This window comes from Acidovorax sp. JHL-3 (assembly GCF_000526295.1).
GTDB classification, from domain to species: Bacteria; Pseudomonadota; Gammaproteobacteria; order Burkholderiales; family Burkholderiaceae_C; genus Acidovorax; species Acidovorax defluvii.
Window position 1 is genome coordinate 1 of the sequence record NZ_JAFU01000004.1, and the last position, 230,686, is coordinate 230,686.

Sequence of the window (230,686 nt, forward strand, 5' to 3'; positions counted from 1 at the left end):
GGGCTTGACTTCGCCATGCACCTCATCGATTCCCAGTTTGGCACCCACGGCCTTGGCGGTGGTCAGACCATCGCCAGTCGCCATCACGATGCGCAAGCCGCTGGCGTGCAATGTTTTGATAGCTTCAAGCGTGGTGGCCTTGATGGGATCGGTCACGGCCAAGATTCCAGCCAGTTGTCTGTCCACGGCCAGATGCATCACGCTGGCGCCTTCACTGCGCAGACGCTCGCCATCGATCTTGAGCGCATCAGTGGCCACGCCCTCCTGCTGCATCAATGCGGTGTTGCCCAACACCAGATGCTTGCCATCGATCATGCCGCGCACGCCTATGCCGCTGCCGGACTCGAAATCAAGCGGCTTGATCAGTTCCAGGCCCTTGGCACGTGCTGCACTAACGATGGCCTCGGCCAGGGGATGTTCGCTGCCTTGGTCCAGGCTGGCGGCCAGGCGCAACACTTCGTCCGCGGTATAGCCGGGGGCGGCAACTGCGGTGTCGAAGGCGGGTTTACCTTCGGTCAGCGTTCCTGTCTTGTCCACAATCAGCGTGTTCACCTCGCGCATTTTTTCGATGGCGCCAGCATCGCGGAACAGTACTCCCTGTGTCGCGGCACGCCCTGTGGCCACCATCACCGACATCGGCGTGGCCAGTCCCAGCGCACAGGGGCACGCGATGATCAGCACGGCCACTGCGTTGATCAAGCCAAACACCCAGCTGGGTTCCGGACCGAACAGCCCCCAGACAAAGAAGGTGGCAATGGCGATGAGCACCACCACGACCACAAATTTGCCGGCGACCACATCCGCCATGCGCTGCATGGGAGCCTTCGAGCGCTGGGCATTGGCCACCATCTGAACAATCTGCGACAGCATGGTGGCCGCACCGACTTTCTCGGAGCGCATCACCAAGGCACCACTGGTGTTCATCGTGGCCCCAATCACCTTGTCACCAAGGCGCTTGGTCACCGGTACAGGCTCACCGGTCAGCATGGATTCATCGACCGCACTGCTGCCTTCGGTCACAACGCCATCGACCGGCACTTTCTCGCCGGGGCGGATGCGCAACAGGTCACCGACGTGAACATTGCTCAGCGGTACGTCTTCTTCGCTGCCGTCCGCATTGACGCGACGTGCCGTCTTGGGTGCCAAACCGAGCAGCGCCTTGATCGCTGCAGAAGTTTGCGAACGGGCCTTCAACTCGATGATCTGACCCAACATGGTCAGCGAGATGATGACCACTGTCGCCTCGTAGTAGACCGCCACACGCCCCAGGGAGATGAACGAATCCGGGAAAACGCCCGGCGCCACGGTGGCCACGAGGCTGTAGAGAAAGGCCGCGCCCGTTCCCAGAGCGATCAAGGTCCACATGTTGGGGCTGCGATGGACAACGGACTGCCAACCGCGTACGAAGAAGGGCCAACCCGTCCACAACACGACAGGTAAGGACAGCACCAGCTCAACCCAGGTTTGCACCTTCATGTCAAACCACCCGAGGCGGTGGCCGAACATGGCAAGAACGGTGACGATGACCGTAAAGGGCAGCGTCCACCAGAAGCGGCGCTGAAAATCCTTCAACTCATGGTTGTCTTCCTCGTCCAGCGGAATGATGGGCTCCAATGTCATACCGCACTTGGGACAGGTGCCAGGATGATCCTGCCGCACCTCGGGGTGCATGGGGCACGTATAGATGGTGCCGGCAGGCTCTGGCGCGGTGTCCGCGGGTGCTGTAGGTACAAGGTACTGCAGTGGGTTTGCCGCGAACTTTCCTTGGCACTTGGCGCTACAGAAATAATAGGGCCGACCTTCGTGCGTCAATTTGTGTTCAGACTGCTCCGTGACGGTCATGCCGCACACCGGATCCTTCAGCTCCGATGGCGGGGCTGGCTCGGCTGGAGGGTGACTGCCGTGATGATGGTGTGCATGCATGTCCATTGCTTATTCCTTGTCGTTATTGGTGCGCCGGGGTGTCTGCGCATGGTTGCCATGCCCACCATGGCCGCCGTGGCCGTGCATCAGGTGCATCAGCGGACAGGCGAGGAGCAACAGGTAGGGCCAATAGCCCAAAACATGACCCCAGTGCTCTCGCAGCAGGTAAAAACCGGCGATCAAGGCAGCCGCAGCCAGCGCCATGCCGGCTGGACGGCGCCAGAACGAAGGCGAATGAGAGTCGTTGTCAGGCTGATCCATGGCGTTGCTCCTTCAGAGTGGCCAACAAAAGTGCGGGGCTCGGAGTCGCCCGGCCAGACAATCCGAAATCAAATGCCGTGGCCGTTATCGGCAACCACAGCCTCCCGTGCCGCCGCCGTGGCAGCCCGAGGCTTTAGGCTGCGAGGTTCCAGTAGAAATGGCCGCATCTGTGGCCAGCTTTGCGGGGTAGCCCGCATCGGTTAAGGCCCTCAGCAAAGGAGCGCTGCCCTGCGCCAGCTCCCCACTCACCCGGACACGGCCAGACGGGAGATCGACCTCTACCCCGCGAACCCCCGGCAGCGGCTGCAATGCCTGCGTGACGTGCTTGACGCATGAGCCACAGCTCATGCCCTCAACTTGCAGATCAATCGTTTTCATATTTCAAACTCCCAAAAATGAAACGTGTACCGCCGGCGGGAAAATCCAGATCATTTTTTTGACACCGAGTCAGTCGTCGACTGGGCCTTGCCAATGCGAGGGATAAACCGGGGTGTTCGCTGGGCGTAGGTGTCGTACGCAGCACCGAATTGCCTGCGCATTTCGTTCTCTTCGGTGATGGCCAGACGCCCGTACATCAAGAGCAAGACAGGGAACATGACCAAGGTCAGCAACGTGGGCCACTGCAGCAGGAAGCCCAGCAGAATCATCACGAAAGCCACGTACTGCGGATGGCGAATGCGTGCATAGGGGCCTGCCGTAGCGAGCGACTGGTGACGCTGAGCGTGGTACAGCACATTCCACGCGGTGGACAGCAGGTAGAAACCAAAGCCCAGAAAAACGTAGCTGGCGATGTGCAGCACGCCAAAATGCGGGTCGCCCTTTTCGCCCAAGAGGGTAGACCACAGGTGACCCGATGTGTGAGAGAGCAGATCCAGATTAGGGAACTTGGTTTGCAGCCAGCCCGACAGCAGATAAATCGTCAACGGGAAGCCATACATCTCCACGAACAAAGCAACGATGAAGGCTGCAAATGCGCCAAACGTCCTCCAGTCACGTGCCGTCGCAGGCTTGAAAAAGCTGAACGCAAACATGATGAAGATCGCTGAATTGATGATGACCAGCGACCACAGGCCATAAGCGGATTCGGTATGGTTCATCGTGAATCCCCTTCATTGCGTGATTCGGTAGTTTTCTTGGCATCAGGCTTGCTCTGGCCATGTCCGCCATGTCCGCCATGTCCGCCGTGTCCGCCGTGTCCGCCGTGCATGAAGATATGCATCAGCGGGCAGGCTAGGAGCAAGAGAAAAGGCAGTGCCCCGACGACATGCGCGAGGTGTTCGGTCAACAGGAAATATGCCGCCACGCCGCCTATCACCACGAGGCCGATGGCATAGCGAGAACTCCAGAAGCTGGGGGGCGACTCGTGCCCGTCGTGTTGATGGTTCATGGTGACTTCCAATTCGGTGGATGCGTTACTTGGTCATCGAGGCAGGCAGACGGTCCAGCATCATCTGCATCATGGACTCCATCATTTCCATGCGCTTTTCCATCATCTGTTGACGCTCGGCCATGTTGGCGGGCATGTCCACACTACCTTGCATGCCACCCATGCCCCGCATGCCAGCGCCCATCTGCTGCATCATTCCCATACCGTCCTGCATCAGCTTCATGTGCTCGTCCATGAGCGCCTGCCGCTCTTCCAGCGTTTTGGCCGCCATCATCTTTTCGTGCATCGCTTGCATGGCTTTCATGTGCTCGTCCATCTTGGCCATTCCAGCCATCTGCCCCGCACCCGTTGGCTTCGCGGCCGCCTTCATTTGGGTGGACGCAGGCGATGTGCTTCCTGCAGGGTGATGGGCCTTGTGCTCATCGGCGGTTTGCGCCATCACGCTCAGTGAGAGCGACGCGACACAGAGACCAACCAGGGTATGGCGAATTTTTGACATAGTGTTCTCCTTCTTCCGGTGAAAAACCGTCGCAGTCAGCATTCAACCCATACGTCCGCGACGACACAGCACGCCCGAGCAGCGTGTTCTTACTGAGCGGGCTGAATGTCAGTGACAACCATCTTCCCGCCCTCGTTGACGACCATGAACTTGACCTTGTCGCCGGGCTTCACCTTGCCCAGCAGACTCTTGTCTTTTGCGGTGAACACCATAGTCATGCCGGGCATGTCCATGTGCTTGATTTCTGCGTGCTTGATGGTGACCTTGCCAGTGGCCTGATCGACCTTCTTGATCTCGCCGTCGGTCATGGATGCCGATGCTTGGGACATATCCATCTTGCCGTGGTCCATCATGGTCTGGGCGAAACTGCCCATGGGCATGAATGTGCCCATGGCAAGAGCGGAGATGGCAAGAATGTTCTTGATGGTGTTCATGATTTCCTCACGACTGAGAGCAAAAAGAGTGGGTTGTTTCTCGGCCACTTTGACGACGCCTTTGGGCCAGTGTTACCTTGCTGGACTCGCCGCGACGAATGACCGATCTCATGAAAGAGATTCTGAAGAGCAAACCTGTCAGGAAACTGTGCGCCGGATTACAAATTTGTTATCTTCATGTCGGGATCGCTGAAACTCGTCAAACTCACGTCTACGCCAGATAGCGGAGAGTGACCATGAAGATATTGATCGTCGAAGATGAGCCTAAAACCGGTGAATACCTTCGCCAGGGATTGAGCGAGGCCGGATTTGTGGCCGACCTGGCGCAAAACGGTAGTGATGGCCTGCACCTGGCACTCCAAGGTGAATACGACCTCGTGATCCTGGATGTCATGCTGCCCGGACTGGATGGCTGGCAGGTGCTGCAGTCCCTGCGCAATCGCGGATTGCAGATGCCCGTGCTGTTCCTCACGGCGCGGGACCAGGTGGAAGATCGGGTCAAAGGGTTGGAATTGGGCGCCGACGACTATCTGGTCAAGCCCTTTTCATTCGCTGAGTTGTTGGCCCGTGTACGGACAATCTTGCGCCGGGGCCGAGGAGGCACCGAAACCAACACATTGCGCGTGGCTGACCTGGAACTTGATCTGCTGCGCCGGCGGGTCTCGCGGGGTGGCCGCCGCATTGACCTGACAGCCAAAGAATTTGGTTTGCTGGAGTTGCTGTTGCGCAGACATGGAGAAGTGCTGCCTCGCTCGCTGATTGCCTCCCAGGTGTGGGACATGAACTTTGACAGCGACACCAACGTGATCGAAGTGGCGATGCGCCGCTTGCGCCTAAAGATCGACGAAGGCCAGGACGTCAAGTTGATCCAGACCGTGCGGGGTATGGGCTACGTGCTGGAAGCGCCGGAGAGCGTTTAGATGTTCCGGTTCCTATCGCTCACCCATCGTTTGGCCATCTTTTTCACGATGGTGGCTGCAGGCGTCGTGTTGGGGCTTGGAATGTTGTTTCTGGTTGCGACCGAACGCCACTTCCTGGAACTGGATCGAATCACTCTGAAAGATAAGCAGCACCTAATTGAAAGCATAGTAATTAATGCCAACTCCACCGATGACATTCAATCGCGCATGCGCGAGGCCTTAAACAATCACCACGGCTTGTTTGTCAGTGTTAGAGATTCAAATGGGAATGTCCTTTTCAAGACTGAAGGGTTTCAACCTCCAGCCACTTTGGACGCGCCAACACCAGAGCATCGGATTTCCGAGATTCAGAGTTGGAAAAACCAAGGCCGTGAATTTCGCGCGTTGAATTTGCGATTCAACCCTGCCAATAGTGCGGCGCCACCCCTGGATGCCCTGATTGCTATTGACATGGAAGATCACATGCAATTCATGGCGCAATTGCAGCGTACGCTTGCGCTCTATGCCATTTGTGCCATCTTCGTCAGCGGGATGCTGGGGTGGTTCGCAGCCTACAAAGGGATGGCACCGTTGCGCGCCATGAAGACCCAAGCCACAACGGTCAGCTCCCATCGTCTCGATGAGCGAATGCCCATCGAAGCAGTTCCTGTGGAAATGGCTGACTTGGCGCAGGAACTCAACAAAATGCTGGACAGGCTGCAAACTGACTTTCAACGACTGTCCGAGTTCTCCTCGGACTTGGCGCATGAAATTCGCACGCCCATCAGCAACCTGCTGACGCAAACCCAGGTCGCACTCGCCAGCAAGAGAGACGCAGACACTTACCGCGACATTCTGGCGTCGAACGCGGAGGAGTTTCAACGCTTGGCGCGCATGGTGTCGGATATGTTGTTCCTGGCCAAGACAGATCGTGGGGTTGACTTGCCGAACAAGGAGCAGTTTTCCGCGGCGAAAGAAGTCCAGGCGTTACTGGAGTTCTACGAAGCCGTTGCTGAAGAAAAGAGCGTCACACTGCGCCAGTTCGGTGATGGAGACATCATGGGCGACCGACTGATGTTTCGCCGAGCATTGAGCAATCTGCTGTCGAACGCATTGCGCCATTCCAAAGACCATAGCGATGTAACGATTGACATCAGCGAGACAGCGCAAGCCATTGTCGTAACGGTCGAGAACACGGGGGAGGACATTGATCCTCAAAGCATTCCTCGTCTGTTTGACCGCTTCTACCGTGCCGACCCGTCTCGGTCGCACCCACAATCCGATGGTGCTGGTCTGGGACTATCAATAACCCGTGCTATCGCACAAGCGCACGGAGGACGTGTGACGGTTGAATCCGGTGCGGGGAGAACAAAGTTCAGTCTGGAATTTCCTAGCAAGTTGGCGTAATAGGAACAACTAACGCCAACAGAACTTCCACCAGCGTAACAGCACCTTATCTACTTACTGATCGGGATCAGTTTTTCTGTAGAGACTTCCTTACGAAGGGTTTCCAACAAAATGTAACCGACTACTCATCACTTCGTCACGAATGAACGGAATAATGAATACGCAATTCATGCAACCCACTTTCACAGAGGCATCGCCCCATGGAATTGCGTCATCTCCGCTGCTTTTTGGCGGTCGCGGAAGAACTTCATTTTGCACGCGCGGCCGAGAAACTTCATATAGAACAGTCGCCTCTTTCGCGTACCGTCAAGGAACTGGAGGAAGAGTTGGGGGCGCAGTTGTTCATCCGCACCAGTCGCAGCACGCGGCTGACCCTTGCAGGTAGGCTATTCCTGACGCATGTCCCTCGTGTCTTTACCGCGTTAGAGCAAGCCCGCGAAAGCGTGAAATCGGCCGCCAATGGCTTCCATGGGCAATTGCGTATTGCCTTATCCGATGGCATCACGCCGTCGCGCTTGCCTGCTCTGCTGGCGCGCTGCCGCGAGGAAGACCCGGAAATAGAAATACGACTCTTCGAGGTTCCGTTGGCCCAACAACTCAAGGGCTTGAATGATGACCTGTATGACGCGGGTTTCTCGATGGCAGACGAAGTGGGCGACGACACCATCGTCGAGCGGGCCTGGGAAGACGAATTGATGGTGGCCGTGCCCGCACGCCATCCGGCTCTAGCCTATAAGCGAATCCCGCTGGAGGAAGTGCTACGTTACCCTCTTGTGCTGGGCGATCCAGCCGTCTGGGAAGGCCATGCCCGCCAAATCGACCGAATCCTGCGCAAGCAGGAAAAGGAGCCCTTGGTGGTTCAGCACGTCGCTACATTTGATGTGATGATGGCGCTTGTGTCGGCCGGTCTGGCGTTAGGTCTTGCGGGCGCTGCGCATATTACTGCCAGCCGCGAACCGGGGGTCGTGGGCCGCCCGCTCGCAGGGCGTTCCCCCATGCTGACCACCTATCTGCTGCGCCGGGATACCGAACCGTCGCAGGCACTGGCTCGCTTTATTGAGCGACTGGCATCCCAGTGGTCCGATGACACCTAACGCCCAAACCCGCTTCTCAAGTGCCACACCTTCGAGGAATCAGGTCATGAGCCCGTTCAACATCTTAGCCTCATTGTCGTTAGCCACGCTACTAGCCTCCTGCGGTCAATCTTCTGCTCCAGGCGAGACGGTGGAATCCTTGGCAGCCGATCCCGAGCGGCTGAAAGAATTGCGCCAGCAGTGCAAGCTGGACCGTGCCAAGTTGGGCGACGAACTGTGCAACCGCGTGGCCGAAGCAACGAACCGCCGCTTCTTCGGCAATGGTAAGGTGCCGCATACACCGCCCAAGGAACCGCCGAAGTTCTAACCGAGGCCGGTAGGCCACGCATCGGTCGCTTTTTTGCTCGCCACGCCGCAACGCGCCTTTGCTTGCGGCGTTTTTACTGTCTTCGCTCTTGCCTGAATCGATGCTTTTTGCATCATCTTCGTTCTGATAACGGTCTTTGACCGGCACTGACCAGGCACCGATCCTGACGTCAGCCGCACGTTGTTGTGCCGCTTTTGAGCGGAATGCGCGCAGGAAAAATCGGAGGCCGGGAAATGCAAGGGACGAATGTGCTGTTCGGTCAGATTGCCGTGGTATTCGGCATCGTGATCGCCGGAGTGTGGAGCGCCACACAGTGGACGGCAGCGGCCCTGGGCTATCAGCTACGCCTTGGCTCGCCCTGGTTCGATCTGCTGGGCGCGCCGATCTACCACCCGTGGAAGCTGTTCGAGTGGTGGTTCTTCTTCGACGCCTATGCGTCGCACGTCTTTGACACCGGCGGCGCCATTGCCGCCGGCAGTGGCCTAGTGGCCGTGCTGGTCGCCATTGGCATGTCCATCTGGCGCTCGCGCCAATCGCGCTTGGTCACCACCTATGGCTCGGCCCGCTGGGCCGATACCGCGGAAATCCGCAAGGCCGGCCTGACCCAGCTATCCGGCGTTTTCCTCGGCCTGCATGACGGTCAGTACCTGCGCCACGAGGGGCCGGAACACATCCTGACCTTCGCGCCAACGCGCTCCGGTAAAGGTGTCGGTTTGGTAGTGCCCACGCTGCTGTCGTGGCCCGCATCCGCCGTGATCCACGACATCAAGGGCGAGAACTGGGCCATTACCGCCGGTTGGCGCTCGCGCTTTTCGCACTGCCTGCTGTTCAACCCCACCGATGCGAAGTCGGCAGCCTACAACCCGCTGCTGGAGGTGCGACACGGCGCGCATGAAGTGCGCGACGTGCAGAACATTGCGGACATCCTGGTCGATCCCGAAGGCGCGCTGGAGAAGCGCAACCATTGGGAGAAGACCAGTCACGCGCTGCTCGTCGGCGCCATCCTGCATGTGCTCTATGCGGTCGAGGACAAGACGCTGCGCGGCGTCGCCAATTTTCTTTCCGATCCCGCGTGCCCGTTCGAGTTGACGCTGCACCTGATGATGACTACGCGCCATCTGGGCAATGATGAAGGAGGAGTGCCGCACCCGGTTGTCGCCTCCGCCGCCCGTGAAGTCCTGAACAAGAGCGACAACGAACGGTCTGGAGTTCTCTCCACGGCCATGTCGTTCCTTGGCCTGTACCGTGACCCCACGGTGGCCGAAGTCACGTCGCGCTGCGACTGGCGCATAGCCGACCTGATCGCCGCCGAGCATCCGGTATCGCTGTATCTGGTGGTGCCGCCGTCCGACATCAGCCGCACCAAGCCACTGATCCGTTTGATCCTTAACCAGATCGGGCGACGCTTGACGGAATCGTTGGATGGGTCGGACGGCATCCCCCGTCGCCACAAGCTGCTGCTGATGCTCGATGAGTTTCCGGCGCTGGGCCGCTTGGATTTCTTCGAGACGGCGCTGGCCTTTATGGCGGGCTACGGCATCCGCAGCTTTCTCATCGCGCAGTCGCTGAACCAAATCGACAAAGCCTACGGCCAGAACCATTCGATTCTGGACAACTGCCATGTGCGGGTGACGTTCGCCACCAACGACGAACGTACCGCCAAGAGGATTTCCGAAACACTGGGCACCGCCACCGAGCTGCGCGCGCAGCGCAACTACGCGGGTCACCGGCTCGCCCCGTGGCTGGGCCACATTATGGTGTCGCGCCAGGAAACGGCTCGCCCGTTGCTGACGCCGGGCGAAGTCATGCAACTGCCCACCGATGAATCGGTGGTGATGGTGTCCGGCCATGCGCCGATCAAGGCCAAGAAGCTGCGCTACTACGCGGACGCCAACTTCAAGCGGCGCGTCCTGTCGCCGCCCGCGCTCTTGGCGGACCGCTACGCCGACGTTCCGCACGCGCGTCCTGACGACTGGAGCAGGCTGGCGATTCCTCTTGTCCCCACGGAGCCCGCTTCCTCAACCGCTGATGGCTTGGAGAACCGGGGAACGGCCGATGACGGCGGCCCACGCCAGCAACCCGAACTGTCCGAAGCCGTCACCTACAGCCCCGAACCGGAACACCCGGCCAGCGACCTGTCGCTGCTCGATGACGACGATGTACCGCTTCCCCTTCCGCGCCAGCTCGATCCGGCCATGCAGCGCACGGCCCGGCTGGCATCCCTCGACCCAACGACGGAATCGAGCTATGAGCCCTAACCATTCCACCTACCGCCTGAATCTTTTCATACAAACCGAACACGCCAAGCGGCTCGATGAGCTAGCCGCCAAGAAAGGCGTTTCCAAGTCCAGCATCGTGGCCGCCGCATTGACGTCCTGGCTGTCACCGGACGCGGCAGACCAGCGCGAGGCAGCCATTGCCAAGCGGCTGGATCGTCTGTCACGCCAGGCCGAACGGCTGGAGCGTGATCAGAACATCCAGATCGAAGCGCTGGCGCTGTTCATCCGCTACTTCCTGACCGTCAGCACGCCGGTTCCCGAAGCGCATCAGGACGCGGCACGCGCCCAGGGCAAGGCCCGCTTCGAGCAATTCGTCGAACAGTTGAGCCGCCACCTGCTGCGCGGGCGCAGCCTGGTGCGCGACGTGGTGGAAGAACTGCATCCCCAGGGTCACGAGTTCGGCATGCACATGGATGAAGCAGCGACGTTGGCCGAAGCGCAGGAGCGTGCCTCATGAGCGCCGTACCCCAACTCCCGGCAGAACCTCGTTCGTCCGCTGCCACGTCTCTGGATCGCCGCATCCAGATGCTGCGCACCGCAATGGGTCCGCTGATTTCTACCGTGCTCGAAGACCCGGACGTGGTGGAGATCATGCTCAATCCTGACCGGACGCTCTGGCTCGACCGGCTTTCTACCGGCCGCGCACCGATGGGAGCGGAGTTGTCCGAAGCCGATGGTGAACGCATCATCCGCCTCGTCGCGGCTCACGTCGGCGCGGAAGTGCATCGCGGTCAGCCGCTGCTGACGGCCGAACTGCCCGAGACGGGCGAACGCTTCGAGGGCATCCTGCCGCCGGCCGCGCCAGGGCCAGCCTTCGCGCTGCGCAAGCGCGCCGTGGGCGTCATCCCGCTAGCGCGCTACGTCGAAGACGGAATGATGACCAGCGCCCAGGCTGGCTTTGTGGTGCGGGCTGTGCGCGAACGCCAGAACATCCTGATTGCCGGCGGCACCAGCACGGGCAAGACGACCTTGGCGAATGCCTTGCTCGCAGAGATCGCCGCCACTGGCGACCGCGTGCTGGTGCTGGAAGACACGGTGGAGCTGCAGTGCGCAGCCCGTGACCACGTTCCGTTGCGTACCCGCCAGGGGGTGGTGTCCATGACCGAGCTGGTGCGCTCGTCCATGCGCCTGCGCCCGGATCGCGTGGTCGTCGGCGAGGTGCGCGGCGCCGAGGCGCTGGATCTCATCAAGGTGTGGGGCACGGGCCATCCGGGCGGCATCGCCACCATCCATGCCGGCTCTGCCTTGGGCGCGCTGCTGCGCCTGGAGCAACTGATCCTCGAAGTGGCGGTGAAACCGCCCCGCGCGTTAATCGCCGAGGCGGTCAACGTGGTGATCTACATCGCTGGGCGCGGACGCAAGCGCCGCATTGAAAGCATCGCCCGCGTCATCGGCTTTGACGGCGTGGGCTATCGCCTGGTGGACGCGCTGGAAGCGCCGTTTCCCGAGCCACCGCCGGTTCCCTCTGAGCTTTCCTCATCCCTCAACCCCTCTGGAGAACTTCCATGACGTACACCCATGCTTTCCGCATTCCCGTAAATCCACTTTCCTGCCTATCCCGCCTCGTACGACTGCGCGGTCTTGCCCGTCCTGCGGGACAAGGGCTGCTGCTGGCCGCGCTGATGCTGCTGATCGCCGGCACGGCCCAAGCCGCCGGTTCCTCGATGCCGTGGGAAGGCCCGCTGCAATCCATTCTCGAATCCATCCAGGGGCCGGTAGCTCGGATTGTGGCGGTCATCATCATCATCGCCACAGGCCTGGCGCTGGCCTTTGGCGATACCAGCGGTGGTTTCCGCAAGCTGATCCAGATCGTCTTCGGTCTGTCCATCGCCTTCGCGGCTTCGAGCTTCTTCCTGTCGTTCTTCAGCTTCTCGGGCGGAGCCGTCGTATGAGCGCGCCCGAGGAATTCGCCACTGGCTTTGAAGTGCCGCTGCATCGTTCGCTGACCGAGCCGATCCTGCTGGGCGGTGCGCCGCGCACCGTGGCGATTGCCAACGGCACGCTAGCCGCTGCCGTCGGGTTGGGCCTGCAGCTGTGGATTCCTGGGCTGATGCTCTGGATTGCCGGCCATGCTCTGGCGGTCTGGGGTGCGCGCGTCGACCCGCAGTTTATGCAGGTCTTTGTGTGGCACATCAAACACAAGCCGCTGCTGGACGTGTGAGGGGAATGCCGTGCTGAACCTTGCCGAATACCGCCAGCGGCCCGCGTTGCTTGCCGATTGGCTTCCATGGGCGGGCCTTGTCGCGTCCGGCGTACTGCTGAACAAGGACGGTGCATTCCAGCGCACGGCGCACTTTCGTGGCCCCGACCTCGACAGCGCCACACAGGGCGAGCTGATCGCCACGTCGGCGCGGCTGAACAACGCGCTGCGCCGACTAGGGTCCGGCTGGGCGCTGTTCATCGAGGCTGAGCGTCGATCGGCGGCGGATTACCCGCACTCGGATTTCCCGGAACCGCTGTCCTGGCTGGTGGATGAGGAGCGCCGCGCAGCCTTCGAGGATTCGGGAAACCACTTCGAGAGTGCCTATCACCTGACACTGGTGTATCTACCGCCTGAGGAATCCCGTGCCCGAGCGGCGGGCCTGCTGTATGAGAACCGTCCCACCGAAGGCGTGGACTGGCGCGAGCGGCTGCGAGCCTTCATCTCGGAAACGGATCGCATCTTCGATCTGCTCGATGGCGTGATGCCGGAGATTGCCTGGCTCGATGACGGGCAGACGCTGACCTATCTGCACGCCACGGTTTCGACGCGTCGTTACCGCATCGGCGTGCCAGAAGTGCCGTTCCACCTTGACGCGCTGCTGGCCGATTCCGCCCTGATCGGTGGATTGACACCGATGCTGGGCGACCAGCACCTGCGCGTGGCGACGGTGCGCGGCTTTCCGACCTCGACCTGGCCGGGGATTCTGGACGATCTCAACCGACTCGGCTTTGCCTATCGCTGGTCAACCCGGTTCTTGTGCCTCGACAAAGCCGACGCCGAAAAAGAACTCGCCCGTCTGCGCCGCCAGTGGTTCGCCAAGCGCAAAAACGTGGTGGCGCTGTTGCGTGAAACCATCTTCCAGCAGGAATCGCCGCTGGTCGATACCGACGCCAGTAACAAGGCGGCCGACGCGGATGCCGCCTTGCAGGAGCTGGGCGACGACCAAGTGGCCTTTGGCTACGTCACCGCCACGTTGACGGTGCTGGATGCTGCCCCCGCTGTGGCCGACGAGAAGCTGCGCATGGTGGAACGCGTCATTCAAGGACGCGGGTTCGTGACGATCCCCGAGACATTGAACGCGGTCGATGCCTGGCTGTCTTCAATCCCTGGTAATGCCTACGCCAATGTCCGCCAGCCCATCGTCTCGACGCTGAACTTGGCGCACATGATGCCGGTGTCCGCCGTATGGGCCGGGCTGGAGAAGAATGCGCATCTCGATGGCCCGCCGCTGATCGTGACCCGCACCGAGGGCGCGACACCGTTCCGGCTGGTCACGCACATCGGCGACGTGGGACACACGCTGGTGGCTGGCCCGACTGGCATGGGCAAATCGGTGCTACTCGCCACGCTGGCGATGCAGTTCCGACGCTATTCCGGCTCGCGGATCTTTGCCTTCGACATGGGGCGCTCGATGCGCGCCACCATCCTGGGCCTGGGCGGCGAGCACTACGACCTGGGGGCCGATGGAGAAATCGCCTTCCAGCCGCTCGCCCGCATCGACCGCGAAGGCTACCGCACCTGGGCAGCCGAATGGGTCGAAGGCCGCTTGCGACATGAAGGCGTGGCCATCGGCCCGGACGAGAAAGCCGCGATCTGGTCGGCACTGGGGAGTCTCGCCGGCGCGCCGCTGGAGCAGCGCACGATGACTGGTCTTTCGGTATTACTGCAATCGAACGCGCTGCGCCAGGCGCTCGCACCCTACGTGCTGAGCGGAGCGCACGGGAAGCTGCTAGACGCGGATTCGGATCGCCTGGGCTCCGGTACTGTGCAGTGCTTCGAGATGGAGGAACTGATGCACAGCAAGGCCGCTGTCATGGCCGTTCTGCATTACCTCTTTGCCCGCTTTGATGAACGCTTCGACGGTGCGCCAACGCTGCTGATCCTCGACGAAGCGTGGCTGTTCCTCGATGACCCGGTGTTTGCCGCGCGCATCCGTCAATGGCTCAAGACGCTGCGCAAAAAGAACGTCAGCGTCATCTTCGCCACGCAGTCGCTGGCCGACATCAAGGATTCGACCATCGCGCCCGCGATCATCGAAAGCTGCGCCAGCCGCATCTTTCTGCCCAACCCGCAGGCGACCGAGCCGCAGATTCGCGCCATCTACGAAGGCTTCGGGCTGAACTCGCGCCAGATCGAGATCGTGGCGACGGCAGTGCCGAAGCGCGACTATTACTACCAATCCCGCCTAGGCAATCGGCTGTTCGACCTCGACCTGGGGGCGGCCACGCTGGCCTTCGCGGGTGCATCGAAGCCGCAGGACCAGCGCGACATGGACGCGGTGCTCGCTGCGACCTCTTCGACGTCCTCCGCATTCGCAGCCGCCTGGCTGCGCCATCGCGGCCTGCATTGGGCCGCTGACTTGTTGCCTTCGTTTCCGTCCCCCCACCCACAGGAGAACCGATCATGAAAAAGCGTCTTCTCGCCGCCGCCGTCTCGGCCATGCTTTGCGCGGCGACGACTGCCTATGCACAAAGGGTCGTGATTGATCCTACGAACCTCGTGCAGAACACACTCACGGCCATCCGTACGCTGGAGCAGATCAACAACCAGATCCAGCAGCTCCAGAACGAAGCGCAGATGCTGACGAACCAGGCGCGCAACCTGGCCCGTCTACCGTCCAGCGTGGTCGGCCAGTTGCGCGCCAACCTAGCGACGACCGATCGGTTGATCGCCCAGGCCCGGGGCTTGGCCTATGACGTGACGAACCTGGATCGGGAATTCGCGCGCCTGTACCCCGAGCAGTACACCGCCACGGTGAGCGGCGACCAGATGTACCGCCATACACAGGAACGCTGGAAGAACGCGCTCAACGGCCTACAGACCACCATGCAGATGCAGGCGCAGGCATCGCAGAACTTGAGCGACGACGAAGGCGTGCTGGCTGACCTCGTGGGCAAGAGCCAATCGGCCCAGGGCGCGCTGCAAGCGATGCAGGCCATGAACCAGCTTCTGGCCTTGCAGGCCAAGCAGTCCATCCAGATGCAGCGGCTGCAGATCACCCAGGATCGGGCGGCCTCGCTGGAGCTGGCACGGCAGGCCGCCGCTGTCGAACGGGGCCGCGAGGTGACACGGCGCTTTCTTGGTGAGGGCACGCCGTACATGCCGCAGTCCGTCAATTTCTACAACCGCTGACAGGGGCTACCATGCAACGCGTGCCTGTCCTGTTCGCTTTCGCTCCCCTGCTGGCCGGTTGCGATCGACCGGCGCTCTCCGTACGTTCGCTGGCCACAGATCCGTCACGGTTGTACGCACTGCGTACGCAGTGCCGCGCAGGTCAGCATGACGCCCCGTTCTGCGCGCAAGTGATCCAAGCCGACCTGCGGCGCTTTCTCTCCGGGCAGTCCGGGCCCAGCGAGAACCAGACGCCGGCCGATCTACCGCTGATTCCACCGAGCTTCGATGAGCCCGCCGACTGCTCCGAGGCGGTAGCCTTCTCTGAACAGGACGACTCGCCATGAACGACGTTTCCGTCATCGACCGCTTTCTCGACGTCTTCTCGCGCTACATCGACTCGGGCTTTGGGCTGCTGCAAAGCGAAGTGGCGTTTCTGACCGCCACGCTGATCGTCATCGACATGACAATTGCCGGACTGTTCTGGGCGATGGGCCATGCCACCGGGCAGGGCGAGGACGTGATCGCAAAGCTGATCCGTAAAGTGCTCTACGTCGGAGCCTTCGCCTACATCATCGGCAATTTCAACACTCTGGCGGGCATCCTGTTTCGCTCCCTCGCCGGCCTGGGCCTGACGGCCAGCGGCTCGACCTTGAGCATGGGCAACTTCCTGCAACCGGGGCGGTTGGCCAAGGTCGGCATCGACGCCGGGGCGCCGATCCTCGACCAGATTAGGGAGCTTGCGGGATTCCCGGAGGTGTTCATCCACATCGCGCCCATCGTTGTGCTGTTCCTCGCCTGGATCGTGGTCATTGTCAGTTTCTTCTTGTTGGCGGTGCAGCTCTTCGTCTCGCTAATCGAGTTCAAGCTGACGACGCTAGCCGGCTTCGTGCTGGTGCCGTTCGCGCTCTGGAACAAGACGGCGTTCCTTGCCGAGAAAGTGCTGGGCAATGTGGTGTCCTCGGGCATCAAAGTGCTAGTGCTCGCCGTCATCGTGGGCATCGGCTCGGGACTGTTCGCCGAGTTCAATATACCGGCCGGAGCCGAGCCCTCCATCGACCAGGCGCTGGTCATCATGCTGGCCTCGCTGTCCATGCTGGCCCTGGGCATCTTCGGGCCGGGCATCGCGACCGGGTTGGTATCCGGTGGACCGCAACTCGGCGCGGGCGCGATGGCCGGTGCTGCCATCGGCGCGGCCGGAACCGCTGTCGCAGTCGGTGCCGCGGCTTCTGGCATTGGTAGTGCTGTGGCCGCCGGGGCACGCATGGCCCCGGCAGCTGCGAGAGCAGCAGCCAGCGGTGCGCGTTCGATGGCATCGAACGCCAGCAGTGCCAGGTCCGCATACCAAGCTGGTTCCGCTTCGGCCGGTGGCGGCCTCAAGGGCACTTCCGCTGGCGTGGGCAATGTCGCCAAGACCGGCGCGCAGGCAGCAGCGCAAAAGATTGCCGATGTAGCGCGCTCGCTCAAGGAGCGTGCGGCCTCTGCCTTGCGGCCCGATGACGCCATGACGGCATCCGGGGCCAGTGCTGCTGCCCAGGGCACAAGCGATGCCGCAGCGTCGCCCACATCCACCGGACAACCCGCTTGGGCCAAACGCCTGCATCGCAGGCAACAGATCACCCATGCCGCCACGACCGCCGCCCACACGCTACGTGGCGGCGACGCCGGTAGCTCTAGTCAAGGCCCGAGTCTGCGTAGTCCTGACGATTGAAAGGAGAACCTGCCATGCGATTCAAACGACCTCAGGTGCGCTATGCCGATACGCCGCAGCCTGCCACTCCCTACCAATCCGCTGCTCAGGTCTGGGATGAGCGCATTGGCTCGGCCCGCGTACAGGCCAAGAACTGGCGGTTGATGGCCTTTGGCTGTCTTGCGCTCGCGTTGCTGATGACGGGCGGCCTGGTCTGGCGCTCGGCGCAGTCCATCGTGACGCCTTACGTCATCGAGGTGGACAACGCGGGCCAGGTTCGGGCCGTCGGCGAAGCCGCCACTCCGTATCGACCCAACGATGCGCAGATCGCCTACCACCTGGGCCGCTTCATCGGGCTGGTGCGCTCGCTGTCCATCGACCCCATCGTCGTGCGCCAGAACTGGCTGGATGCCTACGACTACACCACCGACAAGGGGGCGGCTGTGCTCAACGAGTACGCCCGCAACAATGACCCGTTCGCGCGCATTGGCAAGGAGTCGGTGACGGTGCAGATCAGCAGCGTAACTCGCGCCAGCGACACGTCTTTCAACGTGCGTTGGACGGAGCAGCGCTTTGCCAACGGTGCACTGGATCGCACCGAGCGCTGGAACGCGGTGATTTCCACTGTGCTGCAAGCCCCGCGCAGCGAGCAGCGCCTGCGCAAGAACCCCCTGGGCATCTACGTCAAAGGTCTGTCGTGGAGCCGAGAACTGGAAGCGAACGAAGGAGCCAAGCCATGAATGATCTTTTCAGTAAATCCGCTTTGCCGGTGATTTTGTTAGCTTTCTCGGGCTGCGCCACGCAGGGCAAGCCGCCGCCGAGCATCTTGCTCGATGAGCCGGTGCAGGCACAGCCGCTGCCGGAAGCACCAAAGCCCGTGGAGGTGATCAGCGTGCCCGAGCCGTTGGCCTTGCCGGGGCAACTGATGCCTTTGCCTGGCACGGCAGATACCAAGGCATTGCCAGAACCCACCGACGAGAAAATGCGCGTCTCGCGTGCCAATGCCGAGGCGCGCATTGCGCCTACGCGCGAGGGTTACGTGAACGCGATCCAAGTGTGGCCCTTCACCGACGGTGCGCTGTACCAAGTCTATGCGGCCGTGGGCCGCGTGACAGTCGTTGCGTTGCAACCGGGCGAAGAACTGGTGACGGTTGCGGCAGGCGATACGGTGCGCTGGATCGTGGGCGACACGTCCAGCGGTTCTGGCGCGGACTTGCGCATGAATGTGATGGTCAAGCCGATCCGCTCGGGCCTCAAGACGAATCTTGTCATCACCACCAACCGGCGCACCTACCTGCTGGAGCTGGCCTCGACCGACAAGACGTGGATGGCTTCGGTGTCCTGGGAGTATCCGAAGGACAGGATGCTGGCATTGCAGCGCCAGGCACAAGCAGCCAGTGCCGCCGCGCCGGTGGAGTCGGGACTGTCGTTGGAAAAGATCCGTTTTCGTTATGCGGTCAGCGGCAGCAATCCGCCGTGGAAACCGCTGCGGGCTTTCGATGATGGCGAGAAGGTCTATATCCAATTCCCGCCCGGCATCGCCCAGGGCGAGCTGCCGCCGCTGTTCGTCATCGGCGCGCAGGGCGATGGGCAATTGGTGAACTACCGCTTTCGCACGCCGTACTACATCGTGGATCGCCTGTTTGGCGCGGCAGAACTGCGCTTGGGCGGCGGAAAAGGAAGTGGTAATGGCGACGTGGTGCGGATCGAGCGCACGGATGGCACGCGGAGGAATTGACCATGAACCAGGACGATTTTCCTGATATTGCACCGCAAGCGGGCAAGGTGGCGCCCGAGCCGGTGGCGCTGCGCGCCCAGCCGCGCCCGGTCACGCGCCTGAACCGGCGCACGCTGGCCATCCTCACCGGCGGCATTTCGGTCGCCGTACTCGGGGCCACGATCTGGTCATTGCAGCCGCACCGGCGCGGCGCGGGCGAGCAGATGGAGTTGTACAACGTGGATCGCGTCTCGAAGTCTGAAGGGCTGGATGGGTTGCCGGCCGACTACTCGAAGCTGTCGGCTAAGGTGCCCGAGTTGGGGCCGCCGCTGCCGGGTGATCTTGGCCCTGCTATCGTAAAGTCGCAGCAGCCGGTGACGCCTACCTATGCGCCGCCGGGCCATGATCCCGAAGATGCCTTGCGCAAGGAAGCCGATGCGGCGGCAACTTCGTCGGTGTTCTTCCGCTCGGGCAAGCCAGGGCAGACCGCTGGTGCGGCCGTGCAAGCAACGCCCGGGGTCAACGCTTTGGCGGCCTTCGATCCGCTTGCGGCTGGCCCGGCCTCGATGGCAGTCCAGCCTGCCGATCCGACCGCCGTACAGAACCGGCAAGACCAGAAGGAGGCGTTCCTGAAAGCCGGTTCTACGGAAACGCGCAATTCAGGGAATTTCCAGATGTCGGCCTCGCCATACCAGGTCATGGCCGGGACGGTGATTCCTGCGGCGTTGGTGACGGGCATCAAGTCCGATCTACCGGGCGATGTGATCGCCACCGTGACGGCGCCGGTCTATGACACGGCCACCGGCAAATTCCTGCTAATCCCGCAGGGCTCGCGCATCCTGGGCCGATACAACAGCCAGGTCAGCTACGGCCAGAGTCGTGTGCAGATGGTGTGGAACCGAATCATCCTGCCGGATACGTCCTCGCTGACGCTGGACAACCTTGTCGGCACTGATCCGGCGGGCTATGCCGGCATGGAGGACGAGGTTGACCGGCACTGGGGCCGCATCCTGGCCGGCACGGCATTGACCACGCTGCTCGGTGTAGGTGCTGAGCTGGCCGCGCCGGAGAACCGGCAGGATGGCAACCGCATCATTATTGCCGGGCGCGATGGCCTCCAGGACAGCGTGAACCAGGTGGGCCAGGATATGACCCGGCGCAACATGAACATCCAGCCGACGCTGACGGCGCGGCCGGGCTGGCCAATGCGGATCATTGTTAATCGCGACTTGGTGCTTCGTCCCTACCAGCCCTTGTTCTATCAGCGAGGAGGTGCCCGATGAGCACGAACAGAAAATTGCGGCTTGGGCCGCTCCCGAAACTGGAGTCCACGAAGGTGACCTTCACATGCCCGGCCAGCTTGAAAGCAGACCTCGACCGCTACGCCGCGATGCACGCGCAAACCTATGGCAAAGCGGTCGATGTGGCGACGTTGATCCCGCACATGCTCGAAGCATTCATGGCTGGGGATCGGGAGTTCAGGAAAGCCAATGCAATCGAGTTAATCGGACGCAAGCCTTCTGGAGTGAATCAAAGAGGATCGAATACGGGTCAACCATCCAGCTAAAAACCCGTTCCCGCTTTCGCAGGAACGGTTTTTGAGTTGGTGCCCGGGGCCGGAATCGAACCGGCATGACCGTGAGGTCGAGGGATTTTCTTACCACTTCGACTTTCGCCGCCAGCGTGAGCGCTGTTCGTGGTCTGGAGCACGCCTTCACCATAGCCTTGCGGCCGTAGGTGCCCGCCGTCTGCTCTCTACACCTTCCCACGAACCTTTCGATTCAGGGCTTGGCTCGGCGTTGGCTCGGACGTTTGCACATCCAGGGCGTTCACCGAATTTGACGGGCTTCACCTTCGGAGTTTCCTCCGGAGGGCTCAAATTTTTCAAGTCCCTTGTGTCTACCAATTTCACCACTCGGGCTGGCTTGCCTCGTTACCGAGTCCATTTTCGCACGGCTACTGCCGAGCTTGCTCTAACTGTACCGCTCGCTTGGCCCCTAGCTGGCTCCTAGCCGTCCAAGGGACCAACTCGGAAGCAATGCCTGAAGGCTTGAAACCCGCGCCATTGCTAGCTTTTCGGCCTATTCTCTCGTGATGGAAAAAACTTGACAAAGGAGGTTTTAAGTCCGCAGTGTCTACCAATTTCACCATCGGGGCGCCGGCTGCCCAACGCACACCTGCGTCACAGCGTAACCCGGGCCGCGCGGACACGCAATGCCCCTGTCTTATCCGGTGAACGCAACGCCCGATCAACCGGACTATCGCCATCACCAAGAAAAAAGGGAAGCCGAAGCTTCCCTTGCATATCTGGAGCGGGAAAAGAGTCTCGAACTCTCGACCTCAACCTTGGCAAGGTTGCGCTCTACCAACTGAGCTATTCCCGCATTTACTTTTACACCCTGTAGTCACCTTCAGCGTGCATCAGCAAGTCTCAAATTATAGCGTTATTTTTTAGCTCTCCAGAAGCTGAGAACATTTTTTTGAAAAATTTTCTCAGACCGTCCACTGAAGCGACCCAACAAATAGGCCCCGAAGGACCTTGTTGCATCGGATTGAACCAATGGTGTTCTGGAGGCGCGGTCCGGAGTCGAACCGGACTAACCGGATTTGCAATCCGGGGCATAACCGCTTTGCTACCGCGCCAAAAAATCACTTTCCTCCGACAAAAAAGGGAAGCTAACGCTTCCCTTTTTTTGGAAATTGGAGCGGGAAAAGAGTCTCGAACTCTCGACCTCAACCTTGGCAAGGTTGCGCTCTACCAACTGAGCTATTCCCGCATTTACCGAAGCTTCACATTATACAACGTTTGCTGCGATGGAGTGTATTGTAGCGCAATTTTCAAGGGCTGCCAGCATTTTTTCATCAATGCTTCAACGGATCGGCGTTGGCCGCACCCACAACCGATTTTTCTGCCGCCGATGCCACCACGACAGCCGCCTCTTCATCACTCAAAGGAACCGGTTTGCGCTCCAAAGCAACTTCCAGCACCTTGTCGATCCATTTGACCGGCACGATCTCCAGACCGCTCTTCACGTTGTCGGGAATCTCCTGCAGGTCTTTCATGTTCTCTTCAGGGATCAGCACCGTCTTGATTCCGCCGCGCAACGCCGCCAGCAGTTTTTCCTTGAGGCCACCAATCGCAGTGACCTCGCCGCGCAGGGTGATTTCCCCTGTCATCGCCACATCACCCCGCACTGGAATCCCCGTGAGGGCGGACACAAATGCAGTAGTCATGGCGGCACCCGCGCTGGGGCCATCCTTGGGGGTGGCGCCGTCGGGTACGTGAATATGAATATCGCGCTTTTCAAAAGCCTCGTCCTTGATGCCCAACATGCGTGCCCGGCTGCGCACCACCGTACGGGCGGCTTCAACCGACTCTTTCATCACGTCGCCCAGCGAACCCGTGCGGGTGATGACACCCTTGCCCGGCATGGCAGCCGCCTCAATGGTGAGCAAATCGCCGCCAACTTCCGTCCACGCAAGCCCAACCACCTGGCCGACCTGGTTCTGAGACTCCGCGCGGCCGTAGGTGTATTTGCGCACCCCCAAAAAGTCGGGCAGGTTATCTTCATTCACGACGACCTGCGGCTGCAGCTTTTTGAGCTGCAACCCCTTCACCACCTTGCGGCAGATCTTGGAGAGCTCGCGCTCCAGCGAGCGCACACCGGCCTCGCGGGTGTAGTAGCGCACCATATCGCGCACAGCACCTTCGGTGATGAGAAGTTCCTCGTCCTTCACGCCATTGTTCTTGAGCTGCTTGGGTAGCAGGTATTTCATGGCGATGCTGGTCTTCTCGTCTTCGGTGTAACCCGACAGGCGAATCACCTCCATGCGATCAAGCAAGGCTGGTGGAATGTTCATCGAGTTCGATGTCGCCACGAACATGACGTCGCTCAGATCGAAGTCCACCTCGACATAGTGGTCGCCAAAGGTGTGGTTTTGCTCCGGGTCCAGCACCTCCAGCAGCGCACTCGACGGGTCGCCCCGAAAATCGGTGCCCAGCTTGTCGATTTCGTCCAGCAGGAACAGGGGGTTGCGCACTCCTACCTTGCCCAGGCTCTGCAGCACCTTGCCTGGCATGGCGCCGATGTACGTGCGGCGATGCCCACGGATTTCCGCTTCGTCGCGCATCCCGCCAAGCGCCATGCGCACATACTTGCGCCCGGTCGCTTTGGCAATCGACTGCCCCAGCGAGGTCTTGCCCACGCCGGGTGGCCCCACCAGGCACAGGATGGGCGCCTTGACCTTGTCCACGCGCTGCTGCACTGCAAGATATTCAAGGATGCGGTCCTTGACCTTGTCGAGGCCGAAATGGTCTTCATTGAGCACCGTTTCGGCATTGCCCAAATCGTGCTTGATCTTGCTCTTCTTGCTCCAGGGCAAGCCCGTGAGCACATCGATATAGCTGCGCACCACGGTGGCTTCTGCCGACATGGGCGACATCAGCTTGAGCTTTTTGAACTCGGCCTCGGCCTTCTTGCGGGCCTCTGCCGGCATCTTGGCGAGTTTGATCTTCTTGTCGATCTCTTCAATATCGGCGCCGTCTTCCCCCTCGCCGAGTTCTTTCTGGATGGCCTTGACCTGCTCGTTGAGATAGAAGTCGCGCTGATTCTTTTCCATCTGCCGCTTCACGCGGCCGCGAATCTTCTTGTCGACATTCAAGATGTCGACTTCCCGGTCAAGCTGCTCGAACAGATTCTCGAGGCGCGCCTTGACGTCAGAGAGATCCAGAACCACCTGCTTGTTCTCCAGCTTGAGAGGCAGGTGGGCCGCAATGGTGTCAGCCAACCTGCCGGGGTCGTCGATGCTGGAGATGGACGTGAGGATCTCGGGCGGGATCTTCTTGTTGAGCTTGACGTACTGGTCAAACTGCTGCATCACCGCACGGCGAAGCGCCTCGATTTCACTCGATTTGTGCTTTTCCTGGTCTTGCTCGACAGGGGTCACGGTCGCCGTGAAATGCGTTTCCGCATCGGCAATGGATGTCACCAGAGCGCGCTGCTGACCTTCAACAAGCACCTTGACAGTGCCGTCGGGCAACTTGAGCATCTGCAGGATGGTGGAGACACAGCCCACGTCGAACATATCCTCGACGGAAGGCTCATCCTTCGCGGCCGCCTTTTGCGCCACGAGCATGATGCGCCGGTCGGACTCCATCGCCAACTCAAGCGCCTTGATGCTCTTGGGTCGTCCCACAAAAAGCGGAATGACCATGTGGGGGAACACCACCACATCGCGCAGAGGCAACAGCGGCAGATCAATGGGGGTGGCTGGCAGGGGGGTATGTCCGGACATGGAAATCCTCAAAGTACTCTGTGGAATATGGTCCACATGTGGGGATTTTCAACCCTTGCGCACAGCCGCACTGCAGCAAGGGTTGATGGGTTTCAGGGGGCCGCGAAAGTGCGCCCGCTCCGGTCGCTTCAGGCTTTCTTGGCCGCCTCGCGGTAAACGAGCAGAGGTGGCTTGTTTTCCTCAATCGTGGACTCGTCCACCACCACCTTTTCGACATTGCTGGTATTGGGCAGGTCGAACATGGTTCCGATCAGGGATTGCTCCAGAATCGAGCGCAGACCGCGGGCACCCGTCTTGCGCGCCAACGCCTTGCGGGCAATAGCCTTCAGCGCAGCGGGGCGGATCTCCAGATCCACGCCTTCCATGGCCAACAGCTTGCTGTACTGCTTGACCAGCGCATTCTTGGGCTCGGTCAGAATCTGCACCAGCGCGTCTTCGCTCAGCTCGGCCAGTGCCGTCACCACGGGCATGCGGCCCACCAGCTCGGGAATCAAGCCAAACTTGATCAGATCTTCTGGTTCGATCTCGGTAAACACCTCGGACAGCGAGCGCTGCTTCTTGCTCTTGACCGATGCGCCGAACCCGATACCCGAAGCCTCGGTGCGGTTTTCGATGACCTTTTCAAGACCTGCGAACGCGCCACCGCAAATGAACAGGATGTTGGTCGTGTCGATCTGCAGGAAATCCTGGTTGGGGTGTTTGCGCCCGCCCTGGGGCGGCACGCTGGCCATGGTGCCTTCGATGAGCTTGAGCAACGCCTGCTGCACGCCCTCGCCCGACACGTCGCGCGTGATGCTGGGGTTGTCCGACTTGCGGGAAATCTTGTCGATCTCGTCGATGTAGACAATGCCGCGCTGGGCGCGCTCCACCTCATAGTTGCAGCTTTGCAGCAGCTTCTGAACGATGTTCTCAACGTCCTCGCCCACATAGCCCGCCTCGGTCAGCGTGGTGGCATCGGCCATGACGAAGGGCACATCCAGCATTCGCGCCAAAGTTTGCGCCAGCAGCGTCTTTCCCGAACCCGTGGGGCCGATGAGCAGAATATTGCTCTTGGACAGCTCCACGTCGTCCTTGTGGGCCTTGTCCTTGTGACGCAGGCGCTTGTAGTGGTTATAGACGGCCACCGCCAGCGTGCGCTTGGCCTGCTCCTGACCAATGACATAGTTGTCCAGGTTGGTCTTGATTTCTACCGGGGTGGGCAGGTCGCTGCGCCCTTCACGCGCCAGGTCACCGACTGGAAGCTCATCGCGAATGATCTCGTTGCACAGGTCAATGCACTCGTCGCAGATAAAGACCGACGGACCGGCGATCAGCTTCTTCACTTCATGCTGGCTTTTGCCGCAAAAAGAGCAGTAAAGGGTTTTTTCGCTGGAAGAGCCTTTTTTCTCGGCCATGGGGGCAATGCCTTGTTACGGAAAGTTGTCGGGATGATACCCAAATAAAAAGCGGCGTCTTCCCAGCGGGAAAACGCCGCGTGGCCACCACGGGCCGACTCAGGAACGCTTGTGAATCACCTGATCGATGATGCCGTAGTCCTTGGCTTCGTCGGCTGTGAGGAAGTAGTCGCGCTCGGTGTCTGATTTGACCTTTTCCAGAGGCTGTCCTGTGCGCTCGGCCAGGATGCGGTTCATCTGGTCCTTGGTGCGCAGGATGTCGCGCGCATGGATCTCGATATCGGTAGCCTGGCCGCGCGCGCCGCCCAGCACCTGGTGAATCATGACCTTGGAGTTGGGCAACGAAAACCGCTTGCCCTTGGCGCCAGCCGCCAGCAAGAAAGCGCCCATGCTGGCCGCGAAACCCACGCAAAGGGTGGATACATCCGGCTTGATGAACTGCATGGTGTCGTAAATCGACATGCCCGCCGTGACGCTTCCGCCCGGAGAGTTGATGTAGAACGAAATATCCTTGTCTGGGTTTTCACTTTCCAGAAACAGCAACTGGGCCACCACCAGATTGGCCGTCTGGTCGTTGACCTCGCCCACCAGGAAAATCACGCGCTCCTTCAGAAGGCGCGAATAGATGTCATAGGACCGCTCGCCGCGGCCCGACTGCTCGATGACCATGGGGACCATGCCCAGGCCTTGTGTTTCCAATGCGCTCATTATTTCTCCAGTCAGGCAGCTACTGTACCCAGAAATGAATTGGGGCTTGTGCACCAAAGCACAAGCCCCTGATGGCTGGCTGGCGCGAGATCATCCGCAAGGGATGGACTCGGCCGCCCGGTCTCAGCCTTGGGCCATCAGTTCGTCAAACGAGACGGCCTTGTCGATCACCTTGGCCTGGCCCAGCACGAAATCGGTCACGTTGTTTTCGATGACAACGGCTTCGACTTCGGCCAGACGCTGGCGGTCACCGAAGTACCAGCGCACCACGTCTTCAGGCTTCTCATAGCTGGCAGCCAGCTCGTCGATGTGGGCCTTGAGTTGCTCGGGCTTGGCGAACAGCTCATTGGCGCGAACCAGTTCCGCCACCACCAGGCCCAGGCGCACGCGGCGCTCAGCCTGGGGACGGAACACGTCTTCCGGAATCTCGGCCTTGTCGGCGTCCTTGATGCCGCGCTGCTTGAGTTCGGCACGGGCACCTTCGAGCAGGCGGGCGATTTCAGCCTGCACGCTGGCGTTGGGCAGGTCGAGCTCAGCCTTGGCAACCAGGGCGTCCATCACAGCTGCCTTGTTGCGGGCCAGCAGGCGGAACTTGACTTCACGCTCCAAGTTCTTCTTGATGTCGGCGCGCAGGCCTTCCACCGAGCCGTCAGCAATGCCCAGTGACTTGGCCAGGGCATCGTTCACTTCGGGCAGATGGGCGGCTTCGATCTTCTTGACGGTGACCAAGAAGTCGGCCGTTTTGCCGGCAACATCCTTGCCGTGGTAGTCGGCTGGGAAAGCCAGGGGGAACGTCTTGCTTTCGCCCGACTTCATGCCGCGCACTGCGTCTTCGAATTCCTTGAGCATCTGGCCTTCGCCAACCAGGAACTGGAAGTCTTCAGCCTTGCCGCCTTCAAAAGGCTCGCCGTCGATCTTGCCTTCGAAATCCACCGTCACACGATCACCGTCCTGTGCGGCTGCGTCCAGGGCGCGCTGGGCAAAGCTGCGACGCTGCTTGCGCAGAATATCAATGGTTTTGTCGATGGCAGCATCGGTCACTTCGGCCGAGAGCTTTTCCACTTCCACGCCCGCCAGATCAGCGATCTTGACTTCAGGGAACACTTCAAAGATGGCGTCAAAGGTGACCTGGCCTTCTGGGGCGCCTTCCTTCTCGGTGATGCGTGGCTGACCCGCCACGCGCAGCTTGGCTTCGTTGGCGGCCACGGCAAAGGCCTCACCCACCTTGTCGTTCAGCACTTCGTACTGCACAGAGTAGCCATAACGCTGGGTGACAACATTCATGGGCACCTTGCCAGGACGGAAACCGTCCATCTTCACGGTGCGGGCCATGCGCTTCAGACGCGAGTCAACTTCGGTCTGGATGGTGGTCAGGGGCAGGCTCAGCGTGATCTTGCGCTCGAGCTTTTCAAGGGTTTCAACAGTAACGGACATCGCTATTCCTCGTATGGATGTGGATCGTGCTGGCTGCAGCGCAGCGGCGCCGTGTTCCGCAAAGTCTCACAGGGGTGGTGCGCGGGGGGGGACTCGAACCCCCACACCATTGCTGGCGTCAGGACCTAAACCTGGTGCGTCTACCAATTTCGCCACCCGCGCGGTTCTACAAACAAACAGGCGGCAAACTGAGCTGCCGCCTGTGTGAAATCGGTCAACCTTCTATTTTACCCTGATGTGGGAAGCAGTTTGAATACATGCGTTCATGCCACCTCGGGAACCGGGCGGCGCACACGAAACCAGGCGGCATACATGGCCGGCAGGGCCAGCAATGTCAGCACCGTGGCCACCACGAGTCCGCCCATGATGGCAACGGCCATGGGCCCCCAGAACACGCTGCGCGACAGCGGAATCATGGCCAGCACCGCCGCCGCTGCCGTGAGCACGATGGGCCGCAGCCGCCGCACCGCCGACTCCACAATGGCATCCCACGCGGGCACGCCCCGGGCGCGGTCCTGCTCGATCTGATCAATCAGGATGACTGAATTGCGCTGGATCATCCCCATGAGCGCGATCACGCCCAGCAACGCGACAAAGCCAAACGGCCGGCCCAGCAACAGCAAGGCCCCCGCTACACCCGCCAGGCCCAGCGGCCCGGTCAGAAACACCAGCATCGCGCGACTGAAGCTGTGCAGTTGCAGCATGAGCAGCGTGAAGGTGATGAACAGCATGATCGGAATGCCCGCTGCAATCGACGCCGAGCCCTTGGAGCTTTCTTCCACGGCCCCCGCCACTTCAATGCGATACCCCCCCTGCCCCGCAGAGCGCCATTGGGCCTCGATCGCCTTGAGTGCCGGAAGCAGCGCCGCCGTCACCGTGGCGCCTTGCAGACCTTCGGTCACGTCGCCCTGCACGGTGATGGCGTAGTCGCGGTTTTCGCGCCACATCACACCGGGCTCCCAGGTGAACACCGGCTTGGCGATCTGCGTGAGCGGGATCGACTTGCCCGAGGCCGTGGGCAGATAGGCGTTGGCAATGTCGGTGATGGCATTGCGCTCATCGAGCGGCTGGCGCAACACGATGTCGATGAGCTTGTCGCCCTCGCGGAACTGGCCGACCTGCGTGCCCGACAAAATGGTCTTGGACGCCTGCGCAATCGACTGGCTGGTAACCCCCAGCGCGCGTGCCTTGGCCTGGTCCACTTCCAGGCGCAGCACCTTCACCGATTCGTTCCAGTTGTCGTTCACGCCACGCATGTCGGGGCTCTGGCGCAGAACGGCCTTGACCTCGTCGGCGCGCTCGCGCAGCACCAGCGGGTCCGGCCCCACCACGCGAAACTGCACGGGATACGGCACCGGTGGCCCGTTGGGCAGCAGCTTGATACGGCCACGCACTTCCGGAAACTCCTGCGCCAGCAGTGCCGGCAACTTGTTGCGCAGCGATTCGCGGATTTTCAGGTCTTGCGGCACCACGATGAACTGCGACACATTGGTCTGCGGAAACACCTGGTCGAGCGGGAGATAAAACCGCGGAACCCCCGAGCCCACCCAGGTGCTGACCGTACTCACGCCAGGCTCGGAAAGCAGACGCTGCTCCACCCGCTTGGTGACCTCTTCGTTGCCAACGAACGAGGTGCCCTCGGGAAACCAGATGTCCACCATGATTTCGGGGCGGCTTGAATCCGGAAAGAACTGCTGCTGCACCTTGCCCATGCCCACAATGCCCAGCGCAAAAGTGAGCACCGTGGCGCCGATGGTCAGCCAGCGGTGCTCCACACACCAGTGCACCAGCCGGCGAAAGGCCGTGTAAAAAGGGCTGTCAAACACTTCGTGCGGATCGTCCGTGATGCCTTGGCTGGCTTGCGCCGCCAGTACATGCGGCGGCACCTTCAGCAGCAGCGTGCCCAGATACGGCACAAAGTACACCGACACGATCCAGCTCAGCACCAGCGCAATCACCGTCACGGCAAAGATGGCAAAGGTGTATTCGCCGGTCACCGACTTGGCGATCCCGATGGGCAGAAAACCGGCGGCGGTGATGAGCGTGCCGGTCAGCATGGGCATGGCCGTGAGCTCATAGGCAAAGGTGGCAGCACGCACCTTGTCATAGCCCTCTTCGAGCTTGAGCACCATCATCTCGACCGCGATGATGGCGTCGTCCACCAGCAACCCCAGCGCAATGATCAGCGAACCCAGCGAGATCTTGTGCAGGCCGATATTCCAGTACCACATGGCCAAAAAGGTCACGGCCAGCACCATCGGAATGGTGATGCCCACCACCAGCCCCGGGCGCGGGTCGATGTACCAGCGCTTCCACAGCGGGTGATTGCCCGGGCGCTTGTGCAGCCCCAGGCTGATGAAACTCACCGCCAGCACAATCACCACCGCCTCGATCAGCACCTTCACAAACTCGTTCACCGAGGTTGCCACGGACTTGGGCTGGTCCTGCACATTCACCAGTTTCACCCCTGCCGGCAGCGTGCCATTGATGCGTTCCGCCCCTACATGCAAGGCCTTGCCCAGCGCAATGATGTCGCCCCCCTTGGCCATGGAGACGCCCAGCGCAATCACCTCGCGCCCCTGGTGGCGCACCTTCACCGTGGCGGGGTCCACATAACCGCGCTTCACATCGGCAATGTCCGACAAACGCAGCTGCGCACCTGATGGCCCCCGAATCGGCATGGCGCGCAGGTCTTCAATGGCGGTGAACTGCCCGCCCACACGCACCAGCACCTGGTCGTGCGGCGTCTCAAAGGCGCCAGCGCCCTCGACCGCATTTTGTTGCCCCAGTTGCGCCAGCACCTGGTTCATGTCCAAACCCAGCTGCGCCAGGCGTTTTTGCGAGACTTCAATGAACAGCTTTTCGTCCTGCGCGCCAAACAGCTCGACCTTGGCCACATCGGGCACGCGCAGCAATTGCTGGCGCGCATCGTCAGCAAACTGTTTGAGTTCAGCGTAGCTGAAGCCCTCAGACTCCAGCGCATAGATCACGCCATACACGTCGCCAAAGTCGTCATTGAAGAACGGCCCCTGGATGCCCCCGGGCAGCGTGTAGCGCATGTCGCCCACCTTCTTGCGCACGCTGTACCAGACGTTGGCTACCTCGCTGGCCTTGGACGAATCCTTGATCTGAAAAATGATCTGCGACTCGCCGGGCTTGGAATAGCTGCGGATCTTGTCGGTGTAAGGCACCTCTTGCAGCGTGCGCTCGATCTTGTCGGTCACCTGCTCGGCCACCTGCTGCGCCGTGGCGCCCGGCCAGTAGGTGCGCACCACCATGGCCCGAAAGGTAAAGGGCGGGTCTTCGTCCTGCCCCAGCTGAAAATAGGCCGCAAAGCCCAGCAGCATCAACACCACCATGAGGTAGCGGGTGAGCGCGGGGTGGTCGAGTGCCCACTTGGAGAGGTTGAACCCCTCTTTGGGTTGTCGTTGGGTCATGTCCGGCCTTACTTTGCGGAAGAGGCCGCAGCCGCTGCAGATGCGGCAGGTGCTGCCGAAATAGCTACTGAATTGGTAGCTGTCTGCGCTTTAGGCACGGGCGCTACAGCCGTTTTCGGCTGATAAACCATGACTTTTTGCCCCGGCGACAGCACATGCACGCCAGTGGCCACCACCTGCATGCCGGGCGTCAGGCCGGACGCCACCACGGCATCGTTGCCATCGGCCGTGGCGATCTGCACGACCTGCGAATTCACCGTGCTGGTGGCCGGGTCATACACCCACACCGCCGTAGCCTGTCCCTCCTGGCGCAGCGCGCTGGTGGGCAGCTTGATGGCCGCAACGCCCGCGTGACTCAATGCCTTGGGCGTGACATACACCGTGGAGCCCAACGCGGGCATCTCGGCACCTTCCAGCGCCACCTTGACCTGGTAGGTACGCGTGGCGGCATCGGCACTGGCCGCCACCTCGCGCACGCGGCCCGCCAGTGGCGCACCGCCCGACCAGCCGCGCACCGTCACGTCCTGGCCGGGCTGGATTTGCCCGACCTTGTCTTCAGGCACGGCAAACACCACATCCCGCGCGCCATCCTGCGCAATGCGCACCACGGGCGTGCCCGCTGCCACCACCTGGCCCGGCTCGGCTTCAATGCCCGTGACCACGCCCGCCACATCGGCCACCAGCGTGGTGTAGGTCGTCTGGTTGCCCTGCGAGGAGAGCTGTGCACGCGCTTGGTCCAGCGTGGCCTGCGCAGCCTTGAGGGTGGCCGAGCGCCGCTCCAGCTCGGCGCCACTGATGAAATTCTCGTCTTTCAGTGCCTGAAAGCGCTTGAAGTCGGCAGCGGCCAGATCACGCTGCGTGGTAGCCGAGGCCAGCTGCGCACGCGCTGCATCTGCCGCCAGCTGGTAGTCCCGGGGGTCCAACTGCGCCAGCACCTGCCCGGCCTTCACCCGCTGGCCCAGCTCGGCCTGGCGCTGCACGATCTTGCCAGCCACCCGAAAACCCAGGCGCGATTCGACGCGCGCGCGCACCTCGCCAGAATATTCGAGGCTGGACCGCATTGACCCGACCCCCACCGTCAGCAGCTTGACCGAACGCACGGGCTCTTCGGGGGGCGCTGAGCGGGAACACGCCGCCAGCAAGGCCGCAGAAGCGACAAGAAACAGATACCGCAGCGAAGGCCGCCGGGCGAAGGGTGTGCGCATGGAATATCCGGGGTAGAGGCGGTGGGCTGCCCCGCGCACGAGAGCCGACGAATACCGCCGACACAGCGCGCCCCCCTTTGCGACGGGACGAGGCAACCCAACCGTGAAATTTTTTACTGACTGGCCGGTTAGTAATCTAGAGGGTCACCCTGACAATGTCAAGCGACAATGCCCGCCGTGAACCCTCGCCAGCCCCCCTCTCCTTCGACTGCCCCCCCCGCTTCTGAGCCTGGTGCTGCAACGGCGCCACAACCGCCGGTGCCCGTGCAAGCCGCACCCGTAACGCATTACGAGAACTTCCCCGTCGCCTCGCTGCTGTGCCCGCCACACCTGCGCCAGCCCATTGCAGCCATCTACGCCTTTGCCCGCACGGCCGACGACATTGCCGACGAAGGGGATGCCCCCCCCGCACAGCGCCTGTCAGAGCTCGCCGCCTACCGCGCCGAACTGGCCCGCGTGGCCGCAGGCCAGACGCCTGCAGCGCCCTGGGCCGCCGTGTTCGGCCCGCTGCAAGCCGTGCTGAACAAGCACGCGCTGCCAGTGCCTCTGCTCGACGACCTGCTCAGCGCCTTCATCCAGGACGTGAAAAAAACCCGCGACGCCCAGGGCTACGCCGACCGCGCCGAGCTGCTCGACTATTGCCGCCGCTCCGCCAACCCGGTGGGGCGGCTGCTGCTGCACCTGTATGGCGTGACCGGCACCCAGGCGCTGGAAGAAAGCGACGCCATCTGCACCGCCCTGCAACTGATCAACTTCTGGCAAGACCTGTCCGTGGACATCCCCCGCGGCCGCCACTACCTGCCCCACGCCGACTGCGCCCGCCATGGCGCGGGCGCGGCAGACCTGCAGGCGCTGCACAGCACGCCTGACAACGCGCACCTGATTGCCGACTGCGCCCGATGGGCCCGCGACAGCATGGAGCACGGCGCCCCCCTGGTGCACCGACTGCCCGGCCGCGCCGGGTGGGAGCTGCGCCTGGTGGTGCAAGGAGGCCTGCGCATTCTGGACAAGGTCGATGCCCTGCAGGGCGGCAGCCTTCACACCCGCCCGCGCCTGCATGCGTGGGACTGGGGCGTGATGCTGGCGCGCGCGCTGGTGATGTAGCGCCAACGCCCCTTCCCGCACGAGCAAAAAAAGGCCCGGCGCCGGCAGTGCCGGCGCACGGCAACCGCGGCCGGCCAGGTGCCCGGTGGATAAAGACACGAGATAAGAAAGATTCATGGGAAGCAAGGTCGTCTGACCTTGCCTGCACCAGGCGGCATATTGATGCCAAAACAGCCTCTAGCCCTTATGCAACAAGCGAAGGCAGCTATCAATATATAAGCGATTGATGGGCAGCGCGCCCTGACTTCCCCCAGGCCTCGTACCCAGGGCAGGGATAGCGAGCATGCTGCGGCATGGCCGCCCGGGTAGCCTCGCAACCATGTCCTCGTCCACCCTGTCCGTCAGCGTTTTCGACCTCTTCAAAATTGGCATCGGGCCGTCCAGCTCGCACACCGTGGGGCCCATGATTGCAGCGCGGCAGTTTGCCGTGTACCTGCGGGCCAGCGGGGTGCTGGCGGCGGTGCACTGCGTCACCGTGGAGCTGTTTGGCTCGCTCTCGGCCACCGGCGTGGGCCACGGCACCGACCGGGCCGTGCTGCTGGGCCTGGCCGGGCACGAGCCCGACCGCATCGACCCCGAACAGATCGCGCCCACCATTGCGCAGATCCGCAGCAGCGGTGCGCTGGCCCTGCTGGGCGAGCATAGCGTGCCGTTCATCGAAAAAGACCACCTGCTGTTTCGCCGCAAAAGCCTGCCGCTGCACCCCAACGGCATGTGCTTTACCGCGCTGAACGCACAGGGCCACGCCATCGCCACGCGCGAGTACTACTCGGTGGGTGGCGGCTTTGTGATTGACACGGCGGGCGAGCGCGTGCTCAACACCGCCGCCACCGCGCAGCCCGACGCCGCAGGCCACGGCCAGGGCCTGCCCCATCCATTTCGCACCGGGGCCGAACTGCTGGCGCAATGCAAAGCCACGGGCCTGACCATGGCCCAACTCATGGCCGCCAACGAGCAGCATTGGCGCAGCGCCGCCGAAGTGCGCCGCCAGCTCATGGCCATCTGGCACACCATGGCCGGCGCCGTGCAGCGCGGCTGCGCCGCCACCGGCACATTGCCCGGCCCCCTGCATGTACGCCGCCGCGCTGCCGAGCTGCACAAAAACCTCAGCAGCCACCCCGAGGCCGCGCTGCGCGACCCGCTCGCCATGCTCGACTGGGTGAATCTTTATGCCATGGCCGTCAACGAAGAAAACGCCGCCGGTGGCCGCGTGGTCACCGCGCCCACCAACGGCGCAGCGGGCGTCATTCCGGCCGTGCTGCACTATTACGTCAACTTTTTGCAGGGCGCTGGCCAGCCCAGCGAAGACGGCATTGCCAACTTTCTTCTGACCGCTGGCGCCATCGGCATCATTTACAAAGAAAACGCATCCCTGTCGGGCGCCGAGGTAGGCTGCCAGGGCGAAGTGGGCGTGGCGTGCTCCATGGCTGCGGGCGCTCTGGCCGCTGTGATGGGCGGCAGCCCTGAGCAGATCGAGAACGCCGCCGAGATCGGCATGGAGCACAACCTGGGCATGACCTGCGACCCCGTGGGTGGGCTGGTGCAAATTCCCTGCATCGAGCGCAACGCCATGGGCGCCATCAAGGCCATCAACGCCGCCCGCATGGCCCTGCGCGGCGACGGCCAGCATGTGGTCTCGCTCGACAAGGTCATCAAAACCATGATGCAGACCGGCGCCGACATGAAAGCCAAATACAAGGAAACCTCGCGCGGCGGGCTGGCGGTGAATGTGGTGGAGTGCTGAGGCAGCGATTGAGCCTGCCTTCCTGACCACTGTCCCGCCCCTACCAGCAGGGCGCGGTTGATGCAGCCCCGGCCCGATGGCAGCCCCATGCGGATGCTGGTCTCAGAAGGTTCATGGACGCCTTCGCTTTGACCCTGGCGGGGATGCGGCGTGTCGGCTGTTTCACGATGCCCGGCCTCGTCTATGCCTGACACCAGCGGGGGATATTGGGGCTTCGTAGAATCGCTCTGAAATAGAAATTTACTATGAAAATTAACACATCGATTCGTCGCAGACTCCTCTCGACCGTCATCACTACTGTGCTGGCATTTCCCAGCGCTCACGCCGCAGACGGCGTCTCTGCCCAGCAACTCCTGATTGGCCAAACCATCACGCTGCAGGGCGGCAAAAACGACTACGGCGTCGCCGTGCTCGATGGTGTCCAGGCCTACCTCGCGCAGGTCAACCGCCAGGGCGGCATCGCCGACCGCAAAATCGTCGTCAAGGTGCTGGATGACGACAACAAGCCGGCACAGGCAGAGGCCAACGCGCGCGAGCTGATTACAAAAGACAAGGTCTTCATCGTGTTCGGCTCCATTGAAGGCGGGCCGTCCAACGCGGTGATGACGGTCACCAACGAGCTCAAGGTGCCTTTTTTTGGCCCCATGGCAGGTTCCCCCACATTCCGCGCGCCGCACCAGCCGCTGGTCTTTCCCGTGCGCGCCGAGCACAAGGAGGAATTCCGCGCACTGCTTGAACACGCAAAAAACCTGGGCATGACACGCGTGGCCTTCCTTCGCTCGGATTCGGCGGTGGGGCAGGAGCACCTGGCCAACGTGCGCAAGATCATCCAGCCTCTCGGACTAGAACTGGCAGCCGACCTGCCCTTCAAATCCGACATCAACGACGCGGGCATCGACGCCGTGGTGAAACAGATCGCCAGCAGTGGCGCGCAGATGGTGTTCAACCATGGCAGCACCGGCATCTATGAAAAGATCATCCGCAAAGCGCGCGAACAGCAGCTGACCACCCAGTTCTATGGCGTCAACTCGGGTTCCACCCAGCTGGCCAGGCACCTGGGGCCGCTGGCGCAGAACATGATCTTTGCCCAGGTGATGCCCAGCCCCTGGGAGCGCAAGACCGCGATCACCCGCGCCTACCAGGAAGCCTTCAAGGCCTACAAGCCCAAGGAAGACTTTTCATACGGCAGTCTGGAAGGCTACATGACAGCCCGCGCACTGGTGGAGGCGCTGCGCCGCGCCGGCCCCAACCCGACCCGTGACAGCTTTGTCGCAGGGCTCAAGGACGCCGACCTCCAGATCGACGGCCTGAAGGTGAACTACCGCAATGGCACTCACACCGGCCTGTCGCTGGTCGACCTGGCCATCGTGACCCGCGAAGGAAAATTCCGCCACTAAGAAACGCCCAGCGGCACTCTGCCCCAAGGCCCCAAGCCTGCAGCCCGGCATGCCGCACCGAGACGAAGCCCTCACCTGGCCCGCGCAGACACCAGCACCCTGACGGCCACGACGCGGCAGCCCCGGAAGACGGCGACGACCACGACGCCAGGTTGTGCGCGAAGAGGTCACAAAAGAAGGAGCGGCGTTGACACCACGACGTCCGCTTCGATCAAACTATCAAAACAATAGCTACTCGCGCTTACCCATCAAGCGCTAGAGGCCAAAAACACCTTAAACTCCGTCACCCCGGCAAGCCCTGTGCGCCATGGGACAATCTCGCCCCATGACACCGCAGCAGTACGTTCAGCAAAAGGCCGTGGCCTCGGGCAGCAGCTTTTATTACGCCTTTCTCTTCCTTCCCGCGCCGCGCCGCGCGGCCATCACGGCGTTTTATGCGTTTTGCCGCGAGGTAGACGATGTGGTGGATGAAGTGACCGACCCCGGCGTGGCGCGCACCAAGCTGGCCTGGTGGCAGGCCGAAGTGGCCAAGGCCTTTGCGGGGCAGCCCACCCACCCGGTGATGCTGGCGCTGATGCCGCACACCGCCGACTACGGCATTGAGCAGCGCCACCTGCAGGCGGTGATAGACGGCTGCCAGATGGACCTGGAGCAAACCCGCTACCTCGACTTTGCGGGTCTGAAGGGCTATTGCCATCTGGTGGCGGGCATTGTGGGCGAGGTGGCGGCGCGCATCTTTGGCCAGACCGACCCGCGCACCACCGAATACGCCCACCGGCTGGGCCTGGCGTTTCAGCTCACCAACATCATCCGCGACGTGGGCGAGGACGCCATGCTGGGCCGCATCTATCTGCCCGTGAGCGAGCTGCAACAGTTTGACGTGAAGGCGCACGAGATCTTGAAGCGCCAGTATTCCGAGCGCTTTACCGCGTTGATGCGCTTTCAGGCCGAGCGCGCGCACCGCCTGTATGACGAGGCCTTTGCCCTGCTGCCCGATGCCGACCGCCGCGCGCAAAAGCCCGGCCTGATGATGGCCAGCATCTACCGCACGCTGCTGCGCGAGATCGAGCATGAGAACTTTCAGGTGCTCCACCAACGCATCCGACTCACGCCGCTGCGCAAGTTCTGGCTGGCGTGGAAGGTGCAGGCGCTGGGCAGAATGTGAGGACACCCACCTGTGCGGCTGCGCCGCTTCCGCCTTCTCCGTCGCTGTGCACGGGAAGCGGGACGCCACCAGTGGCCCGGCAAAGCCGGGTCCACAGTGGCCCTGGCCTGGGGCCGCGCTCCTGGTGCGCGCCCAGCTCTTTCGTTGATTTCGTGGATATCCAGGTATGAAAGTGGCCGTCATCGGGGCGGGCTGGGCGGGCATGGCTGCCGCCATTGCGCACACGCAGGCGGGCCATCAGATCACGGTGTTCGAGGCGGCGCGCACCGTGGGCGGCCGTGCGCGAGCTGTGCCGGGCACGCTGCCAGACGGCTCGCCTGTGACCCTCGACAACGGTCAGCACATCCTGATTGGTGCCTACGCGACCAGCCTGCGCCTGATGCGGCTGGTGGGGGTCGATACGGATTCTGCCCTGCTGCGCCTGCCGCTCACACTGCAGTTTCCCGACGGGCAGGGGCTGCAATTGCCCGATCTGCCGCCGCCGCTGGATGCCCTGCTGGGCATTGCCCGCGCCAAAGGCTGGCATTGGCGTGACAAGCTGGCGCTGCTGCGCACGGCCACTGGCTGGCAGCTGCGCGGCTTTCGCTGCGCACCGCAGACTTCGGTGGCCGAGCTGTGCGCCGCGCTCACACCACGCCTGATGGCCGAGTTCATTGACCCGCTGTGCGTGTCGGCCCTCAACACCCCGGCGTGCGAGGCCAGCGGCCAGGTGTTTTTGCGCGTGCTGCAAGACAGCCTGTTCAGCGGCCGGGGCGGCTCCAACCTGCTGCTGCCGCGCACTGACCTGGGCGCGCTGTTTGCCGAGGCCGCCGGCCAATGGCTGCAAGCCCAAGGCGGCACGTTGCACAGCGGCTACCGGGTGCAGCGCATAGCGCGCGGCCCCGCAGGCAGCACCGGCTGGCGGGTGGACGACGCGCCGTTTGACGCCGTGGTGCTGGCCACCACCAGCACCGAGGCGGCCCGCCTGGTTTTGACGGCACATACGGCACACTCCACGCTGCAAGGCCCCGAGGCGGTGGCCCTGCAGGCCTGGGCACGCAAGGCACAAGCATTGCGTTTCACCGCCATCGCCACCGTTTATGCCCAGACGTCTGCGCTCCCGCAGGGCACCGTGCTCAGCCAGCCCATGCTGGCGCTGCGCCCCGGCGCGGGCCAGCCCGCACAGTTTGTGTTTGACCGCATGCAGCTGGGCGGCCCGGCGGGCCTGCTGGCCTTTGTGGTCAGCGCCAGCGAGGGGGATCGCGCCACCCTGGAGCGGGAAGTGCTGCAGCAGGCGCAGGACCAGTTGGGGCTGCAAGGCCTGCGCATCGTCCAGACGGTTGTCGAAAAACGTGCCACCTTTGCCTGCACGCCCGCCTTGCAGCGCCCACCTCAGACCGTGGCCAACGGCCTGTGCGCCTGCGGCGACTACGTTGAAGGCCCTTACCCGGCCACGCTGGAAGGCGCAGTGTTGAGCGGCACCGCAGCAGCCGGTACTCCAGTGGCAGCAACAATGGCCTGACCGCAGGCACTGCCCTTCTTGCATTCACCGAGGCTTTCGTGCGCCAGGAGGCGTGACAGGCTACTGGCAGCCACTGGCCGCTTCTTGCAGCCTCTGGCAGCTCGCCATGCCATGGTTCTTGCGCTGGACGCGGCGTAGCCCGAACCAGGGTTTGGCGCAAGGGGAATCAACCGTGTGTAACCATTTGCAATCACAACGATAACATAGCGACAGATGAAGATTTTTGACCACCTGTTCCCACCAAAGCACTTGGGTTTGCGCCCCTACCGGGCGCCATCGCCCGTAGGGTTCTGGCGCATCGCGGGGGCGCTGGTGCTGGTGGCTTTGTGTGGCGGCATCTATTGGTGGCAACTGCTGGCACAACAGCGCAACCAACTCGCCTTTGCCGAAAACCAGGCCCATTTGCGCACCGTGCAGATGTCCACCACCATGGCCTCGCACGTCGGGACACTGGTGGCCGGTCTGGAATATCTGGCACGCAGCCTGGCCATGAATCGCGAGGCGGAGCCCGACCACTACTTTCCCGTCGCCGTGCGCACGGCCCTGGCCACATTTCCCAACGGCAGCCTGCGGCATATTTATGTGGCCAACGCTTCGGGTCAGGTGGTTTTTTCAAGCCTGGACCAGGACCCCAAGACCCAGGACGCCCCGATTTTCATTGCAGATCGAGAGCACTTCCAGGGGCACGCCGAGCGCACCCAGCCAGCCCTGTCTATCAGTCGGCCTTCGCTGGGGCGTTTGTCGGGCAAATGGTCGGTGCAGTTTTCGTACCCGGTGATGCGGGGCGGGCAGTTTGATGGCGTGGTGGTGCTGTCGGTTGCGCCCGAGTACCTTTCTGGCCATTTCAGCGACGTTTCCACAAGTGGCAACGACGTGACGCTGCTGTGCGCGACGATGGCGCCTATCTGGCGCGCTCTGACCGGCAGGAAGAGGTGCTGAGCCTGTCCGTGCCGCCCGATCGTGATTTTCTGCGCCACCCAGACCGCATGCAGGGCGAGTACCAGATCAAGTCACCGATAGACGGTGTCGAGCGGCTGTATGCCTGGCAACGGCTGCGCGAGTATCCCCTTGTGGTGAGCGTGGGACTGGACCACGACAAGGCGCTGGCGACCACAAAAAGCAGTATTGCGCAAAGCCGCCTCTGGAACGCAGCAGGCACGCTGCTGGCAGTGTTGGCTGCCCTGTGGATTGCATTGCTTTTTATGCACCAGCGGCGAATTCAGGCGCGCCTGGAGCAGCACCAGCAGCGCTATCAGCTGGCGCTGGAGGGCGGCAACCTGGGCACCTGGGAATGGACCACCAACACCACCCACCTCCATGTCGATGAACGCTGGCACACCCTGATGGGCTCCAGCCCGTCCGATGGGCCTCCCAGCCTGGACAGCCTGCGCGCACGCGCGCACCCGCAAGACTGGCCGGCCTGGAAAGCAGCACTTGACGCCCATGTGCGCGGAGATTCCGACGTTTTTGAGGCCGAGTCCCGCAAAAGCCACCCCGATGGAACCTGGCGCTGGATCCATGTGCGGGGGCGCATCATTGAGCGGGCACCTGCAGATCAGCCCCAGCAGATCAGCGGCACCTGCACCGATGTGACGCAGCGGTATGCCGCAGAGGCGGCACGCGAAGAACTGCAACTGAGACTGTCCAAGCTTGTGCAGCAGGTGCCTGGCACCGTCTTTCAATACCGGCTTAAACCCGATGGCAGCAGCCATTTTCCTTATTCCAGCTCCGGGATTTTGGGTATTTATGGTCTTTCACCCGAAGAGGCCGCCATGGATGCAGCGCATGTGTTTGCACGCATGCATCCCGAGGACCGGGATCGCGTCAAGGCCAGCATTGGCGATTCGGCTCGCACACTGACCACATGGCACGCCGAATGGCGGCAGATCCGGCAGGACGGGGAGGCGCGCTGGCTGGAGGGCTCCGGCAACCCTCAGCGTGAGGCCGACGGCAGCACCCTGTGGCATGGCTACATCCACGATGTGACCGACCAACATGCGGCCACTCTAGCGCTGAGCCGCAGCGAAGAACGGTTGCGCCTGACGGTAGCAGCCGTGCAGGACGGCCTATGGGAGTGGGACACCACCAGCCAGATGGTCACGCCCGATGCCCGCTGTCAAGAGATGCTGGGTTACCACAGGCAGCCCCTGCCCCTGGTGTTTTGCGCATGGCGCCGGTTGGTGCACCCCGACGACCGTGGCGCCTTGCTGGCGGTGTTGCAGCAACAAGTTGCCCTGTGCCAGCCGTTCAACCAGGAAGTGCGTTTGCGCACGGCAGATGGCCAATGGCGCTGGGTCGAAATCCGGGGCCAGGCGGCCCCTTCACCCGATGGCACCGTCTCGCTGGTCATCGGCACACAGACCGACATCAGCCAGCGCCGCGCGGACACCCTTTTGCACCACGCCGTGCTCGACAACGCGGCGGCGGCGCTGCTGGTCACCTCTGCCGACAACACGATTGAACTGGGCAACCGGCGTGCGGAAGAATATTTTTCCGTGGATGGGCTGCCGCTCAAGGGCCGCAGCATACGCATGATCTGCCGTGAAGACGCAGCCTTCAGTGACTTTTGCCAGTCGGTGGAAGAAGTCCGTCCCACCGGGACTGTGCACGTGGAACACCAGTTGCCCACCACCTCCAAGGGACTGCGCTGGTTCTCGATTCGCGGCGCCCTGCTGGACCCGGAGCAACCCGCTGGCAACCTGATCTGGACCCTGGTGGACACCACCGAGCGGCGAGAGGGCGAAGAGGCCCTCTCCACCGCACGCACGCACCTGCTGGAAATCATTCGGCATTTTCCGGCGGGCGTGCTGGTGCAGGACTCGCAAGGTGCGCCCGTGGTGGTGAACCAGGCCCTTTGCGATCTGCTCGAGGTGCCTTTGCGCGCCGCCGATGTCATGGGTTACAGCCGTGCAGAGCTGGTAATGCTGGTGCCGCCGCAAGCGCGGTCGGTTCTGCCACCCGACAGCCCTTTGCACGATGATGCGGTGGCATCCACCCACGAGGTTGCGCTGGGGGATGGGCGCACGGTGCAAATCCAGTTCATTCCCATCCTCACCCCCCACGGCGATCAACTGGGGCGGCTGTGGCTTGCCAAAGATGTGACCGAACGCCGGCGCCATGAGCAGACCCTTGAGCGCCTAGCCAGCACCGACACCCTGACAGGGCTTGCCAACCGCCGCGCCTTCATGGAGCGGCTGGAGCCAGAGTGCGCGCGCCAGGCCAGTGGCGGGCCTGGTGGCATGGTCCTCATGCTCGACCTGGACCATTTCAAGCGCGTCAACGACACCTGGGGTCACGCCACGGGCGATGTGGTGCTGGTGCACCTGGCCCGCATGCTCAAAGGCAATCTTTTGCGTTCGCACGATCTGGCGGGTCGCCTGGGCGGCGAGGAATTTGCCGTGCTGCTGCCCGGCACCACCGCCCAGGAGGCCACCGCAATTGGCGAGCGCCTGCGCCATGCCCTGGAGCAAAGCCGGATCCATGCCGGCGATGGCACCATCTTCCAGGTCACCATGAGCATTGGCGCTGCCCCTCTGCACGCCGACGCACATGCCACCCTGGCCCAGGCCGATGCCGCGCTGTACGAAGCCAAGAACACAGGGCGCAACAAGGTCGTATTGGCGCAGCCAGCAGATGCGGCCCCCGAGAAAACGCCCTGAACATGGCGTTGCGGGGTAACGGCCCTGGCAGCGTGGCATGGTTGCCGCCGACGGCATTGCGATACAACAGGGTGCGCCAGCGTCCGGCCCGATGAATACGGGCCCGTGCAGCCAGCACCACTGCAAAGGCTCCACCCCGCTTGGCCTGAACGGCCTCAATGGCATGGAAGCCTTATCGGGCCAGCCCCATGTTCATCGCCCTTGCAGCAAGCCCGCCGGGTGGCGGCGTTACTTCTCCAGCCACCACTGGATGACCACCTTGGCCAAAAACCCGAGAAACCCCACGCCCAGGCCCAAAAACAGCACGAAAGTGCCAAACCGGCCGGCCTTGGAGGCCCAGGCCAGCTGCCCGATGATGAATACCATGTACAGGATGAAGGCCCCCACCCCGTAGGTGAGGAAGAAGCTCGAAATCTGCGCTTCGGTGTATCCAAAAATCACGGGCGCCCCCCTTGGGTCGGCGTGGCGTGGACCGATTCGCGCAGCGGCAGGCTGGAGGCGTCCACCAGATCGCGGTAAGCATGCCAACTGGCATGGCCCAGCATGGGCATGACGGCAATCATGCCCAGCAACAGCGAACCCAGACCCAGCAAGGTGAACCCCAGGATCAGTGCAGCCCACAGCGCCATGGGCAAGGGATTGGCCAGCACGGCCAGCCAGCTCGTCAGGATGGCCTGGCGCAGACTGGCGCGCCGGTCCAGCAGCAAAGGCATGGCCACCACACTGGACAGGAAGATGGGCGCGGCCATCAGGCTGCCCAGTGCCAGCCACAACTCAAACAACCAGCCCTCGTCGGCCAGCACCACATGCAGCAAAAAATCTCGCGGTGTTTCGATGGGCACAGGAGCCAGCAGGGTGATCAAGGCCGCCGAGGTCACCACCCAGCCCGTGGCGGCCAGCGCCAGCAAGGCACCAAACTGCACCATGCACCAGTAGTCGTTGCCCCATTTGTGGACATGGCTGTGTTGCCAGTTGAGCCAGGTTTTGAGCACCACGGCGGTATCGGCGGGCTCGCGCTGCTCCAGTGCACGACTGAGGGCATACAGGCTGGTGGCCAGCACGGGCGCCACCACCAGAAAGCCCGAAAGCGCGCCGGCCAGCAGCCAGAACCGGTTGTAGGCCACGGCCACGATGGCGGCGCCCACCAGCGTGATAGCCAGGCCATGCGCAAAGCTGATAGAGCCTGCACGCGCCATGTCGCGCCAGCCCAGGGCCAGCCAGGCCAGTGGTTGCATCAGCCCGACAGATCGGACGACGGGCAATGGGGGCGGGGGAAAGCGCATCGTTTTATTGGGAGGAAGCGGGTGGAAAGGGTGCGGCCGGGTCATCCAGCAGACGGCACAGCTCGGTAAGGCTGGCCACGGTGGCATGGGGCGGCGTGTCGTGGGGCCAGGCTTGTTGCGCAGGGTTCAACCACACCGCCTGCATGCCGGCGGTGATGGCCGCCAGCGCATCGAGGGTGGCATCGTCGCCTACATGCAGCACCTCATGGGGCTCAACGCCCATGGCGCTGGCGGCAGCATGAAAGATGCGCGGATCGGGCTTGGCCACGCCAAACTCCTGCGCACTGATGCTGGCCTTGAAATAGTGGCCGATGCCCACGCGGTGCACATCGGCATTGCCGTTGGACACCGCTACCACGGGGTAGCGCTGCGACAGGAAGGCGAGCGCCGGGTGGGCATCCTCAAATAGCTCCACACGCTGGCGCTCCGAAAAAAACACGTCAAATGCGGGCTCGGCCAGCGCAGCATCGTCCCCGGCCTGGGTGAGGGCCAGACGGATGGACTCGCGGCGCAGGGCACTCAGGTCGTGCCGCAAGTCGGGGCGCAGGCTCACCATCTGGTTGCGGATGGCACGCAGCGCGGCGGTGTCGGAGTACATGGTCGCAGTGGCGGGAGCATGCTCGCCCAGCCACTGCAGCAAGACCCCCTCGGCACGGGTGATGGTAGGCCAAATGGGCCACAGGGTATCGTCCAGATCCAGGGTGACGGCGCGGACGCGGGTGATGTCGATGACGGAAGCAGACACAGTGGATGGATGCAGGGCGGGTGGCGGGCAGTGCCCGGAAAAGACCCGTCAGAGAATACCCCACACCGCCAACAGGAGCGGCCTGCAGGGATTTGCGACACACGCCCGCAGCGCTGCTCTGTGGCTCTTGATTCTTGATACATAACAAGTGACAGACCTGCCATCGGTGCCAGAATCCGCCGCGTGACATCACGCCCATCCCGCCCACGCAACCACCACCTGGCCATGGCGCTGGCCATGCTGGCGCTTTTTGCCCAGTTGTGGATGGTGCAGTTGAGCACGGTGCATTGGGGGCAGATGCTGTCGGAGCAGGCCCTTTTTAGCGATGTCTGCTCGGCACAGATCGCAACCCATTCGGGGCAAACGCCGGACACATCACCGGCCAACCACACCGGGGGCGGCTGGCTGAACTGCCCGGTCTGCAGCGCTGCTGCAGCCAGCTTTACGCCGCCCAGCCTGCCCACCGCAGTGGCGGCTATTCAGGAAGATGCGTTCTACCGCATCAAAATTGCGCCCAGCGTTGCCCTGACACCACGGCACGCCAACTTGCGCCCCCCTGCGCAGGCCCCTCCGGCTTACGCCTGAGCTGAACACCCCCCGTTTTTCCCCCGGCAGTGCCCGCCGCCTTTGGCTGCGGCCCTGCTGCATGGGCTCGGCGCCCATCCTTTTCCGTATTGCAGACATGAACACCCACACCCGTTCGCACGCCCTTCGCGGCCGCCCGTTTCCTGCACTGCGCCCCCTGTGCGCCCTGCTGGCTGCCCTGCCCTTTGCGGCCCTCGCACAACAAGAGACTGCACTCCAGACCATCACCATCAAGGCATCCAAGGCCGCTGTGGAACCCGTGGGCGCCAGCAACCTGGACGCCAGCACCCTTCAGTCTGGCCGCACGGCCAGCAGCGACACCGCCAACCTGCTGCGCAGCGTGCCCGGAGTGAGCCTGTTTGGCGCGGGCGGTGTCTCCAGCCTGCCCAGCGTGCATGGCTTGGCCGACGATCGGCTGCGCATCCAGGTGGACGGCATGGATCTGGTTTCGGCCTGCGGCAACCACATGAATCCGCCCCTGTCGTACATCGACCCCACGCGCGTGGGCAGCGTGCGTGTGTTCGCTGGCATTACCCCGGTCAGCGTGGGCGGTGACAGCATTGGCGCCACCATCCAGGTCGACTCGCCCGCGCCCGAATTCGCCCTCGCCGGCGAGGGCCGGCGCGTCCAGGGCCAGGCTGGCGCTTTTTATCGCAGCAATGGCGACGGCATGGGCCTCAACCTCTCGGCCACCTACGCCACCGAGCAGATGAGCCTGCGCTACGACGGCTCCACCGCCGAGGCCGACAACTACAAGCCGGCCCGCGACTTCAAGGCCGCCGGCCCTGCCGCCACCGACAAGCCAGCGCAGTGGCTGGGGGGCGACGAGGTGGGATCGTCGAGCTACAAGACCCGCAACCATTCGCTCGCGTATGCCTTTCGCAGTGATGAGCACCTTGTCGAAATGCGCCTGGGCCTGCAGGACATTCCCTACCAGAACTACCCCAACCAGCGCATGGACATGACGGGCAACGACAGCCACCAGTTCAACCTGCGCTACCAGGGCCAGTACAGCTGGGGCCAGCTCCAGGCGCGGGCCTACCACGAGAAAACCCGCCACGCCATGAACTTTGGCGAAGACAAGCAGTTCTTGTACGGCCCCGCCAACAACGTGCCCGGCATGCCCATGGACACCGAGGGCAAGACCACCGGCGTGCGGGTCAAGGGCGACATCACCCTGTCGGAACGCGACACCCTGCGCGCAGGTGCCGAGGCGCAGCAATACAGCCTGAACGACTGGTGGCTGCCCTCGGGCGGCGGCATGGCGCCCAACACCTTCTGGAACATCCGCGATGGCCAGCGCGACCGCTTTGACGTGTTTGGCGAATGGGAGTCACGCTGGAACCCGCAGTGGCTCTCGCAAGTGGGCCTGCGCAGCAGCCATGTGGGCATGAACAGCGGCGCCGTGCAGGGCTACAACGCCAACTACAACATGGAGGCCAATGCCTTCAACGCCCGTGACCGCAAGCGCAGCGACAACAACATCGACTTCACCGCCCTGGCACGCTATACGCCCAACGCCAACGTCACCTACGAGTTCGGCTTTGCGCACAAGACGCGCTCGCCCAACCTCTATGAGCGCTACACCTGGTCCACCGGCGGCATGGCCATGCGCATGATCAACATGGTGGGTGATGGCAATGGTTACGTGGGCAACCCCGACCTCAAGCCCGAAACCGCCAACACCCTGAGCGCCACCGCCGACTGGCACGACGCCACGGGTGAGCGCTGGGGCGTGAAGTTCACGCCTTACCTCACCTATGTGAACGACTACATCGACGCCCGCCGCTGCAGCGGCAGCGGCGCCATGTCGGCCTGCACCAGCGCCAACCAGACGGCCAACACGGGCTTTGTCTACCTGCAGTTTGCCAACAAGGATGCGCGCCTGCACGGCTTTGACCTTTCGGGCTTTGCCGACCTGGGCAAGAGTGCGCAGTGGGGCCAGTTCACCCTGAGCGGCATGCTCAACTTCGTCAACGGCAAGAACCGCACCACGGGCGACCACCTCTACAACATCATGCCGCTGAACGCGCGCGTGGCCCTGACCCAGCGCCTGGGCGCCTGGACAGGCACGGCCGAGGTGCTGATGGTGAACGGAAAATCGCGCCTTTCTGCCGTGCGCAACGAGCTGCCCACTGCAGGCTACGGCCTGCTGAACCTGCGCGCCAGCTACGAGTGGAAGCAGGTGCGGCTGGACTTTGGCATCGACAACCTGTTCGACCGCTTCTACAACCACCCACAGGGCGGCGCCTACCTGGGCCAGGGCCGCACCATGGCCGCCACGGCCGTGCCGTGGGGTGTGAGCGTGCCCGGCATGGGCCGCTCGGTCAGCGCAGTCGTGACCGTGAAGTTCTGATCCATTGAAGGGCCGGGGCGGCAGGGCCCGACATCTGCCGCCGCATTACTCCATCGTTCATAGCCTCCAGCACCCCGAACACGGGTGCCGGAGGCTTTTTTTGCCCTGGATCCCTGCCCATAATGAACGGCTTCCTGCACTGGCAGGCCCCGTCACCCTCCACAAAAGACCCGGACCCCCATGGAATTTCGCTTGATCTACGAAGGTCCCCTGCACGGACAGGGCGCCAAGTCCTCGCACAAATGGGAAATCCGCCGCGCCCTGCATCCCCAGCTGCAACGCCTGTGGCAAGAGCGTCCGCTCAAGGACGCCGCCGCTCGACTTTTGGCCCACCCGGCCGCGCCGGGCCAGGTCTCTGTGATCGTGGAAAAAGGCGGGCTGCTGTTTGCGCCCCTGGTCACCCAGCGGCTGGACCTGTATGCCGAGTTGTCGGTGCTGCTGTTTCGCCAGCAACCGCGCGGCACTCTGATCACTGACGGTGGCGATATCGACAACCGCCTGAAAACCCTGCTCGACGGCCTGCGCGTGCCGCGCGGCGCCATGGAGGGCCGTGCAGAACTGCCCCACGAGCCAGATCCCCTTCCCTTTTTCTGTCTGCTCGAAGACGACTCGCTGGTCACCAAGGTGTCGGTCGAATCCGAACAGCTGCTGCGCCCGGCCAAGCCGGACGAGGTCGTGGCCATCATCTCGGTGCATGTGAAAAAGACCGTTTTGTCGCACGAAAATATGACGCTCTAGGAACCCGCCGGGACGAACACCGGAGCAAACGCCCGTACCATGCCAACCATTTCGCGCGACCGGTGCCCCGGCAACCGGCCTGCCAAAAATCAACCCATTAGGAGAACCCCATGAACGAAACACTGACCACCGCCCAACGCCAGGAACTCAAGACCCGGCTGCTGGCAGTGCGCAAGGACCTTCAGGACCAGATGCAGCAAAACCGCGAGAACCTTGCGCCACCCGCCGCCGACCAGGACGGCATCGTGCAGGGCAATGTGGGCCGCGAGGTGGACCAGGCGCTCACCAACATTGACGCAGCCGACCTGGCGCGCATCGACCACGCCCTGGAGGCCCTGGAAGACGGCAGCTATGGCCTGTGCGGCGAATGCGGCTGCAGCATTCCGTTCGAGCGCCTCCAGATCGAGCCGCAGACGCAGCACTGCGTGGCCTGCAAATCACGCTGGGAACAGACCAAAGGCCACGCCGGGGCACGCTAACGCCCCCTCCGCGAAACACACCGGCGTGATGCGCAGCGCACCGGCGCAAAGGCCCGTGACGGCACGCGCGGCCCTGCCATGCGGGAGAATGCGACATGCCTTTTCAAACCGAACCGCCCTATACCCACGGCCAAGCCGAGCGCACTGCCGTGCTGTTGTGCAACCTGGGAACCCCCGACGAGCCCACGGCTTCTGCCGTGCGGCGGTATCTTTCTGACTTTCTGGGCGACCACCGGGTGGTCGAGATCCCGCGGCTGGTCTGGTGGCCCATCCTGCACGGCATCATCCTGCGCACCCGGCCTGCCAAATCCGCCGAAAAATACGCCAGCGTGTGGACCCCCGAGGGCTCTCCCCTGGCGGTGTGGACTGCCAAACAGGCCACGCTGCTGCGAGGCTGGCTGGGCCAGGCCGGGCACAACGTGCTGGTGCGCCATGCCATGCGCTACGGCAATCCGTCGATCGCCAGCCAGCTTGACGCCCTCAAGGCCGAGGGCGCCACCCGCATCCTGATTTTGCCGCTGTACCCGCAATACTCCGCCACCACCACGGCGAGCGTGCTGGACGCCGTATACAGCTGGGCCGCCCGCACGCGCAACGTGCCCGAGCTGCGCTTTGTCAACCGCTACCACGACCATCCCGGCTACATCGACGCCCTGGCCCTCAGCATCGAAACCCACTGGAAACACCATGGCCAACCCGACAAGCTGGTGATGAGCTTTCACGGCGTGCCCGAGCGCACGCTGCACCTGGGCGACCCCTACCATTGCGAAAGCCTCAAGACCGGCCGCCTGCTGGCCGAACGCCTGGGCCTGCGCAAGGACCACTACCAGATCACCTTCCAGTCGCGCTTTGGCAAGGCCAAGTGGCTGGAGCCCTACACCCAGCCCACCATCGAAGCGCTGGGCAAGGCGGGCACCCGGCGCGTGGACGTGGTGTGCCCCGGCTTCACCAGCGACTGCCTGGAGACGCTGGAAGAAATCAACATGGAAGTGCGCGAGGCGTTTCTGCACGCAGGCGGCCAGGAGTTTCACTACATCCCCTGCCTGAACGACAGCAACGCCTGGATCACCGCGCTCAGCCAAGTGGCCCAACAGCACCTGGCCGGCTGGCCCACCACGGTGCCCGATGCCGCTGCACTGGCCGATGCGCACGCCCGGGCGCTGGCAGGTGGCGCGCCGGCTGGGGCGTGCCCCATGTCGAAATAACTATTATTTTGATAGCTGTTAGCGCTTACTGATAAAGCGCTAGAGGCCATTTTTACTCATATTTTTATGCACCAACCCGTCAACCGCTTTGCGCTGTGCGCAGGCCGTTGCGGCTTGCAGCAACGCCATTGCCCATGCCCGCCATTGCCCTTGAACCCCATCAGCTGCGGCTGACCATCGCACCCGAATCCCTGGGCTTTGCCAGCACCGCCGAGTTACAGGACCTGCCCCTGCCCTGGATCGGCCAAGAGCGCGCCCAGGCCGCCACCCAGTTTGGCCTGGCCATGGACCAGCCCGACTACCACCTGTTCGTTCTGGGCGAAGTGGGCAGCGGGCGCACCTCGCTGCTGCGCCAGGCCACACAGGCCGCTGCGGCCCAGCGTGCCGTGCCGCCTGACCTGTGCTATCTGCACAACTTTGACGCCCCCGAGCGCCCCCGCGCCCTGCGCCTGCCCGCCGGGCAGGGGCGCCAGTTGCGCACAGCCATGCTGGAGATGGCCAAGATGCTGCAAACCGACATCCCCAAGCGCCTGGCCAGCCCCGATTGCAAAGCCGAAGCCGAGGCCATACAGAAAGCCTGGCAAACCCAGGAGGCCAGCGCCTTTGCCGCGCTGGATGCCTTTGCAGAGGCCCGCCACTTTCGCCTCTCGCGCGAAGGCGGCCAGATGGTGTTCACCCTCACGGGCGACAAAGGCCACCCGCTCACGGAAAACGAGGCCCTGGCCCTGCCGCGCGAACGCCGCACCGAAATCGATGCCGCCGAGCAGGCCCTGCGCACCGAGATTGCGCGCTTTCTGGACACCATGCGCCCGCTGGAGCGCTCCCGCGATGAGGCCTTGGTGAATTTGCGCCGCCAGACCATCAAGCCATTGATCGAACATGCGGTGCAGGACATCCGCCAGGGTCTCAAAAAACAGATCAAGGATGGCGCCAAGCTGGGCCAGTGGCTCGACCAGGTCGAGCGCGAAGTGCTGGCGCACCTGGCACTGTTCGAAGCAGGCGATGCTGCCGCTGATGACACCGATGCCGAAGACGAGCGCAAGCAGCGCCTGGCCGACCTGCTGGCCCGCTGCCAGGTGAACCTGGCGGTGGACAACAGCGAACGCAACGGCGCACCCGTGATCGTGGAAGACAACCCGCAGCTGCGCAGTCTGTTTGGCGCCATCGACCTGCAAACCGACACCGATCCGCCGCACGCCGATTTTTCGTGCATCCGCGCGGGCAGCCTGCTCAAGGCCCATGGCGGCTTCATCGTGCTGCACCTGCGCGACCTCGTCGAAGACGAGGGCCTGTGGCCACGGCTGCGCCGCTTTTTGCGCAGCAGCCGCCTGCAGATCGACGAAGGCAGCGCGGCAGCCCACGGCCCCACCGCACCCGTCGCGCTGCAACCCGAAGCCGTGGATGTGGACGTGAAGATCGTGCTGATCGGCTCGGTGGAGGAGTACTACGCCCTGCAGGAGGCCGACCCCGACACCGCGCGCCGGTTTCGCGTGAAGGTGGACTTTGCCGAGCGTTTTGCGGCCAGCCCCGCCACGCGCCACGCCACCGCCATCTTTGTCGCCCACAGCTGCAAAAAACGCGGCCTGCCCCACTTTGCCCCCAGCGCCGTGGCACGCCTGCTGGAGCAGACCCACCGCGAAGCCGACGACCAGAGTCGCCAGAGTGCGCTGTTTGCCAACACCGATGCCCTGGTGATCGAAAGCGCGGCCCTGTGCCGCGCACGCGGCGGCGCGCTGGTCGAAGCCCCCGATGTCGATGCCGCACTGCGGGCCCACGCCCTGCGCCACAACTATCCCGAAGAGCAGTTGCACGAGTCCATCACCGAGGGCGAGCGCCTGATCACGCTGCGCGGCACGGTGGCCGGCCAGATCAATGCCATGACTCAGGTCGATCTGGGCGACTACCGCTTCGGCTTCCCCGTGCGCATCACGGCGCGCACGTTTGCCGGGCACGAAGGCCTGCTCAACATCGAGCGCGAAGTCGATATGTCGGGCCCCATCCACGACAAGGGCGTGCTGATACTGCACAGCTACCTGACCGCGCTGTTCAGCCATGTGGCCCCGCTGGCGCTGAATGCCTCCATCGTGTTCGAGCAGGAGTACAGCGGCGTGGAGGGCGACTCGGCGTCGTGCGCCGAGCTGTACGCGCTGCTGTCCAGCCTGTCGGGCCTGCCGCTGCGCCAGGGCATTGCCGTGACGGGCGCCCTCAACCAGCACGGCGAGGTGCTGCCCGTGGGCGGCATCAACGAAAAGATCGAGGGCTGGTTCCAGGCCTGCGCCGCAGCAGGGCTGGATGGCACGCAGGGCGTGCTGATCCCCGCCCGCAACGTGCGCCACCTGATGCTCAGCCACGCCGTTCTCGATGCCGTAAAACGCGGTCTGTTCCATGTCTACACCGTGAACCATGTGAGCGAAGGCATTGCGCTGCTGACGGGCGAAGCCTCGGGGATGGGACCGGGCGCGCTGCCCGACCTGACCGCCGATGTAGAGGGCACCGTACTCAGCCGGGCCGAGCAGACCCTGCGCGCCTTCCGGCGTGCCTGCCAGAGCGCGGGGCACACCAGACGCGGCCGGGGTGGGCGCGGTGGGGCGACGCGCAAGGCCGATTGAGGCTCTTAGCGCAGGCTTACGATGTCTCCGCGTTGATACGGTGCTTGTCCATCAGTCGATACAGCGTCATGCGTGAGACACCCAGCTCGCGGGCGGCGCGCGTGACGTTGTTTCCCACCAGCGTCAGCGCCCGCGCAATCGCTTCGCGCTCGGCCAGCGTGCGGGCTGCATCCAGGTCGGTACCAGCCACCACATCGACGGGCGCCAGGCCAAGATCGCGGGCACTGATATAGCGCTGGTCGGTCATGACCACCGCACGCTGCACGCAGTTGTAAAGCTCGCGCACATTGCCAGGCCATGAATAGGCAGCCATGGCCGACAGGGCCTGCCGGTCGAATCCTTCCACGCGCCGTGGCCGGTCGGCAGCGCATATCTTGAGGAAATGCTTGGCCAGCAGCGGCACATCGTCCATACGCTGTCGCAGCGGGGGGACCTCGATGGTGAGCACATTGAGCCGGTAGTACAAATCTTCCCGGAAACGCCCCCGCGCCACCGCCTCGGCCAAGTTCACATGCGAAGCCGCCACCACCCGCACATCGACTGCCGTGTTGCGCACGGCGCCCACGCGCTGTATGGTCTTTTCTTGCAGGAAACGCAGCAGATTCGCCTGCAGTTCAAGCGGCAGGTCACCGATCTCGTCCAGAAAGACGGTACCGCCGTCGGCGGCTTCGATCAGCCCGCGTCGGTCGGCAGACGCTCCAGTGAATGCACCCCTCACGTAGCCGAAAAGCTCGGACTGGATCAAAGAGGGCGCAATGGCGCCACAGTTGACCTCAACCCAGGGCCCGTTTTTGCGCGGAGAATGGGCATGGATGGCATGTGCTGCCAGCTCCTTTCCACTGCCGCTCTCCCCCTGAATCAACACTGGCGCAAAGGCACCCGCCACCTTGCGGATGTCCTTGCGCAACTGCACCATCGACGCGGCCTGCCCCACCATGCCCAAGGTATCGGCCTCGGGCAAGGCGTCTGTGGACCCGTGGCGCAGCAGGGCGCGCTGCGCAGCGTGTTCGATCATCCGGTCCAGATCGGGCCATTCCAGCGGCAGCACCTGATAGTCAAAAAAACAGTTCAGTATCAGCGCACGGAACGCATGCGACTCCAGCACCGCCTGTTCACATAAAGCCACCCATTCCGTTTGCAGCGAGGCATGGACACAGGCCTCCACAGCGACCACTCCGTCCTCGTCCAGCCGCTGCGCGGCATCGGCCACCACCAGAGCCACGGAAAACTTGCGCTGCGCCAGAAGGCTGCGTGCTGCGGACACATCGCTGCAGCACGCAACCTCCCACCCCGCGCGCCGCAGGTGGCCTTCCACAATCTCGCCCTCTGCTCCAAGACTCAGGCATAAAATTTTGCGCACAGGCATTGCATGTTGATCTCGTAGGTTCACGTTGCATCATCAAAAGGACATCGGAAGGCGCACGCTCAGCGTGAGGTCAGGCGTGTCGCGCGTGAGGCCCGCACCCACCGTGACGTTCAGGGTGGTCCGGTTGCTGTAGCGGTACGAATAGCCGAGCAGGAGTGACGACAGCTGCGTGCGCACCGAGCTGGGCACGGGCAAGCCGTTCTGTTTGGTGCGCCCCACGGAATTGAGGTCAATGCCCACGCTGAAGGACGAGCGGTCATTGATCGCTAGACCCATGCCGAAGTTGATGCCCCATACGTCGCCAGGCTTGACGCTGCCGATGAACTCCTGTTCGCCCGCCAGCACCCGACGGCTCACATCGCTGCGGCCGAAGTTGTGCGTGTAGCTGATGCCGCCAAAAAACACGGCCGGGTCCGAAGGCAGCAACCAGGTGAGAGAAGGCTGCAGCGAATAAAAGCCCGATCCCGTGGGCAGGTCCAGCGGCAACCCTGTGCCGGTGGTGTTGCCCAGGCAACGCGTCACGCAGTCGGTAACCACCTCGAACGGGTCCTTGCCGGTGCGGGTCTTGAAGCGCAGCGAACCAATCAGATAGGGGTCATTGCCCTTGGGCTCATTGAGCTGGTAGCGCGCCGCAAACTCGATATCGCCAATGTCACGGCCGCTGGAGTTGAACGCCTGCTCAGACGCCGACCCCGTAAAGATCTCGCGGCTGATCGAATCGTCCGAGCGGTACACATAAGGCACCTTCATTTCCACTTCAAGGCGGCGGGTCAGCCCCCAGCGGCCGGTGAGCGCCGCAGTCAGGGTGTTGCGCTTGACCTCCCGCACGTCGATCAACCCGATCAACAGCGCCGGAATGATGGTGTAGCCGACCAGCGCCACGCGGTTGCTGGACGAGTAGCCGTATTGCAGGGACGGCTCCAGCACATAGTGACCCGGCTGCGTGAGGATGCCGGGCTGGTCGAACAAGGGTGCCACCGCCGGTGGCTGGTTGTCCACCGCCGGTGCCACCCCCACCCGCACGGGGCGGGCCCCGGTGTCGGCAGGCACATTGCCCGCAGGCGCCGCCTCGGCCGTGGCTGGCTGCGGCGCGCTGCGTGCTGACTCGGCCACCGAGCGCTCCAGGTCCTGGTAGCGGGCCTCCTGTTCAAGCACCTGCTGGCGCATCGCCTCGATTTCCCGACCTTGCGCGCTGACCTGCTGTTCCAGCGCCTCAATGCGCTGTGTAATGCCCTTGCGTGCGGGCACGCTTTGCGCCTGCACCATGGCACTTGAAAGCGCCATGACCGAACCGGTAACCAAAACCCAGGGTCTGTGTGAGCTGTGCGTTTTCATGCGACTACTCCCGATGGCGCTGCAACGGCGTTTTTGTTGTGCCAACAGTGGCGGTGAACGCGGGGCAAGAATAGGCGCGTGGCCTCTGGGTGTGCAAGCACCACTCTGCAAGTGGAAGTAAGTTTGGGCGCAAGACATCACACTGGTATCAACCCACAGTCGCAGAGCCGAGACGGAGCCCGCGCCGGCCACACCTGCGTTTCGCACTGCCACTTTTGTAGAGCAGTTGGTGCGCCCAACCCCATTGCAACCCGCACTGCGCAACCCCTGCGTCACAGCACTGAGACACCAGGCCTGTGGCAGTCGCGGGGTGGTTTTGCAGATGAATCAACTGCGGCAGCGGGCGCTGACACACCGAAAACGCTGCGGCCTGAGGCAATGGCGTCAACCTCCTGTGACACTTTGCGCGGAACCATCCTGCCCGCTTCACTTTTGCCTCGCCTGTTTGGCCCCCTTGGCACGCCACTTCTCCAGTAGCGCGGTGCCACCACATCCCACCGGAATGTGGCTGGCACTGAAGTTGCTGAACGACCTCCGAATTGCGTCCGCGCAACTCAATCCTTGACCTTGTTTCATTCCACCGTAGGAGGCTTTATGAAGAAGACACTTGTGGCTTCGGCCATGGCAGTTGCGTTCGGCATCAGCGGCGTGGCATTTGCCAGCAGCACAGACCAGAACACATCCCAGGGTACCGAAAGCGGAAACAACACCAGCACCAGTACCAGCACCACCACGAGTACAGACAACAACAGCCACACCAAGACCGACAACAGTGTGCGCAGTTACACGAAAAACGATAACGACACCATCACCAAAACAAGGAACGCCAACAAAACCGACAACAGCATCAACAAGGACTCGGGCGCTGCAACTGCCAATGCCGCACGTTCGGCTGCGCTGAACAACGGCTCCACCGGCACATTCACCGACGCTTTCAACGTATCCAAAGCCACTGCAACCAGCAGCCTTCACGGCATGGTCACGGGCAACCGCGTACGTGACATCGGAAACAACGCCTACAACACCGGCAACGCCAACGGCGGCAAGGGCTACGGAGGCGATGGCGGCAAGGGCTATGGAGGCACGGCCAGCGGCAAGGGCACGGGTGGCACGGGCGCTGGAGGTGAAGGGGCTGTGGGCTCGAATGGCGGCGATGCATTCAACGGTAACGTCACCAATGGCAGTGCCAACAATGGCAGTGCCAGCGCCGGCAACGGTGGCAAGGGTTATGGCGGACGCGCCAATGGCGGCGACAGCGGCGGCACGGTCTCAGCCAACGGTAGCGGCAGCGGTGATGGCGGCCGCAGTGGCGCCGCCAACGGCGGTGCCAACGACCAAGGCCAGGGCAGCGGCGGCAACGGAGGAAACACCGGTGCCGGTGGAGCAACCACGGCCAGCGGCACGGGCGGCACCGCCACCAGCAACGGTGGGGGCAGCACCCGCACGGCAGGCGCGGGCACCGGTGGCGCAGGGGGTTCCAGCACCAATGGCAGCGCCAGCAATGGCAGTGCCAGCAACGGCTCCAACACCGCCGGTAACGGTGGCGCTGGTGGCAGTGGCACGGGTGGCACCGGTGGCGCTGGCAGCGGCGGCACCACCACCGCCAATGGCGGCACCGGCGGTGCTGGCGAGGGCGGCAGCGGCGGTGCAGGTGGAACAAACACCGTGAGCGCAGGCACGTTCAACATGTCCAACACTATGACCAGCGTCGGTCAGTCGGCTGCGGGCATCATGATTGCCAGCCAGAACAGCGGTATCTCTTCGCTGGTGCAGCAGAGCGTGAACGTCCAGGCCAACCTGGCCGTCGGCAAGTAAGTACGGCCCCCAAAAAACCGCGCAGCGCGTGCCCTTCCCACGCACGGCTGCGCGGTGCTTTTTGCCAACCACCATTTTCAAAGAGGGCTCCCCATGACCTCGATCCGCTCCCTTCACGCAGTGCTGGTTCTGTGCACAGCGTCCCTCCTGACAGCGCATGCCGCAGCACAGGCGCCCAACGTGCCCATGGCGGGAGACAACGCACGCACGCCAACAGCTTTGGCGCCTGTGCGGTCGGCCTTTGTGGCACCAGCCGTGGACAGCGCCACCCTCGACAGCTACCGTGGCGGTAGCTCCCTGGTAAGCAACGACTTGATGCTGGCTGGCACCACCGCCGACAACACGGCGCACAACGTCAACACCGGCAACAACGCCATCAGCGCTGGCGCCTTCGCCAACATGAACGGAATGCCCGTCGTGATTCAGAACTCGGGCGCGAACGTGTTGATCCAGAACGCAGTCATCGTGCATGTGCAGATGAACTGATTCCGGAGGCCACCATGCGACTGCCCCTGTTATCCATCGCGCTGCTTGGCGTGGTCACTGCGGCAACCGCGCAGTCCGCCTACTTCCCATCCACGGGTGCAGGCGACGTGACCCTGCCAGTCACCAGCATCAAGCAGGCGCGCCTGGCTGGCACGTTGCTACAGAAATTCGATTTCAGCTGCGGCTCGGCAGCCATCGCCACTTTGCTCACCCACCACTACGGCACACCGATTGACGAACAGACCGTGTTTGCCACGATGTATGTCCATGGCGATCAGGCCAAGATCCAGCGCGAGGGGTTCTCCTTGCTCGACATGAAGCGTTTTCTGGCCAGCCTCGGCTTCCAGGCCGACGGGTTCGAGCAGCCCCTCGAAAAGCTCCAGGAGGCGCGCATTCCTGCCATCGTGCTGATCAACGAAAACGGCTACCAGCATTTCGTTGTGGTCAAGGGACTGCAAGGCGACCGCGTTCTGGTGGGCGATCCGGCGCAGGGCACGCGTGCGCTCTCGCGCAAGGATTTCGACTCCCTGTGGCAAAGCAAACTGCTGTTTGTCATCCACAACCGCATGGATTCGGCGCGCTTCAACCTTGCCACCGACTGGCGTGTAGCGCCGCGTGCGCCCATTGGCAGCGACATGACGAGGGCCGGTTTGAGCGGCTTTGCCCTGCAAAAAAACGGGCCGGGAGACTTCTGATGCCCAATCTGCATTGCCGAGGTGAAACGGCCTCCACCATCGTCCGGGCTGCCGTGCGACTGTGCCTGCTGGGAACACTGGCATTCAGTGCCAATGCGGCCCCCCCGGCGCAAGACACCTTATGGATGGCCGTGGGTGACCAGACGCTGGATTCCCTGCGTGGGGGCTTCAGGATGGGCGATGGGCTGACGGTGTCGTTCGGAATTTCCAGAGCGGTATACATCAACGGCGCCCTGATCACCGAAACCACGCTCAATATCGGCCGCATGGCAGACATCACGCCGGCACAGGCCACCCAGCTGAGCCAGAAGCTGGCAACCCTCAACCTGGTGCAAAACGGCCCGGGCAATACCTTTGCGTCAGGCCCCTCAAGCACGACCACCAGCAGCCCCGAAGCCGCGGGCGCCATGGTGACCACCATCGCGGGCAGCTCCACAGGCACGCTGATACAGAACTCCCTGAACAATCAGCAGATCCGCTACCAGACCATCATCAATGCCAGCAGCAACGGGCTGGGCATGGTGCGGTCCATGAACCTGAACAGTACGCTGACCGAGGCGATCCAGCGGAGCATTGGTCAGCGTTGACCGTGAATCGCAAAACAATCACGATAAAACGATTGATGGACAAGCGCATACAGCTATAACTTTAATAGCATTATGTACATCTCATCACCCGCCTCTGAAGCCACCTGTGGCGGCCTTGCTGGGCACTGGGAAAAGCCACTGCAACATGTCGCACAGCCATGGCTCGGCGATATCGGCCCCTCCGCAATTCACGCCCCGCCCCCCTCTCGTCACACTGTTGCGACATCCGTGCGGCTGCCATTACGCAGTGCATTCAACATGGCGCAACTGGCAGAACTGGCAGGGCACAGGCAGCTCCGCCAAAACTGCTGCACGCCGCTGTTCAGCCGTCAAGCCGCTGTGACAGTTTGCGTGCAAGCAGTTCGCCTGCTTCACGTTAGCCACCACTCTAAGGTCCCCTTGAATCGCTCTGTCCCTCGCAAGGACCGCTCCGCTGCAATCGGCACTCGTGCGACTGGCACTGAAGTTGCTGAAAGCCCGCCCGAATTGCGTCCGCGCAACTCGACCCTTGACCTTGTTTCATTCCACCGTAGGAGGCTTTATGAAGAAGACACTTGTGGCTTCGGCCATGGCAGTTGCGTTCGGCATCAGCGGCGTGGCATTTGCCAGCAGCACGGGCCAGACCACCGACCAGACCACCGGGCTTGGTGACAACACCAGCAACAGCACGAGCGCCATCAACAGCAATGATGACAACAGTCGCACCCGAACCGACAACAGCAGTTACACCAGCAACCGAGACGACAACGACACCATCACCACCACGTACAACGCGGACCGGGCTGACAACAGCACCAACAAGCGGTCTGGCGAAGCGGCGGCCGATGGTGCACGCTCGGCTGCGCTGAACAATGGCTCTTCCGGCACGTTCAGCAACGCTTTCAACGTATCCAAAGCCACTGCAACCAGCAGCCTTCACGGCATGGTCACGGGCAACCGCGTACGTGACATCGGAAACAACGCCTACAACACCGGCAACGCCAACGGCGGCAAGGGCTACGGAGGCGATGGCGGCAAGGGCTATGGAGGCACGGCCAGCGGCACGGGCACGGGTGGCACGGGCTCCGGCGGTCAAGGGGCCACTGGCGCGGGCGGCGGCAACGCATCCAATGGCGCCATCAGCAACGGCAGCGCCATCAATGGCAGTGCCAACGCTGGCAACGGTGGCAAGGGCTATGGTGGACGCGCCAATGGCGGCGACAGCAGCAGTGCTGCCAATGCCAATGGCAACGGCAGTGGCAACGGTGGAAACAGCGGCTCGGCCAACGGCGGCAACAGCACAGGCTTTGGCGGCGACAGCGAAACACCCGCCATCGCCGCGAGCGCTGTGGCCGGCAGCGGCGGAGACGGAGGAACCACCGGTGCTGGCGGCGCATCCACAGCCACGGGCACGGGCGGCACCGCCACCAGCAACGGTGGGGGCAGCACCCGCACGGCAGGCGCGGGCACCGGTGGCGCAGGGGGTTCCAGCACCAATGGCAGCGCCAGCAATGGCAGTGCCAGCAACGGCTCCAACACCGCCGGTAACGGTGGCGCTGGTGGCAGTGGCACGGGTGGCACCGGTGGCGCTGGCAGCGGCGGCACCACCACCGCCAATGGCGGCACCGGCGGTGCTGGCGAGGGCGGCAGCGGCGGTGCAGGTGGAACAAACACCGTGAGCGCAGGCACGTTCAACATGTCCAACACTATGACCAGCGTCGGTCAGTCGGCTGCGGGCATCATGATTGCCAGCCAGAACAGCGGTATCTCTTCGCTGGTGCAGCAGAGCGTGAACGTGCAATCCAACTTGGCGGTCGGTGCGAGCACCTCTACCGCGGCCACCGCCCGGTAACGGCAAACGCAACCCGGAACCGCGCAGCGCGTGCCGTATCTACGGACAGCGCGCGCTGCGCTGTGCCGGTTGTCCCCAACCTTGTTCAAAGGTGCTTCACGCGCCTGACCCCATTACGAACAGGCAGGTTTTATCTGCGCACAGAATCCCCACTGACAGTCCCCCTGGCACCCATCAAGTCGGATTCACCATGGCAGTTCTTGCCCGTTGTAGGCGTGAAAGCCGCCGGTTTGTTCCAGCCCCAGCCCGTCCAACACACGCAACAAGTCCGCTGCCGCATCGTCTGCGGCCCTCCCAATCTTTGCCCCGTTGAATGGCGCCGACAGCGCCGAATTGACCGTGCCCGGATGCAGCGCCGCCAGCACGGCCTGCGGGTGGGTGCGGGCCACTTCAATCGACGCCGTTTTGAGCAGCATGTTGAGTGCGGCCTTGGATGCACGGTAGCTGTACCAGCCGCCCAGGCGGTTGTCGCCAATACTGCCAACCTTGGCCGAGAGCACGGCCAGCAGGCTGCGCCCTTGCCGGGGCAGCAGCGGCGCAAAGTGGGCCAGCACCAGCGCGGGGCCGAAGGTGTTGGTGCGGAAGGTGGCTTCCATCTGCGCATAGTTCAACTGCGCCATGCGCTTCTCGGGCAGGCCGTGGGATCCATGCAGCATGCCTGCGGCGTGAATGATGCAGTGCCACGGGCCCTGGGCCTTGAGGTGCTGGGCGGCGTGGGCGACGGTGGTTTCATCGTCCAGGTCCACCGCTGGGCTGGTGCGACGGCCCAGGCCCACGGCCAGGGCGCAGCGGGGGTCGGCCCGCAGGTGGGCCAGCAAGGCGCCGCCGATGGCGCCAGTGGCGCCAATGACAAGGGCGCGGTAGCCCTGGGGCAATGACTGGAGGGATGGCGTGGACATGGCGGGCTCCGATAGGGGATGTGGGACCGATGGGTGGGCGGTGATGACAAGGAGATTGGTCTACAGCGTGTCCAGCCGCGTGCGCAGGTGGGTGGCATGTTCGCGCAGCGCATCCAGCGGGGGGCCCTGCATCTTCTGCAGTTGCCGGTAGACCATGCCCAGCCGGAAGTTCTGCCCCAGCGTGGCTTCGTTGCGCGCGAAAAAGTCCCAGTACAGTGCGTTGTAGGGGCAGGCGCCGTCGCCTACTTTCAGCTTCTTGTCGTAGCGGCAGCCCTTGCAATAGTCGCTCATGCGGTCGATGTAGGCGGCGCTGCTGACATAGGGCTTGGTGGCCAGCAGGCCGCCATCGGCAAACTGGCTCATGCCCAGGGTGTTGGGCACTTCCACCCATTCAAAGGCGTCGATGTAAACACCTAAGTACCAGCGGTGCACGGCGGCGGGGTCGATCCCCGCCAGCAGCGCAAAGTTGCCGATGACCATGAGGCGCTGGATGTGGTGGGCATACGCATCCTGCAGCGACTGGCCCACTGCATGCTGCAAGCAGCGCATGCGGGTGTTGCCCGACCAGAACCACTGCGGCAGCGGTGTGGTGTGCCCCAAGGCGTTGCGCTCAACGTAGCCGGGCATGTGGCCCCAGTAGATGCCGCGCACGTATTCGCGCCAGCCGAGGATCTGGCGGATGAAGCCCTCTACCGCTGCCAATGGCGCAGCGCCTGCGTGGTAAGCGGCCTGGGCCCGTTGCACCACCTCATGCGGGTGCAGCATCTTGGTGTTGAGCGCAAACGACAGCAGCGAGTGGAACAGCCGCGCGCTGCGCGTGCTCATGGCGTCTTCGTACGCGCCAAAGTGCGACAACGTGGTGGTGATGAAGTGGCTGAGCCACGCCAGCGCCTCGGCGCGATTGAGCGGCCAGCGCAGCGCGGCGGACTGGGGGTTGCCAAAGCTTTGCACGTCTGCGGCCTCAATGGTGGCCCACAGGGCACTGTGGTCGTGTGATGGCCTGGCATCGGGCGGCAGCTCTGGCGTGCCAGGCCAGGGCTTGCGGTTGTCGTGGTCGTAGTTCCACTGGCCGCCTTCGGGCTCGCCCGCCTCGTCCATCAGCACCTGGTGGCGCTGGCGCATGCGACGATAGAAGTGCTCCATGAGCCACTGCTTGCGGCCCTTGAACATCTCGGCCAGCTCGGTGCGGGTGGTGTAGAAATGTTCACTGCTGACGGCCGGCACGTCAAAAGCTTGCAGGGCACCCCAGGTGCGCAACTGCGCGTCCAGCCGCCATTCGTCGGGGTGCTGGTATTGCAGGCGCTCGGCGCCGTAGAGCGCCATCAGGGCGGCCAGGTTGTCGGTGAGCGACTGGCGGTTGCTGGGGTCGTCTATGGCCACATAGCGCACTCGATGCCCCGCGTCGCGCAAGTGGCGGGCCAGATCGCGCATGGCGGCAAAGATGGCCAGGATTTTTTGCGCGTGGTGCAGCACGTAGTCGGTCTCTTGCCGCACTTCCATCAGCACGTAGACCACGCCATCGTCGCGCGTGGCAAACCAGCTGTGCTGGAGATTGAGCTGATCGCCCAGCAGCAGGCGCAGGGTGTGCGCGCGTGGAGTGTTCATGCCGTGCCCCACATCCGGCGGTAAGTACCGTCGGCATCATGGTCGTGCGCCTGCTTGGTGGAATTGAAGCGGCGGCCACCGCGCGGGTCGGTTCCGCGCCCGGCGATGTAAAGCCAGTTGCCCTGGTTGCTGTACACGTCGTAGTCCACCAGCTGCGATTCAAACCACGCGGCGCCCGCGCGCCAGTCGCCGCACAGGTCGTGGATGAGGTAGCTGGCCACCACCTGGCGCAGGCGGTTGCTCAGATACCCGGTGGTGGCCAGCTCGCGCATGGCGGCATCGACCAGCGGTTCGCCCGTGCGGCCCTGGCACCAGCGCTCAAAGCCCTGGTGGTTGTGCGGGGCCTGGGGCAGCTGTGAAAGCCCACGAGCCCCATACAGCGCCGGCCCGTATTGCAGGTGCAGCAGCCGAAAGTAGTCGCGCCACAGCAGCTCGAACCACAGCCAGTAGGTGCCGTCGTTGGCACCGTGCTCGCGTTCAAACGCTTTCAGGCCGACAAACACCTGCCGGGCCGAGAGCGCGCCGCTAGCCAGCCAGGGCGAGAACTTGCTGGAGTAATGCAACCCCGTAAGTCCATTGCGCGTGGCCTTGTAGCTGTGGGGCAGCTTGCGCGCCAGGTACTGCGCCAAATGGGCGAGTGCGGCGGTTTCGCCACCGTTGCAGGCGGATGTGCCGTAGGGAAAGGACGAGCGTGGGTCACACCCGGCTGCGTTATTGGGAACAGCGGTATCGGCGCCCTGCCCTGCACACGCAGGCACGGCGCCCGCCGCCAGCATCACATCGGGCGGCACCATCGGGGGCGGCAACAACGATGTGGGCGGGGGCAAAGGCGTTGTGGGCATGATGCCCGCACGCTCCACCTTCTGACGAAACGTGGTGAACACGCCGGGAAGCTCTGCCGCAGGCCAGGGCATGTCCTCAGGCTGGATCAGGCTGCTGTGCCACACAGCGCGCACCGGCAGCCCGGCGGCGCGCAGGGCGGCGACTTCGGCCTGCTCAAAGGGGGCGGCAATGTCTTCGCACACCACGGCGCTCGCCCCGACGGCGTGGGCCAATGCGGGCAACACGGTGGCGGGCGGGGCATGGCACACCATGAGTGGATTGCCTTGCCCAGCCATGCGGGTGCCCAGGTCGCGCAGCGCGGCGGCTGCAAAAGCGCGGCGGTGCGTGCCCACGCGGGCAAAGCCCCAGGGCGTGGCTTCGTCTGCCCGGGGCAGGCACACCACGGGCAGCAGGTGGGTGGCGCCGCTGGCCAGCGCCGCAGCCAGCGCGGGCTGGTCGTGCAGGCGCAGGTCGTTGCGAAACCAGAAAATCACCGTGTTCATGCCGCACCCTCACCGCCCGCGTCGCCACTGCGCTTGCGTTCGTTGCGGCAGCGGTCAGAGCAGTATTTCACCTCGTCCCACACCTTCTCCCACTTTTTGCGCCAGGTGAAGGGCAGTCCACAGTGCAGGCATTTTCTCTGCGGCAGGTCGTTCTTTTTGCGCATTCGCATGGGTCAGAAGTCCAGGGTTTGCTGCTGGGGGTGGGCCGTGGCTTTGGCATTGCGGCGCGGGCCACCGTCGCGGTGCAGGCGCGAGCCGTGCTTTTGCACGATGGCGGCTTTGGCCGCACGCACTGGGGCCTGGGCGCGCAGGCCGTGCACGCGGGCCTTGGCAGCGCGGGTGGCTTGGTCCAGGTCCACCAGCGGCTGGGCAATGTCGTGCCCCACGCGCACGCCGCAGCGCGCCTGCACGCCGGACGGCATGCGCCAGGGCTCAAGCAACCAAGCGTCAGGCACGCGGCGCATTGCGGGAAGCCAGTGGCGAACAAAGTGGCCGTGCGGGTCGTGGTCTTGCGCCTGCTTGATGGGGTTGTACACGCGGGTGGTGTTGATGCCGGTGGTGCCCGCTTGCATCTGCATCTGGCTCCAGTGGATGCCGGGCTCGTAGTCCAGAAAGTGCCGCGCCAGCCACTGGCCCACAGGGCGCCAGTGCAGCCACAGCGGGTACGACGCCACCGACACCAGCATGGCCCGCATGCGAAAGTTGACCCAGCCCGTCTCGCGCAGCATGGCCACGCAGGCATCCACCATGGGCCAGCCGGTGCGCCCGGCCACCAGGGCGGCAAAGTGGGCCTCGTTCCAGTCGCCCTCGCGCAGGCCGTTGTAGCCGCGGTGCAGGTTGTCAAACTCCAGCGCGGGTTCGCATTCGAGTTTCTGGATGAAGTGGCAGTGCCAGTGCATGCGGCTCATAAAGGCCGTGAGACCCTGGCGCTGCCAGCCCGCACCGGGCTCGGCGCTACCCTGCAGTTGCTGCTGGCGCCGCTGGGTGGCCTGCACCACTTCGCGCATGCCAAGGCAACCCAGGGCAAGGTAGGGCGAAAGGCGCGAGCAGGCCGTGGGCGCCGTGAGGGGCGATGAAATACCTCCCCGGTAACCCCGGCTGCGCTCGTGCAAAAAGTCATGCAGCACCTGCCAGCCGCGCAAGCGTCCGCCACGCTGGCGCCGGGGTGGATCGTGGATATCCAAGCCCGGCCATGCGCCTTCGGGCCAGGGCTCTGTGGGCCAGGGCAAGGCCCGCCCCGCCAGGCTGCCGGGTGCCGGCGCTGGCATCTGAGGCGCGTGCATGAAAGCCTGCCAGCGTTGGTGCCACACATCGCGCGTGGGCAGGCGGCGCACCACGCCGTGCTGGGCCCACTCACGCCAGGCTACGCCCTGGTTTGCGCACCAGCGGGCCACGGCCTTGTCGCGCGCATAGGTGTGGCCGTTGCCGGTTTCTTCATGCGAAGTGAGGGTGTGAAACGGGGCCAGCGCGTGCAGGCGGGCCAGCACCTCAGGCACCTCGCCCACGGCCACTTGCAACTCGGCTCCGCAGCGGCGCAGGTCTTGCGCCAGGTCGACAAGGCTCTCTTGCAAGAACCGAAAGTGCTGCAGCGCGGCGTCGGGCTGGGCCCACAGGCTGGGCTCGACCACATACAGGCAAAGCACGGGTCCGCGCTGCGCGGCCTGGGCCAGGGGTGCGTGGTCGTGCACCCGCAGGTCGCGCTTGAACCAGACAACGGTGTAGGCCATGGCGCGTGCCTTGTTCAGAGTGTCACGCAGCTTGCACCTGCTGCGCCAGCGCACGGCCGCTGAGCCAGGCGCCTTCAACCTTGCCGCCGTTGAGCCAATCTCCGCACATACCCAGCCGCAGCGATGCGTCCCACCAACTGCCCAGCGCCAGCGGGGACTCGCTGTCGGCATAGCGCCAGCGATGGGCTGTGGCGGCCAACGGTGCGGGGCCGCCCAATGCGACAAAAGCGGCGATCAATGCAGCGGTGACTGCATCAGCGTCATCTTCCATGTGCGCATCGCTCCACTCGGGGCTGGCGTGCAGCAGCCAGGTCTCGGGGCCAGTGCGACCGGGCTTGCTGCTGTCGCGCGCCACCCAGCGCAGCGGGCCGGTGTTGATGAACACGCCCTCCCACGGCATGGCCAAAGGGGCTGCGTAGCGCATCATCACGGCCCAGCTGCCGCGCATGGGCGCGCTGGCGGCCACCGCTGCACCCGCTGGCGACACAGGCGCCAGCAACGGCGCGGCCTGCGGGGCAGGCACGGCCAGTACTACGGCGCCATACTGCTCGGGGTGCAAGCCCTGCTCTGCGGAGGTGATGGCCCAACCATCCGTATGCCGGCCCAGGCGCTGCACAGTGGTTTGCCATTGGGTGCGTGCCGATGCTCCGGCGCGCTCTCCCAGGTTCTGCACCAGCCAGGCGGCAGGTGATGTCATGCGCGGTGTGCCCACAAAACGCTCCAGCGGCGTGTGCAGCGGGGCAAAGGCGCTGCCGTCAAAGCTGGCCAGGCGGGCATCCCACAAGTCGGCCACGCCGGCCTGCTGCCAGCGCGCCACCTCGGCGCGGAAAGCCGCGTCACGCGCGGTGAAGTACTGCGCGCCATGGTCGCACTGCCACGGGCCGTGGGCGTCTTCGGCGCGCCGTGTGCTCATACGGCCCGATGGGCCCCGGCTTTTGTCGAAAAGATGCACCGTGTGGCCCGCCTGCAGCAGCGCATGTGCGCACGACAAGCCCGAGAGGCCTGCGCCAATGACGGCGACGTGCCGGAGACCAGCGGCACTCATGGCTGCGGATCGGTGCGCCCGTGGGTCACCCAGATCAGTGACTGGGTGTCGATGCCCAAAGCACTGGCGCGTGCAACAAGCTGGGCACGCACGGAGGGCGCAAGCTGCTTGGTGCGCGACAAGATCCAGCAGTAGCTGCGGTCTGGCCCCACCACCAGCGCCCACTGGTAATCCGGATCCAGCGCTGCCACATGGTAGCCACCGTAAAACGGGCCAAAGAACGACACCTTGAGCGAGGCCGTTTGCACATCGCCTGTGAACAGCGCCTTGCCCAGCGCCTGGCGCCAGTCGTTCTTGGCGGTGTCAAAGCCCCGGTTGACCACACGCACACTGCCGTCGGCCTGACGCTGGTACGTGGCGCTCACGTCCGTCATGCCGCGTTCAAACGAGTGATCCAGGCGCGCCACCTCGTACCACCGCCCTTCGTAGCGGGCCAGGTCAAACGGAGTGACGGCGGAGATGCCGGAGGGCGGGCTGGTGGATGTGCAACCGCTGACGGCCAGCAAAACCGTTGCAGAAAAGATCAGCGCGAGCCGACGAACCAAGGGAGAGGAAAACAGCATGTATTACCAATCAGTCGCAAAACAAACCAAATGGTAGCTCATTTGCAAAAATGGCAGTGATCATCAGCCCCCCGCTGTAGTAACCCAGCACACCCCCCTCGGGGCGTGAAATGCGCCAGCTCGCCGCCCGATGCGCAGTTCTGGGCTGCCCCATGGTTGCGGACTCAGGTGTCCGACAAAAACCCGTCCACCAGCGCAAATTGCTCTGGCACATTCAGGGCGGGCGCATGGCCGCAACCCGGCACCTCGACCACCTGCAGCAGGCCGCGCATGCCGGGGCCCCGGGTGAGCATCTCGGCCGTGGTTTCGGGCAACACCAGATCTGACTGGGCGCCGCGCAGGCACAGCACAGGGATGTCGAGCGCGTCGTAGTGGTCCCAGATCAGGTAATCGTTGGCATGGTGCATGAACTGCTGCACCATGGCCGGGTCGTAGTGCGGCGTCACGCGGCCATCGGGCAGGCGGCGGGTGGAGGTTTCGGTCAACTGCCGCCACTGGGCATCGCTGAGCCAGCCGTAAGGCTGGTACACCTGCCGAAAAAATGCCTCCAGCTCCATCACCGTGTCAAACGCAGGCGGCTGGCCCGCATAGGCCTTGATGCGCTCCAGCGCGGCATCGGCTAGGCGGGGGGCGTTGTCGTTAAGCAGCAGGCGCATGATGCGGCCCTTGAGCTGCGGCTCGAAAAGCCCTGACGCGCACACCGTGCCAATCGCGCCGCCCATAGAGGTACCAATCCAGTGCGCCATGTCGATACCCAGCTGCGCGAACAGGTCGGCGGCAATGCGCGCATAAAACGACAGCCGGTATTCGTCCCTCGGCGTCCGCGCCCACTGGCTCAGGCCCCGACCAATGGTGTCGGGGCAGATCACGCGATAGCGGCTGCTCAAATGCCGCGCCAGCGCGTCCATGTCACGCCCGGTGCGCGCCAGCCCGTGCCAGGCGATCACCACGGGAGCCTCGGGCGCACCCCATTCGGTGTAATGAATTTCGTAACCGGCGCAGCGGATGTAGCGTGAGGAAGGAAGCATGGTGCTCAGCCTTTTGAAACAGAAACGGGGTGGCTGCGTGCCTATGTTGCTGGTTCTAATCAGACGCCAACAGCACCAAGGCCACCTGGGGCCGATCGCGTCAAGGAGCCACCTGCCTCACGCCCAGCTGGTGGGCATTGATCAGGCCTGTGAGCGTGTCGCGTGCAAAGGAGGCAACGCGCAAAATTTTATGCATCAACGCGTCAGCGCTAGCCCGCAGCATCGCCAACGGCGCCACTTGGACAATGACGTTCTCATCCGCCCGGATGGGCGGTGCAGTCCCCGCACCGGAATCAAGGGCCAAGGCTGCCAAGCAGATGGCGGCGCATCGCTTCCATCGTGTTGGCATCGCAGCAGACTCCAGTGCGGGGCGCGTGACACAGGCGCTCAGTTGGGAACGTTCAGCGAAGTGCCGGCAAAGCCAATCTGGTTCGCGGCTACAGGCACCGCCACAAACGGCGGCACGTTGGCAGCCGTGATGGCCGGGGCGGCACCTGCCACACCGCCGCGCGGCGTGGTGCGCACCACTTGGCTGGCGGGCAAGGCGGCACCCGACTTCAGGTGGGCATACATCGCATCCATCGCCTGGTTGAAGTAGGGGTGCAAGGGCACAAAGCGCGTGTCAAACCCACCGAACGGCAGAAAGGTGTCGAAATGCTGGCCGTTTGTCACCTCGATGTAGCGCAGCTTGCTGGCTGCACCTTCCACTACCTTGTTGTAGGCGGCGTAGGCGCGCGAGTTGTTGTTCACCGGTACCAGGGCATCGCTGCGGCCACTGACGATGATGGTGGGCTTGCCGCGCAGGTTGCCGTTCAGCACCACCTCGGCAATGCCCGCCCGCACCGCGTCGCTCTGCGCCTTGGTGGGTGTGGATGCGGCCGTCAGGCTCGCGCCGCTGACCGGGTCAGATCCCGTGACCAGCGCACGCTGGCACAAGGCGTTGTCCAGGCCAAAGTCCGCCACGCCGGTGGATGGCGACACGGCAAACTGCCACGCCTTCGCCCCGCCCACCGAGTCGTTGTAAACCACCGTCGCAGGTGTGCCGTTGGCGGTGCCATTGGCCGTGGCAAAGCTTTGCGCCAGCGTTGCAGGCGCCACCGCCACCGGCGCGCCTGTGGCGTTCACCGCCGCAAAGCTGGTGTTGCACACGTTGGCCTCGGCAGGGAACCGCCCGTAGCTCACCGGGTACATGGCCGACAGGATAGGCCCGTTGCCCAGGGCATAGTGGGCGTTGTGCATTTGATCGTTGTCGGGCGTCCAGCCATAAGCGCGCAATTTGTTCAGCGCATCCTGCGACCGGGCGGCCGTGTCGGCACCACTGACCAGCCCCTTGGCTGCGAGGCCATCGCAGCGTGCCGTGGCCCGTGCCGTCATGCCCACCAGCTGGATGTAGTTGAAGATGGACGTCTCGCTCATGGCCGCATCCGTGGCCAGCGCAGCGCAGGGCTGGTAGATGTTGCCGTAGGTCGTGAAGTCCGCCAGCGTCTTGCCGTAACCGGTGACGGCGGCGCCGCCAAACTGGATGCCATAGCCGCTGGTGGTGGGCATTTCGGTGACGGGCTCGGAGGCCACGACGCCATCAATCAGCCCACCGCTGTCTTTTTCGGCCGCACCCAGCGAAGCAGCACCGCCGTTGGATGCAGAGCCGGCAATCACGATGGTGTTTTCCGGCGTGAACGGCACCGGATTGGCGGCCGTCCCATAGCGGTCGTTCAGCACAAACATGGCATAACGCCCGGCCGCCAGCGTGTCGTTGCCCCAGTCTTTCTCGGGATTCTGCTGCGAGTGCACCTGCTTGATGGCCAGGCGGTTCGGGAACAGCGCGTTGTAGGCGGTACGCGCTGCATCGGTGATGTGAGCGGCAAAGAAATTGAGGGAGCCTGCGGCCGTGCGGGTGGCGCGCGTGCCATCAATTTTGTGCACGGTGTCGTCCATCATGTCGTACAGGCCCACGCCCTTGCCGGCATCGGTCAGGGCCACGGCACAGCCCTTTTTCAGGCCCCACTCGCCGGCCGTGCCGATGGCGCCATAAACCCCGCGCGATCCTGACGAGGCGCCCAGCACCACGCAGGGGTTGGCCTGGTTGAAGCTGTCGGGCACCTGCACCGCAATCACCGTCCGCTTGCGGCCCGAGCCGTCGTCGAGCACCGCCACATATTCGCGTCCTGGAATCAGCCCCTCGCCGGTCGTGACTGCGCCTGCAGCCGTGACATTGGGGCCATACAGGCTGCCGTAGCCCCCATTGACTGAGTAATCCAGAATGCCGCGGTAGTTGGAATACAGCGCATTGCGGCGCAGCTCTGCCGCTGTGGGGTTGGCGGGATCGGCATAGGCCGGCGTGGCGGCGCCCAACCCGGTCTTGCCAATGCCACCGGTCAACAAGTCCTGCGTGGCGGCAGTGTCCCCCTTGCCCGCTGTTGTAGCCGGGTAGACCGTGGCGCTCACCGGTGTGATGCCGGCGGGAAGGTCATTGGTCGGGTTGGATGAGCCCCCGCATGCGGCCATCACAGCCCCTGCCAACGCAGTCATGGCCACTTTCCGGGCGCGGTTGTCGTGCAGATTCACTTTCATGTTGTCTCCTTTTTCACTGACACAAAAACGCGCTCAGGCTTGGGCGCGCAGAGATCGCAGGCGTCCAACGACGCCGGAGGGAAAGTAATAAACCGAAAGCACAAACAGCACGCCCAGCCACAGCAGCCAGCGGTCTGGCGAGAGCAGCGCCGACAGCCATGGCAGGCCAGTGGTGGCCTCATGCCCCAGGCGCAACAAATCTTGCAGGTAGCTTTGCGCCACCACAAACAGCACAGCACCAATGACCGAGCCGTAAATCGTGCCCATGCCGCCAATCACCACGATGAGCAGGCAATCCATCATGATTTCAAAGCTCAGTGAGGTGTCGGGCCCGTTGTAGCGCAGCCAGAGTGCCAGCATGGCACCGGCGAGCGTGGCAAACAGTGCCGACAGCACGCTCGATGTGGTGCGGTACACCACTACGCGGTAGCCAATCGCCTCGGCGCGGAACTCGTTCTCGCGGATGGCCTGCAGCACGCGGCCAAAGGGCGAATTGACGATGCGCAGCAGCGCAAGCACCAGCACCACGGCCGTGACGAACAGCAGGTAGTAGGTGATCAGCTTGCCGTCGATGAGCACGCCCAGCACTTCGTTTTCAAAGGGCTCGAAGCTCGGCGAAAGCAGCTCGGGCACCTTGAAGGTCAGGCCGTCCTCACCGCCGGTGATGTCCGAGAGTTGCGAGGCCAGCGTCTGGAACGCCGCCGACACGGCCAGCGTGATCATGGCGAAGAAGATGGCGCGCACCCGCAGCGAAAACAGCCCCACCGCCAGCGACAGCAACAGCGACAACAGCAGCGCACCGCCAATACCCACGCCCAGTGCAGCCCAGCTGGGCCCCATGCGCGTAGTGGCCACGGCGATGCCGTAGGCACCAATGCCAAAGAACATGGTGTGCGCAAAACTCACGATGCCGGTGTAGCCCAGCAACAGATCGAAGCTGGCCACCAGCACCACGAAGACCAGCACCTTGGCCGCCACATTGAGCGCCTTGACGCCGGGGAACAGAAACGGAGCAAACGCCAGGCCCACAAAAATGGCCACGAGAATGACCGCCAGCACCTTGCTGCGCGGGTAGTCGCCTGAGAGAAGTCGTTGGAACATGGATATCTTTCCGTTATTCATGCTGTTCACGGATCACTGCGCCCGCAACTGGCGTGCACGAAGCCAGCGGCCGCCGTGCAAGGGCCGCCCTGCCGCACTGGCGGCGTCCCCCTTCCAGGGGGAAGGCGCGAAGCGACTCAGGGGGGTTCATCGGTTGGTGACCGGGTACACACCCTGCGGCCGCCACAGCAAAATGGCCACCATCAACGCGATGTTCGAGAACAGCGCCACCTTGGGGGCCAGAAACCCGGTGTAGTTGGCCATCAGCCCCACCAGCAGCGCACCGATGAGCGCACCGCCCGTGCTGCCCAGCCCGCCGATGATGATGACGATGAAGATCAGCACATTGACCTGCGCGCCCATCTGCGGCACCACGCTCTGCTGGTAAAGCCCCCACATCACACCGCCCAGGCCAGCGAGCGCCGAGCCCGCCACGAACACGCCCACAAACAGGCGGCGGATGCGGTAGCCCAGGCTTTCGACCATTTCACGGTCCTGCACGCCCGCACGGATCAGCAGGCCCACCTTGGTGCGCGACAGCACCCAGGCCAGCACGCCAAACACCAGCAGGCCCACGGCCACGGCCACGAGGCGGTATTTTTCGATGGCGGCATCGCCCACCAGCAGCGAGCCGCGCATGCCCTCGGGCAGCGGCAGCGGTATCTGCGCCGGGCCCCAGATGACCTTGATGAGTTCTTCACCAATGATCATGCCGCCCATGGTGATGAGGATCTGCTTGAGGTGCTGGCCGTACACCGGGCGCACGATGAAGCGCTCGAACGCCAGGCCCACGGCGCCCGCCACCGCCATGGCCACCAGCATGGCTGGCAGCACCGCCACCATGTTGCGCCACAGGTGCTCAGAGCCCGTCCAGTCGCCCATGGCACCCAGCACGCTGGTGGCCACAAACGCGCCCAGCGCAATGAACACGCCGTGGCCAAAATTGAGCACGTCTATGAGGCCGAACACCAGCGTGAGGCCCGAGGCGATGATGAAGATGATCATGCCCATGGCCAGCCCCGCCACCGTGAGCGTGAGCCAGGTGCTGGGCGAGCCGATAAAGGGCAGCACCAGCAGCGCCAGCGCGGGCACCAGCGCCAGCGGCTTCCAGTCGAAATCGCGGGTGTTCATGCGTGGGCTCCTGCTGCGCCGCCAGTGGCCACACGCACAAACCTCACCGCGCACGCGGCGTTGGCCATACCGCAAAACACTATTAATTTAATAGCTGCTAGCGCTTTACCATCAAGGGCTAGATGCAAAAAAGGCTTCAAATCAGAACATCTCATAGCGCCAACCCCAGCAGCGAACGCTGCAACGCCTCGTCTTCGGCCAACGTGGCCATGCTGCCCGCATGCACCACCTGGCCGTTGTCCATCACGGCGACCGTATCGCCCAGGCGCTTGGCAAAGTGGATGTTCTGCTCGACCAGCAAAATGGTCACGCCGCTCTTCTTGAGCTGGTCGAACGCCTCGATCATGTTGTTGATGATGGCGGGCGCCAGGCCCTTGCTGGGCTCGTCGATGATGAGCAAATCGCGCGGCTCAACCATGGCACGCGCCACCGCCACCATCTGTTTTTGTCCGCCGCTGAGCTTGCCGGCCGGGTGGTTCCAGAACGTCTCGACTGGCGGGAAGAGCTTGAAAATCCACTGCAAGCGCTGCGCGTCCATATGCGCCGCGTTGCGCGCCTTGCGGGCGGCCAGCAGCATGTTTTCTTTCACCGTGAGGTCGGCAAAAATGCCCATGTTTTCGGGCACATAGGCGATGTTCATGGCCGCGATCTGCGGCGTGTGCAGTGCCGTGATGTCCCTGCCGGCAAAGCGCACTGCGCCTTTGGATGCCTGCCACAGGCCCATGATGGTGCGCAGCGTGGTCGTCTTGCCCGCGCCATTGCGCCCCAGCAGCATGGTCAGCTGGCCCTTGGGCACGACGAGGTCCACGCCATGCAGGATGTGATACGCCCCGATGTGCGTGTGCACGCCCTTCAACTCCAGCAAGGCATCCACAGAAGCCACTGCGCGTGCGCAGCGCCCCAGCGGGGCGGAGCTTGCGCCATGGGACAACCCGGCGGCGGTCATCAGGACCATGCTCATGCGGCCTCCTTGTCGGCATCTTTGGAAATGCCCAGATAGGCCTCTTGCACCACGGGCGAGGCAATCACTTCGGCCGGGGCGCCATCGGCCACCAGCGTGCCGTTGGTCAGCACGATGATGCGGTCGGCCAGCTCGCGCACCACGTCCATCTTGTGCTCGACCAGCAGGATGATCTTGGTCTTGTCCGTTTTCAGCTCGCGGATCAGGTTCAGGATCACGGGGGCCTCGTCGTGGCCCATGCCGGCGGTGGGCTCGTCGAACATGTAGACCTGCGGCTCCAGTGCCATGAGCAGCGCCACTTCGAGCTTGCGCTGGTCACCGTGCGGCAGGCTGGCCACGGGGGTATCGCGACGTTCCAGCATCGACACGGTGTGCAGGATGGCTTCGGCCCGCTCGGTCAGCGCCCGGTGGTCGCTCCAGATGCTCCACAGGTTCAGCCCCCGGCGGTGCGCCCCGGCGCGCGTGGCCTGCACGGCCAGGCGCACGTTTTCGAGCACGCTGAGGCCAGGGAACAGGTTGGTCAGCTGAAACGCCCGCCCCAGCCCGGCGCGCGTGCGGGCCGATGGCGACTGCCCCGTCAGGTCCTGCCCGCCCAGCGTCACCGTGCCGGCGCTGGCCCGCAGTTGCCCGGAGATCAGGTTGAAGTAGGTGGTCTTGCCCGCGCCGTTGGGGCCCACGATGGCCGTGAGCGTGCCCGGCGCGAACGCGCAGCTCACGGCATTCACCGCCACATGGCCGCCGAAGCGAATGGTCAGGTCTCGGGTTTCAAGCATGTGCAGTGCGTGCGCCGCCAAAGCCATCGGCAGCGCCATCCCATTTTTGAATAAAAACGACCTCTGGCGCTTTACCATCAAGCGCTAACAGCTATAAATAACATAGCACTACGGCAGGCACGGCGGCGCCCGCCAGGAAGCAGCCGGTCAGCGCTTGTTGCGGATCGGCACGTTCATTTCTTCGGGCTTGATCTCGCGCACCAGCTCGGGCACGCCCCAGGCGAAGGCCGGGTCCACCTTGATCTTGAAGTGGTACATGCTCTGCAGGGCCTGGTGGTCCTCCTTGCGGAAGGTCATCTTGCCCTTGGGGGTGTCAAAGCTCATGCCTTCCATGGTCTTGATGAGCTTGTTGGTATTGACATCGCCGCCCGTGGCCTTGAGCGCCGTGACCAGCGCCATGGCCGAGCTGAAGCCCCCCGCCGTGAAGAAATCGGGCGGCGCCTTGAACTGCTTGTAGTGCGCGGCCACCAGGGCTTCGTTCACGGGGTTCTTGGGAATGCCGAAGTAGTAGTAGGTGGCGCCTTCCATGCCCGGAAAGTTCTTGAAGCTGGCCATGGCGGGCAGGATGTTGCCACCCGTGGCGATCTCGATGCCGTAGCGCTGGAGGTCCATGTCGGCGATCTTGAACGGGTTGCCCGCACCGGCCCACAAGATCCAGATGATCTTGCGGCCCGGTTGGTCCTTGAGCTTGTCGATCAGGCGCTGCGCACCCGCCGTGAAATCGGTGGTGTTGGCGGGCAGGTATTCCTCGTGCGCCAGCTTGGCATTTTTGATGGCGCCCTTGAAGGCTTTCACGCCATCACGGCCAAAGGCGTAATCCTGTGCCAGCGTGGCAATGGTCACCCCGGCCTTGTCGATGGCCACGGCATTGCTGATGGCGTCCTGGCTGCTGTTGCGGCCGGTGCGAAAAATGTATTTGTTCCACTTGTCGCCCGTGATGGCGTCGGCCACAGCGGGCTCCACCAGCAGAATCTTTTTGTATTCCTCGGCCACGGGCAACATGGCAAGCGCAACGCCCGACGACGTGGGGCCCACGGCGATGTCTGCCTTGTCGTCCGAGTAGGCGGAGGCCAGCAGGCTCTTGCCCAGGTCGGGCTTGCCCTGGTCGTCCCGCTCGATCACCACGATCTTTTTGCCGTTGACGGCCATGGTGCCGCCGGTGGCGTAATCCAGGCCCATCATCAGGCCGGTTTGCGTCTGCTTGCCATAGGCTTCGAGCGGGCCGGTCTTGCTGTAAACGTGGGCTATGCGGATTTCGCCCGACTGGCTGAATACGGGGGCAGACACTGTGACAGCCAGGGTGGCCAGTGCGACCAGGGTGCGGCGTTGCATGGGGTTGTCTCCTTGTGTTTTGACTGAACATTGCACAGTTCGTGCCACGCATCAAACTGTTGATTTGTATGGTTTATTTATCCGCACCGAATAATCATGTCTGAATTTCAGACAGATTAAATGCCTGACATTCAGACATTTGTTTGATTTTTAATCAGGGTTTTCCAGACGTCCGTACAGCGTGGCCCGCGAGATGCCCAGTTGCCGCGCCGTCGCCAGTTTGTTGCCGCCATGGGCTTTGAGCGCTGCCGCTATGGCGCGCTGCTCCAGTTCGGCCACCTGCTCGGCCAGGGGACGCAGGTAGCACTCGTCGCCCAGCGCCCTGGGCTCTGACACGGCATGGGGCACAGGTGCCGCAGGCTCGACCCCGGCTTCGCGCAGGATGTTTTCGAGCTGGTAGGCATCAATGGATTGCGAATCGCTGCGCATGGCAGCCTGCTCCAGCACGTTGCGCAGCTCGCGGATATTGCCGCGCCAGGGTTGGCCCGCCAACAGCGCCATGGCATCGGCCTGCAACTCAGGCGGCGCCGTGCCGTTGCGCAGGGCCAGGTCTTCGCCCAGCACTTCGACCAGCGCCGGGATGTCACTTCGCCGCTCGCGCAGCGGCGGCACGCGCACCGGCAGCACATGCAGGCGATAGAAAAGGTCTTCGCGAAACCGGCCCTCGCGCACCAGCGCCCCCAGGTCACGCGAGGTGGCGGCCACCACGCGCACATTGAAGGGCACCAGCTTGTTGGAGCCCAGCGGCTCGATCTCGCCCTCTTGCAAGGCGCGCAGCAGCTTGGCCTGCAGGCTTTGCGGCATGTCGCCGATTTCGTCGAGAAACAGCGTGCCACCATCGGCCAGCTTGAACTTGCCATCGCGCCCCTTGCGGTCTGCGCCGGTGTAGGCGCCAGGGGCCACGCCAAAAAACTCGGCCTCCAGCAATGTGTCGGGCACAGCGGCAATGTTCACGCTGACAAAGGGGCCGCTGGCACGGCTGGACGCCGCGTGGATGGCATGGGCCAGCAGCTCTTTGCCAGTGCCGGTTTCGCCGAGCAGCAGCACGGGGCTGGACGACTGCGCGGCACGGCGCGCCTGGCGCTTGACCTCGGATGCCGCGGGGCTCGACCCGACAAAGCTGGCAAATGTGTATTTGGCGCGCCGCTGGCCGTCGCCCGACACGGCCAGCGAGCGGCTGCGCTGGCTGGCCAGCTCGCGCCGCGCATCATCCAGGTCGCGCTGCAACAGCGCAAACTTGCCGATCAGGGGTTGCAGCGTGGTTTCGGGGTGGTCAAACAGCACGATGCCAATGGCACCAATCACCCGCTCGGCCTCGTCGCGCAAGGGAATGCGGCTGACCACAAAGGTGCCCGCCTTGTTGGTGAGCAGATCAATCAGCACCGGCTGGCCGGTTTCGAGCACGCGGCGCATCTGGGTGTTGGGGATCACCTCTTCGACCGTGCGGCCGACAAACTGGTCCACCGACGAGAACCCCAGGGCGGGCAAAAAGCGCTGGTAACCCTCGTTCACCCAGACGATGCGGCCGCTGCGGTCCACCAAAAACATGCCCTGGCTGACGCTGGAGAACAACTGGAACATGGAGCGCGCCGCCAGCTCCAGAATGCCCTGGGCATCCATCGGCAGTGCGGGGGCTTCTTCATTGAGCAAGGGCATGGCCGCGATGGTAGCGCGCCCCGGCCCGCCGTGGCGCTATCGGAGTCGTGCGCACAATTGCTATTTATTCAATAGCTGCTCGCGCTTATCCATCAAGGGCTTCAGCCCGATTTAATGCAAAAATCGACAAAGCACCCCATCCACCAGCCGGCAGCCTCACGCATCGAGCTGCTGCAGGCGCGCCAGCTTGCGCCGCGCCATGTGCTGAAAGAGACGCGGCAGGATCAGCACCGCCAGCACGATGATGAGCAGCGTGAGCGACATGGGGCGCTGCACAAAGACGAGCCAGCTGCCCTCGCCAATCGACACCGCATTGCGCATCTGTGCCTCGGCCAGCGGCCCCAGGATCATGCCGACCACCACGGGCGCCGTAGGAAAGTCAAAGCGCCGCATCAGCACACCCAGCAGGCCAATGCCGTACAGCAGGAACAGATCGAAGGTGCTCTGGCGCATGCCGTAGGCACCCACCGTGGCAAAAATCAGGATGCCCGCATACAACTGGGGTTTGGGGATTTTCAGCAGCTTCACCCACAGGCCCACCATGGGCAGGTTCAGCACCAGCAGCATCACGTTGCCGATGTACAGCGAGGCAATCAGCGCCCACACCAGCGTGGCCGAGGTGGTGAACAGCTGGGGACCGGGGTTGATGCCGTAGTTCTGGAACGCGCCCAGCAGCACCGCCGTGGTGTTGGAGGTGGGAATGCCCAGCGTGAGCAGCGGGATCATGGCCGCCGTCACGGTGGCATTGTTGGCGGCCTCCGGGCCGGCCACGCCTTCGATCGCGCCCACGGTGCCGAACTCGGCCTTGTCGGTGTCCTTGGCCAGCTTCTTTTCGGTGGCGTAGCTCAGAAAGGTCGGAATCTCGGTGCCGCCCGCCGGAATGCAGCCAAACGGCGTGCCGATCAGCGTGCCGCGCAGCCACGCGGGAATGGAGCGCTTCCAGTCGCGCCCGGTCATGTGCACGCGGCTCATGCGGTTGCGCGACTCGACCACGCGGCCTTCGTACATCGCCGCATACAGCACCTCGGCCACGGCAAACAGGCCCACGGCGACCAGCACGATGTCGATGCCGTCGAGCAGCTCGGGCTTGCCGCCGGTGTAGCGCGCCGCGCCAGAAATCTGGTCCATACCAATGCAGCCGGCCGCCAGCCCCACGAACAGCGCGGTGATGCCGCGCACCGTGCTCTTGCCCAGCACCGCGCTCACGGTGGTGAAGGCCAGCACCATCAGCATGAAGTATTCGGGCGGGCCCAGCTTCACGGCAAAGTCGGCCACATAGGGGGCAAACAGGGTCACGACCACGGTGGCAACGGTGCCCGCCACGAACGAGCCAATGGCCGATGTGGCCAGCGCCGCCCCGGCGCGGCCGCTCTTGGCCATCTTGTTGCCCTCCATGGCCGTGACCATGCTGGCGGTTTCGCCCGGCGTGTTGAGCAGGATGGAGGTGGTGGAGCCGCCATACATGGCACCGTAGTAGATGCCGGCAAAAAAGATCATCGAGGCCGTGACCTCGACCTTGGCCGTGATGGGCAGCAGCATGGCCACCGCCACCGCAGGGCCAATGCCGGGCAACACCCCCACTGCCGTGCCCAGCGCACAGCCCACCAGGGCCCACAGCAGGTTGGCGGGCGTGGCGGCAGTGGCAAAGCCCGCCATCAGTGCATCAAAGATTTCCATCACAACCACCCGGTTTGCGTGAGCCCTGGCAGGTTGATCGCCAGGAACTGCGTGAAAGTCCAGTAAACAGGCGCCGAGATCAGCACACCCGTCACCCCGTCCACCGCCCAGGTGCGCGCGGTGCCTGCGTCTTGCCCCGCAGCCCGGCGCAGCCCTTGCACGGCCAGCGCATAGCACAGCGTGCAACTCAGGATGAAGCCCACCGTGGTGATGAGGGCGGCGTTGAGCAACAGGCCGGCCGACACCCACACAAAGGCAGGCTTGTCCGCACGGGCGGCGCCATTGGGCTCTTCCATGGCACGAAATCCGCCCGATCGCGCCTCCCACAGCAGCACGCCGCCGCACAGCGCCAGCACGCCTGCCACCAGCCACGGCAGAAAATTGGGGCCAACGCCGCTGTAGCCCGCGTTCGATGGAATATCAATGGCGCCCAGCGCCAGCGCAGCAGCGGTCAGCAGCACGCCGACCGCCACCACGGTCTGCATGCGCGTGGCCTGCAGGTTGTTGGCAACGCCGGGTTCGGTGCCCGAACTAGAGGAATCAGGGGTTGTCGGATCAGACATGCGGGGTCTTTCTCAAGCCCTTGGGCACAGGGCCCAAGGTGCGCAACACAGCGCGTAATACCGTGCGCAATACGGTGCGCACTGCAGTGATCGCACACAAAACCGCCGTGCGCCCACCGGGCGGCCGCACGGCGCAGGGGCACGGTTCAGACCATGCCCGCCTTGACCATGGTGGCGCGCAGGCTGGCAAATTCGTTGTCCACAAAATTCGCGAACTCGTCGCCCGCCATCCAGGCCGGGGTCCAGTCGTTCTTCTGCAGCGATTCGGCCCAGCTCTTGCTTTTGACGGCCTTGGCGACCATCTCCGTCAGCGCCTTGCGCTGCTCGGCCGTGATGCCGGGGCCGGCATACACGCCGCGCCAGTTGCCAATCTCAACGTTGATGCCCTGCTCCTTGAGCGTGGGCACCGTGGAGTTTTTGAGACGCTGGCCTGAGGTCACGGCAATGGGCGTCATCTTCTTGGTGGCGATGTACTCGGCCATCTCGCTATAGCCGCCACCGCCAATCGTCACGTTGCCGCCCAGGATGGCTGCAATCGCCTCGCCACCTCCCCGGAACGCCACGTAGTTGATCCTGGCCGGGTCCACGCCCACTTCGCGGGCGATCATCGCAGCGGCAATGTGCTCGGTAGAGCCGCGCGAGCCGCCACCCCACTTCACGCTGCCGGGGTCTTTTTTGAGCTGGGCAATGACCTCGGCCATGCTCTTGAAGGGCGAATTGGCGGGCAGCACAAACACGTTGTACTCGCTGGTCAGCCGCGCAATCGGCGTAGCCTGCGACAGACTCACTGGTGGCTTGCCGGTGATGATGCCGCCCAGCATCACCGCGCCCATCACCATCAGGGCGTTCGGGTCGCCCTTGCTGGAGTTGACGAACTGCGCCAGACCGATCGCACCGGCGGCGCCGCCCTTGTTGTCGTAGGTGACAGACGATGCAGCCCCCGATTCGAGCAGCGCCTTGCCCAGGGCGCGGCCCGTGGAATCCCACCCCCCGCCGGGGTTGGCGGGCAGCATCATCTTGATGGCGCTGGCGGCGTGGGCCGACAGGGGAAGAGCCCCGGCAGCGGCCAGCGCGGCCAGGGATTTGAGAAAGGTGTCGCGACGCATCGATGTCTCCTTATAGGGTTGGCGAACCGCCTCATGATGCGCGCGCAGCCTGTCAAACGGCTGTCCGCAGACTCAGGGAAAACACCCATGCCACGACCGGACGCGGTCGGTGCTATGGTGCCGCGCATGCAATTGCTTCTCGTCGAGGATGACCCCACCATGCAGCTCACGCTGCAGCGCGCATTGGCGCGCCGGGGCATGGAGGTCACCGCCGTGGGCGACGGCGCGGCGGCGCTCCGCCAGTGGGCCGCACGTCTGCCCGATGCCGTGGTGCTCGACCTCACCCTGCCCGGCCTCGATGGCCTGCAGGTGCTGCAGCAGGCCCGCGCCCGCGGGCTGCGCACGCCGGTGCTGATCCTCACCGCACGCGGCACCGTGGGCGACCGGGTGCTAGGCCTCAATGCCGGTGCCGATGACTACCTGCCCAAGCCGTTCGATCTGGACGAACTGGAAGCACGGCTGCGCGCCCTGCTCCGGCGCAGCGCAGACCCCACGCCAGCGGCAGGCCACTCGGTTCAGATCGGGGCCATCCGCTACGACAAGGACAGTGGCGCGCTGTACCGCAACAGCGAGGTGATGGAACTCACGCCCCGTGAGCTGGCACTGATGCATGCCCTGCTGGTGCAACCGGGCCACGCCGTCACCAAGGAGCGCCTCTATGAACTGGTGTTTCCTGGCCAGCTGGACGTGCAATATGAAGCCATCGAAGTGGTGGTGTATCGCCTGCGCAAAAAGCTGGCCGGCACGGGCCTGACCCTCATGACGCTGCGCGGGCTGGGCTATCTGCTCAGGGCCGATACGTGACAAGGCCCGCTGCGTTGCGCGCCCCGTCACTGCGGCGGCGGCTGCTGATGGGCATCTTGCTGCCGGTGGTGGCGTTCATCGCCTTCAACACGTTCAGCCTGTACCGCCAGGCCCTGGCATCGCTGAACACCGCCTACGACCGCACCTTGCTGGCATCGGCCAAAACCATCAGCGAACAGCTGGATGTGTCGGGCTACGACGACGACGCCCAACTGCGGGCCATCGTGCCCTACGCCGCGCTCGAGGCCTTCGAGGCCGACAACCAGAGCCACATGTTCTACCGCGTCTCCACCCTGCAGGGCGAAATGGTCTCGGGATTTGCCGAACTTGCGGCATGGCGCGGGCGCATTCCGGATCGCCCCCCCTATGCCGCGCTGGTGGATTTCTATGACGACCAGTTCCGCGGCGAGAACGTGCGCGTGGCCGTGTTGCTGCAACCCGTGGCCAGTGCCAATGGCCGCGGCATGGCGGTCATCCAGGTGGCGGAAACCCTGGAAGTGCGCGAAACCCTGGCGCTGCAAATCCTGTGGAACACACTGGCCCGGCAGGCGCTGCTGATTGCCGTGATCGCGCTGACCGTCGTCATCGTGGTGCAGCGCGCCACGCGACCGGTACGCCAGCTCAGCCAGCAGTTGCAGGCAAGACCCGATGGCGACCTCAGCCCGATCGCAGCCAGCTCTGCGCCCCGCGAACTGCAACCGCTCATCGACAGCACCAACCAGGTCATGCAACGGCTGCAGCACTTGCTGCGCCACCAAAAACGGTTTGTACGCGACACCTCACACCAGTTGCGCACACCGCTGGCCGTGCTTAAGACGCAGGTGCAGTCGGCCCTGCGCGGCGATGTGCCGGCTATGCAAGCACTGCAGGAGATCAGCGACACGGTCGACCGCGCCACACAACTGGCCAACCAGATGCTGGCGCTGGCCAAGGTCGAGCAGCTGCGCCAGCAAAGCGCGCCGCCGCCAAACCGGTTCGATGACATTCTGCGCGCCGTGGCACTGGACCTGTCACCCCTGATCGCGCAGCGCGACCTCGACTTTGGCATCCACACCGAACCGACAACGGTAGCGGCCCACGAATGGATGCTGCGCGAGCTGGCCCGCAATCTTCTGCACAACGCAATCCGCCATGCCCCGCAAGGCAGCGATCTGGCGGTCGACCTGCGCTGCGCCGATCACCAGGCAGTGCTTTGCATCAGCGACCATGGCAGCGGCGTCGACGATGAACTGGCCGCACGCCTCTTCCAGCCCTTCTCTGCAGGTGACGTACGCACCGGCAGCGGCCTGGGCCTGGCCATCTGCCACGAGATCGTTCAGGCGCTCGGTGGCCGCATCGCGCTGACCAACCGCATGGAATCAGGCCGTGTGGCGGGGCTGGACGCCATCGTTCACCTGCCACTGAACCCGCCTGCAGCAAGTTCCCTCACTGCCGCCGCCGCGGCACAATCCTCCCCATGAATGCACCTGCAACAATGCGACTGGACAAATGGCTGTGGTGCGCCCGGTTCTACAAGACCCGCAGCCTGGCCACGGATGAAATCGGCAAGGGCCGTGTCACCGTCAATGGCCAGCAAGCCAAACCGGCCCGCGACCTGCGATGCGGCGACACCGTGGCCTTGCGCCAGGGCGTCGTCGCACGCACCGTGCTCGTCCGGGGATTGAGCGGCGCACGCGGCCCGGCCCCGGTGGCACAACTGCTGTACGAAGAAACACCCGACAGCATCGCCGCCCGGGAAAAAGCCGCCGAGCAACGCCGACTGGCACCGGAGCCCGCTTCCACGCTGCAGGAAGGACGCCCTACCAAACGGGACCGGCGCAACATCGACCGCGCCCAGAACTGGGGCGACCGCTGGAGCGCATCTATCGATGAGTAACACCCAAGCAAAATCGCAGTGCTGGCACCGAGGCATTCTGAACCGCCCCGTGCTTGAAAAGGCCTCCAGCAAAGCGGGGGCGAGTCAGCGCGATGTACGATCAGGCTCACTGTGTAACGTGGGGTTCGTGGCCAACAGTTAGCAGCACGCCTCCCTCGTTCACTGAAATTCGGCGTGTTGCACATCAATTTTGATGTCCACCATTTATAGTCTGCCGTCCATAAAGAAATGAAAAAACGCGTCGCAATTATCGGTCTTTCCTTCCGATTTCCAAGCACCAATACCAATCAATACTGGAAAGACCTGCTCGATGGTCGCGATCTAGTGACGGAAGTAGAATCTTCGCGATGGGTGCAAGATACGTTCCGTCATCCTGAAAAAAACAATCCTGGCAGCAGCTATACATTTGCAGCAGGCTCTGTCGGAGACGTGTCAATGTTCGACGCGGGATTCTTTGGCATTTCCCCCCGTGAAGCGGCCCTGATGGATCCGCAGCAGCGCATGTTGCTTGAAATGAGCTGGGAGGCTCTGGAGAATTCAGGAGTAAAACCGTCAACCATCCGTGGTAGCCAGTGCGGCGTCTTTATTGGAATTGCCAGCGCAGATTATTCCTATCGTCTAGCAGATGACCTTTCTGCCGTTGACTCAACCGTTGCAACTGGCAACACTGCGAGTATTGCAGCAAATCGCATCTCCTACACTCTCGACTTGCAAGGCCCAAGCATGGCAATTGACACTGCCTGTTCGTCTTCCATGGTGGCGTTTCACCAGGCGTGTCGTTCTATACTTTCAGGGGAGATCATCCAGGCGCTTACTGGTGGGGTTAGCCTGCATCTTCATCCATATGGATTTATTACCTTTTCTAAGGCATCCATGCTCTCTAGGCGTGGGCGATGCAGTGTTTTCGATGCTTCCGGCGATGGTTATGTGCGATCTGAAGGCGGGGGGATTTTTTTTCTTAAGGACTACGATCAAGCCATAGCTGACGGCAATAGAATTTTGGCTATTGTTGCCAATTCAGCCGTAAACACTGATGGCCGGAAAACGGGACTGACCGTACCTAACCCGAAGGTCCAGTCGGCTTTACTGCAGCAAGCTTACAGTCAGGCCGGCATCGACCCCACCGAAATTGACTACGTCGAAGCACATGGCACCGGCACGGCGGTTGGCGACCCGATTGAGGCACGTGCCATCGGCGATGCGCTCGGCAAGCGACGCCCGAAAAACAATCCGCTTCTCATCGGTTCGGTGAAAAGCAATATGGGCCATCTCGAAGCAGCCTCAGGTGTAGCGGGATTAGTGAAGGCACTGTACTGCATTCAGCATCGGATTGTGCCGGCAACCATCGGAATCAAAACCCTCAACCCGAAGATTGATTTTGACAACTGGAACCTTGAGGTGGCGACCGAAGCTCGGCGGCTCAAGAAAACTGGAAAAATCATTGTCGGCATCAACTCTTTCGGTTTCGGCGGCGCTAACGCACACGTCATTCTCGAAAGCCATGAATTTCCAGAAGCAACGACACATGAAGCCAACCAACGCAGAGTTCTGCCATTCATACTTTCCGCCAAAGAACCTAGTGCACTAAAAGATGCAGCACGAGAGTTTTCGGCCTTTGTGCAAGGGCAGCCGCAATCTGCGCTCTATGACATCGCCTTCAGTGCGATATTTCGAAGAGACCGTCATGAACACTCAGCCATAGTTTATGGCGCAACACCTGCTGACATATCAGAGGAACTGATCAAATTCGCCAATGATGCGTCGACACCATCCTTGGTCGAGTCGGGGTCAACTTTGGAGAGACCTTCCGGGCCAGCCTTCATTTATTCAGGAAACGGCTCCCAATGGTCAGGCATGGGGAGGCGACTCTTAGAAAAGGAACCGGTATTCAAAGCAGCGGTAAAAGAGGTGGACACCATTTTTCGCCGCTATGCGAATTACTCTCTGGAGGCCGAGCTGGCCAACCAAAACGGTGAGGGCCGCTACGAATACACAGAAATCGCACAACCCGCCCTGTTTGCGCTGCAGGTTGGAATCACGCAAATGCTGCGCCACCGTGGGGTCATGCCGACTGCCGTAGCAGGTCATAGCGTCGGCGAAGTGGCTGCCGCCTGGGCTTCTGGCGCGTTGACCCTCGAGGCTGCCGTAGAGGTCATTTATCACCGCAGCCGACTGCAGGGAACCACCAAGGGCAATGGAGAAATGACCGCAGTGGGATTGGGAAATGTAGAAACTCAACGCTTGCTCGAAGAACTTGCGCTTGCGCGATCCTTGGTCATTGCTGGTATCAACAGCTCACGTGGTGTGACTATTGCCGGCAGCCCGGACCTTCTCACCCAACTTGAGACAGCTTTGAACGGGCGCGGCGTCTTCAATAAGCGGTTGGTGCTTGACTACGCGTTCCATAGTCCAGCCATGGACGATATTGAACCCGGCATCAGGGAAACGCTGGCAGCGCTCCAGCCAGGTGCAACGCGCGCACCGTTCTACTCGACCGTTACCGGCAACCTGCTCAGCGGCACGGAACTGGACGCGCAATACTGGTGGCATAACATCCGCAAGCCCGTCCTGTTCGAGCAAGCCGTCAAGACCATGCTGGGTCATGGCATCAACGTCTTTATCGAAGTCGGCCCGCATGCCGTTTTGCGCAGCTACCTCAATGACTGCATGAAAGACCTGGAAGCAGAGGGCCGGGTCATCACTACCCTGGCCCGTGGCGACGATGCACCTCAGCGAGTCTGGGGTGCCTGCAACCAGGCCGTGATTGCGGGCGTGGATATCAACTGGCTGCAGCTGTTCTCCGAGCCGGGCCGCTTTGTCCTACTGCCAAACTACCCCTGGCAGCGTGAACGCCACTGGCACCCTGTCACGGCACAATCCCTGGGGCTCCTCGAACGGCGCAAAGTCCACCCCTTGCTGGGTTACCCGCTCCAGCAGCATGCACTCACCTGGGAAAACCAGCTGGATACAAAGCTCCATCCTGCGTTGGCCGACCATGTGGTCGGGGATGCCATCGTGTTTCCAGGAACAGGGTTTGCTGAACTCGCACTGGCCGCAGCCCTGGCCTCGCACCCCGGCGAATTGGCGGAGGTTGAGGAGTTGGAGATCCGTTCACCTCTCTTGCTCGGCGAAGGTCACGCCAAGCTCGTGCGCTTCAGCATCGACCCACAAGACGGCAGCATTGCCATCAAAGGCCGGGAAGTCGGCAACACGGACTCGTGGACCTTGCATGCCGTCGGTCGCATATTGCGTGAACCACGCGACAGCATGCTGCGCCAGGACTGCCCTGCATTGCCCACGCGTCAGCCAGATTTCAACCACACAAGCCATGCGGCGCTTACGCAGGCAGCCGGCCTTGCTTATGGCCCGGCGTTCCAGTGCATCGACAGCGGCTGGGTCATCGACGGCTCCGCACTGGCCGTCTTCAAAATACCGAAAAGCATCGAAGCCGAGCTGGAGAATTCACACCTTCATCCGGCCCTGCTGGATTGCACGTTCCAGCTCATCATCCAGTTGCTGAAAGATGATTTGGGTTTCCATGAAGGCATCACCTTCATTCCTACCAAAATCGGGCGACTCAGCTTCCGCGCCAGCAAGGCACCGCCCGGTTTTGCCAGGGCCACCCTGTTGCGGCGTACCGCACACTCCCTGACGGCTGAATTTACTGTTTTTGACACCAATGGGTTGGCCATCGCGACGGTCAAGGAGGCCCGTTTCCGCAGCGTTCGCCTGAGTAAAAATGCAGCGGATCACCTGCGCTTTCTCGATTACCATGGCATTCCCCAGCCGCACGCCCAAACAGTACACGGTGCGCCCGCGCTCGCCTTCGACAGCGTTCATTCGGCCGTTGCAGATCTCGCCAGGCGTGCGGCACTCACAGGATCGCACCGCCGCTATTCTGAGGAAGTTGATCCGTTGCTCGACAGTCTTTGCAGCCAATTCACCAGAGAGGCATTGCAGCTGATATCAGGGGATGGTGAAAAATTATCCGCCCAAGAAGTCCTGGCGCTCCAGACTGCCAACCCGGAAATTGCACCTTATCTTGAGCATTTGCTGCATCTGGCCTGCGGCGATCAAACCATCGCGGCCATCCCAGACGGATGGGAAATCTTGCCCAACCAAGATGAAACAACTTCCGCCGGTGACATCTGGAACAGCCTGGTGGCAGATTACCCGGACTATTTCCAGATCGTTCACTCAGTCGGTCGAGTGGGGGGGCATCTCAAGTCACTGCTGGACGGCAGCCTGACGCTGGCACAGGTCTGTCCGCGCGAGACATCGCTGGTCACACTCACTCGCCAAGCGCTTGGTGCCAAAAGCAAGCAAAAAATAGGACAAACACTGCGTGAGCTGATTGCCCTGGGAACACGTGAGCTTCCCGAAGGCCGGCGCCTGCGCTTCCTGGAAATCAGTGAAGGTCTTCCTTTGTTTGCAACGGATGCCTGCCTTTCCCTGGATTCGAATTGTGGCGACTATGTTTTTGCCACCACCTCGACAGCTACCATGGAAGATGTAGCCAGGCTGAAAGAGCAATATCCACAAATCGATGCGCACTTGATTGGCTCTTCTGCCGAACCCGCAGAAACAGTGCCCTGCTGCGACCTCGTCATCCTCACACTCGACTTCGATACCGTTGAGGGAACGCTCAGCGCACTGGAATATGCGCGTGCCAACCTCGCACCCGGCGGCTCGCTGGTGGTCATTGGTCAACACATCTCACGCTGGATTGATTTTGTTTTTGGCGGGCAGCGCAAAAATTGGTCACCGACAGAAAACGGTGGCTGGATCTCGAATCAGCGCAGTGTGCATTTCTGGCAGCAAGAGCTACAGCAATTCGGCTTTTCCGGTGTAGAACTTTTCGAACTGTCTCCAGATACGCTGTCTGGCCCCTATCTGCTGCTCTCCCAGCAGTCACCGTCCGCACAGCTGGCGGCGACTGCCGGCAAGCGGTCGCCGCGAAGCTGGATCTTGTTTGCAGACCAAGAGGGCCCTTCCGCGCAATGGTCGGATCAATTGGTCAAGCAACTGCAGGAAAGGGGCGACCTGGTCGTGCAAGCCGTCCCTGGAGACACCGCTCACATCGCGTCGTTGCTGCGCGAAACCACGACCAGTTACGGAAAGCTCGACGGCATTGTTCATTTGGCGGGGATCTCCAATCAATCCAGCGAGGCCGAAGCAGTTCTGAACCAACAAGTGGCCCGATGCGCACTGGCTGCCAGCATCATCCAGGCATGCGAGTCGACTTCGACCAGCACGACCTGCTGGTTGGTGACCCACTCTGCCGCGACCGATCTGCTGCCTCACGCTACGGCCACTGCGCCGATGGACGCTGCGCTCTGGGGCTTCGGCCGAACGCTGATCAACGAGGCCTCCAACTGTGCTGTCCGCCTGGTCGATATGGAAAGCATGCTGGCGGTCGACTCCGTCGTTTCCGCCCTGGCCCAGGAGCTTGAGCAACCGGACGGCGAACAGGAAGTCGTCCTGACCAGCAGCGGTGCACGCTTCGTGCCGCGCTTGCGCCTTGAATCGCGGCCCCAAGTGCGTCATGAAATCGAAGCGCCCACCATTCGCCTGGACTTTCAGTACCCGGGCCAGTTGCGCAATTTGCGCTGGGAAGCGCACCCGCGCTTGGCACCGAAGGATACGGAAATCGAAGTCGACGTCCGTGCGACCGGCCTCAATTTCCGTGATGTCATGTATGCCCTCGGACTGCTGTCTGACGAAGCAATTGAAAACGGTTTTGCCGGCCCAACGCTGGGACTTGAGTTCTCGGGTGTTGTAAGCCGTGTCGGCGACCCGGCATGTGGGTTCGCCCCTGGCGATCTGGTTGTGGGTTTTGGCCCCTCAAGCTTTGGTAACTGCGTGGTCACCCAGGCCAGCGCCATCTCGCTCATACCGCCGGACATCTCGCTAGAAGCTGCGGCAACCATCCCCAGCACGTTCTTCACGGTGTACTACGCCCTGCACTACCTGGCTCGCCTGCAGCCCGGTGAAAAAGTGCTCATCCACGGCGCTGCCGGTGGCGTAGGCATTGCGGCCATCCAGCTGGCCAAGTGGATTGGTGCCGAGATTTACGTGACAGCCGGGTCTGACGAGAAACGCGACTTTCTTCGCCAGCTGGGGGTCACGCACATCTTTGATTCGCGCACCCTGGCTTTTTCCGATGAAATCCTGGCCATGACCGGCGGCCAGGGTGTGGACGTGGTGCTGAACTCCCTCGCGGGCGAGGCCATCAATCGCAACTTCCGGGTGCTCAAGCCCTTTGGCCGCTTCCTGGAGCTGGGAAAAAGGGATTTTTACGAAAACACCAAGATCGGGTTGCGTCCGTTTCGTAACAACATCAGCTATTTCGGCATCGATGCCGACCAGCTCATGCAGTCACGTCCCGACCTTACGCGCAGCCTGTTCGCCGAGGTCATGGCTTTGTTTACCGAAGGTGTGCTCCACCCACTGCCCTACCACGTCTTCGACGCCAATGACATTGTCGAAGCGTTTCGCTACATGCAGCAGGCACGCCAGATCGGCAAGATCGTCGTGACCTACAACAATGGCATCAACCACATTCACACGCCCGCCCCGACGACCCGAAAGTCCATGGAACTGGCCGACGATGTGTCCTATCTGGTGACTGGCGGCTTGGGTGGTTTCGGGCTGCGAACCGCCGAATGGCTGGCGAGCAAAGGTGCCCGCCATCTTGTCTTGATCAGCCGCAGCGGCCCCAGCTCAGACACCGCCAAGGAAGCCATCACCCGGCTGGAACAACAAGGCGTCAAGGTGCACGCTGCGGCCTGCGACATTACTAACAAAACAGCGTTGGCGGGTCTGTTTGCCGACATCAGCAAAAGTCTGCCCCCCCTCAAAGGCATCGTGCATGCCGCAACCGTCATCAATGACGGACTGATCCGCAACATGGATGCGGATCAGATTCGCAGCGTCCTCGCACCCAAGGCGATGGGCGCGCAGCACCTGCATGAAATGACCCTCGGCACACCGCTGGACTTCTTTGTGTTGTTCTCATCGGCAACCACCTTGTTTGGCAATCCGGGCCAAGGCAACTATGTGGCAGCCAACGCCTGCCTCGAAGCGCTGGCGAAATACAGGCGCGCCAACGGACTCGCTGCTACCTGCGTGCGCTGGGGTGCGATCGACGATGTCGGGTTCCTGGCCCGCAATGAAAAAATCAAGGACGCACTCCAGGGCCGCATGGGCGGATCTGCACTCAACTCCGCCATCGCCCTCGATGCGCTGGAAAGCATGCTGACCGCAGACCGTTCCGGCCTGGGCGTCATGGAGCTTGACTGGAAAGCCCTGTCACGTTTCTTGCCCAGCGCAGCAAGTCCCAAGTTCAGTGAACTGGCCTTGCATGCCGGTGACAGCGACGCGGACGAGGAAGACTCAGGCGATATCCAACGCCTTCTGGCAGAACTCTCGGTCGACGAGTTGCACGCCGCCCTGACCGAAATGATCAAAAGTGAAGTGGGAGAAATCTTGCGGGTATCGCCCGACAAAATCGACCCCAACCGCTCCATCTACGACATGGGACTGGACTCCCTCATGGGCGTTGAACTGGTGGTTGCGCTCGAATCGCGCTTCGGTATCCAGCTGTCGGTGATGGCGCTCAGCCAAAGCCCAACCATCGCGAAACTGTCGGAACGCATAGGCCTGCAACTCAAAGGCAGCGACGAACAGGAAGCCGCTCCTGAAGAAAGTCAAATTCAGGTCCATACGAAACAGTTGTTTGCACAACATGGAACCGAGGCATCGGCCGAATCTATCGCCAGCCTGGCAGAAGATATCGAATCTCTGGGTGCTGCCTCAAGGATGATCCGCTAATGACACGCAAAGGACTTCCGGGCCTCACCGCCCAGATCAAAGACAAACTGATCCAGCAGGCGCTCGAGCGCCGACTCAGGCAAGCCGAACATGGCAGCAGTGTTGCGCCCCTTGCCCACCCGTCGGCAGGAGAAGTCAACATTCCGCCGCAGCACTATAGCTTTCGCCACCATCCTGGCTACCAGCAAATTCGCATCATCAATGATGGTGCTGCACGGCTGGGAATTGGCAGCCCTTTTTTCAAACTGCATGAAGGAATCGCCGGTGCAGTCACGCACATCGGGGGCCAGGAGTACATCAACTACTCCAGCTATAACTACCTGGGCCTGTCCGGCCACAAAGTGGTTGCAGACGCTGCCAAAAAGGCCATTGACGATTACGGCACCTCCGTTTCCGCCAGTCGGCTGGTGTCCGGGGAAAGACCGATTCATCGGGAACTCGAACAAGAAATCGCCAAGGCCTACGGAGTCGACGACGCTATCGTTTTTGTGAGTGGACACGCTGCCAATGTCACAACCATTGGCCATTTGTTCGGCCCCAAGGATCTCATCCTGCACGACGAACTCATCCATAACAGCGTCTTGCAAGGAATAGCCCTCTCGGGTGCAAAGCGCCTTCCCTTCGCCCACAACGATTGGGCCGCCCTGGACGCCATTCTCCTGGAGCAACGTCACCAGTTTGAACAGGTGCTGGTCGTGCTTGAGGGCATCTACAGCATGGATGGCGACTATCCGGACCTCCCCCGTTTTGTCGAAATCAAACGCAGGCACAAGGTTTTCTTGATGGTCGACGAAGCACATTCCTTCGGCGTGATGGGCAATACCGGTCTGGGGATTCGAGAACACTTCGACCTCGAAGGCGGCGACGTTGACATCTGGATGGGCACCCTGAGCAAAGCGCTTGCAGGCTGTGGTGGTTACATCGCCGGGGAGACCGCCTTGGTCGAGCACCTCAAGTTTCTAGCGCCGGGCTTCCTCTATAGCGTGGGCATGTCGCCACCACTGGCGGCAGCCTCGCTGGCAGCGTTGAAAATCATGCTGCAGGAGCCCGAGCGCGTCACGACGCTACAAGCGCGTGGGCAACTCTTTCTGGAACTAGCCCGTGCGGGTGGCATTGACACCGGAACCAGCACTGGCCTGGCCGTGATTCCCGCAATTATCGGCGGCTCCATCAAGACGGCCCGCCTGTCCGCAGCGCTCTTCGAGCGTGGCATCAATGTCCAACCCATTCTCTATCCGGCAGTCCCGGAGAAATCAGCGCGGCTGCGATTCTTTATCTCGTGTGAGCACACCGAAGAACAGATTCGTCAAACGGTACAGGCTGTGGTCGAAGAAGCCAACCGTTTATAAACGGATCCGCGTTGGCACGACTAAATTGGAGTGGCTGCCAACCGTACGGGGCTGGTTATGATCGACAGAAAACCAAATCCCCGGTCAGTTTCGCGGGCACGCAGATATTGCATGTGTAGTTTGAAAAAATCGAAACGCATCCGGTCGTAGTTGATCGGAGTCAGCGATTCCTTGAATCGGGCTGAATGCAAGGAGTAACCACCCTTATTTTCAGCCTGAGTTAATTGCGCCACCGCATCAAAACGCCCAGAACAAATAACATCTTGTGGCGCAAATATATCGCGCCAAGCCAAGCTCTGGATGGTGGCCAGTTGCGCCACATCGGCCACAAATGATTCAGTATTCCAAAAAAATCCGAGACTCGATTGACCGCCCAAAGTCAAAAGAGAAATCTTAGCCGTAGAAGTTTTCTCTACGCGGCGTGACACCTCTGCGGCCAACTGCACCGCCAACAACGCTCCCGAACTGTGGCCAACAATCAATATTTCAGTGTTTTCGTCGGCCGAATTCACCGCACCTTCAACCCGCCGAATGAATTCCTGCATGCGCCGCTTTAGATCAATATTTTCTCCAGTCACCACTGCATGTGAAAAGAAAAAATCGCCAAGCAGATAAAACAAATAAAATCGATGGTCATTGCGGCGAATCCAGAAACAAAAGACTGAGAACAACGCAATGCCGACAACCATTGCAAGCAATCCTCCTCCCGAAAAGGCATATAAAACGCCAGCGAGCACCAGCGCGAGCAAGATCAAGAGAAATATCAGAACAAAAGGGTAAAGAGAAAAAATCGCAAACTTCGGCGCCCTGCGGAAATTTCTTAAAAGAAAACCCGAAGCCAACATAACAAAAAACATACGCAAACTTTGCATCAAAGTCCAGAGCATGCTGGCGAGAAAATACTTCGCAATGATGTCGGTGATAGCGAGAAATTCATAAGAAATATCAAGCTGCGGCGCCTCGGTTGCAGAGCACTCGCACACAAAGCCATGCGCCCATGTCTGCCTCAAGGATCCGACGTGGATATTTTCCAGGCCGCGACTTTTTGCAACCCTTGCCTCGCGTTTAAGCAGAGCGTGATAGAACTCCGGCCCACGCGGATCATATCCCGTCACATAAAAAACATGGCGTCGCTTCAGGCCAGATTGAACCGTAGTCATGCAGTAATCAGTTTGCAATAAACCGTTTGAGGATGGTTCCATCATCCATGGCGCACCTTCCGTCATCCTCGGCCAACGCACTGACTGTATCGATCGAGCTTATCAAGCCCATTTTTTGCAACAACAAGCCTCCCAAATCTTCGATCTTCACATCCAATCGGCTTCCCATGTCAGGGGCGTTGCCTTTTCGCCAGATCAGGTAATCCGTTTTACCGTCCGGCACAGCCGTCGCCGCGTACGCCTTGGGCATAATGGGCACATGGTCCCCAAACCAGCAAAGCCAGCCGTCACCAGGTAAAGCATCCAGCTGATCGCGCAGCATGGCGACCATGCGATCCGCCTGGCCCAAATGCCGCAAATAAATCGTCAAGTCATCACAACCCTCTGGCGGCGGTTTCGAATACAGCCGCTCCACATCATCCCCCTGCACCTTCTCCAAGTGCAGCGGTCCATGGTTTTCCATGGAAATAACGAAGACAAAAATCGGCTGATTGGAAGACTTCTGCAGCAAAGCACAAACCTTCTCGGCCAATGCGACATCGCCGATATAGGGCCCTGTTTTTTCGACATTTTTGAAATTTTCGATGTCAATGAATTCATCAAAACCGAGTAATGGAAATACCTCGTCGCGTGTGTAAAAACTGGCGAAATACGGGTGTACGCACACAGTTCTGTACCCCAAACTCCTGAGGAAAGAAGCCATGGTCGGCACCCCCATGCGTGCCAACTTGCGGTACGGGTTAAAGCGATGCACTCCGAGCGAGGCCGAGCCCAGCCCGGAAAGAAAGGCGAATTCAGTGCGTACCGTATTCGCGCCCCAGGCCGCGACCTCTAACTGCCCCTGGCAGACAGCGGATGCTTTGACCGCATCAAACGCCTGCAGCACCTGGGGCTGTATGCCAGAAAACAAGCGCCGCGCGTCGAAAAAAGACTCACTCTGAACCACTACCAAATGGGGCAACACGCCCAAAGGGGCTTGCGCAGGTTGCTTGAAATCATGCGCAGAAGGCACGCAGACGGGTTTGCTCTCCTCCTGTGCATAGCGCCACAAACTGGTCAACAAGCCCAGCTGCCGTAAATCGGTCTCGGGCGCGAAAATCACCCTCAACCGCCCCCTAGTTCCGCACCACAACAGTGCCAACCCGGCGACAACCAAGGCAGCCACCATGGCGAGAAAATCCCACACCGGCATGCGTGCGCGCAACGATGGCTCCCAGGTCAAACCGGCGTACAAGGCCAAGCCGAACCCAGCGAGAGCAAACACCGCCCGGACCGCCCCCAAAAATGGCAAATACAAACGCGGATGCTTCAAGGCATCCCAGAAATACTCGAAATCCTGGTAAATGAAGGGCTCACGCAAGGAGTGAAATTTCGCATTGCTAACCAGCACGACAAAAAGCTGGAGGGCCAACACATTGGCCATGGCAAACCAGGGGCGACGGAACACCGCCAGTTCAACAGAGAACACCAGCAGCCACAAAGCAACATGGATGACAAACGCAGCCCCTGGGCGCCTCCAGAAGGCACGCGGCCTGGGCTGCATCCCCTGCTCCAACAGAAATGACAACCCTATGCCGGCGCATACAGGCAAAGCAAGCGCCGTCAATACCATGCCATCAACCACGGTAGCCGATCAAACGCAAGATTCGTTCCGAAGTCGCCGGGGGCAGAACGGACAGCCACCAGGTGCCAAAATTCAACGGAAATGGAAAACTGATGCGCGGACGGTTGCGCGCAAGGCCGCGTTGTATAAACCGTGCGGCCTTGTCGGCAGGCCACAGAAAGGGCTTGGGGCCGGGCATGTCTCGGCACATCTGCGACTCGACATACCCCGGCATCACCACGTTGACACGAATGCCCTCCGGTGCCAGCCAACCCCGCAAAGCCTCACCATACACCTTGACGGCTGCCTTGCTGGCGCAATAGCTCGGTGTAACTGGCAGTCCAAAATAAGCCGCCAGCGAGCTGATCAAGGCAATCTGGCCAGCTCCTCTGGCCCGCATCGACGGCAAAACGGCCTCTACGGTCGCCATTGCCGCCAGCACATTCACCTCGATCAAGGCCTCAGTGTCTTCCCAACGCTCGCCTGCGCCCGCCGAGCCGATGTTGGTGTTCACGCCGGCATTTACGATCACCAAGTTAACCGCCTCCTGGTTACACACATCGCGCAGCCATGTCGAGAGTTCATCGCGGTTGCGGACATCCAGCACGCGGGTCAAAACCCTTGCCCCCCTGGCCTCACACTGGGCCGATAGTTCTGCCAGCCGGGCCGCATTGCGCCCTTGGAGAATCAAGGTGTTTCCGGGCTCGGCATACACATCCGCCAAAGCGCCGCCAATGCCGCCGGTTGCACCGGTGATCAACACAGTTTGCGGAGAGATAACTCTCGTCACAGCAACTCCTCCAAAGGTGAGCGCTGGGATGCCAGCACGCGACGGCTGCCTTCTACCGCCAATGCAATGCCATCACGGCAATAAAACCCGCCATTCACCTGTGTGACATGAATTACCGTGTTGCGGAAATGTCTGAACAACTCGGCATCAGGCAAAGTACGCCCATGCCAGAAATCATCCAGCGGACCCTGAAAAGTGAGCCCGGGCAGACTATAGATCGGGTCGCTCAGCGCAATGGTGGGGCAGTTTAAGCCCAGCGAGAGTGCGCCAACCGTGCTGTTGACCGTCACCGTTCCACGGGCATGCAACAGCAAAGCGTCCAGATTGCCAGTTTCCATGTAATCCACCCGGTCAGCCAGATCAAAGCGCGACGACAAGGCGCGGATCATTTTTGGATAATTCACCAGTCCTGTATCCAACGGATGATTTTTGATGACCAACCTGGTCTGCCCGGGGGCATGCCGCGCAAAAGAGGCCATGACAAACTCCATCACCGCGGCCATGTCATCAAAACGAGAGTGTTCACGGATCTGGGCATCGCCTCCCAATTGAAGTGGCAAGACAAAAAAAGGAATCTTTGTCTTGATCAAGCTCTCCACCAGCGTGTTGTCTCGCGGCGCGTGGAAACGCAAGCCAGGCAAGCGGCGCGCGTAACCTGCGTATTCGATTGCAGCATTCACCGTCGCATGCGTTCGGTAGCGGGGAAAAAACACCGGGTTCCAAAACCCTGCCAAGTGATAAGCCACGTCATGGGTCGCGCGGATTTTGAACGGCGAACGAAAAGATTGCCCGTTGCCATAGCCGGGCAAACTTTTGCCGACATCCATGAACCACTCTGGATCTCGTGGCAATAAAGAATGCCGGTTTACGCCCTCACGCTCCAGGGTCACCCAATAGGGGCGGAAATAGCCCTCTTCAAAAACATGGGTGCGAATGCCACAGGCTTTAGCCTGCGTCACCGCCTGACGGTGAACCGGCCGACAGTCACCGAACAATATCTGGTCGGTGATACCAAATTCTCGGTACTTTTGGTCCAAAAAATCTGGCAAATCATCAACGGCGCCGCGATAGTTACAGGCTTTTCTGCCGCCCCAGTAAAGCCAATCCCCCGCATTGAAATTGATCTTGAAAACCCGATGCCCGTCGGCTTCAAGTGCGGCGGCCAAGCGCACAAAAAAGGGGGAGCAAACCCCCTGCAAAAATAGAAAAGAACGCATCTGGCTCATCGAACCCCCACAACCTGTCGCAACACCACCCGAAACAATTGCCGCCACCAAGGCACTGAGCCCCCGGCGCGTGCCCGCCAGGCCACCAGCTCATCCAGTGCCTGCTCCGGGGTTATCAAGCTGTTTTTTGTGCGGCTTAAGTAGACGGGGTACTCAATCAACGCCCCCGCCACCAGCTCATCCAGCAACAACCGCCGGCTTCTGCGCGGGTTTGGCACTACATCAGACGTCAAGCCCCAGCCCGAGTAGAAAGGTTGGCCATAGCAGGTCACATGCTTGCCGCGCAGCAAGGCCTCGAAGCCTGCCAGCGAAGTGAGTACATGGACCTCGTCCACGGTCGTCAGCAAATCCCCCATCGCGACATCAGTTACCACCTCGTCACACCAGCGAAGCGCCTCTTGTTCTCCTGCACCGTGGGCTCGCAATCCTGCAAGCACGTCGGGGTGGGGTTTGTACACAAGATAGGCCTTGGGGTGGGCTTGGCGCACAGCCTGCAGCAAACCGATGTTCGAACGTATTCCGGGGGCGCCATAAGCCAGCGACGCATCACTCTCGACCTGGCCCGGGACCAGAATGACCTCCTGTGCACCGGCGGGCCGCTGCCAGCCGCAACGCCCGGTGTTGTACTTGGTCAGCCCCTCGGCAACGATGCGCTGTCGCAAGCGGGCGGCACGCTGCAGCAGCGCCGCGTCGAAGCTTGTGCCCGACAGTAAATGCTCCAGGTCGGACGGCCGGGTGGCATCGTAATAAATACCGCGCCCGTCCACCACCCAGGACATGGGCCGAATCAAATCTGCGCCCAAACCCACCGATCGCAGAAATCCGTCTTCCAGGCGCAAAACACTTACATTTTTTGATAACTCATTGCCAAAATGCTTCATCCCCCAGACCGCCAAAACCCCACCATCGGGTACAGCGGCAGCGTCATCGATGAAAACTACCCGCGCATGCGCAAAGCACTGGCGCACCACGGATCGCTTCCAGGTAGAAAAATCGAGCGCATAGACCACCGGAGCACGCAATGACTTAGTGTTTCTTGTCACGCAAGCGCTCCATCAAGGCCTCTACCTGCTGGAAATGCGCCCCCCAGGTGGGCATCTCGCATCCCGCCATTCTTTGGCATTGGCGCTGCCGCATTGGGCTCTGCGGCTGGGCGTATTCGATAACCAGATCTCTCCAGCGCTGGCCGTCCAGCGGATCGACATACTCAGGAATATCCCCGGCGATTTCCCGAAACACCGGCAGATCGCTGGCGATGACCGGCACCTCCATGGCCAGCGCCTCCGCCAAGGGCATGCCGTAGCCTTCTGCAAACGAGGGGAATAACAAGGCCCGTGAATGGCGCAACCAGGAAGCCAACTCGCTATCGTTGCAGGCGGGCTGCTCAAAGACAAAACCGTTCAGCGTTTCGCAACGCTCCAGCAGATCGACCACGTTCTCGCATTCCCAACCACGCTGGCCGATGATGACCAGGCGCGGCGCTGCATCTCCCAAACGCTCGATCAATTGCCGCCACAACTGGAGCAGCAGCCAATGGTTCTTGCGCGGCTCAATCGTCCCCAGCATTACAAAATACGGCGCATCCAACAGCGGGGCGGCAACCGGCTCAGGCAACCGGGCGGGTGCGAGCAATGCCACCGCAGTCTCTGGCATGGGTCGGGCACTTGCCTGGGCATAAGCCGCAAACTCGGCCAGCGTTGCCGCCGAATTGGCTATTACGCCCTGCCCCGTGGAAAGCATGGTGTCCATCCGAAGCCGGTGGCGCTCTGCTTCTCCGGGGCGGCAATATTCAGGATGCGTCACCGGAATGAGATCGTGAACAAAATACAGAGGCTTTAGCGCAGAGCGTTGCAAAAATTGGGCGTAATGTGCTCTTTCCAAACCACTATGCCCGGTATTGAAAAAAAACCGGGAATCGGAGAACCTCCGCCCCACGCGGCCCAAGAAAGACCGGACCACTGCTCGCCTGACCAAAGAATTGAAGTTGTCCGCTGGGGACAGCAGCCCATCAAAAACGCGCTCTGAATCCGCCAGCGAAAGCCCTATCCATTGTCCGGAAAATCGCACCAGCGCCGTTGCACGATGGCCAAAATAGCGAATATATTCAAGGCTGACGCGATCCACCCCCGTGGGTAAACGCCCCTGCATCGTCCTATCCACCAGGCGAGTAACATCAATCAACGACTCACGCATGGAGTCTTTTCCAAATAGAGAAAGAATTTAACAATTTATTTGGATACGTTGACGATATTGGCAACAGGGTAAATAGCAGAAACTACAACATTAAGAAATTTCTGCAATTCAGCCGCGGGCGCATTAGACACATACAGTACATCCTTGTTTTGCACCGGAAAGCTCTGCGCTACGAAGAAAGTGGCCGGGTCTTTGAGGTTGACACGGTAAATAACCGGTATCTTGCCCTCAGGCGTGGTAGGCACCGTTTTTCCATTCAGCTCCATGGCAGCAGGCGATTCCAGCCTGAAAATAAACACACCTTGTGCATCGGCACGCGAATCTTGCAGGCCACCCACACGGGCCAAGGCCTGCGCCAACGAAATGCCCTGTGCTTCAAAATTCAGCTCTTCATTTTTGCCAGTGGCGCCCAACACCGTAAAACTGAGTGGTTGAAACAGCGATGTCACCACGTCGCCGGGCTGAAGCACGATGTTTTGACGAGGGTCCCGAATAATCGTGTCGAGCGGCAAGGCCTGCACCTGGTTGCCACGCGTTACCTGCAATGTCATTTTGTTGACCGGCTGGCGCGTGCCGCCCGCTGCGGCCAGCGCATCCAGCAGCCTTTCGCCCCGCGCCGTAAGTGGCATGCGCGTGCTCGTTGTCACCTCGCCCACCACCGTCACGTTGGCCGTGTTATTGCGGATCACCCGCACCAGCACTTGCGGCTGGTTGGCCTTGCCCTTCAGGCGCTGCACGATGTCGGTCTCAATCTGCTGCGGGGTTCGCCCAGCTGCCGCAATTTGCCCCGCAAACGGAATGTTGATGTGGCCGTTACTGTTGACCATTTGTTCGGGCAAGGCCGTTACGCGCGTGGTGGCTGGCCCGGAGCGCGGGTCTATGGCGCCGCTGCCAAACAAGGCTGCAGGCGGCGCCTCCCATACCGACACTTCAATCACATCACCTGCGCCAATCACATAGCCTGGCTGGGCAGAAGCGCTGAATGTTTCAGAAAAAAGCGCCAACCTCTGGCTTGCCAGCAGCTTGCGCGCCACCGCATCATTCACATCCACGATCTGAATGCCCGTGCCGTTTGGCGTATCGGGTGTTTGTTGCACTTGCTCGGTGCTGGGGCCAGATGAAGGCAGCCAGGTTGGGTAGGTAGAGCAACCACTGAGCATGCCCACAACAGTTGCGGCAAGTAGTGTAGCCAGCAATGAAACAGGACGGTCTAGTGCGCCAGCAGGTTTTGATTTCATAAATTTAAATCGCATATTTCTAATAATTCGGTCGTGGCTTAGCGCATTACTTTTTTATAAACATCGACCGTTCGGTCTACGCAGCGGCTCCACGTATAACTGTGGGCGATGGCCAGGCCCGCCTTGAAGGCGGTTTCTCGCCAGGGTTCGTCGCAAATACTTTTATGAATACCCTGGGTTAGCGCATCAATATCATCTGGGTCCACCAGCAGGGCAGCGCCTTGCGTGACTTCAGGCAATGAAGTGAACATGGAAGCAACCACCGGCACACCAGACGCCATGGCCTCCAGCACTGGCAAACCAAAACCTTCGTAGATAGACGGGTAAACAAACGCCTGGGCACCGGCATACAGAGCGGGCAAGTCAGCTTCTGGCACAAAGCCAAGATACCGAAGCCAGCCTTGTGCAGCCAAACGGTCAATTTTTTGGTGCAGCGCCTCACTTAACCAGCCAGCGCCGCCCACCAGCACCAAAGGGTATTGCTCACGCACTTGTCGCGGCAGGCGTTCGTAGGCCTGCAGCAAGTTGGCAATTTTTTTGCGTGGCTCTAGCGTTGAAACGCACAACGCATAACGCTTAAATGTCAGCCCATATTTGGCGAGGCAAGTTACCAACGCATCTTCGGATGCCGGTGCAAATTGCGAAGAGACGCCCAACGGCACCGCCGTGATTTTGTCAGCAGGCCAGGCCAAAAAGTTCATCACCTCCAGACGAGTCGCTTCAGAGTCGGTGACCAGGTGCGCTGCACGCGCCATCGAATTGGTGAACTCCCGCTCAAAGTGCTTGATGCGCTCCAGCGGATGCGTCTCGGGGTATTTGAATACCGAAAGATCGTGCACGGTGGCAACCCCCGCTTCAGCGCAGGCCGGCAGAAAAAAGTTGGGACCATGAAACACTCGGCCACGGCACGCGGCCGAGGTGCGCCATTCGCGCAGCCAGCGCGGCTGCTTGAACCGAAAGCTTGGCTTGACTTTGGCCGCCGCTGCTTTGGGCACTGCTGCCTGCAGCAAACTGGCGGGTTCATCGACCCAGCGCCCGCCCCGGTAAAACTGCACGTCCCGCAGGTGTGCATGCTCTGGCAGCCGCTGCGCCAGCTCCCATGTGTAGCGACCAATCCCCGTGAGGCTGGGAGACAACGCCTCTACTGACAAGACAAGCTTCAAGCTCACGCCTCCAGCATCCAGCGCAAGGTGTCGCGCAGCGCGATCTCAGGCACATTACCCACCACCGCATCCAGCTTGGCCCGACTGCCCACCAGCGTTTTGACCTCGTTTTGCCGCACAAAGGCAGGGTTCACCCTCACTTCAAAGTCGTGCCCCGAAATCTCGCGCACCATGGTGAGTACGTCGTTCAAAGACCAAGCCTGGCCCGAGCACACATTGAATGTTTGTCCCACAGCAGCCGGTGCCTCCAGCAGTCGCCGGTACAACTGAACCACATTGCGCACGTCGGAGAAATCACGTGCCACATCCAGGTTGCCCAGCTCAATCAGCGGGGCACGCCTGCGCACATGGTTGACGATTTTGGGAATCAAAAAGCTCTCTGCCTGCCCAACGCCGGTGTAATTGAAAGGCCGCACCGTGATGAGCGGCAGGCGGTCTGCATACAGTCGCGCCACATACTCCATCGCCAACTTGCTGACGGCGTAGTCGTTGGCTGGGGCAGGCGGGGTGTTTTCGTCCAGCACACCGCCCACAGAGTTGCCGTACACATTGGCGCTACTAGCCAGCAAAACCGCATCGAGCGGAGCTTTGCTTTGGGCCAAGGCCTCTAGCAGGTGGCGCGTGCCAACCAGGTTGGTGCGGTAGATGGCCTCTATATCGCCATGCGCTACAAAAGCAATGGCAGCAAGGTGAACCACCTTGTCGGGCTGTACCTCATTCACCACGGCAGCCAGCCCTGCGGCATCCGACAAATCGGCAATATGCAATGCACTGACCCCGGCAACCTTGCCAGAAGCAACGGGGTTATGCACCAGGCCATGCACCTCGTAACCCGCGCGCTGCAGTTCCGCCGCAAGGTAGCGGCCGGTGAAGCCGTCTGCTCCGGTAACCAAAATTTTGCTCATAGATTTACCTTGTGTGTTTCGTGCGTATGGTGAACCAGGCATTTGGCAGCTAATGCCATCATGCGTCTCGCCAGGTCGCCAAAACGCGCAGCGCCGCCAAGTTGATTTCAGCCGCGCGCTGTGCCGACAATGCCTCTGTGTAGCAGCGAAGCTCGGGTGCATTGCCTGATGGGCGCAGATGGATCACTTCCTGGTTGGCAAATGTGGCGCGCAAACCGTCAGTGGCGTTGAGGTCGCTTACGGTGCCAGATACCTCGCCAAACACCTGTTCAAAAGCCTGCCGCTGCTCGGAATCGCTGCCGGTCTGCAAGGCCGTCAGACGTGCCTGACTCAGGGCCGTGGGGAAGTTCTGAATCCGGTCGCTGCAGGTGAACCGGGCCGGCAAGGCGTCAAGCAATGCCGACACCGTGCAGCCCCTTGCACGCGCGCTGGCCATCACCGCTAGCATGGGCAGCACGGCATCGCGCGTGGGCAGGGGGGCCAACTCGCGCCCTTCGACGCGCATTGCGCTCATCAGCAAAAAGCCGCCATTGGCCTCGTAGCCACACACGCCAGGCAGGCCCTGCTGCAGGGCCGTCTGCATGGCCTCTATGACATAGGGTGAGCCAATGCGCGTGCGCGGTGTCTGTGCAAACCAGCCCGACTTTTCAAGCGCGGTATTGCTGCTAACCGGCGTAGCCACGCACTGCGCGCCCAGGTAGTGGGCACACAAAATGCCCAGCACATCGCCACGCAGCCACTCGCCCTGTTCATCGGCCACCAGTGGCCTGTCTGAGTCGCCATCGGTAGACACGATGGCGTCAAGCCCGTGTTCGGCAGCCCATTGCCGCGCAAGCGCTACATCCTCCGGGCGCACCGCCTCGGTGTCTACCGGAATAAACGTGGCCGAACGCCCCAGGGTCATCACCTCGGCGCCCAGCGCCTGCAGCAGCGTCACCAACAGGTCGCGCCCCACAGCCGAATGCTGGTACACGCCTATGCGCATGCCGCGCAAGGCATTGGCCCCAAAAAAGCGCACGTACCGCTGCACATACTCACCGGTCACATCAAGCACCGCAGGCAACGCCTGCGGCAGCAGCAAGGCACCTGCTGCGTCAAACATACCCGCAGGCATGGCAACTTGCTGGGCTTTAATGCCCGCTTCGTCTGGCTTCAAAACCTCACCCGCAATGCGGTTGAACTTGATGCCATTGCGGTCGTCAGGAATGTGGCTGCCCGTGACCATGAGTGACGGAATCTTTACCGAAAACGCATGCAGCGCCAACGCCGGCGAAGGCACATAACCGCAAAACACCGGCACGCCACCTTGCGCCTGTATGGCCGCCACGCACGCCGCCAAAATGCGCGGCGTGCTTGGCCGCAAGTCACCCGCAAGGGCTACAGGCGTGCCGGGCGCAAACTCGCCCACGCTGGCCATGTGCTGCAAGAAGGCTGCCGTGTAGGCAAAGCACACCGCATCTGTCATGGCCACCACAGGGCCGCGTGCACCACTGGTGCCAAACGCGACGCCGCTTTGGGTCATGAGATCGCTAATGTTTACAAGCGGAAGTTGCGTCATGGGCATCATGGGTGCTGTAGGAATGTTAAGTGGCCGGTTAATTAGAACGAAAACCCGGCTGTATTCCGGCGAATGTCAGCCTCTACCATCATCTGGCAAAGCTGCTCAAGGGTGGTGGAGGGTGCCCAGCCCAGCTTGGCCTTGGCTTTCTCGGGGTTGCCAATCAGCAGCTCCACTTCAGCCGGGCGGTAAAACTTGGGGTTGATGCGCATCACGGTTCTGCCGGTGGCCGTGTCAACAGCCGTTTCGCCTTCAGCCTCGCCTTTAAAGGCCACGGCAATGCCTGCGCCCTTAAACGCCATGCGCACAAAGTCGCGCACGGTTTCGGTGCGGTTGGTGGCCAGCACAAAGGTGTCGGGCTCATCAGCCTGCAGCATGCGCCACATGCCTTCTACATACTCTTTGGCAAAACCCCAGTCGCGCTTGGCATCGATGTTGCCCAGGTCCATGCAGTCGAGCTTGCCCAGCTTGATCTTGGCCACGCTGTCAGTGATTTTGCGGGTCACAAACTCGCGGCCGCGCAGCGGGCTTTCGTGGTTAAACAAAATGCCGCTGCTGCCAAAAATGCCGTAGCTTTCACGATAGTTAACCGTCATCCAGTGCGCGTAGAGCTTGGCTACGCCGTAGGGGCTACGCGGGTAGAAGGGCGTGTCTTCAATCTGCGGAATAGCCTGCACCTTGCCAAACATCTCCGACGTGCTGGCCTGGTAGAAACGTACTTTGGGGTTAACGATGCGAATGGCTTCGAGCAGGTTAACCGGGCCAATACCCGTGATCTCGGCGGTGGTGAGCGGCTGCTCGAACGACACGCCCACAAAGCTCTGCGCGGCCAGGTTGTACACCTCGGTGGCACCGGTGGTTTGCAGCAGGCGAATGCTGGCGGAGAGGTCGGTCAGGTCGTATTCGACCAGGTGCAGATTGGGGTTTTGCTCAATACCCAATTCTTCTATACGCCAGAAATTGACAGAGCTGGTGCGGCGGTAAGTGCCGTAAACCTTGTAGCCCTTGTCTAATAACAGTTCGGCGAGATAAGCGCCGTCTTGGCCGGTAATACCTGTGATGATTGCTGTTTTCATGCTTGCTTTCATGGTTTTGAGTTGTGTTGAATGATTGAAATTAAATTAACGCTTCTTCTTGCGTTCGGCTTTTGCCCGATTACGCTCCGTAGACGAAGGTTTCCACTTGTTTTGTACGGCAGAGGGCATCGTCATGACCCTTGGAGCAGATGCATCATTCGATGCCTGTGCGTGGTCAGAAAGCATTTCTACCTCCGCTGATTGCAGGGCGGGCAGCGCGTCGCTGTCATCGTCAATCACCGCGACCTTGCCGGAAGGCGTATTGAGGACAGGCCGAACCAACGCCGAACGGTCGGTCAACTCCTGCTGCAATACTTTGGCCTCTACTTCTGCCGCGTCTTGGGTGGGTTCGGTAGCTCTGGGCGCAAATGATAGGACTTGGGCACTCTGTAGCTGGCCTGCCGGTTCGATCATGACCGCGTTCCGATCAGGAGAGTCGCCCCCTGCTATGTCCTCTGGATCGGCCTTGCTTGCCTCCTGTTCGCCTTGCCAAGGTGCAATCTCGATTATGGATACCTGTAAATCAGTACTCTCGCTGACCCAGACCCTGACTTCCAGGTCGGTGCAGGGCTTATCCAGCGAAATAAGCAACGCGACGAAGTTGCCATTCTCATCGGGCTCGCTCAGAACAGACTCGCCAAGGATGAGGCCACCTTTATCGACGACGACATCCATACGTGCCCCGGCAAGACCGTGTTCACCGAGTGCGCCGCGAATCACCACCCGATACTGGCCCGCGTCCAAGGGAATATATGGGCCAAAAAGCAAGTACCCCGCCTGCCTCGTAGTTACGATATTACGATCTGCACGCTTACCTACTTGTGTACTAAAACGACTATTGCTCCCCGCAAAACGATAAACATCATCAGTGCGCCAAGGCGCAATCTCAATCATTGAAATACACAAGTCGGTATTGCCGCTGACCCATACCCTGACCTCAAGGTCAGTGCAGGGAGAGTTCAGCATGATCGGCATATCAATAAGGAGTCCATTCTGATCAAGCTCGCCTAAAGTAGACTCGCCAAGAATGCGGTTACCTTTATCGACTGCGACATCCATACGTGCCCCGGCAGCGCCGTTTTCACCGATTGCGCCATGAATTACCACCCGATATTGCCCCGCAGCCAAAGGAATATACGGGCCGAAAAGCAAGTACCCCGCTTGGCCTGTACACACGATGTCACACCCGGTGCGCTTACCCACTTGCGTACCTAGGCGGCTGTCGCCCCCCCAGAAGCGGCGCACGTCGTCGGGCATCCATTGCTGATACCACTGACCGCCCAGCATCACATCCAGCAAGTTTTGCGTGCTTTGCTTCCAAGTCAACCAGGGCATAGTGTCCGACTGAGGGGCTTGTCCTGCCTTGTCGAGTGCCAGCCACGCTTGCACGCCGTCTGCGAGTGCATCAGAGGTGAGCCCAGAGAAATAGAAAGCATGCTCCCCCACGACCTCACGAAATACAGGGATGTCACGCGCGATGATAGGAAGCTTGTGCTGCGCGGCTTCGATGAGCGGCAGTCCAAATCCCTCCCCCTCAGATGCGGCAATTAGGCAAGAGGAGGTGGCATAGATTTTTTCAAGGTATTCGTCACTGATGCCGTCCAACCAGAAGAGGCGCCGGTTATTTTCTGGATGTTTATGAAGTCTCTCCACCAATGACTCCACATTCCAGCCACGCTTACCGACCATCACCAGGTTGACATCGGCGCCTTGACCCCATAACAAATCGAAAGCAGCTTGCGTTTGTTTCTGTCCTTTACGGGGTTCAATCGTTCCTACCATCAAAAAGGTAGGGCGGCCGGAAAGTGCCTTTAGAACGTCATCGGCATTATCGGGCAAGCCAGTTGTGGGGATTGATCCGGCAACATCTGCACCTAAATGAAACCAGCCGAGGTTGAGCGGCCGCAAACGTTTAGGCCCAAAAACATTCAGCCACTCCATCATTTCGTCAGCCACAGCTCGTGAGATACAAACAACCCCATCCGATTGGGCCAATGAGGTTAGCCACTTTTCGTGCATAGCAGCCACACCTTCAGGGAACACATCAGGGGTCAAAACGGGCAACAGATCGTAAACCACAAAATGGACCTGCCCGCCGATTCGCCTGAGATGCGTATAAAAATCGGCTTGTTGTTCGGCTGCATAATGAGCTAAATCGAGTGCTAAGAATATGTCTCCAGAAAAAGTCTCCACGGGCTCATCGTCGAGCGGATGGTCGGGGCAGTTTAGAAAGCGTAGTGTGAACTTTCTCGCATAGTAATAACCAACTTGACCAGGTATCGCATATACAGGTTCTACCCTAAAACCATTCGGCGGGTTTGTGAGGAGTTCTGAAAGAATACTCCGGACAACGCGCTGGATACCACTTTTGGCATCACATTGCACTAATATCGAAATATCCAAAAGCAATTGCTTTTCACTGGACAGACCTTGGTTTTGTGCAATGCTCTTCGCAATAGACAGCAATTCTCGCTCATCATGTGGTGCAGAGTCGATTTTGGCAATCGCTTGTGCCAGGCAGTTTTCGCCACTATTTATCTGTGCACTTCTTGAATATTTTTCAATAACTTGAAAATATTGGTCGGCGCAGGCGCGTGGCGTATGGCGGATCTGAATCACTTCACGTGCCCGCTGTCCCAAACGATTTCGATATGTTCTGTCTTTCCAAAGGTTTTCGAGGGCAGTACTTAGATCGGCGATCTTAAATTCGTCGGGCAGCATATATACGGCGTCTTTTGGCAAGTCGGCCATCGAGCCGTTAGCGTTTACGATGGTCGCCAATCCATAGTTCATGCAATCCAGCACTGCTGCAGAGGTTTCGCCTCGCGAAAGAGTGCGCAGCTGGACCGCCACATCGGTGGCAGCCAAATATTGACGAAACTGCAGTATATTTGCCCAACCTGTAATACGAATTCTGTGAGAAAGCCCATTGTTATGGATTGTGGCTGTTAGTTCTGTGCCGTAGTTTCCGCCATCATTTTCCCCGATAAAAACAAGCAAACAGCGCTCATCCTTGCTGAGCGGCGACGCTAACCAGGCATCCAGCAACCGCTGGTTTTGTTTGGATGGACCTAGCAAGCCAAAGCTGGACACAATAAAAGCGTCTAAGCTTATGCCCAATGCTTTTCGTGCTTGTAGACGACCCGATTTTTGCGCAGGGACGCGTAGGAGAGGAATAACAGACCAGTTGTCAGCAATCGAATTCCCGTACCACTGATGAGCAAGTCGTTTGGAATTGTCAGAGTGGACGATGACCGCTTGAGCATCATCAAGGACCGTTTTGTTACAAGGGTATTTCCATGCCAAATCCCAGGTGTTATTGGTGTGAAAGCGTTCACGGATAGCTTGATAACCATGCGACTGATAGAGCGTCTTTGCTAGAAAGTCAGGATAGTCTTGACCCCCGAGCCCATCCATATGGGTAGCAATATGACCGAGGAAAAAATCATGTAGAACTGCGACACCTGGTATTCGGCGCAGCAGGTCAAACATATGCTGGTGGTATGGTGAATTGCCAAAATGATAGAGGACACGATCATAAAGGTGGCCATGGCTTGAGAACCAAAGCGCTGTTCGCACCGAACAGTTCTCTTTAATCCATGGGTCAGTGATGGCTTCCTGCGCCACAATTACATCAATGTCGTAGTAACGCGCTAGTTCTGATAGCAGTTCTGCACTGTAATCAGCGATACCGGTACGTTCGGGGGGAAGTGGCGAAACATATGCCAACTTGGGCCTGGAAATAGGTTGAGAGCAAGACGGCCGCATTCTCAAATTTTCAGCATGAAATTTCTCAAACGCGCCAATTGCCAATTTGGCACTTTCGTCCCACGAAAATTTCTTAGACTGTGCCAAGCCGTGCTGGATCAACTCTTCACGATAAGAGTCGTCTGTTAGGACTTGTTGAATTTTTTGAGCTATTGCCTTGTCGTCATGCGGGTTAAACAACGCGTCTTCTCTCCCGACCACTTCGGGCAGGCTTGACGTGTTCGCTGCTATTACAGCTGCCCCGCAACACATCGCCTCCAATGCTGGGAGGCCAAAGCCTTCATGCCAGGAAGGAAAAATAAACGATTTGCACAAATGGTAAAGCGCAATTAAATCATTTTCTGGTACGAATCCGGTAAGTATTACCTCGTTCGCAGCTAGACCTTGCTTCGCTGCCAAGTCTGCCAATATTCGACGCGTATCATCATGAACAGAGCAAACAATAGCGAGCTGATGCTTTATACGCAGAGATTGGGGAAGCAATGCATATGCGCGGATCAGTCCTTCTATATTTTTACGGTGATCAATTCCACCGGTATACATAATGAAAGGTTTTAGTATGCCATAGCGCTCACGTACATCACGTTCTATCACACTGTTAATATTAATGTGTTTAAACTGTGGGTCAGCGGCTGTACCTACGTTAATTGAACGCTCTATTGGGAAACCAAGGTAATCAATACCTTCTTGACGAGAGGATTCAGAAATGGCTAGCAATAGGCCAGATCTTCGTATTTGGTCAAGCTTGTTTTCATACCACGACTCAACTACAGGGTTATCCAAATACGGTGATCTATTGATTAAGGGGATTAAATCGTACAGAGTGACTGCAGTAGGTATGGTTTGTGTAAGTAGCCCAATACTTGTTACCGCATCATCAGTCAATCCTTCAAATAGGCTAGTCACATAAAGTATGTCGGGAGAAAGCGTTGCTAGAAATGCCTCACGGCTTAACTCAGCTGTTTTTCGCCTCCAATTATTTGCCGGATCAATGTGGCATACCGGTCCGACTGCATGCCACACACGAATATTTTCTTGTGGCAATAGCTGGTCGAATAGAGCCCTAATTGGTTCAATCGTGTCGGGAAATAGACCGTTAAGGGCTATGAACACGTCATGTGAACCCTTATTTCGGATGATCGCCTGCGCTAACGACAACGTGTATCGCCCAATTCCACGGTTACGGGACCCGCTACTCTGTGCCCCTTGCAAATCAATCACAATACGCATTACGTGGCCCTCCCGGCATGTCGTGCAGCCGCTGTTTTAAGTTGAAAATAGATGTCTCTGGCACGTGGCGAGAGCTGCTTGAGTCCGACTGGCTCTGGTGGCTGGATGTGGATGATGTTTGAGGCATCGGGGATAGTCATAGGTGTGCCGCCCAGCGCCGCGACGACGGATTGGGTTTGCTGCACGACCAGGTGGTGCAAGCCGGCCAGTGCCGTTTCCAACTGATTGAAGCGGCGGTTGCTCTCATCACCGAGTAAAAAAAGCTGGTTTTCGATACCGCGCAGTTTGCGTTCGGTTGGGTGGTTGCCTTCCCCGCCATTGAGCAGTCTGAATAGCCAACCAATCAAGGGGTATTGCTCTTTTTGGTGGCGTTGAATGGCGATATCCAGCCCGGGCAGCTTGGCTGCATGCGCTTTCCCCTCTGAAGAAACCCGTAATTGTTTCAAAATCCGGATTTTGGAAAATCCTGTGCGCAATCGTCCCAAGTAATAACCCAGCCCTTCAGGATCGGGAGCCCGGCCTAATAGCGTTTGATAGGCGCAGCTGACGAACTGTTGGTCGTGGTAGGCCAATAGTCCATCCAGTGTGGAGGCAAGGGCTGGGATGGGCGGCATAGTCACTTGTGCAGGGGGAGGCATGATGGGCTCAATGGATGCGTGTTGAACGTTGATCGACTGTGATTCTGAAACAGACGGCATGATTGCGTGGGGTGGCACTCCCTCTCCCATTTCATGGGCTGGGGTGTGCGCGTTAGCTGCATTCGTGGTGGCAGGCAAGATGGGCTCAACGGGCTCAACCGGTGCTTGTTGAACGTTGATTGACTTCGGTGCTGCAGCAGCAGCCATGATGGCGTCGGTTACCTCTGCCACGATGGGAGGTGCGGAGCCGGGATTCTTTTTCGGGGCGATGAACGAGGCCAGCGTGCGCAGTGGCGCCGTCATGCGCCAGGTGAGTGAGGCGTGCGTGGTTGCCAGGCTATGCTGTACCTCGGCCAGCGACTGGCGCAGCCGCAGACTGGTTTGCTGCTCGAACAGAATCTCGGCTTTGAGCTGGGCCTCCAGGGCTGCGCAGGCTGCTATCAGGCGCTTGTGCTCGTCCAGCTTGGTGCTGAGTTCGGAATCATGCTGTTGCGCTTGTAATTGCTGGGCATGATGAAGCGCCTGCGCTTCGATTTGCAGGGCAGTGATTTTTTTGCCGACTGCGTCTTCACGCTGCGCCCATTCATGCTCCTGTTGGCGGCGTTCCTCTTGTGCGGCTTCCTGTTGCTGGATCAGGGCCTGCTCCCGCCCGGCATGCTGGCGCTGCAGTGCGCGCTCTTGTTCCCTGTGCTGACGGGCCTGTTCGTCCTTTTCCTGTTCCGCTTGTTGCTGAATGACCAGCAGTTGTGCGATGACTTCCTGCTCGCGTTGCACCTGATTGCGCAGCAGGCTTTCCAGTGCTCGCCGGGATTGGCTGGTTTGCTCGACATGTTCTTTTTCACGCTGTGCCCGGTCTTGCTCCAGGCGGCGGAGTTCTTGTTGCCCGGCTTGCAGTTGCAAGTTGAGGGCCTGCTCCCGCTCAGCGTGGTGGCGGTGCAGTGCGCTCGCCTGCTCCCAGTGCTTGCGTGCCTGCTCGGCCGTTTCCTTTGCGGCTTGTTGCTGAATATCCAACAATTGCGCGGTGACCTCCTGCTCACGCTTTGCCCGGTCTTTCTGCAGGTTGCGAAGTTCTTGTTGATGGGCTTGCAGTTGTTGGGTGAGTACCTTTTCCCGCTGGGCGTGCTGGCTGTGCAGTGTGCGCTCTTGTTCGCTGTGGCTGCGGGTCTGTTCTATTTTTTCCTTGGCTGCTTGCTGCTGGATGGCCAGCAGTTGCGCGGCGACTTCCTGCTCGCGCTGCACCTGGGTGCGCAGCAGGCTTTCCAGCTCCTGCCGGGCTTGGCTGGTTTGTTCAGCGTGATCTTTTTCGCGCTGGGCCCGGTCCTGCTCGAGGCCGCGAAGTTCTTCTTGCCCGGTTTGCAGTTGCTGGCTGAGAACCTGTTCCCGCTCGGCGTGTTGGCGTCGTAGTGCGCGCTCTTGTTCGTTGTGGTTGCGTGCCAACTCAGTCTTTTCCTTGGCTGCTTGCTGCTGGATGGTCAGCAGTTGCGCGGCGACTTCCTGCTCGCGCTGGGCCTGGCCGCGCAGAAGAGTTTCCAGTTCTTGCCGGGCCTGGCTGGTTTGTTCAGCGTGTTCTTTTTCGCGCTGGGCCCGCTCCTGCTGCAAACGGTGGAGTTCTTCTTGCCCCGCTTGCAGTTGCTGGCTGAGAGCCTGTTCCCGCTCGGTGTGTTGGCGGTGTAGTGTGCGCTCTTGCTCGCTCTGGCTGCGTGCTAGTTCGGCCTTTTCCTGGGCGGCTTGTTGCTGGATGGTCAGCAGCTGCGCGGCAACTTCCTGCTCGCGCTGGGCCTGATTGCGCAGGAGGGTTTCCAGCTCCTGTTTGGCCTGGCTGGTTTGTTCAGCGTGTTCTTTTTCGCGCAACACGCGCTCTTGCTGCAGACGGTGAAGTTCTTGCTGCCCGGCATTTAATTGCTGGCTGAGAGCGTGTTCCCGCTCGGCATGTTCACTGCGCAGTGCATGCGCTTGTTCACCATGAGTTGCTGCTTGCGCGGCCTTTTCCTGTTCGGCTTGCTGCTGCAACGCCAGCAGCTGCGCGGCAGCTTCCTGCTCGCGCTGGGCCAGGGTGTGCGCGAGGCCTTCCAGCTCTTGCCGGGCTTGGTGGGTTTGCTCGGCGTGCTCTTGTTCACGCAGCACGCGCTCTTGCTCTAGGCGGCTGAGTTCTTGTTGCCCGGCCTGCAGCTGCTGGCTAAGGGCCTGTTCCCGCTCGGCGTATTCGCGGCGCAGTGCATGCTCTTGTTCGCTGTGGATTGCTGCCTGTTCGGCCTTTTCCTGTTCGGCTTGCTGGCGCAACGCCTGCAGTTGTGCGGCAACCTCCTGCTCGCGCTGGGCCAGGGCCGCTATTTCAGCGGTCAGTTGCTGTTCGGTTGCAGCAAATGCCAGGTTCAGGGCCTGGACTTGCTCAATTTGTTTGTTCATATTCATGCCGTCCCGCCCTGAGATGCGCGGCTGGCCACCTCGCCAACGGCTTCATTTTCGGACACCCCCCAGAATTTCCCCGCAATTTCAGTGCCACTTTCATCCTGCTCGTCTTCCTTGACCGATGACACGGCAACGCTCAATGCACAAAGCCCGAAACCCAACTCTCGGTGATCAGCTGATTGACTTAGCAATGCCGGACACCCACTGTGTGAAACATAAAACTCGATGTGGCAGGCCGGGTTCTTGATGCGGACGGTAAAGCCAATCTCCTGCTCGTTCTTGGCCGATTTCCGAAACAGTACAACACCAAGCTCTCGGCCTTCCATCGTGATCTGCAGCACCGGCGCATGGGCCATGATTCCCGCATACACCTTGACCACCATCGAGATGTCCAGCTCAATCTCGGCAGCGCCAGTCAGATCAACCGGAACAATAAGCTTGGCGTACTTGCCGCTGCTCCATACCCCCCAGGCTTCGGGCATATGAAAACCCTCAATCAGGTAATGCGAAGCTTCTGGTCGCGAAAGGTCCATAGCGGAAAGCCCGCCCAGGGCGAATGGCCTGGGAAGAGTCTCTACGGCGCCCCATGGCAGTTGGGTGCGGCCATGGATAAGCAGTTGCTGTGCTGCGCTGGGCGACGCAGCACAGAGAGTGGTGTTCAAGGTGCCTAAGCGATCCTGTGTGGCAGCGGCTGCCGGGAGAACCAACTTGCGCACCGGATCGATGCTCGACCCGGATTGCAAGGGACGAAATGCCCATGAATCAAGGCTGTTTCGGATGTAATGGTCCCCCAGGGAGAAGGCGTCAGCGGCGGCGCGAGTCCTGGACTTCGTTTTCTTGAAATCCCCGGAGAAAATCTTCTTCCAGAATTCATCCTGAAGTACGGCATGAGAAACCATGCAGGCGCCAGGAACGTCCACGCCGCTGAGGATGAATTTTTCGCAGGGGTCGTTGTACAGAAAAGTACAGTCCCGCCCGGCACAGCGCGCTTCGGTTCCAAGTGAAGAAGCCAGGGTCAGAAAGAATGGCGTCTGGACTGGTGAAAATATGACGCCATAGCTGTTGGCGCGAACCGAAATAACGGTTTTGCCATGCCTGCCACGCAAATACTCCGTGACGAGTGCGCTGTTCTGACGGTACGGATGCTCAAGAAATATCAGCTCGGGGTACGGCCCCAGCATCTCGGCAAGGTCGTCTTCATAGTCTTCCCAGGTTGCGAAACTTCCGCCCCGAACGAGCACCGAATCCTTTTCGGTTTGCCCGACCAGCACGGGCAGATTGTCTGGCAGCGACAAGGCGGGCAGTTGCAGGCGCGAAAACAAGGCGCTGAATCGTCTGACCTGGAAATCGATCTCGTGTGAGGAAACCTCCCCCTGCGCAACAAGGTCGGCCACGTCGCTTGAATTGGTGGTGACCAACAGGCACAAGTCGCGCAGGAATCGAACCGGGTGGATGTAGAAGCTGATATAGCGCTTGCCCGCCCGATGCAGGGCCCGCTTCAGCGTTGGTGGCAGTTCAAACCCGACGACAAGATCGTGCTGAAACAGCTCATCAAGGACCGCCGGGAAAACCGTGACGTCTTCAACGTCATACAACGAGGCCCAGGTTTGATCGGCATCATTCAAATAATCCGCGAAGATGGTGTCATTGCCCAGGGCGCGCCTGAACGCCTGCGCCTCGGTTGGCGCTTTGATGGCGCTCGTTGTCAGCCCCCAATGCCGCCAAGCATGTTTGGCGCCGAGGATTCTTTCGAGCCATGCAAGGTTTCGGGGTTGGAAGTTGGCAAAGCCGTCGGGGCCCGGCTGCGCCCGCAGGAAGTCACAGGTCAGGGCAACGCTGTGCACGGGGTGTGACGCAGTTACAGGGCTCATGCCGCTGCCCCTTGTGCCAGTGCGCTGGCTGCGCAACCCGCATCTGCTTCGCGATCCGGTTCACCCGACAGACCCAGGGTATCCAACAACTGCACGGCTGCGGTTTGCCAAGTGGCCACGTTTGGGCTTCGGCTTCGGCTTTGGCTTGCACCGCCTTCGGGCCGCGCTTTTTTCAGCCAGGCGGGAATGGCGGTGGCCAAACTGGCAGCGCTTTCGCCGCTGAAAAACGTAACGCCAGGCAAACCGATCTCGCGGAACACAGGAAGGTCGCGCGCGAGCACGGGCTTGTTGTGCAGGGCGGCCTCGATCAGCGGCAGGCCAAAGCCCTCGGCCCTGGAAGCTACCAGCACGCCGCCGCAGGCGGCATACAGATGAGCTAAATATTCATCGCTGACATCTTCAAGCCAAAAAAGGCATTTGCCAGCTTGCGGATGGCGGCGCAGTTTTTCTTGCAGTGCTTCAGTTTTCCAGCCCGGGCGGCCTACGATGACCAATAGAGGCGTGGTGCCTTGTTGCCAAAGCTGCTCAAAAGCAGCCAGTGCCTGGTCGTAGCCTTTACGCGGCTCCAGCGTGCCCACCATCAAAACGGCGGGGGTGTTGCGCAGACGCGCCAACAGAATTTGGGCATCTGCTGGAAGGCCACCGCTGGGCGCGCTGGCGTCTATATCTGCCCCCAATACGATGGTGCTGGCAGGTAAGGCTGTGGGCAGCAAACCAAAGTGAGTGTTCAGCCAGGTGTGCAGTTGAAGCTTGACAATTTCAGAAATGCAAATGGCACTGTCGGCATACACGGCCAGCCACTTGATCCAGCGTTTGAAGTTGCGGGTGGTTTTGGGCTTGAACCATTCTGGGTGCTGCAGTGGCAGCAGGTCATACACCACCACATGTACTTTTACACCGTTTCTTTTCCAGTGCAGCACCTGTGCCTGATGGCGGGGCAACAGATGGGCGGCGAGGTCAAGGCCTAAGAACAGGTCCCCGCATTCCACTTGCACGTCCGCCGGCACCGGCGACACCGCAGCGCCTGGTGCTTGCGCTGGTGAGTCAAGAAATTTTGGGACGGCATAGCGGTAACCGTGCTGGCGCGTGGCAAAAATGGGGCAAACACGATATCCCACAGGCGGCGCCCTCAACAGCTGCAGCAGCAATGCCCGCACCACGCGCTGGATGCCTGTGCGGGCATCGCTTTGGTGAATGACGGAAACATCGACCAGCAGTTGCCGTGCCGACTTGGATGATGAAGCCGCTGTAGGAGCGGGTTCACTCGCGTACTGCCTGGCGAGTCGCACGGGCATGAGCGTGAGTGCCCATGCGGGCATCTGCCTGGCAAGCGCTTTCATTCTGCTGCGTGGCTTTGATAAAAAGCGAACGCATCATCCACATGGTCAAACGTGGTGAGCTTGCCTTGAACCAACACGGCAGCGTGGTCGCAGTGCGCGCGCACGTAGCCAGGGTCGTGCGAAACAATGATCATGGCGCGGTCTTTGCGCTTTTCAAACAACTCAATACGGCACTTTTCATGAAAGCGGCTGTCGCCTACGGCCACAATTTCATCGATCAAAAAGCAGTCAAACTCCACCACCATGCTGATGGCAAATGCCAGGCGCGCGCGCATGCCGGCAGAATAGGTTTTGACTGGCTCGCGCAGGTAGCGACCCAGTTCAGAAAACTCCTGCACATAGGCAATCTTGTCTTCGGTGCTTTTGCCATACACCCGGCAGATGAAGCGCAGGTTGTCCAGCCCTGTGAGGGTGCCTTGGAAAGCGCCACCAAAAGCCAGGGGCCAAGACACGCTCATTTCACGCCGAATATGGCCTGCGCTAGGCCGCTCTGCGCCGCTGATAAGCCGGATGATGGTGGACTTGCCCGCACCATTGCGGCCCAGAATGCCAACTTTTTCGCCAGGTCGAATGGTGAGGTTGACGTCGTCCAGCACCGTGACGTTGCCGTGGCGCGTGGCATAGCGCTTGGTGACATGCTCGATGTGGATCATTCGGGCATCACCGTTCGGCTGATTTCGCGCATTTTCGCCATGCCCAGCAGGCTCATGCAGGCGCAGACAACAGCCATATAGCCCATGTCGTAGTGCGCCTTGAAAGTGGAGCCGAAGTAGCCTTCGCGCAGCAGCTCAACGCCATGCACCATGGGCAGCATCAGCACAAATTGTTGTGCCACGGTGGGCAATGCATCCACCATAAAGGCGGCCCCTGAGAGCGGGAACAGCAGGTACGAGGCAGGGTGCCAGATTTTGTCAATGATTTCTGACTGCTCGCTCAAGGCCCCCATCAAGATGGCCAGCGAAAAACCAAACCAGGCAAGCATGAACCAGGCGAACAGCACCTTGCCAATGTCTTCGGGCGGGCTGATCCAGCCGATGGCACTAAAAAACAAGCTCAGTACCGTGAATGAAATGGTCGCACCCGCAGCCTCTAGCAGCAGCCGCGCGGCAAAAATGTCCATCACTTTCACATGGCGGTGGTACATCAGCGCCAGGTTGGGGCCGATGGCGCCAATGCAGCGGCCCGGCATGTTGCGCCACAGCAAAACACTGGAATAGCCGGTGAGGGCAAAGGCCACAATCGGCAGGTTGGAACCATGCGCGGCATCGGCCACGGTCCAGAGTACGGTCACGCCCAGCGTAAACATCATGGGCTCAACAAAGAGCCACAAAAAGCCGATGTTGTGGCGCCCGTAGCGCGTGAGCACTTCGCGCATCAACAAGGCACCAATAACCCGGCGCTGAATGGCCCAGGAGGCGCGCAGGGATGATTGCGGTTTTGGGGACGAGCCTTCCATGGTCTCTCCCTTCAATCCTGGTGTTCCCGCACGCCGGCCAGCAGCATGCTCAAGATGCCCCAAGCCACCAGGCCCAGCACGAACGTCGCCAAGATGCTGCGCAGACGGCGTGGTTCGAGGGCAACATCGGGCAGGCTGGGCTGGGCTATGCGTTCGATGTACACCTGCTTGCGCTGGGCTTCGCTACGCGCTTGTTCTAACGACGCGAGGGCGCTGGCCAGTTGCTTGTCGGCAAATTCGCGTTCCAGCGCCAGGCGCTGGTATTCAGCCGCCTTGTTGGCCAGCGAGAGCTCGCCACCAGTGACCTTGGTAGTCTCGGCGGCCATTTCGGCCTGCAGCGTGCTGGCGCGGGTTTGCAGGGCCGGAATTTGCGGGTTTTGCGGGGTAAAGGCCTTGAGCTGGGCCAGCTGGGTTTTGGTGGCGATCAGCTCGTCTTGCAGCTTGGCCACTTGCTGTAACTGCACCGTGGCTTGTCTTTCGGGGTCCACCACGCCTTTGGCGTTGCGGTAGGTGGATAGCGCCAGGGCTGCGGATTTGGATTTGGCTTCCGCCTCGGCCACTTCAGACGCGGCAGAGCTTATCAAGTCCTGGCGGCCGCGCTCGTTCAGGCGGTTGACCAAGCCTTCGCTCAGCTCCAGCAGCTTTTGGTTGATGTTCTGCGCGTCTTGTGCGGCGTAGGCGCGCACGGTCAGCGTGGTGATGGACGAAGCGCTGTCTTGCTGGATGTCCACCTTTTTCTGGTAATAGCGGTGCAAGGCTTCGAAGCTGGTGTCAAAGTCGAGCCCGCCAAAGCGACTTACCCGGTCCACCGAGTCGCTGGCAAATGACTTGCCCACTGACAGCGTGTCGTCTATTTCCTTGAGGGCATCGCGTGAGAGCACATAGTCGCGCACGGTGTAGCTGTCGTCTTGCGCGCGCGAAAAGCCCGCGCCCTTGAGCAATGCGCCCAAGCCAGTGGCAACCTGCCGGTCTGGGCTGCGCACGACAATGCGGCTTTCAGAGACATAAACATCTGACGCCATCAAGCCGAAATAGAGGGTCGCCAGCATGGTGGGCACGGCGACGGTCAAGAGAAAAAGACGATTGATGCCAGAAAAACGTTTTTTCAGGGATTGACTCCCGCTGACCCCGTTCAACGCGGGGGGTGATTGCATTTCCAAGAGATGTTCCTATTTGTGTCGAAGTCGAGCGGGAAAAAGATGGCGTAAAAATAACGTAGAGAGGCCGCGACGGCTGGCGATCCGAATCTTCGAAGTGCTTCTATTGATCTGGCCCTGTGAAGTTTGAACCGTTCGCCCTGAGCCTGAACGGTAGTTGATACATCAAAGGGCCGAATCTATAGTGCATTCAAGCAAGGGGCATTAGACCCGCCCGTACACATCCTGAAAGCGAACGATGTCGTCTTCACCCAGGTACTGACCGCTTTGCACTTCGATCATCACCAAGTTCAGGATGCCGGGGTTCTCCAGCCGATGCTTGTGGCCTGCAGGGATATAAGTTGATTCGTTGGTGTTGACGAACAACTCATTTTCGCCGTTAACCACCCTGGCCATGCCGCTGACGACAATCCAGTGCTCACTGCGGTGGTGGTGCATCTGCAGCGACAAGGATGCACCTGGCTTGACTTCGATGCGCTTGATTTTGAAGCTGGGGTCTTCTTCCAGCACCGTGTAGGTGCCCCATGGGCGATGCACAGTCAGGTGATGCTTATGGGCATCATGCCCATTCGTCTTGAGCGTTTTATACAGGTGCTTGACGTCCTGTGCGCGGGCCTTGTCGGCCACCAACAAAGCATCCGGGGTGTCAACAATGATGAGATTGTCCACACCAACTGCGCCGATAACGCGATTGTTGCTTTGGATGTAGCAGTTGGAGACATCATGCAAGAGCGCCTCGCCGTCGATTCGGTTGCCGTCGCTGTCAGCTACAGAAAGATCGCCCAATGCAGTCCAGGAGCCGATATCGCTCCAGCCGATGGTGCAGGGAACCACTGCGACCTGGTCTGATTGCTCCATGACAGCGTAGTCAATGGAGTTGTCTGGAACCTGCGCGAAGCTGGCCGAATCAAGTTCAAGCTCCACCAGGTCTTTGCCTTCAGCCCTACGAGACTGAGCCATGCACAACTGGGTCGCTGCAAGAATGTCTGGGCAATGCTGTTGCATAGCCTTCAGCATGGTGCCGGCCTGGAAGCAGAACATGCCGGAATTCCACAGAAAGCGGCCGGAATCTAGGTATTCACGGGCTTTTTCAAGAGAAGGTTTTTCGACAAAACGCAGCACCTGATTGCCTTCAGCTTCAATGTAGCCGTAGCCAGTTTCAGGGGCATCGGGCTGGATGCCGAAGGTGACCAGCTTACCCTGCTGGGCCAAAACTGCGGCCTGGGCCACGGCATTGGCAAAGGCTTCCTGATCGGCGATCAGATGGTCGGCAGCCAGCACAAGCAAAACTGCGTCCTCACCGTGCGCCTTGACCGCATGCAGCGCTGCGGCGGCAATGGCTGCTGCTGTGTTGCGGCCGAAGGGTTCCAATATGAAAGATGTCGCCAACTGGGCTTTATTGACCTCACGAAACTCGTCTTGGGTCTTGAAGAAAAGCTCTCGATTTGTAACGGTGAGCACTTCAGTAACCCCAGGCAGGGTTGCCCCGCGAAGAAAGGCTTTTTGCAGCAAGCTCTGCCCATCTGCCAGGCGAATAAACGGCTTGGGATGAAGCTCGCGCGAAACAGGCCAAAGACGAGATCCAGCGCCGCCACAGAGAATTGCGGGAATGAGCTTCATTGAAAATTTCTACAGGGTAAAACAAAGCATGCGCGGCACTTGCGCAGCAAGAAGAAATCTGGGGGGGACGTAGACGCATCCAAGACACAACTGCGAACAGCCGTAAATATACATCGTGCATCACAAATATAATGGAATTGTGGCGGACGAACGGCACTGTCGCTGGCGGACGTGATGGCAGTGCAGTCAGGCCGGGAGCCGCTGGACTACAGCACGTGGAATGCCGACAAGCCTGCCTACATTCAGGCAATTCGCCAGGGTGTTCAGATGGAATACGCGCCGATGAAACGACTGGTGGCGCAAGCGCTGAGCGGCGGCGCGGCTTGAATCAGGCCGCCAGCTTGATGTGTGAAAACGGTGCTGGCGGCGGTTTTGCAGCTTTTGCTCCAGCTGTTTCACGGTGAGCCCTGTTTCCAGCGCAGTCGAACTGGCCACTGCCCGGCGCACGGCTTGCAGGCTGGGCTTGGCAGCCTGCTGAATGGGGGCGGTGTTTTTGAGCATGGTTACATCATGTAACTATAAGTACAGTATGCCGGGTGAACTTGGGGCGAGGGACAAAACATCCATATGACTGACATTGGCAAGCCTGAGCGCGCCACGCAAAACCGCGCGGGCAAACTCTTCTGCGACGAACTTGGGTACACCACTATCTAGGCGACTGGTCAGACCGCGCCGATACCGGACCGCATGGCGCCAGCAACAGTTCTGCCTTGTGCCTGTGGAGCGATTTTTTGAGCCATGCTGGGAGACTGGCAAAGCAGTGCCATGGAGCATCCACCGCCAGGATGGGGACCTGAGCGCCCGCGTGGACATGAGCGCCCTTGTGATCGTCGGCCAAGTGGATGGCGTGTGGCAAGTGCAGTGCCATGTTGATTTCCACGCAAACCTAACCCACCATTTCCATCTCGATCTGACCCACCCTGGTTTGTGAACTTCACGCTCACGTTGTGGATAAGTTCTTGGCTGTCTTCTCCTTCTTGGTGGTCTGTGGTGGTTGCTGTGCAGAGCTGTTCTTGAATCGATAGCTGTCGTTACCGGTTTCCAGAATATGGCAGTGATGCGTAAGCCGGTCCAGCAATGCCGTAGTCATCTTCGCATCCCCGAACACACTGGCCCATTCGCTGAAGCTCAGGTTGGTGGTGATCACGACGCTGGTGCGCTCGTACAGCTTGGACAGCAGGTGGAACAGCAAGGCGCCTCCTGACGTACTGAACGGCAGGTAGCCCAGCTCATCCAGGATCACCAAATCGGCATAGGCCAGGCGGTGGGCCAACTGTCCGGGCTTGCCGTTGGCCTTCTCCTCCTCCAACGCATTGACCAGCTCCACCGTGGAGAAGAACCGCACCCTGCGGTGATGGTGCTCGATGGCTTGCACCCCGAGGGCTGTGGCGATGTGGGTCTTGCCCGTACCCGGTCCACCCACCAGCACCACGTTGTTGGCGTTCTCCAAGAAGTCGCACCGGTGCAGCTGGCGTACCAGTGCCTCGTTCACCTCGCTGTGGCCGAAGTCAAACCCAGCCAGGTCCCGGTACGCCGGGAATCTGGCCACCTTCAATTGGTAGGCTACCGAGCGCACCTCCCGCTCGGCGGTCTCGGCCTTGAGCAGTTGAGACAGGATGGGCTGTGCCGCATCGAAGGCCGGTGCACCTTGCTCAGCCAGTTCCGCAACCGCCTGGGCCATACCGTGCATCTTGAGCTCGCGCAACATGATCACGATGGAAGCGATGGCAGGGTCATGACGCATAGCGCACCTCCCTCAATTGGTCGTAGCGAAGCACATTGGCCTGGGGTTCCACCGCCAGCTTGAGGGCCTGGGGCGAAGTGACCGGTGCTGGAGCGGGCTTGCCGTCCAGCAGGCGATGGAGCACGTTCAGGATGTGGGTCTTGCTGGCAGCACCTGACTCCAGTGCCAGCTCCACTGCGGTGAGTACCGCCTGCTCGTCGTGGTGCAGCACCAGTGCCAGAACCTCCACCATCTCCCGGTCGCCGCCGGGTTGCTTGAGCAAGGTGGCCTGCAGTCGCTTGAAGGCCGCTGGTAGCTCCAGGAACGGAGCACCATTGCGCAAGGCTCCGGGCTTGCGCTGCAGCACCGCCAGGTAGTGGCGCCAGTCGTAGACGGTCAGCCCAGCACCATGGTGGTTACGCTCGATCAGGCGCTGGTGCTCGCACACGATCTGGCCTTCGGCGGCAATCACCAAGCGGTCTGCGTAGACCCGCAGGCTTACAGGCCGGTTGGCATACGGGGCCGGCACGCTGTAGCGGTTGCGCTCGAAGTGGACCAAGCAGGTGGGCGAGACGCGCTTGGTGTGCTCCACAAAGCCATCGAAGGGCCGAGGCATCGGCATCAAGGTTGCCTTCTCTTGAGCCCAGACATCCGCGACGGTGCCCGGCAACTTGCCATGCTCGATCTCATTCCATAAGGCCACGCAGCGCTCCTCAAGCCAGGCGTTGAGCTCAGTCAGGCCTGGGAATGGCGGCACCACCTGCCACAGACGATGGCGGGCGTCGCGCACGTTCTTCTCCACCTGGCCCTTCTCCCAGCCCGACGCGGGATTGCAGAACTCGGCCTCGAACAGGAAGTGGCTGACCATGGCCGCAAAGCGCGCATTGACGTCGCGCTCCTTGCCACGGCGCACCCGGTCTACAGCGGTGCGCATGTTGTCGTAGATGCCACGGCGGGGCACACCGCCCAGAACTACGAACGCATGGTTGTGAGCGTCAAACAGCATCTCGTGCGTCTGCAGCGGATAGGCGCGCAGGTAGAACGCTCGGCTGTGGCTGAGCTTGAAGTGGGCCACTTGCAGCTTGGTGCGCACTCCGGCCAGCACTGCCCAGTCCTCGCTCCAGTCGAACTGGAAGGCCTCACCTGGGCCGAAGGCCAGGGGAACGAAGGTGCCGCGGCCGGTGGTCTGCTGGGCCACCACGCGCTGCTCTTGCCACAGCCGGGCAAAGGCGGCAACCCGGTTGTAGGAGCCGGTATAGCCCAGGGCCTGCAGATCAGCGTACATCTGCTTGACGGTACGCCGCTGCTTGCGGGATCGGCCAGCTTCCGTCTTGAGCCAGCCCGAGAGCTTCGATGCGAAGGGATCGAGCTTGGATGGACTGACCCGCTTGGCATAGTGCGGCTCGGCCTCGCCTGCGCGCAGGTACTTGCGGATGGTGTTGCGCGAGAGGCCCGTGCGGCGGGCGATCTCTCGGATGGACAACTGCTCTCGCAGGGCCCAGCGCCTGATGACACTCAGTGTTGCCACGTCTATCACTCCTGGTCTCCTGCTGCTCAACAAAGCAGCAGGTTAGGGTTAGTACGTGGGTCAGGTTTAGATGGAAATCCTGGGGGTTAGTGGGTCACTTCTGCGTGGAAATCAACACCAAGGCCTTGGCTGCCTCAGGTTTATCTTTGTTTGAGCCCCAGATGATGTTTAGCATTCAATGTCCCGCTTCATGGCATGGTCTACTTTCGCGATTGCCTAGCGCTATGGCTGCAAATGTCTGCTGGTCACGCCGATCAATTCTGACGATTGTCGCGTGATCTTCGTGTTGGATTCTCGGTGGTACTCACGCTGCGCCGGAGGTCTCAAATGGAGCCCGGCGTGAAGGTAACGTGCGGGTCGAGGGCGATTGTGCGCTCCCAGATGATTGGTCCGGCCAGACTGAGTGGGGAGAGACAGGCTAGTCTCAACGAATCGAGTGAACAGACGCTCGCCAATCGACCGCGCCGGGAGGCAAAAGCTGCCAAAAGCTTCAGGTCTACCGCAAGCGGTAGCTATCGGCCTGATCGGCCTGTTGGCGGCATACGATTACCCTTTCGATCCCTGCACAAGGTTTCGAGCCAGCTCGAATTCATCAATCAGGCCATCTACATCCACCGGGTGCGTAACTAGCAGCCGGTCAAGGTTGTTTGCGACGCGCTGAAGTTTGACCATATCGGCCTGAGATGGAGGCTGCACGGCAGCAAGTACTCCGTTCACACGGACGCGAGCGCCCATTTTTGCTGGACCGGCCACAACTGAGACAGGTTTGGACACATCAGCCCTCATGCTGGAGCGAACATCAGATGCCCGACCTCCGACTTGGCAGGCCGCACCTTGATTTCAATGTCGTAGCCCAGCCGGGTTAGACAGTCCATCAGCTTGCGCTCGGAAAGATTACTGAAGTCGCCGCGCATCATGTCTGAAACTTTGGGCTGTGTGATGCCCATCAGCTTGGCTGCCTCTTGCTGCGTGAGGCCCCTGCTACGCATGGCCTTCCTAATCTCGACGACCAAGCCGGTTTTGATCTTGAGCTTTTCTGCGTCTGCCAAGCCGAGGTCAGCAAACACATTGCCAGAACCGCGATGCACCTCAACGCCGTCAACAAGATGAGTTTTCATTTACGCAACTCCTTCACATACGCTTCGGCAATCTTGAGCCTAGCGTGAACAATGTCCATGTCCTCTTTGGGCGTGGCGATGCCGCGCTTGCTCTTCTTTTGAAAGCAGTGCAGAACGAATACTGCTTCCGCGAATTTGACGGTGTAGACAGCGCGATAGGTACCACCGGCATCGTCCTCCACCACTTCGAGCACACCGGCACCGCCAAAGCCTTTGAGCACCTTAGCGTCGTCGTGCTTGTCTCCAGCTTGTGCCAGGGATAGCGCAAAACCGAAGTGGCGCCGCACTTCGTCAGGCAATGCCATCAAGTCCTTGTAGCTGCTGCCGATCCACTCCAGTGGTTTATCAGAGGTTGCCATGGTCAAAATATATATGAAAAGGTATAAATCGTCAATATCCGATCTTCGGCGAGAACCATCCCAGCAGACGCAAAAAGCAATGACCTACGTCCTGCGCAGCATGAGGGGCACTCATGGAAGTTGTTCCCGAAGAAGGTGTTTTTATCCACTGGTAACAGTCACCATGTAACCAAAGCACGAGTTTTGCTGTGCTGGACGTTGCTGAACTTTGAACGGACGAACTGCCGCTGGCGGCGAAAGATTGGATATTTGGCATGCCGATTGCAGCCACCAGAACGGCCAGCAAGCGCACTTTTTTGCTCGGCTGGTACTGGTGGTGCTGTGACGACCGGAAAGCGCTCAAAATGCGATCCAGCCGATTGGTCGCTCAGCGGAAACGATGGTGCTTTTGCTGCGGCTGCTCTGCATGGCTGTCTGGTGGCTCAAACGCTTCCAGCGGGAACATGCCGGTGTCGCGCAGAGCATCGCACGCCTGCCGCAACAGCACCTCCGGTTTCCACCACGTCGCCTGACGACTGCGCCAAAAAGCATTCACCCTGCGTGTGTGCTCGGTGTGCTTGAACGCCGCCAGCGCAGCTTTGACTCTTGATGGAATTGTTACTCAGAACGTCTCACCAAAGCGCATAAGCAATTGTGGTTAGAACTATGGCCCATAAGCAAAAAAGCCACCTTACGGTGGCTTTTTGCTTTGCAAATCATAGACTTACAAATACCTGCTGGCGGAAACGGAGGGATTCGAACCCTCGATGAGGCTCTACACCCCATACTCCCTTAGCAGGGGAGCACCTTCGGCCACTCGGTCACGTTTCCAATCTAGCTATTATGCCTCATTTTCGAGGCGTTTCTGGCAGTCTCAGGCCGCCGGCTGGTCCAGTTCGAACGCCTTGTGCAGGCTGCGCACGGCCAGTTCCATGTATTTTTCGTCGATGACCACCGAGGTCTTGATCTCGGAGGTGGAAATCATCTGGATGTTGATGCCTTCTTCGCTCAAGGTGCGGAACATCTTGCTGGCCACGCCCACATGGCTGCGCATGCCGATGCCGACAATGCTCACCTTGCAGATCTTGGTGTCGCCCGCCACTTCTTGTGCACCCAGCTCCGGCAGCACTTTTTCATTGAGCAGCTCGACCGTACGCGCGTAGTCGTTGCGATTGACGGTGAAGCTGAAGTCGGTCTTGCCGTCCTTGCTGACGTTCTGGATGATCACGTCAACTTCAATGTTGGCCTCGGCCACGGCGCCCAGGATCTGGTAGGCGATGCCTGGCTTGTCGGGCACGCCCAGCACCGAAATCTTGGCCTCGTCGCGGTTGAAAGCGATGCCGGATACGACGGCTTGTTCCATTTTTTCGTCTTCCTCAAAAGTGATCAGCGTGCCGGACTTGGCTTCTTCGTTGATGTCGATGTCCCAGGGCGTGAAGCTGGAGAGCACGCGCATGGGCACCTTGTATTTGCCTGCAAACTCGACCGAGCGGATCTGCAGCACCTTGCTGCCCAGACTGGCCATTTCCAGCATTTCCTCAAAGCTCACAGTATGCAGACGACGTGCCTCGGGCACCACGCGCGGGTCGGTGGTGTAAACGCCATCCACGTCGGTGTAGATCAGGCATTCGGCGGCTTTCATGGCGGCTGCCACGGCCACGGCCGAGGTGTCCGAGCCACCGCGTCCCAGCGTGGTGATGTTGCCTTCTCCGTCGATGCCCTGAAAGCCGGTGACGATGACCACCTTGCCGGCGTTCAGGTCGGCGCGCACGCGCTGGTCGTCGATCGACTCGATGCGCGCCTTGGTGTAGCTGCTGTCGGTGCGGATGGGGACCTGCCAGCCAGCGTAGCTGACCGCTTCCATTCCTTCGGATTGCAGCGCGATGGCCAGCAACGCTGACGAGGCCTGCTCGCCGGTGGCGGCGAGCATGTCAAGTTCGCGATGGTAAGACTGCATGGCGCGCTCGGGCGCCAGCTCTTTGGCCAGGCCGAGCAGGCGGTTGGTTTCGCCGCTCATGGCGCTCGGAACCACCACCATCTGGTGGCCGGCGCGTGCCCATTTGGCCACGCGCTTGGCGACATTGCGAATGCGCTCGGGAGAGCCCATCGATGTGCCGCCGTATTTATGAACGATCAATGCCATTGGATATTGGGGTGACGAAACTGGAGCCGCAGCGCAGGTTGGACACTGTTTTGGTGCGCCGCCGTTTTTCGTGCCGTTGTTAGACCAAAACCTCGGGATTGTACCAACCGAGCTGCGGCCCCGATCGCACCACGAATCCCCGCCCCACCTTGATGTGAATGCGATGGCCGCGCGTGGTGCAGGCGGCAAGCTGGTTCAGCAACTCCCCAAGCTGCGCCGCGGAGGGCGTGGTGGCATGCGCCACACGCAACCAGTGGCGCAACACGTTGGCCTGGCGCGCACGGCTCAAGCCTTGCAATGCGGTGATGTGCGGCGGTGCGCCAACCCGCAGCAAGTCCTGCTGCGCCAGTTCGTCCAGCAATTCGGCCGCCTGTGCAGCGTTGGATGCCGAACGGGCAAATGTGCCGCGAAACGCCGGAAACGCGGCCTCCAGCGCAGGCAACAATTGCGCGCGAATGCGGTTGCGGGTGTAGCGCTGGTCGGTGTTGGTGGGGTCTTCCACCCAGGGCTGGCCCTGCAAACGCAGCCAGCTGCGGATATCAGCACCGGCCACCTGCAGCAACGGGCGATGCCAGACCACCCCTGCCCGCTCCCAGCGGGCGGGCATGGCGGCCAGCCCGGCAATGCCCGCGCCGCGCGAAAGCGCGAGCAGCAGGGTTTCGACCTGGTCGTCCGCATGTTGCGCAATTGCTATTGATTTAATAGCTGCTTGCGCTTTACTGGCAATGGCTACAGCCTCAAAAGCCTTGTATCGCGCCTGCCGGGCAGCGTCTTCGGGGCTCTGGCCAGGGGTGTGGCGGGCGTCCAGCCGCTTTACCCACAGCGGCACATTGAGGCTTTGGCACAGGGCAGCACAATGCTGCTCGAAACCATCGGCTGCCGCCTGCAAGCCGTGGTGCACATGGATGGCCTGCACCTGCCCCGGCCATTTGCGTGCGCAGGCAAGCAACAGGGCCGTCGAGTCGGCGCCACCACTCAGCCCCACCGCCATTGGCAACGCAGGCGAAAAATCGGCAATGGCCAGGTCGAACGAGACAGTCATGGCATACCCTCGCCCGCCCGCAACAACCAGACAGCCGCACCAATGCAAAGGCCCCTTGCGGGGCCATGGCACAGGGGCGAGAAGAAGGCGGCAGCCTTCATCACCAGGCAATCAACGGCTGTCGGCCTTGGTGTCAGTGAAGCGGCCATAGCTTTGCAGGCGGCCATAGCGGCGATCCAGCAGGTCTTTGGTCTTGAGGTCGGCCACCTGGCGGAATGCATCGCCCAGCGCGCGCTTGAGGAAAGCCGCCATCTGCTTGGGATCGCGGTGTGCGCCGCCCACGGGCTCGCTGACGATCTTGTCCACCAGGCCCAGCGCCTTGAGGCGGTGCGCGGTAATGCCCAGGGCGTCGGCCGCTTCCTGGGCCTTGTCGCTGGTCTTCCAGAGGATGGAGGCACAGCCCTCGGGGCTGATGACCGAATAAATGGCGTATTGCAACATGACCACCTGGTCGCCAACGCTGATGGCCAGCGCGCCGCCCGAGCCGCCTTCGCCAATGATGGTGGTGATGATGGGCACCTCAAGTTGCGCCATCTCGAAGATGTTGCGGCCGATGGCTTCGGACTGGCCGCGCTCTTCGGCGTCGATGCCGGGGTAGGCACCGGGCGTGTCCACGAACGTGAACACGGGCAGCTTGAATTTTTCGGCCGTCTTCATGAGACGCAGGGCCTTGCGGTAGCCCTCGGGCTTGCTCATGCCGAAGTTGCGCATGGCGCGCTCTTTGGTGTCGCGGCCCTTTTGCTGGCCCAGCACCATGCAGGCGTGGCCATTGAAACGCGCCAGGCCGCCCACGATAGACAGGTCGTCCGCATAGTGGCGGTCGCCGTGCAGTTCAACGAAGTCGGTGAAGATGTCGCGCACGTAGTCGAGCGTGTAGGGGCGCTCAGGGTGGCGGGCAATCTTGGTGATCTGCCACGGGCTCAGATCGCTGTAGATGTCCTTGGTGAGCTGCTGGCTCTTTTTGCTGAGCTGGTCGATTTCTTCCGAGATATCCACCGCGCTCTCGGTCTGCACGTAGCGCAGTTCTTCGATTTTGGATTCGAGTTCGGCAATAGGCTGCTCGAAATCCAGAAAGGTCTTTTTCGCCAACGTATTTCTCCTTGGGTCGCTCCCTCAGTGCCTCTGGTGCGAGGCCTGTGTTGCAACCGGTTCATGACTGTTTAAACTGGCCTCAATAGGCCACGGGCAACGGGTCGAGCGATCTCCAAATATACCAAGTCGCCACACTGCACCAGGGCTTCCAGGCCTCGGCCACCTCGCGGGCATCGCTGCGGCTGACCGGATCGCCCGAAAAATAGTTCTGGCTGATACCGTTGATCAACCCCACATCATCCAGGGGCAGCACATTCGGGCGCATCAGATAGAAGATCAGGAACATTTCGGCCGTCCAGCGGCCGATGCCACGGATGGCCACCAGCTCGGCAATGATGGCCTCGTCGTCCATGGCCGCCCAGTCTTTGACATGCAGCTTGCCCGCATCAAAGTGCACCGCCAGGTCCACCAGATAGTCCACCTTGCGGGCCGACAGGCCGGCCGCACGCATGTCGTCGATCTTGAGCTTGAGCACGTTGCCGGGCTTCATGGTGCGCGGCAGCGCGGCGAAGCGCTCCCACACGGTTTGCGCGGCCTTCACCGATATCTGCTGCCCGACGATGCTGCGCGCCAGCGTGGTGAATGCGTCACCGCGCGTTTGCAAAGCCGCATCACCAAACTGGGGAATCAGCCGCTTCATCACCCGGTCTTTCTTCATCAGATGCTTGCAGGCATCGGCCCAGTAGTCGGGCGTAGCCAGCGCCGGGCTGGATGGGCCGAGTGCCTCAGTCGCTACATTTTTAGAAGCTGCCACTGCTCGCCCCATCTGCCCTGGCGGCGTATTTCACATTCAAAAAAATCACTGTGCAGCTTCCCAGGTCGTTCCGGCGGCCGAGTCCTTGAGCACGATGCCCTGGGCCAGCAGGGCATTGCGGATGCGGTCAGCCTCTGCAAAATCCTTGCCCGCCTTCGCGGCTGCACGGGCGGCAATCTGCGCCTGGATGGCAGCCTCGTCAAAACCCGCACCGGCCTGCAAAAAGGCCTGCGGATCGCCCTGCAGCAGGCCCAGGCAGCCCGCCAGCGCCTTGAGCAGGCCCGCCAGTTCGGCAGAACGGGTCTTGTTGACCTCGCTGGCCAGATCGAACAGCACAGCAATGGCCTCGGGCGTGCCAAAGTCTTCATCCATGGCCGCCTTGAAGCGTGCGGCATGGGGCTCGGCCCAGTCGATGGCCACGCTGGCTGGCGCCACCAGGCTCAATGCCGTGTAAAGCCGCTTGAGCGACTGGCGCGCGTCATCCAGGTGCGCATCGCTGTAGTTGAGGGCGCTGCGGTAGTGGGCGCGCACGATGAAAAAGCGCACCGTCTCGGCGTCGTACTGCTTCAGCACATCGCGGATGGTGAAGAAGTTGCCAAGCGACTTGCTCATCTTCTCGTTGTCCACGCGCACGAAACCGTTGTGCACCCAAAAGCGCGCCAGCGGCTTGCCCGTGGCGCCTTCGCTCTGGGCGATTTCGTTTTCGTGGTGCGGAAACTGCAGGTCAGCACCGCCACCGTGGATATCAAAAGTTTCGCCCAGCGTGGCGCAGCTCATGGCCGAGCATTCGATGTGCCAGCCCGGGCGGCCCGCGCCAAAGGGGCTGTCCCATTTGGCTTCGGGCGGCTCGCCCTCTTTGGCGGATTTCCACAGCACAAAGTCGAGCGGGTCTTCCTTGCCGTCCTGCACCGCAACGCGTTCACCGGCACGCAGCTCATCCAGCGATTTACCCGAGAGCTTGCCGTAGCCCGCAAACTTGCGCACAGAGTAGTTCACGTCGCCATGGGGCGAGCGATAGGCCAGGCCCTTGCCTTCGAGCTGGCCGATCAACGACAGCATCTGCGGCACGTATTCGGTGGCGCGCGGCTCAAGGGCGGGGGGCTCGATGCCCAGGGCGCCAATGTCGGCGTGCATGGCAGCGATCATTTCGTCGGTGAGCTGGCGGATGGTGATGCCCCGCTCCAGCGCCCGCTTGATGATCTTGTCGTCAATGTCGGTGATGTTGCGCACATAGGTCACGCGGTAGCCGCTGCTTTTGAGCCAGCGCTGCACCACGTCAAACGCCATCATCATGCGGGCGTGGCCAATGTGGCACAGGTCATAGATGGTCATGCCGCACACATACATGCGCACATGGCCAGGTTCGAGCGGGGAAAAATCTTCCAAGGCACGCGACAGCGTGTTGTAGATGCGCAAACTCATGGGATTTCTGTAACGAGAGACTTGATGGGGGGACGGGTGAAGCCAGCTCACCCTGCAGCGAAAGGGTTGGGCCCTGCGAGGGGATGCGCCCAGCCTTGGGCGCCCAGCGAAATCACCAGCGGCAACAGCGCACCGTCATGACAACCCCCTCAGCTACAATCCGCCGAAGTATAAGCCCCGCCCGGCCCCGGACGGCGCGCACCTCCTCCCTACCCGCCATGAAGCAAGTCTGCAGCACCCTCCCACGACTTTTGCGCCTGTTGGCCCTGACTGCATGGCTGGGCGCAGGCATGGCCCACGCCAGCGACTATGTTGAGATCAGCCAGTTGCTCAAGACCGGCAAGGCAGCCGAAGCCCTGAGCAAGGCAGACCAACGCCTGACGGCCGCCCCGCGCGACCCGCAATTGCGCTTTCTGCGCGGCGTGGCGCAAACCGACATCGGCCAGACCGATGCGGCCATCGCCACCTTCACCCAGCTCATTCAGGAATACCCCGAGCTGCCCGAGCCCTACAACAACCTGGCGGTGATCTACGCCAGCCAGAACCAGCTGGACAAGGCCCGCACAGCGCTGGAGATGGCAGTGCGCAACAATCCATCGTATGCGGCGGCGCATGAGAATCTGGGCGACATCCACGCCCGGCTGGCCTACCAGTCCTACACCAAGGCGCAGCAGCTGGAGGCCAGCAACCCCGCCGTCAAGTCAAAACTGACCCAGTTGCGCACGCTGTTCCAGCCGGCTTCGGCCACTGCGGCCGGTGCTGCAGGCAAGCCCGCAGCTTCGCGCCCCTGACGACCGTCCGCGCGCAGGGGCTTGCGGCAATGCCGCCTGCACCGCAAACGGTCCGGTGGTAACTTTGGCGCCATATTCCCCATCGCCGCGGCGGCCCGTTCACCACGGTTCGCGGCCCTGATTCAATCAAGGAGTTTTGCATGATTTCCAAAAGAAAATCGACCATTGCGCTTGCTGGCATTGCGCTGGCAGCTATGTTTTTTATAGCATCTCCGGTGCAGGCACAAGACGCCCCAAAGGTGAAACTCGCCACCTCGATGGGTGACATCGTGGTGCAGCTCGACCCGGCCAAGGCACCCAAGACGGTCGAAAACTTTCTGACCTACGTGAAAGACAAGCACTACGACGGCACGGTGTTTCACCGCGTCATCGACGGCTTCATGATCCAGGGCGGTGGTTTCACGGCCGACATGGTGCAAAAGCCCACCAAGGCCCCCATCCCGCTGGAAGCCAGCAACGGCCTCAAGAACGACACCTACACCATCGCCATGGCGCGCACGGGCAACCCCAACTCGGCCACCGCGCAGTTCTTCATCAACGTCAAAGACAACGCCATGCTCAATGCCCCGCAGCCAGACGGCCACGGTTATGCCGTGTTCGGCAAGGTAGTGAGCGGCACCGAGGTGGTGGACAAGATCAAGGCCGTGGCCACCGGCAACAAGGGCGGTCACCAGAACGTGCCCAACACCCCCGTCACCATCCAGTCCGCCACGCTGGTGAAGTAATTCATTTTTTCTTAAGGAACATGCCATGAGCAACCCCCAAGTCGAACTGCACATCGCCAACTACGGCGTCATCACCCTCGAACTCGACGCCGACAAGGCGCCCAAGTCGGTCGAGAACTTCCTGTCGTATGTAAACAAGGGCCACTACAACAACACGATCTTCCATCGTGTGATCCCCGGTTTCATGGTGCAAGGCGGCGGTTTTGAGCCCGGCATGAAGCAAAAGAACTCGGATGCGCCCATCCAGAACGAAGCCAACAACGGCCTGAAGAACGCCAACTACACCGTGGCCATGGCCCGCACCAGCGACCCGCACTCGGCCACGGCGCAGTTCTTCATCAACGTGGCCGACAACGGCTTTCTGAACCACACCGCGCCATCGGCCCAGGGCTGGGGCTATGCGGTGTTCGGCAAGGTGGTGTCCGGCGCTGACGTGGTGGACAAGATCAAGGCCGTCAAGACCGGCCGCAGCGGCTTTCATGACGACGTGCCCAAGGAAGACGTGATCATCGAGAAGGCCGTCGCCCTCTGATCTGAAAACGATCTCCGTGACCACGACCGTGCCCCGGTTCGAGGAGCTTGCCGCTCCTTCGCACTGGCGCACGGTCGATTTCATTTCCGACCTGCACCTGCAGGCCTGCGAGCCCGCTACCGTGGCCGCCTGGCAGCACTACCTGCAAACCACCACGGCCGACGCCCTTTTCATCCTGGGCGACCTGTTCGAGGTGTGGGTGGGCGACGATGCCCTGCACGAAACTGGCAGCTTCGAAGCCCAGGGCTGCGCGGCCCTGCAGGCTGCGGCGCAGCGCCTGCCCGTGTACTTCATGCACGGCAACCGCGACTTTCTGGCGGGCCCGGAGTTCCTTGCGCACTGCGGCATCACCGGCCTGGCAGACCCCACCGTGCTGGTCTTCGGTGGCCAGCGCCTTGTACTCAGCCATGGCGATCTGCTGTGCCTTGACGATGTGGACTACCAGCGTTTTCGCGTGCAGGCGCGCAGCGCCGAATGGCAAGAACCCTTTCTGGCGCAACCCCTGGCCGTGCGCCGGGCGCAGGCACGCGGCATTCGCCAGAAGAGCGAAGCGCGCAAACAGTCGGGCGCCATCTATGCCGATGTGGATGGCCCCGCTGCCATCGCCTGGCTGAACGCCGCCCATGCGCGCACCCTGATCCACGGCCACACCCACAAACCGGCGAGCCACGCCCTGGCCCCTGGCCTGCAGCGCGTGGTGCTCAGCGACTGGGATGCCACCGCCCATCCGCCGCGCGCAGAAGTGCTGCGCCTGACCGCACAGGGCTTGGAACGCGTGAATTGGGCCCCCATGTACGAGCGATCCTGAACTGCGCGGGGCTTGACCTCCTGCTGCCTGATCGCCATGCCCCCCTTTCTCAACCGGCTCTGGAGCCGCGTTCGCGCCACCGTGGCGCCCGTGCCTGACATCTCGGCCACGCTGTGGCTGCAAACCCTGCAGCGCTACCCGTTTCTCGCAGCCCTTTCGCTGCACGACCAGTCCAAGCTGCGCGCCCTGAGCGCCCTCTTTTTGCACCACAAGCAGTTCCACGGCGCCCATGGTCTCGTGGTTACCGACGCCATGGCCATCGACATCGCCGCGCAGGCCTGCCTGCCGCTGCTGCACTGGGGCGACGCGGCCGCAGCGCTGGGCTGGTATGGCGATTTTGTGGGCATCGTGGTGCACCCGGGCGAGGCCGTGGCGCGCCGCCAGACAGTGGACGAAGCCGGCGTGGTGCACGAGCACACCGAGGTGCTACTGGGCGAGGCCATGGAGCGCGGCCCCATCATGCTCAGCTGGCAGCATGTGGCCAACGCCAGCCATAACACCGAGCGCGGCACCAATGTGGTGGTGCATGAGTTTGTGCACAAGCTCGACATGCGCAGCGGCGCCCCCAACGGCTGCCCGCCCCTGCCAGCGGGCTTCATGGGCACCCGCACGGCCCGCGCCGCCCACGAAGCCTGGTGGGCCGCCTGGGAGCCGGCCTATGCCGATTTTCGCGAACGCGTGATCATGGCCCAGCGGTTTGGCGCCGCGCAGCCCTGGCTGGACGCCTATGGCGCCACGGCGCCTGCCGAGTTTTTCGCGGTGGCATGCGAGGCGTATTTTGTGAACCGGGCGCAGTTTGCGCAGGAATTCCCGGCGTTGATGCCGGTGCTGGATGCGTTCTTTCGACCCGGGGACCTTCTACCGGAATGACTGCGCCGCGCACTTAAACCACAGCAAAATCATAATCAAATAGCCCCACAGGCCTTATCCAACAAGCGCAAACAGCTATTATTTATATAGCAATCAAACAACAGCCGCACCCGTGTGGATAAAGTGCCTCAAAAGGGCGTGGGGCTGGTTGAAAGCGACTCCAACCACGTCACCGTGGCGGCCAGCTCGGACGGGCGAATCTCGTGTTCGCTCGGATACTCGCGGTAGGTCACCGACACGGGCAGCGTTGCCATGTGGTGTGCAATGGCCTGGGCATTGGCCAGCGGGATCACGTTGTCGTGCGTGCCGTGGCTCAGCCACAGCTTCTTGCCGTGCAAGGCATCGTGCGAGGCCTGCAGCGGCACCACCTGCGCCAGCAGGCGGCTGTGCCAGACCACGGCGGCATGCAGCAACTCGGGCCGCGTCAGCAGCAGCGACAGTGCCATGATGCCGCCCTGGCTGAAGCCCCCCACCACCACGCGCTCGGGCGGAATGCCCAGCTGGGCCGAAGCCGCTTCCACAGTCTGCGCCACCACGGCACGGCTGTGGGCCTCTTGCTCTTCATTGATGCTGCGCGCACCGCTGCCCGGCTCGATCGAAAAATCAAACCAGGCGTGCGAGCCCGGCCCCATGCGGTGGGGCGCACGCAGGCTCAGCACATGAAAGCGGTCAGGAATCTGCGAAGACAGACTGAACAGATCCTGCTCGTTGCTGCCCACGCCGTGCATCAGCACCAGCAGCCACGGCTTGGGAGTGCCCGCAGCGGCAGGACGTTGCAAAAAAGTGAGCGGTAGATCAAGCATGGTCAAGCGCCAGAGGCGATTTTTGTTAGTGAGTTGGGCAGGCGTTCACGGTCAGGCAACTGGCTGCAACGCGAAGGCATCCATCGCGAGCATGCTGTACATCACTTCGCGACTCAAGTAGTTTGCGTGCAAATCGTCACCTGCTGCACCCAGCGCAAAGAACAGCGGCAAAAAATGGTCTTCGGTGGGATGGGCGCGCTCGGCGTGGGGCGCCAGGCTGCGGTAGTTGAGCAGCGCCTTCATGTCGCCGCGCTCCAGCGCCGATTCGATCCAACGGCTGAACGCGATCACATAGGGCGCGGGCTCGCGCGCGCCACCGAAAAACTCGGCCAGGTTGTGCGTCATGCTGCCCGACCCCAGCACCAGCACACCCTGGCTGCGCAGGCCGCGCAGCGCCGCACCCAGCGCATAGACCTCGGCGGGGCCGGCGCCCACGGGCAGCGCCACCTGCACCACGGGCAGGTCGGCCTCGGGGAACAGGTGCATCAGCGGCACCCAGGCGCCGTGGTCAAACGGGCGCTGCGCATCGCCCTGGGCGGCCACGCCGGAAGCCTGAAGCAAGTCCAGCACCTCCTGCGCCAGCGCGGGGGCGCCGGGCGCGGGGTATTGCAACTGGTACAGCGCTGGCGGAAAACCGCCAAAGTCGTGCCAGGTGGCGGGCTGCGGGCCGGTCATGACCTGCGGGGTGCGGGCCATCCAGTGCGGCGACATGATGACCACGCCACGCAACGCCGGAAACTGCGCGCGCAGACCCTGGCCCCAGCGGGTGAGCGCGGGACCGGTTTCGCCCGCATCCACCGCAAACAAGGGCGCGCCGTGCGACACATACAGTGCCGGAATCACGGCGGGGCTGGGGACTTGGCTGGTGACAGGGGCAGAAGTGGACATGGCAGGCTTTCAGTGAATACCCAGAATGTAGGCGCTATCAGTTACCGATTCAATCCGTCTACCTTCAGACATATCGTTCCACAAATGGAACCAATGCAACCGTCAACCCTGCTCAGAGCGCGCCCGCGGTGCCGTTCAGTCGCGCACTTTCCCCCGCAATGCCTTGGTTTCGCCGCGCTGGGTTTTGGCCTGGAGGCGCCGCTGACGTGAGCCATAGGTGGGCTTGGTGGCGCGGCGCGTGCGGGGCGGCTCGGCCACCGATTGCACCAGCGCATTCAATCGATCCAGTGCGTCGGCCCGGTTTTGCTCCTGGCTGCGGTATTGCTGGGCCTTGATGACCACCACGCCATCTTGTGTGATGCGGGTGTCGCGCAGGCACAGCAGGCGCTCCTTGACATCGTCGGGCAGCGACGAGGCGCCTACATCAAAGCGCAAGTGCACCGCACTCGATACCTTGTTGACATTCTGGCCACCGGCGCCCTGGGCGCGCATGGCCGTGAACTCCACCTCGGCTTCGGCAACCTGCAGCAATGCAGCGGTCATGAAAAAAGCCAAACCGGCGGCATAGCGCTCAGGCCAGCGCCGCCAGCAGCGCGGCATCAAACGCCTCGGGCTGCTCAAACTGCACCCAGTGGCCGGCATGGGGCACGAGGTGCATGCCGCGAAAATCAGGCGCAGTCGCAGCAAAGGCCGCTTCAAGCTGGTGGATCCAGCTTTTGTACAGCGCGTCGTGCTCGCCATAAATGGCGTGCACCGGGCAAGCCACCTGCAGCAACGCCCGCGCCAGGATGTCGGTGTGCGCCAAGCGGCGGCGCGGCATGCGGTCGCGCACCACGTTGGCCACATGCGTCTGCAGCGCCAGGCCGTCGATAAGGCGCTTGTCGTGCAGCATCAGCACACCCAGGTTGTAGCGGTGAATGGCGAGCTGCTCGTCCAGGTCGGTCAGGTGGCGCCAGGCTTTCAGCTCGAACTGCCGGTTGGGCACCACGCCCATGGCTGGTGCCCCCACCAGCACCAGCCGCTGGGCCAGCTCGGGGTGGGCAGCCAGCAACAGGCCCGCCGTCATGCCGCCAAAGGAGAACCCCACCAGATCACAGGGCGTGTTGCCCAGCAGCAGTTGCAAGCCCTCGCGCAGCGGGGCCACCATCGCATCGGCATCGCCCCCGGACAGCGGCGCGGCCGAATCACCGAAACCAGGCAAATCGGGCACCCAAAGCTGGTGCCCGGCTGCTACCAGTGCATCCAGGTTGCGCACCCAATGCGTCCAGCTGCCGCTGCCGCCGTGCAGCATCACCAGCGGGCGCACGCCCGGCCGGGCCTGGCCCCAGACATGCCACACCAGATCGCCCGCCCCGCAGGGCGTGGTGTGGCGCACGGCTTGCGCAGCCAGGCGCTGCACCTCAGAAGGAATCACCAAATCGCTCATTGCACAGGCACGAGGGGGGTCAGAAGAAAAAATCAGGCCCTTACAGCCCGGCCAGGCCGTCAATGGCCAGGCCATAGCCCTTCACGCCAAAACCGCACATCACGGCCTTGGCGGCAGAAGCAATATAGGAGTGGTGCCGAAAGCTCTCACGCGCGTGCACATTGCTGATGTGCAGCTCGATCAGCGCAACGCCCGTGCCCTTGATGGCATCGAGCAGCGCCACGCTGGTGTGGGTGTAGGCCCCGGCATTGAGCACCACGCCGGCCAGTTCGCCCGCAGCGTGCATGCGACCGGCCTCGTGAATCCAGTCCACCAGCGCGCCCTCGTGGTTGCTTTGGTGAAAGCGCAACGCAAACCCGTGGCGGGCACAGGCGGCGGCGCACAGTTGCTCTACATCGGCGAGTGTCTGGGCGCCATACACAGCGGGTTCACGGGTACCCAGCAGGTTGAGGTTGGGGCCATTCAGGACAAAAACGGTTTTCACAGGCATGCACTCCGGGCGATCCGCCTGCCACACCGGCAGGCCAGACGCCGGATTATGCGGTGCCCACCCGCTCGGTTACAGCCAGATATGACTCACCGCAAGAGGCGCGTCAGCGATCCCAGCGGTCGCCACGACCGCCCCGACCACCATGGTCGCGGTGCCCATGACGGTGCCCGCGATCGCGGTAGTAATGGCCCGGTGGCTGCGCGTAGTAGCCGGGAGGGGCGTAATACACGGGCCGGGGCGGTGCGTAATACACCGGTGGCGGCGGCTGGTAATAAATAGGCCGGGGCGCCACATACACCGGCGCGGGGGCCACGTAAACGGGATAGCCGCCATTGCTGACGCCCAACGCCACGCCTGGCGAATTCACGCCCACCGACCAGTACACGTCGCGTGCTTGTGCAGTGCCAGCGCCCGCAAGCAGGGCCAGCGCCACACCGGCAGCAGCGGCCATGGCATAGATAGAACGGGTTTTCGTCATGGAAATCTCCTTGAGGGACAGAGGCAGCCAACCAACTGGACATGCCTCACTGGTACACAACGCACCACAGGGCCAAAAGGATGTCATGAAACGGGCCCCATATTGTTTCCGGACGTACACACCCCATCTGCGCCCACCTGTGCACGCGCCTTATTTCAACAAGCCGCCCCCTAAAATGGCCGCATGAGCACCCCCACCCCTGCCAACACCACACCCGCCGCCCCAGCGGCAGCCCCCGAAGCCGTCAAACCCAGCAACTTTTTGCGCCAGATCATCGAAGCCGATCTGGACAAAGGCACCTACGCGAGCCGCCGCTGGGCCGGCAGCCCCGGCGACGCCGCCCACCACGCAGCGGGCCAGCCCGACCCCGCCAAGATCCGCACCCGCTTCCCGCCCGAGCCCAACGGCTACCTGCACATTGGCCACGCCAAAAGCATCTGCATCAACTTTGGCCTGGCGCGCGACTACGGTGGCGTGTGCCACCTGCGCTTTGACGACACCAACCCCGAAAAAGAAGACACCGAATACGTCAACAGCATCAAGGACGCGGTGCAGTGGTTGGGCTTTGGCTGGAACAACGGCGGCGAAAGCAACCTGTACCAGGCCAGCGACTACTTCGGCTTCATGTACCGCGCGGCCGAATACCTGATCGAAGCCGGCCACGCCTATGTGGACGAGCAAACCGCCGAGCAGATGCGCATTAACCGCGGCGACTTCGGCAAGCCCGGCGTGGACAGCCCCTTCCGCACCCGCACCCCGGCCGAAAACCTGGCGCGCTTTCGCGAAATGCGCGACGGCAAGCATGAGGACGGCAGCATGGTGCTGCGCGCCAAGATCGACATGGCCAGCCCCAACATCAACATGCGCGACCCGGCCATCTACCGCATTCGCCGCGCCACGCACCACAACACGGGCGACACCTGGTGCATCTACCCCATGTACACCTACGCGCACCCTATTGAAGACGCGCTGGAGCAAATCACCCACAGCCTGTGCACGCTAGAGTTTGAAGACCAGCGCCCGTTTTATGACTGGCTGCTGGAGCGTTTGACCGAAGGCGGCCTGCTGGCCAGCCCGCCCCCCCGCCAGTACGAATTTGCGCGCCTGAACCTCACCTACGTGATCACCAGCAAGCGCAAGCTGGCGCAACTGGTGTACGACCACAAAGTGAGCGGCTGGGATGACCCCCGCATGCCAACAATAGTCGGCCTGCGCCGCCGTGGCTACACCCCCGCCGCGCTGCAGATGTTTGCCGAACGCATTGGCGTGACCAAATCCGACAGCTGGATCGACTACAGCACCCTCGAAGGCTGCCTGCGCGAAGACCTGGAACTCAAGGCCCACCGTGGCATGGCCGTGCTCAACCCCGTCAAGCTGGTGCTGACCAACTGGGACGACGTGATGGGCGCCGGCCACCTGGAGCCCTGCACCCTGCCCGCCCTGCCCCACCCACCAGAGGGAACAGAGTCGCCCCTGCGCCACTTCACCATCGGCAAAGAGGTCTGGATCGAGCGCGAAGACTTTGAAGAAGTGCCCCCCAAGGGCTACAAGCGCCTCTTCCCAGGCAACAAGGTGCGCCTGAAGGGCGGCTACGTCATCGAGTGCACCGGCTGCACCAAAGACGCCGACGGCAACATCACCGAAGTGCTGGCCACCGTGGTGCCCGACACCAAGAGCGGCACCCCCGGCGCCGACAGCGTGAAGGTGAAAGCCGCTATCACCTGGGTAGGCGTGGCCGACGGCGTGAACGCCGAAGTGCGCATGTACGACCGCCTGTTCCTGGACGCCCACCCCGACGCGGGCGGCAAAGACTTTATCGAAAGCCTGAACCCGAACAGCCTGAAGGTGGTGACCGCCATCGTGGAGCCGTCATTGGCCAACGCCAAGCCGGACGACAAGTTCCAGTTTGAGCGGCACGGGTACTTCGTGGCGGACCGGGTGGATCACGCGGCGGGAAAGCCGGTGTTTAACTTGGCGGTGGGGTTGAAGGACAGTTGGGGCAAGTAAATAAATATATTTCAACGGCACTTCGCCCAAAACTCCGGTGATGCGTAACCAATTTTTGGTTCGGTATATTTCCAATAAATAAAAGAGGGGATGTTTTCATGGCTTCGCTTTTTCTCAGTCGCCTGCCCAGTGAAGCTCGGCAGAAATTAATCCAGAGCTTGCATTCTGCGCAGAAATCCAACTGCTTCATATGCGAACAGCCAATTGATTTAGTCGCACAAAAAGATGCCATAGATATCGACCACGTAGTTCCGTTAAAAGTGGGTGGGAAAGACGATCCAGCAAACTTCGCCCTAGCTCATGCAAGTTGCAACCGATCAAAGCAAGCGTCCAATTTGGAGGTGGCGCGCATCCTAAGTCGATTTTCCCAATTGAAGGATAAGTTGGCATTGGAAAACAGGTCGCCAAATTTGGGAGATTTGCTGATGCAAGCGGGGGGCAAAAGCCACACCTTAGGCTTTAGTTTGGCCGACGATGCATTGACCTACAGCTTCAGCGAAATGGGCGACAACAAGCTGAAGACGTTGCCTGTGTACGTAGATGAACTAAGTGGCTTTCGATATTTTTTTGCAAAGCTACCCATTCAGTACTTGGCACATGACTCACATATCAACCCCCGTTCGATTGGCAGCAATATTTCCAAATTAGTAGAAGAGTTTTTCAATAAACGTCCCCAATTGCACGTGCCATTGGGTTGGATCAAGAGTGAAGGCAGTAGAAGCGCCATTCATATTTTTGATGGCCAGCATAAAGCGGCAGCGCAGATCATGCTGGGCGCAAAAGCACTGCCAGTAAGAGTCTTCATTGATCCAGATCTTGACACGTTGATCACAACCAATACCAACGCAGGAACCACTCTCAAACAGGTGGCGTTTGACAAGTCGGTCCAGCGACATCTAGGAAATTCACTTTATCAGGAACGTCTACAGCGCTATCAAACTGCCACCAGTCGAAAAGAAGACGACTTGGCCTTTTCCGAACGTGACCTCATAAATCATTTTAAGGGACAGTCAAAGGAGATCAAACGCTACATCCTAGATGCGGTCCGCAACGGCGTGACTTCCGATGCTGAAAACAAATTGATCAGCTTCGTCGATATGTCTGGCCGAGGAACAGATCACCCTCTGTCGTACAGCACAATTGAGAAGACGTTTTACTCATTCTTCATTTACCAAGAGGTGCTAGAAACACCAATTAGTTATTTAATGGAAGAAGGTGAAAATCCACGCGAAATCGAACGCAGTCAAATTGTCCGACTCATGAACCTGATTGCCGAGACGCTGTATATCGATAAATTTGACGATAGTGTAGGCACAGACAAAATTGAGGCAAAACTTCGCAAGGGAGAAACTTTTAGTCACGATCACCTGCGCGCATATCGCCTAAGCAAAGAAGAGATTGTGTACAACTGGCTGCAGTACATGAGCCAGATTGCGCGTCAGTATTTCATCATGCAAGGAATGCCTGATCCCAAAGAACGGCTTTTTCAATGCCGCTTTCCTGAGCCGGTATGGGATAACATGCGCAAGTTCTTAACAAGCCTTAGTGAGTTGCCCGTATGGGTCAATACCGACCTATCAGACTCTGTCTTTGGTGGGAAACAGAATAACAACTTCTGGAAAACCATTTTTCAGACAGGCAAGACACCACAAGGAATGCAAGTACTGTCCAAACCGATCAACCTGATCGACATGATTAAGTAGTTACCCAAATGTCAAAATTCCTGACAACCACGGGTACAAACTACCACCTTGAAGAATTGATCAAAAGCGCGTCAGACCGCTTGATTCTGATCAGCCCCTTCCTCAAGCTGAACGACCGGATGAAGGAACTGCTGGCAGACAAAAACCGCCTGAAAATCGACGTCCGTATCGTCTATGGCAAAAGCGAGCTACAGCCGCAAGAGATTGAGTGGCTGCGCGGCCTGACCTACATACGCACCAGCTTCTGCAAGAACTTGCACGCCAAGTGCTACATGAATGAAGAGATGTGCATCATCACCAGCCTGAATCTGTACGAATTCAGCCAGGTGAACAACAACGAGATGGGCATCCTGATTCAGCGCAGCGACGACGGACAGCTCTACAAAGACGCTTACGAAGAGGCACAGCGCATCATTCGCATCAGCGACGAGGTGCGCATCTCGCTGGAGCGTGTCGCCAGCAGCGATCCCGAACCTGCGGCAACGCCAGCTGCGGGAGACTCCGGCACCGACAGCGAAACATCCGCCGGCGACAAGATTCCATCGTCCAAGCTGGCGCAGAAGTTCGGGCTCAAAACGGCACAACTGCTGGACCGGGCCACCGAATTGGGCTACCTCTCGCAACAGGGAGACAAACATGCGCTCACGGCGAAGGGTGAGCAGGCGGGGGTGGAGTTTGTCGCCAAGTCCCGTTTTGGCCCTTACTTTCTGTGGCCGCAGGATCTGGCCTTGAACTGACCCGCAGGACGTGCCCCATCCATGATTCAAACCCAGCCTCGCGCCATCATCATTGCGGGCCCCAACGGCGCCGGTAAAACCACCTTCGCACGCGAGTTTCTACCCGCAGAGGCTCACTGCCCAGTATTCGTCAATGCAGACCTGATTGCGGCGGGGTTGTCACCCTTCGCGCCCGAAGTCGCCGCCATCAAGGCGGGGCGCATCATGCTGGCGGAAATAGACGACCACGTTGCCCATCGGCGCAGCTTTGCGTTGGAAACGACCCTGTCCGGGCGGGCTTATGCAGCGAAGGTGCTGCACTGGCGATCACTTGGCTACCACGTCAGCTTGTATTTTCTGCAGCTGCCAACCGCTGAAATGGCCATTGAGCGGGTGCGGTTGCGAGTAGCCCAGGGCGGACATAACATCCCGGACGATGTGGTTCGGCGGCGTTTTAAAGCCGGGCTGAACCAGCTTGAAATGACCTACAAGCCCATCGTCAACGCCTGGTTTCTGTACAACAACCAGCATCACCAACCCGTGCTACTGGCCAAAGGAATTAATCCATGAGCGCCATTCCCATACCCACTCCCATCCTCGACCCTGCCCAAGCGGCACTGGCGGCCCTTTCACGCGCGGGGTTGCGCGCAGCGGAAGAGGCTCGGCGAGCCAACACCTACATGGTGGTAGAGGAAAACGGCAAAGTGCTGCATGAAAGCCCGCAGGAGTATTTGCGTAAGCGCCAGCAACAGACAACGCCGTCCACCACCAAGAACAACGATTGAAACAGAAATTGCTATTTATTTAATAGCTATTAGCGTAATATTCAAAGGCGCCAGAGGCCGATTTGATTCAAGACATGCAGCACCGCTAAACGCCAAGCTATGCGCCCGTCAGAAGCCCTATTCCGGTACCGATCACAAATCCGCGAGATCGCACTGCGCCACCGCGTCAGCAGTGTGCGGGTGTTTGGCTCGGCGCTGCATGGAGACGACACGGCCGACAGCGACCTGAATCTGTTGGTGGAGCCCACCGCGCAAACCACGTTGATGGACATTGGCGCGATCCGGTTTGAACTGAAGCAGTTGCTGGGCATGGAGGTGGATGTGCTCACGCCCAACAGCCTGCCCGCCGCCTTTCGGGACCAGGTGTTGCGCGAGGCGATGGCCGTATGAGCCGGGCGCACCCGCTGCGGGTGTGATTGCCAAGGTACAAGCTGCCGCCCAGCGCACATGGGCACCCGGTTGCTGGAGCCAGCACAAACGGGGGCGGAGCCGGGAGACGCCATTTAGAAAACTCCTGTTTTGATAGCTGCTTGCGCTTATCCATCAAGCGCTAGAGGCCGATTTCATCCAAAGAACTGCAGCACCACCAAAGCCCATCCATGACGCCTCCGTTCACCCCCACCTACACCCACATACCGCCCGGCCCGGTGGCGGGCCCCTTGCAGTTGCTGCCGATCAACGCCGAGGTGGTGGCGGTGCACACGGCCACTGGCGCGCATGTGGGTTCGCTCAAAAAAGTGGGCGGGGTCTGGAAGTTCAAGGCCATGGGCTACGGCGCTGACGGTGGCATGGAGCCGGGCCACGGCCCGCTGACGGAGCAGCACAACATGCAGTTCGCCACTCCCGATGCCGACGAGGTGAGCGCGCGGTTGCTGGGGGCGCTGGCGGGCACACCGGGGTCATTGCCTTGATTCCTTGCGTACCCAGTTTGCTTCTATTTTTATAGCTGCTTGCGCAATATTCATGAGCTCAGGAGGCCGATTTTTCACAAAATGGCCTGCTCCGCTAAACTTCCACCCATGCGCCCTTCCCAAGCCCTCAGCCAGCACCGTGAAGCCGTCTGCCGTGCCGCAGCGCGCTACCACGTGGCCAACCCTCGGGTATTTGGTTCGGCTCTGCGTGGGGACGATGGCGAGGGCAGCGATCTGGACCTGTTGGTGGACACGTTGCCCGGTACCACGCTGCTGGATCTGGGTGGCCTGCAGGACGAGCTGCAGGAGTTGCTAGGGGTGCCGGTCGATGTGCTCACCCTCAAGGACTTGCCAGCCAAGTTCCGCGATACCGTCGCCCAGGAAGCCCGGCCTGTATGACCGTGAACAGGCTGGCGGATGATCTGGACCACATGCGCCAGGCCATTGCCGACGCGCAATCGTTCACCGAAGGCATGACCCAGGCGGACTTCGAGCAAGACAGGCGCACCCAGCAGGCGGTGGTCATGAGCCTGATCGTTCTGGGGGAAGCGGCCACCAAGGTGATGGATCAGCATTCCGCCTTTGCAGCCGAGCACAACCACATTCCTTGGCGCAGCATGCGCGGCATGCGCAACCGCATTGCCCATGGCTACTTTGAGATCAACCTCGAAGTGGTTTGGGACACGGTTCAAACCGCCTTGCCGGTTTTGAAAACTCAGCTCGACGCCTTGCCGTCGTCCATTTGATCTGACGCCGCCGAGCGCAACCGCTTTTCGGAGCAGCACAACATGCCGCTCGCAACGCCAGATGCCGTAAAGGTGAGTGCTCGGGTTGTTGGGTGCGCTGGTACTGGATATTTCAAAAAGCGTTTCTCATATTTGACAAAATTACGCTTTTGAAAATAATGAGAAACAAATGCCTTCACCCGCACCCCTTACCTCCGAGCAATGCGCCACCCCACTTCAAGCCTTGGGCGCGCAGATTCGTGCCCAGCGCAAGGCGCTGCGGCTGAGCGCGACGGTGACCGCCGAGGCAGCGGGCCTGTCGCGGGTGACGCTGCACCGCATCGAAAAGGGCGAGCCATCGGTCACCATGGGCGCGTGGTGCAACGCCATGGCGGCGCTGGGCATGGGGCTGCAGGCAACACCCAGCACAGCCGATACAGCAAAGCCAGCACCCGACCGCACCGGCTGGATTCCGGCCAGGGTGCCGCTGGCCGACTACCCGCAGTTGCGTGCGCTGGCCTGGCAGGTGCATGGCACCGACACCCTCACGCCCGCAGAGGCCTTGGGCATTTACGAGCGCAATGCGCGGCACCTCGACATGCAGGCCATGTCTGCCGACGAACAAGCCCTGCTGCAGGCGTTGCGGTTGGCCCTGCCGCCCAGCACAGAAATCAACACCGGGGCCAGCGATGCAGTTTGAGCGCCCGCACCACCAGCGCATTGCGCATGTACTGCAAGCACTGAACGGGGACACGCTGCGCCAGCATGGCTGCCTGTTTGGCGGCGGCACCTGCATTGCGCTGCGCCATGGCGAATACCGCGAGTCGGTGGACATTGATTTTTTGGTGTCCGACGCGGCGGGTTACCGCGAGCTGCGGCAACTGCTCACCGGCCCGCACGGGCTGGCCGCCATCACCCACGCGCACGCGCAGCCACTGGAGGCATTGCGTGAGATAAGGGCCGACCAGTACGGCATACGCACCCAGGTGCAGATGGATGGGCAGCCGATCAAGCTGGAAATCGTGCGCGAGGCCCGCATTGCTTTGGAGCCCCCGGTGGCCGATGACACGCTGTGCGGCGTGAGCACGCTGACGCGGCTGGATCTGGCTGCCTCCAAGCTGCTGGCCAACTCCGACCGCCAGGCTGACGACGGCGTGTTCAGCCGCGACGTGATTGACCTGGCCATGATGGGCTTGCCCTTGCCCGCGCTACGCGCCGCGCTGGCCAAGGCGGCAGAGGCTTATGGCCCCTCGGTGGCGCGCGACCTGGGCAAGGCGATAGACCGGTTGCAGACCCGCACCGGCTGGCTGGAGCGCTGCATGCAGGCCATGGCGATGCAGATGCCCAAGGCGGTGCTGTGGCAAAAGGTGCGCGCCCTGCGGCGCGTTCTGCCCGAGGTTTGAAAAGACTGACAAGCCCCATGCCCCGCCGCAAACCCCACCACCACGTTTACGTGGTCGAACTCTCCAAGGACGTGCTGAACGAGCCGCGCTTTCGCAAGTGCAACCCCGGCTACGTGGAAGGCATGCCCTGCGTGTACGTGGGCATGACGGGCCTGGACCCGGATGTGCGGTTTGACAAGCACAAGGCGGGCATTCAGGCCAACCGGTTTGTGACGCAATATGGTCTGCGCCTGCTGCCTGACTTGTACGATGGCTTCAACCCCATGGGCTACGAAGAGGCGGTGGACCGGGAGATCGAGATTGGCATCGACCTGCGCTCGGCGGGGTTTGGGGTGTGGCAGGCGTGATGCGTTTACCCCCGTCCGCCAACATCAAAGTTTACTCATATTTTCATAGCTGCTGGCGCTTATCTATAAAGCGTTAGAGCCTAATTTCCTTTAAAACCTCGGGACCATCAACATGAACTTCGCAGACCGCCTCCAGCAACTCCCCTCCGCCAGTCACCTTGCCGCCCTGCAAATGCTGGGCGCCAACGGTCAGGTGCTGGCCACCATCGAGAACAAGCCCGGCCAGACGGGTTCGCTGGTGGTGTATGCCGCGCTGGCGGCGCTGTATGGCGGCAGCATCACGCCTGCGGCGGCCAGCCTGGGGCTGGAGTGGTATGCCGAGCATGTGGCCGATGCGCGGGCTTTCCCCGGCAAGCACCCCAACATCGACCGGCTGCTGGCGTGGGCGCAGGGCACCGAGAGCTACCGCGCCCAGCCCGTGGCCGCGTGATGGCCAGGTGGCGGAGGGTGCTCTTTTGGTTACAGGGTTTCGAACACGCCCCGGTTCATTCGTCGTAAAAAGGTGGGCGGTTTGTCGCTGCGCTTGCGGTCACCCGCACCGCTTTCCACCTGAAAGGACACCGACCATGACCACCACCGGCCCCTCCACGGGCACCGTCACCCTGCACCGCGTGCTGCGCGCGCCGCCCGAGCGGGTGTACCGCGCGTTTCTCGACCCCGACGCCATGGCCAAATGGCTGCCGCCGCATGGCTTCACGGGCCGGGTGCTGAGCCTGGACGCGCGCGTGGGCGGCACCTACCGCATGCAGTTCACCAACCTGGGCAGCGGCGCCGTCCATGCTTTTGGCGGCGAGTATGTCGAGCTGGTGCCGGGTGAGCGCATCGTGCACACCGACCGGTTTGACGACCCCCACCTGCCGGGCGAGATGCTCACCACGGTCACGTTCAAGGCCGCGTCGGTGGGCACCGAGCTGGCGGTGGTGCAGGCGGGCATTCCGGCTGTCATCCCCACCGAGGCGTGCTATCTGGGCTGGCAAGAGTCGCTGCAGTTGCTGGCGCTGCTGGTCGAGGCGGAAATTCCGGGCTGACACCTGCTGTGGCGCGGTGGCGCGGTGGCGCGGTGGTGCGCAGGGCGCGCAGCATTTGTGGCCTTGGGCTGGCGCAGCGGGCGCAGGGGGTGCAGCAGACGGGCGCAACGCGCCATCATGAGGTCTGGAGCGCCTTTCAAGCTATTTTTTTCATAGCTATTGGCGCTGATCCCTGCTGCACAAAGTGCCCGTTTGGCATCAAATTCGGTTACCCTCGCCGCCTTACTTCTGAGGAACCCGCCATGAAAAAACTCAACGTCACCATCCAGCTTGAAATGTCCGTGCCAGACGACTGGGAACTGGTGGGAACGTCCGAAGGCACGCCGGTGCTCAAGCTGCCCAATGGCGTGTTCATGGACGTGGCCATCGAGCCGCTGTTTGCCAGCGACCCCGAGGAAACCTGGAGCAGCACCGATGACGACGATGTGCTCAACGACATTCTGGACATGGTGGAGAGCGAGGCGGTGACTTACGAGTTCATCACGCACTGAGTGTGGCGCGGTGGTGGTCATGGCCAATCAAGTAGCCATGGCCATGCCGTGACAAGCACTGCGTGCGCTGCAGCGCACGTGTTTCAGGCTGCACGCAGGCACATCAATCGCTATATTTTATATAGCACATTGCGCTTATCCAGCGTGCGCTAGCGCCGTATTTGACTCAAAGTTGCGACCGCAGCCAGCCGGTCAGCTTTTCGTGCGCCTTCTCGCGCAGCGGCCGGTTGAGCCATTCTTCGTAGGTTACGCGGCGCGATCTTTTGAGGTCGTCTTCAAACACCTCGGTCTGCCGCTTGGCAAACGCGGCGTCGTACACGTTCAGGTTGGCCTCGTCGTTCAGGCGGAATGAGCGGTTGTCGAAGTTGGTGGAGCCCACCGACACCAGCAACTGGTCCACGATCATGACCTTGCAGTGGTACATGGTGGGCTGGTATTCATAAATCAGCGCGCCCGCCTGCAGCAGCGGGCCCCAGGTGGCGCGGGATGCGGCTTTCACGGTGTCGGTGTCGGTGTGCTCGCCGGGGGTGATGAAGCGCACGCGCACGCCGCGCGCCAGGGCGTCCATCAGGTGTTTCTGGGTCAGTTCGTCGGGCACGAAATACGCCACCGACAGGTCGATGCTGCGCTCGGCCGCCGTAATGGCCAGGTGGTACATGAGTTGCATGCTCTCGCTGCCGCTCGATGGCGAGCTGGAGAACATCTGCGCCTTTTGCGCACCGGCGGGCGCAATGGGCGGGAAATACAGCTCGCCATGCAGCACCTTGCCGGTGACCTTGAGCCAGTTGTCCAGAAAGGTGGCCTGCATCTGCGCCACCACGGGGCCGCGCACCAGGTAGTGCGAGTCGCGCCAGTGGTCGGGGTCTTGGGCGTTGCCCATCCAATGGGGGGCAATGCCCACGCCGCCGGTAAAGCCCACCTGCCCGTCCACCACCAGCAGCTTGCGGTGGGTGCGGTTGTTCAGGCGGGCCAGGTTGTACCAGTGGGGTTTGTGGAATTTTTCGATCTGCACCCCGGCCTCTTTCATCTCGGTCAGGTAGCTTTCGTCCATCTTGGCGCTGCCCACCCAGTCGAGCAGCACATGCACGCGCACACCGGTGCGGGCGCGCTCGCTCAGGGCGTCGGCAAACTGCTTGCCGATATCGCCCGACCAGTAGATGTAGGTTTCAAAGGTGATGCTTTTTTTTGCGCCCTGGATGGCGGCCAGCATGGGCGGAAAAATCTGGTCGCCGTTGAGCAGCTCGGTCACCCCGTTGCCGCCCACGATGCCAGGGCCCAGCAGGCTGCCCAGCGCGCGCTCGAAATCCGGGCTGGCGGTGCTGTACAGCCGCGGCAGTTGTTGCTGCACCTTTTTTTCGCCCGCGGTGAAGTTGAGCGCCAGCAACACAAGGGCGCCCGTGGCCAGGGCGGTCAATAGAACGGTGAGCATGGTGGAACGGCGGCGGCCCGCTGCTTTTTGCATGGGGCGATTGTGGGCGGCCCCTGCGCGGCGCGATGTAGGCGAACGCCGCCAACGAAAGCGCGTGGTTATGCGGCATGGCGGCCCGCTGCAGCGGCACAATGGCAGGCTGCCGTGGGGCCTGGGTGCACTGCACCGGTGCCCGGCGCCCTTGTTTTTGCTTTACCCATGTCTGCCACCACCGTGCCCGCACCAGCCCCTCACCCCACCGCCCTGCCCCTTTTCACCCGCCGCGCCGCATTGCTGGGCGCGGGCGGCCTGCTAGCACTGCCGGCCCTGGGCCGCGATGCAAAGCCGCAACCCGCAGCCCCCACGGTGTGGCCCCAAGCGCTGGCGGTACCTGGCGGCGTGGTGCGCCTGTCGCTGGGCCCGGCGGCCACGCGCCCGGTGGCGCAGGCGCGCCAGGGCCATGCCGATGTGCCGGTGCTCGTGCTGGGCGATGCCATCGAATGGACCGCCGTGGTGGGCATACCGCTGGCGGCGATGCCGGGCGATGCGCACATCACCGTGGCCACCGCCGATGGCGGCACCCGGCAGGTGGCCTACACCGTGGCGCCCAAGCAGTACAAAGAGCAGCACCTGAAAGTGTCGCCACGCACGGTGGACCTGTCGCCCCAGGACCAGGCCCGCTTTGAGCGCGAGCGCGACCACCAGGCGCAGGTGATGGCCACGTTCAGCGAGCAGCCCGCGGGCGGTGCGCTGCAGTCGCTGCGCATGCAGGTGCCGGTGCCGGGGCGGCGCTCCAGCTCGTTCGGGCTGCGGCGGGTGTTCAACGGCCAGCCGCGCAATCCGCACAGCGGCATGGACATTGCCGCCGCCACGGGCACGCCCATCGTGGCGCCGCTGCCGGGCAAGGTGATTGACGTGGGCGACTACTTCTTCAACGGCGGCACCGTGTGGCTGGACCATGGCCAGGGCCTGCTCAGCATGTATTGCCACCTGAGCAGCATGGATGTGCGCGTGGGTGATGTGCTGAAGGCCGGCGAGGCGTTCTGCAAGGTAGGCGCCACTGGCCGCGTGACGGGCCCGCACCTGCACTGGGGCGTGATGCTGAACCGCACCATGGTGGACCCCGCATTTTTTTTGTAGCCCCCCTGAGTAACCGTCTTCAAAGTCAAGCACTATGAAGCGATGCGTCCCAAGGTTTGCCGGTTCTGACCATGGCGTTGAGCATGGTCAGCAGCTTGCGCATGCAGGCGACCAAGGCAACCTTGGGCAGCTTACCTGCAGCCTTCAGTCGCTCGTAGAACGCCCGGATGACCGGGTTGTAGCGCGCCGCGGTCAACGTGGCCATGTACAGCACGCGCCTTATCTCAAAGCGCCCTCCTTGCACCCTGCGCCTGCCTTTGCGGTTGCCCGAGTCGTTGGACATGGGGGCCACGCCCACCAGCGCAGCGATCTCGCGGCGATTGAGCCTGCCCAGCTCCGGCAACTGGGCAATCAGCGTGGCGCTGGCCACAGGGCCTATGCCGTTGGTCGATTGCAGCAGCCCATCGAGCTCGCCAAAGTGCTCGCGCACGTGGCCCACCATCTGAGTCTCCAGATCGTCCAGTTGGGCCTTGATGACCGTAATGATGGCCTCAATGCTGGGGTGCAGCTTTCTGTTGGTGATCTGCAGGCGCTGGCGTTCACTGCCCAGCATGGCCAGCAACTGGCGACGGCGCGTGACCAAGGCAGCAAGCCACTGCTGGCACTCATCGGCCACAGGGCGCAGATAGCGCGCCAAATCCACACGGTGCACCAACACCGCAGCCATCTCGGCCAGCATGCGCGCATCCACAGCATCGGTCTTGGCCAGACGGCCCATGCTCCTGGCAAAGTCGCGTGCATGGCGCGGATTGACCACCGCCACGTGCAAGCCCACGGCCTGCAGTGCGCACGTCAGAGCCGCCTCGTAGCCTCCGGTGGCCTCCATCACCACCAGGCCCACATCCAGGGACTGCAAGGCAGCAGCCAGCGCCAAGTGGCCATCAACATCGTTGGCAAAGCGCTGGACATCGCTGTGGGTGCCCAGCACACAGACATCGACGTGTGCCTTGGCCGCGTCGATACCTACCGTCACTGATAAAGCAGACATGATCTTCAACTCCCATGCTTGTACATGCGCGCTCAACGGTGGCGCGCGTAACCGTTCGGGCTCAATGAAGACCAGCGCGGTGGCCGTGCGTTCTGTACTCAGGGACGGGCTTGAAAACCCCAGTCGCAACCAAACTGCACGGACCGGTCTGGCTGCCTTAAAGGCCGTCAAACTTTACCGCGATGGTCGAAAGGAAGATACAAGGCGCTGCGCGCCTTCCCCCCAGGGGGACGCCGCCCTCACTGCGGGGCGGCCCTTGTTCGGCGGCCCTCGCCCAGGCCACGCCCGCCTCCCAGGCTGCGCGACTGGACGGCGCTACTTCAAGTAGTTCATGAACCCGGTGATGATCACCGCGTTGAAGAAGTCGATGAACAGCGAGCCCACCAGCGGGATCACGAAAAACGCCTTGACCGACGGGCCATTGACGGCCGTAAAGGCCTGCATGTTGGCCATGGCGTTGGGCGTGGCGCCCATGCCAAAGCCGCAGTGGCCAGCGGCAATGACGGCAGCGTCGTAGTCGCTCCCCACCACGCGGAAGGTGACGAAGTAGGCATACACGAACATCAGCACCGTCTGCGCGAGCAGGATCACCAGCAGCGGCCCGGCCACCTCGGCCAGCTCCCACAGCTTCATCGACATCAGCGCCATGGCCAGAAAGAACGCCAGCGACACATTGCCCACCACTTCGAACTGGCGCAGGGGCAGCTCGGCATCGCGCCAGTCGATGATGTTGCGCACCACGGCGGCCACCAGCATGGGCCCCAGGTACGAAGGCAGCGTGATGCCCATGCCCTTGAGCCAGTTGACCAGCAGCGTGCCCGCGCCAATGGACACAGTGATCAGGATGCTGGCGTACATCACCGTGTCGCCGGTGAGTGCGGATGACGGTGCCTGCAAGAGGGTGGCATCAGGCTTCACGCCCGCGGCTACCCCGGTGGGGTGCAAACCGTTGCGGCGCATGAGCAGCGTGCCCAGCGGCCCGCCAATCACGCAGCCGGACACCAGGCCGTAGGTGGCCGCCGCAATGGCAGCGGGCAGCGCACCAGCGGCGCCCGCCTGCTCCAGCAGCGGTCCAAACGCCGCCGATGTGCCATGCCCGCCCGTGAGCGAGATGGACCCGGCCGCCACACCAATCAGCGGATGCACGCCCAGCGCGGCCGCCAGCCCGGCGCCCAGCAGGTTTTGCAGCACCACCAGCCCCACGGCAGCCGCCAGAAAAAGCGCTACGCCCACGCCGCCTTTTTTCAAGAGCTCAAAGCTGGCCGAAAAGCCGATGGTGGTGAAAAACACCAGCAGCAAAAACGCGCGCATGTTGTCGTAGAACTCGAACGCAAACAGGCCCGTCTGGTGGCCCACCAGCGCAATGACCGAGAACACCAGCCCGCCAATGATGGGGCCGGGGATGAAGTAGCGCGCGAGCACATTCACGCGCTTTTTGATGAACTCACCCACCACCAGCAAGATGGCGGCGATGCCGATGGTTTGGGCGATGTCGAGCTGGATGGTGACCATGGGGTGTCTCCTTGATTCCTTGGTGGGGGTCAGGCAACACATGCCAGAATAATGCGCTATCGAATAGATAGCGACTAGCGCAAGCGCCAGTAGCGCTGGCTTGCGATTTTACCCTTGGAACCACGCCCTCTCGCCCGACCCGGCGTTGAAAAAATATCAGGCGCTGGCCTGGGGCGCCCGCACGTACAAGCGCGAAAGACCGCAAGCGCAGAGCCCGCCGACACCGTGAAAGCGGCAGCGGACGGCACTGATCTGGCAGCATCGATCCACCAGCATCCATGCACTCCGGCACGCGGCGTGCAGCAGCTATGCTCGGCAGCCCGCTCAACGCGCACACCCCGTCAACCAAACGCCCATGACCGCCCGCCTGATCCGCTTCAACAAACCCTATGGCGTGCTCAGCCAGTTCACGGCCGAGGGCAAATGGCAGGGCCTGAAAGACTACATCGATCTGCCCGGCGTGTATGTGGCCGGGCGGCTGGATGCCGACAGCGAGGGCCTGCTCTTGCTGACCAACGACGGCAAACTGCAGGCCCGCATTGCCGACCCGCGCTTCAAGATGGAAAAAACCTACTGGGTGCAGGTAGAGGGTGTGCCCGATGAAGCCGCGCTGGCCGCATTGCGCAGCGGCGTCCAACTCAACGACGGCCCCACGCTGCCAGCGCGCGCACGCCTGCTGGAGCCACCGCCCGCCGTGTGGGAGCGCAATCCGCCCATCCGCGAGCGCAAGGCCATCCCCACGGCGTGGATCGAGCTGGTTATCCGCGAGGGCCGCAACCGCCAGGTGCGCCGCATGACGGCCGCCGTGGGCCACCCCACGCTGCGGCTCATTCGCGCAGCCATCGGGCCGCACACGCTGCAGGGGCTGGCGCCGGGCGACTGGGCCGACTGAAATGGCTTGAATGAGGCGGGGGCTGGACGAATCTCACCCCGAACGCACTATTCCACCGCCCCCTCACCCATGACCAGGTAGCGGCTGACGAGCTCAAAAAAACTGTCGTAAAAGCCATCCGAGGCAATGGTCTCGCTGCCCACCTTGATCAGGGCTTCGTCCGTGGACAACAAGGGCAACGACACCGAGCCCACGCCGCCCACGCCCAGGCTGGCGGAGTTGTTGGTTTTTTTCAGGGTGTAGCGGTCTTGCACCGCGGTCACAAAGCCCAGGCTGATCTTGCCGTTGGCGCTTTCGGGCACGCACACCACCCGAATCATCATCTGCAGGTGGGCGTCGGCCTCGGGCTGAAAGTTCTTGCGGCCTTCCACCATTTCGGGCACATGGGTGTTGATGATGTAGCCTTGGCTGAGCAGCGCACGCCGGGCGGCCTCGCAGGTTTGCGCGGGCGCGGCGTCGAACAGGCGCGAATAGGTGGCCACCGAACCAAAACTCTCTTGGGGCGAATACACCTTGGCTGGCGCGGAGCAACCGGCCAACAGGGCAACAACGCCCAACCCGGCCCACAGGCACAGGGCGGCTCTCAAAGCACGGCGCCCCATGGGCGCAGTTTCAGCAGCGTGAAAAGAGGTGCGCTGGGGTCGGGTGCGCTGGGGCATCCAGAAAAGACTCAAAGCCGGGCACTCCTCGGGGTGAAATTTTTCGCGGGCATCACATCATCATGCCACTGGGCATCTGACCACAAAGGGGGTGGCCGGTTCCCCGGCGGGCCATGCGGTGGGCGCGGGCATCGCACAATGGCGCCTTTGCCCGAAAACGGGCTGGCTGCGACGGCAGGGCGGTGCTCAGCCTGCCACCAGCGCCCGCCGGGCTTGAGACAAAGGTTGTTCCATGAAAATTGCCGTGATGGGCGCGGGTGCCGTGGGCTGTTATTACGGCGGCATGTTGGCGCGCGCAGGCCACGAGGTCACCTTGATTGCCCGCGCGCACCACGCCACGGCCATCAACGCCAGCGGCCTGCTGCTTGAAACGCAGGCCTTCACTCAGCGGGTGCGCGTGGCCGCCAGCACCGATGCCAGCGCCGCAGATGGCGCGCAATGGGTGCTTTTTTGCGTCAAATCCACCGACACCGAGAGCGCGGGCCGCGCGCTGGCCCCGCACCTGGTCGAGGGCGCTGTGGTGCTCAGCCTGCAAAACGGCGTGGACAACGCCGAGCGCCTGCAGGCGACCATTGGCCACCCGGTCATCCCGGCCGTGGTGTATGTAGCTACCGAGATGGCCGGGCCAGGCCATGTGCGGCACCACGGGCGCGGAGAGTTGGTGATTGCGCCCTCGCCCGCCAGCGCCCACCTTGCCGACACCTTGGGCGCGGCGGGCGTACCCGTGCAGGTGTCCGACAACGTGGCCAGCGCGCTGTGGGCCAAGCTGGTGCTCAACTGCGCCTACAACGCCTTGTCGGCCATCACCCGGCTGCCCTATGGCGAGATCATGAACAGCCCCGGCCTGGCCGTGCCCCAGGTGATGCAAGACATCGTGCACGAGTGCCAGCGCGTAGCGCAGGCCAGCGGCGTCGCGCTGCCGGCGGACACCCTTGACGCCGTGCTGCACCTGGCGGCCACCATGCCTGGGCAAATGTCGTCCACCGCGCAAGACCTGGCGCGCGGCAAGCGCAGCGAGATCGACCACCTCAATGGCTACATCGTGCGCCGGGGCGAGGCGCTGGGCATTGCCACACCCGTCAACCGGCTGCTGCACACGCTGGTGCGTCTGCTGGAGCGCCACCTGCCCGCGCAGGCAGACGGTGCCGCATGAGGGCCGCAGTGCACATGCTGCGCCAGCAGCAACGGGTTCTGGTGTGGGGGTTCTGGGCGCTGGCGCTGTGCGTGGCGGTGCTGTCGCTGATGCCCACCAACTATTTGCCGGCACAGGTCTTCAGCCTGTGGGACAAGGCCCAGCACGCGCTGGCCTTCACCGCACTGGCCTCGCTGGGCCTGCTGGCCTACCCGCGCCAGCCCTGGCGCGTGGCCATCGCCCTGCTGGCCTTTGGCGGCGCCATCGAACTGGCGCAGGCCGCCACCGGCTGGCGCTATGGCGAATGGTCCGACTGGCTGGCCGACACAGTGGGCCTGGCGGCAGGCAGCGCACTGGCCGCACACCCCCGGCGCCTGATCGCCCTGCCCGCCCAGCCCACAGCGCAGACACCAACGCCGCGCTGACGCACCCAGCCCAGGCACCCCCCGCCTGTCCGCCTGGGTTGGCAGCTACGTCACCTCGCCATTTGTTGTCGCTCCTGGGGCGGCCTGCATCGCTGCCTGCAGTCGGCGATGGCGCGGTCTCGCGCAGTCTTCTGCGTTGCTTTTGTTGCCAACATCCCAGCCATTGGCTGCAAAAAGACGCCTGGTGGCCCCTTTCGATCCGCAGCACAATCGACGCACGAGGGTTGCGCAGGCCATCCCCTGCAGGTTATGCCCGCCCCGTGTGCAACACCCTGTGGATAAGCCCCTGAAGAAGCCGCGTTACCCGCGCCACCACTGGCTTTGCGGGCGATGCCGCATTTTTAGGCACGCAAGTTGAATGGCGCACCAGAAACCCGTGCAAACCCAGAATCAGCGGCGCCCAATCGCTATTACTTTAATAGCTACTCGCGCTTTATACATAAGGACAAAAGCCGTATTTGACGTTAAATTACGCCCTCTACTCCCATCCTCGGCCGGCGCCCCAGGCGATCTGCCTGGCGGCACGCCCGGGCAGTGCCATTGGGTTATGCCCAGCACCTGTGGGCTGGTCTGTGGAAAACCACGGGCATAACCCGCCAAACCCGCGCCCGCACTGGGCTGGAACGCGTTGCCCATTGATTGAGCATGGTTTGGGCATGGTTTGGGCATGCGGCACCCGGCGGCGGGGTTGCGGAAACAGCGGCTGCCGATGCCGATGCAGACACCACCGCCACCGCCGGGCTTATAGTCGCCCCTTCGTTGCGCGGCCAACTTGCCGCAGTGCTGCCGCGCAACCCGTGCGGCAAGCCGCCCGCCACGCGCCATGCGCGCCCTGCAACGGCTCCCATTTATTTATCCGCTTCACCCTTGCCTGTCTCTGCCCTGCTTTGCCTGGTCGTCGCCATCAGCGACGGCGACACCCTCACCGCCCGTTGCGGCACGCCCGGCGCTTACCAGCAAGTCACCGTGCGCATCGCCGCCATTGATGCCCCCGAGCGCAAACAGGCGTTTGGCCAGCGGGCACGGCAACACCTGGCGCAGCTGTGTTTTAGGCAACGCGCCACGCTGCGCCCCCTCGCGCGCGATGCCTATGGCCGCACTGTGGCCAACGTGCGCTGCGGCCGCACCGATGTGGCAGCGGCGCAGGTGGGCGCGGGCATGGCGTGGGTGTACACGCCCTATGCCAGCGCGCATCCGCACCTGGCGCGTTTGCAGCAGCAGGCCCGTGCCAGCCGAAAGGGGCTGTGGGCACAGCCCCGCCCGCTGGCGCCGTGGAGCTATCGGCAGCGGCACCAGCGCTGACCCAGACTGGGGGGCGACTGGGGCGAATGAGGCAACTGGGGCAGCTCCGCGCCCCGCCGTCCTTCAGGCAGTGGCTGCAGGCTGGGCGTTGAAAACGCCGCTCAGCAATTCGACGAGCCGCTCGGGCCCCATCTTAAAACCGCAGGCCTGCGCATGGCCGCCACCGCCCATGCTTTCGGCCAGCGCAATGCAGTCGAAATTGCGCTGCGCGCGCAGGCCCACCTTCACGCCCTTGGTGCCCGCGCTCCACATCAGCGCAAAGGTGCCGGTTTTGGCGGACAACAGGTCGCCCACCAGGCTGTGGAACATGCCGGGGGCGTTGACCATCAGGCCCTCGATGCCGTTGAACACCAGGGGCTGTGCGCCCTCGGCAATGTCGGCCGCGAGCTTGCGGTATTTTTCATCCATGGCCGCGCCGCGCGCCATGAACTGCGTGAGCTGCTCGGGCGTGAAGGCGGCAATCTCGTGCCAACGCGCAAATGTCTGGGGCTCCATGTCCAGGGCCGACAGAAAGCCCGCGCTCTCGGGGAACTCCCATTTCCAGATGTCGCGGTCTTCGATGTATTGGAGCAGTGGCGGAACGGGCTGCGTGGGGTGAAAGAACTCCCATGCCAGCCGGGCGCCAGACTTGTTCATGTCAAAGTGCACCACACCGCAGCGGCAGGCAAAACCGGTCAGTTTTTCGGCGGCGCTTTTATGGTGGTCCAGCATCACGAGCTTGGTGGCGCGCTCTTCGATGGCGTGCAGGACCTCGGCCGAGAACGAAAAATCGAGGATGTAGACCGCGCGGCCCGCCACGGGCGGCAGATCGTCCAGCGTGCTGACATCGCCGTGATCCAGCCCCAGGTATTCGGCGCCCTCGCCGTAATAAAGCCACGCGGCCAGCGCGGCGCCAAAGCCGTCGGGGCAGTTGCGCCCGTGGTACAAAACCAGCGGCGCGGGGTCGTTCTTGTCGGGCGCAACCAGCAGTTGCAGGGGGAGTATGGTTTTCTTCATCATGGGCGCCGATTGTCGCCGGGCCGCCCAGCGGTGGGCGAAGGCACGGTGGCACATGCCCTGCGGCAAACTGACCAGGCCTCAACAGCCCTTGCCAGCCCTTGCCAGCCCTTGCCATTGCTTGCCGGTCCTTGCCAGCCCCGTTCGCACACCGTGCGCCATGGGAACCAATGCCGCGCTGCGCCCCTCCACCGTTGTCCTTTTCTCACGCCGCCCTGCGCCAGACCCCAAAGCCCCATGCTAAAGACACTCAAAGATCTGTTTGACAGTTTTGCCCAGCCTGCCCCCAGCCAATCGCCCGCACAGCGCGAGCACGCCGTGCAACTGGCCGCCGCCGTGCTGCTGGTCGAGGTGGTGCGGTCTGAATCATCGATGGACACGGCCGAGCGCACCACCATGGTGGCTGCGCTGCGCGGCAAGTTTGCGCTGAGTGATGACGAGCTGGAGCGCCTGCTGGAGCTGGCCGTGACCACCTCGCGCACGGCCTACGACTACCAGCGCTTTACCAGCAGCCTCAACGATCACTTCACGCAGGACCAGAAAATCCACCTGGTCGAGGCCATGTGGCAGGTGGCCTATGCCGATGCCCATGTTGATGCCAACGAGAACCACACCATCAGCAAGGTGGCGGGCTTGCTGCATGTGACCCATGGCGAATACATCGCGGCCAAATTACGGGCCAAGGAAGCTGCGCAGTTGGGCTGAACGCCCCCCGCGGCCGTCCAATCAGACCGGTAGCCAGCGCCACCAGAAGGGCTTGCGCTCCTCCTGCGCGCCCCGGGCCTGCAGCAGGGCCACCAGCTCGGTGCGCTGGTGGCGGCGCGCTGCTTCCAGTGGGGTCATGTCGTCAAAGTCCGAGCGCAACTGAGGGTCGGCACCATGCTCCAGCAGATAGCGCGCGATGTCGCTGTGGCCATGGATGAGGCTGGCAACCAGCGGTGTGCACAAAATCTCGGGGTGCTGGTAGTTGGGGTTGACGCCCGCGTTGATGTGGTAGCGCACCAGCGCCAAATCGCCCTCCACTGCGGCGGCGTACATGTCCTTCCAGTCTCCACCTGACATAACGTGAATCCTCTGCACAAACGGTAGTCGATGCAGTGTAGGCAGGCGGGCGTGCTGCACAATGCGCGCCTTCCCTACGTGTCCGCTGTTTGCCACCCGCCACCCCCGCCATGCCCCCCTTGCACATCCTCTGGCGCGACGAGCACCTCGTGGCGGTTTACAAGCCCGCCGGCTGGCTGGTGCACCGCACGGGGCTGGATGCGGGCGAAACGCGCTTTGTAATGCAGACCCTGCGCGACCAGCTGGGCCAGCATGTGTACCCCGTGCACCGGCTCGACAAAGGCACCTGCGGCGTGCTGGTGATGGCGCTGCACAGCGCGGCTGCACGTGCGTTGTCGCACGCGTTTGAGCACGGGGCGACGCACAAACGCTACCTGGCCGTGGTGCGCGGCTGGGCGCCCGAAGCGGTGGAAGTGGACCACGCCCTCAAGCCCGACGATGCACCGGCGGATGCCGCCGTGCAGGATGCCCACACGCGCTTTCGTCGCATGGCACAGCTCACGCTGCCCGAGGCCAGCGACGCCCGCTTTGCCACCACGCGCGCCTCGCTGGTAGAAGCTGTGCCCACCACCGGGCGGCGCCACCAGATCCGCCGCCACCTCAAGCACCTGGCGCACCCCATCATTGGCGATGCCACCCATGGCAAGGGCCCTATCAACCGCTGGTGGGCCGATCGGCTGGGCCAGCATAGGCTGTGGCTGCACGCCTGGCAGCTGACCGTGCCGCACCCCGTGTCGGGCGCGGCCCTGGTATTTGACAGCGGCTTGCAGCTGCCTGCGTGGAGCCCACCCCGTGCCGCAGAAGTGCAGGCCGTGCTGCCAGACAACGGTGCTGCAGTCCCCACGGCAGACTGGCAACGGCTGCTGACACGGCTGCCCTGGCACGCCTCGCCGGGTGCACGCTAGCCAGGCACGGCCAGTGGCCGAAGGCCTGTGCGGGGCACCGAACCGGCAACTATGTTTTTCATAGCACGCCGCGCTTTATCATCAAGCGCTAGAGCCATTTTTGACACATAAACCATTGCCATGCAAGCCGAAGACATCCTTCATTTCTGGTTCGAAGAACTCTCGCCCGCGCAGCACTTTGCCCAGGAAGACGCGATCGACGCCATGATCCGCGTGCGTTTTGGGCCCATCTGGCAGGCGGCGCAGCATTGCGAGCTGTGGGAGTGGCGCGCCACGCCGCAGGGGCGGCTGGCCGAGATCGTGGTGCTCGACCAGTTCTCGCGCCACATCCATCGCGGCACGCCGCTGGCGTTTGCACAGGATGCCCAGGCCCTGGTGCTGGCCCAGGAGCTGGTGGCCGGTGGCCACGATGCCACCCTGCCCCCGGCGCAGCGGGCCTTTGCCTACCTGCCCTACATGCACAGCGAATCGCCCGCCATCCACGCCCAGGCCATGGTGCTGTTTGACCAGCCGGGGCTGGAGAACAACCTGCGCTTCGAGGTGCTGCACCGCGACGTCATTGCGCGGTTTGGCCGCTATCCGCACCGCAATGTCGCACTGGGGCGTGTGTCCACGCCGGGCGAACTGGCGTTCATGGCCCAGCCGGGTTCGTCTTTCTGAGGCCCCGGCCACTGGCCCTCACAGGGGCCGCGTCAGGTAGACCGCCTCGCGGCCCACGATGGGCTCGCGCGTGGGCATCATGACGGTGCAGCCATCGCACAGGGCGCGAATCTCGTGGGGCCCGTCGGTGGCAATGAGCGCATCTTTGGCAAACACCTCAAAGCCCACCAGCGGGCGCACAAAGCAAAAATCGGGCGTGCGCACCATGCAGGTCTGCAGCAGCTCATAGCGGCGCTGCGGGCCAGGCGCCAGCCTGCCGGGGGCCGCTTCGATCAGCCCGAAATGGGCCAGAAAATCCAGCGCCACCGCCGTCGCCATGTCGGCCGCCGATTGCAGAAAATGCTGCCCGCACTCCACCACCAGCGCCGCACCGGGCCCGTCGGCCAGGCCATGGCGGCCGTGCTGGATGAGGGGCGTGCCCGAACCCAGGCCTTGCGGCATCACCAGGTGCACAGGCGGCCTGCCAATGGCCTGGGCCACCGCCGCATTGCGCGCATAGGCCGGATACGCCCAGAAGGGCTCGACATCCTGGCTGGTCGAGTGGATGTCCAGAATGTGATCGGCAGCGGCTACCACGGGGCGCAGGGCGCGGGCACGGGCCAGTTCGGGGCTGTCGGCGGTGCCGTCCAGCTCTGCGGCCGACCACACGCGGTTGAGGTTGTGCACCAGCTGGCGGCTGTCAAAAGGGCGCGCGGGGTTGAACGACTCGTAGGCGGCCACGTTGGCAAAGCTGATGGTCAGCGTGCCGCACCGGGGCCGCACGCCGGTGTCGAGCAAGTGCGTGGCGGCCACCATGCCACACAGCTCATTGCCGTGGGTGAGCGCATTGATCAGCACATGCGGCCCGGGCTGGCCCGAACCGAAACGGTGCACATAGTCGATGCCCACATTGCCCTGGCGGTAGGCCGAAAGGTCACGGGGCAGCACTTCAAAGACGGGAGGATTTTGGGTCATGGGGTGGGGCGCGCTGGCAAGGACAGCCCGCCATCGTATGCGCAACGCGGCGGCTCCGGCCCCCTCGGGTGTACGATGCCCGCCGCCGCCCTGGCCCACCTCCCAGCCCGAATTACGGCCCACCTCCCGGCCCGCGCCCCATGGCGCCAGCGGCCGCGCGCTCTGCCACTTTCCATGCCTACCTTCCGCGTTGCCACCCTGTCCGAAGTTGCCTCCAGCCTGCCCAGCGGCCATGTGCTGGCCCGGCGCATGCAGGAACTGGTCGGCGCGCAACGCGGCGAGTGGGTGGCCTGCTTTTCGGGCAACCTGCGCCTGCCCGCGCTGGACCTTGCAGCGCCCCTGGCCGCTGGCAGCCCGCTGCACGCCCTGGTGCCGACCGGGCAGACGCTGCCCCCGTTGCCGTGTCGGGTGTTCATCGACGGCGACCTGCACATCGAAGGCGCCCTGACGGGCGGCGCACCGCAAGGCGCCACGCACCTCATTGTTGCCGACAACCTGCAGGCGCACGACGCCACGGTGGACGGGATGCTGGACATAGGCGGTACGCTGGCCGTCACCGATCTGCTGTGGGGCCATGGCGCCCAAGGCGCGCTGTGCGTGCACGGCGGGCTGAGCGCCCGGGTGGGGCTGTTCACCCATGGGTTCCAATTGCAACTGCAGGGGCCCGAGCACATTGCCTGGCTGCTGGATGAAGTGCGTGGCGTGCCCCACCTGGCCGAGTTCTCCCGCGAGGCGGTCACCGCCCTCTTCCTGCCGCCCGGCCTTGCCGGCAGCGATGCCCCCCTGAGCGCGGGCGAAGACGGTATCACGCCCTTGCTGAACCGGGACGCCATCGTCACGGCCCTGCGCCACGGCCAGTGCGTGCTGCCAGCCGATGAAGCCATTGCCGCCGCGTGGCCCTTGGCCACCGCACTGTTTGCCGATGAAACCATCAGCGTTGCCAACGTGCTGACCGCCGTGCACTGCGTTGCCGTGGCGCGCAAACAGCACCAGGCGTCGGGCTGGTTTGGGCAGACCGACTTTTCGCTGTGCCAGCGGCATGTGGACGAAGACGGCGACCCGCGCGACGCCAGCGTGTTCATGACCGTCTGGAAAACCTGGGATTTTTACGTGGCAGTGGAGCGCGTGCCAGTGCACCGGGGCGCACTGGCCCGGCTGGGTGCCGCTTTGCGGCGCCATCCTGCGCCCTTTACCGAGCAGTTGCTGCTGGCGTATCGCAGCTACCGCCATGGCACTCCCGCTCAGTGGCAACCCGTGGACGAAATCACCCACCCCGAGGCCTGGCGCGCCTGCACCCACGCCTGGCGCGGTGTGCTGGACTACCTGCGCAAGGCCGAGGGCCAGGCACATGCCGGCTATCCGCTGTGGCGGCGCCTGCAGGCCGAACTTACGCCCCCGTGCATCAAGGCCTTCACCAGCCTGCCCCGGTTCACCGAGCACTGCACCGACTGGTGGGACAGCGACCGCAACGGTTGGTGGGAGGACGACATGTGGGTGGGCGCACGCCAGCCCTGCATGCACGACGGCCAGCCCTGGGGGCGGGCCTTCAAGCTGAGCTGGAAAAACGGCGCGCCCGCACCCGGCGATGGTGCAGACAACGCCCACAGCGCCTACCAGTGCGACGTGGACGAAGCGCGTGAAGGCCCCGCCTTGCTGCAATGGACCCTTGCCCAGCGGCAAAGCGAGGCGCGCACGCCCCTGCAGCGCTGCGCCGCCGACCATATTGCGCGCCTGCTGCGCCTGTACGGCCTGGTCGAATCCCGCCTGCAGGCGGCAGGCACTGCAGCAACTGCGGCAAAACCCCCGGGATAGGTCGGACAGCCCTTTTTGTGACGTACCATTCCACCGAGTGGTCCCATCCCGAGACCCATCCAGGAGGATCTATGGCCAAAGGACAAATGCACAACAACAAGATGGCGAAAAAGCCGAAAAAAGACACTTCGCCCCCCAAGGAAGGTCACGGCTCTGACCGCCCCATGCCGCCCATGACGTCGGTGATTCCACGCGGCAAGGACAAGAACAAATAGGCTTCGTCGGCGCTTGCTATTTATTAAATAGCTACTTCCGCATACAGCAAGGGCGCTCGCGCTGGTTTACATCAGCACAGAGCGCCCTTCTTGCAGGTAAGGCCCACAGCCACCCCAACCCACGGCCGATAACGCAACGCCCTGACCCAGGGACACACTGCCCATGCCGCCAGCCACTTTTTCAGGCAGCGCCTCCACGGCGCATGCCCCCACCCCGCCCCTGTGGCAGCTAGTGCTGCGCAGCCTGCCTGTGCCCGTGCTCATGTCGGTCATCTGCTGGGTGGGCGCGGGGGTGAACTACTTGCTGTTTCACACGCTGGCCGAGCTTTTTTCCATCGTGATTGCCATGGTGGCCTTGGTGGTGGCCACCACCTCGCAGCGCTTCACGCGCAACCATTTTGTGGTGTACATCGCCGTGGCCATTGGCTGGTGCGGGGCGCTCGATTTATTGCACATGGTCGTGCTCGACGGCATGCAGCTGCTGCCCGGCAACAGTGCCGACCCGGCCATCCAGCTGTGGGTGGCCGCCCGCTTCATCCAGGCGGTGGCACTGGTCTCTGCGCCCCTGCTGCTGTACCGCAGCGTGCGCCCATTGCTGATGCAGGCGGGCTTTGGCATGGCCGCTTTGCTGAGCGCAGCGCTGATTGCCAACGATTTCTTTCCCGCCGCCTATGTGGACGGCCAGGGGCTGACGCCGTTCAAGATTTACGCCGAGTACGTGATCATTGGTCTGCTGACCGGTGCGCTGGCACTGCTGTGGCGCCAGCGTGCCCTCATGTCCACGCGCCTGCTGGCCAACCTGATGGCAGCCGTGGTGTTCATGATCTTGTCCGAACTGGCCTTTACCCGCTATGTGAGCGTGTACGCAACAGCCAACCTGGTCGGGCATCTGCTCAAGATCTTTGCGTATTGGTACGTTTACCTGGCACTGGTGCACAGCACCCTGCGTGAGCCCTTCAGCATGCTGGCGCGTGCTGCCAGCACCTACGACGCGGTGCCCGACCCCACGCTCATCGTCACGGCCGACGGCAAGATCCACCAGGCCAACGCGGCTGCGGCTCTTTTTGCGGGCCAGGCTGCCGAGCAGCTGGTGGGCCAGTCGAGCCATGCGCTGTTCCATGACGCCGAGGTCAGCGCCGCTGCCTGCCCGGTATGCCAGGGCATGCAGACCGCCAAGGCAGCTTTTCAGGTGGAAATCGAACGCAACCACGGTCGCAATGCCATTGAATGCAGCGTGGCCCCGTTTCACGCCCCCCATGCCCAAAACGCCTACGTGCAGGTGGTGCGCGACATCACCGACCGGCGGCGCCTGGCGGCCGAGCGCGAGGCCCTGGTGCTGGCGCTGGGCGAGCGCATCAAGGAGCTGCGCTGCATGCACGCCATCGCCCAGCTGGTCGAAACGCCCGGCCTGACGCTGGCGCAGTTGCTGCAAGGCGTGATCGACCGGCTGAACGCGGGGTTTGTGCTGCCCGACCAGGTGCAAGTGGCCATCACCGGCGACTGGGGGCATTTTGGCGACCAGATCCCCAGTCCCCGCCCCACGCTGTGGCTGGAGCGCGCCATCAGCGTGCACCACACGCCCCGCGCGCAGCTGCACGCCTGGTACCCGCCCGAGGCCAGCGCAGCCGGCGCATCCTTCCTGCCCGAAGACGAGGCCCTGCTCGACAACGTGGTGCAGCAGATCGGCGGCGCCATCGAGCGCATGCAGGCAGCCGAGAAGGTACAGCGCCTGTCCAACCTGTACGAAATGCTCAGCGCCACCAACCACGCCGTGGCGCACAGCAACAACCAGGACACCTTGCTGGCCAACCTTTACGAAGCGCTGCTCACCCACGGCAAGTTCCCGATGATGTTCATCGCGCTCACGGAAACGGGTGGTTTCCCGCTGCACCTTCACCGCTCGCATGGCATCCCGGCAGAAAATCTGCTGCTGCTGACCCAAGCGCTGCAATCGCCTCAAAGCCCGTGGTACCAGCTGACGGGCGGCCTGGCAAAGGGCGAGATCCACCTGCATTCCATCCCGGCAACCTACGCAGACGACACCGACCCCTGGCTGACATTTCTGCACGCACAAGGCATTCAGGAGCGCGCCGTGATGCCACTGGCCTGCGAAGGGCGGTTGCTGGGGGTTTTTGGCCTGTATGCACGCGGGCTCACCGTTTTCGATGCCGACGAAATACGCCTGCTCACCGAAATGGCGGCCGAGGTTTCTTTCGCCTTCGGCCGCTTGGCCAGCGAAAACCGCCTGCAACAGGCCGAACAAAAGGCGCAACTCTCGGAGTACCGGTTCAGCGAAGTGTTCGACGCCTCGCCGTTGCCCATGCAGATTTTCTCGCTGGGCACGCGCAGGCTGCTCGCCTGCAACCCGGCCCTGCAGCAGTGGCTGGGCTACACGTCCCAAGAGATCTCCACCCTGTCGATATGGGCCGAGCGCGTGTGTGCCGACCACGCACAGTGCCGGCAGGTGCTGGAGCTGTGGCAACACGCCTCACCGCAAAACCCGAAAGGCGAGAGCTTGCTTTTGCCTGAAATGCACCTGCGCTGCAAGGACGGCAGCGAACGCATGGCGCGAGGCACGATGACTATGGTGGGCGACGAGGCCATCATCGTCTGGACCGACCTGACAGAAATCCGCCAAAGCGAACAGGTGCTGCAGGAGAGCGAGCAACGCTTTCGCAACATGATCGAGCAGACCATCAGCGGCATCTATGTGCGCCGCGACGGCCGCTTCATCTACGTGAACCCGCGCTTCTGCGAAATCGTGGGCTGGTCTGCCGCTGACCTGCTGGGGCAGGACGTGCTGCAGTTCACCACCACCGCCCCCGACAACCTGGCGCGCATCCACCAGGCCTGGGAGCAGCTGGCGGCCGGTGCACGCAACGTGAAATACACCCTGCCCATGCGCCGCAAGGATGGTCAGCTGATCGAGCTGGGCCTGAACGCCTCCATCATCACCTGGGACGATGGCCAGCCCGCCACCATCGTGATGGCCCAGAACATCACCGAACGCAAGCGCGCCGAGGAACAGATCGCCAGCTATGTGCAGCAGCTCGAAGGCGCCATGCAGGGAACGCTGCAGGCCATCTCCAACATGGTCGAGCTGCGCGACCCCTACACCGCCGGCCACGAACGCCGCGTGGGCCTGATTGCGGGCGCCATTGCCCGCGAGATGGGCTGGGACGCAGAGCGCTGCAAAAACCTGGAGTTGGTGGGCCTGGTGCACGACATCGGCAAGATCGCCGTGCCCGCCGAGATCCTGTCCAAACCCGGGCGCCTGAGCCCGCTGGAGATGGAGCTGGTGCGATGCCACGCACAGGCGGGTTACGACATTTTGAAGGACGTGACCTTTGCCACCCCGATCGCCGAAATCATCCGCCAGCACCACGAGCGCATGGACGGCAGCGGCTACCCGCGCGGCCTGCGGGGTGACGAGATCCTGCCCGAAGCGCGGGTGCTGGCCGTGGCCGACGTGATCGAATCCATGGCGGCGCACCGCCCCTACCGCGCGGCGCTGGGCCTGGATGTGGCGATGGCCGAAATCGACAAGAACCGGGGCCAGCTCTACGACCCCGAGGTGGCCGACGCCATGGGCCGGCTGGTGCGGCAAAAGAACTACCAGCTGCCCGATTGACTGCCCGGTGGTGCCGCGCGTCGGGTCCGCGTAGGGCTTTGGACTCAGGGCTCGCGGGTGCCGCTGCCCTTCTTCTTGCGGTTTTCACGGGCCTGCTTCTTGGCCTCGCGCTCGGCGTCCGCCAGCGCACCGGCGGCCCGCCAGACCTCGAACTCGGCAGGCGTTTCCAGCGTGATGCGGCCCAAAATGGCGGTGCGGAAATCGGTCATCACGATCTCGGCCGTCTTTTGCAGGTTCACGCGCCCGCCGCCCAGCATGGCGCCGCGCTTTTTGCCAATGGCGGCCAGCAGGTCTTCGTCGTGCATGCTGGCCACGGTGCCGGCCGGCAGGCCCAGCTTGTAGCGTGCCTCCAGCAGGGGCGCATAGTGCGTTTGCAGGCGGCGCAGCAGCTCCAGCGCTACCAATTCTTCGTCGTATGCATTGCGGCCAATGGCGCCGCTGGCGGCCAGGTTGTAGCCGCTTTCCACCACCACGATGCGCGGCCACAGCATGCCGGGCGTGTCCCACAGGTAAAAATCGTCGGCCAGCGTGATGCGCTGCTCCAGCTTGGTGATGCCCGCCTCGTCGCCCGTCTTGGCCTGGCGCTTGTTGGTGAGGGTGTTGATGAGCGTGGACTTGCCCACGTTGGGCACGCCGCAGATCAGCACGCGCATGGGCTTGGCCATGCCACCCCGGTTGGGCGCCAGCAGGTGGCAGGCGTCAATCAGCTTGCGGGCGGGCGCCGGGTCTGAGGCATCCAGCCCCACGGCGCGCGTGGCGCTCTGGGCGTTGTACCAGTCCACCCACAGCGCCGTGCGCTCGGGGTCGGCCACGTCCTGCTTGTTGAGCACCTTGAGGGTTGGCTTGTGGCCCGTGAGCTCGGCCAGCAGCGGATTGGCGCTGGAGCCGGGCAGGCGCGCGTCCAGCACCTCGATCACCACGTCAATGTCCTTGATGCGTTCGGTGATGGCTTTCTTGGTCAGGTGCATGTGACCGGGGAACCACTGGATGGCCATGCGAGGGGGTACTTTCTTGATTGTTCTGTTCGGGCTGAGGGTGGCCAGGAGGCTGTCGGACTTGGAGCGTCGATAGCGAAAAGCGGTCCCAGCGAGGACAGTTTTTGCCGGGTTTGCAGCGCCATAGCCCGGCTATGGGGCAAAAAGACGGGAATAAATGGACCGCTGCGGCCGCTTTGCAGCCGATTATTTCCAAGTTCGAGAGCCTCCTAGGATAATCGCGTCCCGTTCCCCACCGTTTCACCCCTGCCATGCCCTCACCCGCCAACCGCCCCGCAAGCCCTGCCAACAAGGCCGACAAAGAGCTCTTGTTCAAGGGCGTCACCTGCGCGCTGATTGGACTGGTGGTGCTGATCGCCCCCTATGTGGCCCGCTCGCCCAGCGTGCAGGACATCATGGCGCAGTCAGCGCTGGTGGGCTGGTTTGCGCTGGTGCTGGGGGGCGGCTTCATGGTGCGCTACGCCATGCGCCGGGCGGCGGCAACCAAGGCCCGCAACCAGTCGTGACGCCAGAACCACGGGTGCAGGTGCCCGCCCGCGCCACCGACGCCCCCTCGGCCCGCGCCATGTTCGAGGTGCTGCTGCAGCAGGCCCAGGCCCAGGGCCTGGCGCTGCGGGCACCCCCGCCCGAGCCCACCACCTGCTGCGGGCGCGGCTGCAACGGCTGCGTATGGGAGGGGTACCTCGATGCGGCCGAATATTGGCGCCAGGAAGCGTTGCTGCAGATCGACCCTGCCAATTTTGAGTAAAATATGCCTGCAGCGCTTGCTGCATAAGCGCTAGCAGCTATCATTTTTGATTGCCTGGCAATGCGCAGTAGATGCCGAGGGAAATGGCTAGCTAGTTGATGTCTCATTGCGAAGCCGCTGCTTCAATCTGCCTGGCGTAACGGCCGTCGCACTATCAACCCGGCTGTATCTGGTCGGCTGCTATCGGCCATGAGTCTTCAGTTGCCGGTGCACCTTGATTGCCCGCTCAAGGCTGACTGCTACAGGTAGGCAATGAGCTGCGGCTTCAAGGCAAAGTTGTTGGTCATAAACCTGGTGCGCTTATCCGTTTCGTCCTTGACCACCACCCCGCGCAAAGGCGCTGGATACTCATTGCTGCTGTAGAACGCCGTGAGCACAAGAGTGGGCCTGAAGGCCCAGCAAACTGCCTAAATGGGCCGCTCGCAAGGCAATACAACCAAAAAGTCACATCAACCACGACCAGCACTGCACAAAAGCCACTTGTTCAACGTTGCCTTAGATCACCGGACGTTCTGGGTCAAGCGCTCGGAAGCCGATGCGGAACGCGCAAAAGCGTCAAAGCGGTCGAAGCGCAGCGTGTCGAGGAACCGATGCATGGAAAAGTCGCCGTTGCAGGCAATGAGCGTGGGCTTGGAGATCATCCGTTGATTCGTCAAACGATTTAATTATTGTCTATATACAATCATATTGAAAATATACAATCATGATTCGGACGCTGATTCACGGCGCAGGAGATTTTCTTGGAGACAAAAATAGCCACTGAATGGCAGGTGCGCGCAATCAGAGGATTCATTGCCCATGCCGGGCCCTTGTGGGCACGGCGCGAAGGAGACGGCTGGGCCTATGGCTTTGCCATGGGACCGCAGCACCTGAACCCTGCTGGCGTAGTGCATGGCGGCGCGCTGCTCGCTCTGGTGGATCACGCGATGAGTACGGTGGCCTGGGAGGCCGCTGGCCGAGTGCCTTGCGTGACCTTGCAACTTGATTCACATTTCGCTGCGCCGGTGCTGCCAGGCCAGTTCGTCGAGGCCCGAGCTCAAGTCGCCAAGCGCACCGGTTCGCTGGTTTTTATGCGTGGCGAGTTGCGCGTGGACGACAGCTTAGTGCTGGGTGCACAGGCTCTGATGAAACCGTTGATGACGAAGCCGTAAACCCAGTGGGGGGGCGTCACCATCCTGCCTGCCCCCTGACCCGTATGAGCGAGGAGACGCCCATGGACAGAACCATTCCCGCACAGCACAGCCTGATGGCCCTGTATGGCATGGCGGCGGGCGAAGCGCCGCCCGAGGCAGATACAAATAGGGTTACCCTTGCCGGGTTGCAGTTCTACAAGAAGCACTCCCGCATGGCCACCCGATCTCACCCAGCCATCAAACCCGCAACGTCCAAGCCCGACCGGAGCGTGCGCGTGCGCCCCGTCCCGGCAGTGACGCGGTCCATCGCGATCCTTCGGCTGTTGGGCGAACAAAAGCAGCCGCTCACCTTGAAAAACGTGGCGCAGGCGCTGAACTTGGTGCCGAGCACCTGTTTGCACATCTTGAGAGTGCTGGTCTCGGAAGACTTGGTTACTTTGGATCCCGATACCAAACGCTATGCGCTGGGCACGGGCATGATCAGCTTGGCGCGTAGCGTACTTGAAGGCGGAGGTTTTACGCAGATGGTGCAGCCGGTGCTGGACCGCATGGCAGCACAGTTCGGCGTGACTGCAATGGGCGTGGAAATTACCTCCCGGCAGACGGTGTTGGTGTTGGCCATTTCGCAGTCCAACCAGCCGTTTCGCGTGCACACCGATGTCGGCAGCCAGTTCGATACCCTGGTAAGCGCCACGGGGCGCCTGATCGCGGCCCATAGCGGAGAAGGGTGGCCCTCGCTCAAAGAGAAGTTCGCACGGGTCGTGTGGGACAAGGCGCCAACCTACACGACTTGGAAGAAAGAAGTTGAGTTGACGCGCTCGCGAGGATGGGCGCTAGACCGAGACAATTTCATGGCCGGCATCACCGTTGTAGCTGTGCCGGTGTTCTCATTGGGTGGCCGACTGGTCCACACTCTAGTTGCTGTAGGGCTCACGAGCCAACTAGGTGCACCAACCGTGCAGAAGATGGCTCAGGCGATGCAGCGCGAAGCGGGTGCGTTGTCCGCACCGCTGACCTTGGGAGCATAGTGTGATGCTCGCCCAATCGGATAGACCGCACTGGCATACGGTCCTCAAGATCATCACTATGCCCGCTGACATCGACGCAAGCGGGCACGTCCCCGCTGGCTGGCTGCTGTCAAAGATGGACTTGGCCGGCACAGTGCTGCCAAGTCAGCATTTTGGAGGCCCGGTTCAACTTATCGGGTTGTCAAGCGTCGTGATTAGCGGGCGACCTCGATTGGGACAGTGCGTCACATTTCGCTGCAAATGGATCGCAGGGGATGCAGTTCAGGCGTTGCTAGACATCGAAGCGTTCAGCGAGGACCGGGAACAGTCTGGAGAAACGAAACGGCTTAGTGCGCAACTGCTCTATGCCCCTTCAGTAGTCGAAGTGCCCGAAAATCTCTTCCCGGGGAGCTTCTGAGCCGCTCTTCTTATGTGAAGGATGCGTTCAAGCGTCTGTCTCGTCCAAGTTAATGCTGAATCAGTTTTCGAAGGCCGAAGCGATTTCAGCAGCGCGCCACCGGCAGGAGTATCAGAGACACCTCTATCGCCTGCCGGGAAAGTGCAACAACGGATAACGTCCTCCATCTCTTGATCTGTGTTCATTGACGAAAAATGAGAAAGTAGCGTTGCAGCCGACCACACATCCCGACCAGCGCCTACCAAACCACTCAGACCAAGAACCGCCAAGCAGACTCGCCGCTAAGCGGGCGACAAATGCCGCCCGCTGCGCCGGTGTCATTAATCTGCCCTAATCCCCGCTGACTTGATGATGGGCGCCCAGCGTTCTCGTTCCTTTCGGGCAAAGACGCCCAGATAGGCTGCGCTCCCTCCTGCTGGATCAAAACCCAGGTCCAGCAGGCGCTGACGCAATTCGGGTTTGGCCAGCACCTTGTTGACGGTAGCGTTGAGCATTCGGGTAATTTCCGCAGGGGTTCCCTTGGGAGCGTAAAGTGCATTCCAGGCGACAAATTCGAAGCCCGGGTGACCTTGCTCCGCAACTGGCTTGACTCCGGGGACAAGGCTGCTGACGGTACCCGATGTCACACCAAGGGCGCGCAGCTTACCTGATGCAAGGTGGGGACGCAGTGCGAGCGGAGTGTCGATAGTCAACGACAGTTGCCCACCCAACACGTCGGTCATAGCGCTGCCAGAGCCTTTGTACGGTATGCCGAAGAGCGGGACACCAGAGCGCTCTTTCAGGAACTCAACCACCAGGCGCGCCGACGTGCTGGGCATGGCGATGTCGGCCGAGCCGGGCTTGCGCTTGACGGCCTCCAGCACGTCGCCCACTGTGCGGTACGGAGTGGCTGTACCTACGGCAAGCACCATGGGGAAGGTGCCGACCATGGCGATAGGCTCGAAATCCTTCACCGGGTCATACGGCATCTTGGCATAGAGGAACTCGTTGAGCGCATGTGTGGCGTTGGTGCCCATGGTCAGTGTGTAACCATCGCCTGCAGCCTGGGCCGCCAGCTCGGTCCCCAGAATGCCCCCCGCGCCAGCCTTATTCTCCACAACGACGGGCTGCCCCAGTTCCTTCGAGATCTGCTCGCCCAGGAGTCGGGTGGCCACGTCGGTGCCTTGGCCGGCAGCGTAAGCCACAATGATGCGGATAGGTTTATTGGGATAGGCGGATGACTGCGCCTGGGAAGCGGGCACGGTAAAAACCATCAAACTGGCGGCAGTCGTGGTGATGATCCTGGCAGAAAGATTTCGCATGCTTGTCTCCTTGTGTTTGTATTCTGAAGGTCAAAGAGGGGAGCGGGTGCGGGCGATGCCCCGGTCGTAGAAATCGCTCCTCTGGGTCTCGTCGAATCCGAGATCGGACAGCACCTCGTCGGCGTGCTGGCTGAAACTCGGCGGCGGGTCGCCCGGTGATGCCGGGGTACCGTAGAGGCGCATCGGCGCCCTTAGCGCGGTGAACGTGCCTTGCTGGATGATCATTTCGCGGTGCGCGCAATGCGCCTGCGCGAGCGCCTGCGGCACGTCGTTGACTACACCTGCGGGTACTCCCACACGCATCAGGGCCTGGCACAGAGGCTCACTGTCGACCGCGGTGATGGCCGCCTCGATCAGTGCCTTGAGCTGTGGCCGGTGCGCCAGGCGCTCGGCATTCGTGCGAAAGCGCGGATCGTCCGGCAGGCCGCCGCAGCCGATGTGCTGGCTGAAGCGGCGGAACTGGCCATCGTTGAGAATGCCGATGAACACGTGGCCATCGCGTGCCCTGAACTTATCGTAGGGCGCGATGTTGGGGTGCGCGCTGCCGAGCAGGCCCGGCGTCTGGTGCGATGCGAACCAGTTCGATGCATGCGGAAGCAGCAGGCTGAGAGCGGTGTCGTAGAGGGTGGCCTCCACCCGCTGTCCCTTGCCGCTGGCTTGCCGGCTGCACAGCGCCATGAGGATTCCCGCGAGCGCGACGTAGCCGGTCAAGTGGTCCACGATGGGAATACCCATGCGCGTTGCCCCGCTGGCCGACTCGCCATTGATGCTCATCAGCCCGCACTGCGCCTGTAGCACCGCATCGTAGCCCGGCAGGCCGCCGAGCGGGCCGTCGCGGCCGAAGCCGGAGATCGCGCAATAGATAAGCCTGGGGTAGCGCGCGGCCAGCACCTCCTCGTAGCCCAAGCCCCATTTCTCCATAGTGCCGGGCAGGAAGTTTTCCACCAACACGTCGGCGCCATCGAGCAGTCGGTGCAGCACCTCTTGCGCCTCTGGCTGAGAGAGATCCAGGCTCAGCGCCTTCTTGCCGCGGTTGAGCGCAGCGAAATAAGCGGAGTTTCCCATGGCGTCGTAGGGCGGGCCCAAGTGACGGGTCTCATCGCCGCCTGGCGGCTCGATCTTGACGACATGGGCACCGTTGTCGGAGAGCATCTGGGTGCAAAGGGGGCCTGCGAGTACCCTTGTCAGGTCCACGACACGCAGGCCCCCCAGCGCAGTAGTTGCGCCGGCGGTCACCATAGTGCTCACCCGCGACTGGGCAGTACGACCACGCCACCGCCGACTGCGGACTGTTCACCGTCCTGGTTCTGCGCTTCTTGCTCGATCTCCACCATGTGCTTGCCGTTCTCCACGAACTTGCGAGTGACCTTGCCTTTGATGAACACCATGTCTCCCTCGGGGTTGTGACGGCGGACCTTGCAATTGGCCTTGTGCAGGAAGCCCGTGTCGCCCATCCAGTTGGTAAGGTGATGCGTCATCCACGACGTGCGCTCCGGGCCGTAGTCGTAGGCGCCAGGTGCGCCCACTTCCAGTGCAAAGTCTTCTTCCCAGTGCACGCGCTCTGGGACGTCGGGAATGCCGAAACGGTTTTTGATGCCCACGCCAGGGTGCGCGTCGATCAGCTTCCAGGCGAGCTTATTGGCACGGATGTACAGACCGCCCCAGCCCTGCGCGTAGGCAACGAAACCGGTCACCGTCATAGGGCCCTTGAACATGGTGGGCAGCTCGTCACCCACATTGACGTCTTCCCAGTAGCGGGGGATGGCGCCGCGCACTTCTTCGTCGCGGTAGAGCTTGTAGGCTTCGCCCAGCTCTTCGTCGGTGTAGCGACGCACGCCGCGCTCACGCACTTCACGGTACTTGGTGCCGTTTTCTCGGGCGTGGTCGCGCTCGGTGCGAAAGCACCAACTGTCAGCCTCTGCCACCTTGTCGCCGTCCTGGTTGAAGAAGTCCACGTGGTAGATCTGCTGGATGGCGCGACCAGCAAAGCGTGTCTGGTGCTCGATCAGATCCTTGAGGTAGGACTCGGTGGAGATCACGTCGTTGCGCCGCACCTCCTTATGCCAGGTCCAGTCTGCGCCGGACCACATGGCGTGCACGCCGGGCAGGCCGCCCACATAGCCGGAGACGATGCGGCTGGTGGAGAAGAGAAAGCTGGGCAGCGCCACAATGCCCCCGTAGTGGCTCTTGGCCGCGTAGTCGGGGTCGCACCACAGCGGGTTGTCGTCGCCGATTCCGTGGGCGTAGTGGCGAATGTTGTCGCGCGTGGCCTCGTAGCACCACGGTTCGGCGGTCTGGCCAATCTTCACGCCGATGCGCTGACGGAGATCATCCAGGCCGCTGTCGGTGATCTTGGGGAAGGTTCGTTGAGTTTCGGTGGACATGCGTGTCTCCTTTTTTACGGGTGGTTGAACGGGGAAAGCGGGGTTAGAAAGAAGGGAGTGGTGTGTGGTCCAGATCAATGGACGGCGGCCAGGGTTGCAGCCTCACGCTCGCGCAGCACCTTGCGGTGCACCTTGCCTGCGGGTGTCTTGGGCAGCTCAGCCACAAAGGCTATGTGGCGCGGGTATTCGTGCTGGCTGAGCTTGGTCTTGACGAGGCTCTGTACTTCGTCGACGAAGGCATCGCTTTGTGCCCGGTCCGAGACCACGAAGGCCTTCACGACCTGACCGCGGATGGCGTCCGGCACACCGATGACGGCGGCTTCGAGAACGTCTTCGTGCATCAGGATCACGTTCTCTATCTCCACCGCGCTCATGGTCCAGCCGGCGGAGATGATCACGTCGTCGGCACGGCCACCGTGGTAAAAATAGCCATCTTCATCGGTGCGGCCCAGGTCCTTGGTAGGCACCCACTGGCCCCGGCGCAGTACCATCAACTGACCGGTGGCTCCGGGCGGACACACTTTGCCCTCGGTGTCGTGAACCTCGACCACCGTGCCAGGCACTGCCTTGCCCAGCGAACCTCGCTTGACGGGAAAGTCCGCTGCGCCTGGGTAGCTCACCAGCACAACGCCGATCTCTGTAGTGCCGTACATGCTGCACACAGGCAGGCCGAAGCGCTCCTGCACGAAGTCGGCAGTGTCGTCGTCGATAGGCTCGCCAGTGAAAGACAGCTTCTCGAAGTGATATGTGTAGTCGCCCGCCTTGCCGCAGTTCTTCATCATGCGGTAGTGGGTGGCGGCCGCCGACATATTGGTAAAGCGGTGTGCCGAGAGCGCCTGCAGCAACCGTTCGGGGTTGAAGCGGCCGCTGTAGCTGCCCACCGTGAGACCAAGCGCCAGCGGGGCCAGCGTGCCGTGCCACAGGCCGTGGCCCCAGGCGGGTGAGGAGGGGCACATGAAGCGGTCACCGGGACGCAGACCCGTGCCATAAAGAGCTGCCACCATCAGCGTAACCAAAGCCTTGTGCGTGTGCTTGACGGCTTCGGGTAGCTCACGTGTGGTACCGGAGGTGTACTGGAACACCGCCAAGTCGTCGGGTGCCGAGCGGGCCTCGTACCGAGAGGGCAGTACGGCAAGTTCCTGCCAGAGGCCGGGGCCGAAGACTTCGTACTCGGTTGTGCCAAGCCCCGCGGCAACGTCGCGCTTTTCTTCATTGGTCACCAGCAGGGCCGGCTGGCAATCGCCAACACGCAGGCGCACACCGTCAGGACCGAACAGGGTGAACAGCGGGACGGCAATTGCACCGCGTTTGATCACGCCGAACATAGCGGTGTAGAACTCGCGCGAGGGTTCCAGCATGATGGCAACGCGATCGCCCTTTTGCACACCCCTGTGCTCTAAGTAGTGCGCAAAGCGCGATGAGTCGCGTGACAAATCGTCGAATCTGATCTTCTCGTCGGTGCCGTCCGCGCGGCAGACGATCACCGCTTCGCGACCCTTTCCTGCATGGCGGTCCACGCATTCATGGGCAATGTTGAAGGCACTGTGATCTCCGTCGAAAAGATCCCACAGTCGCTCGGTGGCGAAGTGGCTCTGTGCATCGGCATAGCTCGTGTAATCGGTAAGGCGTTTCATGTCTGCATGGGCTCTGTGTGGTGGTGCATGCAGTCTCGATTTCCACGCTTTAATTGTCAAATGAGATATTTAGTTGTACATAGACAATGCAAATCGATTGTTGATCAATGCCTTTTTTTTCGTTATTCGGGTACGTGGGCGCACAGCGGGCATGAGGCATGAAATTGCCGGGTGCGCAGAGCAGTTAGCGCTTGTGATGACGGAGGAAATCCGGCTTCACTCCGGCAATGCCCGCCGCCCGAGTGCAGCGTGAATCCGAGCTGGGTTCGGTGCAACCCTGGCTTGTCGCTTTACGTCAAGGCAGTACCGAGTGCAATACAGAGTGGCGTTACGCGCTTGGCCTGGTTGCACGCATACCGAATGCGACCGGAACGCTGCAGTGTCAGAATTTGAAATTGATTGTCTATACGAAATTCAATTGCAATTTTTTGACATGCGGATGCGTGACTCGGGACAATGGAGCGTCATTCCCCTTCCTCTTACCCCGACCCGAGGCCATGATGCGTGAACTCAAAACATTCAATCAACTCCGCGCGCTAATGGTCCGCGAAGCCCAGCAGCACGAGCACCTTTGCGACCTGCACCCACGCCTGGTGGCCTTGCCAGAGCGCGACGCCACCGGGTGTAACTGGGCGGTGGAAGGCTGGGTCACGCCCCAGGGAGTGGAACGAGCACCGTGCACGCAACTGCAAGCGCTGGTGACGGCTTGCCAATCGCAATTCAATGCCGTGGGCAAATCCCCCGGCAATGCCACGGCGGTGCTGCTGCCCCTGGTGACTCGGGCTGCCGGCATACCCCGCGACGGCGTGCGCGGATCGGTCCGCCGACGGTAAGCAAATGGGCGCTCAGCGTGCAGGACATCATGGCGCAGTCGGCGCTGGTGGGCTGGTTTGCGCTGGTGCTGGGTGCGGCTTCATGGTGCGCTACGCCATGCGCCGGGCGGCGGCAACCAAGGCCCGCAACCAGTCGTGACGCCAGAACCACGGGTGCAGGTGCCCGCCCGCGCCACCGACGCCCCCTCGGCCCGCGCCATGTTCGAGGTGCTGCTGCAGCAGGCCCAGGCCCAGGGCCTGGCGCTGCGGGCACCCCCGCCCGAGCCCACCACCTGCTGCGGGCGCGGCTGCAACGGCTGCGTATGGGAGGGGTATCTGGATGCGGCCGAATATTGGCGGCAGGAAGCGTCGCTGCAGATTGATTCTGTCAGTCTCGATTGAAATAGGCCCGCAGCAATTGCTGCATGAGCGCTGGCAGCACTCATTTTTGAATGCTTGGCGATCCACGGCGGATGCCGATGGAAATGACCGGTTGTTCTGACGGCGCCTCGCCAGACCTCCGTTTCGACATGGAGGGTTTAGTAGCAGTCGCACCGTCAACAGAGGGGTATCTGGTCGGCTCCTGTCGGCCATCACCAGACCTTCGAGGTGCTACTCGTTCACGCGAACTGTGCCTTGAATGACGATCCCAGGTTCGGGAGAGGGGATGTAGACCGGCGGTGGAACGTGGACCCGAGCAGGAGCATATGAAGGGCGCGGTCCTTGCGTGTACCCCTTGCATTTGCGCTCTTCCTTGTATTCCCCGTTTCCTTCTATTTTTCTCTCGACCTTGCAGTTGCCGTCCCAGTATTCCTCTTTGTACTCACCGCGGCCATATTTACGCTTGCCATGCCCACGTTCGTCTTTATCAGGGTCGGCAAGCGCCACTAAAGGCGCAAAGAAAACTACCGCAATTAAGAGGGGAATGGACTTCATTTTCATCGTTAACTCCATCGCCTTCGAGGCCGTGTCAGGTTAGCAGCAGTGAACAGCGTGCGTAGCAAGAATGGGAGAGGCCACTTATGTCGGAGAATGCCGCACTCTGTTGCGTCCACGCATTTATAACGTCTCTACCGCCGTGTTCGATGACGCTGGTGCAAGTCAACGTCGCAAAAAGATCGCCTGGAAGCACATGAAAGCCCGCTTTGGGTCGCAACCAACACGTCATTGGTGGCAGCCACACCAAGCCATTGCCGCGCTGACGATCCTCAAAATGGAGGCTCAAAAGTGCGCCAACTTTTGGGGGTCAGCTCAGTGCGAGGACGTTCACCCGGAACCTGCCCTTCCCTGAATTCCCCGCAGTGCTCAGCCCAACCCCTGCGCCGCCATGTAGTGCTGGCGCCATTCTTCAAAGGGCAGCGCGTCGGCCGCCTCGATGGCCTTTTGTGCGGCCACCGATTCTTCGGCCATTGCGGTAAAGCGCGCGTGCTGGGCGTCGCTCCAGGGCAGGTCCAGCAGCGCATCGCGCGCCTGGGCCGACTGGTGGGTGCTGAAGCTGGTGAAGTTGTTGCCGTGCTCGCGTGCCATCTGCTCCAGCACGCGGGCCGAGGGCGTTTGCACCGGGTTGGCCAGGGTGGCGCGGGCGCTGGCCAGCGCGGCGCTGTAGTCGGTGCTGTGGTGCGAGGCATCCAGCGCGGCGGCCAGCGGCGCGCATTCTTGCAGCACCTGCGCGGCCCAGTCCACCAGCGGCACATTCTGGCCATTGCGCACCAGGCACAGGCCCGGTTCGCGCCCGCGCTCGGCCGTCAGGTGCTGGTTGCGCTTGAGTTCGGTGATCTCTTGCGGCGTGTCGGGCGGGCTATCGGACAGCAGGCAGTGCAGCAGGAACACATCGAGCAGCCGCATGGTCTCGGCGGTGATGCCCACGGGCACGAACGGGTCCAGGTCCATCAGGCGGACCTCGACATACTCGACCCCGCGCTCGCGCAGCGCGTGCAGCGGGCGCTCGCCGGGCTGGATCACGCGCTTGGGGCGGATGGTGCCGTAAAACTCGTTTTCTATCTGCAGGAGGCTGGTGCCCAGCTGGTTGTAGTCGCCACCCGGGTTGCGGATGCCCACGGCCTCGTAGGCGGGATAGGGTTGTGTAAGCGCCTCGTGCAACGAGTCGGCATAGCCATCGAGGCCGTTGTAGCTCACGGCCAGCGTGGCCTGCGCATCGCTCTGGTAGCCCAGGCGGCCCATGCGCAACGAGGTGGCGTGCGGCAGGTAAAGCGCCTGGTCGCCCAGGCGCTGCAGCGCGTGCGGGCGCCCTTGCGCAAAGCACGGGCACAGCGCGGGCGAGGCGCCAAACAGGTACAGCAGCACAAACGCGTGGCGCCGAAAATTGCGGATCAGGGCGAAATACTGCTCGCTCGTCACTCCCGGCATCGACCAGTTGTAGTGAATGCCGCAGATGGTCTGCATGCGCCGGCCGTAGCGGTGGCCCAGGCCCATGCGGTACACGCTTTTGGCGCGCCCGACGTTGGAGCTGCCGTAGCGCGCCAGCGGAATGGTCTCGTCGGTGGGCAGGCGGCACGGCATGCTTGACACCCACAGCATCTCGTCACCATGCTCGTGCAGCGTGCGCAGCGCAAACTGGTGGATCTCGGTGAGTTCATCCAGGCACTGCTGCACGCCCCGGTGCGCACCGGTGACGAGCTCGATCTGCGACTCGCTGTAGTCGGTGGTGATGTGCGGGTGCGTGAGCGCCGAGCCCAGCGCCGCCGGGTGCGGCGTAAGGGCCAGATCGCCCGTGGGCAGCACGCGCAGGCCTTCTTTTTCGATGCCACGGCGGATGCCAGCCAGGGCATCGGGGGGGCAGGCGGTGATTTTTTGCTGCAAGGTGCTCATATCTTTGTTACCGATCTACGGGGTCGGCCCGGAACTTAGCACGGAGCAGCACTGCCCGCCTGCGGCCCGGTCAAACCCTTGCCGCCAGCGCCTTGCCCACTTCGTTGGTGCCCTGGGCTGCGCCGCTTTGTGGTATTTGCTCGCCAGTGCGGTCGGTCACCTCGGCCAGGCGCACGGCCAGCTGCTCGGGCACATCGGCGCCCAGGCCCAGGTGAATGCCCTGCGTAAGCGTGATGTGCGCCGCCTCGAAGGTGCCCGCGCCCGCGCACAAAATGGTGCGCGTGGGTGCGCTCTCGTGCGCCAGCACCAGCATGGCGGGCACCACGGCCTCGGGTTTCAGGGCGGCCAGCACCTCCTCGGGCATCAGGCCCTCGGTCATGCGGGTGGCGGCCGTCGGGGCCAGGGCGTTCACATGGATATGGTGCTTGGCGCCTTCAATGGCCAGCGTCTGCATCAGGCCCACCTGCGCCAGTTTGGCCGCGCCGTAGTTGGCCTGGCCAAAATTGCCATACAGGCCGGTGGACGAGGTGGTCATGACAATGCGGCCGTATTCCTGCGCCACCATGTGCGGCCACACGGCCTTGCAGCAGTGGGCGGCGCCCATCAGGTGCACGTCCACCACCAGGCGGAAATCGGCTATGTCCATCTTGGCAAAGCTCTTGTCGCGCAGGATGCCGGCGTTGTTCACCAGAATGTCCACCCTGCCCCAGGCGTCGATGGCCTGTTGCACCATGGCTTCGACCGCCGCAAAGTCGGTGACCGAGGCGCCATTGGCCAGCGCCTCGCCACCGGCAGCGCGGATTTCATCGACCACCGCCTGCGCCGGGCTGACCGAGCCGCCCTCGCCGTGCACGCCGCTGCCCAGGTCATTGACCAGCACCTTGGCGCCGCGCGCCGCCAGTGCCAGCGCGTGCTGGCGGCCCAGGCCGCCACCGGCGCCCGTCACGATGGCCACGCGGCCGTTGAAATTGATCGCCATGCTGTTGCTCTCCTGTCGTCTGGGGGATAAAGAATCTGCGCAGGCTCTGCTACCGTGCACTCTGCGCCATTGCCCTGCACTTTAAGGCACGCCACGCCCGATTGCAGTAGCGGGTGCGACTGCCCAACGCTTTGAAGGATTTCCATGCAACCCGCAGCCCCAGGCCTTCCCGAAACTCCCCGCGCGGCCGCCACCGTGGTGCTGCTGCGCGACAGCACCGCTGGCCCCGAGGTGCTGCTGCTGCGCCGCAACGCCCAGGCATCCAACATGGCGGGGGTGTATGTGTTTCCCGGCGGCAAGCTCGATGCCGACGACGCCACCCTGGACGCTGACACCCACCTCGACCAGCCCCACGCCACCCTGCACGCAAACTTGAACGAACCCGACACCCACAGCGCCACCGCTGCCGGCCTGTATGTGGCCGCGCTGCGCGAAGCGCTGGAGGAATGCGGCCTGCTGCTGGCCGAGCCCCTGGGCGGCACCACGGCGGTGAATGCCACCCGCGCACGCGCCATGCTGCGCGAAGGCCAGCCGTTTGCGCAGGTGCTGGGCGCACTACAGCTGCGCCTGCAAACCCGCCAGCTCGCGCCCTGGTCGCGCTGGGTGACGCCGCTGGCACCCACCATGGGCACCCGCCGCTTTGACACGCGCTTTTTTGTCGCCCAGGCGCCCGCCGACCAGACCGCGCTGCACGACAACGAAGAAACCACCGACAGCGTGTGGCTGGCGCCGCGCGCGGCACTAGAGCAATACCGCGATGGCCGCATCGACCTGGCGCCGCCGCAAATCATGAGCCTGGCCCATCTGGCGCGCCACGCCAGCGTGGCCAGCGTGCTGGATGCCGCGCGCCGCCAGCCACCGCCCCTCATACTGCCCGAGCCGTTTGACCACGACGGCGTGCGCGTGCTCTGCTACCCCGGCGACGCCATGCACCCGGTGCGCGAGCGCGCCCTGCCCGGCCCCACGCGACTGCACTACCACGCGCGCCGCTTCACCCCCGAAGACGGGTTTGAGGCGCTGTTTCGCTGACCCGCGACAATTCATGGGCAGCACAGCGGTGGCATGGCCGTGCTGCACACCGGTGGTGGCCCTTGGCAATTGCTACTGAATTTATAGCTGTTTGCGCTTACACAGCAAGCGATACAGCCCGTTTTTACTATCAAAGGATTCCTATGAAAGCAACTTGGAACGGCGTGGTGGTTGCCGAGAGCGACGACACCGTGCTGATGGACGGCAACCACTACTTTCCCGAAAGTGCGCTCAAACGCGAGTTCGTTACCTTCAGCAACCACAAGACCATGTGCCCTCGCAAAGGCCAGGCCACCTATCTGTCGCTGCTGGTCCAGGGCGAGCTCAACCCCGATGCCGCCTGGACCTATGCCGACCCCAAGCCTGAGGCCGAAGAGATCCGTGGCCGCATTGCGTTCTGGAAAGGCGTCAAGGTTGCCGCCTGACGCACCCTGACGGCGCATGGAAGCCGCACCCAGACCCCTCGGGTTATCCCTGCCCGCACTGGACAATCATGTGGATAACTTTTGACAAGCCCTGTATGGCAACGCCAAGTGCTTGATTTGTAAAGGAATCCCCTGCACCGCCTGTTTTTTAGGCAGCACAGGCCCCAGGGGCACCGGCTTATCCCAGCCCACACGGGACAATGCTGTGGATAACTTTTGACAAGCCCTGTATGGCCGCGCCAAGTCCTTGATTGGTAAAGGAATCCGTCGCATTGCCTACTTTTTAAGCATGCGCCCGGTGAAAAGCAGTTTGCGTAAAGCACTCATTTTTTAATAGCTATTAGCGCTTTACCCATAAGCGCCAGAGCCACTTTTTATTCAAAAATGTCCTCCGAAGCCCGTGCACACAGCCCTGCCGCCGCGCGCAACAGTGGCCCCATCCTGGAAGTGCTGCAGACCTTGCTGCCCCAGCAGGGCGCCGCGCTGGAGATTGCCAGCGGCACGGGCCAGCATGCGGCCTGCTTTGCGGCGGCCTTGCCCGGCTGGACCTGGCAGCCCACGGATGCCGAGCCCCATGGTTTCGCCTCGATCGCCGCCTGGAGCGCCGACGCCGGCGCCAGCAACGTACACGCACCGGTGCTGCTGAACGTGCTGTCCGACCGCTGGCCCAGCACGGGCCTTGCGTTCGCTGCACCCCTTGACCTCATCTACTGCGCCAACATGCTGCACATTGCGCCCTGGGCGTGCTGCGCCGGCCTGATGCAGGGCGCCGCAAGGCACCTCGCGCCCACGGGGCACCTGGTGACCTACGGCCCCTACCTCGAAATCAATGTGCCCACATCCCCCGGCAACCTGGCGTTTGATGCCAGCCTGCGCGCACAGAACCCCGCCTGGGGCATTCGTGCACTCAGCGATGTGGCGCGCGAAGCGCAGCACGCCGGCCTGCGCCTGGCTGCGCGCCACGCGCTGCCCGCCAACAACCTGCTGCTGGTGTGGCAACACGCCGCCCCCAGCGCCCCACCCACCCTGAAACCATGAGCGACTCTTCCCTTTCCCCCATGACAGCGCCCTTTTTCATTGCCCGCGTTGCCCCCGACGGTGCGCAATGCGATGCCTGGCCCGACCAGCCACTGCTGGTTTCGCTGGAGCAAGGCGGCATTGACTGGCCCAGCTCGTGCCGCAACGGCACCTGCCGCACCTGCCTGGGGCAGCTGCGCCAGGGCAGCGTGCGCTACGAGATCGAGTGGCCGGGCCTGTCCACCGAAGAAATGGCCGAGGGCTGCGTGCTGCCGTGCGTGGCCTATCCCGTGAGCGATGTCGAACTGCAAGCCTGAACCCCGTGGCACGGCGCATTGCGGCGGCAAGGCTGCACGGTATCGCCCTGAACTTGCCGGAGGCGACGGCAGGGCACCCCGGTCTGAACTAAAATCATGGGCTTTGGAGCTCTGCGCACCGCGCTGATCTCTGCACCGTGCGGCCGCGCCGCATCGCATGTTCTTTGGGGCGGGCCTTTCGGGCCTGCACAGCCGTCTGGCCTCTCGGGAACCTGCGCTGCAGCCCGACCGCTCACTGCGGCCCCCAACGAAAGCCCTCCCATGAACACCCCCCTCACCCCCGCGCCCATCTCGCCGGTGCAAGAAATCGTGGCCGAGATGCGCGCCGGGCGCATGGTCATCCTGGTGGATGAAGAAGACCGCGAAAACGAAGGCGACCTGGTTCTGGCCGCCGACCATGTCACGCCCGAGGCCATCAACTTCATGGCGCGCTTTGGCCGGGGCCTGATCTGCCTGACGCTCACGCGCGAGCGCTGCGAGTTCCTGAAGCTCCCGCCCATGGCCACGCGCAACGGCACCGCCTACAGCACGGCGTTTACCGTGTCGATCGAAGCCGCCGAGGGCGTGACCACCGGCATCTCGGCCGGCGACCGTGCGCGCACCGTGCAGGTGGCCGTGTCCAGGAGCAGCCAGGCCAGCGACCTGGTGCAGCCCGGCCACATCTTCCCGCTGCAAGCGGTGGACGGCGGCGTGCTCATGCGCGCAGGCCACACCGAGGCCGGTTGCGACCTGTCGGCCATGGCGGGCTGCAGCCCCGCCGCCGTGATCTGCGAGATCATGAAAGACGACGGCACCATGGCGCGCCTGCCCGACCTGCAGGTGTTTGCGGCCGAGCACGGCATCAAGATCGGCACCATCGCCGACCTGATCGAACACCGCAGCCGCACCGAGTCGCTGGTCGAAAAGGTGGGCACGCGCACGCTGCAAACGGCCTACGGCGAGTTCACCGCCCACGCGTACCGCGACAAACCCAGCGGCGCGGTGCACCTGGCACTGGTCAAGGGCCAGTGGGGCGCGGACGAAGTGGTGCCCGTGCGCGTGCATGAGCCGCTGTCGGTGCTGGATGCGCTCGAAGTCAACCGCTCCATGCACTCGTGGGGGCTGGACACCAGCCTGCACTATCTGGATGCGCAGGGCAAGGGCGTGGCCGTGCTGCTCAACTGCGGCGAAAGCGCCGCGCAGCTGCTGGCCCAGTTTGAAGGCACCGCCCGCGCGGCCCAGGCGCCCGAGCGCGGCCGCATGGACCTGCGCACCTACGGCGTGGGCGCGCAGATTTTGCGCGAATGCGGCGTGCAAAAGATGCAGCTCATGGGCCAGCCACGGCGCATGCCCAGCATGGCCGGTTATGGCCTCGAAATCACCGGCTACATCCCCAAGGAATAAACCATGTTGAACGCAGACAAAGGAGCCGCAAGCGGGCTCGACGGCAGCAAGCTGCACATCGGCATCGTGCAGGCGCGCTTCAACGAAGGCATCACCAACGCACTGGCCAAGGCCTGCCGCGAAGAACTGCAGGCCCTGGGCGTGCCAGACGATCACATCCAGCATGTGCTGGTACCGGGTGCCCTGGAGGTGCCCGTGGCGCTGCAGGCCATGGCCGAAAGCGATGAATTTGACGCTCTGATCGCGCTGGGCTGCATCATCCGCGGCGAAACCTACCATTTCGAACTGGTGGCCAACGAATCGGGCGCTGGCGTGACCCGGCTGGCGCTCGACTACCAGCTGCCCATTGCCAACGCCATCATCACCACCGAAAACCTGGAACAAGCCATTGCCCGCCAGACCGACAAGGGCCGCGACGCCGCCCGCGTGGCCGTGGAAATGGCGAACCTGCTGGAAGAACTGTCATGACCGATCCCACCACGCCCGCTGCGCCCCCTTCTGCATCCCCCGCTGCACGCCCACCCAAGCAGGCGCGCACAGGCGTCAAGAGCAACGGCGTGCGCAAGGCGGCGTCCAAGTCCAACCGCAGCCGCGCCCGCGAGTTTGTGCTGCAGGCGCTTTACCAGTACATCGTGGGGCGCAACGAAGCCACGGCCATTGATTCGTTCACGCGCGATCTGGCCGGTTTTCACAAGGCGGATGCCGCGCACTACAACGCCGTGCTGCACGGCTGCATCAACACGGCAGCCGAGCTCGACGCCTTGATCACGCCGCTGCTCGACCGCAAGATGGCCGAGATCTCGCCCATCGAGCACGCCACCATGTGGATCGGCGTGTACGAGTTTCAGCATTGCCTGGATGTGCCCTGGCGCGTGGTGCTCAACGAGTGCATCGAGCTGGCCAAGGAATTTGGCGGCACCGACGGCCACAAATATGTAAATGCCGTGCTCAACGGCCTGGCGCCCCGCCTGCGCACGGCCGAAGTGGCCGCCGACAAGGGCGCAGCGCCTGCCACCGCCCCCGCCAGCACCGACGCTGGCGCCTGAACCGGCCCCGGGCCGCACTGCGGCCCGCTTTTTCCCGCCACCCCCGCGCATCGCGGGCAGGATCCCTCCCCATGAAGTTTTCCAGGCGCGCCGAGCGCATTGAACCGTTTTATGTGATGGAAGTGGCCAAGGCCGCCCAGGCCATGGCCCGCGAGGTGGCCGGCAGCAGCCAGCCCATGATTTTTCTGAACATTGGCGAGCCCGATTTCACGGCGCCCCCGCTGGTGCAGGAAGCCGCCGCACGCGCTGTGCACGACGGCGCCACGCAATACACCCAGTCGCTGGGCTACGAGCCCCTGCGCGAGCGCATCAGCGGCTGGTACCAGCAGCGCTTTGGCGTGAACGTGCCCGCGCGCCGCATCGTGGTGACGGCGGGCGCCTCGGCAGCGCTGCACCTGGCCTGCCTGGCATTGATCGAGGCCGGCGACGAAGTGCTGATGCCCGACCCAAGCTACCCCTGCAACCGGCATTTTGTGAGCGCCGCCGAAGGCAACGCCATACTGATCCCCACCACCGCCGCCGAGCGCTACCAGCTCAGCGCCGAGAAGGTGCAGGCCGCCTGGAACAGCAAGACACGGGGTGTGTTGCTGGCCTCGCCCTCCAACCCCACGGGCACCTCCATTGCGCAGGGCGAGCTGCGCCGCATCCACGGCGTGGTGCAGGACCGGGGCGGCGTGACGATGATCGACGAGATCTACCTCGGCCTTTCGTACGACGATGCCTTCGGCCAGACGGCCTTGGCCATTGACGATAACGTCATCAGCATCAACAGCTTCAGCAAATATTTCAACATGACGGGCTGGCGCCTGGGGTGGATGGTGGTGCCCGATGCCATGGTGCCCGTGGTCGAGCGCCTGGCGCAAAACCTGTTCATCTGCGCCAGCACCGTGTCGCAAATGGCAGCCATGGCCTGTTTTGAGACCGAGAGCATTGCCGAATACGAACGCCGGCGCGCCGAGTTCAAGGCCCGGCGCGACTACTTCATCCCTGAACTGCAGGCACTGGGCCTTGCCGTGCCCGTGATGCCCGACGGCGCTTTTTATGCCTGGGCCGACTGCACAGCCGCGTGCGAAAAACTCGGCGTGCAGGGAAGCTGGGACTTTGCCTACGAGGTGATGCGCCGCGCCCATTTGGCGGTGACGCCAGGGCGCGACTTCGGCACCTTTGATCCGCAGCGATTCGTGCGCTTCTCGACGGCCAACTCCATGGCGCAGTTGCAGGAATCGGTGGCACGCCTGCGCGGGCTGCTGGGCTGAAAGAACCATGCCCTTCGAATTTCCCGTTCGCATTTATTGGGAGGACACCGATGCCGGCGGCATCGTGTTCTATGCCAACTACCTCAAGTTCTTTGAGCGCGCCCGCACCGAGTGGCTGCGCTCGCTGGGCATTGGCCAGCAACAGCTGCGGGAACAAACGGGCGGGATCTTCGTCGTAACCGATGCACGCTTGCGCTACCTGCGCCCGGCACGCCTGGACGATGAACTCATTGTTACCGCCCAATTGCAGGAAACCGGCCGCGCATCCTTGACAATCGTGCAGCAGGCGCTATTGAATAATGAGCAAGCACCCAATCAGCCGCGCGCTTTGCTGAGCGAAGGCACCATCCGTATCGGCTGGGTGGATGCCGCCAGCATGCGCCCCGCAAGAATCCCGAGCACCCTTCTGGAACAACTTTCATGAATTCCCAAGATATGTCCATCCTCTCCCTGGTGCTGCAAGCCAGCTGGGTGGTGCAACTCGTCATGCTGCTGCTGCTGATCGTCTCCGTCTCCAGCTGGGCCGCCATCTTTCGCAAGCTGTTTGCCTTGAAACGCGTCAAGGCGCTCAATGAGGATTTCGAGCGCGATTTCTGGTCGGGCACCAGCCTCAACGACCTGTACGCCAGCGCCGCACAAAACGCCAAGAACGCCGGCCCCATGGAACGCATCTTTGCCAGCGGCATGCGCGAATACCAGAAACTGCGCGAGCGCCGCATCACCGACCCCGGCACGCTGCTCGACGGCGCCCGCCGCGCCATGCGTGCCAGCTTTCAGCGCGAGATGGATGTGGTCGAATCGAGTCTGTCATTCTTGGGCTCGGTGGCCTCGGTGAGCCCCTATGTGGGCCTTTTTGGCACGGTGTGGGGCATCATGCACGCCTTCACGGGCTTTGCCGGCATGGAGCAGGTCACGCTGGCCACCGTGGCACCCGGCATTGCCGAGGCGCTGGTGGCCACCGCCCTGGGCCTGTTTGCCGCCATTCCGGCCGTGATTGCCTACAACCGTTTTGCGCGCGACATCGACCGCGTGGCCAACCACCAGGAGACCTTCATCGAAGAGTTCTCCAACATCCTGCAGCGCAACCTGGGTACCCACCCCGGCTCGCCGTCAGGCCACTGAAGCGGGAGCCCACCATGCCCGCAATGGCCTCGCGCACCGGCAGCCGCCGCCGCTCCATGAACGAAATCAACATGGTGCCCTTCATCGATGTGATGCTGGTGCTGCTGATCATTTTCATGGTGACTGCGCCCATGCTCACGCCCAGCGCCATCAACGTTCCCTCGGTGGGCAAAGGCAGCAAGCCACCCAAGACGTTTGGGCAGGTGATTGTCAACAAGGACGGCAGCCTGAAACTCAAGACCGATGGCAACGAACGCCCCATGAGCTTGCAGGAGCTGGGCAGTGCCGCGAAAACCTGGCAGGCCAGCCAGCCCGCTGACACGCCCATCCTCATCAGCGCAGAAAAAACCGTAACCTACGAGACCGTGGTGAAAGCCATGGACGCACTGCAAAAGGCCGGCGTGCAGCGCGTGGCCCTCTCCGTCAAGCAGGGCGGCTGACCGCCAGCCCGCCCTCACACCCCCGCATGCACGCCCACGACGACCGCGACCAGTTTGCCCCGCCCCGCCCACCGGCACGCCTGCGCGCCATTGCGCTGGCCGTGCTGGCGCATGCGATTCTGATTGCAGCCCTGACCTGGGGCGTGAACTGGAAAAGCAGCTCCGACATGCCCGCTGTGCAGGCCGAACTGTGGTCGGCCGTGCCGCAGCAGGCGGCGCCCCGGGCCGTTGAAACCCCGGCGCCCCCGCCCCCGCCGCAGCCCGAGCCGCCCAAACCCACGCCGGTCCCGCCCCCTCCGCCCCCACCACGGCAGGGAGAGCCAGACACCCGCGAAGCCGACATCGCCATCGAGCGCGAGAAAAAGCGCCTGGAACAAGAAAAGAAAGAACGCCAGCAGCAACTCGAACGCGAAAAACGCGAGCGTGAGCGCAAGGAAGACGAGCGCCGCGAACGGCTGGAGCAGGAGAAAAAGGAACGCCTGCAAAAGGAAAAGGCCGAGCAGCAAAAAGCCGAGCGCGAAAAAGAACGCCTGGAAAAACTGGACAAGCAAAAGCAGTTGGCTGACGACAAGAAGCGCCAGGCGCAGGAAGCCCAGCGCAAGCAGGAAGCCCTGGAAAAAGCCAGCGCCCAGACCGCAGAGGCCCGCCGGCAGGAGAACATCCGTCGCATGCAAGGCCTGGCGGGTGCTACAGGCGGCGAAAACGCCACAGGCACCGCCCTGCGTAATTCCGGCCCCTCGGGCAACTACGGTGGCAAGGTGGCAGCCAAGGTTCGGCCCAATATCGTGTACCCGGATGCCATCGCAGGCAATCCGCGCGCGGTGGTGCAGGTGCGCGCTGCGCCCGATGGCACCATCGTGGGCAAAAAACTGATCCAGTCGAGCGGCAACAAGGCCTGGGACGATGCCGTGCTGCGCGCGCTGGACAAAACCGAGTCGCTGCCCCGCGATGTAGATGGACGTGTTCCGTCCACGCTGGAAATAGGCTTTCGCCCACAAGACTGAAGATCCTTGCGCCCGACTGCTTTGCTGAGCTAAGGCAGAGCGGTTTTCATGGCCTCGGCCACAATGCACCATGACCCTGAAAAGCCCCGAACTGCTGCTGCCCGCCGGCTCGCTCGACAAGATGCGTGCCGCCTACGACTTTGGCGCCGATGCCATCTACGCCGGCCAGCCGCGCTACAGCCTGCGCGCACGCAACAACGAATTCCGCCAGGAGCAGATCGAGCAGGGCATCCTTGAAGCCCATGCGCGCGGCAAAAAGTTCTTTTTGACCAGCAACCTGCTGCCGCACAACGACAAGGTGCGCACCTACCTGCGCGATATCGAACCCATCATCGCCATGCGGCCCGACGCCCTCATCATGGCCGACCCGGGCCTCATCATGATGGTGCGCGAGAATTGGCCCGAAGTGGCCATTCACCTCTCGGTGCAGGCCAACACCGTGAACTATGCGGCCGTGAAGTTCTGGCAAAAGGTGGGCGTGGCGCGCATCATCCTCTCGCGCGAGCTGAGCCTGGATGAAATCGCCAAGATCCGCCAGGAATGCCCCGACATGGAGCTCGAAGTGTTCGTGCACGGCGCACTGTGCATCGCCTACTCGGGCCGCTGCCTGCTCTCGGGCTACTTCAACCGGCGCGACCCCAACCAGGGCACCTGCACCAACGCCTGCCGCTGGAACTACGCCACCCAGCCCGCAGCGGTAGACCCCAACACCGGCGAAGCCATGGCCGTGCGCATGGAGGGTGACTTCAACTTCAACAAGGCGCAAGAGGACGACAATGCCGCCTTTGCCGCCTGCGGCGGGGGCGAGCGCCACCCGTTGGCCGACCAGGTCTACCTGCTCGAAGAGAAGGAGCGCCCCGGCCAGCTCATGCCCATCATGGAAGATGAGCACGGCACCTACATCATGAACAGCAAAGACCTGCGCGCCGTCGAGCATGTGCAGCGCCTGGTGGAGATTGGCGTCGATTCCCTCAAGATCGAGGGCCGCACCAAGAGCCAGTATTACGTCTCGCGCACGGCGCAGATCTACCGCCGCGCCATCGACGACGCCGTGGCGGGCCGCCCGTTCAACCCCGAGCTCATCACCGAACTCGAAGGCCTGTCCAACCGCGGCTACACCGCCGGCTTCCTGGAACGCCGCCCCGCCAACGACTACCAGAACTACGAAACCGGCAGCTCCGAGGCCCGGCGCAGCCAGTTTGTCGGCGAGGTCAAGGCCGTGCAGGATGGCTGGGCCGAGGTGGAAACGAAAAACCGCTTCGCCGTGGGCGACCTGCTGGAAATCATCCACCCCAGCGGCAACCGCACGGTGCGACTGGAACAGATGCGCGGTCTTGAAGGCGAAGAACTGCAAGTAGCCTCGGGCAGCCCGCTGCGCGTGCGCATCCCGCTGGCAGGTCCGGCCGAAGGCGCCTTGCTGGCGCGCGTGTTCGAAGCCGACAAAATTTAAGTTAAATCAACCTATAGCGCTTACACAGCAAGCGCTACCAGCTACCATATCAATAGCAAAAAACCCGGTGCTCTTACGAAACACCGGGCTTTTTTTCAGCCCCGAAGGGCGTGAATCGTTCAGGCGGATACGCCGTCTGCCACGTCCTTGTACTCGGCGATCTGATCGAAGTTCATGTACTTGTAGATCTTGTCGCCGTTGGCGCTGAGCACACCCATGTCAGCCAGGTACTCGGCCTTGGTCGGGATGCGGCCCAGCTTGGAAGCAATGGCCGACAGCTCGGCCGAACCCAGGTACACGTTGGTGTTCTTGCCCAGGCGGTTGGGGAAATTACGCGTGCTGGTGGACATCACGGTAGCGCCTTCCTTCACCTGTGCCTGGTTGCCCATGCAAAGCGAGCAACCCGGCATTTCCATGCGGGCACCAGCGGCGCCGAACACGCCGTAGTGGCCTTCTTCGGTGAGCTGGTGCGCGTCCATCTTGGTGGGCGGTGCCATCCACAGCTTGACGGGGATGTCCTTCTTGCCTTCGAGCAGCTTGGAAGCCGCACGGAAGTGGCCGATGTTGGTCATGCACGAGCCAATGAACACTTCGTCGATCTTGGCACCGGCCACGTCCGACAGCGTCTTGGCGTCATCGGGGTCGTTGGGGCAGCAGACGATGGGTTCGGTGATCTCGGCCAGGTCGATCTCGATCACGGCGGCGTATTCGGCGTCGGCATCGGGTGCCAGCAGCTCAGGCGTGGCCAGCCAGGCTTCCATGGCCTGGATGCGGCGGCCGATGGTGCGTGCATCAGCGTAGCCCTGGGCGATCATGTTCTTCAGCAGCACGATATTGCTGTTGATGTATTCGATGATCGGTTCTTTGTTCAGGCGCACGGTGCAACCGGCGGCAGAGCGCTCGGCCGAGGCATCGGACAGCTCGAACGCCTGCTCGACCTTCATGTCAGGCAAGCCTTCGATTTCGAGAATGCGGCCCGAGAAGATGTTCTTCTTGCCCTGCTTTTCCACCGTCAGCAAGCCCGCCTTGATGGCATACAGCGGAATTGCGTGCACCAGGTCGCGCAGCGTGACACCGGGCTGCATCTGGCCCTTGAAGCGCACCAGAACCGATTCAGGCATATCTAGTGGCATCACACCCGTGGCAGCGGCGAACGCCACCAGGCCCGAGCCTGCGGGGAAGCTGATGCCGATGGGGAAACGGGTGTGCGAGTCACCGCCGGTGCCCACGGTGTCGGGCAGCAGCATGCGGTTGAGCCAGCTGTGGATGATGCCGTCGCCTGGCTTGAGCGAGATGCCGCCGCGATTGCTGATGAACTCGGGCAGCTCGTGATGCATCTTCACGTCCACGGGCTTGGGGTAAGCGGCCGTGTGGCAGAACGACTGCATGACTAGGTCGGAGCTGAAGCCCAGGCAGGCCAGGTCCTTGAGTTCGTCGCGGGTCATGGGGCCGGTGGTGTCTTGCGAGCCCACCGAGGTCATGCGCGGCTCGCAATAGGTGCCGGGCAGCACGCCCATCTGGTTGCCATCCTTTGCAGGCAGGCCGCAGGCACGGCCAACCATCTTCTGCGCCAGCGTGAAACCCTTGCCGGTGGCGGCAGGCACTTGCGGCAGGCGGAACAGCGTGGAAGGCGCCAGGCCCAGGGCCTCGCGCGCCTTGGTGGTCAGGCCACGGCCGATGATCAGAGGAATGCGGCCACCGGCGCGCACTTCGTCGAACAGCACTTCGCTTTTCACTTCGAATTCGGCGATGACGTTGCCGTCCTTCAAAGCCTTGCCAGCGTAGGGCAGCAACTCGATCTCGTCGCCCATGTTCATCTGGCTTACGTCGAGCTCGATGGGCAGCGCGCCCGCGTCTTCCATGGTGTTGTAGAAGATGGGGGCAATCTTGCTGCCCAGGCAGACGCCGCCAAAGCGCTTGTTGGGCACAAAGGGGATGTCTTCGCCGGTGAACCACAGCACGCTGTTGGTGGCCGACTTGCGGCTGGAACCCGTGCCCACCACGTCGCCCACGTAGGCCACGAGGTTGCCCTTGGCGCGCAGGTCTTCGATGAACTTCACCGGGCCGCGCTTGCCGTCTTCTTCAGGGGTGATGCCGTCGCGCTTGTTCTTGAGCATGGCCAGCGCGTGCAGCGGGATGTCGGGGCGGCTCCAGGCATCGGGCGCGGGCGACAGGTCGTCGGTGTTGGTTTCGCCAGTGACCTTGAGCACGGTGAGCTTGATGCTCTGGGGCACTTCGGGGCGGCTGGTAAACCATTCGGCGTCGGCCCAGCTTTGCAGCACGGCCTTGGCGAAGGTGTTGCCCTTGTCGGCCTTTTCCTTGACGTCATGGAACTGGTCAAACATGAGCAGCGTCTTCTTGAGCGCTTCGGCAGCCACGGAGGCCACGGCAGCGTCGTCAAGCAGATCGATCAGCGGCGTGAGGTTGTAGCCGCCCAGCATGGTGCCCAGCAGTTGCGTGGCCTTCTCACGGCCGATGAGGCTGCACACTTCCGTGCCATGGGCCACGGCGGCCAGGTAGCTGGCCTTGACCTTGGCGGCATCGTCCACGCCCGCAGGCACACGGTGCGTGATCAGGTCGACCAGGGTTGCTTCCTCGCCAGCAGGCGGGTTTTTCAGCAGCTCGATCAGTTCGCTGGTCTGCTTGGCGCTCAAGGGCAGTGGCGGAATGCCCAATGCAGCACGTTCGGCCACATGGTCACGGTAGGCTTTCAACATCAATTTTCTCCGGTTGCGTTCTAAAGTGGGGTGGGTGCGGCCCGGGGGCCAGGCGCACGGGAATCGTTATTGTTTGGCGACGGGCAGAGGTTCCAGCACGCTGGGGATCGGGTTCTTCTTGATGGCCTCGGCAACCAGGTTCTGCTCGGGGCTCATGCATTCGTCTGCCAGGCGCTGGCCACGCTTTTGGTCCATGAGCATGGACTTGTTGGCGATCTGCAGCCACACAGCGCCGCCCCGCTGGTCTTCCAGACGCACAGCGCCGGTGGATGTGGCTACGGGGGTCATGCGGTACTTGAAGCCCTTGCCTTCCACATCGAAGCGGCCGGGCGAGGCAGGGTCGGCCTTGAGCGTGACGTGCGCGCCCAATTCGCAGGCGATGTGGCCCACATGCACGCGCTCGGCAATGGCCAGTTCGTCCGGCGAGAGGGCGGCCTCGGCAGCCATGATGCCTGCGGCCACCTGACCGGTGGCGGACTTGAGCTGGACGCGGCTGCTGGTGGGCTTGGCCTTGGCGGTTTTGGCGGCGGCGGCTTTGGCAGGGGCCTTGGCGGTTGCCTTGGTGGCAGGCTTGGCGGCAGACGGGGCGGGTGTCTGGGCCAGCACAAAGGCGGGCGCCAGCAGCATGAGGGCAGAAGCGATAAAGGTTTTCATCAGGGATCCTGCAGGTGAGGGTTCAGGGACAGAGAGAGACAGACGGAGTAAACCACGGGCACACGGCCGCGGGCAAGCTGCGCCCGGTGCTGTGCGCACGCTCCAGAACCTGCCAGTAATAGCGAAAACTGGCACGGTCATGCAATGCGCCCTCAAAACTGATGGGAGCCCAATCAGCGTCTGCGGCAGCAGCTATTATTTTTGAAGCAACGTCAATGTCATCCTGCGTGGGCGCAAAGGCCTCCAGGATGGGGCGGATCTGCGCGGGGTGGATGCTCCACATGCGCGTGTAGCCAAACTCGCGGGCAGCGCGGCTGGCTGCGCCCTGCATGGCCACCATATCGCTGAATTCGGTTACCACGCAGTGCGATGGCACCTTGCCATGGGCATGGCAGGCCGAGGCGATTTCGAGCTTGGCGCGCACCACCAGCGGGTGCGTGAACTGCCCGGCAGAGGCCATGGCCGATGCGGGAATGGCACCGCCGTGGGCCGACACAAAATCCATCAAGCCAAAGCTCAGGCTTTGCACGCGGGGATGCGCGGCAATCTCGAAAGCCCGGTGCACTGCGGCCGGGGATTCGATCAGCACCTGCAGGGGCAGATGGGCCGCCGATGTGCCCTGCAGGGCTTTTTCTGCCCGCAAAACATCGTCCACCGACTCCACCTTGGGCAGCATGATGTGGGTGAGCCGATGACCGGCCTCGCCGGCAATGGTGGCCATGTCGTTGGCAAATGCGGGGTGGTCCACGGGGTGAACGCGAACGCCCACGCGCGCTGCCGGGGCGGCATCGCGCGCCAGGGCGGCCACCACGACCGCGTGCGCCGCTTCATCGCCCACCGGGGCTCCGTCTTCGCAGTCCAGCGTCACGTCAAAAACGCAAGCGCCGAATTCCTCGGTCATCTGTGCCTGCAATTGCAGGCTCTTGAGCATGCGCGCCGGCGCACCGCTGTAGTGATCGCAAACCGGCAAGGCGGCAGAAGCCGCCTGCGCACCCAGCAGCACATCGCGAGGATGGGCACGCACGACCCCGCCACTCACGGCGTGGGCTGCTTCGCCCCCCCGGGAGGAACGGAGCCTGAGGATGGTTCTGCGCGGCGCACAACGCTCATGGGATCAGAGCAGGTGCTTGACGCCGTCTTGCTCGCCTTGCAGTTCGGCCAGCGTGATGTTGATGCGCTCTTGCGAGAACGCGTCAATTTCCAGACCTTCGACGATCTTGTACTCGCCGTTTTCGCAGGTGACGGGGAAGCCGAACATGGTGTCCTTGGGAATGCCGTACTGGCCATCCGAAGGAATACCCATGGTGACCCACTTGCCGTTGGTGCCCAGGGCCCAGTCGCGCATGTGGTCGATGGCGGCGTTGGCAGCCGATGCCGCCGACGATAGGCCGCGTGCCTCAATGATGGCTGCGCCGCGCTTGCCCACGGTGGGCAGGAAGGTGTTGGCGTTCCATTCCTGGTCGTTGATCATCTTGGCAACGCTCTCGCCGTTGATGGTGGCAAAGCGGTAGTCGGCGTACATCGTGGGCGAATGGTTGCCCCAGACGGTGAGTTTTTCGATGTCGGCCACGGCCTTGCCGGTCTTGGCAGCAATCTGGCTGGCAGCGCGGTTGTGATCGAGGCGCAGCATGGCGGTGAAGTTCTTGCGTGGCAGGTCAGGCGCGCTCTTCATGGCGATGTAGGCGTTGGTGTTGGCGGGGTTGCCCACCACCAGCACCTTGACGTCGCGGCTGGCCACGGCATTCAGGGCCTTGCCCTGTGCGGTGAAGATGGCACCGTTGACGGCCAGCAGCTCGGCGCGCTCCATGCCGGGGCCGCGGGGGCGCGAGCCCACCAGCAAGGCGTAATCGGCATCCTTGAAGGCGGTCATGGGGTCGCTGTGGGCGGTCATCTCCACGAGCAGCGGGAAAGCGCAGTCGTCGAGTTCCATCATCACGCCCTTGAGCGCTTTTTGTGGGCCTTCCACGGGAACTTCGAGCAATTGCAGGATGACCGGCTGGTCCTTGCCCAGCATTTCGCCCGAGGCGATACGGAACAGCAGGGCGTAACCGATTTGACCAGCAGCGCCGGTAACGGCAACACGGACGGGCTTCTTGCTCATGGTGAAAACTCCAGGAAGTGGAAAAAACAGATGTGGATGCAACGCAAGCACCAGCCCCTGTCACCAGCAACCCGTGCTCTGCAAAACAGCCTTGGAGTTTACCGCCGATTGCTGCGAAAGGTCAATTTGTCTTATGTCTTATATAAGATATGATCCAACCCGGTTACCAGCCAGAGAATACGCCTCGCATAACCGCCCCACCCCAGCCATTTGCCATGTCGTCGCTTCCGTTCAATGTTGACGCGCCCTCGCCGCCTCCCGGCGGTGTTGGTGCATTGACGCCGGCATTCAGCCCGCTGTACCAGCAGATCAAGGCCTTGATCCTGCAAAGCCTGCAGCAGGGTGAATGGAAGCCCGGTGAAGCCATTCCCAGCGAGATGGATTTGGCGGCGCGGTTTCGGGTGAGTCAGGGCACGGTCCGCAAGGCCATTGACGAGCTGGCGGCCGACAATCTGGTGATGCGGCGACAGGGCAAGGGCACTTTTGTCGCCACCCATGCCGAGCAGCATGTGCAATACCGTTTTCTGAAGCTTTTGCCCGACACCGGCGATGCCAGTGTGGAGGGGCCGGCGCAACGCACCGTGCTGGATTGCCGGCGCGTGCGCGCCAGCGCCGACGTGGCGCGCGCCCTGGCCTTGCGAAGTGGCGACCCGGTGGTACAGGCGCGGCGCATTCTGTCGTTTGCCGGCGAACCCACCATTCTCGAAGACATCTGGCTCCCCGGCCAGGCCTTCAAGGGCCTGACAGCTGAGCAGATGGCGAACTACCAGGGTCCGACCTATGCCATGTTCGAGCTGGATTTCGGTGTGCGCATGGTGCGGGCCGAAGAAAAAATCCGAGCCGTGCTGGCCGACGGTGAGCAGGCCCAGCTTCTGCACACTCCCGCTGGCACGCCCTTGCTGAGCGTGGAGCGCACCGCCTACACCTACAACGATGTTCCCATGGAGTTACGGCGTGGTCTTTACCGCACCGACACACACCATTACCACAACGAATTGAGCTGAAACACGCCTGCACTTGAGAAGAATCGTCAAAATATTGCGCCGGTGGACAACCCTACTTGTTGCGTTGCAATAGAATTTTGCGTTGTTTGCATCTTCAAATTACAAAGCAGTTACATCCACGAAAGCACCCGCCATGACAGAGCTAGCCAAAAAACGGCCTGAATTCCGCAATATCAACGCCTTCAAGGACCTCACTACTTACCGCATGACGCCGGCTGCATGGGTTTCGATCCTGCACCGTGCCAGCGGTGCTGTGATGTTTCTGCTGCTGCCGTTCGTGCTGTGGATGTTCGACACCTCGGTGTCCTCCGAAATTTCCTTTGGCACCTTCAAAGCCGCCTTCAACTCTGGCCTGGGCTTCGCTCCCGGCTGGTTCATCAAGCTGGTGGCGCTGGGTCTTATCTGGGCCTATCTCCACCACCTGATCGCCGGTGTGCGCCACTTGTGCATGGACGTGAGCCATGACGCCGTCAGCAAGCAGTTCGGCAAGACCTCTGCCCTGGTGACACTGGTCATCAGCATTGGCCTGACGCTGGTGCTTGCAGCCAAGCTGTTCGGCCTGTATTGATTCACCCCGCGGCGGCGCCGGGTCCGGCGTGCCGCGCAATGACTAAGAGGAAACCCACCATGTCCGACAACTTCGGTTACAAACGCACCGTCGTAGGTGCCCACTATGGCCTGCGCGACTGGCTGAGCCAACGCGTGACTGCCGTTCTGATGGCACTGTTCACGCTGATCCTTCTCGTGCAACTGGTTCTGACCAAAGGCCCCATCGGCTATGACCGCTGGGCGTCCATTTTCTCCAGCCAATGGATGAAAGTGCTCACGTTCTGCGTGATCCTGGCACTCATCTGGCACGCCTGGGTAGGCATGCGCAACATCTGGATGGATTACATCAAGCCGGTGGGCCTGCGCCTTGTGCTGCAGATTTTCACCATCGTCTGGCTGGTCGGCTGTGCCGGCTGGGGTATCCAGGTTTTGTGGCGTCTCTGATTCCCGCGACTGAAGGCAAATAATGAGCTACACCAACGCTAACATCACCAAGCGCAAGTTCGACGTCGTCATCATTGGCGCCGGCGGCTCCGGCATGCGCGCCGCGCTTGAACTCTCCCGCGCAGGCCTTAATGTGGCCTCGCTGTCCAAGGTGTTTCCCACCCGCAGCCACACCGTGGCGGCACAAGGCGGCGTTTCGGCCTCGCTGGGCAACATGTCCGAGGACAACTGGCACTACCACTTCTACGACACCATCAAGGGCTCTGACTGGCTGGGCGACCAGGACGCCATCGAGTTCATGTGCCGTGAAGCACCCAAGGTGGTGTACGAGCTCGAACACTTCGGCATGCCGTTCGACCGCAACCCTGACGGCACCATCTACCAGCGCCCGTTTGGCGGCCACACCGCCAACTACGGCGAAAAGCCCGTGCAGCGTGCCTGCGCCGCAGCCGACCGCACTGGCCACGCCATGCTGCACACGCTGTACCAGCAGAACGTCAAGGCCAAGACCAACTTCTTCGTGGAGTGGATGGCCCTGGACCTGATCCGCGACGCCGACGGCGACGTGGTGGGCGTGACCGCGCTGGAGATGGAAACCGGCGACCTGTACATCCTGGAAGCCAAGACCGTGCTGCTGGCCACGGGTGGCGCCGGCCGCATCTTTGCCGCATCCACCAACGCCTTCATCAACACCGGTGACGGCCTGGGCATGGCGGCGCGCGCGGGCATTGCGCTGCAGGACATGGAGTTCTGGCAGTTCCACCCCACCGGCGTGGCCGGTGCCGGTGTGCTGCTGACCGAAGGCTGCCGCGGCGAAGGCGCCATTTTGCTCAACAGCAATGGCGAGCGTTTCATGGAGCGCTACGCGCCTACCCTGAAAGACCTGGCACCTCGCGACTTCGTGTCGCGTTCGATGGACCAGGAAATCAAGGAAGGCCGTGGCTGTGGTCCGAACAAGGACTACGTCATGCTCAAGCTCAGCCACCTGGGCGCCGACACCATCCACAAGCGCCTGCCGTCGGTGTATGAAATTGGCGTCAACTTCGCCAACGTGGACATCACCAAGGAAGACATTCCCGTGGTGCCCACCATCCACTACCAGATGGGTGGCGTGCCCACCAATATCAATGGACAGGTGATCACCCAGGCCAACGGCATCAACAACGCTGTGGTGAACGGCCTGTACGCCGTGGGCGAATGCGCCTGCGTGAGCGTGCACGGCGCCAACCGCCTGGGCACCAACTCGCTGCTGGACCTGCTGGTGTTTGGCAAGGCCGCCGGCCGCCACATCGTCGAGTTCAACAACAAGAACAAGGAGCACAAGCCCCTGCCCAAGGATGCGGCCGACCGCACCCTGGAGCGCCTGAACCAGCTCGACAAGTCCAGCGACGGCATCTACGCGCAAAACCTGGCTGGCGACATCCGTACCACGATGCAGCAGCACGCCGGTGTGTTCCGCACCCAGGCCAGCATGGACGAGGGCGTCAAGAAGATCGCCGAGCTGCGCAACCGTGTGGCGGGCGTCACGCTCAAGGACAAGTCCAAGGTGTTCAACACCGCACGCATCGAGGCGCTGGAAGTGGACAACCTGATCGAAGTGGCCCAGGCGACCATGGTGTCGGCCGCCGCCCGCAAGGAATGCCGTGGCGCCCACACCGTGTACGACTACGAGCACCCCGCTGACCACGCCGAATTCCCGCTGGGTCGCAACGACAAGGAGTGGCTCAAGCACACCCTGTGGTACAGCGAAGGCAGCCGCCTGGACTACAAGCCGGTCAACCTCAAGCCTTTGACGGTGGACAGCGTTCCTCCGAAGGTCCGTACGTTCTAAATCGTCACGAGAGAAGAAACATGCAAAAACGCACATTCCAAATCTACCGCTACGATCCGGACAAGGATGCCAAGCCCTACATGCAGACCATCGAGATCGAGCTCGATGGCCACGAGCGCATGTTGCTGGACGCACTGATCAAGCTCAAGGAACAGGACCCCACGCTGTCGTTCCGCCGCTCCTGCCGTGAAGGCGTTTGCGGTTCGGATGCCATGAACATCAATGGCAAGAACGGCCTGGCGTGCCTGACCAACATGAACACGCTCAAGGGCACCATCGTGCTCAAGCCGCTGCCGGGCCTGCCCGTGATCCGCGACCTGATCGTGGACATGACACAGTTCTTCAAGCAATACAACTCGATCAAGCCCTACCTGATCAACGAAGAACTGGCACCGGACCGCGAGCGCCTGCAGTCGCCCGAAGAGCGCGAAGAGCTCAACGGCCTGTACGAGTGCATCCTGTGCGCCAGCTGCTCCACATCCTGCCCCAGCTTCTGGTGGAACCCCGACAAGTTCGTGGGCCCGGCGGGTCTGCTGCAGGCCTACCGTTTCATCGCTGACAGCCGTGACGATGCAACGGGCGCGCGCCTCGATAACCTCGAAGACCCCTACCGCCTGTTCCGCTGCCACACCATCATGAACTGCGTGGACGTGTGCCCCAAGGGCTTGAACCCCACGAAGGCCATTGGCAAGATCAAGGAACTGATGGTGCGTCGCGCCATCTGAAGCGAGTTCAAGCCATGGGTGAAACTTCCACCATCGCCAGCAATGCGGCCTCGCCGCTGCTGGACGAGCGCGCACTGAGCAAGCTGCACTGGCGCTGCAGAAGAGGACTGCTGGAGAACGATCTGTTCATCGAGCAGTTTTTCACCCGCTTTGAGCCCGAGCTCACCCAACGCCATGCCGACGGCCTGATGGCCCTGATGGACCTGGCGGACAACGACCTGCTGGACCTGTTGCTGCGTCGCCGCGAGCCCCAGGCCCCGCTGGACACACCAGAAGTGCACGAAGTGCTGGGCATGCTGCGCCAAGGTGGCAGCACAGCCGCGCACTAGTGCCCGTAGTGCCTTGGCACTTAATCGATACCCCCAGACCGGATCATCGGAAACCCAAAGGAAAGTAACAATGAAGCTAGCTGACAACAAAGCCACCCTGTCGTTCAGTGACGGCAGCCCCAGCGTGGATATGCCGGTATACCAGGGCAGCATTGGCCCTGACGTTATCGACATCCGCAAGCTGTATGCGCAGACCGGCATGTTCACCTACGATCCGGGTTTCCTGTCCACTGCGTCGTGCCAGTCTGCCATCACCTACATTGATGGCGACAAGGGCGAGCTGCTGTACCGCGGCTACCCCATCGAGCAGCTGGCCGTGAACTGCGACTTCCTCGAAACTTGCCATCTGCTGCTGTACGGAAACCTGCCCAACGAAACGCAGAAGAAAGACTTCACCAGCCGCGTGACCAACCACACCATGGTCAACGAGCAGATGCAGTTCTTCCTGCGTGGCTTCCGCCGCGATGCACACCCCATGGCTGTGCTCACGGGCCTGGTGGGCGCGCTGTCGGCCTTCTACCACGACAGCACCGACATCAACAATCCGCAGCACCGCGAAGTCGCCGCGATCCGCCTGATTGCCAAAATGCCCACGCTGGTCGCCATGGCCTACAAGTACGGCAAGGGCGAGCCTTACATGTACCCGCGCAATGACCTGAGCTACGCGGGCAACTTCCTGCGCATGATGTTCGGCACGCCTTGCGAAGACTACGTGGTCAACCCGGTGCTCGAGCGCGCCCTGGATCGCATCTTCATCCTGCATGCTGACCACGAGCAAAACGCCTCCACTTCCACGGTTCGCCTGTGCGGCTCGTCGGGCACCAACCCGTTTGCTGCCATTGCAGCCGGTGTGGCCTGCCTGTGGGGCCCCGCACACGGTGGCGCCAACGAAGCCTGCCTGAACATGCTGGAAGACATCCAGCGCCAGGGCGGCGTTTCGAAGGTGGGCGAGTTCATGGAGAAGGTCAAGGACAAGAACTCCGGCGTGAAGCTGATGGGTTTTGGCCACCGCGTCTACAAGAACTACGACCCGCGCGCCAAGCTCATGCAGGAAACCTGCAACGAAGTGCTCAAAGAGTTGGGCCTGGAAAACGACCCGCTGTTCAAGCTGGCCAAGGAACTGGAAAAAATCGCCCTGGAAGACGACTACTTCGTGTCGCGAAAGCTGTACCCGAACGTGGACTTCTACTCCGGCATCGTCCAGCGCGCCATGGGCATTCCAGTGAACCTGTTCACCGGCATCTTCGCACTGGCCCGCACCGTTGGCTGGATCGCTCAGCTCAACGAAATGATCAGCGATCCCGAGTACAAGATCGGCCGCCCACGCCAGCTGTTCACCGGCTCCGAGCGCCGTGATGTGCAGCCCATCGCCAAGCGCTAATAGTTGACGGGCCCCGCCCGCCGACCCACGAAAGCCCGCCGCACCCCGGCGGGCTTTTTTTGTGGTGCGCCGGTTCGGCTTCGCGCCCTCGTATAGTGGTCACCCCTGTCACCGTCCAACGAGTCCTCCCATGAAAACAAAAGCCGCCGTCGCCTGGCAAGCAGGCCAACCCCTGACCATTGAAACCGTGGACCTTGAAGGCCCCCGGTTTGGAGAAGTGCTGGTCGAGATCAAGGCCACCGGCATCTGCCACACCGATTACTACACGCTTTCGGGTGCCGACCCCGAAGGCATCTTCCCGGCCATCCTGGGCCATGAAGGCGCGGGCATCGTGGTGGACGTGGGGCCGGGCGTCACCACGCTCAAGAAGGGCGACCATGTCATTCCGCTCTACACCCCCGAATGCCGCCAGTGCAAGTTTTGCCTCTCGCGCAAGACCAACCTGTGCCAGTTGATTCGCGGCACGCAGGGCAAGGGGCTGATGCCCGATGCCACCAGCCGATTCAGCCTGGATGGCAAGCCCATTTTTCACTACATGGGCACCAGCACGTTCAGCAACTACACCGTGGCACCCGAGATCTCGCTGGCCAAGATCCGCGAGGATGCACCTTTTGACAAGGTCTGCTACATCGGCTGCGGCGTCACCACCGGCATTGGCGCGGTGATCTTCACCGCCAAGGTCGAAGCGGGCGCCAACGTGGTGGTGTTCGGCCTGGGCGGCATTGGCCTGAACGTGATCCAGGGCGCCAAGATGGTGGGCGCCGACAAGATCATCGGCGTGGACATCAACCCTGCACGCCAGGAGATGGCGCGCAAGTTCGGCATGACGCACTTCATCAACCCGAAAGAGGTGGAGAACGTGGTGGATGCCATCGTGCAACTCACCGACGGCGGCGCAGACTACAGCTTTGAATGCATCGGCAACACCACCGTGATGCGCCAGGCGCTCGAATGCACGCACAAGGGCTGGGGCCGCAGCATCATCATCGGCGTGGCCGAGGCCGGTGCCGAGATCAGCACCCGCCCGTTCCAGCTGGTCACCGGCCGCAAGTGGGAAGGCTCGGCCTTCGGTGGCGCGCGCGGTCGCACCGATGTGCCAAAAATCGTGGACTGGTACATGGAGGGCAAGATCAACATCGACGACCTGATCACCCACACCATGCCGCTGGAAGACATCAACAAGGGCTTTGACCTGATGAAGCGCGGCGAGTCGATCCGCGGCGTGGTTATTTATTGATGAAATTGGCCTCTAGCGCTTTATCCATAAGCGCTAGCAGCTATCAAACTTGACATTCATGACATTCACCGCCCTTGAACTGACCAGCGAACACGCCTGCTTTGGCGGCGTGCAACGCTTTTACAAGCACAGCTCGTCCGAAATCGGCCTGTCCATGCGCTTTGGCCTGTATTTGCCGCCCCAGGCTCTGGCCGGGCAGCAGGTGCCGTTGCTGACCTTCCTGGCCGGCCTGACGTGCACGGAGGAAACCTTTGCCATCAAGGCCGGTGCCCAGCGCCTGGCGGCACAGCTGGGTCTGGCCATCCTCACTCCCGACACCAGCCCGCGCGGCGCAGGCATTCTGGGTGAAAGCAACCACTGGGAGTTCGGCGTGGGTGCCGGCTTCTATCTGGACGCCACCGAGTCGCCATGGGCAGGCCACTGGTGCATGGAAAGCTACCTCATCAAAGAGTTGCTGCCCGACGTGACGGCTCAGTTTTCGCTCGACGCCCAGCGCCTGGGCCTGTTCGGGCATTCAATGGGCGGCCACGGTGCGCTCACGCTCGCCTTACGGCACCCCGGCGTGTTCCGCAGCGTCTCGGCTTTTGCGCCCATTTGTGCCCCCACCCAGTGCCCGTGGGGCCACAACGCCTTCACCGGGTATCTGGGCCAGGATGAAAGCACCTGGGGCGCACATGATGCGAGTGTGCTGATGGGCCAGCAAGGCAATGCACCCTATCCCCAGGGCATCCTGATCGACCAGGGCCTGGCCGACCAGTTTCTTGCCACGCAGCTGCACCCGCACCTGTTTGAGAGCGCCTGCGCCCAGGCGGGGCAGCCGCTCACGCTGCGCAGGCGCGCGGGTTATGACCACGGCTACTATTTCATCCAGTCCTTCATGGCGGACCATCTGCAGCACCACGCCAGCGCGCTGGCCTGAGGCCACCAACCGGTTCTGAACATTAATGTTCACTTAAGCAGCGCTGCAAACAATGGGTCATGCCATTGTTATTGCAGCGCATGCAGCGTTTCGCATTCGGCCCTGGTGCCGTTGCCCACCCCCCTCAAGCCTCCCGTGCCATGCACCCCGCGTGGGTGGTTGTGCTGGCCAGCGCCTGGCTGGCCACCGCCTGCAATGTGCCGCTGTGGCGCGAGGTGGCGGCCCTGCCGGGGCAGGGCACGCTGCGCGGCTGGGGCTTTGCGCTGGCGTTTGCGGTCATCGTGGCGGCAGGCAATGCCGCCTTGCTGAGCGTGTTGGCCTGGCGCTGGACGCTCAAACCCGCCATCACCGTGATGCTGCTGCTGGCCGCTTTCGGGGCCTATTTCATGCTGGCCTACGGCATTGCCATCGACGCAAGCATGCTGGTCAACGTCATGCAGACCGATGTGAAAGAGGCCGGTGATCTGCTGAACTGGCGCATGGTGTCTACGGTGCTGGCGCTCACGGCCCCGCCGCTGCTGTGGCTGTACCGCCGCCCGGTGCGCCAGATACCAGCTTTTCGGCACATGGCCCACAACGGCATGCTGCTGGTGGGCTCTGTCGTTGTCATCGTGGTCTGCCTGCTGCTGGTGTTCCAGGATTTCGCCTCCACCATGCGCAACCACACCCGGCTGCGCTACCTGATCAACCCGCTCAACAGCGTGTACGCGCTGGGCAACATCGCCACCAAGCCGCTGCGGCTGGACACCAACACCCTCATGCCCCTGGGCCGCGACGCCCAGCTGGGCGCCAGCTATGCGGGCCAGCAAAAGCCACCCCTCTTGGTGCTGGTGCTGGGTGAAACCGGGCGCAGCGTGAATTTCGGGCTCAACGGCTATGAGCGGCCCACCACACCCCTGCTGTCGGCCCGCACCGACCTGGCCACGGCGCGCAACGCCTGGTCGTGCGGCACCAGCACGGCCGCGTCGGTGCCCTGCATGTTTTCGCACCTGGGTCGCGACGGCTTCGAATCGCGCAAGGCCAACTACGAAAGCCTGATCGACGTGCTGCACCACGCGGGCCTGGCCGTGCTGTGGGTGGATAACCAGGCTGGCTGCAAGGGCGTGTGCGAACGCATCGGCGAAGTGCGCACCACGGCACTGCAAGACCCGGTGCTGTGCCCTGGCGGAGAGTGCCTCGACCCCATCATGCTCAAGGACCTGGACCAGCGCCTGGCCGAACTGCCCGCCGAACAGCGCCGCCGCGGCACCGTGGTCGTGCTGCACGAGATGGGCAGCCACGGCCCCGCCTACTTCAAACGCTCGGCCCCGGCCCTGAAGCAGTTCCAGCCCGAATGCACCTCTACCAACCTGCAGGAATGCACGCAAGAACAGGTGGTGAACGCCTATGACAACAGCATCGTGCAGACCGACCAGTTTCTCGATTCAGTGCTCAATTGGCTCTCAGACCAATCAGATAAAGCGCAAACAGCTATGATTTATGTAGCAGATCATGGGGAATCGCTGGGCGAGAACAACATCTACCTGCATGGCCTGCCCTATTCCATCGCGCCCGATGTGCAAAAGCATGTGCCCTGGATCACCTGGCTGTCACCCGCGATGCAGGCGCGCACCCATGTGACCACCGGCTGCCTGCAGCAGGACCTAGCCCAACGGCGCGTCACGCACGACAACTACTTTCATTCGGTTTTGGGCCTGATGGATGTGCAGACCGGGGCCTACAGCCCGGCGCTGGATATGTTTGCCGGATGCAGGCAACAGCCAACCGGTCCGTTGGCCGGGTGAAACGGCAAAGGCCAGGCCCAATTGATCGCTCTTATTGAGCGCATTCTGGCCTCAAGAAATTCACCAAAACAACTGCCTATCCTTTCGAATCCCTTCGCCCCGCTTACCGCACCCCCAGCCATCCTTTCGCCTCACCGACCAGATGTCCCCGAAACACCTCTGCAATCGGTGACAGCTGCTTGCCCTTGGGCCAGACCAGGTGCCAGTGCGACTGGATGGGAAAGCCCTGCACGTCAAGAACTGCCAGCCCGTCGTGGTGGGCGCCCAGCGCGTGGCGCGAGAGGATGGACACGCCCAGCTGCCCCTCGACCGATTCTTTGATGGCCTCGTTGCTGCCCAGCTCCAGCACGGCGGTGGGAACAAAGCCCAGTTGGCGCAGATGGGCGTCGGTCGCCATGCGGGTGCCAGAGCCCTTTTCTCGCAGGAGGAGGCGCTCGCCCTGCAGCTGCGCCATATTGACGCGCTTTTTGGCCGCCAGCCTGTGGCCGGCGGGGACAATGACGACCAGCGGGTTGGGCATGAGGATCTGGTCTTCCAGCAGCAGGTCTTCTGGCGGCCTGGACATGACATAGAGGTCGTCCAGGTTGCTGCGCAGGCGGGTGATGACGTGGTCGCGGTTGAGCACTTCGAGAGATATGTCGATCTGCGGGTGCAGCTTGCAAAAGCTGCCCAGCAGGCGGGGCACAAAGTATTTGGCGGTGCTGACCACGGCAACCTTGAGGCGCCCGCTGGTGAGGCCTTTGGCGCCCGACACGAGCTGCTCGAACGCATCCCACTCGCCCGCAATGGCACGTGCAGTGCGGGCCAGTGCCTGGCCCGCCTCGGTGAGGTGCACGCGGCGCGATACCACTTCATACAGCGGCAGGCCCACGGCCTGGGTCACCTCGCGCAGCTGCATGGAGGCCGTGGGCTGCGTGACATGCATGACCCTGGCTGCGGCACTGACGCTGCCCGTCTCGGCCAGCGCCAGAAACAGGCGCAGTTGACGAAAAGTGATGTTCATAGATTTTTATCTATAGATAACCGCATTCGAATCGATTTTACTTTGCAGTGTCGCGCAACTAGCATCCAACCCCACAAGGAGTTATCTGATGCAAAGCTTGCTGGACCCTGCGATCTTGTTTTTTGCCCTGGGGGTGTTTGCGGGCCTGGTCCGATCGAACCTGGAGATGCCTGCAGCAATCTCCAAGTTCTTGTCGATCTACCTGCTGATGGCGCTGGGGCTCAAGGGCGGTTTTGCGCTGGCGGCATCGGGGCTCACGCCCAGCGTGGCCAGCAGCCTGGGCCTTGCGGTGCTGCTGGCGGTGGTAGTGCCGCTGGTGGGCTACGTGCTGCTGCGGCGGGTGGTTTCGGGCTTTAACGCCGCGGCGGTGGCGGCCACGTACGGGTCGGTGAGTGCGGTGACGTTTGTGACGGCCACGCAGTACCTGGATTCGCAGCACATTGCCTACGGCGGCTACATGGCGGCCGCCATGGCATTGATGGAGTCGCCCGCGATTATTTTGGCGGTGATGCTGGCCAATGCGTTGCGCCAGCATCAAGCCACGGCATCGACCGGCACGGTGCCCGCACACCGCGGGCAGCCGGTGATGGCAATGGTCTCTGCGGGCGCAGGTGCGCCGGGCGGTCACAGCATGGGCCATGGCAGTGCGGTCGCAGCGGCATCGCCAGCCCCAAACCTTTCGGTGGGCAAGATCCTTCACGAGTCGTTTACCGATGGCACGCAACTGCTGCTTCTGGGTGCGATGGTGATTGGCCTGGTGACGGGCGACGAGGGCAAGGCCGCAATGCAGCCTTTTTCGGGGGACCTGTTCAAAGGCATGTTGTGCCTGTTTTTGCTGGACATGGGGCTGAACACCGCGCGCAGCCTGCCTGCGGTGCGCCATCAGTCGCCCTGGCTGCTGGCGTATGCCGTCGTGGGACCACTGGTGCACGCCAGCCTGGCGCTGGTGCTGGCGTGGTGGCTGCAGGTGCCTGCGGGCGATGCAACGCTCTTGATGGTGCTGGCCGCCAGCGCCTCCTACATCGCCGTGCCTGCAGTGGTGCGCTATGCCATCCCCGAAGCGCAACCATCGCTGTATGTGAGCCTGTCACTGGGGGTGACGTTTCCATTGAACATCGTGCTGGGTATTCCGCTTTACACGCAGGTGGTGCAGTGGGCCTGGGTGGGTTGAGGCCGGCAATGCGCACCCTGCCCGGTCACTCTTTGCAGCCAATGCCTGCCTCTGCGCGTTGATTGCGCCTCTAGATCAATCGTGCCCAGGCGCGACGCCGCAGCCTAAAACAAACTCCCCTGCCCTTGCGCCAGCCCGGGTCTGAACTGGGTGAGGTCCAGCTCCACCCGCTCGCGGTTCAGCCCCAGCCGGCGGCAGGTGGTGGCAAACCGCTGGCGCAACAGATCGGCCCACAGGCCGGCCCCTTTCATGCGCGACACATAGCTGCTGTCGTAGGTCTTGCCTGCGGCGCGGGCCGCGGGGCCCAGCTGGTGCAGGTCCTGGATGCGCGCCATCACACGCGCGGCGCGGTCGGGGTAATGCAGCGCCAGCCACTCGCGAAACAGCGCATCCAGCTCCCAGGGCAGCCGGATGACTGTGTAGAAAGCGCTGCGCGCACCGGCATCGTGTGCGGCTGCCAGCACCTGCTCCATGTCTTCGGTGATGAAAGGGATCTGCGGCGCCACGCTCACACCCACGGGCACGCCCGCATCGGCCAGCGCACGGATGGTGCGCAGGCGCCGGTGCGGCGCGGCTGCGCGCGGCTCCATGCGGCGGGCCAGCGCGGCATCGAGCGTGGTGATGGTCACATACACCGCCGCCAGGCGCTGCGCCGCCAGTGGCGCCAGCAGGTCGAGGTCGCGCTCCACCCCGCTGCTTTTGGTGATGAGCGAAAACGGATGCCGCGCATCACGCAGCACCTCGATCACGCCCCGCGTGAGGCGTAACTCGCGCTCCACCGGCTGGTAGCAATCGGTGGCCGAGCCGACGTTCAGCGTGCGCGGCACATGGCCGGGGCGCGCCAGTTCGGCGCGCAACACCTCGCCGATGTTGTGCTTGGCAATAATCTGCGTCTCGAAATCGAGCCCCGGCGACAGGTTCAGATAGCTGTGCGTGGGGCGGGCATAGCAATAGACACAGCCATGCTCGCAACCGCGGTAGGGGTTTACCGAGTGCTCAAAGAAGATGTCGGGGGAATCGTTGGCGCACAGCGCGCTGCGGGCGGTTTCCCGGTGCACCCGGGTGGGCTGCGACGTGGCCTGCGCCTCGCCATCCCAAGGAAAATCCCAGCCATCGTCCACCACCGTGCGCGAGTCCTTTGCAAACCGGTGCGGCATGGCCGTGACGGCACCCCGGCCGCGAATGGCGTGGATGGGAATGCGCGCTTCGGGCGGCGAGCCGCCGGGCGAATCAGCGGGATCAGCATCGCTTTTCATAACTGTATGAATATACAGTTTTTAAAGCATTTCCGCGAAAACCTCGCCCACCGCTTTGACCACGCGGCACAGTGCGAGATTCACGATCCACTACAGTCCCGCCCTTTACAACTAGCTTTCGAGGTACACGCCATGGCGCGCACACCCCAGATCACCCTGTCCTCCCTGGACCTGGACCGCATTGAAGCACTGCTGGCGGCGATTCCTGCCAGCGTCTTTCCGGGCAAGGCCGACCTGCAGGCAGAGCTGGACCGCGCCGACGTGGTGGCGCCCGAGGAGATTCCGCCCAATGTGGTGACCATGAATTCCACCGTGCAGTTCACGATCGAGGAAACCGGCAAGGAGTTCTGCCTGACGCTGGTGTACCCGCGCGACATGGACGGCAGCGCCGACCGCATCTCGATTTTTGCGCCCGTGGGCAGCGCCTTGCTGGGCCTGGCGGTGGGCGATGAACTGGCATGGCCTGGCCCGGGCGGCAAGTCGATGACGGTGCGGGTGAAAAGCATCGTCTACCAACCCGAAAGCGCGGGCGAGCTGCACCGCTGACCGGCACGAGCCACCGCACTTGTGTGAGGCATGGCCATCGACAAGTTGTGTGGGCCTCGTGACCAGTGCTCGCCTTCTCACAGCGCCTGTCAGCCAGGCGGCACCGCACCCCCAAGAAGAATCGACAGGAAGGCCCGAGTGATCAAGTGATCAAATGATCAGGCGATCAGGTTGGTCGTCACGGCCACCAGCATGCCGGTGCCCACCAGCCCGGCCTGCCAGCGCAGCGCCGTGGTCCAGGTCGGTACGTGGCGTTCCACACGCGCGTACAGCTGCTTCCCTGCCAACAGCGACAGGGCAAACGCGGCCAGCATGCCCAGCGCATTCCATTCGGGCGATTGCGGCCAGACATGGCTGACCACCGCATTGACCAGCAGGCACACCGGAAAATGCACCAGAAAAACCGAATACGACATCTGACCAAGCCGCACCAGGGGCGCAAACCCCTGCCACTGCCGCCAGCGGGGTGAGCGCAGTGCCCACGCCAGGGCCAGTGCCGTCACCAGCGCCACGGCAATGCGCGCCCTGAAGTCCAGCGCCAGGGCAGCGATGCCCAGCAGGGTGATGGTGGCCATCCACCCGCCCGCACGCGGGGCCTGCACGGCCCAGCAAGCCATCATGCCGAGCCCATAGGCCCCAAAGAAATACAGGGCCCACATGTCAAGCTGCGGCTCGCGGTTGAACACCAGCAGCGACATCGCCGCGCCCACCACCACCAGCGCACGCCCCAGCCAGGCAGCGTGGCGCACGCGCCCCTCGCCACACATGGCCCGCACCAGCGCGAGCAACAGCACAGAGCCGGCAAAAAGCTGGAAGTCGATGGCGACATACCACACCCCCGCCGACAAGGCCTCTTCGCCCACGATGTCCTGAAGCAGCAGCGCATTGGCCACCAGCTGGCCCAGGTCGGGCGCACCGGGCACCGAGGGATGATCCATCCAGCTGCCCACCAGCGCAGCCACTAACACGGCCAGCAGCAGGGCCACGGAATACGGCACCACCAGCCGCACAAACCGCCGTGTGATCTGCTGCCTGGCGCTGTCAAAACGGGCAAGTCCCTGCGGTGCCAGACTGGCCGCCGCCAGATAGCCACCCAACACCAGAAACACCTGCACGGCCATGCGCCCGTAGTCGTAAAGCCAGGCCATCAACCCCGGCGCCAGCGGCTGCGCGATATCCGACATGGGGCCGTAAAAAGCCAGGTGGTGCCACACGATGGTGGCGCAGGCAACGCCCTTGACCATGTCGATCAGCGGCGTGCGGGATTGGGGAGAAGTCATGCGAACCAATGAAACGATGGCGTGATGCCGACCCGCAGGCGGGGCCATCCAACTTTTGGTGTCTGGGGGCTGGACAACAAAACGGGTGTGTTCTGCGGCACGAGAGGCCCTCGCGCTGCGCAGGGGCACCTGATTCAGCACGCTTGCGAAGCTATTAATTCAATAGCTATCAACGCAATGCTGTCAAGCGCTAGAGCCCCAAAATATCCAGAATTACAGCTTCAACCGCGCTCGCGCGGCTTGGTATTCGCCGCGCAGCTTGTCCACCAGCTCTGCCGTGCTGGTCACCGCATTGATCGCGCCGATGCCCTGGCCGCAGCCCCAGATGTCCTTCCAGGCCTTTTTCGCGTCACCACCAAAATTCATCTTGCTGGGGTCGGACTCGGGCAGATTGTCCGGGTCCATGCCGGCTGCGCGGATCGACGGCGCCAGGTAGTTGCCGTGCACGCCGGTGAAAAGGTTGCTGTAGACGATGTCGTCCGAATTGCCGTCCACGATGGCCTGCTTGTAGGCATCGGAGGCGCGCGCCTCGTGCGTGGCAATGAAGGCCGAGCCGATGTAGCCAAAGTCCGCGCCCATGGCCTGGGCCGCCAGCACGGCATCGCCGCTGGCGATGGAGCCGCTCAGCGCCACCGGGCCGTCGAACCACTGGCGAATCTCCTGAATCAGCGCAAACGGGCTCTTCACGCCCGCATGGCCGCCTGCGCCCGCGGCCACGGCGATCAGGCCATCGGCGCCCTTTTCGATGGCCTTGTGCGCAAACTTGTTGTTGATGATGTCGTGCAGCACGATGCCGCCCCAGGCGTGCACGGCCTGGTTCACGTCTTCGCGTGCGCCCAGGGACGTGATGATGATCGGCACCTTGTATTTGGCGCAGACCTGCATGTCGTGCTCCAGCCGGTCGTTGCTCTTGTGCACGATCTGGTTGATGGCAAAGGGCGCAGCGGGCTTGTCTGGGTTGGCTTTGTTGTAGGCCGCCAGGGTTTCGGTGATTTCAGCCAGCCATTCGTCCAGCAGCTCGGCGGGGCGGGCGTTGAGCGCGGGCATCGAACCCACCACGCCCGCCTTGCACTGCTCGATCACGAGCTTGGGGTTGCTGATGATGAATAGCGGAGATGCGATCACAGGCAGTGACAGGTTCTGCAACACGGGAGGCAGTTTGGACATGGCAACAACTTTCCGAAAAATATGAATCAAATGTGCCTCTAGCGCTTATTGAATAAGCGCTTGCAGCTATCATTTTTATATCAAACAGCCCCCGTGTATCCGGGGTGCGTCACATGGCAGGCAAGCTTCAGAAGGCTTCCAGCGCCAGATCGGTCACGCTGTCGGCGCCTTCAACGATGCTGTCGCGCAGGCCTGGCGCCTTGACCAGGATGTGCTCGGCATAGAACTGCGCCGTGGTGATTTTTGCGCGCAGGAAGGCTGCGTCCTGTCCCTTGGGCAACAGTGCCTCGGCCACCAGCAGGCTGCGCGCCAGCTGCCAGCCCGCCACCAGGTTGCCGGCGAGCATGAGGTAAGGCACGCTGCCCGCAAAAACGGCGTTGGGGCTGGACTTGGCGCCACCGGCAACGAAGTTCACCACATCCAGGAAGGCCTGGCGCGCCGCCGCCAGCCGGCGTGCCACCGCGTTGGCTGCGGGGGTGCCGCTGGCCAGCAGTTCGCCTTCGGTCTTTTCAATCTGCGCGGCGATGGCGCGGGCCGACTGGCCGCCGTCGCGCGCCGTTTTGCGGCCCACCAGGTCATTGGCCTGGATGGCGGTGGTGCCTTCGTAGATGGTCAAAATCTTGGCATCGCGGTAGTACTGCGCCGCACCCGTTTCTTCAATAAAGCCCATGCCGCCGTGCACCTGCACGCCCAGGCTGGTGACTTCCAGGCTCATCTCGGTGCTGTAGCCCTTGACCAGCGGCACCATGAATTCATAGAACGTGGCATTGTCCTTGCGCACCTGGGCATCGGGGTGGTGGTGCGCGGCGTCGTAGGCGGCAGCGGCCGTGCTGGCCATGGCGCGGCAACCCTCGGTGTAGGCGCGCATGGTCATGAGCATGCGGCGCACATCCGGGTGGTGAATGATGGCGGCGCTGGCGTTCATGCTGCCGTCTACGGGGCGGCTCTGCACGCGGTCCTTGGCGTAGCCCACGGCCTTCTGGTAGGCGCGTTCGGCAATCGCAATGCCCTGGACTCCCACGCCAAAGCGCGCGGCGTTCATCATGATGAACATGTATTCGAGGCCACGGTTTTCCTGGCCCACAAGGTAGCCCACGGCACCGCCATGGTCGCCAAACTGCAGCACCGCCGTGGGGCTGGCCTTGATGCCCATCTTGTGCTCGATGCTGACGCAGTGCGCGTCGTTGCGCGCACCCAGGCTGCCGTCCTTGTTGACGAGGAACTTGGGCACGACAAACAGGCTGATGCCCTTGACGCCCTCGGGCGCTCCCGCCACGCGGGCCAGCACGAGGTGCACGATGTTCTCGGCCATGTCGTGCTCACCCCAGGTGATGTAGATCTTGGTGCCGAAAATCTTGTACGTGCCATCGGGCTGCGGGTCGGCCTTGGTGCGCACCAGCGCCAGGTCCGACCCAGCCTGGGGCTCGGTCAGGTTCATGGTGCCGGTCCACTGGCCCGAGATGAGCTTTTCGAGGTAGATCGCCTTGAGCTCGTCGCTGCCTGCGGTCAGCAGCGCCTCGATGGCACCATCGGTCAGCAGCGGGCACAGGGCAAAGCTCATGTTGGCGCTGTTGAGCATCTCCGTGCAGGCCGCGCCAATGGTCTTGGGTAGACCCTGGCCGCCAAAGTCGGCAGGGTGCTGCAGGCCCTGCCAGCCGCCCTCGGTGAGCTGGCGGAAGGCGTCCTTGAAGCCCGGGGTGGCCGTGACCACGCCGTCCTTCCACGAAGACGGGTTCTTGTCGCCCTCGAAGTTCAGTGGAGCCAGCACGCCCTCGGTGAACTTGGCGCACTCTTCCAGCACGGCAGCTGCCGTGTCCAGGCCGGCATCCTCGAAGCCGGGGATTTGTGCGATTTGTTCAATATTGGCAAGGTGCTGCATGTTGAACAGCATGTCCTTGACGGGGGCGGTGTAGCTCATGGGGTTTCTCCGGGGGATGTCAATGTCAAAAAAAAGGCATCGCTTGCGATGCCTTTTTGCGGGCCAGAAGGCGTTACAACGCCTTGACCAGTTCCGGCACGGCCGCAAACAGGTCTGCCTCCAGCCCATAGTCGGCCACGCTGAAGATCGGCGCCTCGGGGTCCTTGTTGATCGCCACGATCACCTTGGAGTCCTTCATGCCCGCCAGGTGCTGGATAGCGCCCGAGATGCCCGCTGCGATGTACAGCTGCGGCGCCACGATCTTGCCGGTCTGGCCCACTTGCCAGTCGTTGGGCGCGTAGCCCGCGTCCACTGCAGCGCGGCTGGCGCCCAGAGCTGCACCGAGCTTGTCGGCCAGCGGGGTCATGACTTCGTCGAACTTTTCCTTGCTGCCCAGGGCGCGGCCGCCGGAGACGATGATCTTGGCGGCGGTGAGTTCGGGCCGGTCGCTCTTGGCGATTTCGCTGCCCATGAACTTGCTCTTGCCGTCGTCTGCTGTGGCAGCGGCGGTTTCCACTGGTGCGGTGCCTCCCGTGGCGGCGGCGGCGTCAAAGCCGGTGGTGCGCACGGTGATGATCTTGACGCTGTCTGCGCTTTGCACGGTGGCAATGGCGTTGCCGGCGTAGATGGGGCGCTCGAAGGTGTCTTGGCTCACCACTTTGGTGATGTCGCTGATCTGGGCCACGTCGAGCTTGGCGGCCACGCGGGGGGCCACGTTCTTGCCGCTGGCGGTGGCCGGGAACAGGATGTGGCTGTAGTTGGATGCGATGGCCAGCACTTGCGCGGCAACGTTTTCTGCCAGGCCGTGTTCGAGACCAGGGGCGTCGGCGTGGATGACTTTGGCAACGCCGGTGATCTGGGCGGCTGCCTGTGCGGCGGCGGCTGCGTTGTGGCCGGCCACCAGCACGTGCACATCCCCACCACAGGCCACAGCGGCGGTGACGGTGTTGAGGGTGGCGCCTTTGATGGTGGCGTTGTCGTGTTCAGCAATAACGAGAGTTGTCATGACAGTCGTCTTTCTCTTGAATCTTGGAGGGTGTCGGCATCAACCGCGGTCTTCGATCAACCGGGGCCGATGCGCGGGACACCGAGGAAGGGCCGCCCCGCACCGAGGGTGTCGTCCCCCTTGGGGGGAAGGCGCAAAGCGACTCAGGGGGGTCAAATCACTTTTGCTTCGTTCTTGAGTTTGTCGACCAGGGCAGTCACATCAGCCACCTTGATGCCGGCGCCGCGTTTGGCAGGCTCGCTGACCTTCAGGGTTTTGAGGCGCGGGGCCACGTCCACGCCGAGGTCTTCGGGCTTCATGGTGTCCAGCTGCTTTTTCTTGGCCTTCATGATGTTGGGCAAGGTGACGTAGCGGGGCTCGTTCAGGCGCAGGTCGGTGGTGATGACGGCAGGCAGGCTCAATGCCAGGGTTTCCAGGCCGCCGTCGACTTCGCGGGTGACGCTGACGCTGTCCGCCGAGAGTTCGACTTTGCTGGCGAACGTGGCCTGGGGCAGGTCGGCCAGGGCAGCGAGCATCTGGCCGGTCTGGTTGGCGTCGTCGTCGATGGCTTGTTTGCCCAGGATCACGAGCGATGGCTGTTCCTTGTCGATCAGCGCTTTCAAGAGCTTGGCCACGGCCAGCGGCTGCAGGTCGGCGTCGGTTTCCACCAGGATGGCGCGGTCGGCACCAATGGCCATGGCGGTGCGCAGGGTTTCCTGGCACTGGGCCACGCCGCAGCTCACCGCGATGACTTCGGTCACCAGGCCTTTTTCTTTCAGGCGCACGGCTTCTTCAACGGCGATTTCGTCAAAGGGGTTCATGCTCATCTTGACGTTGGCTGTGTCCACACCGCTGCCGTCCGATTTGACGCGGACTTTCACGTTGTAGTCCACCACGCGTTTGACAGGGACCAAGACCTTCATTGCTGCGGCTCCTAGAGTTGGTTAAATTGACGTTTACGTAAACAAAACATTTTATGCCGCACTGCAACGAATAACGCTGCTACCCGCGATACAAAGAGTCATAAAAAGAACGATCGTGCTTTTTATGGATTATAGGCCAGTGCACGATCCCTATGTCCACCCCATGCTGTCACTTGCGGGTCGAAGCGGGTCAACCCGGATAGTTGCCAAGCTTCGAGATCAGGCAATGGCTGCAGCGCCTGGCGAAGCGCGGGTCTCCTCGACACCAGCGGGCGACTCCGGCCGCTGGAGGTGCACCACGCGCTGTGGGTAAGGAATTTCAATCTGATGGGCGCGCAGCGCCGCGAGGATGGCGAGGTTGATGTCCGAACGCAAACCCAGCACCCCGTTTTCTGGGTCGGTTATCCAGAAACCAACGGTGAATTCCAGCCCGTCCGCGCCAAAGGCCGACAAAGCCACCGCAGGCCCCGGGTCGCGCAACACGCGCGGGTTGACCAGTGCCGACTCGCCCAGCAAACGAATAACGAGGTCCACATCACTGTCATAGCCCACACTGACCACGGTGGACATCCACACACGCGGGTCGGCCAGTGAGAGGTTTTCTACCCGCTGCGTGATCAGCATCTCGTTGGGCACGATGGATTCGCGCCCAACCCCCGACCGGATCAACGTGTAGCGCCCGGTGATGTCGGTGATCCGGCCCTCGAAACCGTCCACCCGGACGTTGTCGCCAATGCGCACGCTGCGCTCGGCCAAAATGACAAAGCCGCTCACATAGTTGGCCGCCAGCTTCTGCAGGCCAAAGCCGATGCCCACGCCTATAGCGCCACCCAGCACCGACAGGGCCGTGAGGTCGATACCCACGGTGGACAAGGCCAGGATCAAACCCAGAAACATCAGCAGGGCACGCGCGGCATTGCTGAACGCCTTGCGGACCGACAGCTCGCTGCCCGTGACCGAGCGCAACAGGCGCGTTTCGATGGCCGACGATATCCACAAGGTCACGATCAGCACGGCGCAGGCCGTCACGACACCTTCGATCATGGTGCGCACCGACAGCGTGGACGCGCCCACCTTCCAGGTGATTTCGTCAAGTTGCTGCAGCACCAGCGGCAACAGGCCCGTAACCCACAGCACCATGGCCAGCCAGGCCAGCCAGGAGATGCTGCGCTCGATGGGGCGCACCCAGGCAGCCTGAGGGAACGCGGCCTGCAGCACTTTGACCCCCACGCGGATCACCACCAGCGAGATCAGCACCGGAATCACAAGCTTGAACGCCGCCAACGGCACCCACTGCACCACCACCGCACGCGCCACATAAACCAGGCCCAGCAAGGTCAGGGGGAACAGCACGCCATCCACCACCTTGCGGCCAAACAGGATGGAGCGCGGCTCGTTGCGGTGCACCGCGCGGCGCACGGCAGACACCATGAGCCAGGCCAGCGCCACACACACGGCCAGCGTGCCAAGCTCCACCAGAACCGTGGGCTGTGCAAATGCCCGAAACCACTGCTGCACGTCGTCAAACATCGGCGAAGAAAACTGCACGGGGTTCAAACCTTCCAGGCAGGAGCGCGCTTTTCGGCAAAGGCCCGCGCTCCTTCTTGCGCCGCCCCGTCCATCATGTTGGCGGCCATGGTCTGGCCGGCCAGCTGGTAGGCCGCATCCAGGCCCAGTTCACGCTGCTGATAGACCAGCGCCTTGCCCATGGCAATAGCCGCGCGGGGCTTTTGCACAATGGATTGCACGAGCTTCTCGACTTCGGCGTCCAGCGCATCGGGCGCCACGACCCGGTTCACAAGGCCTTGCGCCAGCGCGGTGGGAGCGTCGATAAAGTCGCCGGTGAGCAGCATTTCCATGGCGCGCTTGGCCGGCACATTGCGCACCAGCGGCACGCTGGGCGTAGCGCAGAAAAGCCCGTAGTGGATGCCGCTGGTGGCAAAGCTGGCGTTGTCGGACGCAAATGCCAGGTCGCACTGCGCCACCAGCTGACAACCGGCCGCGGTGGCCATGCCCTGCACCCGTGCGATCACCGGCACCGGCAGCTTGTGGATGCTCAGCATCATGCGGCTGCACTGCGAAAACAGCTGCTGGTACCAGGCCAGCTCGGGGTGCGCCGCCATGTCCTTGAGGTTGTGCCCGGCGCAAAACGCCTTGCCCTCGGCAGCCAGCACCACCACGCGCGCACTGTCATCGTGGGCAACAGCGTCCAGCGCCTGTTGCAGCGCAGTCAGCATTTCAGAGCCCAGCGCATTGAAGCGGGCAGGGTCGTTCAGGGTGAGGGTCACCACGCCGCGCGCGTCGCGCGCGACTGACAGCGGTGTAGCGGCAGAAGTCATAAGGGGTTTCTTCAAAAATTACAGGTCCGCCAACACACGCACATGGGCTTCCACGCTGCGCGCCAGGGGGCCCATCACGTAACCGCCCTCCAGGCACGACACAATGCGGCCCTTGGAGTAGCGCCGGGCGATGTCCATGATGCGGTGGGTGATCCAGGCGTAGTCGGCCTCCACCATGCCCAGCTGCCCCATGTCGTCCTCGCGGTGACCATCAAAGCCCGCGCTGATGAAGATCATCTCGGGCTTGAAGGCCTCCAGGCGCGGAATCCACATCATCTCGATCATCTCGCGGATGTCCATGCCGCGCGTGTAAGCGGGCACCGGCACGTTGACCATGTTGGGCGCCGGATTCTGGTCGCCGCTGTAGGGATAGAACGGGTGCTGGTAAATGCTCACCATGAGCGCACGCGGCTCGCTGGCCAGGATGTCTTCGGTGCCATTGCCGTGGTGCACATCAAAGTCCACCACCGCCACACGCTGCAGGTTGTAGCGCTGCAGCGCATATTTGGCCGCCACGGCCACGTTGTTGAAAAAGCAAAACCCCATGGCCTTGTTGTGGCAGGCATGGTGACCGGGCGGGCGAACCGCGCAAAACGCGTTGGAGATCTCGCCAGCCATCACCGCGTCGGTGGCGGCAAGGGCCGCACCTGCCGAGCGCAGTGCCGCACGCCAGGTGTGGGCATTGATCGAGGTGTCGGTATCGAGCTGCGAGTAGGCGGGGCCACCCGCCAGCAGTTCTTCGTTGAGCAGATCGGACAGGCCGCGCATGGCCGCCACGTGCAGCCGGTCGTGCGCCAGTTCGATGTCGGCCAGCGAGGCCTCAGGGGCTTCGTAGCGCTCCAGGGCATCGGCCACGCCGGTGATCAGCAAGCGGTCTTCGATGGCGTCCAGCCGCTCGGGGCATTCCGGATGGCCGGGCCCCATTTCGTGTTTGCGGCAGTCCGGGTGGGTGAAATAGCCTGTTTTGCTCACAGTGAAATCCCCGTGTCTCTTTTTTCGGATAACGTGACGCCATGCATGCACAGCTAAAAATCAAATCTCTTTTGGATCAGCTTAACACGGTGATCGTGGGCAAAAGTGTCCAGGTCCAGGACTGCGTGGCCTGCCTGCTGGCCGGCGGGCATCTGCTGATCGAGGACGTGCCAGGCGTGGGCAAGACCACGCTGGCCCACGCGCTGGCGCGCACGTTTGGCCTGCAGTTCTCGCGCGTGCAGTTCACCGCCGACCTGATGCCCAGCGACCTCACGGGCGTGTCGGTGTACGAACGGGGCAAGGAGTCTTTCGTGTTCCACCCCGGCCCGGTGTTTGCCCAGGTGCTGCTGGCCGACGAAATCAACCGCGCCAGCCCCAAAACGCAAAGCGCACTGCTCGAAGCCATGGAAGAAAAACAGGTGTCGGTGGAGGGCGAAACCCGCGCCCTACCGCACCCGTTTTTCGTGATCGCCACGCAGAACCCGCACGACCAGCTGGGCACCTTTGCCTTGCCCGAATCGCAGCTCGACCGCTTTTTGATGCGCATCTCCATCGGTTACCCCGACCGCGCTGCCGAGCGCCTGCTGCTGGCGGGTGGCGACCGGCGCGACCTCGTGGACAGCCTGCTGCCCCTGCTGTCGCAGGACGAGCTGGCGCAACTGCAGCGCCAGGTGCTGGCCGTGCACACCGCCGAGCCGCTGCTTAACTATGTGCAGGACCTGATTGCCGCCACCCGCACCGGCCGCTGGTTTTTGCAGGGACTGTCGCCGCGTGCCGGCATTGCGCTGGTGCGCGCGGCCAAGGCGCAGGCGCTGATCAGCGGGCGCGACTACGTGGCCCCCGACGATGTGCAGGCCGTGCTGCCGCAGACCATCGCGCACCGCCTGGTGCCCGTGGGCGACGCGCGGCGTGGCGCGGTGGAACAGGTGCGCGCCATGGCCGATTCGGTTCCCCTGCCCTGACCCTGCAAGCCATGCCGCCCGCCGCCGCCCCCGCATCCGTCGCCCCCGCCAATGCCCCCGCGACCGCTGCACCGCCACGCGGCGCAACGCCCTCGCGCCTGGCCGCGCTGAGCCCGCTGGCCTTTGCGCGCGGGCGTTTTCAGCGCTGGTGGCAAGCACGCCTGCCGCTGTCCGACACCCTGGTGCTGACGCAGCGCAACGTGTACATCCTGCCCACCGGCGCCGGCTGGATGCTGGCATTGACGCTGGTTGTATTGCTCATTGCGTCCATCAATTTCCAGCTCAACCTGGGCTATCTGCTGACCTTTTTGCTGGCGGGCAGCGCGGTGGTGGGCATGCACCTGAGCCATGCCACGCTGCGCGGCATCACGCTGCACCTCAAAGCGCCCGAGCCCCACTTTCTGGGCGGCAGCACGGCGTTTGAAGTGCAGCTTTTCAGCGACCGGAACACGCCGCGGCACGGCATTGCGCTGTCTGTGCACGGCCATGGCAAGGCCGGCCACGACTGGGCACTGACCGACGTGCCCGCGCAGGGCAGCGCCAGCGTGCAGGTGGCGTTTCGCCCCGAGCGCCGGGGCCTGCACCGGGTGCCCACCCTGATGGCCGAAACCCGCTTTCCGCTGGGCACCTTTCGCGTCTGGACCTACTGGCGCCCCGCCGCGCAGGTGCTGGTGTACCCCGCTCCCGAAGTGCCCGCGCCGCCGCTTCCGCCCGGTGAGCCGCGTGCCAGCGGCACGGGCAGCGCCAGCACCCAGGGCATTGGCGAGTTCGACGGCGTACGCGCCTACCGGCGTGGCGACCCGCTCAAGCTGGTGGTCTGGAAGAAAGCCGCCAAATCGCTGGCCACGGGCACGGACGACCTCGTCAGCCGCGACGCGCAGCAGGCCCAGCGCCACGAGCTGTGGCTGGACCTGGCCCATGCCGCCCTGCCCGACCATGAAGCCCGCATCTCGCGCCTGACAGCCTGGGTGCTGCAGGCCGACCGCCTGGGCATCGACTATGGCCTGCGTCTGCCGGCGCTGGAGCTGGCCCCGGACACCGGCGCGGCCCACCGCCAGCGCTGCCTGGAGGCATTGGCACTGTGCTGAGCCCCATTCCAGAAATATGCACAAAAATAGCCTGTAGCGCTTATCCATCAAGCGCTGACGGCTCCTTATTTAATAGCAAATTCCCGCCCTGTGTGCGGGCGCTGCGCCTCACACCATGACCCTGCGCCAGACCCTTGCCACGTTGCCACGCGACACGCGGGACACGCTGTTCCTGCTCGTTGTGATTGCCTGGGTGATGGCGCCGCAGGTGGCCCACCTGCCCGCCTGGGCCAGCCTGATGGCGGGTGCCGTGCTGCTGTGGCGCGGCTGGCTGGCCTGGAACGGCCGGCAACTGCCGGGGCGCTGGGCCGTGGCCGGGTTGCTGGCGGTGGCCGTGGCCGGCACCCTGTTCACCCACCAGACCATTCTGGGACGCGATGCGGGTGTCACGCTCATCGTGATGCTGCTGGCGCTCAAGACGCTGGAAGTGCGCGCGCGGCGCGATGCCATGGTGGTGTTCTTCCTGGGCTTCTTCACGATGCTCAGCAACTTCTTTTTCTCGCAGTCGCTGCCCACGGCCGTGGCCATGCTGGTGGCGCTGCTGGGGCTGCTTACGGCGCTGGTCAACGCCCACATGCCGGTGGGGCGCCCGCCGCTGGCGCATGCGTTTCGCCTGGCCGGCACCATGGCACTGCTGGGGGCGCCCATCATGGCGGCGCTGTTTTTGCTGTTTCCGCGCATGGCCCCGCTGTGGGGCATGCCCAGCGACACCATGGCCGGGCGCAGCGGGCTGTCGGGGGTGATGAAGGTGGGCAACATCGCCGAGCTGGCGCTGGACGACAGCGTGGCAATGCGCGTGCGCTTCGACACCCCCGGCGGTGCCCCGCCGCCGCAGAGCGACCTGTATTTTCGGGGCCCGGTGTTTGCCACCTTTGATGGCAGCGAGTGGCACCCCTTGTCGTACCGCGCGGGCAACCGCGCGCTGGAGCGCCCCAACAGCCCCGCCCAGCTGCAAGTGGAGGGCGCGCCCCTGCGCTACGAAGTGACGCTGGAGCCCCACAAGCGCCCCTGGCTGCTGGTGCTGGACGCCGTGCGTGACAAGCCCAGCGTGGCTGGCATGGGCGCCTTCATGACGGATGACCTGCAGTGGCTCACCAGCCGCCCGATCACCGACGTGACGCGCTACCAGGCGACAAGCTACCCGCAGTTTCGCCACGGGCCCGACACCGCCACCCCCGCACTGCGCGCCTACACCGAGCTGCCCCCTGGCTTCAACCCCCGCACGCTGGCGCTGGCCCAGGAGCTGCGCAGCAACCCGCGCATCCCCCCCGACCCGACCCGTGACGCCACGCCCGCGCTGGTCGAGGCTGCGCTCACGCGCCTGCGCACCGGCGGCTACCGCTACACCCTAGAGCCCGGCGTGTACGGCCAGCACACGGCGGACGAGTTCTGGTTTGACCGCAAGGAAGGTTTTTGCGAGCACATTGCCTCGGCCTTTGTGGTGCTGATGCGCGCCATGGACGTGCCCGCACGCATCGTCACCGGCTACCAGGGCGGCGATCGCAACACCGTGGACGGCTACTGGACCGTGCGCCAAAGCGACGCCCATGCCTGGACCGAAGTGTGGATGGCCGGGCGCGGCTGGGTGCGCGTGGACCCCACCAGCGCGGTGGCGCCCGGGCGCACCGGCGCCTTTGAGCGCCTGCAGGCGCCGCGCAGCGCCCTGGCCACCGCCATGGGCACCGTGATGAGCCCCGGCATGGCGCAGAACCTGCGCGCCATGTGGGAGGCCGTGAACAACGGCTGGAACCAGTGGGTGCTGAACTACACGCAAAGCCGCCAGCTCGACCTGTTGAAGGCGCTGGGGTTTGAATCGCCCAGCTGGCAAGACCTCACCACCGTGCTGGGCGCGCTGGTGGGGCTGGCCGCGCTGGGCGGTGCCGGCTGGACACTGTGGGAGCGCAGCCAGCACGACCCCTGGCTGCGCCTGCTGGCCCGCGCCCGCCAGCGCCTGGCCAAAAGCGGGTTGCCCCTGCCCGACACCCTGCCTCCCCGCGCCATGGCCGAGCGGGTGCAGGCACAATTTGGCGATTCCGCGCAGGGCGTGGCCAACTGGCTACTGCGGCTGGAGCAACTGCGCTATGCCGCCCACCCTGCCCACCAACTCGGCGCCCTGCGCCGCGAGTTCCGAACCCTTTCCTGGCCCGCCGCCGCCGCGCGCCGATGAGCCCACCGACATGCTGAAAACCGTATCAACCGCTATATTATTAATAGCTGCTTGCGCAATACCCATAAGCGCTAGCGCCCAAAAACACCAAAATTCTGGCAAAACCCAGGCCTCCGCCACCGCCCGCAGCACCGCAGCGAACGGCAGCACCGTCTACGCCACGCGCCCCGAGGCGCTGCAATTTGCCGACGACCTGGCACAGCGCCGCGACCTGGACCGCGAATGGGTGCGCCAAGCCATTGGGCAGGCGCGCTTTTTGCCCCAGGTGCCCAAGCTCATGCTGCCGCCGCCCAGGGGCACGGCCAAGAACTGGCGGGTGTACCGCAGCCGCTTCATCGACCCGGTGCGCATCCGCGCGGGCCTGCGCTTTTGGCAAGACAACGCCGACACACTGGCGCGTGCCGAAAGCGAATTTGGCGTGCCCGCGCAAGCCATCGTGGGCATCATCGGTGTGGAAACCATCTACGGTCAGCAAATGGGCAACTTCCGGGTGATGGACGCGTTGGCCACCCTGGCCTTTGATTTTCCTGCCGCACACCCGCGCGCCGCCGAACGCACCGAGTTCTTCAAGCGCGAGCTGGAGCAGTTTTTAAGCCTCACGCACCGCACCAACGTCGATCCGTTCGAGCCACGCGGCAGCTACGCCGGTGCCATGGGACTGGGTCAGTTCATGCCCTCCAGCTGGGTACGCCACGCCATTGATTTCGACGGCGACGGCAGCGTGGACCTGTTCAACAGCCCTGCCGACGCCATTGGCTCGGTGGCCAATTACTTCATTGCCCACGGCTGGACGCCGGGCATGGCCACGCACTACAGCGTGCAGTTCGACTCCGATCCCGCACGCGTGCAACTCGACGAGCTGCTGGCCCCCGACATCCTGCCCACCTTCAGCGCCGCCAGCATGCAGGCCAAGGGCGCTGTGCTGGATGCCACAGGTGCCCAGCACACCGGGCCCCTGGCGCTGGTAGAGCTGCAAAACGGCGGCGACACCCCCAGCTACGTCGCCGGCACCGAGAATTTTTACGCCATC

At 62.4% G+C, this 230,686-nt stretch carries 208 protein-coding genes, 5 tRNA genes and 1 pseudogene (1 of these 214 cut by a window edge); 106 read left to right on the plus strand and 108 right to left on the minus strand.

What is annotated here, in order from left to right; genetic code table 11:
* The 7 genes from K226_RS0115350 to K226_RS0115370 form a co-directional block, all read right to left on the minus strand.
* Positions 1-1,929, minus strand: a 1,929-nt coding sequence (locus K226_RS0115350; RefSeq protein ID WP_024815631.1) for a heavy metal translocating P-type ATPase, incomplete at its 3' end; no start/stop codon positions are given.
* A gap of 3 nt (positions 1,930-1,932) precedes the next feature.
* The gene (locus K226_RS0115355) at positions 1,933-2,184 is read right to left on the minus strand and encodes a DUF2933 domain-containing protein (protein WP_024815632.1); all 252 of its coding nucleotides are present in this window, start codon (positions 2,182-2,184) and stop codon (positions 1,933-1,935) included.
* A gap of 84 nt (positions 2,185-2,268) precedes the next feature.
* Positions 2,269-2,562, minus strand: a complete 294-nt coding sequence (locus K226_RS19650) for a heavy-metal-associated domain-containing protein (protein ID WP_013722308.1) — start codon at positions 2,560-2,562, stop codon at positions 2,269-2,271.
* 50 nt (positions 2,563-2,612) lie between these two features.
* Positions 2,613-3,281, minus strand: a complete 669-nt coding sequence (locus K226_RS0115360; RefSeq protein WP_013722309.1) for an isoprenylcysteine carboxylmethyltransferase family protein — start codon at positions 3,279-3,281, stop codon at positions 2,613-2,615.
* Entirely contained in the window at positions 3,278-3,571 is a 294-nt protein-coding gene (locus K226_RS19655; RefSeq protein WP_081739435.1) for a DUF2933 domain-containing protein, read from the minus strand. The genes K226_RS0115360 and K226_RS19655 overlap by 4 nt, the downstream gene beginning before the upstream one ends.
* A 25-nt stretch (positions 3,572-3,596) precedes the next feature.
* Complete coding sequence (locus K226_RS0115365; RefSeq protein ID WP_024815633.1) at positions 3,597-4,070, minus strand: hypothetical protein; 474 nt, start codon at positions 4,068-4,070, stop codon at positions 3,597-3,599.
* 89 nt (positions 4,071-4,159) lie between these two features.
* Positions 4,160-4,504 (minus strand): copper-binding protein, encoded by a 345-nt coding sequence (locus tag K226_RS0115370; protein ID WP_024815634.1) that lies wholly within the window; start codon positions 4,502-4,504, stop codon positions 4,160-4,162.
* Positions 4,505-4,740: 236 nt separating this feature from the next.
* Here K226_RS0115370 and K226_RS0115375 point away from each other — a divergent pair, with 236 nt between their 5' ends.
* The 17 genes and pseudogenes from K226_RS0115375 to K226_RS0115455 all read left to right on the plus strand — a co-directional run bounded on the left by K226_RS0115375 (position 4,741) and on the right by K226_RS0115455 (position 20,778).
* Positions 4,741-5,424, plus strand: a complete 684-nt coding sequence (locus tag K226_RS0115375; RefSeq protein ID WP_005793716.1) for a heavy metal response regulator transcription factor — start codon at positions 4,741-4,743, stop codon at positions 5,422-5,424.
* A complete protein-coding gene (locus K226_RS0115380; protein WP_024815635.1) occupies positions 5,425-6,810 on the plus strand; it encodes a heavy metal sensor histidine kinase in 1,386 nt (461 codons plus the stop codon).
* Positions 6,811-7,010: 200 nt separating this feature from the next.
* Positions 7,011-7,904 (plus strand): LysR family transcriptional regulator, encoded by an 894-nt coding sequence (locus tag K226_RS0115385; RefSeq protein WP_024815636.1) that lies wholly within the window; start codon positions 7,011-7,013, stop codon positions 7,902-7,904.
* A 46-nt stretch (positions 7,905-7,950) separates the two neighbouring features.
* The gene (locus K226_RS0115390) at positions 7,951-8,211 is read left to right on the plus strand and encodes an EexN family lipoprotein (RefSeq protein ID WP_005793708.1); all 261 of its coding nucleotides are present in this window, start codon (positions 7,951-7,953) and stop codon (positions 8,209-8,211) included.
* Between the two features lie 233 nt (positions 8,212-8,444).
* Positions 8,445-10,462, plus strand: a pseudogene (locus K226_RS19115) (conjugal transfer protein TraG).
* Entirely contained in the window at positions 10,459-10,947 is a 489-nt protein-coding gene (locus K226_RS0115400) for a ribbon-helix-helix protein, CopG family (protein WP_024815637.1), read from the plus strand. Before K226_RS19115 ends, K226_RS0115400 begins: the two are co-directional and overlap by 4 nt.
* Positions 10,944-11,999 carry a P-type conjugative transfer ATPase TrbB gene (gene trbB / locus K226_RS0115405; RefSeq protein ID WP_024815638.1) on the plus strand — a complete coding sequence of 352 codons (1,056 nt, stop codon included), beginning with the start codon at positions 10,944-10,946 and terminating at the stop codon, positions 11,997-11,999. Before K226_RS0115400 ends, trbB begins: the two co-directional genes overlap by 4 nt.
* Positions 11,996-12,382, plus strand: coding sequence for a TrbC/VirB2 family protein (locus K226_RS0115410; protein ID WP_024815639.1), 387 nt, complete (start codon positions 11,996-11,998; stop codon positions 12,380-12,382). Before trbB ends, K226_RS0115410 begins: the two co-directional genes overlap by 4 nt.
* The gene (locus K226_RS0115415) at positions 12,379-12,651 is read left to right on the plus strand and encodes a VirB3 family type IV secretion system protein (protein ID WP_024815640.1); all 273 of its coding nucleotides are present in this window, start codon (positions 12,379-12,381) and stop codon (positions 12,649-12,651) included. The genes K226_RS0115410 and K226_RS0115415 overlap by 4 nt, the downstream gene beginning before the upstream one ends.
* 10 nt (positions 12,652-12,661) lie before the next feature.
* The gene (gene trbE / locus K226_RS0115420; protein ID WP_024815641.1) at positions 12,662-15,100 is read left to right on the plus strand and encodes a conjugal transfer protein TrbE; all 2,439 of its coding nucleotides are present in this window, start codon (positions 12,662-12,664) and stop codon (positions 15,098-15,100) included.
* Positions 15,097-15,825: a P-type conjugative transfer protein TrbJ gene (gene trbJ / locus K226_RS0115425; protein ID WP_024815642.1), complete on the plus strand. Its 729-nt coding sequence runs from the start codon at positions 15,097-15,099 to the stop codon at positions 15,823-15,825. Before trbE ends, trbJ begins: the two co-directional genes overlap by 4 nt.
* Before the next feature lie 11 nt (positions 15,826-15,836).
* On the plus strand, positions 15,837-16,151 hold the full coding sequence (locus K226_RS0115430; protein ID WP_005793699.1) for a hypothetical protein: 315 nt from the start codon (positions 15,837-15,839) through the stop codon (positions 16,149-16,151).
* Entirely contained in the window at positions 16,148-17,515 is a 1,368-nt protein-coding gene (gene trbL, locus K226_RS0115435) for a P-type conjugative transfer protein TrbL (RefSeq protein ID WP_024815643.1), read from the plus strand. Before K226_RS0115430 ends, trbL begins: the two co-directional genes overlap by 4 nt.
* Positions 17,516-17,529: 14 nt before the next feature.
* Positions 17,530-18,234 (plus strand): conjugal transfer protein TrbF, encoded by a 705-nt coding sequence (gene trbF, locus K226_RS0115440; protein WP_024815644.1) that lies wholly within the window; start codon positions 17,530-17,532, stop codon positions 18,232-18,234.
* The gene (trbG, locus tag K226_RS0115445; RefSeq protein WP_024815645.1) at positions 18,231-19,232 is read left to right on the plus strand and encodes a P-type conjugative transfer protein TrbG; all 1,002 of its coding nucleotides are present in this window, start codon (positions 18,231-18,233) and stop codon (positions 19,230-19,232) included. The genes trbF and trbG overlap by 4 nt, the downstream gene beginning before the upstream one ends.
* Positions 19,233-19,234: 2 nt before the next feature.
* Positions 19,235-20,494 (plus strand): TrbI/VirB10 family protein, encoded by a 1,260-nt coding sequence (locus tag K226_RS0115450; protein WP_024815646.1) that lies wholly within the window; start codon positions 19,235-19,237, stop codon positions 20,492-20,494.
* Complete coding sequence (locus K226_RS0115455) at positions 20,491-20,778, plus strand: DUF2274 domain-containing protein (protein ID WP_024815647.1); 288 nt, start codon at positions 20,491-20,493, stop codon at positions 20,776-20,778. Before K226_RS0115450 ends, K226_RS0115455 begins: the two co-directional genes overlap by 4 nt.
* A gap of 741 nt (positions 20,779-21,519) precedes the next feature.
* On the opposite strand, the gene K226_RS0115460 is transcribed toward K226_RS0115455, so the two are convergent.
* The 10 genes from K226_RS0115460 to K226_RS0115505 form a co-directional block, all read right to left on the minus strand.
* Positions 21,520-21,595, minus strand: a tRNA-Gly gene (locus tag K226_RS0115460).
* A 185-nt stretch (positions 21,596-21,780) separates the two neighbouring features.
* Positions 21,781-21,854: transfer RNA gene (locus K226_RS0115465), tRNA-Cys, on the minus strand.
* 58 nt (positions 21,855-21,912) lie between these two features.
* Positions 21,913-21,988: transfer RNA gene (locus tag K226_RS0115470), tRNA-Gly, on the minus strand.
* Positions 21,989-22,073: 85 nt separating this feature from the next.
* Entirely contained in the window at positions 22,074-24,506 is a 2,433-nt protein-coding gene (lon, locus tag K226_RS0115475; protein ID WP_024815648.1) for an endopeptidase La, read from the minus strand.
* Positions 24,507-24,634: 128 nt separating this feature from the next.
* Entirely contained in the window at positions 24,635-25,900 is a 1,266-nt protein-coding gene (gene clpX / locus K226_RS0115480; RefSeq protein ID WP_024815649.1) for an ATP-dependent Clp protease ATP-binding subunit ClpX, read from the minus strand.
* Positions 25,901-25,999: 99 nt separating this feature from the next.
* On the minus strand, positions 26,000-26,608 hold the full coding sequence (gene clpP, locus K226_RS0115485; RefSeq protein ID WP_024815650.1) for an ATP-dependent Clp endopeptidase proteolytic subunit ClpP: 609 nt from the start codon (positions 26,606-26,608) through the stop codon (positions 26,000-26,002).
* A 123-nt stretch (positions 26,609-26,731) separates the two neighbouring features.
* A complete protein-coding gene (gene tig, locus K226_RS0115490; RefSeq protein WP_024815651.1) occupies positions 26,732-28,042 on the minus strand; it encodes a trigger factor in 1,311 nt (436 codons plus the stop codon).
* A gap of 75 nt (positions 28,043-28,117) precedes the next feature.
* A tRNA-Leu gene (locus K226_RS0115495) sits at positions 28,118-28,204 on the minus strand.
* A 101-nt stretch (positions 28,205-28,305) separates the two neighbouring features.
* Positions 28,306-31,479 (minus strand): efflux RND transporter permease subunit, encoded by a 3,174-nt coding sequence (locus tag K226_RS0115500; protein ID WP_024815652.1) that lies wholly within the window; start codon positions 31,477-31,479, stop codon positions 28,306-28,308.
* An 8-nt stretch (positions 31,480-31,487) separates the two neighbouring features.
* Positions 31,488-32,684 (minus strand): efflux RND transporter periplasmic adaptor subunit, encoded by a 1,197-nt coding sequence (locus K226_RS0115505; RefSeq protein WP_035242093.1) that lies wholly within the window; start codon positions 32,682-32,684, stop codon positions 31,488-31,490.
* A gap of 168 nt (positions 32,685-32,852) precedes the next feature.
* Here K226_RS0115505 and hpnC point away from each other — a divergent pair, with 168 nt between their 5' ends.
* The 7 genes from hpnC to K226_RS0115540 all read left to right on the plus strand — a co-directional run bounded on the left by hpnC (position 32,853) and on the right by K226_RS0115540 (position 43,254).
* Complete coding sequence (hpnC, locus tag K226_RS0115510; RefSeq protein ID WP_081739436.1) at positions 32,853-33,788, plus strand: squalene synthase HpnC; 936 nt, start codon at positions 32,853-32,855, stop codon at positions 33,786-33,788.
* A gap of 334 nt (positions 33,789-34,122) precedes the next feature.
* On the plus strand, positions 34,123-35,532 hold the full coding sequence (locus K226_RS0115515; protein ID WP_024815655.1) for an L-serine ammonia-lyase: 1,410 nt from the start codon (positions 34,123-34,125) through the stop codon (positions 35,530-35,532).
* A gap of 245 nt (positions 35,533-35,777) precedes the next feature.
* Positions 35,778-36,929 carry an ABC transporter substrate-binding protein gene (locus K226_RS0115520; RefSeq protein ID WP_081739437.1) on the plus strand — a complete coding sequence of 384 codons (1,152 nt, stop codon included), beginning with the start codon at positions 35,778-35,780 and terminating at the stop codon, positions 36,927-36,929.
* A gap of 325 nt (positions 36,930-37,254) precedes the next feature.
* Positions 37,255-38,094, plus strand: coding sequence for a presqualene diphosphate synthase HpnD (gene hpnD / locus K226_RS0115525; RefSeq protein ID WP_024815657.1), 840 nt, complete (start codon positions 37,255-37,257; stop codon positions 38,092-38,094).
* A 166-nt stretch (positions 38,095-38,260) separates the two neighbouring features.
* On the plus strand, positions 38,261-39,595 hold the full coding sequence (gene hpnE, locus K226_RS0115530; RefSeq protein WP_024815658.1) for a hydroxysqualene dehydroxylase HpnE: 1,335 nt from the start codon (positions 38,261-38,263) through the stop codon (positions 39,593-39,595).
* Between the two features lie 213 nt (positions 39,596-39,808).
* Positions 39,809-40,534 carry a hypothetical protein gene (locus tag K226_RS0115535; protein WP_024815659.1) on the plus strand — a complete coding sequence of 242 codons (726 nt, stop codon included), beginning with the start codon at positions 39,809-39,811 and terminating at the stop codon, positions 40,532-40,534.
* Entirely contained in the window at positions 40,480-43,254 is a 2,775-nt protein-coding gene (locus tag K226_RS0115540) for a PAS domain-containing protein (protein ID WP_024815660.1), read from the plus strand. Before K226_RS0115535 ends, K226_RS0115540 begins: the two co-directional genes overlap by 55 nt.
* Before the next feature lie 228 nt (positions 43,255-43,482).
* On the opposite strand, the gene K226_RS0115545 is transcribed toward K226_RS0115540, so the two are convergent.
* The 3 genes from K226_RS0115545 to K226_RS0115555 are packed head-to-tail and all read right to left on the minus strand — an operon-like array spanning position 43,483 to position 45,282.
* A complete protein-coding gene (locus tag K226_RS0115545) occupies positions 43,483-43,695 on the minus strand; it encodes a DUF2788 domain-containing protein (RefSeq protein WP_024815661.1) in 213 nt (70 codons plus the stop codon).
* Positions 43,692-44,489, minus strand: coding sequence for a DUF2189 domain-containing protein (locus tag K226_RS0115550; RefSeq protein ID WP_369795482.1), 798 nt, complete (start codon positions 44,487-44,489; stop codon positions 43,692-43,694). The genes K226_RS0115545 and K226_RS0115550 overlap by 4 nt, the downstream gene beginning before the upstream one ends.
* Positions 44,490-44,541: 52 nt before the next feature.
* The gene (locus tag K226_RS0115555) at positions 44,542-45,282 is read right to left on the minus strand and encodes an HAD family hydrolase (protein ID WP_024815663.1); all 741 of its coding nucleotides are present in this window, start codon (positions 45,280-45,282) and stop codon (positions 44,542-44,544) included.
* 183 nt (positions 45,283-45,465) lie between these two features.
* On the opposite strand from K226_RS0115555, the gene K226_RS0115560 reads away from it, so the two are divergent.
* The 6 genes from K226_RS0115560 (at position 45,466) to K226_RS0115585 (ending at position 53,254) form a co-directional block, all read left to right on the plus strand.
* Positions 45,466-45,867, plus strand: coding sequence for a DUF2946 family protein (locus tag K226_RS0115560; RefSeq protein ID WP_155886565.1), 402 nt, complete (start codon positions 45,466-45,468; stop codon positions 45,865-45,867).
* 97 nt (positions 45,868-45,964) lie between these two features.
* A complete protein-coding gene (locus tag K226_RS0115565; RefSeq protein ID WP_024815665.1) occupies positions 45,965-48,223 on the plus strand; it encodes a TonB-dependent receptor in 2,259 nt (752 codons plus the stop codon).
* 180 nt (positions 48,224-48,403) lie between these two features.
* Entirely contained in the window at positions 48,404-48,961 is a 558-nt protein-coding gene (locus K226_RS0115570) for a hypothetical protein (protein ID WP_155886566.1), read from the plus strand.
* A gap of 110 nt (positions 48,962-49,071) precedes the next feature.
* The gene (locus tag K226_RS0115575; protein ID WP_024815667.1) at positions 49,072-49,440 is read left to right on the plus strand and encodes a TraR/DksA C4-type zinc finger protein; all 369 of its coding nucleotides are present in this window, start codon (positions 49,072-49,074) and stop codon (positions 49,438-49,440) included.
* A gap of 95 nt (positions 49,441-49,535) precedes the next feature.
* Positions 49,536-50,645, plus strand: coding sequence for a ferrochelatase (gene hemH / locus K226_RS0115580; protein ID WP_024815668.1), 1,110 nt, complete (start codon positions 49,536-49,538; stop codon positions 50,643-50,645).
* Positions 50,646-50,779: 134 nt separating this feature from the next.
* On the plus strand, positions 50,780-53,254 hold the full coding sequence (locus tag K226_RS0115585; protein ID WP_024815669.1) for a Lon protease family protein: 2,475 nt from the start codon (positions 50,780-50,782) through the stop codon (positions 53,252-53,254).
* Positions 53,255-53,270: 16 nt separating this feature from the next.
* Here the strand turns inward: K226_RS0115585 and K226_RS0115590 are convergent, their stop codons facing one another.
* Positions 53,271-54,620 (minus strand): sigma-54 dependent transcriptional regulator, encoded by a 1,350-nt coding sequence (locus K226_RS0115590; RefSeq protein ID WP_024815670.1) that lies wholly within the window; start codon positions 54,618-54,620, stop codon positions 53,271-53,273.
* 33 nt (positions 54,621-54,653) lie between these two features.
* Positions 54,654-55,904: a FimV family protein gene (locus tag K226_RS0115595; protein WP_035242098.1), complete on the minus strand. Its 1,251-nt coding sequence runs from the start codon at positions 55,902-55,904 to the stop codon at positions 54,654-54,656.
* Between the two features lie 645 nt (positions 55,905-56,549).
* On the opposite strand from K226_RS0115595, the gene K226_RS0115600 reads away from it, so the two are divergent.
* From K226_RS0115600 to K226_RS0115620, 5 genes are all read left to right on the plus strand, one after another.
* Positions 56,550-57,770, plus strand: coding sequence for a hypothetical protein (locus K226_RS0115600; RefSeq protein ID WP_024815672.1), 1,221 nt, complete (start codon positions 56,550-56,552; stop codon positions 57,768-57,770).
* Positions 57,771-57,863: 93 nt separating this feature from the next.
* Positions 57,864-58,256 (plus strand): hypothetical protein, encoded by a 393-nt coding sequence (locus K226_RS0115605; protein ID WP_024815673.1) that lies wholly within the window; start codon positions 57,864-57,866, stop codon positions 58,254-58,256.
* Between the two features lie 14 nt (positions 58,257-58,270).
* Positions 58,271-58,951: a C39 family peptidase gene (locus K226_RS0115610; RefSeq protein WP_024815674.1), complete on the plus strand. Its 681-nt coding sequence runs from the start codon at positions 58,271-58,273 to the stop codon at positions 58,949-58,951.
* Entirely contained in the window at positions 58,951-59,538 is a 588-nt protein-coding gene (locus K226_RS19120; RefSeq protein ID WP_024815675.1) for a hypothetical protein, read from the plus strand. Before K226_RS0115610 ends, K226_RS19120 begins: the two co-directional genes overlap by 1 nt.
* Before the next feature lie 541 nt (positions 59,539-60,079).
* A complete protein-coding gene (locus tag K226_RS0115620; protein ID WP_024815676.1) occupies positions 60,080-61,369 on the plus strand; it encodes a hypothetical protein in 1,290 nt (429 codons plus the stop codon).
* Between the two features lie 185 nt (positions 61,370-61,554).
* Here the strand turns inward: K226_RS0115620 and K226_RS0115625 are convergent, their stop codons facing one another.
* The 18 genes from K226_RS0115625 to K226_RS0115715 form a co-directional block, all read right to left on the minus strand.
* Positions 61,555-62,268: an SDR family NAD(P)-dependent oxidoreductase gene (locus tag K226_RS0115625; RefSeq protein WP_024815677.1), complete on the minus strand. Its 714-nt coding sequence runs from the start codon at positions 62,266-62,268 to the stop codon at positions 61,555-61,557.
* Between the two features lie 60 nt (positions 62,269-62,328).
* Positions 62,329-63,873: a cryptochrome/photolyase family protein gene (locus K226_RS0115630; RefSeq protein WP_024815678.1), complete on the minus strand. Its 1,545-nt coding sequence runs from the start codon at positions 63,871-63,873 to the stop codon at positions 62,329-62,331.
* Positions 63,870-65,198 (minus strand): DASH family cryptochrome, encoded by a 1,329-nt coding sequence (locus tag K226_RS0115635; RefSeq protein WP_024815679.1) that lies wholly within the window; start codon positions 65,196-65,198, stop codon positions 63,870-63,872. Before K226_RS0115635 ends, K226_RS0115630 begins: the two co-directional genes overlap by 4 nt.
* Positions 65,195-65,368, minus strand: a complete 174-nt coding sequence (locus K226_RS20460) for a DUF2256 domain-containing protein (RefSeq protein ID WP_081739438.1) — start codon at positions 65,366-65,368, stop codon at positions 65,195-65,197. The genes K226_RS0115635 and K226_RS20460 overlap by 4 nt, the downstream gene beginning before the upstream one ends.
* Positions 65,369-65,371: 3 nt before the next feature.
* The gene (locus tag K226_RS0115645) at positions 65,372-66,925 is read right to left on the minus strand and encodes a cryptochrome/deoxyribodipyrimidine photo-lyase family protein (protein WP_024815680.1); all 1,554 of its coding nucleotides are present in this window, start codon (positions 66,923-66,925) and stop codon (positions 65,372-65,374) included.
* Positions 66,926-66,947: 22 nt separating this feature from the next.
* Positions 66,948-67,970 (minus strand): NAD(P)/FAD-dependent oxidoreductase, encoded by a 1,023-nt coding sequence (locus tag K226_RS0115650; RefSeq protein WP_024815681.1) that lies wholly within the window; start codon positions 67,968-67,970, stop codon positions 66,948-66,950.
* A complete protein-coding gene (locus K226_RS0115655; protein ID WP_024815682.1) occupies positions 67,967-68,533 on the minus strand; it encodes a lipocalin family protein in 567 nt (188 codons plus the stop codon). The genes K226_RS0115650 and K226_RS0115655 overlap by 4 nt, the downstream gene beginning before the upstream one ends.
* A gap of 164 nt (positions 68,534-68,697) precedes the next feature.
* Positions 68,698-69,561, minus strand: coding sequence for an alpha/beta fold hydrolase (locus K226_RS0115660; RefSeq protein ID WP_024815683.1), 864 nt, complete (start codon positions 69,559-69,561; stop codon positions 68,698-68,700).
* A gap of 387 nt (positions 69,562-69,948) precedes the next feature.
* A complete protein-coding gene (locus K226_RS0115670; RefSeq protein WP_024815685.1) occupies positions 69,949-72,132 on the minus strand; it encodes a 3-hydroxybutyrate oligomer hydrolase family protein in 2,184 nt (727 codons plus the stop codon).
* A gap of 33 nt (positions 72,133-72,165) precedes the next feature.
* Positions 72,166-73,233 (minus strand): branched-chain amino acid ABC transporter permease, encoded by a 1,068-nt coding sequence (locus K226_RS0115675; RefSeq protein WP_024815686.1) that lies wholly within the window; start codon positions 73,231-73,233, stop codon positions 72,166-72,168.
* A 147-nt stretch (positions 73,234-73,380) separates the two neighbouring features.
* Positions 73,381-74,364 (minus strand): branched-chain amino acid ABC transporter permease, encoded by a 984-nt coding sequence (locus K226_RS0115680; RefSeq protein ID WP_024815687.1) that lies wholly within the window; start codon positions 74,362-74,364, stop codon positions 73,381-73,383.
* 151 nt (positions 74,365-74,515) lie between these two features.
* Positions 74,516-75,238: an ABC transporter ATP-binding protein gene (locus K226_RS0115685; protein ID WP_238324295.1), complete on the minus strand. Its 723-nt coding sequence runs from the start codon at positions 75,236-75,238 to the stop codon at positions 74,516-74,518.
* An 83-nt stretch (positions 75,239-75,321) separates the two neighbouring features.
* A complete protein-coding gene (locus tag K226_RS0115690; protein ID WP_024815689.1) occupies positions 75,322-76,098 on the minus strand; it encodes an ABC transporter ATP-binding protein in 777 nt (258 codons plus the stop codon).
* Positions 76,099-76,245: 147 nt separating this feature from the next.
* On the minus strand, positions 76,246-77,430 hold the full coding sequence (locus tag K226_RS0115695) for a substrate-binding domain-containing protein (RefSeq protein WP_024815690.1): 1,185 nt from the start codon (positions 77,428-77,430) through the stop codon (positions 76,246-76,248).
* A gap of 150 nt (positions 77,431-77,580) precedes the next feature.
* On the minus strand, positions 77,581-79,086 hold the full coding sequence (locus tag K226_RS0115700; RefSeq protein ID WP_024815691.1) for a sigma-54-dependent Fis family transcriptional regulator: 1,506 nt from the start codon (positions 79,084-79,086) through the stop codon (positions 77,581-77,583).
* Between the two features lie 156 nt (positions 79,087-79,242).
* Positions 79,243-80,763 carry a tripartite tricarboxylate transporter permease gene (locus K226_RS0115705; RefSeq protein ID WP_024815692.1) on the minus strand — a complete coding sequence of 507 codons (1,521 nt, stop codon included), beginning with the start codon at positions 80,761-80,763 and terminating at the stop codon, positions 79,243-79,245.
* Positions 80,763-81,326 (minus strand): tripartite tricarboxylate transporter TctB family protein, encoded by a 564-nt coding sequence (locus K226_RS0115710; RefSeq protein ID WP_024815693.1) that lies wholly within the window; start codon positions 81,324-81,326, stop codon positions 80,763-80,765. Before K226_RS0115710 ends, K226_RS0115705 begins: the two co-directional genes overlap by 1 nt.
* Before the next feature lie 146 nt (positions 81,327-81,472).
* Entirely contained in the window at positions 81,473-82,432 is a 960-nt protein-coding gene (locus K226_RS0115715) for a tripartite tricarboxylate transporter substrate binding protein (protein ID WP_024815694.1), read from the minus strand.
* Positions 82,433-82,546: 114 nt separating this feature from the next.
* Between K226_RS0115715 and K226_RS0115720 the strand changes: the two genes are divergently transcribed.
* From K226_RS0115720 to K226_RS0115740, 5 genes are all read left to right on the plus strand, one after another.
* Entirely contained in the window at positions 82,547-83,236 is a 690-nt protein-coding gene (locus tag K226_RS0115720; protein WP_035242101.1) for a response regulator transcription factor, read from the plus strand.
* A gap of 47 nt (positions 83,237-83,283) precedes the next feature.
* Positions 83,284-84,696, plus strand: coding sequence for a sensor histidine kinase (locus tag K226_RS0115725; protein WP_155886586.1), 1,413 nt, complete (start codon positions 83,284-83,286; stop codon positions 84,694-84,696).
* Positions 84,693-85,112: an RNA-binding S4 domain-containing protein gene (locus K226_RS0115730; protein ID WP_024815697.1), complete on the plus strand. Its 420-nt coding sequence runs from the start codon at positions 84,693-84,695 to the stop codon at positions 85,110-85,112. The genes K226_RS0115725 and K226_RS0115730 overlap by 4 nt, the downstream gene beginning before the upstream one ends.
* A gap of 228 nt (positions 85,113-85,340) precedes the next feature.
* A complete protein-coding gene (locus K226_RS0115735; RefSeq protein ID WP_024815698.1) occupies positions 85,341-92,945 on the plus strand; it encodes a type I polyketide synthase in 7,605 nt (2,534 codons plus the stop codon).
* Entirely contained in the window at positions 92,945-94,294 is a 1,350-nt protein-coding gene (locus tag K226_RS0115740; RefSeq protein ID WP_024815699.1) for an aminotransferase class I/II-fold pyridoxal phosphate-dependent enzyme, read from the plus strand. The genes K226_RS0115735 and K226_RS0115740 overlap by 1 nt, the downstream gene beginning before the upstream one ends.
* 20 nt (positions 94,295-94,314) lie before the next feature.
* Here the strand turns inward: K226_RS0115740 and K226_RS0115745 are convergent, their stop codons facing one another.
* The 32 genes from K226_RS0115745 to cysS all read right to left on the minus strand — a co-directional run bounded on the left by K226_RS0115745 (position 94,315) and on the right by cysS (position 133,855).
* The gene (locus tag K226_RS0115745; protein ID WP_155886567.1) at positions 94,315-95,499 is read right to left on the minus strand and encodes a hypothetical protein; all 1,185 of its coding nucleotides are present in this window, start codon (positions 95,497-95,499) and stop codon (positions 94,315-94,317) included.
* Positions 95,462-97,078 carry an LTA synthase family protein gene (locus K226_RS0115750; protein ID WP_238324280.1) on the minus strand — a complete coding sequence of 539 codons (1,617 nt, stop codon included), beginning with the start codon at positions 97,076-97,078 and terminating at the stop codon, positions 95,462-95,464. Before K226_RS0115750 ends, K226_RS0115745 begins: the two co-directional genes overlap by 38 nt.
* Entirely contained in the window at positions 97,071-97,847 is a 777-nt protein-coding gene (locus tag K226_RS0115755; protein ID WP_024815702.1) for an SDR family NAD(P)-dependent oxidoreductase, read from the minus strand. Before K226_RS0115755 ends, K226_RS0115750 begins: the two co-directional genes overlap by 8 nt.
* Entirely contained in the window at positions 97,844-99,073 is a 1,230-nt protein-coding gene (locus tag K226_RS0115760; RefSeq protein WP_024815703.1) for a capsule biosynthesis protein, read from the minus strand. The genes K226_RS0115755 and K226_RS0115760 overlap by 4 nt, the downstream gene beginning before the upstream one ends.
* Positions 99,070-100,095: a beta-3-deoxy-D-manno-oct-2-ulosonic acid transferase gene (locus tag K226_RS0115765; RefSeq protein ID WP_202899910.1), complete on the minus strand. Its 1,026-nt coding sequence runs from the start codon at positions 100,093-100,095 to the stop codon at positions 99,070-99,072. Before K226_RS0115765 ends, K226_RS0115760 begins: the two co-directional genes overlap by 4 nt.
* A 4-nt stretch (positions 100,096-100,099) precedes the next feature.
* Entirely contained in the window at positions 100,100-101,266 is a 1,167-nt protein-coding gene (locus tag K226_RS0115770; RefSeq protein ID WP_024815705.1) for a glycosyltransferase family 1 protein, read from the minus strand.
* Between the two features lie 35 nt (positions 101,267-101,301).
* Positions 101,302-102,504, minus strand: a complete 1,203-nt coding sequence (locus K226_RS0115775) for a polysaccharide biosynthesis/export family protein (RefSeq protein WP_051463553.1) — start codon at positions 102,502-102,504, stop codon at positions 101,302-101,304.
* A gap of 38 nt (positions 102,505-102,542) precedes the next feature.
* Positions 102,543-103,667 carry a glycosyltransferase family 1 protein gene (locus K226_RS0115780; protein ID WP_024815707.1) on the minus strand — a complete coding sequence of 375 codons (1,125 nt, stop codon included), beginning with the start codon at positions 103,665-103,667 and terminating at the stop codon, positions 102,543-102,545.
* A 2-nt stretch (positions 103,668-103,669) separates the two neighbouring features.
* On the minus strand, positions 103,670-104,572 hold the full coding sequence (locus K226_RS0115785) for a GDP-mannose 4,6-dehydratase (RefSeq protein WP_024815708.1): 903 nt from the start codon (positions 104,570-104,572) through the stop codon (positions 103,670-103,672).
* A 58-nt stretch (positions 104,573-104,630) separates the two neighbouring features.
* Positions 104,631-106,094 (minus strand): phosphomannomutase, encoded by a 1,464-nt coding sequence (locus K226_RS0115790; protein WP_081739439.1) that lies wholly within the window; start codon positions 106,092-106,094, stop codon positions 104,631-104,633.
* Positions 106,095-106,171: 77 nt separating this feature from the next.
* Positions 106,172-107,206 carry a GDP-mannose 4,6-dehydratase gene (gene gmd, locus K226_RS0115795; protein ID WP_024815710.1) on the minus strand — a complete coding sequence of 345 codons (1,035 nt, stop codon included), beginning with the start codon at positions 107,204-107,206 and terminating at the stop codon, positions 106,172-106,174.
* 45 nt (positions 107,207-107,251) lie between these two features.
* Positions 107,252-112,204, minus strand: a complete 4,953-nt coding sequence (locus K226_RS19125) for a glycosyltransferase (RefSeq protein WP_081739440.1) — start codon at positions 112,202-112,204, stop codon at positions 107,252-107,254.
* Positions 112,204-115,254: a DUF4214 domain-containing protein gene (locus K226_RS19665; RefSeq protein ID WP_081739441.1), complete on the minus strand. Its 3,051-nt coding sequence runs from the start codon at positions 115,252-115,254 to the stop codon at positions 112,204-112,206. The genes K226_RS19125 and K226_RS19665 overlap by 1 nt, the downstream gene beginning before the upstream one ends.
* A complete protein-coding gene (locus K226_RS0115855) occupies positions 115,251-117,122 on the minus strand; it encodes a hypothetical protein (RefSeq protein WP_162150987.1) in 1,872 nt (623 codons plus the stop codon). Before K226_RS0115855 ends, K226_RS19665 begins: the two co-directional genes overlap by 4 nt.
* Positions 117,119-118,462, minus strand: a complete 1,344-nt coding sequence (locus tag K226_RS19130) for a glycosyltransferase family 1 protein (RefSeq protein WP_024815718.1) — start codon at positions 118,460-118,462, stop codon at positions 117,119-117,121. Before K226_RS19130 ends, K226_RS0115855 begins: the two co-directional genes overlap by 4 nt.
* Positions 118,459-119,115, minus strand: coding sequence for an ABC transporter ATP-binding protein (locus K226_RS0115865; protein WP_024815719.1), 657 nt, complete (start codon positions 119,113-119,115; stop codon positions 118,459-118,461). Before K226_RS0115865 ends, K226_RS19130 begins: the two co-directional genes overlap by 4 nt.
* Positions 119,112-119,918 carry an ABC transporter permease gene (locus tag K226_RS0115870; protein WP_035242110.1) on the minus strand — a complete coding sequence of 269 codons (807 nt, stop codon included), beginning with the start codon at positions 119,916-119,918 and terminating at the stop codon, positions 119,112-119,114. Before K226_RS0115870 ends, K226_RS0115865 begins: the two co-directional genes overlap by 4 nt.
* Before the next feature lie 11 nt (positions 119,919-119,929).
* Positions 119,930-121,072 (minus strand): hypothetical protein, encoded by a 1,143-nt coding sequence (locus K226_RS0115875; protein ID WP_155886568.1) that lies wholly within the window; start codon positions 121,070-121,072, stop codon positions 119,930-119,932.
* Between the two features lie 207 nt (positions 121,073-121,279).
* The gene (locus tag K226_RS0115880) at positions 121,280-122,695 is read right to left on the minus strand and encodes a mannose-1-phosphate guanylyltransferase/mannose-6-phosphate isomerase (RefSeq protein ID WP_024815722.1); all 1,416 of its coding nucleotides are present in this window, start codon (positions 122,693-122,695) and stop codon (positions 121,280-121,282) included.
* A gap of 186 nt (positions 122,696-122,881) precedes the next feature.
* Positions 122,882-123,196, minus strand: coding sequence for a hypothetical protein (locus K226_RS19910; protein WP_155886569.1), 315 nt, complete (start codon positions 123,194-123,196; stop codon positions 122,882-122,884).
* A 439-nt stretch (positions 123,197-123,635) separates the two neighbouring features.
* The gene (gene istB, locus K226_RS0115900) at positions 123,636-124,439 is read right to left on the minus strand and encodes an IS21-like element ISThsp10 family helper ATPase IstB (RefSeq protein ID WP_024814091.1); all 804 of its coding nucleotides are present in this window, start codon (positions 124,437-124,439) and stop codon (positions 123,636-123,638) included.
* The gene (gene istA, locus K226_RS0115905) at positions 124,429-125,955 is read right to left on the minus strand and encodes an IS21 family transposase (protein WP_024814090.1); all 1,527 of its coding nucleotides are present in this window, start codon (positions 125,953-125,955) and stop codon (positions 124,429-124,431) included. Before istA ends, istB begins: the two co-directional genes overlap by 11 nt.
* Positions 125,956-126,728: 773 nt before the next feature.
* Positions 126,729-127,064, minus strand: a complete 336-nt coding sequence (locus K226_RS0115910) for a helix-turn-helix domain-containing protein (protein ID WP_024815723.1) — start codon at positions 127,062-127,064, stop codon at positions 126,729-126,731.
* Complete coding sequence (locus K226_RS0115915) at positions 127,061-127,423, minus strand: type II toxin-antitoxin system RelE/ParE family toxin (protein ID WP_024815724.1); 363 nt, start codon at positions 127,421-127,423, stop codon at positions 127,061-127,063. Before K226_RS0115915 ends, K226_RS0115910 begins: the two co-directional genes overlap by 4 nt.
* Before the next feature lie 31 nt (positions 127,424-127,454).
* Positions 127,455-127,709 (minus strand): hypothetical protein, encoded by a 255-nt coding sequence (locus tag K226_RS19915; RefSeq protein WP_155886570.1) that lies wholly within the window; start codon positions 127,707-127,709, stop codon positions 127,455-127,457.
* 81 nt (positions 127,710-127,790) lie between these two features.
* Entirely contained in the window at positions 127,791-127,958 is a 168-nt protein-coding gene (locus K226_RS19920; RefSeq protein WP_155886571.1) for a hypothetical protein, read from the minus strand.
* 182 nt (positions 127,959-128,140) lie between these two features.
* A tRNA-Ser gene (locus tag K226_RS0115930) sits at positions 128,141-128,233 on the minus strand.
* Between the two features lie 43 nt (positions 128,234-128,276).
* Positions 128,277-129,545, minus strand: coding sequence for an aspartate kinase (locus K226_RS0115935; RefSeq protein ID WP_024815725.1), 1,269 nt, complete (start codon positions 129,543-129,545; stop codon positions 128,277-128,279).
* 79 nt (positions 129,546-129,624) lie between these two features.
* Positions 129,625-130,587, minus strand: a complete 963-nt coding sequence (tilS, locus tag K226_RS0115940; protein ID WP_024815726.1) for a tRNA lysidine(34) synthetase TilS — start codon at positions 130,585-130,587, stop codon at positions 129,625-129,627.
* Positions 130,588-130,698: 111 nt separating this feature from the next.
* Positions 130,699-131,676 carry an acetyl-CoA carboxylase carboxyltransferase subunit alpha gene (locus tag K226_RS0115945; protein WP_024815727.1) on the minus strand — a complete coding sequence of 326 codons (978 nt, stop codon included), beginning with the start codon at positions 131,674-131,676 and terminating at the stop codon, positions 130,699-130,701.
* A gap of 82 nt (positions 131,677-131,758) precedes the next feature.
* The gene (locus K226_RS0115950; protein WP_024815728.1) at positions 131,759-132,433 is read right to left on the minus strand and encodes a DNA-3-methyladenine glycosylase; all 675 of its coding nucleotides are present in this window, start codon (positions 132,431-132,433) and stop codon (positions 131,759-131,761) included.
* 45 nt (positions 132,434-132,478) lie between these two features.
* Entirely contained in the window at positions 132,479-133,855 is a 1,377-nt protein-coding gene (gene cysS, locus K226_RS0115955; RefSeq protein WP_024815729.1) for a cysteine--tRNA ligase, read from the minus strand.
* A gap of 218 nt (positions 133,856-134,073) precedes the next feature.
* Here cysS and K226_RS0115960 point away from each other — a divergent pair, with 218 nt between their 5' ends.
* The 5 genes from K226_RS0115960 (at position 134,074) to K226_RS0115980 (ending at position 137,581) form a co-directional block, all read left to right on the plus strand.
* The gene (locus K226_RS0115960) at positions 134,074-134,646 is read left to right on the plus strand and encodes a tetratricopeptide repeat protein (RefSeq protein ID WP_024815730.1); all 573 of its coding nucleotides are present in this window, start codon (positions 134,074-134,076) and stop codon (positions 134,644-134,646) included.
* A gap of 140 nt (positions 134,647-134,786) precedes the next feature.
* Entirely contained in the window at positions 134,787-135,371 is a 585-nt protein-coding gene (locus K226_RS0115965) for a peptidylprolyl isomerase (protein WP_024815731.1), read from the plus strand.
* A 25-nt stretch (positions 135,372-135,396) separates the two neighbouring features.
* Positions 135,397-135,903 (plus strand): peptidylprolyl isomerase, encoded by a 507-nt coding sequence (locus K226_RS0115970; protein WP_024815732.1) that lies wholly within the window; start codon positions 135,397-135,399, stop codon positions 135,901-135,903.
* Positions 135,904-135,919: 16 nt separating this feature from the next.
* Complete coding sequence (locus K226_RS0115975; protein WP_024815733.1) at positions 135,920-136,711, plus strand: UDP-2,3-diacylglucosamine diphosphatase; 792 nt, start codon at positions 135,920-135,922, stop codon at positions 136,709-136,711.
* A 36-nt stretch (positions 136,712-136,747) separates the two neighbouring features.
* Positions 136,748-137,581, plus strand: coding sequence for a zinc-dependent peptidase (locus K226_RS0115980; protein WP_024815734.1), 834 nt, complete (start codon positions 136,748-136,750; stop codon positions 137,579-137,581).
* Between the two features lie 128 nt (positions 137,582-137,709).
* On the opposite strand, the gene K226_RS0115985 is transcribed toward K226_RS0115980, so the two are convergent.
* The 6 genes from K226_RS0115985 to K226_RS0116010 form a co-directional block, all read right to left on the minus strand.
* On the minus strand, positions 137,710-138,384 hold the full coding sequence (locus K226_RS0115985; RefSeq protein WP_024815735.1) for an alpha/beta hydrolase: 675 nt from the start codon (positions 138,382-138,384) through the stop codon (positions 137,710-137,712).
* Positions 138,385-138,435: 51 nt separating this feature from the next.
* Positions 138,436-139,272, minus strand: coding sequence for a dioxygenase (locus K226_RS0115990; RefSeq protein ID WP_024815736.1), 837 nt, complete (start codon positions 139,270-139,272; stop codon positions 138,436-138,438).
* A 135-nt stretch (positions 139,273-139,407) separates the two neighbouring features.
* Entirely contained in the window at positions 139,408-139,815 is a 408-nt protein-coding gene (arfB, locus tag K226_RS0115995) for an alternative ribosome rescue aminoacyl-tRNA hydrolase ArfB (protein ID WP_024815737.1), read from the minus strand.
* A gap of 28 nt (positions 139,816-139,843) precedes the next feature.
* Complete coding sequence (locus tag K226_RS0116000) at positions 139,844-140,698, minus strand: alpha/beta fold hydrolase (RefSeq protein WP_024815738.1); 855 nt, start codon at positions 140,696-140,698, stop codon at positions 139,844-139,846.
* A gap of 40 nt (positions 140,699-140,738) precedes the next feature.
* On the minus strand, positions 140,739-141,188 hold the full coding sequence (gene aroQ, locus K226_RS0116005) for a type II 3-dehydroquinate dehydratase (protein WP_024815739.1): 450 nt from the start codon (positions 141,186-141,188) through the stop codon (positions 140,739-140,741).
* A gap of 103 nt (positions 141,189-141,291) precedes the next feature.
* Complete coding sequence (locus tag K226_RS0116010; protein ID WP_024815740.1) at positions 141,292-141,666, minus strand: hypothetical protein; 375 nt, start codon at positions 141,664-141,666, stop codon at positions 141,292-141,294.
* A gap of 183 nt (positions 141,667-141,849) precedes the next feature.
* Between K226_RS0116010 and K226_RS0116015 the strand changes: the two genes are divergently transcribed.
* From K226_RS0116015 to K226_RS0116085, 15 genes are all read left to right on the plus strand, one after another.
* Positions 141,850-143,673, plus strand: coding sequence for a glutamine--tRNA ligase/YqeY domain fusion protein (locus K226_RS0116015; protein ID WP_024815741.1), 1,824 nt, complete (start codon positions 141,850-141,852; stop codon positions 143,671-143,673).
* Positions 143,674-143,771: 98 nt separating this feature from the next.
* A complete protein-coding gene (locus K226_RS0116020; protein ID WP_024815742.1) occupies positions 143,772-145,376 on the plus strand; it encodes an HNH endonuclease in 1,605 nt (534 codons plus the stop codon).
* Positions 145,377-145,384: 8 nt separating this feature from the next.
* On the plus strand, positions 145,385-146,113 hold the full coding sequence (locus K226_RS0116025; RefSeq protein WP_024815743.1) for a phospholipase D family protein: 729 nt from the start codon (positions 145,385-145,387) through the stop codon (positions 146,111-146,113).
* 21 nt (positions 146,114-146,134) lie between these two features.
* Complete coding sequence (locus K226_RS0116030) at positions 146,135-146,662, plus strand: zeta toxin family protein (protein ID WP_035242112.1); 528 nt, start codon at positions 146,135-146,137, stop codon at positions 146,660-146,662.
* A complete protein-coding gene (locus tag K226_RS0116035) occupies positions 146,659-146,877 on the plus strand; it encodes a hypothetical protein (RefSeq protein WP_024815745.1) in 219 nt (72 codons plus the stop codon). Before K226_RS0116030 ends, K226_RS0116035 begins: the two co-directional genes overlap by 4 nt.
* Before the next feature lie 99 nt (positions 146,878-146,976).
* Positions 146,977-147,267 carry a nucleotidyltransferase family protein gene (locus K226_RS0116040; RefSeq protein WP_024815746.1) on the plus strand — a complete coding sequence of 97 codons (291 nt, stop codon included), beginning with the start codon at positions 146,977-146,979 and terminating at the stop codon, positions 147,265-147,267.
* Positions 147,268-147,476: 209 nt separating this feature from the next.
* A complete protein-coding gene (locus K226_RS0116045) occupies positions 147,477-147,788 on the plus strand; it encodes a hypothetical protein (protein ID WP_024815747.1) in 312 nt (103 codons plus the stop codon).
* A gap of 108 nt (positions 147,789-147,896) precedes the next feature.
* Positions 147,897-148,187, plus strand: coding sequence for a nucleotidyltransferase family protein (locus K226_RS0116050; protein ID WP_024815748.1), 291 nt, complete (start codon positions 147,897-147,899; stop codon positions 148,185-148,187).
* Positions 148,184-148,534, plus strand: coding sequence for a DUF86 domain-containing protein (locus K226_RS19135; protein WP_035242114.1), 351 nt, complete (start codon positions 148,184-148,186; stop codon positions 148,532-148,534). Before K226_RS0116050 ends, K226_RS19135 begins: the two co-directional genes overlap by 4 nt.
* Before the next feature lie 169 nt (positions 148,535-148,703).
* On the plus strand, positions 148,704-149,213 hold the full coding sequence (locus tag K226_RS0116060; RefSeq protein ID WP_024815749.1) for a helix-turn-helix transcriptional regulator: 510 nt from the start codon (positions 148,704-148,706) through the stop codon (positions 149,211-149,213).
* Positions 149,203-149,916: a nucleotidyl transferase AbiEii/AbiGii toxin family protein gene (locus tag K226_RS0116065; RefSeq protein WP_024815750.1), complete on the plus strand. Its 714-nt coding sequence runs from the start codon at positions 149,203-149,205 to the stop codon at positions 149,914-149,916. The genes K226_RS0116060 and K226_RS0116065 overlap by 11 nt, the downstream gene beginning before the upstream one ends.
* 17 nt (positions 149,917-149,933) lie before the next feature.
* Positions 149,934-150,263: a hypothetical protein gene (locus K226_RS0116070; protein ID WP_024815751.1), complete on the plus strand. Its 330-nt coding sequence runs from the start codon at positions 149,934-149,936 to the stop codon at positions 150,261-150,263.
* Positions 150,264-150,375: 112 nt separating this feature from the next.
* Entirely contained in the window at positions 150,376-150,693 is a 318-nt protein-coding gene (locus K226_RS0116075; RefSeq protein WP_024815752.1) for a DUF2322 family protein, read from the plus strand.
* A gap of 136 nt (positions 150,694-150,829) precedes the next feature.
* The gene (locus K226_RS0116080; RefSeq protein WP_024815753.1) at positions 150,830-151,291 is read left to right on the plus strand and encodes an SRPBCC family protein; all 462 of its coding nucleotides are present in this window, start codon (positions 150,830-150,832) and stop codon (positions 151,289-151,291) included.
* 242 nt (positions 151,292-151,533) lie between these two features.
* Positions 151,534-151,782 (plus strand): hypothetical protein, encoded by a 249-nt coding sequence (locus tag K226_RS0116085; protein ID WP_024815754.1) that lies wholly within the window; start codon positions 151,534-151,536, stop codon positions 151,780-151,782.
* Between the two features lie 166 nt (positions 151,783-151,948).
* On the opposite strand, the gene K226_RS0116090 is transcribed toward K226_RS0116085, so the two are convergent.
* Entirely contained in the window at positions 151,949-153,211 is a 1,263-nt protein-coding gene (locus tag K226_RS0116090) for a phosphatidylserine/phosphatidylglycerophosphate/cardiolipin synthase family protein (RefSeq protein ID WP_035242116.1), read from the minus strand.
* A gap of 198 nt (positions 153,212-153,409) precedes the next feature.
* Between K226_RS0116090 and K226_RS0116095 the strand changes: the two genes are divergently transcribed.
* On the plus strand, positions 153,410-154,330 hold the full coding sequence (locus K226_RS0116095; protein ID WP_035242119.1) for a M23 family metallopeptidase: 921 nt from the start codon (positions 153,410-153,412) through the stop codon (positions 154,328-154,330).
* A gap of 25 nt (positions 154,331-154,355) precedes the next feature.
* Here the strand turns inward: K226_RS0116095 and K226_RS0116100 are convergent, their stop codons facing one another.
* Positions 154,356-155,318 carry an IS110 family transposase gene (locus tag K226_RS0116100; protein WP_024815757.1) on the minus strand — a complete coding sequence of 321 codons (963 nt, stop codon included), beginning with the start codon at positions 155,316-155,318 and terminating at the stop codon, positions 154,356-154,358.
* A 315-nt stretch (positions 155,319-155,633) separates the two neighbouring features.
* Positions 155,634-156,830: a sodium/glutamate symporter gene (gene gltS, locus K226_RS0116105; RefSeq protein ID WP_024815758.1), complete on the minus strand. Its 1,197-nt coding sequence runs from the start codon at positions 156,828-156,830 to the stop codon at positions 155,634-155,636.
* A 355-nt stretch (positions 156,831-157,185) separates the two neighbouring features.
* Between gltS and K226_RS0116110 the strand changes: the two genes are divergently transcribed.
* A complete protein-coding gene (locus K226_RS0116110) occupies positions 157,186-157,722 on the plus strand; it encodes a pseudouridine synthase (RefSeq protein WP_024815759.1) in 537 nt (178 codons plus the stop codon).
* A 47-nt stretch (positions 157,723-157,769) separates the two neighbouring features.
* Here the strand turns inward: K226_RS0116110 and K226_RS0116115 are convergent, their stop codons facing one another.
* On the minus strand, positions 157,770-158,324 hold the full coding sequence (locus K226_RS0116115; RefSeq protein ID WP_024815760.1) for a DUF2242 domain-containing protein: 555 nt from the start codon (positions 158,322-158,324) through the stop codon (positions 157,770-157,772).
* A 289-nt stretch (positions 158,325-158,613) separates the two neighbouring features.
* Here K226_RS0116115 and K226_RS0116120 point away from each other — a divergent pair, with 289 nt between their 5' ends.
* The 3 genes from K226_RS0116120 to K226_RS0116130 all read left to right on the plus strand — a co-directional run bounded on the left by K226_RS0116120 (position 158,614) and on the right by K226_RS0116130 (position 161,240).
* Positions 158,614-159,534: a ketopantoate reductase family protein gene (locus K226_RS0116120; RefSeq protein WP_024815761.1), complete on the plus strand. Its 921-nt coding sequence runs from the start codon at positions 158,614-158,616 to the stop codon at positions 159,532-159,534.
* Positions 159,531-159,938: a VanZ family protein gene (locus K226_RS19140; protein ID WP_024815762.1), complete on the plus strand. Its 408-nt coding sequence runs from the start codon at positions 159,531-159,533 to the stop codon at positions 159,936-159,938. Before K226_RS0116120 ends, K226_RS19140 begins: the two co-directional genes overlap by 4 nt.
* Before the next feature lie 645 nt (positions 159,939-160,583).
* Positions 160,584-161,240, plus strand: coding sequence for a thermonuclease family protein (locus tag K226_RS0116130; RefSeq protein ID WP_155886572.1), 657 nt, complete (start codon positions 160,584-160,586; stop codon positions 161,238-161,240).
* Between the two features lie 63 nt (positions 161,241-161,303).
* Here the strand turns inward: K226_RS0116130 and K226_RS0116135 are convergent, their stop codons facing one another.
* Complete coding sequence (locus tag K226_RS0116135) at positions 161,304-162,239, minus strand: DHH family phosphoesterase (RefSeq protein WP_081739460.1); 936 nt, start codon at positions 162,237-162,239, stop codon at positions 161,304-161,306.
* 234 nt (positions 162,240-162,473) lie between these two features.
* Between K226_RS0116135 and K226_RS0116140 the strand changes: the two genes are divergently transcribed.
* Positions 162,474-162,941, plus strand: a complete 468-nt coding sequence (locus K226_RS0116140; RefSeq protein ID WP_024815765.1) for a TerB family tellurite resistance protein — start codon at positions 162,474-162,476, stop codon at positions 162,939-162,941.
* Between the two features lie 21 nt (positions 162,942-162,962).
* Here K226_RS0116140 and K226_RS0116145 read toward each other — a convergent pair whose 3' ends face one another.
* A complete protein-coding gene (locus tag K226_RS0116145) occupies positions 162,963-163,274 on the minus strand; it encodes an ankyrin repeat domain-containing protein (protein ID WP_238324282.1) in 312 nt (103 codons plus the stop codon).
* A gap of 134 nt (positions 163,275-163,408) precedes the next feature.
* On the opposite strand from K226_RS0116145, the gene K226_RS0116150 reads away from it, so the two are divergent.
* Positions 163,409-164,203, plus strand: coding sequence for a pseudouridine synthase (locus K226_RS0116150; protein WP_024815767.1), 795 nt, complete (start codon positions 163,409-163,411; stop codon positions 164,201-164,203).
* A 120-nt stretch (positions 164,204-164,323) separates the two neighbouring features.
* On the plus strand, positions 164,324-164,863 hold the full coding sequence (locus K226_RS0116155) for a DUF924 family protein (protein WP_024815768.1): 540 nt from the start codon (positions 164,324-164,326) through the stop codon (positions 164,861-164,863).
* Positions 164,864-164,881: 18 nt separating this feature from the next.
* Here the strand turns inward: K226_RS0116155 and K226_RS0116160 are convergent, their stop codons facing one another.
* Positions 164,882-165,817 (minus strand): succinylglutamate desuccinylase/aspartoacylase family protein, encoded by a 936-nt coding sequence (locus K226_RS0116160; protein ID WP_024815769.1) that lies wholly within the window; start codon positions 165,815-165,817, stop codon positions 164,882-164,884.
* 174 nt (positions 165,818-165,991) lie between these two features.
* Between K226_RS0116160 and K226_RS19350 the strand changes: the two genes are divergently transcribed.
* From K226_RS19350 to K226_RS19670, 3 genes are all read left to right on the plus strand, one after another.
* Positions 165,992-167,629: a hypothetical protein gene (locus tag K226_RS19350; protein WP_024815770.1), complete on the plus strand. Its 1,638-nt coding sequence runs from the start codon at positions 165,992-165,994 to the stop codon at positions 167,627-167,629.
* A 71-nt stretch (positions 167,630-167,700) separates the two neighbouring features.
* A complete protein-coding gene (locus tag K226_RS20075) occupies positions 167,701-167,844 on the plus strand; it encodes a hypothetical protein (protein ID WP_202899911.1) in 144 nt (47 codons plus the stop codon).
* 163 nt (positions 167,845-168,007) lie between these two features.
* A complete protein-coding gene (locus K226_RS19670; RefSeq protein WP_024815771.1) occupies positions 168,008-171,475 on the plus strand; it encodes an MASE3 domain-containing protein in 3,468 nt (1,155 codons plus the stop codon).
* Between the two features lie 44 nt (positions 171,476-171,519).
* On the opposite strand, the gene ylqF is transcribed toward K226_RS19670, so the two are convergent.
* Positions 171,520-172,470 (minus strand): ribosome biogenesis GTPase YlqF, encoded by a 951-nt coding sequence (gene ylqF, locus K226_RS0116180; RefSeq protein ID WP_024815772.1) that lies wholly within the window; start codon positions 172,468-172,470, stop codon positions 171,520-171,522.
* A gap of 251 nt (positions 172,471-172,721) precedes the next feature.
* Between ylqF and K226_RS0116185 the strand changes: the two genes are divergently transcribed.
* The gene (locus tag K226_RS0116185) at positions 172,722-172,976 is read left to right on the plus strand and encodes a hypothetical protein (protein ID WP_024815773.1); all 255 of its coding nucleotides are present in this window, start codon (positions 172,722-172,724) and stop codon (positions 172,974-172,976) included.
* Positions 172,973-173,218: an oxidoreductase-like domain-containing protein gene (locus K226_RS0116190; RefSeq protein ID WP_024815774.1), complete on the plus strand. Its 246-nt coding sequence runs from the start codon at positions 172,973-172,975 to the stop codon at positions 173,216-173,218. The genes K226_RS0116185 and K226_RS0116190 overlap by 4 nt, the downstream gene beginning before the upstream one ends.
* A gap of 500 nt (positions 173,219-173,718) precedes the next feature.
* Here the strand turns inward: K226_RS0116190 and K226_RS19925 are convergent, their stop codons facing one another.
* On the minus strand, positions 173,719-173,859 hold the full coding sequence (locus K226_RS19925; protein ID WP_155886573.1) for a hypothetical protein: 141 nt from the start codon (positions 173,857-173,859) through the stop codon (positions 173,719-173,721).
* Between the two features lie 99 nt (positions 173,860-173,958).
* Here K226_RS19925 and K226_RS0116205 point away from each other — a divergent pair, with 99 nt between their 5' ends.
* Together K226_RS0116205 and K226_RS0116210 are read left to right on the plus strand one after the other, a co-directional pair.
* Positions 173,959-174,369, plus strand: coding sequence for a PaaI family thioesterase (locus K226_RS0116205; protein ID WP_051463555.1), 411 nt, complete (start codon positions 173,959-173,961; stop codon positions 174,367-174,369).
* Between the two features lie 62 nt (positions 174,370-174,431).
* A complete protein-coding gene (locus tag K226_RS0116210) occupies positions 174,432-175,379 on the plus strand; it encodes an IclR family transcriptional regulator (RefSeq protein WP_081739461.1) in 948 nt (315 codons plus the stop codon).
* 717 nt (positions 175,380-176,096) lie between these two features.
* On the opposite strand, the gene K226_RS0116220 is transcribed toward K226_RS0116210, so the two are convergent.
* The 4 genes from K226_RS0116220 to K226_RS0116235 all read right to left on the minus strand — a co-directional run bounded on the left by K226_RS0116220 (position 176,097) and on the right by K226_RS0116235 (position 181,095).
* Positions 176,097-177,077, minus strand: coding sequence for a tripartite tricarboxylate transporter substrate binding protein (locus K226_RS0116220; protein ID WP_024815778.1), 981 nt, complete (start codon positions 177,075-177,077; stop codon positions 176,097-176,099).
* Positions 177,078-177,107: 30 nt separating this feature from the next.
* Positions 177,108-178,229 carry a CaiB/BaiF CoA-transferase family protein gene (locus tag K226_RS0116225; protein WP_024815779.1) on the minus strand — a complete coding sequence of 374 codons (1,122 nt, stop codon included), beginning with the start codon at positions 178,227-178,229 and terminating at the stop codon, positions 177,108-177,110.
* A gap of 92 nt (positions 178,230-178,321) precedes the next feature.
* Positions 178,322-179,461, minus strand: coding sequence for a MaoC family dehydratase N-terminal domain-containing protein (locus K226_RS0116230; protein ID WP_024815780.1), 1,140 nt, complete (start codon positions 179,459-179,461; stop codon positions 178,322-178,324).
* A 74-nt stretch (positions 179,462-179,535) separates the two neighbouring features.
* The gene (locus tag K226_RS0116235) at positions 179,536-181,095 is read right to left on the minus strand and encodes an acyl-CoA synthetase (protein ID WP_024815781.1); all 1,560 of its coding nucleotides are present in this window, start codon (positions 181,093-181,095) and stop codon (positions 179,536-179,538) included.
* A gap of 539 nt (positions 181,096-181,634) precedes the next feature.
* Between K226_RS0116235 and K226_RS0116240 the strand changes: the two genes are divergently transcribed.
* On the plus strand, positions 181,635-181,928 hold the full coding sequence (locus tag K226_RS0116240; RefSeq protein WP_024815782.1) for a hypothetical protein: 294 nt from the start codon (positions 181,635-181,637) through the stop codon (positions 181,926-181,928).
* 198 nt (positions 181,929-182,126) lie between these two features.
* The gene (locus K226_RS19155) at positions 182,127-182,309 is read left to right on the plus strand and encodes an oxidoreductase-like domain-containing protein (protein WP_051463571.1); all 183 of its coding nucleotides are present in this window, start codon (positions 182,127-182,129) and stop codon (positions 182,307-182,309) included.
* A 210-nt stretch (positions 182,310-182,519) separates the two neighbouring features.
* Here the strand turns inward: K226_RS19155 and K226_RS19675 are convergent, their stop codons facing one another.
* From K226_RS19675 to K226_RS0116255, 3 genes are all read right to left on the minus strand, one after another.
* Positions 182,520-182,849, minus strand: a complete 330-nt coding sequence (locus K226_RS19675; protein ID WP_238324283.1) for a hypothetical protein — start codon at positions 182,847-182,849, stop codon at positions 182,520-182,522.
* A gap of 363 nt (positions 182,850-183,212) precedes the next feature.
* Complete coding sequence (gene gshA, locus K226_RS0116250) at positions 183,213-184,736, minus strand: glutamate--cysteine ligase (RefSeq protein ID WP_024815784.1); 1,524 nt, start codon at positions 184,734-184,736, stop codon at positions 183,213-183,215.
* Positions 184,737-184,806: 70 nt separating this feature from the next.
* Entirely contained in the window at positions 184,807-185,715 is a 909-nt protein-coding gene (locus tag K226_RS0116255; RefSeq protein ID WP_024815785.1) for an SDR family NAD(P)-dependent oxidoreductase, read from the minus strand.
* A 144-nt stretch (positions 185,716-185,859) separates the two neighbouring features.
* Between K226_RS0116255 and K226_RS0116260 the strand changes: the two genes are divergently transcribed.
* From K226_RS0116260 to yegQ, 13 genes are all read left to right on the plus strand, one after another.
* Complete coding sequence (locus K226_RS0116260) at positions 185,860-186,744, plus strand: NUDIX hydrolase (protein ID WP_024815786.1); 885 nt, start codon at positions 185,860-185,862, stop codon at positions 186,742-186,744.
* Positions 186,745-186,887: 143 nt separating this feature from the next.
* Complete coding sequence (locus tag K226_RS0116265) at positions 186,888-187,169, plus strand: DUF427 domain-containing protein (RefSeq protein WP_024815787.1); 282 nt, start codon at positions 186,888-186,890, stop codon at positions 187,167-187,169.
* 384 nt (positions 187,170-187,553) lie between these two features.
* A complete protein-coding gene (locus K226_RS0116270) occupies positions 187,554-188,207 on the plus strand; it encodes a DUF938 domain-containing protein (RefSeq protein WP_024815788.1) in 654 nt (217 codons plus the stop codon).
* Positions 188,204-188,503 carry a 2Fe-2S iron-sulfur cluster-binding protein gene (locus K226_RS0116275; RefSeq protein ID WP_024815789.1) on the plus strand — a complete coding sequence of 100 codons (300 nt, stop codon included), beginning with the start codon at positions 188,204-188,206 and terminating at the stop codon, positions 188,501-188,503. Before K226_RS0116270 ends, K226_RS0116275 begins: the two co-directional genes overlap by 4 nt.
* Before the next feature lie 261 nt (positions 188,504-188,764).
* Positions 188,765-189,886, plus strand: a complete 1,122-nt coding sequence (gene ribBA, locus K226_RS0116280; protein WP_024815790.1) for a bifunctional 3,4-dihydroxy-2-butanone-4-phosphate synthase/GTP cyclohydrolase II — start codon at positions 188,765-188,767, stop codon at positions 189,884-189,886.
* A 3-nt stretch (positions 189,887-189,889) separates the two neighbouring features.
* Entirely contained in the window at positions 189,890-190,354 is a 465-nt protein-coding gene (gene ribH / locus K226_RS0116285; RefSeq protein ID WP_024815791.1) for a 6,7-dimethyl-8-ribityllumazine synthase, read from the plus strand.
* Positions 190,351-190,932 carry a transcription antitermination factor NusB gene (nusB, locus tag K226_RS0116290; protein ID WP_024815792.1) on the plus strand — a complete coding sequence of 194 codons (582 nt, stop codon included), beginning with the start codon at positions 190,351-190,353 and terminating at the stop codon, positions 190,930-190,932. The genes ribH and nusB overlap by 4 nt, the downstream gene beginning before the upstream one ends.
* A 71-nt stretch (positions 190,933-191,003) precedes the next feature.
* Positions 191,004-192,188: a pyridoxal phosphate-dependent aminotransferase gene (locus K226_RS0116295; protein ID WP_024815793.1), complete on the plus strand. Its 1,185-nt coding sequence runs from the start codon at positions 191,004-191,006 to the stop codon at positions 192,186-192,188.
* 7 nt (positions 192,189-192,195) lie between these two features.
* A complete protein-coding gene (gene ybgC / locus K226_RS0116300; protein ID WP_024815794.1) occupies positions 192,196-192,612 on the plus strand; it encodes a tol-pal system-associated acyl-CoA thioesterase in 417 nt (138 codons plus the stop codon).
* Entirely contained in the window at positions 192,609-193,310 is a 702-nt protein-coding gene (gene tolQ / locus K226_RS0116305) for a protein TolQ (RefSeq protein ID WP_024815795.1), read from the plus strand. The genes ybgC and tolQ overlap by 4 nt, the downstream gene beginning before the upstream one ends.
* 14 nt (positions 193,311-193,324) lie before the next feature.
* Positions 193,325-193,750 carry a biopolymer transporter ExbD gene (locus K226_RS0116310; RefSeq protein ID WP_024815796.1) on the plus strand — a complete coding sequence of 142 codons (426 nt, stop codon included), beginning with the start codon at positions 193,325-193,327 and terminating at the stop codon, positions 193,748-193,750.
* A 26-nt stretch (positions 193,751-193,776) separates the two neighbouring features.
* Complete coding sequence (gene tolA, locus K226_RS0116315; RefSeq protein WP_024815797.1) at positions 193,777-194,754, plus strand: cell envelope integrity protein TolA; 978 nt, start codon at positions 193,777-193,779, stop codon at positions 194,752-194,754.
* A gap of 70 nt (positions 194,755-194,824) precedes the next feature.
* On the plus strand, positions 194,825-196,204 hold the full coding sequence (yegQ, locus tag K226_RS0116320; protein ID WP_024815798.1) for a tRNA 5-hydroxyuridine modification protein YegQ: 1,380 nt from the start codon (positions 194,825-194,827) through the stop codon (positions 196,202-196,204).
* 119 nt (positions 196,205-196,323) lie between these two features.
* On the opposite strand, the gene acnB is transcribed toward yegQ, so the two are convergent.
* The 4 genes from acnB to K226_RS0116340 all read right to left on the minus strand — a co-directional run bounded on the left by acnB (position 196,324) and on the right by K226_RS0116340 (position 201,676).
* Complete coding sequence (gene acnB / locus K226_RS0116325; protein ID WP_024815799.1) at positions 196,324-198,921, minus strand: bifunctional aconitate hydratase 2/2-methylisocitrate dehydratase; 2,598 nt, start codon at positions 198,919-198,921, stop codon at positions 196,324-196,326.
* Positions 198,922-198,987: 66 nt separating this feature from the next.
* Entirely contained in the window at positions 198,988-199,575 is a 588-nt protein-coding gene (locus K226_RS0116330) for a hypothetical protein (protein WP_024815800.1), read from the minus strand.
* Positions 199,576-199,597: 22 nt separating this feature from the next.
* Positions 199,598-200,599 (minus strand): CoA ester lyase, encoded by a 1,002-nt coding sequence (locus K226_RS0116335; protein WP_035242239.1) that lies wholly within the window; start codon positions 200,597-200,599, stop codon positions 199,598-199,600.
* A 90-nt stretch (positions 200,600-200,689) separates the two neighbouring features.
* Positions 200,690-201,676 (minus strand): malate dehydrogenase, encoded by a 987-nt coding sequence (locus K226_RS0116340; protein ID WP_024815802.1) that lies wholly within the window; start codon positions 201,674-201,676, stop codon positions 200,690-200,692.
* A gap of 215 nt (positions 201,677-201,891) precedes the next feature.
* Between K226_RS0116340 and K226_RS0116345 the strand changes: the two genes are divergently transcribed.
* From K226_RS0116345 to K226_RS0116390, 10 genes are all read left to right on the plus strand, one after another.
* Positions 201,892-202,680, plus strand: coding sequence for a GntR family transcriptional regulator (locus K226_RS0116345; protein WP_024815803.1), 789 nt, complete (start codon positions 201,892-201,894; stop codon positions 202,678-202,680).
* A 133-nt stretch (positions 202,681-202,813) separates the two neighbouring features.
* Positions 202,814-203,248, plus strand: a complete 435-nt coding sequence (sdhC, locus tag K226_RS0116350; RefSeq protein WP_024815804.1) for a succinate dehydrogenase, cytochrome b556 subunit — start codon at positions 202,814-202,816, stop codon at positions 203,246-203,248.
* 59 nt (positions 203,249-203,307) lie between these two features.
* A complete protein-coding gene (sdhD, locus tag K226_RS0116355; protein ID WP_024815805.1) occupies positions 203,308-203,673 on the plus strand; it encodes a succinate dehydrogenase, hydrophobic membrane anchor protein in 366 nt (121 codons plus the stop codon).
* A gap of 22 nt (positions 203,674-203,695) precedes the next feature.
* Positions 203,696-205,504 (plus strand): succinate dehydrogenase flavoprotein subunit, encoded by a 1,809-nt coding sequence (sdhA, locus tag K226_RS0116360; protein WP_024815806.1) that lies wholly within the window; start codon positions 203,696-203,698, stop codon positions 205,502-205,504.
* A 20-nt stretch (positions 205,505-205,524) separates the two neighbouring features.
* A complete protein-coding gene (locus K226_RS0116365) occupies positions 205,525-206,229 on the plus strand; it encodes a succinate dehydrogenase iron-sulfur subunit (protein ID WP_024815807.1) in 705 nt (234 codons plus the stop codon).
* Between the two features lie 14 nt (positions 206,230-206,243).
* Positions 206,244-206,558 (plus strand): succinate dehydrogenase assembly factor 2, encoded by a 315-nt coding sequence (locus tag K226_RS0116370; protein ID WP_024815808.1) that lies wholly within the window; start codon positions 206,244-206,246, stop codon positions 206,556-206,558.
* Between the two features lie 70 nt (positions 206,559-206,628).
* A complete protein-coding gene (locus K226_RS0116375) occupies positions 206,629-207,939 on the plus strand; it encodes a citrate synthase (protein ID WP_024815809.1) in 1,311 nt (436 codons plus the stop codon).
* 130 nt (positions 207,940-208,069) lie between these two features.
* Entirely contained in the window at positions 208,070-209,176 is a 1,107-nt protein-coding gene (locus K226_RS0116380) for an S-(hydroxymethyl)glutathione dehydrogenase/class III alcohol dehydrogenase (protein WP_024815810.1), read from the plus strand.
* A gap of 58 nt (positions 209,177-209,234) precedes the next feature.
* Positions 209,235-210,095, plus strand: coding sequence for an S-formylglutathione hydrolase (gene fghA / locus K226_RS0116385; RefSeq protein ID WP_024815811.1), 861 nt, complete (start codon positions 209,235-209,237; stop codon positions 210,093-210,095).
* Positions 210,096-210,154: 59 nt separating this feature from the next.
* Entirely contained in the window at positions 210,155-211,879 is a 1,725-nt protein-coding gene (locus K226_RS0116390; RefSeq protein ID WP_024815812.1) for a phosphoethanolamine transferase, read from the plus strand.
* 103 nt (positions 211,880-211,982) lie between these two features.
* Here K226_RS0116390 and K226_RS0116395 read toward each other — a convergent pair whose 3' ends face one another.
* Complete coding sequence (locus tag K226_RS0116395) at positions 211,983-212,882, minus strand: LysR family transcriptional regulator (RefSeq protein WP_024815813.1); 900 nt, start codon at positions 212,880-212,882, stop codon at positions 211,983-211,985.
* Positions 212,883-212,970: 88 nt separating this feature from the next.
* Here K226_RS0116395 and K226_RS0116400 point away from each other — a divergent pair, with 88 nt between their 5' ends.
* On the plus strand, positions 212,971-214,053 hold the full coding sequence (locus K226_RS0116400; RefSeq protein ID WP_024815814.1) for a sodium-dependent bicarbonate transport family permease: 1,083 nt from the start codon (positions 212,971-212,973) through the stop codon (positions 214,051-214,053).
* 104 nt (positions 214,054-214,157) lie between these two features.
* On the opposite strand, the gene K226_RS0116405 is transcribed toward K226_RS0116400, so the two are convergent.
* Positions 214,158-215,309 carry a PA0069 family radical SAM protein gene (locus K226_RS0116405; protein WP_024815815.1) on the minus strand — a complete coding sequence of 384 codons (1,152 nt, stop codon included), beginning with the start codon at positions 215,307-215,309 and terminating at the stop codon, positions 214,158-214,160.
* Positions 215,310-215,441: 132 nt separating this feature from the next.
* Between K226_RS0116405 and rnk the strand changes: the two genes are divergently transcribed.
* The gene (rnk, locus tag K226_RS0116410; RefSeq protein WP_024815816.1) at positions 215,442-215,855 is read left to right on the plus strand and encodes a nucleoside diphosphate kinase regulator; all 414 of its coding nucleotides are present in this window, start codon (positions 215,442-215,444) and stop codon (positions 215,853-215,855) included.
* 158 nt (positions 215,856-216,013) lie between these two features.
* Here the strand turns inward: rnk and K226_RS0116415 are convergent, their stop codons facing one another.
* From K226_RS0116415 to K226_RS0116450, 8 genes are all read right to left on the minus strand, one after another.
* Positions 216,014-217,135, minus strand: coding sequence for an acyltransferase (locus K226_RS0116415; protein ID WP_024815817.1), 1,122 nt, complete (start codon positions 217,133-217,135; stop codon positions 216,014-216,016).
* 213 nt (positions 217,136-217,348) lie between these two features.
* A complete protein-coding gene (locus tag K226_RS0116420) occupies positions 217,349-218,302 on the minus strand; it encodes a nitronate monooxygenase family protein (protein WP_024815818.1) in 954 nt (317 codons plus the stop codon).
* Positions 218,303-218,429: 127 nt separating this feature from the next.
* Positions 218,430-220,220 (minus strand): acyl-CoA dehydrogenase, encoded by a 1,791-nt coding sequence (locus tag K226_RS0116425; RefSeq protein ID WP_024815819.1) that lies wholly within the window; start codon positions 220,218-220,220, stop codon positions 218,430-218,432.
* Between the two features lie 73 nt (positions 220,221-220,293).
* Positions 220,294-221,226, minus strand: a complete 933-nt coding sequence (locus tag K226_RS0116430; RefSeq protein WP_024815820.1) for an electron transfer flavoprotein subunit alpha/FixB family protein — start codon at positions 221,224-221,226, stop codon at positions 220,294-220,296.
* Between the two features lie 152 nt (positions 221,227-221,378).
* Positions 221,379-222,128 carry an electron transfer flavoprotein subunit beta/FixA family protein gene (locus tag K226_RS0116435; RefSeq protein ID WP_024815821.1) on the minus strand — a complete coding sequence of 250 codons (750 nt, stop codon included), beginning with the start codon at positions 222,126-222,128 and terminating at the stop codon, positions 221,379-221,381.
* Between the two features lie 219 nt (positions 222,129-222,347).
* The gene (locus tag K226_RS0116440) at positions 222,348-223,658 is read right to left on the minus strand and encodes a mechanosensitive ion channel family protein (protein ID WP_035242247.1); all 1,311 of its coding nucleotides are present in this window, start codon (positions 223,656-223,658) and stop codon (positions 222,348-222,350) included.
* A 23-nt stretch (positions 223,659-223,681) separates the two neighbouring features.
* Positions 223,682-224,467, minus strand: a complete 786-nt coding sequence (locus K226_RS0116445; protein ID WP_024815823.1) for an enoyl-CoA hydratase — start codon at positions 224,465-224,467, stop codon at positions 223,682-223,684.
* Between the two features lie 18 nt (positions 224,468-224,485).
* Entirely contained in the window at positions 224,486-225,439 is a 954-nt protein-coding gene (locus K226_RS0116450; protein ID WP_024815824.1) for a histone deacetylase family protein, read from the minus strand.
* Between the two features lie 41 nt (positions 225,440-225,480).
* Here K226_RS0116450 and K226_RS0116455 point away from each other — a divergent pair, with 41 nt between their 5' ends.
* From K226_RS0116455 to mltB, 4 genes are all read left to right on the plus strand, one after another.
* Positions 225,481-226,401: a MoxR family ATPase gene (locus K226_RS0116455; protein ID WP_024815825.1), complete on the plus strand. Its 921-nt coding sequence runs from the start codon at positions 225,481-225,483 to the stop codon at positions 226,399-226,401.
* Positions 226,402-226,412: 11 nt separating this feature from the next.
* Positions 226,413-227,489 carry a DUF58 domain-containing protein gene (locus tag K226_RS0116460; protein ID WP_024815826.1) on the plus strand — a complete coding sequence of 359 codons (1,077 nt, stop codon included), beginning with the start codon at positions 226,413-226,415 and terminating at the stop codon, positions 227,487-227,489.
* A 115-nt stretch (positions 227,490-227,604) separates the two neighbouring features.
* The gene (locus K226_RS0116465) at positions 227,605-229,656 is read left to right on the plus strand and encodes a DUF3488 and transglutaminase-like domain-containing protein (RefSeq protein ID WP_024815827.1); all 2,052 of its coding nucleotides are present in this window, start codon (positions 227,605-227,607) and stop codon (positions 229,654-229,656) included.
* 10 nt (positions 229,657-229,666) lie between these two features.
* Positions 229,667-230,686: the 5' portion of a lytic murein transglycosylase B gene (gene mltB / locus K226_RS0116470; RefSeq protein ID WP_024815828.1), read on the plus strand. 81 nt of this gene lie beyond the right edge of the window; 1,020 of the gene's 1,101 nt are visible here — the first part of the coding sequence; its start codon is at positions 229,667-229,669; its stop codon lies off the right edge, out of view.

Excerpts from the sequence above, each read along its gene's own strand:
- K226_RS0115355 (WP_024815632.1), bottom strand. The coding sequence starts at position 2,184 with ATGGATCAGCCTGACAACGACTCTCATTCGCCTTCGTTCTGGCGCCGT.
- K226_RS19650 (WP_013722308.1), bottom strand. The coding sequence starts at position 2,562 with ATGAAAACGATTGATCTGCAAGTTGAGGGCATGAGCTGTGGCTCATGC.
- K226_RS0115360 (WP_013722309.1), bottom strand. The coding sequence starts at position 3,281 with ATGAACCATACCGAATCCGCTTATGGCCTGTGGTCGCTGGTCATCATC.
- K226_RS19655 (WP_081739435.1), bottom strand. The coding sequence starts at position 3,571 with ATGAACCATCAACACGACGGGCACGAGTCGCCCCCCAGCTTCTGGAGT.
- K226_RS0115365 (WP_024815633.1), bottom strand. The coding sequence starts at position 4,070 with ATGTCAAAAATTCGCCATACCCTGGTTGGTCTCTGTGTCGCGTCGCTC.
- K226_RS0115370 (WP_024815634.1), bottom strand. The coding sequence starts at position 4,504 with ATGAACACCATCAAGAACATTCTTGCCATCTCCGCTCTTGCCATGGGC.
- K226_RS0115375 (WP_005793716.1), top strand. The coding sequence starts at position 4,741 with ATGAAGATATTGATCGTCGAAGATGAGCCTAAAACCGGTGAATACCTT.
- K226_RS0115380 (WP_024815635.1), top strand. The coding sequence starts at position 5,425 with ATGTTCCGGTTCCTATCGCTCACCCATCGTTTGGCCATCTTTTTCACG.
- K226_RS0115385 (WP_024815636.1), top strand. The coding sequence starts at position 7,011 with ATGGAATTGCGTCATCTCCGCTGCTTTTTGGCGGTCGCGGAAGAACTT.
- K226_RS0115390 (WP_005793708.1), top strand. The coding sequence starts at position 7,951 with ATGAGCCCGTTCAACATCTTAGCCTCATTGTCGTTAGCCACGCTACTA.
- K226_RS0115400 (WP_024815637.1), top strand. The coding sequence starts at position 10,459 with ATGAGCCCTAACCATTCCACCTACCGCCTGAATCTTTTCATACAAACC.
- trbB (WP_024815638.1), top strand. The coding sequence starts at position 10,944 with ATGAGCGCCGTACCCCAACTCCCGGCAGAACCTCGTTCGTCCGCTGCC.
- K226_RS0115410 (WP_024815639.1), top strand. The coding sequence starts at position 11,996 with ATGACGTACACCCATGCTTTCCGCATTCCCGTAAATCCACTTTCCTGC.
- K226_RS0115415 (WP_024815640.1), top strand. The coding sequence starts at position 12,379 with ATGAGCGCGCCCGAGGAATTCGCCACTGGCTTTGAAGTGCCGCTGCAT.
- trbJ (WP_024815642.1), top strand. The coding sequence starts at position 15,097 with ATGAAAAAGCGTCTTCTCGCCGCCGCCGTCTCGGCCATGCTTTGCGCG.
- K226_RS0115430 (WP_005793699.1), top strand. The coding sequence starts at position 15,837 with ATGCAACGCGTGCCTGTCCTGTTCGCTTTCGCTCCCCTGCTGGCCGGT.
- trbL (WP_024815643.1), top strand. The coding sequence starts at position 16,148 with ATGAACGACGTTTCCGTCATCGACCGCTTTCTCGACGTCTTCTCGCGC.
- trbF (WP_024815644.1), top strand. The coding sequence starts at position 17,530 with ATGCGATTCAAACGACCTCAGGTGCGCTATGCCGATACGCCGCAGCCT.
- trbG (WP_024815645.1), top strand. The coding sequence starts at position 18,231 with ATGAATGATCTTTTCAGTAAATCCGCTTTGCCGGTGATTTTGTTAGCT.
- K226_RS0115450 (WP_024815646.1), top strand. The coding sequence starts at position 19,235 with ATGAACCAGGACGATTTTCCTGATATTGCACCGCAAGCGGGCAAGGTG.
- K226_RS0115455 (WP_024815647.1), top strand. The coding sequence starts at position 20,491 with ATGAGCACGAACAGAAAATTGCGGCTTGGGCCGCTCCCGAAACTGGAG.
- lon (WP_024815648.1), bottom strand. The coding sequence starts at position 24,506 with ATGTCCGGACATACCCCCCTGCCAGCCACCCCCATTGATCTGCCGCTG.
- clpX (WP_024815649.1), bottom strand. The coding sequence starts at position 25,900 with ATGGCCGAGAAAAAAGGCTCTTCCAGCGAAAAAACCCTTTACTGCTCT.
- clpP (WP_024815650.1), bottom strand. The coding sequence starts at position 26,608 with ATGAGCGCATTGGAAACACAAGGCCTGGGCATGGTCCCCATGGTCATC.
- tig (WP_024815651.1), bottom strand. The coding sequence starts at position 28,042 with ATGTCCGTTACTGTTGAAACCCTTGAAAAGCTCGAGCGCAAGATCACG.
- K226_RS0115500 (WP_024815652.1), bottom strand. The coding sequence starts at position 31,479 with ATGACCCAACGACAACCCAAAGAGGGGTTCAACCTCTCCAAGTGGGCA.
- K226_RS0115505 (WP_035242093.1), bottom strand. The coding sequence starts at position 32,684 with ATGCGCACACCCTTCGCCCGGCGGCCTTCGCTGCGGTATCTGTTTCTT.
- hpnC (WP_081739436.1), top strand. The coding sequence starts at position 32,853 with ATGCCCGCCGTGAACCCTCGCCAGCCCCCCTCTCCTTCGACTGCCCCC.
- K226_RS0115520 (WP_081739437.1), top strand. The coding sequence starts at position 35,778 with ATGAAAATTAACACATCGATTCGTCGCAGACTCCTCTCGACCGTCATC.
- hpnD (WP_024815657.1), top strand. The coding sequence starts at position 37,255 with ATGACACCGCAGCAGTACGTTCAGCAAAAGGCCGTGGCCTCGGGCAGC.
- hpnE (WP_024815658.1), top strand. The coding sequence starts at position 38,261 with ATGAAAGTGGCCGTCATCGGGGCGGGCTGGGCGGGCATGGCTGCCGCC.
- K226_RS0115535 (WP_024815659.1), top strand. The coding sequence starts at position 39,809 with ATGAAGATTTTTGACCACCTGTTCCCACCAAAGCACTTGGGTTTGCGC.
- K226_RS0115550 (WP_369795482.1), bottom strand. The coding sequence starts at position 44,489 with ATGCAACCACTGGCCTGGCTGGCCCTGGGCTGGCGCGACATGGCGCGT.
- K226_RS0115565 (WP_024815665.1), top strand. The coding sequence starts at position 45,965 with ATGAACACCCACACCCGTTCGCACGCCCTTCGCGGCCGCCCGTTTCCT.
- K226_RS0115570 (WP_155886566.1), top strand. The coding sequence starts at position 48,404 with ATGGAATTTCGCTTGATCTACGAAGGTCCCCTGCACGGACAGGGCGCC.
- K226_RS0115575 (WP_024815667.1), top strand. The coding sequence starts at position 49,072 with ATGAACGAAACACTGACCACCGCCCAACGCCAGGAACTCAAGACCCGG.
- hemH (WP_024815668.1), top strand. The coding sequence starts at position 49,536 with ATGCCTTTTCAAACCGAACCGCCCTATACCCACGGCCAAGCCGAGCGC.
- K226_RS0115585 (WP_024815669.1), top strand. The coding sequence starts at position 50,780 with ATGCCCGCCATTGCCCTTGAACCCCATCAGCTGCGGCTGACCATCGCA.
- K226_RS0115590 (WP_024815670.1), bottom strand. The coding sequence starts at position 54,620 with ATGCCTGTGCGCAAAATTTTATGCCTGAGTCTTGGAGCAGAGGGCGAG.
- K226_RS0115595 (WP_035242098.1), bottom strand. The coding sequence starts at position 55,904 with ATGGCGCTTTCAAGTGCCATGGTGCAGGCGCAAAGCGTGCCCGCACGC.
- K226_RS0115600 (WP_024815672.1), top strand. The coding sequence starts at position 56,550 with ATGAAGAAGACACTTGTGGCTTCGGCCATGGCAGTTGCGTTCGGCATC.
- K226_RS0115605 (WP_024815673.1), top strand. The coding sequence starts at position 57,864 with ATGACCTCGATCCGCTCCCTTCACGCAGTGCTGGTTCTGTGCACAGCG.
- K226_RS0115610 (WP_024815674.1), top strand. The coding sequence starts at position 58,271 with ATGCGACTGCCCCTGTTATCCATCGCGCTGCTTGGCGTGGTCACTGCG.
- K226_RS19120 (WP_024815675.1), top strand. The coding sequence starts at position 58,951 with ATGCCCAATCTGCATTGCCGAGGTGAAACGGCCTCCACCATCGTCCGG.
- K226_RS0115620 (WP_024815676.1), top strand. The coding sequence starts at position 60,080 with ATGAAGAAGACACTTGTGGCTTCGGCCATGGCAGTTGCGTTCGGCATC.
- K226_RS0115625 (WP_024815677.1), bottom strand. The coding sequence starts at position 62,268 with ATGTCCACGCCATCCCTCCAGTCATTGCCCCAGGGCTACCGCGCCCTT.
- K226_RS0115630 (WP_024815678.1), bottom strand. The coding sequence starts at position 63,873 with ATGAACACTCCACGCGCGCACACCCTGCGCCTGCTGCTGGGCGATCAG.
- K226_RS0115635 (WP_024815679.1), bottom strand. The coding sequence starts at position 65,198 with ATGAACACGGTGATTTTCTGGTTTCGCAACGACCTGCGCCTGCACGAC.
- K226_RS20460 (WP_081739438.1), bottom strand. The coding sequence starts at position 65,368 with ATGCGAATGCGCAAAAAGAACGACCTGCCGCAGAGAAAATGCCTGCAC.
- K226_RS0115645 (WP_024815680.1), bottom strand. The coding sequence starts at position 66,925 with ATGGCCTACACCGTTGTCTGGTTCAAGCGCGACCTGCGGGTGCACGAC.
- K226_RS0115650 (WP_024815681.1), bottom strand. The coding sequence starts at position 67,970 with ATGAGTGCCGCTGGTCTCCGGCACGTCGCCGTCATTGGCGCAGGCCTC.
- K226_RS0115655 (WP_024815682.1), bottom strand. The coding sequence starts at position 68,533 with ATGCTGTTTTCCTCTCCCTTGGTTCGTCGGCTCGCGCTGATCTTTTCT.
- K226_RS0115660 (WP_024815683.1), bottom strand. The coding sequence starts at position 69,561 with ATGCTTCCTTCCTCACGCTACATCCGCTGCGCCGGTTACGAAATTCAT.
- K226_RS0115670 (WP_024815685.1), bottom strand. The coding sequence starts at position 72,132 with ATGAAAGTGAATCTGCACGACAACCGCGCCCGGAAAGTGGCCATGACT.
- K226_RS0115675 (WP_024815686.1), bottom strand. The coding sequence starts at position 73,233 with ATGTTCCAACGACTTCTCTCAGGCGACTACCCGCGCAGCAAGGTGCTG.
- K226_RS0115680 (WP_024815687.1), bottom strand. The coding sequence starts at position 74,364 with ATGAACACCCGCGATTTCGACTGGAAGCCGCTGGCGCTGGTGCCCGCG.
- K226_RS0115690 (WP_024815689.1), bottom strand. The coding sequence starts at position 76,098 with ATGCTTGAAACCCGAGACCTGACCATTCGCTTCGGCGGCCATGTGGCG.
- K226_RS0115695 (WP_024815690.1), bottom strand. The coding sequence starts at position 77,430 with ATGCAACGCCGCACCCTGGTCGCACTGGCCACCCTGGCTGTCACAGTG.
- K226_RS0115700 (WP_024815691.1), bottom strand. The coding sequence starts at position 79,086 with ATGCCCTTGCTCAATGAAGAAGCCCCCGCACTGCCGATGGATGCCCAG.
- K226_RS0115705 (WP_024815692.1), bottom strand. The coding sequence starts at position 80,763 with ATGGAAATCTTTGATGCACTGATGGCGGGCTTTGCCACTGCCGCCACG.
- K226_RS0115710 (WP_024815693.1), bottom strand. The coding sequence starts at position 81,326 with ATGTCTGATCCGACAACCCCTGATTCCTCTAGTTCGGGCACCGAACCC.
- K226_RS0115715 (WP_024815694.1), bottom strand. The coding sequence starts at position 82,432 with ATGCGTCGCGACACCTTTCTCAAATCCCTGGCCGCGCTGGCCGCTGCC.
- K226_RS0115720 (WP_035242101.1), top strand. The coding sequence starts at position 82,547 with ATGGTGCCGCGCATGCAATTGCTTCTCGTCGAGGATGACCCCACCATG.
- K226_RS0115725 (WP_155886586.1), top strand. The coding sequence starts at position 83,284 with ATGGGCATCTTGCTGCCGGTGGTGGCGTTCATCGCCTTCAACACGTTC.
- K226_RS0115730 (WP_024815697.1), top strand. The coding sequence starts at position 84,693 with ATGAATGCACCTGCAACAATGCGACTGGACAAATGGCTGTGGTGCGCC.
- K226_RS0115735 (WP_024815698.1), top strand. The coding sequence starts at position 85,341 with ATGAAAAAACGCGTCGCAATTATCGGTCTTTCCTTCCGATTTCCAAGC.
- K226_RS0115740 (WP_024815699.1), top strand. The coding sequence starts at position 92,945 with ATGACACGCAAAGGACTTCCGGGCCTCACCGCCCAGATCAAAGACAAA.
- K226_RS0115745 (WP_155886567.1), bottom strand. The coding sequence starts at position 95,499 with ATGATGGAACCATCCTCAAACGGTTTATTGCAAACTGATTACTGCATG.
- K226_RS0115760 (WP_024815703.1), bottom strand. The coding sequence starts at position 99,073 with ATGAGCCAGATGCGTTCTTTTCTATTTTTGCAGGGGGTTTGCTCCCCC.
- K226_RS0115770 (WP_024815705.1), bottom strand. The coding sequence starts at position 101,266 with ATGCGTGAGTCGTTGATTGATGTTACTCGCCTGGTGGATAGGACGATG.
- K226_RS0115775 (WP_051463553.1), bottom strand. The coding sequence starts at position 102,504 with ATGAAATCAAAACCTGCTGGCGCACTAGACCGTCCTGTTTCATTGCTG.
- K226_RS0115785 (WP_024815708.1), bottom strand. The coding sequence starts at position 104,572 with ATGAGCAAAATTTTGGTTACCGGAGCAGACGGCTTCACCGGCCGCTAC.
- K226_RS0115790 (WP_081739439.1), bottom strand. The coding sequence starts at position 106,094 with ATGACCCAAAGCGGCGTCGCGTTTGGCACCAGTGGTGCACGCGGCCCT.
- gmd (WP_024815710.1), bottom strand. The coding sequence starts at position 107,206 with ATGAAAACAGCAATCATCACAGGTATTACCGGCCAAGACGGCGCTTAT.
- K226_RS19125 (WP_081739440.1), bottom strand. The coding sequence starts at position 112,204 with ATGCGTATTGTGATTGATTTGCAAGGGGCACAGAGTAGCGGGTCCCGT.
- K226_RS19665 (WP_081739441.1), bottom strand. The coding sequence starts at position 115,254 with ATGAATATGAACAAACAAATTGAGCAAGTCCAGGCCCTGAACCTGGCA.
- K226_RS0115855 (WP_162150987.1), bottom strand. The coding sequence starts at position 117,122 with ATGAGCCCTGTAACTGCGTCACACCCCGTGCACAGCGTTGCCCTGACC.
- K226_RS19130 (WP_024815718.1), bottom strand. The coding sequence starts at position 118,462 with ATGAAAGCGCTTGCCAGGCAGATGCCCGCATGGGCACTCACGCTCATG.
- K226_RS0115865 (WP_024815719.1), bottom strand. The coding sequence starts at position 119,115 with ATGATCCACATCGAGCATGTCACCAAGCGCTATGCCACGCGCCACGGC.
- K226_RS0115870 (WP_035242110.1), bottom strand. The coding sequence starts at position 119,918 with ATGGAAGGCTCGTCCCCAAAACCGCAATCATCCCTGCGCGCCTCCTGG.
- K226_RS0115875 (WP_155886568.1), bottom strand. The coding sequence starts at position 121,072 with ATGCAATCACCCCCCGCGTTGAACGGGGTCAGCGGGAGTCAATCCCTG.
- K226_RS0115880 (WP_024815722.1), bottom strand. The coding sequence starts at position 122,695 with ATGAAGCTCATTCCCGCAATTCTCTGTGGCGGCGCTGGATCTCGTCTT.
- K226_RS19910 (WP_155886569.1), bottom strand. The coding sequence starts at position 123,196 with ATGCTCAAAAACACCGCCCCCATTCAGCAGGCTGCCAAGCCCAGCCTG.
- istB (WP_024814091.1), bottom strand. The coding sequence starts at position 124,439 with ATGCGTCATGACCCTGCCATCGCTTCCATCGTGATCATGTTGCGCGAG.
- K226_RS0115910 (WP_024815723.1), bottom strand. The coding sequence starts at position 127,064 with ATGAAAACTCATCTTGTTGACGGCGTTGAGGTGCATCGCGGTTCTGGC.
- K226_RS0115915 (WP_024815724.1), bottom strand. The coding sequence starts at position 127,423 with ATGGCAACCTCTGATAAACCACTGGAGTGGATCGGCAGCAGCTACAAG.
- K226_RS0115935 (WP_024815725.1), bottom strand. The coding sequence starts at position 129,545 with ATGGCATTGATCGTTCATAAATACGGCGGCACATCGATGGGCTCTCCC.
- tilS (WP_024815726.1), bottom strand. The coding sequence starts at position 130,587 with ATGACTGTCTCGTTCGACCTGGCCATTGCCGATTTTTCGCCTGCGTTG.
- cysS (WP_024815729.1), bottom strand. The coding sequence starts at position 133,855 with ATGAGTTTGCGCATCTACAACACGCTGTCGCGTGCCTTGGAAGATTTT.
- K226_RS0115960 (WP_024815730.1), top strand. The coding sequence starts at position 134,074 with ATGAAGCAAGTCTGCAGCACCCTCCCACGACTTTTGCGCCTGTTGGCC.
- K226_RS0115965 (WP_024815731.1), top strand. The coding sequence starts at position 134,787 with ATGATTTCCAAAAGAAAATCGACCATTGCGCTTGCTGGCATTGCGCTG.
- K226_RS0115970 (WP_024815732.1), top strand. The coding sequence starts at position 135,397 with ATGAGCAACCCCCAAGTCGAACTGCACATCGCCAACTACGGCGTCATC.
- K226_RS0115980 (WP_024815734.1), top strand. The coding sequence starts at position 136,748 with ATGCCCCCCTTTCTCAACCGGCTCTGGAGCCGCGTTCGCGCCACCGTG.
- K226_RS0115985 (WP_024815735.1), bottom strand. The coding sequence starts at position 138,384 with ATGCTTGATCTACCGCTCACTTTTTTGCAACGTCCTGCCGCTGCGGGC.
- K226_RS0115990 (WP_024815736.1), bottom strand. The coding sequence starts at position 139,272 with ATGTCCACTTCTGCCCCTGTCACCAGCCAAGTCCCCAGCCCCGCCGTG.
- arfB (WP_024815737.1), bottom strand. The coding sequence starts at position 139,815 with ATGACCGCTGCATTGCTGCAGGTTGCCGAAGCCGAGGTGGAGTTCACG.
- K226_RS0116000 (WP_024815738.1), bottom strand. The coding sequence starts at position 140,698 with ATGAGCGATTTGGTGATTCCTTCTGAGGTGCAGCGCCTGGCTGCGCAA.
- aroQ (WP_024815739.1), bottom strand. The coding sequence starts at position 141,188 with ATGCCTGTGAAAACCGTTTTTGTCCTGAATGGCCCCAACCTCAACCTG.
- K226_RS0116010 (WP_024815740.1), bottom strand. The coding sequence starts at position 141,666 with ATGACGAAAACCCGTTCTATCTATGCCATGGCCGCTGCTGCCGGTGTG.
- K226_RS0116015 (WP_024815741.1), top strand. The coding sequence starts at position 141,850 with ATGAGCACCCCCACCCCTGCCAACACCACACCCGCCGCCCCAGCGGCA.
- K226_RS0116020 (WP_024815742.1), top strand. The coding sequence starts at position 143,772 with ATGGCTTCGCTTTTTCTCAGTCGCCTGCCCAGTGAAGCTCGGCAGAAA.
- K226_RS0116025 (WP_024815743.1), top strand. The coding sequence starts at position 145,385 with ATGTCAAAATTCCTGACAACCACGGGTACAAACTACCACCTTGAAGAA.
- K226_RS0116030 (WP_035242112.1), top strand. The coding sequence starts at position 146,135 with ATGATTCAAACCCAGCCTCGCGCCATCATCATTGCGGGCCCCAACGGC.
- K226_RS0116035 (WP_024815745.1), top strand. The coding sequence starts at position 146,659 with ATGAGCGCCATTCCCATACCCACTCCCATCCTCGACCCTGCCCAAGCG.
- K226_RS0116040 (WP_024815746.1), top strand. The coding sequence starts at position 146,977 with ATGCGCCCGTCAGAAGCCCTATTCCGGTACCGATCACAAATCCGCGAG.
- K226_RS0116045 (WP_024815747.1), top strand. The coding sequence starts at position 147,477 with ATGACGCCTCCGTTCACCCCCACCTACACCCACATACCGCCCGGCCCG.
- K226_RS0116050 (WP_024815748.1), top strand. The coding sequence starts at position 147,897 with ATGCGCCCTTCCCAAGCCCTCAGCCAGCACCGTGAAGCCGTCTGCCGT.
- K226_RS19135 (WP_035242114.1), top strand. The coding sequence starts at position 148,184 with ATGACCGTGAACAGGCTGGCGGATGATCTGGACCACATGCGCCAGGCC.
- K226_RS0116060 (WP_024815749.1), top strand. The coding sequence starts at position 148,704 with ATGCCTTCACCCGCACCCCTTACCTCCGAGCAATGCGCCACCCCACTT.
- K226_RS0116065 (WP_024815750.1), top strand. The coding sequence starts at position 149,203 with ATGCAGTTTGAGCGCCCGCACCACCAGCGCATTGCGCATGTACTGCAA.
- K226_RS0116070 (WP_024815751.1), top strand. The coding sequence starts at position 149,934 with ATGCCCCGCCGCAAACCCCACCACCACGTTTACGTGGTCGAACTCTCC.
- K226_RS0116075 (WP_024815752.1), top strand. The coding sequence starts at position 150,376 with ATGAACTTCGCAGACCGCCTCCAGCAACTCCCCTCCGCCAGTCACCTT.
- K226_RS0116080 (WP_024815753.1), top strand. The coding sequence starts at position 150,830 with ATGACCACCACCGGCCCCTCCACGGGCACCGTCACCCTGCACCGCGTG.
- K226_RS0116085 (WP_024815754.1), top strand. The coding sequence starts at position 151,534 with ATGAAAAAACTCAACGTCACCATCCAGCTTGAAATGTCCGTGCCAGAC.
- K226_RS0116090 (WP_035242116.1), bottom strand. The coding sequence starts at position 153,211 with ATGCTCACCGTTCTATTGACCGCCCTGGCCACGGGCGCCCTTGTGTTG.
- K226_RS0116095 (WP_035242119.1), top strand. The coding sequence starts at position 153,410 with ATGTCTGCCACCACCGTGCCCGCACCAGCCCCTCACCCCACCGCCCTG.
- K226_RS0116100 (WP_024815757.1), bottom strand. The coding sequence starts at position 155,318 with ATGTCTGCTTTATCAGTGACGGTAGGTATCGACGCGGCCAAGGCACAC.
- gltS (WP_024815758.1), bottom strand. The coding sequence starts at position 156,830 with ATGGTCACCATCCAGCTCGACATCGCCCAAACCATCGGCATCGCCGCC.
- K226_RS0116110 (WP_024815759.1), top strand. The coding sequence starts at position 157,186 with ATGACCGCCCGCCTGATCCGCTTCAACAAACCCTATGGCGTGCTCAGC.
- K226_RS0116115 (WP_024815760.1), bottom strand. The coding sequence starts at position 158,324 with ATGGGGCGCCGTGCTTTGAGAGCCGCCCTGTGCCTGTGGGCCGGGTTG.
- K226_RS0116120 (WP_024815761.1), top strand. The coding sequence starts at position 158,614 with ATGAAAATTGCCGTGATGGGCGCGGGTGCCGTGGGCTGTTATTACGGC.
- K226_RS19140 (WP_024815762.1), top strand. The coding sequence starts at position 159,531 with ATGAGGGCCGCAGTGCACATGCTGCGCCAGCAGCAACGGGTTCTGGTG.
- K226_RS0116130 (WP_155886572.1), top strand. The coding sequence starts at position 160,584 with ATGGTTTGGGCATGGTTTGGGCATGCGGCACCCGGCGGCGGGGTTGCG.
- K226_RS0116135 (WP_081739460.1), bottom strand. The coding sequence starts at position 162,239 with ATGATGAAGAAAACCATACTCCCCCTGCAACTGCTGGTTGCGCCCGAC.
- K226_RS0116140 (WP_024815765.1), top strand. The coding sequence starts at position 162,474 with ATGCTAAAGACACTCAAAGATCTGTTTGACAGTTTTGCCCAGCCTGCC.
- K226_RS0116145 (WP_238324282.1), bottom strand. The coding sequence starts at position 163,274 with ATGTACGCCGCCGCAGTGGAGGGCGATTTGGCGCTGGTGCGCTACCAC.
- K226_RS0116150 (WP_024815767.1), top strand. The coding sequence starts at position 163,409 with ATGCCCCCCTTGCACATCCTCTGGCGCGACGAGCACCTCGTGGCGGTT.
- K226_RS0116155 (WP_024815768.1), top strand. The coding sequence starts at position 164,324 with ATGCAAGCCGAAGACATCCTTCATTTCTGGTTCGAAGAACTCTCGCCC.
- K226_RS0116160 (WP_024815769.1), bottom strand. The coding sequence starts at position 165,817 with ATGACCCAAAATCCTCCCGTCTTTGAAGTGCTGCCCCGTGACCTTTCG.
- K226_RS19350 (WP_024815770.1), top strand. The coding sequence starts at position 165,992 with ATGCCTACCTTCCGCGTTGCCACCCTGTCCGAAGTTGCCTCCAGCCTG.
- K226_RS20075 (WP_202899911.1), top strand. The coding sequence starts at position 167,701 with ATGGCCAAAGGACAAATGCACAACAACAAGATGGCGAAAAAGCCGAAA.
- K226_RS19670 (WP_024815771.1), top strand. The coding sequence starts at position 168,008 with ATGCCGCCAGCCACTTTTTCAGGCAGCGCCTCCACGGCGCATGCCCCC.
- ylqF (WP_024815772.1), bottom strand. The coding sequence starts at position 172,470 with ATGGCCATCCAGTGGTTCCCCGGTCACATGCACCTGACCAAGAAAGCC.
- K226_RS0116185 (WP_024815773.1), top strand. The coding sequence starts at position 172,722 with ATGCCCTCACCCGCCAACCGCCCCGCAAGCCCTGCCAACAAGGCCGAC.
- K226_RS19925 (WP_155886573.1), bottom strand. The coding sequence starts at position 173,859 with ATGATCTCCAAGCCCACGCTCATTGCCTGCAACGGCGACTTTTCCATG.
- K226_RS0116210 (WP_081739461.1), top strand. The coding sequence starts at position 174,432 with ATGGACAGAACCATTCCCGCACAGCACAGCCTGATGGCCCTGTATGGC.
- K226_RS0116220 (WP_024815778.1), bottom strand. The coding sequence starts at position 177,077 with ATGCGAAATCTTTCTGCCAGGATCATCACCACGACTGCCGCCAGTTTG.
- K226_RS0116225 (WP_024815779.1), bottom strand. The coding sequence starts at position 178,229 with ATGCTCTCCGACAACGGTGCCCATGTCGTCAAGATCGAGCCGCCAGGC.
- K226_RS0116230 (WP_024815780.1), bottom strand. The coding sequence starts at position 179,461 with ATGTCCACCGAAACTCAACGAACCTTCCCCAAGATCACCGACAGCGGC.
- K226_RS0116235 (WP_024815781.1), bottom strand. The coding sequence starts at position 181,095 with ATGAAACGCCTTACCGATTACACGAGCTATGCCGATGCACAGAGCCAC.
- K226_RS0116240 (WP_024815782.1), top strand. The coding sequence starts at position 181,635 with ATGGTCCGCGAAGCCCAGCAGCACGAGCACCTTTGCGACCTGCACCCA.
- K226_RS19155 (WP_051463571.1), top strand. The coding sequence starts at position 182,127 with ATGTTCGAGGTGCTGCTGCAGCAGGCCCAGGCCCAGGGCCTGGCGCTG.
- K226_RS19675 (WP_238324283.1), bottom strand. The coding sequence starts at position 182,849 with ATGAAAATGAAGTCCATTCCCCTCTTAATTGCGGTAGTTTTCTTTGCG.
- gshA (WP_024815784.1), bottom strand. The coding sequence starts at position 184,736 with ATGAGCACCTTGCAGCAAAAAATCACCGCCTGCCCCCCCGATGCCCTG.
- K226_RS0116255 (WP_024815785.1), bottom strand. The coding sequence starts at position 185,715 with ATGGCGATCAATTTCAACGGCCGCGTGGCCATCGTGACGGGCGCCGGT.
- K226_RS0116260 (WP_024815786.1), top strand. The coding sequence starts at position 185,860 with ATGCAACCCGCAGCCCCAGGCCTTCCCGAAACTCCCCGCGCGGCCGCC.
- K226_RS0116265 (WP_024815787.1), top strand. The coding sequence starts at position 186,888 with ATGAAAGCAACTTGGAACGGCGTGGTGGTTGCCGAGAGCGACGACACC.
- K226_RS0116270 (WP_024815788.1), top strand. The coding sequence starts at position 187,554 with ATGTCCTCCGAAGCCCGTGCACACAGCCCTGCCGCCGCGCGCAACAGT.
- K226_RS0116275 (WP_024815789.1), top strand. The coding sequence starts at position 188,204 with ATGAGCGACTCTTCCCTTTCCCCCATGACAGCGCCCTTTTTCATTGCC.
- ribBA (WP_024815790.1), top strand. The coding sequence starts at position 188,765 with ATGAACACCCCCCTCACCCCCGCGCCCATCTCGCCGGTGCAAGAAATC.
- ribH (WP_024815791.1), top strand. The coding sequence starts at position 189,890 with ATGTTGAACGCAGACAAAGGAGCCGCAAGCGGGCTCGACGGCAGCAAG.
- nusB (WP_024815792.1), top strand. The coding sequence starts at position 190,351 with ATGACCGATCCCACCACGCCCGCTGCGCCCCCTTCTGCATCCCCCGCT.
- K226_RS0116295 (WP_024815793.1), top strand. The coding sequence starts at position 191,004 with ATGAAGTTTTCCAGGCGCGCCGAGCGCATTGAACCGTTTTATGTGATG.
- ybgC (WP_024815794.1), top strand. The coding sequence starts at position 192,196 with ATGCCCTTCGAATTTCCCGTTCGCATTTATTGGGAGGACACCGATGCC.
- tolQ (WP_024815795.1), top strand. The coding sequence starts at position 192,609 with ATGAATTCCCAAGATATGTCCATCCTCTCCCTGGTGCTGCAAGCCAGC.
- K226_RS0116310 (WP_024815796.1), top strand. The coding sequence starts at position 193,325 with ATGCCCGCAATGGCCTCGCGCACCGGCAGCCGCCGCCGCTCCATGAAC.
- tolA (WP_024815797.1), top strand. The coding sequence starts at position 193,777 with ATGCACGCCCACGACGACCGCGACCAGTTTGCCCCGCCCCGCCCACCG.
- yegQ (WP_024815798.1), top strand. The coding sequence starts at position 194,825 with ATGACCCTGAAAAGCCCCGAACTGCTGCTGCCCGCCGGCTCGCTCGAC.
- acnB (WP_024815799.1), bottom strand. The coding sequence starts at position 198,921 with ATGTTGAAAGCCTACCGTGACCATGTGGCCGAACGTGCTGCATTGGGC.
- K226_RS0116330 (WP_024815800.1), bottom strand. The coding sequence starts at position 199,575 with ATGAAAACCTTTATCGCTTCTGCCCTCATGCTGCTGGCGCCCGCCTTT.
- K226_RS0116340 (WP_024815802.1), bottom strand. The coding sequence starts at position 201,676 with ATGAGCAAGAAGCCCGTCCGTGTTGCCGTTACCGGCGCTGCTGGTCAA.
- K226_RS0116345 (WP_024815803.1), top strand. The coding sequence starts at position 201,892 with ATGTCGTCGCTTCCGTTCAATGTTGACGCGCCCTCGCCGCCTCCCGGC.
- sdhC (WP_024815804.1), top strand. The coding sequence starts at position 202,814 with ATGACAGAGCTAGCCAAAAAACGGCCTGAATTCCGCAATATCAACGCC.
- sdhD (WP_024815805.1), top strand. The coding sequence starts at position 203,308 with ATGTCCGACAACTTCGGTTACAAACGCACCGTCGTAGGTGCCCACTAT.
- sdhA (WP_024815806.1), top strand. The coding sequence starts at position 203,696 with ATGAGCTACACCAACGCTAACATCACCAAGCGCAAGTTCGACGTCGTC.
- K226_RS0116365 (WP_024815807.1), top strand. The coding sequence starts at position 205,525 with ATGCAAAAACGCACATTCCAAATCTACCGCTACGATCCGGACAAGGAT.
- K226_RS0116370 (WP_024815808.1), top strand. The coding sequence starts at position 206,244 with ATGGGTGAAACTTCCACCATCGCCAGCAATGCGGCCTCGCCGCTGCTG.
- K226_RS0116375 (WP_024815809.1), top strand. The coding sequence starts at position 206,629 with ATGAAGCTAGCTGACAACAAAGCCACCCTGTCGTTCAGTGACGGCAGC.
- K226_RS0116380 (WP_024815810.1), top strand. The coding sequence starts at position 208,070 with ATGAAAACAAAAGCCGCCGTCGCCTGGCAAGCAGGCCAACCCCTGACC.
- fghA (WP_024815811.1), top strand. The coding sequence starts at position 209,235 with ATGACATTCACCGCCCTTGAACTGACCAGCGAACACGCCTGCTTTGGC.
- K226_RS0116390 (WP_024815812.1), top strand. The coding sequence starts at position 210,155 with ATGCCATTGTTATTGCAGCGCATGCAGCGTTTCGCATTCGGCCCTGGT.
- K226_RS0116395 (WP_024815813.1), bottom strand. The coding sequence starts at position 212,882 with ATGAACATCACTTTTCGTCAACTGCGCCTGTTTCTGGCGCTGGCCGAG.
- K226_RS0116400 (WP_024815814.1), top strand. The coding sequence starts at position 212,971 with ATGCAAAGCTTGCTGGACCCTGCGATCTTGTTTTTTGCCCTGGGGGTG.
- K226_RS0116405 (WP_024815815.1), bottom strand. The coding sequence starts at position 215,309 with ATGAAAAGCGATGCTGATCCCGCTGATTCGCCCGGCGGCTCGCCGCCC.
- rnk (WP_024815816.1), top strand. The coding sequence starts at position 215,442 with ATGGCGCGCACACCCCAGATCACCCTGTCCTCCCTGGACCTGGACCGC.
- K226_RS0116415 (WP_024815817.1), bottom strand. The coding sequence starts at position 217,135 with ATGACTTCTCCCCAATCCCGCACGCCGCTGATCGACATGGTCAAGGGC.
- K226_RS0116420 (WP_024815818.1), bottom strand. The coding sequence starts at position 218,302 with ATGTCCAAACTGCCTCCCGTGTTGCAGAACCTGTCACTGCCTGTGATC.
- K226_RS0116425 (WP_024815819.1), bottom strand. The coding sequence starts at position 220,220 with ATGAGCTACACCGCCCCCGTCAAGGACATGCTGTTCAACATGCAGCAC.
- K226_RS0116430 (WP_024815820.1), bottom strand. The coding sequence starts at position 221,226 with ATGACAACTCTCGTTATTGCTGAACACGACAACGCCACCATCAAAGGC.
- K226_RS0116435 (WP_024815821.1), bottom strand. The coding sequence starts at position 222,128 with ATGAAGGTCTTGGTCCCTGTCAAACGCGTGGTGGACTACAACGTGAAA.
- K226_RS0116440 (WP_035242247.1), bottom strand. The coding sequence starts at position 223,658 with ATGTTTGACGACGTGCAGCAGTGGTTTCGGGCATTTGCACAGCCCACG.
- K226_RS0116445 (WP_024815823.1), bottom strand. The coding sequence starts at position 224,467 with ATGACTTCTGCCGCTACACCGCTGTCAGTCGCGCGCGACGCGCGCGGC.
- K226_RS0116455 (WP_024815825.1), top strand. The coding sequence starts at position 225,481 with ATGCATGCACAGCTAAAAATCAAATCTCTTTTGGATCAGCTTAACACG.
- K226_RS0116460 (WP_024815826.1), top strand. The coding sequence starts at position 226,413 with ATGCCGCCCGCCGCCGCCCCCGCATCCGTCGCCCCCGCCAATGCCCCC.
- K226_RS0116465 (WP_024815827.1), top strand. The coding sequence starts at position 227,605 with ATGACCCTGCGCCAGACCCTTGCCACGTTGCCACGCGACACGCGGGAC.